Origin of the sequence: Micromonospora sp. NPDC005252 (assembly GCF_042872475.1) — a bacterium.
Lineage (GTDB): Bacteria > Actinomycetota > Actinomycetes > Mycobacteriales > Micromonosporaceae > Micromonospora.
The window spans coordinates 488,825-653,160 of sequence record NZ_JBIAKN010000004.1; the positions used below are offsets into that span (position 1 = coordinate 488,825).

158 protein-coding genes, 1 pseudogene and 1 riboswitch (1 of these 160 cut by a window edge) are annotated in these 164,336 nt (G+C 72.6%); of the genes and pseudogenes, 129 read left to right on the forward strand and 30 right to left on the reverse strand.

Going from position 1 to position 164,336, the window contains the following annotated elements; translation table 11 throughout:
• A protein-coding gene (gene dnaE / locus ACFYPH_RS15275) for a DNA polymerase III subunit alpha (RefSeq protein WP_355065703.1) crosses the window boundary here: on the forward strand, positions 1-76 show its end. The gene continues 3,455 nt to the left of window position 1, outside the view; 76 of the gene's 3,531 nt are visible here — the last part of the coding sequence; the start codon falls outside the window, past its left edge; its stop codon occupies positions 74-76.
• Between the two features lie 57 nt (positions 77-133).
• Positions 134-1,342: a beta-propeller fold lactonase family protein gene (locus tag ACFYPH_RS15280; protein WP_387182125.1), complete on the forward strand. Its 1,209-nt coding sequence runs from the start codon at positions 134-136 to the stop codon at positions 1,340-1,342.
• Positions 1,343-1,394: 52 nt separating this feature from the next.
• Here ACFYPH_RS15280 and abc-f read toward each other — a convergent pair whose 3' ends face one another.
• Positions 1,395-3,032, reverse strand: a complete 1,638-nt coding sequence (gene abc-f, locus ACFYPH_RS15285; protein ID WP_387182128.1) for a ribosomal protection-like ABC-F family protein — start codon at positions 3,030-3,032, stop codon at positions 1,395-1,397.
• A gap of 276 nt (positions 3,033-3,308) precedes the next feature.
• Between abc-f and ACFYPH_RS15290 the strand changes: the two genes are divergently transcribed.
• Together ACFYPH_RS15290 and ACFYPH_RS15295 are read left to right on the forward strand one after the other, a co-directional pair.
• Positions 3,309-3,701, forward strand: coding sequence for a type II toxin-antitoxin system RelE/ParE family toxin (locus ACFYPH_RS15290; protein ID WP_354855988.1), 393 nt, complete (start codon positions 3,309-3,311; stop codon positions 3,699-3,701).
• Positions 3,701-4,015, forward strand: coding sequence for a helix-turn-helix transcriptional regulator (locus tag ACFYPH_RS15295; protein ID WP_354855989.1), 315 nt, complete (start codon positions 3,701-3,703; stop codon positions 4,013-4,015). Before ACFYPH_RS15290 ends, ACFYPH_RS15295 begins: the two co-directional genes overlap by 1 nt.
• A gap of 82 nt (positions 4,016-4,097) precedes the next feature.
• On the opposite strand, the gene ACFYPH_RS15300 is transcribed toward ACFYPH_RS15295, so the two are convergent.
• On the reverse strand, positions 4,098-4,793 hold the full coding sequence (locus ACFYPH_RS15300) for a response regulator (protein WP_387182132.1): 696 nt from the start codon (positions 4,791-4,793) through the stop codon (positions 4,098-4,100).
• Entirely contained in the window at positions 4,790-6,412 is a 1,623-nt protein-coding gene (locus ACFYPH_RS15305; RefSeq protein WP_363935618.1) for a sensor histidine kinase, read from the reverse strand. The genes ACFYPH_RS15300 and ACFYPH_RS15305 overlap by 4 nt, the downstream gene beginning before the upstream one ends.
• Before the next feature lie 61 nt (positions 6,413-6,473).
• On the opposite strand from ACFYPH_RS15305, the gene ACFYPH_RS15310 reads away from it, so the two are divergent.
• The gene (locus ACFYPH_RS15310) at positions 6,474-7,853 is read left to right on the forward strand and encodes a cation:dicarboxylate symporter family transporter (RefSeq protein WP_387182135.1); all 1,380 of its coding nucleotides are present in this window, start codon (positions 6,474-6,476) and stop codon (positions 7,851-7,853) included.
• Between the two features lie 263 nt (positions 7,854-8,116).
• On the opposite strand, the gene ACFYPH_RS15315 is transcribed toward ACFYPH_RS15310, so the two are convergent.
• The gene (locus tag ACFYPH_RS15315) at positions 8,117-8,527 is read right to left on the reverse strand and encodes a hypothetical protein (protein WP_354855993.1); all 411 of its coding nucleotides are present in this window, start codon (positions 8,525-8,527) and stop codon (positions 8,117-8,119) included.
• 176 nt (positions 8,528-8,703) lie between these two features.
• Between ACFYPH_RS15315 and ACFYPH_RS15320 the strand changes: the two genes are divergently transcribed.
• From ACFYPH_RS15320 to ACFYPH_RS15335, 4 genes are all read left to right on the forward strand, one after another.
• On the forward strand, positions 8,704-9,159 hold the full coding sequence (locus tag ACFYPH_RS15320) for an RICIN domain-containing protein (RefSeq protein ID WP_387182138.1): 456 nt from the start codon (positions 8,704-8,706) through the stop codon (positions 9,157-9,159).
• 204 nt (positions 9,160-9,363) lie between these two features.
• Entirely contained in the window at positions 9,364-10,776 is a 1,413-nt protein-coding gene (locus ACFYPH_RS15325) for an FAD-dependent oxidoreductase (RefSeq protein WP_387182141.1), read from the forward strand.
• Positions 10,777-10,863: 87 nt separating this feature from the next.
• On the forward strand, positions 10,864-13,035 hold the full coding sequence (locus tag ACFYPH_RS15330) for an FUSC family protein (protein ID WP_387182143.1): 2,172 nt from the start codon (positions 10,864-10,866) through the stop codon (positions 13,033-13,035).
• Between the two features lie 261 nt (positions 13,036-13,296).
• Positions 13,297-14,334: an aminotransferase class V-fold PLP-dependent enzyme gene (locus tag ACFYPH_RS15335; protein ID WP_387182147.1), complete on the forward strand. Its 1,038-nt coding sequence runs from the start codon at positions 13,297-13,299 to the stop codon at positions 14,332-14,334.
• 6 nt (positions 14,335-14,340) lie between these two features.
• Here the strand turns inward: ACFYPH_RS15335 and ACFYPH_RS15340 are convergent, their stop codons facing one another.
• Positions 14,341-15,513 (reverse strand): acyl-CoA dehydrogenase family protein, encoded by a 1,173-nt coding sequence (locus tag ACFYPH_RS15340; protein WP_354855998.1) that lies wholly within the window; start codon positions 15,511-15,513, stop codon positions 14,341-14,343.
• A 98-nt stretch (positions 15,514-15,611) separates the two neighbouring features.
• Between ACFYPH_RS15340 and ACFYPH_RS15345 the strand changes: the two genes are divergently transcribed.
• From ACFYPH_RS15345 to ACFYPH_RS15355, 3 genes are all read left to right on the forward strand, one after another.
• The gene (locus ACFYPH_RS15345; RefSeq protein ID WP_355136324.1) at positions 15,612-16,268 is read left to right on the forward strand and encodes a TetR/AcrR family transcriptional regulator C-terminal domain-containing protein; all 657 of its coding nucleotides are present in this window, start codon (positions 15,612-15,614) and stop codon (positions 16,266-16,268) included.
• A 103-nt stretch (positions 16,269-16,371) separates the two neighbouring features.
• A complete protein-coding gene (locus ACFYPH_RS15350; protein ID WP_387182155.1) occupies positions 16,372-17,826 on the forward strand; it encodes an aldehyde dehydrogenase family protein in 1,455 nt (484 codons plus the stop codon).
• Positions 17,823-18,992: an alcohol dehydrogenase catalytic domain-containing protein gene (locus tag ACFYPH_RS15355; RefSeq protein ID WP_387182158.1), complete on the forward strand. Its 1,170-nt coding sequence runs from the start codon at positions 17,823-17,825 to the stop codon at positions 18,990-18,992. The genes ACFYPH_RS15350 and ACFYPH_RS15355 overlap by 4 nt, the downstream gene beginning before the upstream one ends.
• 61 nt (positions 18,993-19,053) lie before the next feature.
• On the opposite strand, the gene ACFYPH_RS15360 is transcribed toward ACFYPH_RS15355, so the two are convergent.
• Positions 19,054-19,341 (reverse strand): hypothetical protein, encoded by a 288-nt coding sequence (locus ACFYPH_RS15360; protein ID WP_354856002.1) that lies wholly within the window; start codon positions 19,339-19,341, stop codon positions 19,054-19,056.
• A gap of 314 nt (positions 19,342-19,655) precedes the next feature.
• Between ACFYPH_RS15360 and ACFYPH_RS15365 the strand changes: the two genes are divergently transcribed.
• The 4 genes from ACFYPH_RS15365 to ACFYPH_RS15380 all read left to right on the forward strand — a co-directional run bounded on the left by ACFYPH_RS15365 (position 19,656) and on the right by ACFYPH_RS15380 (position 21,874).
• Entirely contained in the window at positions 19,656-20,417 is a 762-nt protein-coding gene (locus ACFYPH_RS15365) for a hypothetical protein (protein ID WP_387182161.1), read from the forward strand.
• Positions 20,366-20,644, forward strand: coding sequence for a hypothetical protein (locus ACFYPH_RS15370; RefSeq protein ID WP_387182164.1), 279 nt, complete (start codon positions 20,366-20,368; stop codon positions 20,642-20,644). Before ACFYPH_RS15365 ends, ACFYPH_RS15370 begins: the two co-directional genes overlap by 52 nt.
• A gap of 212 nt (positions 20,645-20,856) precedes the next feature.
• On the forward strand, positions 20,857-21,201 hold the full coding sequence (locus tag ACFYPH_RS15375) for a hypothetical protein (protein ID WP_355065723.1): 345 nt from the start codon (positions 20,857-20,859) through the stop codon (positions 21,199-21,201).
• A gap of 133 nt (positions 21,202-21,334) precedes the next feature.
• Positions 21,335-21,874: an RBBP9/YdeN family alpha/beta hydrolase gene (locus ACFYPH_RS15380; RefSeq protein ID WP_387182167.1), complete on the forward strand. Its 540-nt coding sequence runs from the start codon at positions 21,335-21,337 to the stop codon at positions 21,872-21,874.
• Between the two features lie 6 nt (positions 21,875-21,880).
• On the opposite strand, the gene ACFYPH_RS15385 is transcribed toward ACFYPH_RS15380, so the two are convergent.
• Positions 21,881-22,618, reverse strand: a complete 738-nt coding sequence (locus ACFYPH_RS15385) for a phosphotransferase (protein WP_354856006.1) — start codon at positions 22,616-22,618, stop codon at positions 21,881-21,883.
• A 130-nt stretch (positions 22,619-22,748) separates the two neighbouring features.
• Here ACFYPH_RS15385 and ACFYPH_RS15390 point away from each other — a divergent pair, with 130 nt between their 5' ends.
• Positions 22,749-23,114: a PadR family transcriptional regulator gene (locus ACFYPH_RS15390; RefSeq protein ID WP_354856007.1), complete on the forward strand. Its 366-nt coding sequence runs from the start codon at positions 22,749-22,751 to the stop codon at positions 23,112-23,114.
• Positions 23,111-24,487 (forward strand): permease prefix domain 1-containing protein, encoded by a 1,377-nt coding sequence (locus ACFYPH_RS15395; protein WP_387182171.1) that lies wholly within the window; start codon positions 23,111-23,113, stop codon positions 24,485-24,487. Before ACFYPH_RS15390 ends, ACFYPH_RS15395 begins: the two co-directional genes overlap by 4 nt.
• Before the next feature lie 143 nt (positions 24,488-24,630).
• Here the strand turns inward: ACFYPH_RS15395 and ACFYPH_RS15400 are convergent, their stop codons facing one another.
• Entirely contained in the window at positions 24,631-25,164 is a 534-nt protein-coding gene (locus ACFYPH_RS15400; protein WP_387182174.1) for a DUF402 domain-containing protein, read from the reverse strand.
• A gap of 173 nt (positions 25,165-25,337) precedes the next feature.
• On the opposite strand from ACFYPH_RS15400, the gene ACFYPH_RS15405 reads away from it, so the two are divergent.
• The 3 genes from ACFYPH_RS15405 to ACFYPH_RS15415 all read left to right on the forward strand — a co-directional run bounded on the left by ACFYPH_RS15405 (position 25,338) and on the right by ACFYPH_RS15415 (position 28,087).
• Positions 25,338-25,901: a TetR/AcrR family transcriptional regulator gene (locus ACFYPH_RS15405; protein ID WP_387182177.1), complete on the forward strand. Its 564-nt coding sequence runs from the start codon at positions 25,338-25,340 to the stop codon at positions 25,899-25,901.
• Complete coding sequence (locus ACFYPH_RS15410) at positions 25,894-27,177, forward strand: FAD-dependent oxidoreductase (protein WP_387182179.1); 1,284 nt, start codon at positions 25,894-25,896, stop codon at positions 27,175-27,177. Before ACFYPH_RS15405 ends, ACFYPH_RS15410 begins: the two co-directional genes overlap by 8 nt.
• 88 nt (positions 27,178-27,265) lie before the next feature.
• Complete coding sequence (locus ACFYPH_RS15415) at positions 27,266-28,087, forward strand: NAD(P)-dependent oxidoreductase (protein ID WP_355065734.1); 822 nt, start codon at positions 27,266-27,268, stop codon at positions 28,085-28,087.
• A gap of 57 nt (positions 28,088-28,144) precedes the next feature.
• On the opposite strand, the gene ACFYPH_RS15420 is transcribed toward ACFYPH_RS15415, so the two are convergent.
• Positions 28,145-29,002 (reverse strand): SPFH domain-containing protein, encoded by an 858-nt coding sequence (locus tag ACFYPH_RS15420; RefSeq protein WP_354856013.1) that lies wholly within the window; start codon positions 29,000-29,002, stop codon positions 28,145-28,147.
• A 224-nt stretch (positions 29,003-29,226) separates the two neighbouring features.
• On the opposite strand from ACFYPH_RS15420, the gene ACFYPH_RS15425 reads away from it, so the two are divergent.
• The 8 genes from ACFYPH_RS15425 (at position 29,227) to ACFYPH_RS15460 (ending at position 36,871) form a co-directional block, all read left to right on the forward strand.
• A complete protein-coding gene (locus ACFYPH_RS15425; protein ID WP_355136344.1) occupies positions 29,227-29,988 on the forward strand; it encodes an ABC transporter ATP-binding protein in 762 nt (253 codons plus the stop codon).
• Positions 29,975-30,667 (forward strand): ABC transporter ATP-binding protein, encoded by a 693-nt coding sequence (locus ACFYPH_RS15430; protein ID WP_355136346.1) that lies wholly within the window; start codon positions 29,975-29,977, stop codon positions 30,665-30,667. The genes ACFYPH_RS15425 and ACFYPH_RS15430 overlap by 14 nt, the downstream gene beginning before the upstream one ends.
• Positions 30,668-30,718: 51 nt before the next feature.
• Complete coding sequence (locus ACFYPH_RS15435) at positions 30,719-31,969, forward strand: ABC transporter substrate-binding protein (protein WP_354856016.1); 1,251 nt, start codon at positions 30,719-30,721, stop codon at positions 31,967-31,969.
• A complete protein-coding gene (locus ACFYPH_RS15440; protein ID WP_354856017.1) occupies positions 31,966-32,847 on the forward strand; it encodes a branched-chain amino acid ABC transporter permease in 882 nt (293 codons plus the stop codon). The genes ACFYPH_RS15435 and ACFYPH_RS15440 overlap by 4 nt, the downstream gene beginning before the upstream one ends.
• Positions 32,844-33,857 (forward strand): branched-chain amino acid ABC transporter permease, encoded by a 1,014-nt coding sequence (locus tag ACFYPH_RS15445; RefSeq protein WP_355065744.1) that lies wholly within the window; start codon positions 32,844-32,846, stop codon positions 33,855-33,857. Before ACFYPH_RS15440 ends, ACFYPH_RS15445 begins: the two co-directional genes overlap by 4 nt.
• A gap of 76 nt (positions 33,858-33,933) precedes the next feature.
• Positions 33,934-34,563, forward strand: a complete 630-nt coding sequence (locus ACFYPH_RS15450; protein ID WP_387182185.1) for a transcriptional regulator — start codon at positions 33,934-33,936, stop codon at positions 34,561-34,563.
• A 119-nt stretch (positions 34,564-34,682) separates the two neighbouring features.
• A complete protein-coding gene (locus ACFYPH_RS15455; RefSeq protein ID WP_354856020.1) occupies positions 34,683-36,251 on the forward strand; it encodes an MFS transporter in 1,569 nt (522 codons plus the stop codon).
• An 11-nt stretch (positions 36,252-36,262) separates the two neighbouring features.
• A complete protein-coding gene (locus tag ACFYPH_RS15460) occupies positions 36,263-36,871 on the forward strand; it encodes a TetR/AcrR family transcriptional regulator (RefSeq protein WP_387182188.1) in 609 nt (202 codons plus the stop codon).
• 24 nt (positions 36,872-36,895) lie between these two features.
• Here ACFYPH_RS15460 and ACFYPH_RS15465 read toward each other — a convergent pair whose 3' ends face one another.
• On the reverse strand, positions 36,896-38,815 hold the full coding sequence (locus tag ACFYPH_RS15465; protein WP_355136350.1) for a helix-turn-helix domain-containing protein: 1,920 nt from the start codon (positions 38,813-38,815) through the stop codon (positions 36,896-36,898).
• Between the two features lie 14 nt (positions 38,816-38,829).
• A complete protein-coding gene (locus ACFYPH_RS15470) occupies positions 38,830-39,612 on the reverse strand; it encodes a 3-hydroxybutyrate dehydrogenase (protein ID WP_354856023.1) in 783 nt (260 codons plus the stop codon).
• Positions 39,613-39,897: 285 nt separating this feature from the next.
• Here ACFYPH_RS15470 and ruvC point away from each other — a divergent pair, with 285 nt between their 5' ends.
• The 8 genes from ruvC (at position 39,898) to ACFYPH_RS15510 (ending at position 49,338) form a co-directional block, all read left to right on the forward strand.
• Positions 39,898-40,425: a crossover junction endodeoxyribonuclease RuvC gene (ruvC, locus tag ACFYPH_RS15475; RefSeq protein ID WP_234583505.1), complete on the forward strand. Its 528-nt coding sequence runs from the start codon at positions 39,898-39,900 to the stop codon at positions 40,423-40,425.
• Complete coding sequence (gene ruvA, locus ACFYPH_RS15480; protein ID WP_354856024.1) at positions 40,422-41,024, forward strand: Holliday junction branch migration protein RuvA; 603 nt, start codon at positions 40,422-40,424, stop codon at positions 41,022-41,024. The genes ruvC and ruvA overlap by 4 nt, the downstream gene beginning before the upstream one ends.
• Before the next feature lie 28 nt (positions 41,025-41,052).
• A complete protein-coding gene (gene ruvB, locus ACFYPH_RS15485) occupies positions 41,053-42,120 on the forward strand; it encodes a Holliday junction branch migration DNA helicase RuvB (RefSeq protein ID WP_387182193.1) in 1,068 nt (355 codons plus the stop codon).
• A gap of 138 nt (positions 42,121-42,258) precedes the next feature.
• A complete protein-coding gene (gene yajC, locus ACFYPH_RS15490; RefSeq protein ID WP_354856026.1) occupies positions 42,259-42,597 on the forward strand; it encodes a preprotein translocase subunit YajC in 339 nt (112 codons plus the stop codon).
• A gap of 277 nt (positions 42,598-42,874) precedes the next feature.
• A complete protein-coding gene (secD, locus tag ACFYPH_RS15495; RefSeq protein WP_387182196.1) occupies positions 42,875-44,773 on the forward strand; it encodes a protein translocase subunit SecD in 1,899 nt (632 codons plus the stop codon).
• Between the two features lies 1 nt (position 44,774).
• Entirely contained in the window at positions 44,775-45,968 is a 1,194-nt protein-coding gene (secF, locus tag ACFYPH_RS15500) for a protein translocase subunit SecF (protein ID WP_354856028.1), read from the forward strand.
• Positions 45,969-46,073: 105 nt separating this feature from the next.
• On the forward strand, positions 46,074-46,640 hold the full coding sequence (locus ACFYPH_RS15505) for an adenine phosphoribosyltransferase (RefSeq protein ID WP_354856029.1): 567 nt from the start codon (positions 46,074-46,076) through the stop codon (positions 46,638-46,640).
• A 169-nt stretch (positions 46,641-46,809) separates the two neighbouring features.
• Positions 46,810-49,338, forward strand: coding sequence for a bifunctional (p)ppGpp synthetase/guanosine-3',5'-bis(diphosphate) 3'-pyrophosphohydrolase (locus ACFYPH_RS15510; RefSeq protein ID WP_354856030.1), 2,529 nt, complete (start codon positions 46,810-46,812; stop codon positions 49,336-49,338).
• Between the two features lie 69 nt (positions 49,339-49,407).
• On the opposite strand, the gene ACFYPH_RS15515 is transcribed toward ACFYPH_RS15510, so the two are convergent.
• Positions 49,408-50,247, reverse strand: a complete 840-nt coding sequence (locus tag ACFYPH_RS15515; protein WP_354856031.1) for a peptidylprolyl isomerase — start codon at positions 50,245-50,247, stop codon at positions 49,408-49,410.
• A 59-nt stretch (positions 50,248-50,306) separates the two neighbouring features.
• Positions 50,307-51,185, reverse strand: a complete 879-nt coding sequence (locus ACFYPH_RS15520) for a peptidylprolyl isomerase (protein ID WP_355136356.1) — start codon at positions 51,183-51,185, stop codon at positions 50,307-50,309.
• Positions 51,186-51,451: 266 nt separating this feature from the next.
• On the opposite strand from ACFYPH_RS15520, the gene ACFYPH_RS15525 reads away from it, so the two are divergent.
• The 3 genes from ACFYPH_RS15525 (at position 51,452) to ACFYPH_RS15535 (ending at position 54,576) form a co-directional block, all read left to right on the forward strand.
• Positions 51,452-52,162, forward strand: a complete 711-nt coding sequence (locus tag ACFYPH_RS15525) for an MBL fold metallo-hydrolase (RefSeq protein WP_355065755.1) — start codon at positions 51,452-51,454, stop codon at positions 52,160-52,162.
• Positions 52,163-52,234: 72 nt separating this feature from the next.
• Positions 52,235-53,563, forward strand: a complete 1,329-nt coding sequence (hisS, locus tag ACFYPH_RS15530) for a histidine--tRNA ligase (protein ID WP_387182202.1) — start codon at positions 52,235-52,237, stop codon at positions 53,561-53,563.
• 71 nt (positions 53,564-53,634) lie between these two features.
• Positions 53,635-54,576 carry an acyl-ACP desaturase gene (locus ACFYPH_RS15535; RefSeq protein WP_354856035.1) on the forward strand — a complete coding sequence of 314 codons (942 nt, stop codon included), beginning with the start codon at positions 53,635-53,637 and terminating at the stop codon, positions 54,574-54,576.
• 153 nt (positions 54,577-54,729) lie between these two features.
• Here the strand turns inward: ACFYPH_RS15535 and ACFYPH_RS15540 are convergent, their stop codons facing one another.
• Positions 54,730-55,245, reverse strand: a complete 516-nt coding sequence (locus ACFYPH_RS15540; protein WP_354856036.1) for a PaaI family thioesterase — start codon at positions 55,243-55,245, stop codon at positions 54,730-54,732.
• Between the two features lie 55 nt (positions 55,246-55,300).
• On the opposite strand from ACFYPH_RS15540, the gene ACFYPH_RS15545 reads away from it, so the two are divergent.
• Positions 55,301-55,777, forward strand: a complete 477-nt coding sequence (locus ACFYPH_RS15545) for a helix-turn-helix domain-containing protein (RefSeq protein ID WP_363942194.1) — start codon at positions 55,301-55,303, stop codon at positions 55,775-55,777.
• A 370-nt stretch (positions 55,778-56,147) separates the two neighbouring features.
• On the forward strand, positions 56,148-57,191 hold the full coding sequence (locus ACFYPH_RS15550; protein WP_354856038.1) for a S1 family peptidase: 1,044 nt from the start codon (positions 56,148-56,150) through the stop codon (positions 57,189-57,191).
• 90 nt (positions 57,192-57,281) lie between these two features.
• On the opposite strand, the gene ACFYPH_RS15555 is transcribed toward ACFYPH_RS15550, so the two are convergent.
• Positions 57,282-58,001 carry a DUF998 domain-containing protein gene (locus ACFYPH_RS15555; RefSeq protein WP_387182207.1) on the reverse strand — a complete coding sequence of 240 codons (720 nt, stop codon included), beginning with the start codon at positions 57,999-58,001 and terminating at the stop codon, positions 57,282-57,284.
• A gap of 185 nt (positions 58,002-58,186) precedes the next feature.
• On the opposite strand from ACFYPH_RS15555, the gene aspS reads away from it, so the two are divergent.
• From aspS to ACFYPH_RS15575, 4 genes are all read left to right on the forward strand, one after another.
• Positions 58,187-59,992 (forward strand): aspartate--tRNA ligase, encoded by a 1,806-nt coding sequence (aspS, locus tag ACFYPH_RS15560; protein ID WP_355065763.1) that lies wholly within the window; start codon positions 58,187-58,189, stop codon positions 59,990-59,992.
• A gap of 102 nt (positions 59,993-60,094) precedes the next feature.
• Positions 60,095-60,904 carry an SDR family oxidoreductase gene (locus ACFYPH_RS15565; RefSeq protein ID WP_387182210.1) on the forward strand — a complete coding sequence of 270 codons (810 nt, stop codon included), beginning with the start codon at positions 60,095-60,097 and terminating at the stop codon, positions 60,902-60,904.
• A gap of 64 nt (positions 60,905-60,968) precedes the next feature.
• Positions 60,969-61,586: an ArsR/SmtB family transcription factor gene (locus ACFYPH_RS15570; RefSeq protein WP_387182213.1), complete on the forward strand. Its 618-nt coding sequence runs from the start codon at positions 60,969-60,971 to the stop codon at positions 61,584-61,586.
• A 114-nt stretch (positions 61,587-61,700) separates the two neighbouring features.
• On the forward strand, positions 61,701-62,984 hold the full coding sequence (locus ACFYPH_RS15575; RefSeq protein ID WP_387182216.1) for an MFS transporter: 1,284 nt from the start codon (positions 61,701-61,703) through the stop codon (positions 62,982-62,984).
• A gap of 39 nt (positions 62,985-63,023) precedes the next feature.
• Here the strand turns inward: ACFYPH_RS15575 and ACFYPH_RS15580 are convergent, their stop codons facing one another.
• Entirely contained in the window at positions 63,024-63,764 is a 741-nt protein-coding gene (locus ACFYPH_RS15580) for a GNAT family N-acetyltransferase (RefSeq protein WP_354856044.1), read from the reverse strand.
• Positions 63,765-63,905: 141 nt separating this feature from the next.
• Here ACFYPH_RS15580 and ACFYPH_RS15585 point away from each other — a divergent pair, with 141 nt between their 5' ends.
• The 9 genes from ACFYPH_RS15585 (at position 63,906) to ACFYPH_RS15625 (ending at position 74,740) form a co-directional block, all read left to right on the forward strand.
• Positions 63,906-64,118, forward strand: coding sequence for a hypothetical protein (locus ACFYPH_RS15585; protein WP_007458297.1), 213 nt, complete (start codon positions 63,906-63,908; stop codon positions 64,116-64,118).
• 75 nt (positions 64,119-64,193) lie between these two features.
• Positions 64,194-65,777: an AAA family ATPase gene (locus ACFYPH_RS15590; RefSeq protein WP_387182220.1), complete on the forward strand. Its 1,584-nt coding sequence runs from the start codon at positions 64,194-64,196 to the stop codon at positions 65,775-65,777.
• A 2,435-nt stretch (positions 65,778-68,212) separates the two neighbouring features.
• Positions 68,213-68,908 (forward strand): hypothetical protein, encoded by a 696-nt coding sequence (locus ACFYPH_RS15595; protein ID WP_354862952.1) that lies wholly within the window; start codon positions 68,213-68,215, stop codon positions 68,906-68,908.
• A gap of 149 nt (positions 68,909-69,057) precedes the next feature.
• Positions 69,058-69,522 (forward strand): DUF948 domain-containing protein, encoded by a 465-nt coding sequence (locus tag ACFYPH_RS15600; RefSeq protein ID WP_354862941.1) that lies wholly within the window; start codon positions 69,058-69,060, stop codon positions 69,520-69,522.
• 29 nt (positions 69,523-69,551) lie between these two features.
• Positions 69,552-69,857: a hypothetical protein gene (locus tag ACFYPH_RS15605; RefSeq protein ID WP_354862942.1), complete on the forward strand. Its 306-nt coding sequence runs from the start codon at positions 69,552-69,554 to the stop codon at positions 69,855-69,857.
• A complete protein-coding gene (alaS, locus tag ACFYPH_RS15610) occupies positions 69,854-72,532 on the forward strand; it encodes an alanine--tRNA ligase (protein WP_354862944.1) in 2,679 nt (892 codons plus the stop codon). The genes ACFYPH_RS15605 and alaS overlap by 4 nt, the downstream gene beginning before the upstream one ends.
• A gap of 73 nt (positions 72,533-72,605) precedes the next feature.
• A complete protein-coding gene (gene ruvX / locus ACFYPH_RS15615) occupies positions 72,606-73,064 on the forward strand; it encodes a Holliday junction resolvase RuvX (RefSeq protein WP_354862946.1) in 459 nt (152 codons plus the stop codon).
• Positions 73,064-74,260 (forward strand): endolytic transglycosylase MltG, encoded by a 1,197-nt coding sequence (mltG, locus tag ACFYPH_RS15620; protein WP_354862947.1) that lies wholly within the window; start codon positions 73,064-73,066, stop codon positions 74,258-74,260. The genes ruvX and mltG overlap by 1 nt, the downstream gene beginning before the upstream one ends.
• 171 nt (positions 74,261-74,431) lie before the next feature.
• Positions 74,432-74,740: a hypothetical protein gene (locus tag ACFYPH_RS15625; RefSeq protein ID WP_354862949.1), complete on the forward strand. Its 309-nt coding sequence runs from the start codon at positions 74,432-74,434 to the stop codon at positions 74,738-74,740.
• Positions 74,741-74,940: 200 nt separating this feature from the next.
• Here ACFYPH_RS15625 and ACFYPH_RS15630 read toward each other — a convergent pair whose 3' ends face one another.
• Complete coding sequence (locus ACFYPH_RS15630) at positions 74,941-75,432, reverse strand: peptidoglycan-binding domain-containing protein (RefSeq protein WP_354862950.1); 492 nt, start codon at positions 75,430-75,432, stop codon at positions 74,941-74,943.
• Positions 75,433-75,585: 153 nt separating this feature from the next.
• Between ACFYPH_RS15630 and ACFYPH_RS15635 the strand changes: the two genes are divergently transcribed.
• The 14 genes from ACFYPH_RS15635 to ACFYPH_RS15700 all read left to right on the forward strand — a co-directional run bounded on the left by ACFYPH_RS15635 (position 75,586) and on the right by ACFYPH_RS15700 (position 91,849).
• Positions 75,586-76,434 (forward strand): shikimate dehydrogenase, encoded by an 849-nt coding sequence (locus ACFYPH_RS15635; protein WP_387182226.1) that lies wholly within the window; start codon positions 75,586-75,588, stop codon positions 76,432-76,434.
• A gap of 98 nt (positions 76,435-76,532) precedes the next feature.
• Positions 76,533-78,239 (forward strand): glycosyl hydrolase, encoded by a 1,707-nt coding sequence (locus tag ACFYPH_RS15640; protein ID WP_354862964.1) that lies wholly within the window; start codon positions 76,533-76,535, stop codon positions 78,237-78,239.
• Between the two features lie 194 nt (positions 78,240-78,433).
• A complete protein-coding gene (locus ACFYPH_RS15645; RefSeq protein WP_387182358.1) occupies positions 78,434-80,401 on the forward strand; it encodes a hypothetical protein in 1,968 nt (655 codons plus the stop codon).
• A 95-nt stretch (positions 80,402-80,496) separates the two neighbouring features.
• Entirely contained in the window at positions 80,497-81,048 is a 552-nt protein-coding gene (locus ACFYPH_RS15650; protein WP_354862968.1) for an acyltransferase, read from the forward strand.
• Positions 81,041-82,639 (forward strand): lipopolysaccharide biosynthesis protein, encoded by a 1,599-nt coding sequence (locus ACFYPH_RS15655; protein ID WP_355067082.1) that lies wholly within the window; start codon positions 81,041-81,043, stop codon positions 82,637-82,639. The genes ACFYPH_RS15650 and ACFYPH_RS15655 overlap by 8 nt, the downstream gene beginning before the upstream one ends.
• Positions 82,640-82,735: 96 nt before the next feature.
• Positions 82,736-84,004 carry an O-antigen ligase family protein gene (locus ACFYPH_RS15660; protein WP_354862972.1) on the forward strand — a complete coding sequence of 423 codons (1,269 nt, stop codon included), beginning with the start codon at positions 82,736-82,738 and terminating at the stop codon, positions 84,002-84,004.
• The gene (locus ACFYPH_RS15665; RefSeq protein WP_387182229.1) at positions 84,001-85,626 is read left to right on the forward strand and encodes a lipopolysaccharide biosynthesis protein; all 1,626 of its coding nucleotides are present in this window, start codon (positions 84,001-84,003) and stop codon (positions 85,624-85,626) included. Before ACFYPH_RS15660 ends, ACFYPH_RS15665 begins: the two co-directional genes overlap by 4 nt.
• An 8-nt stretch (positions 85,627-85,634) precedes the next feature.
• Entirely contained in the window at positions 85,635-86,537 is a 903-nt protein-coding gene (locus ACFYPH_RS15670) for a sulfotransferase domain-containing protein (RefSeq protein WP_355067124.1), read from the forward strand.
• A complete protein-coding gene (locus tag ACFYPH_RS15675) occupies positions 86,534-87,796 on the forward strand; it encodes a hypothetical protein (protein WP_387182232.1) in 1,263 nt (420 codons plus the stop codon). The genes ACFYPH_RS15670 and ACFYPH_RS15675 overlap by 4 nt, the downstream gene beginning before the upstream one ends.
• Positions 87,797-88,011: 215 nt before the next feature.
• Positions 88,012-88,488, forward strand: coding sequence for a UDP-N-acetylglucosamine--LPS N-acetylglucosamine transferase (locus tag ACFYPH_RS15680; protein WP_354863194.1), 477 nt, complete (start codon positions 88,012-88,014; stop codon positions 88,486-88,488).
• Complete coding sequence (locus ACFYPH_RS15685; RefSeq protein ID WP_354863193.1) at positions 88,485-89,147, forward strand: glycosyltransferase; 663 nt, start codon at positions 88,485-88,487, stop codon at positions 89,145-89,147. The genes ACFYPH_RS15680 and ACFYPH_RS15685 overlap by 4 nt, the downstream gene beginning before the upstream one ends.
• Positions 89,144-90,064, forward strand: a complete 921-nt coding sequence (locus tag ACFYPH_RS15690) for a glycosyltransferase family 2 protein (protein ID WP_387182236.1) — start codon at positions 89,144-89,146, stop codon at positions 90,062-90,064. The genes ACFYPH_RS15685 and ACFYPH_RS15690 overlap by 4 nt, the downstream gene beginning before the upstream one ends.
• A 103-nt stretch (positions 90,065-90,167) precedes the next feature.
• Entirely contained in the window at positions 90,168-91,346 is a 1,179-nt protein-coding gene (gene aroC / locus ACFYPH_RS15695; protein WP_387182239.1) for a chorismate synthase, read from the forward strand.
• Entirely contained in the window at positions 91,346-91,849 is a 504-nt protein-coding gene (locus ACFYPH_RS15700) for a shikimate kinase (RefSeq protein ID WP_354863179.1), read from the forward strand. The genes aroC and ACFYPH_RS15700 overlap by 1 nt, the downstream gene beginning before the upstream one ends.
• A 70-nt stretch (positions 91,850-91,919) precedes the next feature.
• On the opposite strand, the gene ACFYPH_RS15705 is transcribed toward ACFYPH_RS15700, so the two are convergent.
• Positions 91,920-92,648, reverse strand: a complete 729-nt coding sequence (locus tag ACFYPH_RS15705) for an alpha/beta hydrolase (RefSeq protein ID WP_355067087.1) — start codon at positions 92,646-92,648, stop codon at positions 91,920-91,922.
• 79 nt (positions 92,649-92,727) lie between these two features.
• Between ACFYPH_RS15705 and ACFYPH_RS15710 the strand changes: the two genes are divergently transcribed.
• From ACFYPH_RS15710 to nusB, 5 genes are read left to right on the forward strand one after another with little or no spacing between them, the layout of a single operon-like run.
• The gene (locus tag ACFYPH_RS15710) at positions 92,728-93,726 is read left to right on the forward strand and encodes a helix-turn-helix transcriptional regulator (RefSeq protein ID WP_387182243.1); all 999 of its coding nucleotides are present in this window, start codon (positions 92,728-92,730) and stop codon (positions 93,724-93,726) included.
• 10 nt (positions 93,727-93,736) lie between these two features.
• Entirely contained in the window at positions 93,737-94,816 is a 1,080-nt protein-coding gene (aroB, locus tag ACFYPH_RS15715; RefSeq protein WP_354863182.1) for a 3-dehydroquinate synthase, read from the forward strand.
• Positions 94,813-95,280: a type II 3-dehydroquinate dehydratase gene (gene aroQ / locus ACFYPH_RS15720; RefSeq protein ID WP_354863183.1), complete on the forward strand. Its 468-nt coding sequence runs from the start codon at positions 94,813-94,815 to the stop codon at positions 95,278-95,280. Before aroB ends, aroQ begins: the two co-directional genes overlap by 4 nt.
• Before the next feature lie 44 nt (positions 95,281-95,324).
• On the forward strand, positions 95,325-95,882 hold the full coding sequence (gene efp, locus ACFYPH_RS15725) for an elongation factor P (RefSeq protein ID WP_007458344.1): 558 nt from the start codon (positions 95,325-95,327) through the stop codon (positions 95,880-95,882).
• A 23-nt stretch (positions 95,883-95,905) separates the two neighbouring features.
• The gene (nusB, locus tag ACFYPH_RS15730) at positions 95,906-96,316 is read left to right on the forward strand and encodes a transcription antitermination factor NusB (protein WP_193376622.1); all 411 of its coding nucleotides are present in this window, start codon (positions 95,906-95,908) and stop codon (positions 96,314-96,316) included.
• A gap of 74 nt (positions 96,317-96,390) precedes the next feature.
• Here the strand turns inward: nusB and ACFYPH_RS15735 are convergent, their stop codons facing one another.
• Positions 96,391-96,879, reverse strand: a complete 489-nt coding sequence (locus ACFYPH_RS15735) for a transcriptional regulator (protein ID WP_007458348.1) — start codon at positions 96,877-96,879, stop codon at positions 96,391-96,393.
• Between the two features lie 289 nt (positions 96,880-97,168).
• On the opposite strand from ACFYPH_RS15735, the gene pyrR reads away from it, so the two are divergent.
• The 15 genes from pyrR (at position 97,169) to ACFYPH_RS15810 (ending at position 115,041) form a co-directional block, all read left to right on the forward strand.
• Positions 97,169-97,753 (forward strand): bifunctional pyr operon transcriptional regulator/uracil phosphoribosyltransferase PyrR, encoded by a 585-nt coding sequence (pyrR, locus tag ACFYPH_RS15740; RefSeq protein ID WP_007458350.1) that lies wholly within the window; start codon positions 97,169-97,171, stop codon positions 97,751-97,753.
• A complete protein-coding gene (locus ACFYPH_RS15745; RefSeq protein WP_007458351.1) occupies positions 97,750-98,676 on the forward strand; it encodes an aspartate carbamoyltransferase catalytic subunit in 927 nt (308 codons plus the stop codon). The genes pyrR and ACFYPH_RS15745 overlap by 4 nt, the downstream gene beginning before the upstream one ends.
• Positions 98,673-99,950: a dihydroorotase gene (locus ACFYPH_RS15750; RefSeq protein ID WP_355067091.1), complete on the forward strand. Its 1,278-nt coding sequence runs from the start codon at positions 98,673-98,675 to the stop codon at positions 99,948-99,950. Before ACFYPH_RS15745 ends, ACFYPH_RS15750 begins: the two co-directional genes overlap by 4 nt.
• Complete coding sequence (gene carA, locus ACFYPH_RS15755) at positions 99,947-101,110, forward strand: glutamine-hydrolyzing carbamoyl-phosphate synthase small subunit (protein ID WP_387182248.1); 1,164 nt, start codon at positions 99,947-99,949, stop codon at positions 101,108-101,110. Before ACFYPH_RS15750 ends, carA begins: the two co-directional genes overlap by 4 nt.
• On the forward strand, positions 101,103-104,450 hold the full coding sequence (carB, locus tag ACFYPH_RS15760; protein WP_354862812.1) for a carbamoyl-phosphate synthase large subunit: 3,348 nt from the start codon (positions 101,103-101,105) through the stop codon (positions 104,448-104,450). The genes carA and carB overlap by 8 nt, the downstream gene beginning before the upstream one ends.
• Positions 104,447-105,505 carry a quinone-dependent dihydroorotate dehydrogenase gene (locus tag ACFYPH_RS15765; protein ID WP_355067093.1) on the forward strand — a complete coding sequence of 353 codons (1,059 nt, stop codon included), beginning with the start codon at positions 104,447-104,449 and terminating at the stop codon, positions 105,503-105,505. The genes carB and ACFYPH_RS15765 overlap by 4 nt, the downstream gene beginning before the upstream one ends.
• Positions 105,506-105,719: 214 nt before the next feature.
• Positions 105,720-106,994, forward strand: coding sequence for an adenosylmethionine--8-amino-7-oxononanoate transaminase (locus ACFYPH_RS15770; RefSeq protein ID WP_387182252.1), 1,275 nt, complete (start codon positions 105,720-105,722; stop codon positions 106,992-106,994).
• 65 nt (positions 106,995-107,059) lie between these two features.
• A complete protein-coding gene (gene pyrF / locus ACFYPH_RS15775) occupies positions 107,060-107,896 on the forward strand; it encodes an orotidine-5'-phosphate decarboxylase (protein ID WP_354862960.1) in 837 nt (278 codons plus the stop codon).
• Between the two features lie 178 nt (positions 107,897-108,074).
• Positions 108,075-108,392 (forward strand): integration host factor, actinobacterial type, encoded by a 318-nt coding sequence (mihF, locus tag ACFYPH_RS15780; RefSeq protein WP_007458370.1) that lies wholly within the window; start codon positions 108,075-108,077, stop codon positions 108,390-108,392.
• A gap of 25 nt (positions 108,393-108,417) precedes the next feature.
• Positions 108,418-108,951 (forward strand): guanylate kinase, encoded by a 534-nt coding sequence (locus ACFYPH_RS15785; RefSeq protein WP_354862959.1) that lies wholly within the window; start codon positions 108,418-108,420, stop codon positions 108,949-108,951.
• A gap of 64 nt (positions 108,952-109,015) precedes the next feature.
• The gene (gene rpoZ / locus ACFYPH_RS15790) at positions 109,016-109,279 is read left to right on the forward strand and encodes a DNA-directed RNA polymerase subunit omega (RefSeq protein WP_007075826.1); all 264 of its coding nucleotides are present in this window, start codon (positions 109,016-109,018) and stop codon (positions 109,277-109,279) included.
• Positions 109,280-109,293: 14 nt separating this feature from the next.
• Entirely contained in the window at positions 109,294-110,502 is a 1,209-nt protein-coding gene (gene coaBC / locus ACFYPH_RS15795; RefSeq protein WP_354862957.1) for a bifunctional phosphopantothenoylcysteine decarboxylase/phosphopantothenate--cysteine ligase CoaBC, read from the forward strand.
• Between the two features lie 87 nt (positions 110,503-110,589).
• Positions 110,590-111,783, forward strand: a complete 1,194-nt coding sequence (metK, locus tag ACFYPH_RS15800; RefSeq protein ID WP_354862956.1) for a methionine adenosyltransferase — start codon at positions 110,590-110,592, stop codon at positions 111,781-111,783.
• Between the two features lie 59 nt (positions 111,784-111,842).
• Positions 111,843-113,810, forward strand: coding sequence for a primosomal protein N' (locus ACFYPH_RS15805; protein WP_355067096.1), 1,968 nt, complete (start codon positions 111,843-111,845; stop codon positions 113,808-113,810).
• Positions 113,811-114,057: 247 nt separating this feature from the next.
• On the forward strand, positions 114,058-115,041 hold the full coding sequence (locus ACFYPH_RS15810; RefSeq protein ID WP_354857784.1) for an AAA family ATPase: 984 nt from the start codon (positions 114,058-114,060) through the stop codon (positions 115,039-115,041).
• A gap of 79 nt (positions 115,042-115,120) precedes the next feature.
• Here the strand turns inward: ACFYPH_RS15810 and ACFYPH_RS15815 are convergent, their stop codons facing one another.
• Positions 115,121-116,401, reverse strand: coding sequence for a hypothetical protein (locus tag ACFYPH_RS15815; RefSeq protein ID WP_387182258.1), 1,281 nt, complete (start codon positions 116,399-116,401; stop codon positions 115,121-115,123).
• A 248-nt stretch (positions 116,402-116,649) separates the two neighbouring features.
• Here ACFYPH_RS15815 and ACFYPH_RS15820 point away from each other — a divergent pair, with 248 nt between their 5' ends.
• The 4 genes from ACFYPH_RS15820 to ACFYPH_RS15835 all read left to right on the forward strand — a co-directional run bounded on the left by ACFYPH_RS15820 (position 116,650) and on the right by ACFYPH_RS15835 (position 122,169).
• A complete protein-coding gene (locus ACFYPH_RS15820; protein WP_387182261.1) occupies positions 116,650-119,136 on the forward strand; it encodes an ATP-binding protein in 2,487 nt (828 codons plus the stop codon).
• Between the two features lie 110 nt (positions 119,137-119,246).
• Positions 119,247-119,804 carry a peptide deformylase gene (gene def / locus ACFYPH_RS15825; protein ID WP_354857793.1) on the forward strand — a complete coding sequence of 186 codons (558 nt, stop codon included), beginning with the start codon at positions 119,247-119,249 and terminating at the stop codon, positions 119,802-119,804.
• Between the two features lie 5 nt (positions 119,805-119,809).
• Entirely contained in the window at positions 119,810-120,736 is a 927-nt protein-coding gene (fmt, locus tag ACFYPH_RS15830; protein ID WP_355136414.1) for a methionyl-tRNA formyltransferase, read from the forward strand.
• On the forward strand, positions 120,691-122,169 hold the full coding sequence (locus ACFYPH_RS15835; RefSeq protein WP_387182363.1) for an RsmB/NOP family class I SAM-dependent RNA methyltransferase: 1,479 nt from the start codon (positions 120,691-120,693) through the stop codon (positions 122,167-122,169). Before fmt ends, ACFYPH_RS15835 begins: the two co-directional genes overlap by 46 nt.
• Before the next feature lie 75 nt (positions 122,170-122,244).
• Here ACFYPH_RS15835 and ACFYPH_RS15840 read toward each other — a convergent pair whose 3' ends face one another.
• Positions 122,245-123,135, reverse strand: coding sequence for a septum formation family protein (locus ACFYPH_RS15840; RefSeq protein ID WP_355136416.1), 891 nt, complete (start codon positions 123,133-123,135; stop codon positions 122,245-122,247).
• An 84-nt stretch (positions 123,136-123,219) separates the two neighbouring features.
• On the reverse strand, positions 123,220-124,110 hold the full coding sequence (locus ACFYPH_RS15845) for a septum formation family protein (RefSeq protein WP_387182265.1): 891 nt from the start codon (positions 124,108-124,110) through the stop codon (positions 123,220-123,222).
• A 254-nt stretch (positions 124,111-124,364) separates the two neighbouring features.
• Here ACFYPH_RS15845 and rpe point away from each other — a divergent pair, with 254 nt between their 5' ends.
• The 7 genes from rpe (at position 124,365) to ribH (ending at position 130,567) form a co-directional block, all read left to right on the forward strand.
• Positions 124,365-125,045: a ribulose-phosphate 3-epimerase gene (gene rpe / locus ACFYPH_RS15850; RefSeq protein WP_354857803.1), complete on the forward strand. Its 681-nt coding sequence runs from the start codon at positions 124,365-124,367 to the stop codon at positions 125,043-125,045.
• A gap of 1 nt (position 125,046) precedes the next feature.
• Entirely contained in the window at positions 125,047-126,003 is a 957-nt protein-coding gene (locus ACFYPH_RS15855; RefSeq protein ID WP_355067104.1) for a response regulator, read from the forward strand.
• A 78-nt stretch (positions 126,004-126,081) separates the two neighbouring features.
• A riboswitch (FMN riboswitch) is annotated at positions 126,082-126,251 on the forward strand.
• Positions 126,252-126,411: 160 nt separating this feature from the next.
• Positions 126,412-127,473, forward strand: coding sequence for a bifunctional diaminohydroxyphosphoribosylaminopyrimidine deaminase/5-amino-6-(5-phosphoribosylamino)uracil reductase RibD (gene ribD / locus ACFYPH_RS15860; protein ID WP_354857808.1), 1,062 nt, complete (start codon positions 126,412-126,414; stop codon positions 127,471-127,473).
• 1 nt (position 127,474) lies between these two features.
• Positions 127,475-128,113, forward strand: a complete 639-nt coding sequence (locus ACFYPH_RS15865) for a riboflavin synthase (RefSeq protein ID WP_387182269.1) — start codon at positions 127,475-127,477, stop codon at positions 128,111-128,113.
• Complete coding sequence (gene pnuC / locus ACFYPH_RS15870) at positions 128,113-128,802, forward strand: nicotinamide riboside transporter PnuC (protein ID WP_354857812.1); 690 nt, start codon at positions 128,113-128,115, stop codon at positions 128,800-128,802. Before ACFYPH_RS15865 ends, pnuC begins: the two co-directional genes overlap by 1 nt.
• On the forward strand, positions 128,799-130,064 hold the full coding sequence (locus tag ACFYPH_RS15875; RefSeq protein WP_354857814.1) for a bifunctional 3,4-dihydroxy-2-butanone-4-phosphate synthase/GTP cyclohydrolase II: 1,266 nt from the start codon (positions 128,799-128,801) through the stop codon (positions 130,062-130,064). The genes pnuC and ACFYPH_RS15875 overlap by 4 nt, the downstream gene beginning before the upstream one ends.
• Positions 130,065-130,066: 2 nt before the next feature.
• On the forward strand, positions 130,067-130,567 hold the full coding sequence (ribH, locus tag ACFYPH_RS15880) for a 6,7-dimethyl-8-ribityllumazine synthase (protein ID WP_234589790.1): 501 nt from the start codon (positions 130,067-130,069) through the stop codon (positions 130,565-130,567).
• Positions 130,568-130,623: 56 nt separating this feature from the next.
• Here the strand turns inward: ribH and ACFYPH_RS15885 are convergent, their stop codons facing one another.
• From ACFYPH_RS15885 to ACFYPH_RS15895, 3 genes are read right to left on the reverse strand one after another with little or no spacing between them, the layout of a single operon-like run.
• The gene (locus tag ACFYPH_RS15885) at positions 130,624-131,367 is read right to left on the reverse strand and encodes an amino acid ABC transporter ATP-binding protein (protein WP_387182272.1); all 744 of its coding nucleotides are present in this window, start codon (positions 131,365-131,367) and stop codon (positions 130,624-130,626) included.
• 2 nt (positions 131,368-131,369) lie between these two features.
• Positions 131,370-132,215 carry an amino acid ABC transporter permease gene (locus tag ACFYPH_RS15890; RefSeq protein WP_354857819.1) on the reverse strand — a complete coding sequence of 282 codons (846 nt, stop codon included), beginning with the start codon at positions 132,213-132,215 and terminating at the stop codon, positions 131,370-131,372.
• Positions 132,212-133,066, reverse strand: coding sequence for a transporter substrate-binding domain-containing protein (locus ACFYPH_RS15895; RefSeq protein WP_355067106.1), 855 nt, complete (start codon positions 133,064-133,066; stop codon positions 132,212-132,214). Before ACFYPH_RS15895 ends, ACFYPH_RS15890 begins: the two co-directional genes overlap by 4 nt.
• 133 nt (positions 133,067-133,199) lie before the next feature.
• On the opposite strand from ACFYPH_RS15895, the gene ACFYPH_RS15900 reads away from it, so the two are divergent.
• The 20 genes from ACFYPH_RS15900 (at position 133,200) to argH (ending at position 153,309) form a co-directional block, all read left to right on the forward strand.
• Positions 133,200-133,463: a phosphoribosyl-ATP diphosphatase gene (locus ACFYPH_RS15900; RefSeq protein WP_234589761.1), complete on the forward strand. Its 264-nt coding sequence runs from the start codon at positions 133,200-133,202 to the stop codon at positions 133,461-133,463.
• 45 nt (positions 133,464-133,508) lie between these two features.
• Positions 133,509-134,354 (forward strand): ATP phosphoribosyltransferase, encoded by an 846-nt coding sequence (gene hisG / locus ACFYPH_RS15905; protein ID WP_355067107.1) that lies wholly within the window; start codon positions 133,509-133,511, stop codon positions 134,352-134,354.
• Between the two features lie 170 nt (positions 134,355-134,524).
• Positions 134,525-134,998, forward strand: coding sequence for a PH domain-containing protein (locus ACFYPH_RS15910; protein WP_354857826.1), 474 nt, complete (start codon positions 134,525-134,527; stop codon positions 134,996-134,998).
• A 367-nt stretch (positions 134,999-135,365) separates the two neighbouring features.
• Positions 135,366-136,016, forward strand: a complete 651-nt coding sequence (infC, locus tag ACFYPH_RS15915) for a translation initiation factor IF-3 (RefSeq protein ID WP_355171166.1) — start codon at positions 135,366-135,368, stop codon at positions 136,014-136,016.
• A 19-nt stretch (positions 136,017-136,035) separates the two neighbouring features.
• Positions 136,036-136,230, forward strand: coding sequence for a 50S ribosomal protein L35 (gene rpmI, locus ACFYPH_RS15920; RefSeq protein ID WP_007458415.1), 195 nt, complete (start codon positions 136,036-136,038; stop codon positions 136,228-136,230).
• 32 nt (positions 136,231-136,262) lie between these two features.
• The gene (gene rplT, locus ACFYPH_RS15925; RefSeq protein ID WP_088947486.1) at positions 136,263-136,655 is read left to right on the forward strand and encodes a 50S ribosomal protein L20; all 393 of its coding nucleotides are present in this window, start codon (positions 136,263-136,265) and stop codon (positions 136,653-136,655) included.
• Between the two features lie 83 nt (positions 136,656-136,738).
• Complete coding sequence (locus ACFYPH_RS15930) at positions 136,739-137,536, forward strand: TrmH family RNA methyltransferase (protein ID WP_387182279.1); 798 nt, start codon at positions 136,739-136,741, stop codon at positions 137,534-137,536.
• A 219-nt stretch (positions 137,537-137,755) separates the two neighbouring features.
• Positions 137,756-138,835, forward strand: a complete 1,080-nt coding sequence (pheS, locus tag ACFYPH_RS15935) for a phenylalanine--tRNA ligase subunit alpha (RefSeq protein ID WP_354857829.1) — start codon at positions 137,756-137,758, stop codon at positions 138,833-138,835.
• 40 nt (positions 138,836-138,875) lie between these two features.
• Complete coding sequence (gene pheT, locus ACFYPH_RS15940; protein ID WP_387182282.1) at positions 138,876-141,422, forward strand: phenylalanine--tRNA ligase subunit beta; 2,547 nt, start codon at positions 138,876-138,878, stop codon at positions 141,420-141,422.
• 275 nt (positions 141,423-141,697) lie between these two features.
• On the forward strand, positions 141,698-142,909 hold the full coding sequence (locus ACFYPH_RS15945; protein WP_354857834.1) for a nucleotide sugar dehydrogenase: 1,212 nt from the start codon (positions 141,698-141,700) through the stop codon (positions 142,907-142,909).
• Entirely contained in the window at positions 142,906-143,700 is a 795-nt protein-coding gene (locus ACFYPH_RS15950; protein ID WP_387182285.1) for a glycosyltransferase family 2 protein, read from the forward strand. The genes ACFYPH_RS15945 and ACFYPH_RS15950 overlap by 4 nt, the downstream gene beginning before the upstream one ends.
• Before the next feature lie 8 nt (positions 143,701-143,708).
• Positions 143,709-144,734, forward strand: coding sequence for an NAD-dependent epimerase/dehydratase family protein (locus ACFYPH_RS15955; protein ID WP_355067111.1), 1,026 nt, complete (start codon positions 143,709-143,711; stop codon positions 144,732-144,734).
• A 167-nt stretch (positions 144,735-144,901) separates the two neighbouring features.
• Entirely contained in the window at positions 144,902-145,903 is a 1,002-nt protein-coding gene (gene argC, locus ACFYPH_RS15960) for an N-acetyl-gamma-glutamyl-phosphate reductase (protein ID WP_387182289.1), read from the forward strand.
• On the forward strand, positions 145,900-147,072 hold the full coding sequence (gene argJ, locus ACFYPH_RS15965; RefSeq protein ID WP_354857844.1) for a bifunctional glutamate N-acetyltransferase/amino-acid acetyltransferase ArgJ: 1,173 nt from the start codon (positions 145,900-145,902) through the stop codon (positions 147,070-147,072). The genes argC and argJ overlap by 4 nt, the downstream gene beginning before the upstream one ends.
• Positions 147,069-147,974, forward strand: coding sequence for an acetylglutamate kinase (gene argB / locus ACFYPH_RS15970; protein ID WP_355067113.1), 906 nt, complete (start codon positions 147,069-147,071; stop codon positions 147,972-147,974). The genes argJ and argB overlap by 4 nt, the downstream gene beginning before the upstream one ends.
• The gene (locus ACFYPH_RS15975) at positions 147,971-149,188 is read left to right on the forward strand and encodes an acetylornithine transaminase (protein WP_387182293.1); all 1,218 of its coding nucleotides are present in this window, start codon (positions 147,971-147,973) and stop codon (positions 149,186-149,188) included. The genes argB and ACFYPH_RS15975 overlap by 4 nt, the downstream gene beginning before the upstream one ends.
• Positions 149,185-150,120, forward strand: a complete 936-nt coding sequence (gene argF, locus ACFYPH_RS15980) for an ornithine carbamoyltransferase (RefSeq protein ID WP_355067115.1) — start codon at positions 149,185-149,187, stop codon at positions 150,118-150,120. Before ACFYPH_RS15975 ends, argF begins: the two co-directional genes overlap by 4 nt.
• Positions 150,117-150,629 (forward strand): arginine repressor, encoded by a 513-nt coding sequence (locus ACFYPH_RS15985; protein WP_355067116.1) that lies wholly within the window; start codon positions 150,117-150,119, stop codon positions 150,627-150,629. The genes argF and ACFYPH_RS15985 overlap by 4 nt, the downstream gene beginning before the upstream one ends.
• Positions 150,626-151,828, forward strand: a complete 1,203-nt coding sequence (locus tag ACFYPH_RS15990) for an argininosuccinate synthase (RefSeq protein ID WP_354857857.1) — start codon at positions 150,626-150,628, stop codon at positions 151,826-151,828. Before ACFYPH_RS15985 ends, ACFYPH_RS15990 begins: the two co-directional genes overlap by 4 nt.
• Before the next feature lie 17 nt (positions 151,829-151,845).
• Positions 151,846-153,309, forward strand: a complete 1,464-nt coding sequence (gene argH, locus ACFYPH_RS15995; RefSeq protein ID WP_354857880.1) for an argininosuccinate lyase — start codon at positions 151,846-151,848, stop codon at positions 153,307-153,309.
• Positions 153,310-153,352: 43 nt separating this feature from the next.
• Here the strand turns inward: argH and ACFYPH_RS16000 are convergent, their stop codons facing one another.
• On the reverse strand, positions 153,353-153,706 hold the full coding sequence (locus tag ACFYPH_RS16000) for an MmcQ/YjbR family DNA-binding protein (RefSeq protein WP_354857859.1): 354 nt from the start codon (positions 153,704-153,706) through the stop codon (positions 153,353-153,355).
• Between the two features lie 115 nt (positions 153,707-153,821).
• Complete coding sequence (locus tag ACFYPH_RS16005; protein ID WP_363938917.1) at positions 153,822-154,247, reverse strand: DNA-binding protein; 426 nt, start codon at positions 154,245-154,247, stop codon at positions 153,822-153,824.
• Positions 154,248-154,340: 93 nt separating this feature from the next.
• Between ACFYPH_RS16005 and ACFYPH_RS16010 the strand changes: the two genes are divergently transcribed.
• From ACFYPH_RS16010 to ACFYPH_RS16030, 5 genes are all read left to right on the forward strand, one after another.
• Complete coding sequence (locus ACFYPH_RS16010) at positions 154,341-154,982, forward strand: DNA-3-methyladenine glycosylase (RefSeq protein WP_387182299.1); 642 nt, start codon at positions 154,341-154,343, stop codon at positions 154,980-154,982.
• An 89-nt stretch (positions 154,983-155,071) separates the two neighbouring features.
• Positions 155,072-156,157, forward strand: coding sequence for an exo-alpha-sialidase (locus ACFYPH_RS16015; protein ID WP_355067119.1), 1,086 nt, complete (start codon positions 155,072-155,074; stop codon positions 156,155-156,157).
• Entirely contained in the window at positions 156,158-156,433 is a 276-nt protein-coding gene (locus ACFYPH_RS16020) for a ubiquitin-like small modifier protein 1 (RefSeq protein WP_355067120.1), read from the forward strand.
• 122 nt (positions 156,434-156,555) lie between these two features.
• A complete protein-coding gene (locus tag ACFYPH_RS16025) occupies positions 156,556-157,698 on the forward strand; it encodes an LLM class flavin-dependent oxidoreductase (RefSeq protein WP_355067121.1) in 1,143 nt (380 codons plus the stop codon).
• Positions 157,695-158,393: an FMN reductase gene (locus ACFYPH_RS16030; protein WP_387182304.1), complete on the forward strand. Its 699-nt coding sequence runs from the start codon at positions 157,695-157,697 to the stop codon at positions 158,391-158,393. Before ACFYPH_RS16025 ends, ACFYPH_RS16030 begins: the two co-directional genes overlap by 4 nt.
• Here the strand turns inward: ACFYPH_RS16030 and ACFYPH_RS16035 are convergent.
• Entirely contained in the window at positions 158,323-159,204 is an 882-nt protein-coding gene (locus ACFYPH_RS16035) for a universal stress protein (RefSeq protein WP_387182307.1), read from the reverse strand. The two genes, ACFYPH_RS16030 and ACFYPH_RS16035, sit on opposite strands and share 71 nt — an antisense overlap.
• 133 nt (positions 159,205-159,337) lie before the next feature.
• Between ACFYPH_RS16035 and ACFYPH_RS16040 the strand changes: the two genes are divergently transcribed.
• The 3 genes from ACFYPH_RS16040 (at position 159,338) to ACFYPH_RS16050 (ending at position 161,958) form a co-directional block, all read left to right on the forward strand.
• Positions 159,338-159,838 carry a GNAT family N-acetyltransferase gene (locus ACFYPH_RS16040; protein ID WP_354857872.1) on the forward strand — a complete coding sequence of 167 codons (501 nt, stop codon included), beginning with the start codon at positions 159,338-159,340 and terminating at the stop codon, positions 159,836-159,838.
• A 9-nt stretch (positions 159,839-159,847) separates the two neighbouring features.
• Positions 159,848-160,489 (forward strand): hypothetical protein, encoded by a 642-nt coding sequence (locus ACFYPH_RS16045; protein ID WP_354857874.1) that lies wholly within the window; start codon positions 159,848-159,850, stop codon positions 160,487-160,489.
• 125 nt (positions 160,490-160,614) lie between these two features.
• A complete protein-coding gene (locus ACFYPH_RS16050; protein WP_354857877.1) occupies positions 160,615-161,958 on the forward strand; it encodes a hemolysin family protein in 1,344 nt (447 codons plus the stop codon).
• A gap of 60 nt (positions 161,959-162,018) precedes the next feature.
• Here the strand turns inward: ACFYPH_RS16050 and ACFYPH_RS16055 are convergent, their stop codons facing one another.
• Positions 162,019-162,402: a PaaI family thioesterase gene (locus tag ACFYPH_RS16055; RefSeq protein ID WP_354857884.1), complete on the reverse strand. Its 384-nt coding sequence runs from the start codon at positions 162,400-162,402 to the stop codon at positions 162,019-162,021.
• 106 nt (positions 162,403-162,508) lie between these two features.
• Between ACFYPH_RS16055 and tyrS the strand changes: the two genes are divergently transcribed.
• A complete protein-coding gene (gene tyrS / locus ACFYPH_RS16060; protein ID WP_354857887.1) occupies positions 162,509-163,801 on the forward strand; it encodes a tyrosine--tRNA ligase in 1,293 nt (430 codons plus the stop codon).
• 143 nt (positions 163,802-163,944) lie between these two features.
• On the opposite strand, the pseudogene ACFYPH_RS16065 reads toward tyrS, so the two are convergent.
• Positions 163,945-164,336 (reverse strand): annotated as a pseudogene (locus ACFYPH_RS16065) (hypothetical protein); the annotation flags it as partial.

Below are 164,336 nucleotides of genomic sequence, written 5' to 3' on the forward strand. Positions count from 1 at the left end.
CCCGTTCCGGGTGGCGGCGACCACCGCGCTGATGGGTGACCTGAAGAGCGTCCTCGGCCCGGCCAACGTGAGCTGACCTGGTTGGCCGTGGGGAATCACCAACATCAGGGGAAATGTCCGTTATCGTCAAAAGGTGTCGTGTCGTCACCTGCGGGCCGTGGTCCCCGCCCTGGCACTGGTGGTCGGCCTCGCGTCCTGCACCGACCGGGGGTCCACCAACGAAGCCGATGCCGGGTCGACCGCGGCTGGGCCGACCTCAGCCGGGGCGAGCGCGGCCGGGCCGGCACCGACCGCCTTCGGCCCGCTGGCACCGGGAATGCCGACCTATCCGGCGGCCGGCAACGTCTACGCTGCCGCCGGCCCCGACCAGCTGACCGATGCGGTACGCGGCGACCGCCCGATGGTGTACGTGCCAAACACCAAGAGCAACGATGTCTGGTTGATCGACCCCGGGACGTACCAGGTGGTGGGGAAGTTCCCCGGCGGCCCGGAGCCCCAGCACGTCGTTCCCTCCTACGACCTGCGGACGCTCTACGTGGCGTCCAGTCAGATCCCCCGGGGTGGCCTGATCCCGATCGACGCCCGGACCGGTGAGCCGGGCGAGTTCCGCAACCTCGAGGACGTCTACAACCTCTACTTCACCCCCGACGGCAAGCAGGCGATCGTGGTCGCCGAGGCGTACCAGCGACTGGACTTCTACGACCTGGCCAGCTGGCAGCGGGTGCGGTCGGTGCGGTTTCCCGAGTGCGGCGGCATCAACCACATGGACTACTCCGCCGACGGCCGGACGATGCTGTTCAGTTGCGAGTTCGCCAACCGGATGTTGGTGCTGGACACTGCCTCCCTGCGCAAGGTGCGCGAGTTTCGCCTCGACCGGACGCCCGACGGGATGCCGCAGGACACCCGGCTGACTCCGGACGGCCAGCACTTCCTCGTCGCCGACATGCGCGCCAACGGGGTGTATGTCTTCGATGGCCTGGCCACCCGGCAGACCGCGTTCATCCCCACCGGCAGGGGCGCGCACGGCATCTACTTCAGCCGGGACGCCCGGCAGGCGTACGTCACCAACCGCGAGGAGGGCACGGTGACCGTGCTCGACCTGGCGAACCTGAAGCGCACCGCGACCTGGCGGATCCCGAACGGCAGCCCCGACATGGGCGGCCTGTCCGCCGACGGCAAGGTGCTGTGGCTCTCCGGGCGCTTCACCGACGAGGTGTACGCGCTGAACACCGCGACCGGCAAACTGCTGGCCCGGATCCCGGTCGGCAAGGGCCCGCACGGCCTCACCGTCTGGCCGCAGCCCGGTCGCTACTCCCTGGGCCACACCAGCAACATCCGCTAGCGGCCCGGTACCGGGCCGGCCGACGTTTGTCCGGCCGGGCCGCGACGTCGGGTCAGCCCTGGTCGGGTGCCGCGATCTCCCGCAACTGGCCGTCGGCCAGCCGCAGCCAGCGCTGCACGCCGATCTCGGCGAGGAACCGTTCGTCGTGGCTCACCACCACAAACGCACCCTGGTACGCGGTCAGCGCGCTCTCCAGTTGGGCGACGCTGACCAGGTCCAGATTGTTCGTCGGCTCGTCGAGCAGCAGCAGTTGCGGCGCCGGTTCGGCGCAGAGCACACACGCGAGGGTGGCGCGCAGCCGCTCACCGCCGGAGAGCACCCCGACCGGCAGGTTCACCCGGGCGCCCCGGAACAGGAACCGGGCCAGCAGGTTCATCCGCTTGGCGTCCGGCAGGCTCGGCGCGTACGCGGCGAAGTTCTCCGCGACCGTGCGGTCGAGGTCCAGCAGGTCCAACCGCTGCGACAGGTACGCGATCCGCCCGTCGGCCCGTTTGATCTCGCCGCCGGCCGGTTCGAGATCGCCGTTGACGAGGCGCAGCAGGGTCGACTTGCCGACGCCGTTCGCCCCGGTGAGCGCGATCCGCTCCGGCCCCCGGATCACCAGGTCGGCGCCGTCGCCGCCGAACAGCTCCCGATCGTCGAAGCGGGCCCGCAGCCCCGTACCGGAGAAGACCGTCCGTCCGGACGGGACGGTGGTGTCCGGCAGGTCGACGGTGATCTTGTCCTCGTCGCGGACCGCCCGGCCGGCCTCGTCGAGCCGGGCCTTGGCCGAGCCGAGCCGGGCGGAGTGGGTCTCCTGCGACCTGCCCGCCGACTCCTGCGCGCTGCGCTTGAGCCCACCAGCGACGATCCGGGCCAGACCGGCGTTCTTCAGGTTCTTGGAGGCGTTGCTGGCCCGCCGGTCGGCCCGCTCACGGGCCTGCTGCATCTCCCGCTTCTCCCGCTTGACCTCCTGCTCGGCGTTGCGCAGGTTGCTCTCGGCCACCTCCCGCGCCGCCTGCACCGCCTCGGTGTACGCGGTGAAGGTGCCCCCGTACCAGTTGATCTCGCCTCGTTCCAGCTCGGCGATGCGGTCCATCCGGTCCAGCAGCTCCCGGTCGTGGCTGACCAGCAGCAGGCACCCGGACCAGTCGGACAGCACGTCGTAGAGCTTGTGCCGAGCCTCCAGGTCCAGGTTGTTGGTCGGCTCGTCGAGCAGCAGCACGTCGGGCCGTCGCAGCAGTTGCGCCGCCAGGCCGAGGGAGACCACCTGACCGCCGCTGAGGGTGTGCAGCCGGCGGTCGAGCGCCAGGTCACCCAGGCCGAGGCGGTCCAGCTCGGCGCGGGTGCGCTCCTCGATGTCCCAGTCGTCGCCGATGGTGACGAAGTGCGCCTCGCTGGCGTCGCCGGCCTCGATGGCGTGCAGCGCCGCGATCCGCTCGGCGACGCCGAGCACCTGGGCCACGGTCAGGTCGCCGACCAGCGGCAGCGTCTGCGGAAGGTAACCGACCACGCCGTCGACGGTGACGCTGCCGCCGCCGGGCGTCAGCTCCCCGGCGATCAGCCGCAGCAGGGTGCTCTTGCCGGCGCCGTTGGGCGCGACCAGGCCGGTACGACCGCCCGGAACGGTGAAGGACAGCTCCGAGAAGACCGGGGTGTCGTCCGGCCAGGAGAAGGACAGGTTCGAGCAGACGATGTACGCATCAGACATGCGAGTGACCTCGAAGGGTGGGGTGGGCGCGCGCCTAAGCCGCCCGACGACAACGGGAACCGGTGGAACGACGGCATGGCCTCGGCGGCTGCGCCTACGCGCGCCGAACCGATGGCCGAACATGTCCGGTCTCACCCGGAGATGTCGTCGTCACCCGCCATGTCTGGTCTCCCTGGTCGTACCGCTAACCCAACCCGGCAAGTCTAACAACGGATCTTGACCCCGCCACCGCATTAGAGCGCAGCGGTTCTGTATAGCTCAGGCTATAGTTGGTCCATGTCTCATGAGCCGCCACGTCGCTGGGCGATCAAGACGACAACGGATGTCCGTAACTGGTTGCGATCCCTGCGAGATGCCGACCCTGCGACGTACCGGTCCGTCAACGTAGCGATCGACATGCTCGCGGATACCGGTCCGGCCCTGGGGCGGCCACTGGTCGACACCCTCAAGGGCTCGACCATCAGCAACCTGAAAGAGCTTCGACCGAGATCCGGAAGGGACGTTGCCGTTCGGGTGCTGTTCGTCTTCGATCCCTGGTCCCAGGCCGTCCTGCTGGTGGCCGGCAACAAGGCGGGAGATTGGAATCGATGGTACGACAAGGCGATTCCGGTGGCCGAGATTGCGTACGAGGGCTGGCTTGCCTTCGAGAAGAAGCGGAGGGAGGGCTGATGAGCGACTTCCATGATTGGAACGACATCCGGGCCGAGCTGCACGACGGGGACGATGAAGCGCTCGACGCCGAACGTGCCCGTACCGAGGCGTGGATCAGCGCGTTCCACCTTGCCGAGGAGCGGAAGCGGTTGGGCTTGACCCAGCGGCAGGTGGCCGAGCTGATGGGTGTCACGCCCGGCCGAATCAGCCAGATCGAGAACGGTGATCTGGAGGCTAATGAGGTCGCGACACTGAGTCGGTATGCGCGAGCGCTCGGCGCCCGAATGCGGATCATCTTCGACTACGGCGACGACTTGCGCCAGATCGCCTGATCTGACGATCAGCACATGTGCAGGCCACAGCAGCCGTTGATCACTCAAGCATCCACCCGGCGCCGCTTGACGTCGCGTTGCGTCAGCGGGGGCGGTACTCGACCTCGGGGCGGCCGGGGGTGCCGTAGCGGGGGGTGCGCACCGCGCGGTCGATGGTGACCAGGTACTCCAGGTAGCGGCGGGCGGTCACCCGGGAGATGCCGGTCGCCGCGCTCACCTCGGTCGCGGACAACCCCGCACCCGGGCCGGATCCGTCAGCCAGCGCCGCACGTACCCGATTGAGGGTCTGCGCGTCGAGGCCCTTGGGCAGGCTGTGCCCGGCGGTGCCGCGCAGGGTGGCGAACATCCGGTCCACGTCGTGCTGGGCGGTCACCTCACCGTCGGCGAGCGCCTGGGCGCGGTAGTCGGCGTAGCGCTCCAGCTTGTCGCGGAACGCCGCGAACGTGAACGGTTTGAGCAGGTAGTGGGTCACCCCGAGGGACACCGCGGTGCGCACCACCGCCAGGTCCCGCGCGGAGGTCACCGCGAGCACGTCGACGCTGCTGCCGGCCGCGCGCAGCGCCCGGCAGACGTCCAGGCCGTGCAGGTCGGGCAGCCGAAAATCCAGGAGTACGAGGTCCACGTCGCGGCCGCCGCCCGCGCGCAGAGCCGCCATCGCCGCCCGCGCGGTGTGCGCCACCCCGACCACCACGAAACCCCGAACCCGTTCGGTGTACGCGGCGTGCGCCTCGGCCAGCAGCGGCTCGTCCTCGACGACCAGCACCCGGATGTCGGTCATCGCGGGGCACCGCCGACCGGTAGTCGGACCGTGAACAGGCTGCCGCCGTCGTCCGAGCGGGCCACCTCGTGACGGCCACCGTGGCGGCGGACCACCTGCCCGATCAGCGCCAGACCGAGACCCCGGCCGCTGCTCTTGGTGGACCAGCCGCGCCGGAACGCGTCCGCCACCCGGTCCTCGGCCAGCCCGGGCCCGCTGTCGGCGACCCGGACCACCAGTTCGTCGTCGACGGCGCCGACGAAGACCCGCACCGTACGCGGCGGGGGCGTGCCGGCGACCGCCTCCAGGGCGTTGTCGATCAGGTTGCCGACGACGGTGAGCAGGTCGTTGGTCGGCAACGGGCTGTCGTCGAGGCGGCAGTCCGGCTCGATGACGAGGTCCACGCCGCGCTCGCCGGCCTGGGCGGACTTGCCGAGCAGCAGCGCGGCCAGGGCCGGCTCGGTGACCGCGTCGACCACCCGGTCGGTCAGCTGCTGCGCGTGGGCCAGGTCCCGGGTGCCGAGCCGGACCGCCTCGTCGGCGCGGCCCAGCTCCACCAGCGTGAGGACGGTGTGCAGGCGGTTGGCCGACTCGTGGGTCTGCGCCTGCAACGCCTCGGTCAGCGCGCGGACCGAGTCCAGCTCGCTGGCGAGGGTACGCAGCTCGGTCTGGTCGCGCAGGGTCAGCACGGTGCCGAGCGGTGCCCCCTCGAAGCGGGCGGTCCGCTGGTTGGCCACCAGCACCCGGTCACCGGCCAGCATGGGCTCGTCGAGGGCGTCGCGCCCGGAGCCGAGCAGCTCGGCCACGGCGGGCGGCAGGTCGATCCCGGCGACCGGCTGGTCGGTGACCGGCTCGTCGGCGTCGAGATCGAGCAACCGCCGGCCCTCGTCGTTGATCAGCGCCACCCGCCGATCGGTGGTCAGCACCACGAGACCCTCGCGCACCGAGTGCAGGACAGCGTCGTAGTACTCGTACATCCGGGTCATCTGCGCCGGTCCCAGGCCGTGGGTCTGGCGACGCAGCCGGCGGCTGAGCAGCCACGATCCGGTCGCGGCGAGCGCGAGCGCCGGCGCCGCGACGCCGAGCAGCACGGGGAGCTGGCGCAGCAGCTTGCGGTTGATGGCCCGGGTGGTGATGCCCACCGAGACCAGGCCGACGATGCGCCGCTGCTCGTCGTACACCGGCACCACCGCGCGCACCGACTCGCCGAGCGTCCCGACGTTGGTGGTGGTGAACGGGTGCCCCGCCAGGGCGGGCCCGATGTCGCCGACGAACGGCTCGCCGATGCGGTCCCGGGTCGGGTGCGAGAAACGGGTGCGGTCGGGGGCCATCACGACCACGAAGTCGGTGCCCGTGGCCAGCCGGGTCGATTCGGCGTACGGCGCAAGGATGCTGGCCGGGTCGGCGGTCGTGAGGGCCGCGCGGACGTCGGGGGAGCGGGCCACGGTCTGCGCCACCGCGAGCACCTCCTCCTGCGCGGCCTGGCGGGAGTCGACGCGGGCCAGCCAGACGGCGCCCGCCGCGCCGGCCAGCACGAGCAGCGTCACCACCACCGCCTGGAGGGCGAACAGCTGCCCCGCGATGCTCCACTGCCGTCGGGCCACCTCCACCACCTCCTCGGCACGCCGCCGCTGACGCATCCGCGGTGAACAGAATGACCGCAAGGATGTCAACGGGTGAGACGCGCTTCACATTGTCGACATGGACACCACCGCATCCACCACCACGGCGGAGCCGTCGGCCCGCCGGGACCGTACCCGTTACCTGTACCTGGCCGTCATCGTGGCCGTGCTCGCCGGCATCGTGGTCGGCCTGGTCGCCCCCGATTTCGGCAAGGAACTCAAGCCGATCGGCACGGGCTTCGTCAACCTGATCAAGATGATGATCAGCCCGGTCATCTTCTGCACGATCGTGCTGGGCGTCGGTTCCGTCCGGCAGGCCGCGAAGGTCGGCAAGGTCGGCGGCCTGGCGCTCGGCTACTTCCTGACCATGTCGACCGTCGCGCTCGCCATCGGCCTGGTCGTCGGCAACCTCATCCACCCCGGCTCCGGCCTGGACCTCGGCCAGGACCTCGCGGGCGCCGGCAAGGCCGCCGCCGGAGACGAGGCCGGCGGTACGGCGGAATTCCTGCTCGGGATCATCCCGACCACGCTCTTCTCCGCGCTCACCGAGGGGGAGGTACTCCAGACGCTGCTGGTGGCGCTGCTCGTCGGCTTCGCGGTGCAGGCGATGGGCCGGCGCGGTGAGCCCGTGCTCGGCGCGATCGCCGTCCTCCAGCGGGTCGTCTTCAAGGTCCTCGCCATGATCATGTGGCTGGCGCCGATCGGCGCGTTCGGCGCGATGGCGGCCGTCGTCGGCGCGACCGGCGTGGACGCCCTCAAGAGCCTCGCCCAGATCATGCTCGGCTTCTACGCCACCTGTCTGATCTTCGTGCTGGTCGTCCTGGGCGCGTTGCTGTGGTTCGTGGCCCGGATCTCGATCTTCTCGCTGCTGCGCTACCTCGGCCGGGAGTTCCTGCTGATCCTGTCGACCTCGTCGTCGGAGTCGGCGCTGCCCCGGCTCATCGCCAAGATGGAGCACTTCGGCGTGAGCAAGCCGGTCGTGGGCATCACGGTGCCGACCGGGTACTCGTTCAACCTCGACGGCACGGCGATCTACCTGACGATGGCGTCGCTGTTCATCGCCGACGCGCTCGGCAAGCCCCTGGCCATCGGCGAGCAGATCTCGCTGCTGCTGTTCATGATCATCGCGTCGAAGGGCGCCGCCGGAGTCACCGGCGCCGGGCTGGCCACGCTTGCCGGTGGCCTCCAGTCGCACCGGCCGGACCTGGTGGACGGCGTCGGGCTGATCGTCGGCATCGACCGGTTCATGTCGGAGGCGCGGGCGCTGACGAACTTCGCCGGCAACGCGGTGGCGACCGTCCTGGTGGGAACCTGGACCGGCGAGTTCGACCGGGATCGGGCGGCCGGCGTCCTGCGCGGCGACGACCCGTTCGACGAGGCCACCATGCTCGACGACCACGCAGACGAGTCGGCGGCACGCCCCGACGAATCGACCGCGCCAGCTGGCGTCCCGGCCTGACCGTCCCGGGGGGTGATCGACTCCAGGTCGGCGATATCGGGGTATCCAAGCTTGTAGGACACCCCGATATCGCTGATCTCGTGTCGATCTTCACCGAGAGGTTGACCTCCGGCTGACGACAGAGACCAAACGCTCCCGTGCGACACGACCTCGGGCCCCGCCACCGCTGGCAATCTTGGACACTTTCCGTTAGCTGCTAACGGAAACTGTCCAAGATCTACCCTGTCAACCGCCTCCCGCGCACCGGACGGCGTCGCCCTGGGTCAGCTCGTCGACCTCAGGGCCGCCGCACGGAACTTGGCTGGTGGCAGGTATCCGTGGGCGTCCACGTAGTGGAGCAGGAGCTGAGGAGCGGCGTACGCGACGTTGTCGCCCCGCACCTCGAATTCGGCGCTCTCGCGGGCGATCATGCCCTCCCGAATGGCTTCTCTGGCGTCGTCGCCCAGGTCCCGGATGCAGATCTCGCAGTAGTGGTGTCCCCGTGTCTGGCGGACTCGCACCTTGGCCAGTTCCGTCAGAGCTGGCATCAACCCGCCCGGGGGAGCGCCGGTCGGGAACGGATGCGACGCGTCCAGCCAGCCGACGTTGAGCAGCGGCTCGTCGGATGGCCCACGCCCGTCCTCGTCATGCCGCTTGAGGTACGTGTACGGCGTCAGGTCCACGAAGTAGGTCACGGGTTCTGTGTACCCACCCTCCGCGCACTTGACAGGGGGTGTGTGAGCGTTAACATCGATAAGCGCCATGCATCGGCTCGGCCACCGTCACCGACCTGTGGTCCGGCGCCGGTCTCGGCACCGTCACCGGCACGCTCACCCGATCCATCCCCGCCCACGGGAGCGGCCTGTACCGGGTGGCGCCGCTGACCACCGCCCCCACGCCGACCACCTACACGGTGGCTGCGCGGCACAGCGGCAAGCTCCTCGACGTCTTCAACGCGTCCACCGCCGATGGCGCCAACGTCGTGCAGTGGGGCGCGAACGGGCAGGCCAACCAGCGGTGGCGGTTCCAGGACGCCGGTGGCGGCTACTCGACGGTGACAAGTGTCAGCAGCGGCAAGTGTCTCGACGTGTACGGCGGCGCGGGCGCCACCGCCGACGGCGTCCGCGTGATCCAGTGGACCTGCAACGGCGGCACCAATCAGCAGTGGCGCGTCGAGGACCTCGGAACCGGCTACGTCAGGCTCGTGGCCCGCCACAGCGGGAAGTGTCTCGACGTGCTGAACGCCGCCACGGCGGACGGTGCTCAGGCCGTGCAGTGGACGTGCGGCACCGGCGCCAGCCAACAATGGCGACGCACCACCGCGTAGCGCGCCGTCGGCCCTCGCGGCGGTAATGCGCCGCAGCGGGCGCGGATCCTCGTCACGTCGCTGCCGACGGTCTGGGCGCTGATCGCGGCCGGCACACTGCTGGCACGGCGCTACGCCAGCGGGCCAACTGAAGGCTGACGGCGGGCGCTGCGGTGGTTACGGTCGTGGATGCCGAGGTTTCCCGACCGTTCGAGGAGTGATCGCATGGCCCCCTCTCCGTCCCGGCTCTTCGCGGAGATAGCGACGGCCGAACGACCGGCCGAGACCAGAGTGGTCATGCGGCGAGCGGTGGTGCTCGGCGGCAGCATGGCCGGGTTGCTGGCGGCCCGGGTTTTGAGCGATCACGCCGAGGAAGTGCTGATCATCGAACGGGATCCGTCCAATGTCGACGCCGGGCCTCGGCCGGGGGTGCCCCAGGGCAGCCAGGTGCACGCGCTGCTGCCCGCCGGCCAGGTCCAGTTGGAACGCTGGTTTCCCGGCATCGCCGACGAGGCGCTGGCGCTCGGCGCCCCTCCGCCGCCGCGCGACCAGGGCACCGCGAAGGTCTTCATCAACGGCGTACTGGGTCTGCCGCCGGCAGCGACCGGCACCGGGCCGGCGTTGATCACCACGCGTCCGTTCCTGGAGGCGCTGGTCCGTCGGCGGACCCTCGCCGTCGACAACATCCAGATGGTGTACGGCCGGGCCGAGGGCCTCCTCTTCGACGAGCGGCGCGTCACCGGCGCCCGGTACGTGCCCGAGGGCGGCAGCGAGCCGGTCGTCGAAACGGCGGACCTGGTGGTGGACGCGATGGGCCGGTCCAGCCGGTTGAGTGACTGGCTGGCCGAGGAGGGGTGGCCGCGCCCGCCGATGCACCGTATGCCGATCAAGCTGAACTACGCGACGGCGCTCTACAAGCGCGACGAGAAGGTCAGCGACGCTTGGGTGGCGGTCTTCCACACCATGGCGGGCAAGGGGCGTACCGCCCGGATCGGCGGGATCAACTCGGTCGAAGGGGACCGTTGGATCATGCTGGTCGCCGGCTACGACGGGGACCGGCCCAGCCGCGATGTCGCCGACTTCACCACCCGCTGCCGGGAGCACTACCCGCAGATGTTCGGTGACATCGCCGAACACGGGGAGATGCTCGGCCCGGTGGTCACGTACCACCAGGCGGACAGCCGACGCCGCGACTTCCATGAGCTCGACCGCCTGCCCGCCGGGTTGGTCGCCGCCGGTGACGCGGTCGCGTCCTTCAACCCGGTGTACGGCCAGGGCATGACCTCCGCGACGCTGCACGCCTCCTGCCTGTCAAACTATCTGCGGTCCGGGCCGAAGCCGCACGACGAGCCCGCGCGGGCGTACTTCGACCAGGTCCGCGTGGTGGTCGACGCCGCCTGGCAGGTCTCCACCACCGCCGACATCGAGCTGCCGCACGTCGACGGGCCGTACCCGCCCGGTTACCGGGTCACCAAGTGGTTCGGCGATCTGCTCTTCCGGGCGTCGCTCACCGACCCGGTGCTCAACGCCCGGTTGGGGCGGGTGACCACAATGCTCGACCACCCGGCCGCCCTGAGCCGCCCCGGCACCCTGTTCCGGGCGCTCCGCTTCGGCCTGCGCGGCCGCTCTCGGCGGTGATTCGTCGCCAAACCCGCAGCCCGTGGCGGGGTGCGGTGGAGAATGGTGGGTCGGGAAGGGGTGCCGCGACGAACCGGGGGAGCAGGCGTGCTCGCAACCAGCCTCCTTGGCCGGCTGCGCCGCCGTGACCCGGGGGACGCCGTCCTGCGGCGCGCGGTGCGCCTGACGCTCGTCGCGTCCGTCATCTTCTACGCCTGCCGGTACGGGGCGGGCAGCCCGGTGCTCGCCACGTACGGGCTGTTCGGCGCGATCGCCGCCGGGTCGTTCGCCCAGTTGCCCGGTCCGGCGCCGCAGCGGGCGCGGATCCTCGTCACGTCGCTGCCGGCGGTCTGGGCGCTGATCGCGGCCGGCACGCTGCTGGCGTGGAGCACGTGGGCGGCGGCCGGCGGGATGCTTGTCGTCGGGTTCGTCGTGGCGTTCGCGGGGGTCGGGAATCCACGCCTGGTGGGTCTGGCCAGCGCGTTCCAGCTCTTCTACATTCTGGCGTCCTTTCCGCCGTACCAACCGGACACCCTGCCGCAGCGACTGGGCGGGGTCACGCTCGCGGTCGTGCTGTTCGCCGCGGCCGAGGTGCTGCTCTGGCCCGATCCGGTGCCGGTCACCTTCCGGCAGCTGCTCACCCGGGCGGCGGACGGCGTCGGGGCGTTCCTCGACGACGCCGCCGACGCGCTGACCGACCCGCACGCCGGTCACGGTGGTCGGGACAGCCGGCGCGCGCGGGCGTACGACCTGGTGGCCCCGCTCGGTCTGGGCCGCAACCCGCCGGAGCGGGCGCCGACCGCGGCGGGCGCCCAGGACCGGGCTCTGCGGATCTCGGCGGCGGCGCTGCGGGAGGTGCTCGCCGAGGCGGACCGGCTCGCGGGGGACGCCCCGCCGGAGCCGATCGGAGAGCTGGCGGCGGCGCGGCTGGTGCGCACCTGCGCTGAGACGACCCGGGCCGCCGGCCGGAGCCTGTCACCGGGTGCGCCGCCGGTCGACCTCGCTGGCCTGGACGTCGCGATCCGCGCGGCCGAGGCCGCCTACCCGGTGGGGCGAGGTGGCGGCGCCGACGCGCCGGACGTACCCCGGATGTGCCGGGACGCGACCGCGCTGGCCCTCGCCGACCAGGTGCGGGTCTTCGCCGTCGGTGCCCGGGTCGCCGCCGGGGCGCGGCCCGCCGGAGGCGAGGCATACCCCAGACTTTTCGGGTACGCGCGACACAGCCCGTGGACGCTGTACTGGTGGCAGTTCCGCTCCCACCTTGCTCCCAGCTCCGCACACCTGCACAGCGCGCTTCGGCTGGCCGTGGCGCTGTCGGTCGCCCGGGTGGCTGCCGGGGTGTTGCAGCTCAACCACGGCTTCTGGGTGCTCCTGGCGACACTCACGGTCCTGCGGACCTCGGCCGCCGACACGCGCACCGCGCTGCGACCCGCAGTGCTCGGCACGATCGCGGGCGTCGTCGTCAGTGGCCTGCTGGTGCTCCTCGTCGAGGACCCTGTCGTGTACGCCGTCGTTCTGCCGGTCACGCTGCTGCTGGCGTTCGGTGTCGGTCGGCTGCTGGGCCCGGTGTGGCAACAGGCGCTGTTCACCCTGCTGCTGACGGTCGTGTTCAGTCAGCTCAGCCCCGAGGGTTGGCGGCTCGCCGAGGCCCGGCTGGTCGACGTCGGGCTCGGCGCGGTGATCGGTGTGCTCGCCGGCGTCGCCATGTGGCCGCGCGGTGCGAGCCGCGACCTGCGCCACAACGCCGCGCGTTACCTGACGGCCAGCGGGGACGCGGTCGAGCGGACCGTCGAGGCGGTGCTCGGCGACGCCCCGCCGCCCGAGGACGACCTCGATCGGGTCCGCCAGCGGATGGTCCTGGTCGACTCGTCCTACTGCCAGTACCACTCCGAGCGCCACGACCCGCAGCGCGCACGCGTGAACTGGGACGCCGTCCTGGGTGCCGGACAGCACGTGGTGCCCGGCGCCGAGTCGCTGCTGCGGCGCAACCCGCCCGGCTGCCTCGCCGGCTGGCCGGCGGCGGCGGCCCTGCTGCGGGACGCGGCCGGGCAACTGCGCTCGGCGTACGACGAGCTGGCCGGAGAGGTGGCACAGGGCCGGGCCGCGGGCCCGGTGCCGGCCCCGACCGACTGTGTCGACGAGGTGGACCGGGTCCGTCCGCTGCTCGGCGACGTCGACTCCTCGGCGGTACGGCACCTGGTGGAGGTCGATCGATGGCTCGCCGGCCTCGCCGACAGCCTCACCCGGATCCACCCGCCGGACGCGAACCGGCGTCGATGACGTCGCCGCCCGCGCCTGGCTGGTCGCCTCTGAGGCAGGTTGGTCGTGAGCGACATACCTCAGAGTCATATCTATACCTGAGAGTCATTACGCCCTTCCCGGTGCCCGGCTCCGGGTGGCGAGCGGCGGGCGCCGGGTGCGGGGTGCCGGGCGCAGCCCGCAAGCCCGCGAACCGCCGGCAGTCCGCCGCCGGGAGCCCGCAGGCCGCAGGACTCCGATTGGCCGTGCCCCTGCGCGACGAGCCCGCCTAGCGTCGGTGGCATGGAGATCGCGCAGGCACAGCAGTTGTGGAAGCCGGAGCCCGGCTGGTTGAACACGGCCTCCTACGGGTTGCCGCCCGAGCCGGCCTGGACGGCGTTGCAGGAGGCCCTGGCCGCCTGGCGGGTCGGCAGCACGTCATGGGAGGGCTGGGGCGACTCGGTGCAGCGTTCCCGGAACGCGTTCGCCGGTCTGATCGGCGTGCCGGCCAGTGACGTGGCGGTCGGCGCGACCGTCTCCCAGATGCTGGCGCCGGTGGCGGCGGGGCTGCCGGCGGGGGCCACCGTGGTCGTTCCGGAGATCGAGTTCACCTCGAACCTGTTCCCCTGGCTGGTTCAGGAGGAGCGCGGCGTCACGGTCCGCACGGTGCCGGCGGACCGGCTGGTCGACGCGATCGACGCCGACACCGACCTCGTCGCGTTCAGCCTGGTGCAGTCGGCCGACGGCTCGGTCGCCGCGTACGACGAGATCGTGGCCGCGGCCCGCGCACACGACGCGCTGGTGGTGGTGGACGCGACCCAGGCGTGCGGGTGGCTGCCGTTCGATGGCAGCCGGGCCGACGTGGTGGCCGTGGGCGGCTACAAGTGGCTGATGAACCCGCGCGGCACCGCGTACACCTATCTGGCCCCGGCGCTGCGCGAGCGCCTGCGCCCGGACGCCGCCGGCTGGTACGCGGGCCACGACCCGCACGCCTCCTACTACGGCCCGCCGCTGCGGCTGGCCGACGACGCCCGCCGGTTCGACATCTCGCCGGCCTGGTTCAGCTGGGTCGGCGCGGCCCCCGCCATGGAGCTGGTCGCCGAGATCGGCGTGCCGGCGATCCAGGAGCACGACGTGGCACTGGCCAACCGGTTCCTGACCGGCCTGGGCCGGCCGCCGGGGGACAGCGCCATCGTCACCGTCGAGGTGCCCGGCGCGGAGCAGCGTCTCGCCGCGGCCGGCATCCGGGCGGCGGTGCGCGCCGGGCGGGTCCGCGCCTCGTTCCACCTCTACTCCACCGAGGCCGATGTGGACGCCGCCCTGGAGGCGCTGGCGGGGTGACGCGGTTCAGGCCAGGTGGCCACCGATCTTCGTGTACCCGCGCAGCAGGTCTCGCGAGATGATCAGCCGCTGCATTTCGTCGGTGCCCTCGAAGATGCGGTAGAGCCGCACCTGCCGGTACCAGCGCTCGATGGGCAGCTCCCGGGTGTAGCCCATGCCACCGTGGATCTGGAGCACCCTGTCGACCACCCGGTTGACCATGCCGGCGCCGTAGAGCTTGCCCATCGACGACGCGTGCCGCGGGTCGAGGCCCTGGTCGACCGTCCACGCGGAACGCAGCACCAGCCAGCGGGCCGCCTCCAACTCGGTCTCCGAGTCGGCGATCATCCACTGGATGGCCTGGTTGGTGCCGATCTTCGCGCCGAACGTCTCGCGGGTGTTGGCGTAGTCGATCGCCATCTGCAGGACCCGCTCGGCGATGCCGATGGCGTGCGACGGGATGGTGTAGCGGCCCTTGCCGATCCACTCCATGCCGAGGGTGAAGCCCTGCCCGATCTCGCCGAGGATGTTGCGGTGCGGCACGCGTACACCGTCGAAGATCAGCGACGCGGGCCCGCCCTCGCCCATGGTCTGGATGAACTCCGAGCGCCAGCCCATCGCCCGGTCGACCAGGAACGCGGTCGCGCCGCCGTTGCGGGCGCCCTTCTCCCGGTCGGTCACCGCGACGACGATGGCGAAGTCGGCGTCGTGGCCGCCGGTGATGAAGGTCTTCTCGCCGTCGAGGATCCAGTCGTCGCCGTCGCGGCGGGCGGAGAGCCGGATGTTCGCCGCGTCCGAGCCGGCGCCCGGTTCGGTGATCGCGAAGCAGGACCGCCGCTCGCCCTCGATCGTCGGAATGAGGAATTCCTGCTTCTGCTCCTCGGTGGCGTGGAACAGGATGTTGTCCGCCTCGCCACCGAAGCGGAACGGCACGAACGTGTGGCCCAGCTCCGTCCAGATCAACGACTGGAGGACGGCCGGCAGGTTCATCCCGCCGTACTCCTCGGGGGTCGCCAGGCCCCAGAAGCCGAACTTGCGCGCCTTGAGTTGCAGCTCGCGCACCTCGGAGTGATCCAGGCCCGGTTGGTGCGCCCGCTCGCGGCGCAGCACCTCCGCCTCCAGGGGCATCACCTCGCGGCGGATGAACGACCGGACGGTGTCCCGTACCGCCCGCTCCTCGTCGGTGAGCGAAAAGTCCACGGTGGTCCTCCTGGCGTCGGCGCGGCCGGTCACCCCTAAACTAGCGGTGTAAGTTTTGATGCGTCCAGACCCTACGTCGCCGACTCGCGAGGAGCGCAGTGCCCCGACCCCGCCAGCCCCGGCTCACCCGGCAGCTGATCGTCGACACCGCCACGGCGCTCATCGACGCCGAGGGTCTGCCCGCGCTCTCCACCCGTCGACTCGCCGCCGCGCTGGGCGTGCAGGGCCCGTCGCTCTACAACCACTTCGCCACCAAGGACGAGATCCTCGACGCGGTCGCCGACACGGTGACCGGCGCCGTCGACATCAGCGGCTTCACGGGCCGGGACTGGGCCGGCGCGCTGCGCGACTGGGCCTGGTCGTACCGGCGGGCGCTCACCGCGCACCCGAACATCGTGCCGTACCTGGCCCAGGGGCCCGGTCGCCGGCCGGCCGCCCTCGCCATGGCCGACGCGGTCTACGGCGGCCTGGTCCGCGCCGGGTGGCCACCGGCCCGCGCCACCCACATCGGCGCGGCGCTGCGCTACTTCGTGGCCGGCTCGGCGCTCGGCTCGTTCGCCCGCGGCTTCGTCGAGGATCCCGAGCTGTACGCCGCGCACTACCCGCACCTGCGCCAGGCGCACCGGCTCGCCGAGCACCAGCAGAGCGTGGACGAGGGCGCCTTCGCCCTCGGCCTGGACGCGCTGCTGCACGGCCTGGCCGCCGAGTACGTCCGCACCGTCGGGCCGGTGGAGTCCGGGCGGTCCAGCGGGTAGCGTCCAAACTCCCAGCGCTAGTTTCATCGCCCGCCGCGACCCGTCGCCTTCGCCCGCCGCTCAGCCCGCCCCCATCGCCCGTCGCCACCCCGGAAGGGACGCCATGGACCTCGCCGCCCCGCCGTCGCTGCTGCCCGATGCCCTGCGCCTCCGGCGCCACCCGCACATCGGCGGCGAGTGGACGTCTCCCGCCGGCACCGACGTGATCGACGTGGAGAACCCGAGCACCGGCGAGCTGATCGGTCAGGTGCCCGCCGGCACCGCGGCCGATGTGGACGCCGCCGTCGCCGCCGCCCGCGCCGCCTTTCCCGGCTGGGCGGCCACCGCGCCCGCCGAACGGTCCGCGTACCTCGACCGGCTGCACGCCGCGCTCGCGGCGCGCGCCGACGACCTCGCCCGCACCGTCGCCGTCGAGCTGGGCGCCCCGCTCAAGCTCGCCACCCGCGTGCAGGTCGCGCTGCCGCTGATCGTGCTGCGCGACCACGTGGCGCTCGCCGCCCGGCCGCCGGTCGAGGAGACCATCGGCAACTCCCTCGTCGTGCGCGAGCCGATCGGCGTGGTCGGCGCGATCACCCCGTGGAACTACCCCCTGCACCAGGTGATGGCGAAGGTCGCGCCCGCGCTCGCCGCCGGCTGCACGGTCGTGCTCAAGCCCAGCGAGCTGACCCCGCTGACCGCGTACCTGCTGTTCGACGCGGTCACCGAGGCCGGTCTGCCGCCGGGTGTGCTCAACCTGGTCCCCGGCACCGGCGCGGCGGTCGGCGAGGCGCTCGCCGGGCACCCCGACGTCGACCTGGTCTCGTTCACCGGCTCCACCGCCACCGGCACCCGGATCATGCGACTCGCCGCCGACCGGATCGCCCGGGTCGCGCTGGAGCTGGGTGGCAAGTCCGCCAACGTGATCCTCGAGGATGCCGACCTGGCCGCCGCGGTCAAGGTCGGCGTCGGCAACGCCCTGATGAACTCCGGCCAGACCTGCACGGCGTGGACCCGGATGCTGGTGCACCGCGACCGGTACGCCGAGGCGCTCGACCTGGTCGCGACGGCGGTGGCCGGCTACCGCGTCGGCGACCCGTTCGACCCGGCCACCCGCCTCGGCCCCCTGGTCTCCGCCGCCCAGGCGACGCGGGTGCGCGGCCACGTCGAGCGGGCTCTCGCCGACGGCGCCCGCCTCGTCGCCGGTGGCCCGGACGCCCCGGTCCCGGCGCGGGGGCACTTCGTCGCCCCGACCGTCTTCGCCGACGTGCACCCGGACAGCGCGCTCGCCCAGGAGGAGGTCTTCGGCCCGGTGCTCGCCGTTCTCCCGTTCGACGACACCGACGAGGCCGTCGCCATCGCCAACAACTCGCGCTACGGGCTGGCCGGCGCGGTCTGGTCCGCCGACACCGAGGCGGCGCTCGCGGTGGCGCGGCGGCTGCGGACCGGCGCGGTCGACATCAACGGCGCGGCGTTCAACCCACTCGCGCCCTTCGGCGGCTACAAGCAGTCCGGCCTGGGCCGGGAGCTGGGCGTGCACGGGCTCGCCGAGTTCTGCGAGCTGAAGGCGATCCAGCGATGAGCGCCGCCGAGCCGACGGGCGTACCGGGGGTGGCTGCGGAGCAGGCGGCCGTGCCGGCGGTCAGCGCTGAGCCGGCGGGCGGGTCGGTCACCGTCCGCGCGCTGGTCGCGCGCGGGCCCGGCGCCGAGCTGCGGGTCGAGCGGGTACGCCTGCCCGCGCCCGGCCCCGGCGAGGTGCGGGTGACGATCCGGGCGGCCGGGGTCTGCCACTCCGACCTGTCCATGGTCAACGGCACTCTGGCCGCGACGTTCCCGCTGGTGCTCGGGCACGAGGCGACCGGCGTGGTGGCCGAGGCAGGGGCGGGCACCCGGCTGCCGGTCGGCACGCCGGTGGTGCTCAACTGGGCGCCCGCCTGCCGGACCTGCTGGTGGTGCCGGCACGACGAGCCGTGGCTCTGCGCCGCCAACACCGCCCCGACCGTGGCGCGCGGCGAGACCGAGGACGGCATCGGGCTGCACCTCACGCTGGGTCTCGGCGCGCTCGCCGAGGCGGTGGTGGTGCCGGAGAGCGCCGTCGTACCGATCCCCGCCGGGCTGCCCGCCGAGCAGGCCGCGCTGCTCGGCTGCGCGGTGCTCACGGGCGTCGGCGCGGTCGGCAACACCGCCCGGGTCGCGCCCGGCGAGTCGGTCGCCGTCATCGGGCTCGGCGGGGTCGGGCTCGCCGTTCTCGCCGCAGCCCGCCGGGCCGGCGCCACGACGATCCTCGCCGTCGACGTGGCCGAGGCGAAGCGGGACCTGGCCCTCGCCGCCGGGGCCACCGACTTCCTGCTCTCCGACGACCGGCTCTCCAAGGAGGTGCGGGCACGCACCGAGGGCCGCGGCGTCGACCACGCCTTCGAGTGCGTCGGGCGGGCCGCCACGATTCGGGCGGCGTGGCGGCTCACCCGGCGCGGGGGAGCGGTCACCGTGGTCGGCATGGGCGCCAAGGACGACATGGTCAGCCTCGGCGCGCTCGACATCTTCCACTCCGCCCGTACGCTGCGCTCCTCGGTGTACGGCTCGTCCGACCCGGACCGGGAGGTGCCGGCGCTGGCCACCGAGCTCGCCGACGGCGCACTGGATCTGCGCGTGCTGGTCAGCGGCACGATCGGGCTGGACGAGGCGCCCACCGCGTTCGACCGGTTGGCGCGGGGCGAGGGCGCCCGCTGGGTGGTCACACTGGACTGAGCCGAGCAGGCTCGCATGCGGGCCTGCTCGGGCCGGTGACGTCGGCGGCGATCAGTTTCGATCAGAAGGGTGGTGTGTCCTCGCCCATTAACGCCAGCACGACGCCACCCCTCCCGCTCTTGAGGCTCTGGACCACGACCTTGCCGGTGCTGCCGTCGGGCAGTTCCAACGTGAAGGCCTTCCCGACCGCGTTCTTGGGGCCGTTGCCGGCGCTGTTGGCGGGCCGGAAGTCGCCTGCCCACGGTCGAATCCCACCCTTGCGGGCGGGCTCGGCGAAGAGGGCGGCGGTGCCAGGGGTCCTGGTGCCGTCCGAGGAGAGAAGCACTGAGGCGCTGCGATAGGTAGCCATATGCGCCAAGGCTATCCCGGACTGCGCTCGATCGCGCCCCGCAACTGCCCCTAAACCGAACGGCCAGGGGAGCGATCGTGATCTGCTACCCCTTTGCGACGATCGTGCGGTGGCTAAGGGCCGAGCCAGACGCCGGTCGCTGAATCCGCAGCCTTGGTCCCTGGCGGAGCCGGATGTGTGCGCGTGCCCTCGGGCTGGACCGAGCTTGTCCTATCCCGGTGCTCTCATCCCGTCATGCATGTCGTCGTCTGTGGCGCACTCGTGGAGACCGGCGCGGTCCTGCTGGTACACCGCAGCCCATAAGGTTTACTTCTATGGTCCGCACCACACCTCCGCGTCCCCTGGACATCACCGCGCTCTTCCCCGAACTGCGGGAACATTCCATCACCGCTACCCGCCTGCATCCCCGACCCGGCGCTCCGACCGTTAGGGACAGCTCGGTCGGCGGACCGCTGCTGTGGCCGGCCGACGAGGTATGGCCGGTCTGCGACGACGCCGGGGCGCACGAGCCATACAACCTGGCCACCCCGGCCGCCCTGCGCTGCAGGCGGGAGATCCTCGCGACCGCAGAAGCCCGGGAGCCGCTGCCGGGCGGGGACTTCTTGACTGCGCAGGAGCGGGCCGAGCTCGATGCGGCCGACGCATTGGACCTGGACGACCTGATCGAGGACCCCATCCCGTTGGTCCCGGTCGCGCAGCTGTACCGACATGATGTCCCGGACTACGCCGGTCCGGACGGCACCGACCTGCTCCAGGTGCTGTGGTGCCCGGTGGACCACTCGGACCGGCACTACAGCCCTCGCGTCTTCCTCTTCTGGCGCGACAGTTCCGCCGTCGGCCCGCTGCTCGAAGCGCCTCCCGAGCCGCCGGTGATCAGCGACATGTACCTGCCGGTTCCGTGCGTGGTGCACCCCGAGCAGGTTCGCGAGTACCAATACGCCGCTCTACTCCCCGATGACCTGCGCGAGCGGCTCGACGAGTGGGACGAAGACGATAGCCGTCCCACTATCAGTATCAGACCGACTTGTCGCTGGCGCCGGGATGGAAGGTCGGCGGGTACGCGAACTGGTCACTGACCGATCCGTACCCGATGGATTGTGCTGCCTGCGGCACCACGATGACCTTGATTTTCACCGTGGGCTCGGGCGACTGGAACGGCATGCATTGCAGCTGGCGCCCGTCCGAGGAGAACCCGACCGTGTCCCCAGACATCGTCGGCGTGCAGATCGGGCGTGGCTACTCGCTGTACACCTTCCGCTGCCCCAAATCATTCGATCATCCCCCGGCGACCGCTATGCAGTGACGCGGCCTCCCTCCATGGCTTGCCGGCCTCCCAAGCGCACTCGACTCGACAGAGCCGCGAGCGCTGGGGGTGTCCCGGAAGCCATGTGTGCGGCGAGGATGTAGTTGCGGTCTGGGTCAGCGCGCAGAACGAGGTGATCGGAGGGTGCGGTGCCGGATTGGCGAAGCGGTACCTCGCTACCGGACTGCGCGGACGGTGCCTACTCTTCCGCCGTGGCGCGTACCCGAATCAGGAGCATCGTCGTCGAGGACATCGTCTACCGATGGACCGTCGGACTGGTCGATCCGAGCCGTGTCAAGGTCAAGGTCTGGCGCGACGGGCCCGGCGGTGCATTGGAGGTCATGGCGTTCTTTGATGACCCATGGCTGAACTATGGACCGATCATCACCGCACCTGCCGGCCGAGCGGCCGAAGTGTTCGAACTGAGCCCGATCGCCCCGGCTTTGGTCGCGAAGATCATCCGGCAGGCACTTGACATGGGCTGGCAGGCACATCACAACGCAACGACGCGGCTCCAGCTCACCCGCGACCGCGAACGGTTGGAGCCATCACCCTAGTGACAGGGCGCCGGACGCGACCGCTGTCCGCGGATGCGGATGCCGTTAGAACCTGGGGAGCGGCCGGCCCCCTGAGGCCGCACTCGCTTCTGTGGGTCACGCGGTTTGATCACGATGTCGATGCGAAGGGGGCATGGTGGGACGCAGAGCGATCATCTTCCACGGGACCGGCGGTAACCCGGACGTCGTCTGGTATCGCTGGCTGGCGGAGCGGCTCGAGGCTCGGGGTTACACCGTCGAGGTGCCGCACCTCCCGGGCGTCAACGTCGAGCCGATCGCGACGTTCCTGCCGACGGTGCTCGACGGGCGCCGCTTCGACGAGGACACGGTCCTGGTGGGCCACTCCGGCGGCGCGGCCCTGCTGTTGGCGCTCCTGGAGCATGTCGAGGTGCCCGTCGCCCAGGCGATCCTGGTCGCCGGCTACTGCACCCGGCCCAACACCCGCGAGGAACCGGTCCTGAAGGAGAGCTACGACTGGGCCGCGATCCGGTCGCACGTGCGCGACATCTTCTTCATCAACTCCCGCGCGGATCCGTACGGCTGCGACGACCGACAGGGACGCGCCATGTTCGAGCGGCTCGGCGGCACCCAGATCGTGCGCGACGACGGGCACTTCGGCGACTACAACCAGCCGTACGAGCGGTTCGAGCTGCTCGACCGACTCATCCCCTGACGTTCGTCACATCCGCGCCCGCAGCACGTCGACCTCGCAGCCGGGCGCCGAGGGGTCGAAGCCGTGCTCGGCCAGCCACCGGATCACCAGCAGGCTGCGCAACGACCACCACGCCCGGATCACGTCGAGGTCGACGTCTGCGCCGTAGCCGGCCACGACGTCGCCGAGGTGCTCCTCGTGTCCGAGAGTCAACGTGGCGAGGTCGAACAGGGCGTCGCCCCGGCTCGCCTCGGACCAGTCGAGCACGCCGGTGACCTCGTCACCGTCGACGAACACGTGGGCGACCTGCAGGTCGCCGTGCGTGAACACCGGTGTCCACGGCCGGAGTGCAGCCTCGGCGACGTGGCGGTTTCGGGTGACCAGGTCGGTGGGGAGAACGCCGTTCGCGACGAGCCACCGGCACTCACCGTCGAGCTGCGCGGCCAGCTCGTCGAGGCTCCGACCGGGCCAGGGTGGCAGCGGCGCGTCGTGCAACGCCCGTACGGCGGCGCCCGCCGCGGCCCACGCCGTCGGGGGCGCGGTCGACGGCTCGCCGAGGCGGCCGAGTGCCCTGCCGCGCAGGACGGCGAGCGCGAGCACAGGCGGGTTGCGCCACAGGACCTCCGGAGTTGGCACGGGCGCCATGGCCATTGCCGCGACCTCGACGTCCGCGTGACCCGGATCGGCGTCGATCTTGAGGAACACGTCGCCGACGCGCACGGTCGCCCGCTCCTGGTGGGCGACGACGACCTCGATCTCCTGCACGCTGGCGATTGTCGCGGGATCGACCACCGACGTGCGAGGGGTTTTCCGCGCACCCCCGGGGAGTCGTTGCGCCCGGGAAATACCTAGCAGTACTATGCATTGTGCTTCTAGGGTTGAGGTGGGAGGTCTCGTGAAGGTCGCTAAGGATCTGGTTGCCGCTTCGGCGACACCGATGGTGCTCGGCATACTGGCCGAGGGGGAGAGCTACGGCTACGCCATCCTCCGGCGGATCAACGAGCTGTCCGGAGGTGAGTTGGACTGGACCGAGGGGCTGTTGTACCCGCTGCTGCACCGGCTTGAGCGCCTGGCCTATGTGGAGGCGAGCTGGCAGTCGGTCGCCGGTGAGCGCAAACGCAAGTACTACCGGATCACCGACCGGGGCCTGGCCGAGCTGGCCGAGCAGCGCCGGCAGTGGGACACCGTCGTGGGCGCGCTCAAGGAGATCTGGCACGACCGTACGCCGCTGACGGTGCGCCCGCTGGGGGGCCTCGCATGACGGCGCACGACGGGCCGGAGGAGCTGGAAGCGCAGTTCGCACAGTGGCGCCGATACGTGCTCCGGCGTCGGGAACTGCAGTCGGTGGACGCCGACGAGTTGGAAGACCACCTCCGTGGCTCGGTCGACGAGCTCGTCGCGGCGGGCCTGAGCCCGGACGAGGCGTTCCTGGTCGCGGTCAAGCGGATGGGCAGTCTCGACGAGCTCTCCCGCGAGTTCGCCCGGGAGCATTCGGAACGGCTGTGGAAGCAACTGGTGCTGACCGGCGACTCCGGCAACCCGGCCGCCGGCTCGCGCTCCCGGCGGGACCTGTGGGTCATGCTGGCCTGTGCGGCCGGCGCGGTGGCGTCCGTCAAAGTGCCCGCGCTGTTCGGGTTGACCTTCGACGACGACGGGTCGTTCTACGCGCGCAACGCCACGCTGTTCGCGCTGCCCTGGCTGGCGGCGTTCCTGGCCTGGCGCCGGCGAGCCCGATCGGTGGTGATCGCGGTGCTGGTGGCGCTGTTCGCCCTCGGTGCCGTGGCGGCGAACGTCTACCCCCTGGCGGACGACTCGCAGTCCGTGGTCGTGACCGGCATCCACCTTCCGATCGCCCTGTGGCTCGTGGTCGGTCTGGCCTATGTCGCCGACGATTGGCGCTCGTCGCGTCGACGCATGGACTTCATCCGCTTCACCGGCGAGTGGTTCATCTACTTCGTGCTGATGGCCCTCGGCGGCGGCGTGCTCGCCGCGTTCCTGTTCAACACCTTCGCGGCCATCGGGATCGTCCCGGAGGCGTTCATCTCGCAGTGGCTCCTGCCCTGCGGCGCCGCGGCCGCGGTCGTCGTGGCCGGGTGGCTCGTCGAGGCCAAGCAGAGCGTCGTCGAGAACATCGCGCCGGTCCTCACGCGGCTGTTCACCCCGCTCTTCACCGCCGCCCTGCTCGCCTTCCTCGTCGCAGTCGTCTGGACCAGCCACGGCATCGACGTCGAGCGCGAGGCGTTGATCCTGTTCGACCTTCTGCTCGTCGTGGTGCTGGGGCTGCTGCTCTACTCGCTCTCGGCCCGCGATCCGCTGGCCCCGCCCGGCCCGTTCGACAAACTCCAGCTCGCGCTCGTGGTCAGCGCGTTGGCCATCGACGTGCTGGTGCTGGTGGAGATCACCGGGCGTATCACCGACAACTACGGCGGTACGCCCAACCGGGCGGCAGCGCTCGGCGAGAACGTGATCCTGCTGGTCAACCTCGCGTGGTCGGCGTGGCTCCTGCTGAGCTTCCTGCGTCGGCGTACGCCCTTCGTGGCGCTCGAACGGTGGCAGACCGGCTACCTGCCGGTGTACGCAGCGTGGGCCTGGATCGTGGTCCTCGTCTTTCCCCCGTTGTTCAGCTACGCCTAGGGGATCACGTTCAGGTCGTCAACGGGATCTGGTGGAAGCCGTGGACGGGCGTGCCGTGGCGTGACCCGGCCGCCCGTCCCGGCGAACGGCCAGCCCGCTCCTCGTCGCCGCTGTCATCCGGCTCAGCTGAGCGGGACTGGCCTTCATCCGGCGTCGATGAGGGACCAGTCTTGAGGAAATACGACGTGCAGCAGGTCGGTGATACTGGCCGGTGGGAAGTCCGGCCAGGAGCGTTGCGGGTCGTGCCGTCGGTTGAGACGTCGATCAAGGAAACGCTGGGTACGGATGAGTCCCTCGGTCGCCTCACCCACGCTGAGCGCGCCGTCCTGCATGGCCGTGGCGTACTCGTCGAGATCCAGGACCCGGTAGGGATGGTCGCCAGGTCCGACGATCACGTCGATCCACAGGTCGTCGACCGTGACCACGCTCCCATGATCAATGACTCGTACCAGGTCGCAGTACCACCAGCCCTGCTGCTCGGGTGGGAACAGGACCGGCTGATTGATCTGGAACCCGTCATCGAGCAGCACGAAGCTGCGCTGCTCATACGGTCGATTGTCGAGGTGAAATCCCCAGTCGTAGACGATGGCGTCGCCAAGGCGCAGCCCCGCCGCGCGCAGCTTTCCGTCACGCACCACGGTCACCGGCGTCGCTTCACGCTCGGAAGCATCAGTCACACGCAGCAGCTTCGCAGGTCGACGACTCGACGATCAACCTTGTCGGCACGACCAGCCCCGATCGCTGCGGCTGGTCCGAACCGGACCGGGAGGTCTTCATCAACCACGTGGTTGACAGCTCGACACACCGATGCTGAACTATCAACCAACCGCTTGGTTGGGGATGGTGGAGGATGACCGAACGGCTCGATCGCCGGCAGGCGCTGGTGCACGCGGCCTTCTCGGCGATCGCCGAGGAGGGCTTCGAGGGGTTCCGGCTGCGGCCGATCGCCGCGGCGGCCGGCATCGACCACTCCACCCTGCACCACTACTTCCGGACCAAGGCCGACCTGATCGCCGCAGTGCTCGAGCACGTGACCAGCCAATTCGAGGCCACGATGCACGCCGACCTGGAACCCGCCGCCCGATTGCGGCAACACCTCAGCGAGATCGCCACCGCGGTCGCGCAACGGCCCGAGTTGTTCATCGTGCTCGATGAGCTCGACCTTCGGGCTCGACGGGACGAGTCCACCGGGGCCGATATCGAGCGGGACGAACAGGGTTGGCGGGACGCGCTCGCGGCGATCTTCACCGAAGGCGTCGCGCGACACGTGTGGTCGGTGGACCTCGACGTCGCTGCCAGCGTCGAGCTGGTGATCGCCACCGTCAAAGGCATTCGTCTGCGTCCCGACAAGGCCGAGTCGGTGGTCAACCAGCTGTGCGACCTCTTCGCACCAGAAAGTCTCACCCATGACTGACGTGCTCATCGTCGGCGGTGGCATCGGCGGCCTCGCTCTCGCCCAGGGTCTGCGTAAACACGGCATCACCGTCGCCGTGTACGAGCGTGACCGACGCCGCGACGACCGGGTGGACCGCTACCGGCTCGCGATCAACCCGGCGGGCAGCCGGTCGCTGCGTGCCTGTCTGCCCGACCGACACTGGCAGGCGTTCATCGACACCGCGGGTCGGCCCGGCGGCGGTTTCGGCTTCCTGGGCACGGACCTGCGCACGCTGGTCCTCGTGGAGGACGCGGTCATGTATCCCGACGATCCCGACCCCGCCGAACGGGCCTACCCGGTCGACCGTCACACGCTGCGCGGCGTTCTCCTCGACGGACTCGACGACACCGTCCACTACGACAAGGCATTCGAGCGCTACGAGCTCGCCGCCGACGGTCGCCCCACCGCGCGCTTCGCCGACGGGACGTCCGCCACCTGCGACGTCCTGGTCGGCGCGGACGGGATCAACTCGCGGGTGCGGGCGCAGTACCTGCCGACCGCCACGCAGAGAGATGCCGGTGCGGTAGGCGTCGGGCTCAAGTTGCCGCTGAACGACGACACCCGAGCCTGGTTACCCGCCCGGCTGGCTGAGGGCATGAACCTCATCGTGACCGGTGCGCCGCACTTCCTGTTCACCTCCGTGTTCGAACGCCGGCAGCCGGTGGGGGACGACTATCTGCTGTGCGCGTTCGTCGCGCGCAACGAGCTGTTCCCCTCGCGTCCGGAGCGCCTCGACGGCCCCCAGTTGAAGGCCTACGTCGCCGGGCTGATCACCCACTGGCATCCTGCGCTCCGCCAACTGATCGACCAGTGTCCACCGAACGACGTGAGTGCGTTTCCGTTCCAGGCGTCCGACCGTCCGGCGCCCTGGGCGCCCTCGCGGGTCACCGTGCTCGGCGACGCCGTGCACGGCATGCCACCGGCCGGCGGTAACGGCGCCAACACCGCACTGCGCGACGCCGCCCTGCTCACCCGCCAGTTGTCGCTGGCCGACGGCGGCCACCTGCCGCTGCTGGATGTGATCGGCGGATATGAGGCCGAGATGCGCGCGTACGGATTCCACGCCGTAGACCTGGCCCTGCGGACCCTGCACCAGGGCATGATGAGCAACCCGGTCAGCGTGGGTCTGACCCGTGGCTGGTTCAGCCTCTGCGGCATCGCGTCACCGCTGCGCCGGATGACGTTCGGCGCGAGCTGGGCCAAGATCAGCGCCCCCCGCCAGTGGGAGCGGTCCGCCACCAACCGGACGAGCTGATCCGCTCGACCGGTCCGGGGCGAGGGCGCCCGCTGGGTGGTCACCCTGGACTGGCCATCCTGTCGGTGCGGGCCGGCAGGATGGCGTCATGGGTTCACGTCTGGGCACGGTCGTCGTCACGGGTGCCGCCGGTCGCATTGGTTCGGCGGTCTGCCGTCACCTACGCGACGACGTGCGCCGCCTCGTTCTGGTCGATCGGGTGCCCTCGCAGCCGCAGTCGCCGACAGACCGGGCGATTCAACTGGATCTGGCGGACGCCGACGCGGTGACCGCCGCGCTCAAGGGCGCGGACGCGGTGGTGCACCTGGCCGGGCTGCCGGACGAGGCACCCCTGGCCGACCTGCTGGAGAGCAACGTGCTGGGCACGTACCACGTGTTGGAGGCGGCCCGTCGGCAGCGGGTAGGGCGGGTCGTCCTCGCCAGCAGCAACCGTGTCACCGGCTTCTACCCCGTCGGCCAGGTGGTCGGGCCGGACGAGCCGGTCCGACCGGACGGTTTCTACGGGGTGAGCAAGGTCGCTGTCGAAGCGCTCGGGCGCCTGTACGCCGACAAGTTCGGCCTGTCGGTGGTGTGCCTGCGCATCGGCAGCTTCGAGGACGCGCCGGACGAGGCCCGCTACCTGGCGACCTGGTTGAGCCCGCGCGACGGCATCGGTTTCGTTCGCGCGGCTCTCACCGCTCCCGACGTGCGCTTCGCGACCGCCTACGCCGTGTCCGCCAACACTCGGGCGTTCTGGGACACCACGGCCGGGGCTCGGCTCGGCTATCTGCCGGTGGACAACGCGGAGGTTTTCGCCGACGGGGTGCCCGGTTCGCGCGACCCGGTCGACCCCGCTGCCCTGCAGGGCGGCGCCTTCACCGACGCCGCGTACTCGCTGCGGCACGTCAGGGCGGACGAGCCGTCCTGTTGAGTTGAGCATCGAGCGGCACGGCGCCGGCCCACCTGCCACGGGTGGGCCGGTTCCTTCTCACTTGCCGGTGACGATGCCCGGGTTGATGCACAGGCCCGGGTTGGCGCCGTTCTTCTCGGCGATCTCCAGGCAGCGGGTCACCTTGTCGACCTTCGCGTTGGTCTCGGTGATCTGCTTGGAGATCTCGGCGTTCTTGCGGTCCTGCTCCAGGTTGCGGGTCTGGGCGAGCTTGTCCTGGAACGCCTTGATGTTGCCCTCGGTCTTGTCGTCGTGGTTCACCCGGGTGATGGTCACCGAGAGGATGTCCACGTCGCTGGCGAGGCGGGTGTCCGCGCTGGTCTTGATGTTCGCCGCGAACGGTTTGAGGTCGACGTTGAGGTCACCGGTCCGGGCGTCGATCTTCTCCAGGGGGTTGTACGCGGCGAAGGCGTCGTTGACCGCGCTGTCGAGCTGCACGCCCACCCGCTGGCCCCGGAAGCTGTCGAAGTCTCCCTTGTAGTCCATGAACTGCTTCGGCGCGTTCTCCGGCCTGACCTGCCACTCGATGAGCACCTCGACGCAGGCGTCGGCGAGCGTGCCGGTGCGGACGCGCACGCAGTTGTTGCCGCCGATGTGGTCGTACTTCTGCCGGCCGGCGTCCCACTCGCCGACCTTCTGCCAGGGGGCGACCCACTTCAGGCCGGAGCCGGTCACCTTGCCGGTGGGCTTGCCGAAGCTGGTGACGATGCCGACCGAGCGGATGGGCACCGAGTGGGCGCTGGAGGTGACCCCGACCAGCAGGGTGAGGGCGAGAAAGACGAGCGTCGCGAGGGCGGCCATCCGCTTCAGCGACCGCGCGGGGGCGACGAGAGCCAGGACGGCGCTGACCGCCAGGGCGACGGCGAAGACGATCGCCATGGTGAAGCCGACGGGCATGGGGTGGGGACCTTCCGCTGGGCTGTGTGGATCATCAACCTAGGAGGTCGGGTCAAGTCGGCTGGACGGGGGAGTGGAGGCCGGGCACGTCCTCTGCCCGTCGAATATGGATGCGATCGACATGGCTCGACTCGCGCGAGCGGCCGTAGGTTTCCTCCACGCGACGGGCCTGTGACCGCGGTCACCGAGTCGACCGTCGCCGCGACCGTGCGGAGGATGAGGCGATGGCCGGGCAAGCGCTCCTGTCGGCCCGCGGGCTGACCCGGGACTTCCGGGGCTTCCGGGCGGTCGACGAGGTCGACCTGGACGTCGCGCCGGACAGTGTGCACGCGCTCGTCGGCCCGAACGGCGCCGGCAAGACCACCCTGTTCAACCTGCTCACCGGGTTTCTCACGCCCAGCGGTGGGCGGATCGAACTGGCCGGGCGGGACGTCACGGGGCTGCCGCCGGAGCGGGTCGCCCGGCTCGGCGTGGCCCGCTCGTTCCAGATCACCAGCCTCTTCCCGCAGCTGTCCGCCCGCGAGCACGTCGCGCTGGCGTTGCAGTCCTCCAGCGGGCTGGGCTGGCGGTTCTGGCGTTCGGCGAAGCTGCTGGACCGCTACACCGAACGGGCCGACGAGCTGCTGGCCATGGTGGGGTTGGCCGACCTGGCGCAGGCCCCGTCGGCGGCGCTGGCGTACGGCCGCAAGCGGGCCCTGGAGCTGGCCATCGCCCTCGCGCTGGACCCGAAGGTGCTGCTGCTCGACGAGCCGACCGCGGGGATGGGCCTGGAGGACGTCGACCGCACCGTCGAGCTGATCAGCCGGGTCCGTGCGGGCCGCACCGTGGTCATGGTCGAGCACAACATGAGCGTGGTCGGCCGGCTCGCCGACACCGTCACCGTCCTGCAGGCCGGCAGGGTCCTCGTCGAGGGCCCGTACGAGCAGGTCCGCGCCGACGAGCGCGTGATCACCGCCTACCTGGGAGCCGCTGATGCTGCGCATTGAGAACCTCTCCGCGTTCTACGGCGAGGCGCAGGTGCTGCGGGAGGTCGGCCTGGAGGTCGCCGCCGGCGAGGTGGTCACCCTCGTGGGCCGCAACGGCGCCGGCAAATCCACTCTGCTGCGCTGCGTGATGGGGCTGCACTCCGGCCAGCGCGGCACGGTGGAGCTGGACGGGCGGGACATCACCAGGCTGCCCGCGCACCGCCGGGCCCGCCTCGGGCTGGGCTGGGTGCCCGACGACCGGGGCAGCTACGCCACCCTGACCGTCACCGAGAACCTCACCCTGCCGCCCACGGTCGGCCCCGACCCGTGGCCGCTGGAGCGGGTGTACGAGGCGTTCCCCGCTCTCTACACCCGGCGGGACTCGGCGGCCACCATGCTCTCCGGCGGCGAGCAGCAGATGCTGGCCCTGGCCCGGGTGCTGCGCATGGGCGCGCGGCTGCTGCTCTGCGACGAGCCCACCGAGGGGCTGTCACCGCTGCTCGTGCAGCAGGTCGGCGACCTGCTGCGGGAGGCCAAGCAGCACGGGGTGACCGTGCTGCTGGTCGAGCAGAACCTGCACTTCGCCACCGGCGTCGCCGACCGGCACTACCTGCTGGCCGAGGGACGTGTCGCCGAGGCGATGGACAACTCCGAGGTGCGCTCGCGCGAACGCGAGCTGCTCGCGTACCTCGGGATCTGATTCTTCTCAACGACGAGCCGCGCGACGGCGCGCGGAATGGATGGAGTGGGCATGCGCAGGACGGTGGGTGTGGCCGCGGCGTCGGCCGCGGTGGTGCTGGTCGCGGGTTGCGGCGGCGGTGGACCCCAGTCGGGCGGCGATCAGAAGCTGACCGGCGACAAGATCGTGCTGGGCGTGCTCAACGACCAGTCCGGGGCGTACTCGGAGTTGTCCGGCAAGAACTCGGTGACGGCGGTGGAGATGGCCATCGCCGACTTCACCGCGAAGTACGGCGACAAGGCGGTGACCAAGGACATCACCGTGGAGACCGCCGACCACCAGAACAAGCCGGACGTGGCCAACTCCAAGGCTCAGGAGATGTACGACCGCAAGGGCGTCGACCTCATCCTGGACGTGCCCACCTCGTCGGCGGCGCTGAAGGTGGCCGACGTGGCGAAGGAGAAGAAGAAGCTCTACTTCAACATCGGCGCGGCGACGACCGACCTGACCGGCAAGAGCTGCAACAAATACACGTTCCACTACGCCTACGACACGTACATGCTGGCCAACGGCACCGGGAAGACCACCACCGAGCAGATCGGCAAGAACTGGTACATCCTCTACCCGAACTACGCGTTCGGGCAGGACATGGAGAAGAGCTTCTCCAGCGCCATCACGGCTGCCGGCGGGACTGTCGTCGGGAAGGACGGGGCGCCGTTCCCGAACACCAGCGGCGACTTCTCCACCTTCCTGCTCAAGGCGCCGACGCTGAACCCGAAGCCGGACGTGCTGGGCACCATGCAGGCCGGCGCGGAGCTGGTCAACGTGGTGAAGCAGTACAACGAGTTCAAGTTGCGCGACAAGGGCGTCGGCCTCGCCGTGGGCCTGATGTTCCTCACCGACATCCACTCGCTCACCCCGGCCGCGCTGGCCGGCACGACGTACACCGACGCCTGGTACTGGAACTTCGACGCGAAGAACCGGGAGTTCGCCGACCGGTTCCAGCAGAAGACCGGCACCCGGCCGACGTTCGCGCACGCCGCCAACTACTCGGCGGCCCTGCAGTACCTGGAGGCGGTGCAGGCCGCCGGCACCGACGACGCGGACACCGTGGTCAAGGGCCTGGAGGGCAAGACGGTCGAGGACGTCTTCCTGCGCAACGGCAAGATCCGCGCCGAGGACCACCGGGTGGTGCACGACGCGTACCTGGCCCAGGTGAAGCCGCAGGCCGAGGTCACCGAGCCGTGGGACTACGTGAAGGTGCTCAAGACGATCCCCGCCGCGGAGGCGTTCCGCGCGCCGTCCGCGGACTGCAAGCTATGAGTGGTTTCGCGCAGAACACCTTCAACGGGCTGGTGAGCGGGGCGTTCTACGCCCTGCTCGCCCTCGGGCTCGCCGTCATCTTCGGCATGCTGCGGGTGGTCAACTTCGCGCACGGCGCGTTCTACATGCTCGGCGCGTTCGGCGCGTACGTGCTGCTCACCGAGGCGGGCGTGCCGTTCTGGGCGGCCCTGGTGATCATGCCGGTGGGGCTCGGGCTGCTCGGCATGGCCCTGGAGCGCGCGGTGATCCACCGGCTGACGAAGCTCGACCCGCTCTACAACTTCCTGCTCACCTTCGGCCTGACGCTGATCCTGCAGGACCTGGTGAAGCTGCGCTACGGCGTGCAGTCCAGCCCGTACGCCACCCCGGCGCTGTTGGACGGGACCGTGAACTTCGGCCTGTTCGACTTCCCGACGTACCGCGTGTTCATCCTCGGCTTCGCGGTGCTGCTCTGTGTGGCGGTGTGGTGGGTGCTCACCCGGACCCGGATCGGCATGGTCGTCCGCGCGGCCACCGAGCGGCCCGACCTGACCCGGGCGTTCGGGATCGACGTCGGGCGCTGGGTGACGCCGGTCTTCGGCTTCGGCATCGGCCTGGCCGGGCTCGCCGGTGTGCTGGCCGCGCCGATGCGCGCGGTCAACCCGCTGATGGGCGCCGACCTGATCATCGTGGTCTTCGCGGTGGTCGTGATCGGCGGTCTGGGTTCCATCTTCGGCTCGGTCGCCGCCGGCTTCGGCATCGGCCTGGTGCAGGCGTGGGGCGAGGCGTACCTGTCGAACTTCCCGATCGTGTCGCAGACGATCGTCTTCATCGTGATGGCCGGCGTCCTGCTCTGGCGTCCGGCCGGCCTGTTCGGTCGTGAGGAGGCCCCGGCATGACGAGCACCGTGGACACTCCCGCCGACGCGTCCCGCTCGACGCCGCCGTCCGGGCTGGTCGCCGTGGCCCACGCCCCCGGCTGGGTGCGGTACGCGCTGCTCGCCGTCGGGCTGGCCGTCGCGGCCTGGCTGCCCAACGGCCTCTACCCGGCCGTCGCGGTGGACATCCTCTGCTGGGCGCTGTTCGCCGTGGCGGTGGACCTGCTGCTCGGCTTCACCGGGCTGATGTCCTTCGGGCACGCCGCGTTCTGGGGCACCTCCGCGTACGTCACCGGGTTGGTGGCCATCCACGCCGGCCTGCCGTTCCCCCTGGCGGTGCTGGCCGGGGCACTCGCCGCGGCCGTCCTCGCCGTGCCGATCGGCTATCTCGCGGTCAAGCGGACCGGCATCTACTTCGCCATGGTGACCCTCGCGTTCGCGCAGATGGTCTACTACGTGGCCAACGAGTGGCGCTCCGTGACGCAGGGGGAGAACGGCCTGCAGGGGGTGCCCCGTTCGTTCTTCGGCCTGGATCTGACCGACGACTACTACTTCTACTATGCGATCCTGCCGATCGTGCTGCTCGGGCTGGCCGCCGCCTGGCGGATCGTGCACTCGCCGTTCGGCCGGGTGCTCGTCGGCATCCGCGACAATCCGGCCCGCGCCCGTGCCCTGGGCTATCCGGTGCACCGCTACAAGCTCACCGCGTTCGTCCTGTCCGGGTTCATCGCCGGCCTCGGCGGCGGCCTGTTCGCGGTGGGGCACCGGTTCGTCTCGCTCGACGTGCTGCACTGGACCACCTCCGGCAAGGCCGTCATCGTGGTGGTGCTCGGCGGGATCGGGACGCTGTGGGGCGGGGTGCTCGGCGCCGCGGTCGTCGTACGCCTGGAGGACTGGTTGTCGTTCTCCGGATTCGAGGCGATCGGCCTGGTCACGGGCGGCATCTTCGTCCTCGTGGTGGTGCTCTTCCGGCGCGGCATCTGGGGCAGCGCCGCCGCGCTGGCCCGCCGGCTGGCGCTCCGGCGCCGGTAAATTCCCGCCGGGCGTATCCGCCGCGCGCGCTCGCGGCGAACCCCCGGGTAGAGAACGTCTACCCGGGGGTACGTCTGTGCTGACCGAGCCGATGCCGGCCGACGCCGTGCAGACCGCGCTCAAGCGGGTCTCGCTGGCGGCCGAGGATCTGGACGGTAACCGTGTCGCCGCGCTGACGCGGGAGCTGGCCGCCGAGTGGGGCGTGCCGGCGCTCTGGGAGCAGGTCTGTCGGCCGTTGCTGGGGCGGTTGTCGGGGCGTGGCGCCGCCGAGATCGCCGTCGAGCACGCCCTGGCCGAGGGTGTCCGGGTCGGACTGGACGTGTACCGCCGCGAGCCCGGCCGCTCCCTGCCCGTCGGCGGGGTGCTGCTGGCCGGGGCCGAGCAGGAGACGCACTCCCTCGGCCTGCACGCGCTCGCCGCCGCCCTGCGGGAGCAGGGCCGCGGCTGCCTGCACCTGGGGCCCGCGCTGCCCTGGGCCGCCCTGACCAGCGCGGTGTACCGGGCTCGCCCGCACACCGTCGTGCTCTGGTCGCAGACGCCGGTCACCGGCCGCGCGTACCGCCTCGTGCGCTTCGCCCGGGACTTTCCGCGCCTGCGGGTGTACGGCGCCGGGCCGGGCTGGATCGAGCCGCTGGCCGCGCCGGTGGGCCATCTGGGCGGGCTGCCGGCCGCCGTCGCCGCCTGTCTGGCGGCACAGCGGAGGTGATGCCCGCCACATACGATACGGATCCGTTCCGTATCGTTAATGCCCGCCCTTAGGCTGTCCCGCGATACGAGTCTGGCTCGTATCGTATTGCGTCGGGTGCAACCGGGGGGAGAACGGGCATGGAACTACACGAGAACACGGGACACCCGAGGAGGTGGGCGATCCTGGGGGTGCTGGTGATCAGCCTCCTCGTTGTCGTCCTCGACAACACGATCCTCAACGTCGCGCTGCGCACCCTGGCCGACCCGGTGCACGGCCTCGGGGCCAGCCAGGGCGAGCTGGAGTGGTCCATCAACTCCTACACGCTGGTCTTCGCCGGACTGCTGTTCACCTTCGGGGTGCTCGGCGACCGCGCCGGCCGCAAGCGCTTCCTGATGATCGGGCTGGCGCTGTTCGGCCTGGCGTCGCTGCTCTCCGCGTACGCACACAGCCCCGCGCAGCTCATCGCGGCCCGCGCCCTGATGGGGGTCGGCGGCGCGGCCATCATGCCGGTGACGCTCTCGATCATCTCCAACGTGTTCGACCCGCGTGAGCGCGGCCGGGCCATCGGTATCTGGGCCGGCGCGGTCGGCCTGGCCGTGGCGATCGGCCCGATCCTCGGCGGCACGCTGCTGGAGCACTTCTGGTGGGGCTCGGTCTTCCTGATCAACGTCCCGGTGGTCGTCGCCGGCGTTCTCCTGGTGGCGCTGCTCGTCCCCGAATCGCGTGACCCGCGCCCCGGCCGCGTCGACCTGCTCGGCGTCCTGCTCTCCGTGGTCGGCCTGGTGGCCCTCTCCTACGGCATCATCGACGGTGGCGAGCATGGCTTCGACCGTCCGGTGGCCTGGGGCTCGATCCTGGTGGGCCTCGCCGTGCTGGCCTGGTTCGTGCGGCACGAGCTGCGCTCCGACCACCCGTCGCTGGACGTCCGGCTGTTCAAGGTGCCGCGCTTCGCCGCGCCGGTGGCGATCGTCGGCCTGGTGTTCTTCGCCGCGATGGGCGTGATGTTCTTCAGCTCGTTCTACCTGCAGTTGGTCCGCGACTACAGCCCGCTGCAGACCGGCCTGCTCTTCCTGCCCTTCGCCGGCGCCCAGCTGATCTTCGCGCCGCGCAGCGCCGCGATGGTCCGCCGCTACGGCGGCCGGGCGGTCGCCGCCGTGGGGCTGGGGCTGACAGTGGTGGCGCTGGCCGCGTTCGCCTTCATCGGCGCGTCCACCCCGATCTGGATCGTGCTTGTCGTCTTCTTCATCCAGGGCGTCGGGATGGCCAACATCATGCCGCCGGCCACCGAGTCCATCATGTCGGCGCTGCCCCGCGAGAAGGCCGGCGTGGGCTCCGCGGTGAGCAACACCGTCCGCCAGGTGGCCGGCGCGCTCGGCGTGGCGGTCCTCGGCTCGGTGCTCTCCGCGGTCTACCGCAGTGACGTGGGCGACGCGTTGACCGGCCTGCCCGCACAGGCCCAGGACGCGGCCAACGAGTCGATCTCCGGGGCGTACGCTGCGGCCGCGAAGCTCGGCCCGGCGGCGCCGACGCTGATCTCGGCGGCCAACGACGCCTTCGTCACCGCCATGCACTGGGCGGCGGCGCTGTCCGCGGTCGTCGCGGCCCTCGGCGTGCTGGTGGTGCTGCGATGGATGCCGGGTCGCGACGCGCTGGCTCCGGCCTCGGCGGCCCCCGCCGCCGAGCCCGAGTTGGCCGGGACGGCCTAGGTTAGGGGACAATGTCCGACATGACGTCCACCGCCGGTGCTCCGCGGTCGCCCGGGCGACCGCGGAGCATCCGCGCCGACGAGGCGATCATCGAGGCGACCCTCGACCTGCTCGCCGAGGGAAGCACCGTCGAGGCGCTCTCGATCGAGGCGATCGCCACCCGCGCCGGCGTCGGCAAGGCCACCATCTACCGCCGCTGGGCCGGCAAGGACGCGTTGCTGCTGGACGCGCTGCGCCGGCTCAAGGGCATCATGCCGCAGCCAGCCGGTCACTCCGTCCGCGACGACCTGCTCCTGCTGGTCGGCGCGGTAGGGCAGAACGTCGACCCCCGCGCCGCGAAGATCATGCCCTGCCTGGTGCCGGCGGTGAACCGCAGCCCGGACCAATACCAGCTCTACCAGACCATCATCGAGCCCCGGCGTCAGCTGATGCGCGAGGTGCTGCGGCGCGGCATCGACGAGGGGCTGCTGCGCCCCGACATCGACGTCGAGGTGACCATGGCGCTGCTCACCGGGCCGATGCTGATCCAACGGGTCCTGCAGTGGAACCCGGAGCTGGACGAGCGGAACCTGCCCACGCAGGTCGTCGACGGCGTCCTCGACGGCATCCGCGCCCGCTGACCCGACCGCGCGCCCCCGGCGGGGTCAACCCGCAGGGGCGCGCAGGCGGTGCAGGCGCAGCGCCAACTGCACCTCCAACGCCCGCTCGGGCCGCTGCCAGTCCGCGCCGAGCAGTTGCCCGACCCGCTCCAGCCGCTGGGTCACCGTGTTGACGTGCACGTGCAACTGCTCGGCGGCCCGGGCCAGGCTGCCGCCCACCCCGAAGTACGCCTCCAGCGTCTTCACCAGCGCCGTCCCGCGCCGGGCGTCGTAGTCGACCACCGGCCCGACCGTGGCGGTGAGGAACTGGGCCACGTCCCGCTCACCCCGGTCACCGACCGTGCCCAGCAGCAGACCGACGAAGCCGAGCTCCGCGGTGCTGGCGCCCTGACCGGCGCGGCCCAGCGCGCCCAGCGCCGTCAGACAGCGGTCCGCCTCGTGGAACGTCCCGGCCAGCGTCCCCGGCCCGGTCGACGGGCCGCTCGCCCCGGCCGTCACCGGCCGGCCGGTCACCCGCGACAGGTCCCGCGCGACCGCGCGGGCGCTGCCACCGGCATCCTGGCCGGGCAGCATCAGGACCACCCGACCGTCGCGCGCCGCGGCCAGGCCACCGCGCGCCGTGGCGTACGTGGTGGCCCAGGAGAGCACCCGCTGCCGCGCCGAGCCGGTCGCCGCGATCGCGTCGTCGCCCACCGCCACCAGCACGTGCGGCGCGTCCAGGTCCACGCCGAGCCGGCGGGCCCGGCTGCGCAGCGCGTCGGTGTCGCGCAGCGGCCGGGCGATCAGGTCGTCCAGCAACTCGCCACGGACCCGCCCCTCCGCCTCGGCCACGGTCCGGCGGAACAGCAGCAGCAGCGCGGTCACCAGCGCGGCCCGCTCCAGGATCCGCTGGTCGGCGTCGACCAACTCGTCGTCGGGACGCAGCACCAGCGCGCCCAGGTTCTCCGCGCCGGCCACCACCGCCGCGTACCAGAGCGGGCCGCGGCGCACGCTGCGTCCCTCCGTACGCGAGGCGGCCACCGCCTCGACGATGTCCGCCCGGTCCGGCTCGTCGATCTCGCCCACCCGGGCCAGCAACCGGCCCTGGGCGTCCAACGCCAACAGCGCCCCGCCCAGCACCTCGGTCACCGCGGCGGCCACGTCCTCCACCCCGCCGCCGCGCAGCACCAGCGCCGTCATCCGGTCGTGCGCCGCCGCGGCCCGCTCCACCGAGCTGCTGTGCGCCCGGATGGTGGTGTTCGCCGCCGACAACTCGGCCAACGCCGAGCGGGTCTCGGCCAGCAGCCGGGCCGTGTCGATCGCCACCGCTGCGTGCGCGGCGAGGGAGACCAGCAGCGCCACCTCCTCGCGGGCGAACGGCCGGGCCGAGCGGTTGGCCGAGTAGAGCACCCCGATCGAGGTGGAACCGAGTCGCAGCGGCACCCCGAGGATCGCCACCAGGCCCTCCTCGCCCACACCGGCGTCGATCTCCCCGGTGTGGTGAAAGCGCGCGTCCTCGCCGTAGTTGGCGGTCACGTACGGGGCGCCGGACTGGGCCACCAGGCCACCGAGGCCGGCGCCCATCGGCAGCCGCAGCCGCTGGAAGCGGGCCGAGACCGACCCGTCGGTCACCCGCATGTAGGTGTCGCCGCGCTCGTCGTCGTTGAGCGTCATGTACGCCACGTCGGCGCCGAGCAGGTGACGGGCCCGGTGCACGATCGCCCGCAGCACGTCGTCCAGGTCGCGCAGCCCGGCCAGGTCGCTGACCGTGTCGTACAGGCCGGACAGCTCGGTCTCGCGACGGCGGCGGCGCTCCAGCAGCGCGCGAACCCGCAACGCCACAGTCTTGGCCTGCTCCAGCTCGGCCAGCCGGTCGGCGGGCATCCCGGCGGCGCGCGCGGCCACCAACGGGCCCTCGAACTCCACCGCGGCGGCCTCGCGAGCGAGCAGTTCGAGGAACTCCACCGGCGACGACATGGTCGACATTGTGCTCAGGCCCACTAGTTGGCCGTCCAGCCCCCGTCGAGCGCGATCGACGCGCCCGTGATGAAGGCCGCCGGCGGCGAACAGAGGTACGCCAACAGCTCGGCCACCTCCTCCGGCTCGATCAGCCGCTTGATGGCGGCCCGCGCCAGCATGACCTTCTCGATCACCTCGGCCTCGCCGATGCCGTGGCTGGCCGCCTGATCGGCGATCTGGCTCTCCACCAGGGCGGTCCGCACGTACGCCGGGTTGATGCAGTTGGCGGTCACCCCGTGCGCGGCCCCCTCCAGCGCCACCACCTTCGACAGCCCTTCGAGGGCGTGCTTCGCCGAGACGTAGGCCGCCTTGTAGGGCGAGGCGCGCAGGCCGTGCACCGACGAGATGTTGACGATCCGGCCCCAGCCCCGGGCGTACATGTGCGGCAACGCGCGGCGGATCAGCAGAAACGGCGCCTCCACCATCACCCGCTGGATGTACTCGAAGCGCTCGACGGGGAAGTCCTGCAGCGGCGCCACGTGCTGGAGCCCGGCGTTGTTCACCACGATGTCCACGTCCACGTCGAGCGCGTCCACGGCCGCCGCGTCGGCCAGGTCCACGCCCTCGGCGCGTCCGCCGGCCTCGGCGGCCACCGCCTTGGCCGCCTCCAGGTTGCGGTCCACCACGAGCACCTTGGCGCCGGCCGCGCCCAACCGCAGGGCGCAGGCCCGCCCGATGCCGCTGCCGCCCCCGGTGACCAGGGCGGTCCGACCAGCGAGGTCGACCTGTACGACGTGGGGGACCGCCACGGGTTCTGCCGTCATGGCGCAAGAAGTTACGAGCTGTGTGCCCTGCGGCACATGGGGCAGCGACACATACTCCGTACCCCTGCTGTGTGGCCCCCTGCCCCCCATGGCCCGCGCCCGCCCCGCCGAGCCGCGTGCCGAAAGGCTGTCTCTCGGGCGTCGGAGGCAGCAACATCCGGGACGTTGCCCAGATCGTGGCGCGGGGTGTGGGGTGGGGGAGGGCGTGTCCCGTGGGGCCGGTGGGAAGGCCGGCAGTTAGGGTGTCGAACACACGTACTGCTGACGGCTGGGGGAGGGGGCGGCGTGCGGGTGCTGGGGGTCGACCCGGGGTTGACGCGGTGTGGGGTGGGCGTCGTCGAGGGGGTGCCCGGTCGGCCCTGCACGCTCATCGCCTACTACGTGGTCTACACCGACCCGGCCGACGACCTGCCGCTGCGCCTGCTGCACCTGGACCGGTCGCTGACCAAGCTGGTCGCCGAGCACCAGCCGGAGAGCGTCGCCGTCGAGCGGGTGTTCAGCCAGCACAACGTCCGGACGGTGATGGGCACCGCGCAGGCCAGCGGCATCGCCGTGCTGGCCGGGGCGCGGGCGGGGCTGCCGGTGCAGACGTACACCCCGAGCGAGGTGAAGGCGGCGGTGACCGGTTCCGGTCAGGCCGACAAGGCGCAGGTGACCGCCATGGTGACCCGGCTGCTGCGGCTGGACGAGCCACCGAAGCCGGCCGACGCCGCCGACGCTCTCGCCCTGGCCATCTGCCACGTGTGGCGCGGTGGCACCCGTTCCAAGCTGGCCGCCGCGGCCGATCGGGCACGACGAGGAGGAGCACGATGATCGCCAGCGTGCGCGGCACGGTGACCGCGACAGGTCCGGATCTGGCCGTGATCGAGGTCGGCGGGGTCGGCCTGGCCGTGCACTGCGCCCCCGGGACCCTCGCCGAGCTGCGGGTGGGGCAGCCGGCGCGGCTGGCCACCAGCCTGGTGGTCCGGGAGGATTCCCTGACCCTCTACGGTTTCGCCGACGACGACGCCAAGGCGCTGTTCGAGCTGTTGCAGACCGCCAGCGGGGTCGGCCCACGGCTGGCCCAGGCCGTGCTGGCCGTGCACACGCCGGACGCGGTGCGAAAGGCCATCGCCAACGCCGACACCGCCGCGTTGACCCGGGTGCCCGGGATCGGCAAGAAGGGCGCCGAGCGCCTGGTGCTGGAATTGCGGGACCGGATCGGTCCGGTGTCGATCGGCGCCGACGGGGTGGGCGGCGTGACCGGCGGCGCCTGGCCCGATCAGGTACGGCAGGCGCTGGTCGGTCTGGGCTGGACGGCCGGGCAGGCCGACCAGGCGGTGGCCGCGGTGGCGGAGACCATCGACGGCGCCACCCCGCCCGTGCCGGTCCTGCTCAAGCAGGCCATCCGCCTGCTGGGTCGTACCCGATGACCGCCCAGGGGCGACGGGAGGCGGCACGGTGAGCGAGACCGACGGGCTCGTCTCGGCGTACGTCAGTGATGCCGACCGGGACGCGGAGGCCACCGTGCGGCCCCGGCGGCTGGCCGAGTTCATCGCCCAGGACCGGGTGCGCGATCAGCTCGACCTGTTGTTGCAGGGCGCCATGCGGCGGGGGTCCCCGCCGGATCACATCCTGCTCTCCGGCCCACCCGGGCTTGGCAAGACGAGCCTGGCCAACATCGTCGCCGCGGAGCTGGGCGCCGGCATCCGCGTGACCAGCGGCCCGGCGATCGAGCGTTCCGGTGACCTGGCGGCGATCCTGACCAGCCTCGCCGAGGGCGATGTGCTCTTCATCGACGAGATCCACCGGATCGCCCGGCCGGCGGAGGAGCTGCTCTACAGCGCGATGGAGGACTTCCGGGTCGACGTGGTGGTCGGCAAGGGGCCGGGCGCCACCGCGATCCCGCTGGACGTCGAGCCGTTCACCCTGGTCGGCGCGACCACCCGCTCGGGTCTGTTGACCGGGCCCATGCGGGACCGGTTCGGCTTCGTCGCGCACCTCGACTTCTACGCCCCGGCGGATCTGGAGACGCTGCTGCACCGTTCGGCGCGCATCCTCGGGGTGCCGATCACCGCCGACGGCGCGGCGGAGATCGCCGGCCGGTCCCGGGGCACCCCCCGGATTGCCAACCGGCTGCTGCGCCGGGTCCGCGACTACGCCGAGGTCCGGGCCGACGGCGTGGTCACCCTGGGCACCGCCCGCAAGGCCCTGACGGTGTACGACGTCGACGCGCTGGGCCTGGACCGGCTGGACCGGGCGGTGCTGACCGCGCTGGTGGACTCGTTCCGGGGCGGCCCGGTCGGGTTGTCCACCCTCGCCGTGGCGGTGGGGGAGCAGCCGGACACGGTCGAGGAGGTCTGCGAGCCGTTCCTGGTGCGTGCCGGCCTGCTGGCGCGTACCCCGCGGGGGCGGGTGGCCACGGAAGCCGCCTGGCGGCACCTGGGGCGTACTCCACCGAATGGTACATTTGGGGTGGATGTCCCGTCTCCGCCCGATCTGTTCTCCCTGGACACCGATCAGCCGTGATGTGAACGTGATCTGTGCCGCATTCGGTGTTCTCAGGTGCAGGGATTAGACTTCGCCGCGGTCTGTACAGGATGTGAGAATCCGCCTCCGCTCCGGCACTCCCGTGCCGGACAGGTGGCCAATGGGAAGGCAGTAACCGTGCAATACCTTGCAGCGGGTGGTGGGGCCGGCGGCTTCACGCCGATCCTGATGATCGTCCTGCTCTTCGGCGTCATGTATTTCATGATGATCCGTCCGCAGCAGAAGCGTCGCCGCGATGCGGAGGCCATGCAGTCCGCGTTGGGCCCGGGCGACGAGGTTGTCACCATCGGCGGGCTCTACGGCACGGTCACCGGCGTCGAGGACGACGCCGTGCTGCTCGAGATCGCTCCGGGCGTGCAGACCCGCTACGCCCGACCGGCCATCGCCCGGGTGGTCACCCGCGCGGAGCTGCCGAGCGAGCCGGTCACCGAGGACGCGGACACCGTCAAGGAGTGACCCTCCCGCGGGGGTGACGGTTCCGGCGTACGGCCGGGTGACCGGCTCCCCGGCCACCGCGCCCAACGGGGCAGCGGACGTGACGTGAAAACTGGATAGTTGGGTCGACGCCGGGCGTCGGCACGTTCCCGTGGCCGTCGGCGTCCCCATGCCGGCGTGTCCGGCCACTGTGTCGGCACCCCGTCGGCCCAGGTCAGACCCGTTGGCCGGGACCCCCGGCCCGACACTCGCCGCCGCCGCGCGCAGCGGCGCGACCGTACAGGGAGACAGGACAACCGTGGCACCACCTCAGGGACAGATGCGCCCCGGCCGGCAGCTCGCCGTGCTCGGGTTCATCTTCGTGGTCCTCTACCTTCTGGTGTTCTTCGCGGGCGGTGCCAGCGGCAGCTTCAAGGACCGGCTGGAGCCCAAGCTCGGCCTGGACCTGATCGGCGGCACCCGGATGACGCTGCAGGCGACCAACAGCGTCGATGGCAAGCCCCCGACGGCCCAAAACCTTGAGGAGGCCCGGCAGATCATCGAGAACCGGGTCAACGGGCTCGGCGTGGCCGAGGCCGAGGTGGTCACCGAGGGCAACCGGAACATCGTCATCTCCCTGCCCGGTGAGAACCGGAACCTCGACGAGGTGGGCAGCGCCGCCGAGCTGCGTTTCCGCAAGGTGCTCAAGGCCGCCGACGGCAGCGGGACGGCCGCCGCCCCGCCGGCCGCCACGGCAGCCCCGGGCAGCGTCACCCCGTCCGGCGCCCCCTCGGCGACCCCGTCGGGCAGCGGCGCCCCCTCGGCGACCCCGTCGGGCAGCGGTGGACAGGGCGGGATGGCGCCCGCGCCGTCCGCCAGCGCGACACCGACCCCCTCGGCCTCGGCGAGCGCCGCCGCCCCGTCGGCGAGCGCCAGCGCCGAGCCGGTGCCGGCGAGCATCGAGGAGCAGCGCAAGGCCGTCGAGCAGAAGGTCGGCGCCGCCGCCTGGCAGGCCGCCAGCGGTCTGCAGGCCCCCGCCGACCTGAGCGCCGACCCGTCGCTGGGCGACAAGCTCAAGCCGTTCAGCACGCTGAGCCCGCAAGAGGTTGCCGTGCTGCCGGCGCAGATGCAGTTCAACGTGCCGACGATCGGCTGCGCCCAGCTCGACAAGCGCCCCCCGGCCTCGATCTCCGACCCGAAGCAGCAGGTCGTGTCCTGCGAGGACGGCGCCTCGAAGTACCTGCTCGACCAGGCCAAGGTGCTGGGCACCGACGTGGACGACGCCAACGCGGTGCTCGACCAGACCAACGCCTGGGTGGTCAGCCTCGACTTCACCGGCGACGGCCAGGGCAAGTGGACCGCGTTGACCCGTGAGGCGTTCACCAACGAGGGCCAGGCCTGCGACGCGACCGCTCTCGGGCAGGACGGCAAGTGCCGGGTCGCCGTCGTGCTGGACAACGAGATCGTCTCCTCCCCGGAGATTCAGGCCGTGCTGACCGGCAACTCCCAGATCACCGGCAACTTCACCCAGAAGGACGCCAGCGCGCTCGCCAGTCAGCTCCGCTACGGCGCGTTGCCGGTGACCTTCCAGCCGCAGGAGTCGCAGAACGTCACCGCGACCCTGGGTGCCAGCCACCTCCGCGCGGGTCTGCTCGCGGCCGGCATCGGCATGCTGCTGGTCATCATCTACGCGTTCTTCTACTACCGGCTGCTCGGCTCGGTGATCTTCCTGAGCCTGATCCTGTCCGCGCTGCTCGTCTTCGGCGCGCTGGTGGTGCTCGGTCGGCAGATCGGCTTCACGCTCACCCTCGCCGGCATCGCCGGCATGATCGTCTCGCTCGGTGTGGCGGCGGACTCGTTCGTCATCTACTTCGAACGACTGAAAGACGAGATCCGGGAGGGACGCAGCCCGCGTAGCGCGGTGCCCCGCGCCTGGGTCCGCGCCCGCCGGACGATCATCTCGGCAAACGCGATCACGCTGCTCTCCGCAGTGGTGCTCTACGTGGTCTCGGTCGGCACGGTCAAGGGCTTCGCGTTCGCCCTCGGCCTGGCCACGGTGCTGGACCTGGTCGTGGTCTTCCTCTTCCGGCACCCGATCATGACGATGTTCGCCCGGACCCGGGCGTTCCTGTCCCCGCGGGTCAGCGGCCTGGGTCGGGCACTCCCGGCCCGCAGCCAGCAGACTCAGCCCCGCAACCCGCGCGCCAAGGAGGCCTGAGATGGCTCAGAACGGTCTGGCGAGCCGCCTCTACAACGGCGAGGCCGGTCTCAACGTCGTCGGCCGGCGCAAGCTCTGGTTCGGCGTCGCCGGGATCCTGATCCTGATCGCGATTCTGAGCTTCTCGATCCGCGGGTTCAGCCTCGGCATCGAGTTCGCCGGCGGCAACTCGTTCCAGGTGCCGGCCAGCGTCGGCACCCTGAACCAGGCTGAGGAGCAGGTCGACGCCGCGCTCGCGGCCAAGGGCGGCGGCGCCGAGGTGGTGACCGCGCAGAAGGTCGGCGGCACGGGCGGCGACTCGTACGAGCTGCGTACCGGTCAGCTCAGCGCGGAGCAGGCCACCGCGGTCAAGGCCGACATCGCCCAGCGGTTCGGCATCAACGCGGACCAGATCAGCGACAACCAGGTCAGCGAGGCGTGGGGCAGCCAGGTCACCTCGCGGGCCCTGCTCGGTCTGGTCATCTTCATCGCGTTGGTGATGGTCTACCTGATCCTGCGCTTCGAGTGGCGGATGGCGGTCGCCGCGGTGGCGTCGCTGTTCACCAACCTGATCCTCACCGCCGGCATCTACTCCCTCGTCGGCTTCGAGGTCACCCCGTCGACGATCATCGGCTTCCTCACGATCCTGGGCTTCGCGCTCTACGACGTGGTGGTGGTCTTCGACAAGGTGCAGGAGAACACCCGGGGCATCACCGCCAACAACAACATGACGTACGGCGAGGCGGCCAACCTGGCCGTCAACCAGAGCCTCATGCGGTCGCTGAACACCTCGGTGGTGGCGCTGCTGCCCGTCGGTGGTCTGCTCTTCATCGGCGCCGGCCTGCTCGGCGCCGGCACGCTGAAGGACCTCGGCCTGGTGCTGTTCGTGGGTATGGCGGTGGCGTTCCTGACCTCCATCCTGGTGGCGACGCCGCTGCTGGCGCTGCTGAAGAACTACGACCCCCGCATCCAGGCGCACAACAAGCGGGTGCAGGCCCGTCGGGGTACGCCGGGCCGTGGCGAGGTCACCGGCAAGGGTGCCCCGGCCCCGGTCGAGGGCGAGGCGGCCGACGCGCCGCTCGATCCCGACTCCGCCGCGCTGGCCGGCGCCGCCCCGAAGGTGGGCGCGCGGCCGGCGGGCAAGCGGCCGACCGGCGCCCGGGGCGGTCGCCCCGGCGGCGGCGGTAACCGGCCCGGCGGCGCCAAGCGGCGCTGACCGACCCCCGGGGTCGCCCCGGGAGGAAACGCCCGAACGGCGTCCGGCATGCTGTGCGAGCAGCATGCCGGACGCCGTCGTCGTGGGAAGGGAAACGAGACAGCCGTGACGGAGACCCACAGCACCGCGGCGCGCGGGGACAGCGGCCCGGAGGCCGCCCGGTTGGTGGCCAGCCGGGTGCTGGACGTGCCGGACTTTCCCCAGCCCGGTGTCCTGTTCAAGGACCTGATGCCGCTGTTCGCCGACGGGAAGGCGTTCCGCGAGGTGGTCGACGAGATCGTCGCGTACCACGGGCGGGACGGCTTCGACGTCGTGGTGGGCATCGAGGCGCGCGGCTTCGTCGTCGCGGCAGCTGTCGCGTACGCGGCCGGGGTGGGCGTGGTGCCCGTGCGCAAGGCGGGCAAGCTGCCCCGCCCGGCGCACTCGGTGTCGTACGCCCTCGAGTACGGCGAGGCCACCCTGGAGGTGCACGAGGACGCCTTCACCGCCGGCCACCGGGTGCTTGTCGTCGACGACGTGCTGGCCACCGGCGGCACCGCCGAGGCGACGCTGGACCTGGTCGAGCGGGCCGGCGGGACGGTCACCGGCTTCACCGTGCTGCTGGAGCTCGGCTTCCTGGGCGCGCGGGAACGGCTGGCGCCGCGTCCGGTCCATGCCCTGCTGACCGTTTGAACCCGGCCCACCGGGCGGAGGTCGCGCCGACCGTCCGGCGGAGCGGCAGGGGACCGTCCGTGCGGGTAGCATTGCCCTTTGCTGACGCCGGCGGTACACCGTCCGGCGACGCGAGACCAGGCCGGCCGATGTTCGGCCGGTGTGTTTCCGGCGAGCGGTGAGGAGGCCGGTGTCCCACGATGTCGTCCCTCCGGCGGAGGGCACGGTGCACCCGACAGGCGACGCTGACGGCTCGGTGACCGACCGGAACGGCGACGCGCCGGCCCGGGTGGCGGGCACCGACAACGGCTCCGGCAGGGCTCCTGCCGACGACGCGGCGGCTCCGACCGGCGTCACGGCGAGCGCCACCACGGAGGCGTCCCCGGGCGCCGACGGGGTCGTGGTCCCGTTTCCGACCGACGCCGGCGTCGACCCGTCGCCGAGCGGTGGCTTCGGGCTGTCCAACGCGCCCACCGGTCGGCGGGTGCGCGCCCGGCTGGCCCGGTTCAACGCGCCCTGGCAGACCTCGCAGGTCAGCGAGGTGCTGGAGCCGCTCATCGCGAGTCACCGCGAGAACCACCCGAAGGCCGACGCGCGGCTGCTCCAGCGCGCCTTCGACACGGCGGCGCGGTGGCACTCCGGGCAGTACCGCAAGTCCGGCGACCCGTACATCACCCACCCGCTCGCCGTCGCCACCATCCTCGGCAACCTGGGGATGGACACCACCACGCTGGTGGCCGCGCTGCTGCACGACACCATCGAGGACACCGAGTACACCCTCGACGCGATGCGCGCCGACTTCGGCGGCGAGGTCGCCCTGCTGGTCGACGGTGTCACCAAACTGGACAAGGTCAAGCTGGGCGACGCCGCCAAGGCCGAGACGATCCGCAAGATGGTCGTGGCGATGGCCAAGGACCCGCGGGTGCTGGTGATCAAGCTGGCCGACCGGCTGCACAACATGCGCACCCTGACCTTCCTGCCCCGCCCCAAGCAGGAGCAGAAGGCCAAGGAGACGCTGGAGATCCTGGCGCCGCTGGCGCACCGGCTCGGTATGAACACGATCAAGTGGGAGCTGGAGGACCTGGCCTTCGGCACCCTGTTCCCGAAGCGCTACGAGGAGATCAACCGGCTGATCGGGGAGCACCAGCCGCAGCGGGAGTCGCTGTTGCGGCAGGTCACCCAGAAGGTCGGCACCGACCTGAAGGCCGCCAAGATCAAGGCGGAGACGACCGGGCGGCCGAAGCACCTCTACTCGATCTACCAGAAGATGATCGTGCGGGGTCGCGACTTCAACGACATCTACGACCTGGTCGGCGTCCGGATCCTGGTCGACACGGTGCGGGACTGCTACGCGGCGCTCGGCGTGATCCACGCCAACTGGCAGCCGGTGCCGGGGCGGTTCAAGGACTACATCGCGATGCCCAAGTTCAACATGTACCAGTCGTTGCACACGACTGTCATCGGGCCCACCGGCAAGCCGGTGGAGATGCAGATCCGCACGTACGCGATGCACCGCACCGCGGAGTTCGGCATCGCCGCGCACTGGAAGTACAAGGAGCACAAGGGCACCCAGATCGTCGGCCCGCCGGCGCACATCGACGAGATGACCTGGCTGCGGCAGCTGCTGGACTGGCAGCGCGAGGCGGCCGACCCGAGCGAGTTCCTGGACGCGCTGCGCTTCGACCTGTCCAGCCAGGAGGTGTACGTCTTCACCCCGAAGGGTGACGTCATCCCGCTGCCGACCGGGTCGACGCCTGTGGACTTCGCGTACGCGGTGCACACCGAGGTGGGGCACAAGTGCATCGGCGCGCGGGTCAACGGCAAGCTGGTGCCGCTGGAATCGACGCTGTCCAACGGCGACGTGATCGAGATCTTCACGTCGAAGTCCGAGACGGCCGGCCCCACACAGGACTGGCTGGGCTTCGTCAAGAGCCCGCGCGCCCGCACGAAGATCCGCCAGTACTTCAACAAGGAGCGGCGCGAGGAGGCGATCGAGGCCGGCAAGGACGCGATCGTCAAGGCGATGCGCAAGCAGGGCATGCCGTTGCAGCGGATGCTCACCTCCGACGCGCTGATGTCGATCGCCCGGGACCTGCACCTCGCCGACGTGGCGTCGCTGTACGCGGCGGTCGGCGACAGTCAGGTCTCCGCGCAGTCGGTGGTGCAGAAGCTGATGGCCGCGTACGGCGGCGAGGAGGGCGCGGCGGAGGACATCGCCGAGACCGCCGTCGCCACCCGGCCGCCGCGCAGCCGCCAGAGCAGCAGCGACCCCGGCGTGGTGGTCCGTGGCGTCAGCGACGTGTGGATCAAGCTGGCCCGCTGCTGCACCCCGGTCCCACCGGACTCGGTGTTCGGCTTCGTCACCCGCTCCGGCGGGGTGAGCGTGCACCGCGACGACTGCGCCAACGCCGAGGACCTGCGGGCCCAGGCCGAGCGGGTGGTCGAGGTGAGCTGGAAGCTCACGTCCGCCTCCACGTTCCTGGTGGCGATCCAGGTCGAGGCACTGGACCGGCACAAGCTGCTCGCCGACGTCACCCGGGTGCTCTCCGACGAGCGGGTCAACATCCTGTCCGCCACCGTCACCACCACCCGCGACCGGGTGGCGGTGAGCCGGTTCAGCTTCGAGATGGCCGACCCGAAGCACCTGGGCCACCTGCTGGCCACCGTCCGCAAGGTCGATGGGGTCTTCGACGCGTACCGGGTCACCTCGGGCGCCTGAACACCGTACCCCGCACACGAGAGCGCCCGCCGGCTCAGCCGGCGGGCGCTTCCTCGTCTCGTGCGGGTGTCAGCCCTGCGGCGGGCTCATCGTGAGGTCGGTGATCGTGACCTCCTTCTTCGGGTGGCCGCCACCGGCCTGCTGCGCGAACGCCCCGTCGTCGCCGGCCTTGGCCACGTCCTTGACGATGTCCATGCCGCCGGTGACGGTGCCCAGCACCGTGTACGCCGGGTCCAGCGGCGAGTCGCCGTAGACGATGAAGAACTGGCTGCCGGTGCTGCCCGGCTGGCCGGAGTTGGCCATCGCGATGACGCCCTCCGGGTACGGCGGGCGCTTGTCGGTGGGCAGGTTCTCCTCCGGCAGCCGGAAGCTCGGGCCACCCGTGCCGTCGGTGTCCCGCCAGCCCTTGCCGGTGGCGCTCGGGTCACCGCACTGCAGCACCTTGATGCCCTCGGTCACCAGGCGGTGGCACTTGCTGTTGTCGAAGAAGTTCTTCTCCGCGAGGTAGGTGAAGGCGCCCGCCGTGCACGGCACCTGCGACCGGTCGACCTTGGCCGTGATCGGGCCCAGGTTGGTGGTGATCGTCATGGTCTGCACGCCCTTGGCGGACTGCTGGTTGCTGGGCACCCCGACGTCCTTGATCTGCGGGGGCCGCTGGTCGGCGGGCATCGCGTTGTAGACGCACTCGCTGGCGCCGGGCGCCGAGGCGGCGGTGTCGCTCTTGTCGTCGTCGCCGCCGAGGGTCGTGGCCAGCCAGACGGTGCCGGCGACCACGAGCACCAGCACGGCCGCCGCGCCGACGATCGCCTGCGTCTGGCGGCGCTTGCGGGCCTTGGCCGAGCGCTCGGCCATCTCCTTCTCGAGTCGGGCGCGTGCCGCCGCGCGCTGCCGCTCTCTGGTGGACGTCACGCCTGGATCCTCCTGGCTGTTTGCTGCGGGGTGCCGCTCGGGTGGGGTGGGGCGACCGGTCAGCCGGCGCTCGGGCTGCTGGCCGGTGCACCGGACGGCGCCGGTGCCGCGCCGGTGACCGGCTCGCCGACCGTGAGGCTCTGGATCACCACGTCGGTCTTGGGCTTGACCTTGGCCCCGGTCCCATTGTCCACGGTCGGCAGGGCGCCGATCTTCTCGACCACGTCGAGCCCACCGGTCACCTTGCCGATCACCGGGTACTTCGGGTCCGTGGTCGTGAAGTCCTTGAAGAAGATCAGGAACTGGCTGCCGTTGGTGCCGGGCGGGTTGGAGATCATCGCCACGGTCCCCTTGGGGTACGTCGGCGGCTGACCGGGCGCCGGGCTGGCCGACGGCGACGCCGACGGCACGGTCGGCACGTCCTCGTCGTAGAACGAGTAGGTCGGCCCGCCGAGGCCGGTGCCGCTGGGGTCACCGCAGCGCAGCGCGCCGTCGGCGGTGATCTCGTGGCACTTGGTGTTGTCGTAGAACGACCGGCTCGCCAGGTGGGCGATGCTCGCCGCGGCGCAGGGGGAGTTGGCCAGGTTCAGCTCGGCGGTGATCGGCGCACCCTGGTTGGTGGTGACCGTCATCGCCCGGGTGCCGTCGGTCGGCAGGCCCTTGGTCGCCGGCGTGCCGACGTCCTTGAGGTTGGTGTTGGCGGTCGCGTCCTGCGGCGTCCAGAGGCAGGTGTCCTCCGCGGCGGTGTTCTTCTTCGGATCGGAGTCGAACGCCCCGAGCGCCCAGGCCGAGCCGGCCACGATCACCGCGAGGACCAGGAAGGCGCCGACACCGGCCTGGATCTGCCGGCGGCGCCGCGTGGCGGCGGCCCGGCGAGCCAGCTGCCGGTCGAGCTTGGCCCGCGCCAGTTTGCGCTGCCGGTCCCTGCTGGAAGCCACAGGTGCTCCCCTTTCCTCTGCCTGGTCGTCACCGGCGGCCGGGTACCCCGGCCCGTCCGGGCTCGCGTGTGCCACGCCACACGCCCGCCAGAGTGTACGGCTAGTGACTGGGAATGTGGTGTACGAGGTCCACCCCACCGCCAGCAGCCCATATCGTGCGATGTCACTGTGTCGGATGGGGCCTCGGGGGCGGACGCGGCAAACGCGCTCGCCCCGCCGGTTAGGCTGCTGGGCAGGACGACAGCTCGACGGAGAGGACAGCGCCCGTGCTCGTGGCCGGCTTTCCCGCGGACGCCTTCGGCACCAACTGCTATGTGGTGGCCACCGCGCCGGGGGAGCAGTGCGTGGTGGTCGATCCCGGCATCGGGGTGCTCGACCAGCTCGACGCGCTGCTCGCCGAGCACCGCCTGCATCCGGCCGCCGTGCTGCTCACCCACGGCCACCTGGATCACACGTTCTCGGTGGCGCCGGTCTGCGGTGCGCGCGGGATCACCGCGTACGTGCACCCCGGCGACCGGGAGATGCTCGCCGACCCGGCCAAGGGCCTGTCGACCGATCTGACCTCGCTCTTCGGTGGCCGGCTGAGCTACACCGAGCCGGAGGACGTGGCCGAGCTGACCGACGGCGCGACCCTCACGCTCGCCGGCCTGGAGATCGCCGTCGACCACGCCCCGGGCCATACCGGCGGGTCGGTGCTGTTCCGGCTGCCCGGCGCCGGTTCGGGGTGGGAGGCCGACGAGATCTGCCTCTCCGGCGACGTCCTCTTCGCCGGCTCGATCGGCCGCACCGACCTGCCCGGCGGCAGCATGCCGGCGATGCTCACCAGCCTGCGCGACAAGATCCTCCCGCTGGCCGACGACACCGTCGTGCTGCCCGGGCACGGCCCCAGCACCACCATCGGCCGCGAGCGCGCCAGCAACCCGTACCTCATCGAGGTGGCCGGCGCGGCGCCGGCCGCTCCCACCCGGGGCCTCTAGTTCTTCGTCCGCGCCGCGCGCGGACCCACGACACCACCGCGCCGCGGGCGCGGGATCGCAAGGAGTACGCCGATGAGCAAGCCCACGCCCATCTCCGGTTTCCCGGAGTGGACCCCCGGCCAGCGGATGATCGAGCAGTTCGTGCTCGGCAGGATCCAGGACACCTTCGAGCTGTACGGGTTCGCGCCGCTGGAGACCCGCGCCGTGGAGCCGCTGGACCAGCTGCTGCGCAAGGGCGAGACCTCCAAGGAGGTCTACGTGGTCCGGCGGCTGCACGCCGACGCCGAGGGATCCGGTGGCGACGACCAGCTCGGCCTGCACTTCGACCTGACCGTGCCGTTCGCCCGGTATGTGTTGGAGAACGCCGGCAAGCTGCACTTCCCGTTCCGTCGTTACCAGATCCAGAAGGTGTGGCGGGGTGAGCGGCCGCAGGAGGGCCGCTACCGGGAGTTCGTCCAGGCCGACATCGACATCATCGACCGGGACACCCTGGCCCCGCACCACGAGGCGGAGATGCCGCTGGTCATCGGGGACGCGCTGCGCGCCCTGCCCATCCCGCCGGTGACCATCCAGGTCAACAACCGCAAGATCTGGGAGGGCTTCTTCCGCGGCATCGGGGTGACCGACCCGGAGGCGGCGCTGCGCACCGTCGACAAGCTCGACAAGATCGGCCCGGCGAAGGTGGCCGAACTGCTGGCCGAGACCGCCGGGGCGAGCGAGGCGCAGGCCAAGGCGTGCCTGGCGCTGGCCGAGATCTCCGCCCCGGACGCCTCGTTCGCCGACGCCATCCGGGCGCTCGGGGTGAGCGACCCGCTGCTCGACGAGGGCGTCGAGGAGCTGGTCCGGGTGGTGGACACCGCCGCCGAGCACTCGCCCGGCCTCTGCGTGGCGGACCTGCGCATCGCCCGTGGCCTGGATTACTACACGGGCACCGTCTACGAGACCCAGCTGCGTGGCTACGAGCGCTTCGGCTCGATCTGCTCCGGCGGCCGGTACGACAACCTGGCCAGCGCCGGCGCCACCTCGTACCCCGGGGTCGGCATCTCGATCGGCGTGACCCGGCTGCTCGGGCTGCTCTTCGGCGCGGGGGAGCTGTCGGTCTCCCGTTCGGTGCCCACCTGTGTCGTGGTGGCCGTGGCCGACGAGGAGCAGCGCTCGGCCAGTGGCCGGATCGCGTCGGCGCTGCGCCGGCGGGGCATCGCCACCGAGGTGTCGCCGAGCGCGGCGAAGTTCGGCAAGCAGATCCGCTACGCCGAGCGGCGCGGCATCCCGTACGTCTGGTTTCCGGGGGCCGACGGCGCTCCGGACGAGGTGAAGGACATCCGCTCGGGTGAGCAGGTCACGGCCGACGCGAGGGAGTGGGCGCCGCCCCGGGAGGACCTGAAGCCGAAGGTCGGTTGAGTGTCACGACTGGCGCGGACGGCCGCGGGGACCTACGGTAGCGTAAGTTACGCCACCGTAGGGAGTTACTCGTGACCGTGAGCACGACACTGAGCCAGACCGCCCTGCTCGTCGAGCTGGAGCCGGTCGTCGCGCGCAACCTGGACCGCCACCTCTCGCTGGCGAAGGAGTGGTTCCCGCACGAGTACGTGCCGTGGAGCGAGGGTCGCACGTTCGACGGGCCGCTCAATGGTGAGGCGTGGTCGCCGACCGACTCGACCATCCCGGACGTCGCCCGTACCGCGCTGATCGTCAACCTGCTGACCGAGGACAACCTGCCCTCGTACCACCACGAGATCGCCACCCTGTTCGGCCGAGACGGCGCGTGGGGCACCTGGGTGCACCGGTGGACCGCGGAGGAGGGCCGGCACGGCACGGCCATCCGCGACTACCTGACCGTCACCCGGGCGGTCGACCCGGTGGCGCTGGAACGCGCCCGGATGACCCACATGTCCGCGGGCTACGTCAACGTGCACGACGACGAGGTGCTGCACTCGTTGGCGTACGTCTCGTTCCAGGAGCTGGCCACCCGCATCTCGCACCGCAACACCGGCAAGGCCACCGGCGACCCCGCCTGCGAGGCGCTGCTGGCCCGGGTCGCCGCCGACGAGAACCTGCACATGGTCTTCTACCGCAACCTGCTCGCCGCCGCGTTCGAGCTGGCCCCGAGCCAGGCCATGCGGGCGGTCGCCGACGTGGTGGCCAACTTCCAGATGCCCGGCAACGGCATCGACGGCTTCGCCCGCAAGTCGGTGGCGATCGCCCTCGCGGGCATCTACGACCTGCGCCAGCACCGCGACGAGGTGTTGCAGCCGGTGCTGCGCCAGTGGGACGTCTTCAACGTGACCGGCCTCGACGCCGACGGCGAAGCCGCCCGCGAACAGCTCGCGGCCCAGCTGGAGGCCCTGGAGAACGCGGCGGCTCGCTTCGAAGAAAAGCGCGACGCCCGAGCAGCCCGCCTAGCCCTCCGCTAACCCAACCCCACCCCCACCCCACCCCACCCCGCGCCCCCACCCGCCACACTCCGTTGATCATGAAGTTATTGCCGCGACACGCCGACGAGGCGGGCAATAACTTCATGATCAACCCGCCGTTTGGGGTGGTGGGGCGGTGGGGCGGTGGGGGGGTTAGGGGGTTGGGGGGAGGGGGAACAGGAGGCAGGTGCTTGTCGCGTGGGCGATCAGGCGGGCGTTCGCGTCGGTGAGGCGGGCTTCGGCCAGGGCCGTGCGGCGACCGCGTTGCAGCACCGTGCCCTCGCAGCGCAGCGTGCCGCTGTCGACGGTGACCGGGCGCAGGAACTTCACGTTCAGGTCCAGCGAGGTGTAGCCGACCCCGGCGGGCAGCGTGGTGTGCACGGCACAGGCGGCGGCGGTGTCCAGCAGGGTCGAGATGACGCCACCGTGGACGGTGCCCAGCGGGTTGTAGTGGAACTCCTGGGGGACCAGCTCGACGGCGACCCGACCCTCGTCGGCCTCCATCCGGGCCATGTCGATCAGGTGCATCACCGGGGGTGCGGCCAGTTCTCCGGCGATCATCGCGCGGAGCAGGTCGATGCCGCTGCGCCGACCGACCTGCGCGGCGTTGGCCGCCGGGTCGGACCAGGTGAAGGTACGGCTGCGCGCCGGCTCCTGGGTCTGTGTCATGGACGCAGCGTCGCAGGACGTTGCTGAGTCTGTCAATGAGACCTAGCCTGGTCGGATGAGACCCGGGGCACTGGACTGGTCGGTGGAGAACTGCACCATCGCCCGCGCGATGGAGATCCTCGGCGAGCGGTGGACCATGGTGGTGCTGCGCGAGGTGTTCAGCGGCGTGCGGCGCTTCGACGACATGCGGGTCCGCACCGGTATTCCGCGCCAGGTTCTCACCAACCGGCTGGCGGTGCTCGTCGAGCGGGGCGTTCTGCGTCGTGAGCCGTACCGGGAGCCCGGCAGCCGGCTGCGCCACGAGTACCGGCTGACGGAGAAGGGCCTGGCCCTCTGGCCGGTGCTGGTCGCCGTGCTCGGGTGGGGTGACCGGTACCTGGCCGACGCCGAGGGCTCGCCGTTGAGCGTGGGGCATCGCGACTGCGGCGCCCCGGTTCGCGTCGAGCTGCGCTGCGCCGAGGGGCACCCGGTGGATGATCCCCGCGACGTGCTGCCCCGCCCGGGTCCCGGCGCGCGCCGCCGTACCCCCTGACGCCGCCCGCTCGTCCGCGCCGCCGCCGTCCGCGCCGGCCGCCGCTGCCCGCTCGTCCGCCGTGCGGCCCGATCCGTGGTGATCCGGCGGCGGGGGTTGTGGCGTCAACGGCGTCGGACGGCGAGTGGTGTCCGAAACGGATCCGGCGGTCCTCAGGGCTGTGACGGCAGGTGCCCGCGAACGTGTCCGCGGTGTTGCGGCGGTGTGACTGGCGCGGGTCGACGAATTCGGGCGAAACCAGGTCTTGTCAATGATCTTAAGTATGTGAATACTTCTGTTCACTCGGCCGGTTCTCGCAGATCGGCCGGGTCGCCCCTCGGGTCAGCCACCCCCGGCCAGACCCGTCTCCCCCGCCCAGGAGGTTTGTTACATGCGACCCACGAGGTCCTCATTCCGCGTTGCGGCGACTGTTGCCGTGAGCGGAACCCTGGTCGTCGGCTCGCTCATCGGCGCACCCGCCCAGGCCGCCCCCGCCGCCTCGCCCGACGCCGCCGCCGCCCTCTCCGCTCAGCTCGGCGACCGCTCCGCCGGCTCGTACATCGACGCCAGCGGCAAGACCGTCGTCACGGTGACCGACGCCGCCGCCGCCCGCACGGTCAGCAAGGCCGGAGCGAGCGTCCGGTACGTCACCCGCGGCGCCGCCGAGCTGAACCGGGCCACCGCCGAGCTGGAGCGCTCGGCGAAGATCCCGGGCACCGCCTGGTGGAGCGACCCGATCACCAACCAGGTGGTCGTCTCCGTCGACAGCACCGTCACCGGCGCCAAGCTGGAGCGGGTCAAGGCCGCTGCCGCGCGCGCCAACGGCGCGGTACGCGTCGAGGCCGAGGCCGGCGTGCTCAGCACCCGCATCTCGGGTGGCCAGGCCATCTACACCGGCGGCTACCGCTGCTCGCTCGGCTTCAACGTGCGCAGCGGCAGCACCTACTACTTCCTGACCGCCGGGCACTGCACCAACCTCGGCACCAACTGGTACTCGAACTCCAGCCAGACCAGTCTGCTGGGCACCCGTGCCGGCACCAGCTTCCCGGGCAACGACTACGGCATCGTGCGGCACAACAACTCCGCGAACGCCGCCGGCAACGTCTACCTCTACAACGGCAGCTACCGGGACATCACCGGCGCCGGCAACGCGTCGGTCGGCCAGTCGGTGCAGCGCTCCGGCAGCACCACCGGCCTGCGCAGCGGCTCGGTGTCCGCGACCAACGCCACGGTGAACTACGCCGAGGGCTCGGTCTCCGGCCTGATCCGCACCAACGTCTGCGCCGAGGGTGGCGACAGCGGTGGCTCGCTCTTCTCCGGTAGCACCGCGCTCGGCCTCACCTCCGGCGGTAGCGGTAACTGCAGCAGCGGCGGGACGACCTACTTCCAGCCCGTCACCGAGGCCCTGAGCGTCTACGGCGTCAGCGTCTTCTGATCGATTCACCGCCCGCGGGTCGCCGGAGTCCTCCGGCGGCCCGCGCCGCGCGTCCGGGGGTGGGCCGTCCGCCCCGGCGCCCGCGCCGCCTCAGGCGAGGCGATCCGGCCCGTCCGTGGGAAGCAGGGGATCCGGGGGTACGACACCGGTCGTCGGCAGGGCGGGCCCCAGCGGCGTGGCGCCGTCGGTGGCCCAGGCGAGGTGCGCCCGTCGGGCGGAGAGGACCGCCAGCAGCGGCCAGAGTGACACGCCCACCGCCGTCACCCGTTCGGCCAGGCCGGTCCGGGATCCGCTGGTCACCTCGAACGCGAACCAGCCGAAGAGGGCGAGCAGCACGATCGTGGCGCTCAGCGCCACGCCCCGCCGAAACGCCCAGGGCGGCTGCGGGGCTCGCGGATGTGCGGCGTCCGGGCCACGCGGCAGCCGCAGCGCCGACCCGGCCGGCCAGAGCGCCAGCGCCAGGACCGCGACGGTGGCCGCGACGCCGTGACTGAGGGAGCCGCCGACCGCCGGCCGGGGAAAGGCGACAAGCGCGATGGTCGCCACGCCGCCGACGGCGAGCAGGAAGCGGCTGGGCAGCCCGGCCGCGTGCAGCACCGCGGCGATCGCCAGGTAGCAGCCGCCGAGCAGCAGCAGACAAGTGATCATGATCCAGGAGTCGGTGGCGTCGTGCCCGGCCAGTTCGCTTATGGTGTCGCGGACCGGGTCGTACCCGGCCGGCTGCCGGGCGCCCGCGACCGTCCAACCGCCGACCAGCAGCACCGGCGCGGCCACCGCCGTGGCGACGCCCCAGTTTGGTACGGCGCGCATTCGGCCACGTTAACCGGCGCGACGGCCCGGCGAGCCGGGTTCGTCAGGCTGCCCACCGGCGCAGCGCGCGGCCTGCCGCCTGCTCACCTGCGAATCGTGCCGGCCTGCCGGGTGCCCCCGAGCGGGGCCGGCCACCCCTGACAGAATGCGGGTGAGGACTGTTCCACGATGAGGAGTTGCCAGCCGTGATCCGTACCCACAATGCCGGAAGCCTGCGCGCCGCGGACGCCGGCTCGACGGTGACGCTCGCCGGGTGGGTGGCCCGCCGGCGTGACCACGGCGGCGTCATCTTCGTCGACCTGCGCGACGGCTCCGGCGTGGTCCAGGTGGTGTTCCGCGAGGAGGACGCGCACGCGCTGCGCAACGAGTTCTGCGTGAAGGTCACCGGCGAGGTGACCCGCCGGCCGGCCGGCAACGAGAACCCGGAGCTGCCCACCGGCGACGTCGAGGTGACCGCCGTCGAGCTGGAGGTGCTCTCCGAGGCCGCGCCGCTGCCGCTCCCGGTGGACGACCAGGTCGAGGCCGGTGACGACCTCCGCCTGCGGTACCGCTACCTGGACCTGCGCCGCAGCGGCCCGGCGAACGCGCTGCGGTTGCGCTCGCGCGCCAGCCACCTCGCCCGGGGGGTGCTGCACGAGCGGGACTTCCTGGAGATCGAGACCCCGACGCTGACCCGCTCGACGCCCGAGGGCGCCCGCGACTTCCTGGTGCCCGTGCGACTCCAGCCCGGCAGCTGGTACGCGTTGCCGCAGTCGCCGCAGCTGTTCAAGCAGCTGCTGATGGTCGGCGGCATGGAGCGGTATTACCAGATCGCGCGCTGCTACCGCGACGAGGACTTCCGCGCCGACCGGCAGCCCGAGTTCACCCAGCTCGACATCGAGATGTCGTTCGTCACCGAGGACGACGTGATCGACCTCGGCGAGGCGATCGTCTCGGCGCTGTGGAAGGACCTGGCCGGGCACGAGATCAGCCGGCCGATCCCGCGGATCACCTGGCACGACGCGATGGCCCGCTACGGCTCGGACAAGCCGGACCTGCGCTACGGCGTGGAGCTGACCGAGCTGACCGACTACCTGCGCGGCACCGAGTTCCGGGTGTTCGCCGGGGCGATCGACGCGGGCGGCTACGTGGGCGCGGTGGTGATGCCCGGTGGCGCGGCGCAGAGCCGCAAGGAGCTGGACGGCTGGCAGGACTGGGCGAAGGCGCGCGGCGCGCGGGGCCTGGCGTACGTGGTGCTGGACGCCGAGACCGGCGAGGCGCGCGGCCCGGTGGCCAAGAACCTGTCCGCCGAGCACCTGGGCGGGCTCGCCGACGCGGTCGGCGCCAAGCCGGGTGACGCGGTCTTCTTCGCCGCCAGCGCCAACGCCCGCGAGGCGCAGGAGCTGCTGGGCGCGGCCCGCGTCGAGATCGCCAAGCGGGCCGGCCTCATCGACGAGAGCGCCTGGGCGTTCTGCTGGGTGGTCGACGCGCCGATGTTCGAGAAGACCGACGAGGGTGGCTGGACGGCTGTGCACCACCCGTTCACCTCGCCGAACGCGGAGTGGGTGGACCGGTTCGAGGAGGCGCCGGACCGCGCCTTGGCGTACGCGTACGACATCGTCTGCAACGGCAACGAGATCGGCGGCGGGTCGATCCGTATCCACCGGGGCGACGTGCAGAAGCGGGTGTTCGACCTGCTCGGCATCACCCCCGAGGAGGCGCAGGACAAGTTCGGCTTCCTGCTGGAGGCGTTCAAGTACGGCGCACCGCCGCACGGCGGCATCGCGTTCGGCTGGGACCGGGTCTGCATGCTACTGGCCGGCGCGGACTCCATCCGTGAGGTCATCGCGTTCCCGAAGACCCGTGGCGGCTTCGACCCGTTGACCGGCGCGCCGACCCCGATCACCGCCCAGCAGCGCGCCGAGGCCGGCATCGACGCCAAGCCCAAGCCGCAGCCGCCGGCCCACGCCGGCACGGCCGGCCCGGCAGCCCCGGTAGCCGACCCGGTCTGACCGTACCCCCCGGCCCCTGCTTGGGTGATCAAGAGGTTTGCGTCATCATCGCCCCGCGAGATGACGCAAACCTCTTGATCGTCGGTGGGGGAGTGGGCTGGGATGCGGGTGCTTGTTGTCGGGGGTAGCGGGTTTCTGGGTCGGGAGGTCTGTCGGCGGGGCGTCAGCGCCGGGTTCTCGGTGGTGGGGACGTTTCACTCCGGGTCCGTCGGGGTGTCTGGTGTTGTCGGGCGGCGGCTGGACGTGACCGACCGCGCCGCCGTGCGCGCGCTGGTCGGCGAGGTGCGGCCGGACACCGTGGTCGCGACCCCCTACCGGTACGACGACTGGACGGTCACCGCCGACGGGGCCGCGCACGTGGCCCTCGCCGGCGCCGAGGTGGGGGCCCGGCTGGTGCACCTGTCCAGCGACGCGCTGCACGGCGGCCGTCCCACGCCGTACGCCGACGACGACCCGCCCAGCCCGGTCAACGCGTACGGGGCCGCGAAGGCGGCGGCGGAGACCGCCGTACGAGCGATCGACCCCGGTGCGGCGCTGGTGCGTACCTCGCTGATCCTGGGGGAGGGCAGCAAGCAGATCGAGCTCTGCCGGGACGCGCTCGCCGGTCGGGCCGTCCTGTTCACCGACGAGTTCCGCTGCCCGATCGACGTCAGCGACCTGGCCGACGCCGTGCTGGAGCTGGCGGGCTCGTCGTACGCCGGACTGCTCAACGTGGCCGGCGCGGACGCCGTCAGCCGGGCCGAGCTGGGTCTGCTGGTCGCCGAGCGGTTCGGTCTGGACGCGACGGGCCTGAAGACCACCACGGCCGCCGCCGCTGGCGTGGTCCGGCCCGGCGACGTACGCCTCGACTCCGGCCGCGCCGCCGGTCTGCTGCGGACGCGGCTGCGCGGGGTGCGCGAACTCCTGGCCTGATGTCCTGCACACTTCCTATGCACAACTATTGTGCACGGCAAGTGTGCAGAGATAGTGTGCAGCCATGAAGAACGACGAAGCGATCCCGCGGCCCACCCCGCGGGAGGTGCGGATCGACAAGCGGCAGGTCCGGGTGCTCGCGCACCCGCTGCGGATGCGGCTGATCGGAGCCCTGCGGGTGAACGGGCCCGCCACCGCCACCACCCTCGCCGAGCTGCTCGGCACCAACACCGGCGCGACCAGCTACCACCTGCGCCAACTCGCCGAGGTCGGGCTGGTCACCGAGGATCCCGACCGGGGCAGCGGACGGCAGCGCTGGTGGCAGGCCGCGCACGACGTGACGAGCTGGGAGCCGAGCGACTTCGACGACGACCCCGACGCCCGTGCCGCGATCGAGTGGATCCAGGGCGACCAGGTGCGTCTTCTCGTCGAGCACGCCGACCGCTGGTTCGCCACCCAGCACGAATGGTCCCCCGCCTGGCGGGACGCCTTCGGCATGGGCGACATCTTCATGACCATCCCGCCCGAGCGGCTGGAGGCGCTCAAGGCGGAGGTGTGGCAGGTGCTGGAGCGGTACCGCCGGGAGGCCGAGCCGGTCGACACGGCCGAGCCCGCCGACCCGCAGGCCCGCCCGGTGCAGGTCTTCCTGGCCGCCTACCCGCTGCTGGACGGCCCCCGATGAGCGCGAGGAGTGAGCCGGGCTTGCGAGCCCCGCAGTCGCGAATGGATGTGGCGTCGTGAGCGCGAGGAGTGAGCCGGGTTTGCGAGCCCCGCAGTCGCGAATGGATGTGGCGTCGTGAGCGCGCTGACCGTACGCCAGGTCCGGCGTCGCTACCTCACCCTCTACGGCCTGCGCTGGCTCCCCACGGGGTTGATGATCCCGGTGATGATCCTGCTGATGCAGGAGCGCGGCCTGTCGCTGCCGCAGATCGGCCTGGTCGGCACCGCGCAGGGGCTGCTGGTGCTCGCGCTGGAGCTGCCCACCGGCGGCTTCGCCGACGCCCTCGGTCGCCGACCCGTCCTGCTCGCCGCCGGAGCGCTCAACCTCGCCTCGCTGGCGCTCTTCGCGGTGGCCGACTCGTTCGCGCTGTTCTTCCTGGTCTGGGCGTTGCAGGGCGTCTACCGGGCACTGGACAGCGGCCCGCTGGAATCCTGGTACGTCGACGCCACCCTGGCCGCCGACCCGCAGGCCGAGTACGAGCGGGGCCTCGGGTACGCCGGCACCGTCGTCGGCGTGGCCATCGGCGGCGGCGCGCTGCTCAGTGGTGGCCTGGTCGCGCTGGGCCCGCTCGGGCCGGTCAGCGCGCTCACCGTGCCGGTGCTGGCCGCGATCGTCGCCCAGGCGGCCGCGCTGGCCGCGCTGCTCGTCCTGCTGGTCGAAGAGCGGCCAGCCACCGGGGTCGCGGCGGTGCGCGCATCGGTCGTCCAGGCGCCCCGGATGATCGGCCAGGCGCTCGGGCTGCTGCGGCGTTCCCAGGTGCTGCTCGCCCTGGTGGCTGTGGAGTTGTTCTGGGGCTTCGGCATGGTCACCTTCGAGTCGCTGCTGCCGGTGCGGCTCGCCGAGGTGATCGGCAACCCGGAACGGGCCGCCGCGCTGCTCGGGCCGGCCAGTTCGGCGGCCTGGATCGCCAATGCGGCCGGCGCGGCACTGACCCCGCTGCTGTTGCGCTGGTTCGGGGCGCCTTGGGGCGCGGCCCTGCTGCGCATCCTGCAGGGCGTCACGGTGGTCGGGATGGGGCTGTTCGCGGGGCCGGTCGGAGTGCTGGTGGCCTACCTGGCCTGCTACGCCGTGCACGGCGCGTCGAATCCGCTGCACAGTGGTCTGTTGCACCGCCAGGTCGACGGCCCGTACCGGACCAGCGTGCTCTCGCTGAACTCGATGATGGCGCAGCCGGCCGCCGCCCTCGGCGGGGTGGTCCTGACCGCGATCGCCGCCGCCGTCAGCGTCAGCGCCGCGATGGTGGTCGGCGCGGTGGTGCTGGCCGTCGCCGCGCCGCTCTACCTGCCCGCCTGGCTGGCCGACCGTCGGCCCGCTCCCTCCAGCGAGCCGACCGTGGTCCCCGTACCCGCCGACCGGTAGCGAGGGCCGCTCATCGACGCCCGGTGTCGATGAGCGGCCTCAGCCGAGGCGGATCGCGGTGCGGGACAGGGTGTCGGCGAAGCCGAGCCGGCGGTAGAGCCGCACCGCTTTGACGTTGTCCGGGTAGACGCCGAGCCCGACGGTGTCGTGCCGGGCCAGCAGCGCCCGGGTCATGCCGGCGGTCAGCGCCGCGCCCAGCCCCCGGCCGCGCTGGTCGGGGGCGACGGTCAGGCCGGCCAGAAAACCGACGTCGCCCCGGCTGCGGTCCGCGCCGCACGCCACCAGCCGGTCGCCGGCCCGGATGCCGTACCAGTCGATGACCCGTGGATCGCCCGGGCGCGTGGTGGTGTCCGGGAACGCCTCGTCGACCAGCGCCGCAAGCGCCGGGCGGTCGGCGTCGGTGAGACGTACGACCCGCTGCTCGTCCGGCTGCGTCGGCGGCGCCACGGTGGTCCAGTGGAAGTCCCAGTCGACGAACTCGGCCACCGCCAGCCGGCCCGCCACCAGGGCGGGGTCGAGCCGGGGCAGGTGCATTCGATGCTCCGGCCGCAGCACCCCGTCGGCGACCAGCGCGGCACAGATCTCCAGCACCGGCTCGGTGGGGCCGATGGCGTCCGCGCCCAGCCCGCGCTCGGGCGGCAGCAACCACAGCACGGCGCCGTCGCGCCGGTAGCCGCGCGCCGGCACGCCCGGCGAGAGCGAGTGCCTGACGAACGGGTGGTCACCGGCGGCGGCCAGGATGGCGGCCCGGTCGTGGAGCGCCTGGTCGTCGATGATCATGACGGTCAGCCTAGGAGCCGCCGTACGGGCGACCGCGCCGGGTCCGGCAGCCCGCGTGCTGTTCCACGGTGGAGATTGGCGAGTCGACCGATTGGGTACATCACGCGCCGACCTACTGGGAACCCCCACCGGAGGACCGACATGCTCGCCATTCTCGCGGCCATCGTCTTTGGCTTCGCCCTGCTGCTCGACCTGCTCAACACCGACTTCGGCGCCCCCGACCTGTTCAACTGGAACACCCTCGTGCTCATCGGCCTGCTCCTGCTCTCGCTCTACCTGGCCGGCGTCGGCAGCGGCCCGCGCGGCGGTGGCGGCGGCCGCTGGTACCGGGGCCGTCGTCCCGGCCGTGGCTGACCGAGACCGATCAGCGGTGGCCCGGCCCGCAGCGCGATTCCGGCGTCGCGGGTCGGGCCCGGTACTGTCTTCGTGATGGAGTCCGACGCTCTCTTCTCCCTCGGTGCGCCCACCGGGCCGCGCAGCGCGCCCGAGGGTCCCGCCGGTGTCGACGGCTTCACTCCGGTAGCGGACGATTCGCCCCTGCCCGTCCGCATGCGGCCCGCGAGCCTGGACGAGCTGATCGGGCAGGACCACCTGCTCGCCCCCGGCGCGCCGCTGCGGCAACTGGTCTCCGGCGGTGCCCCCCTGTCGGTCATCCTCTGGGGGCCGCCCGGCAGCGGCAAGACCACCATCGCGCACCTGGTGGCCGGCGCCACCGACCGCCGCTTCGTCGCCATGTCGGCGCTCTCGGCCGGGGTCAAGGACGTCCGGGCGGTGATCGAGACGGCCCGTCGCCAGCGCCGCTCGGGCGGCCCGCAGACGGTGCTGTTCATCGACGAGGTGCACCGGTTCAGCAAGACCCAGCAGGATTCACTGCTCGCCGCCGTCGAGGACCGCACTGTCACGCTGCTCGCGGCGACCACCGAAAACCCGTACTTCTCGGTCATCTCACCCCTGCTGTCGCGGTGCGTGCTGCTCACCCTGCAACCGCTCGACGACGACGCCGTACGCGGCCTGCTGCGCCGCGCGGTCGCCGACGAGCGCGGCCTGGGCGGCACGCTCGCCCTGACCACCGACGCCGAGGACCACCTGGTCCGACTCGCCGCCGGTGACGTCCGCAAGGCGCTGACCGCGCTGGAGGCGGCGGCGGCCTCGGCCACGGCGCTCGGCACCGGGCGCATCGACCTGGCCACCGCCGAGCAGGCGGTCGACGTGGCGGCGGTGCGCTACGACCGCGACGGCGACGCCCACTACGACGTGGTCAGCGCCTTCATCAAGAGCATGCGCGGCTCGGACGTGGACGCCGCCGTGCACTGGCTGGCCCGGATGCTGGTGGCGGGGGAGGACGCCCGGTTCATCGCCCGACGGCTGGTCATCTTCGCCAGCGAGGACGTGGGCATGGCCGACCCCACCGCGCTGAGCGTGGCCACCGCCGCCGCGCACGCCGTGGAGTACGTCGGTCTGCCCGAGGCGCAGCTCAACCTGGCGCAGGCGGTGATCCACCTGGCCACCGCGCCGAAGTCGAACTCGGCCACCACCGCGATCGGCGCTGCCATCGCCGACGTGCGGGCCGGCCGGGGTGGTTCGGTGCCCCGTGGGCTGCGGGACGCGCACTACGCCGGCGCCCGAGGGCTGGGCCACGGCACCGGGTACCGCTACCCGCACGACGACCAGCGCGGCGTGGTCACCCAGCAGTACGTCCCGGACGACCTGGTGGGCGTCGACTACTACCAGCCCAGCCCGCACGGGGCGGAACGGTCGGTGTCGACGCGGCTGCCGGTGCTGCGCCGGATCGTCCGCGGGCTGCCGGCCCCGCCCGCCCGCCCGGAAACCCCGACCGCCTCCTCGCCCGCGACAGCGGGCCCGTCGGTGGCGGCCCCGACCGCCGGGTCACCGGTAACACCGCAGCCCGCCCCGGCGCTTGTCGGTCGGAACGGCAAGCCGGCCACGGACGCGGGCGGTCCCCGCACGAAGCAGGACAGCGGCACTGACGCCGCAGGAGAGGGTCAACAGTGAGATCGCGTGGTGCGGACCGTCCCGACGAGGGCCCGGACGAGCGGCGTGATCCCCGCGCGAAGGGCCGCCGCTGGGGTCGAGGCCGAGCCGAGGCCGAGCCGGAGGAGCCGGTGGCCGGCGAGGAGTTCGGCTGGATCGACGACCTGCGCTCGGCCAAGCAGCAACGCGGCGAGCTGGGCCCGGACGGGGCCCCGGCCGAGCCCGTGCCGCCGCGCGGGGGCGCGTCGGCGCCGCCGGACGCGCCGCCCGGCCCACGCCGCCCGGACGCGGAGGCCGCCGGAGCGCGCCGCCCGGTCGACGGCCCCTGGCCGGGAGAGGCGCCCCCGCCGGGTCGCCGCCCGGACGCCCGCCCGCCCGCCGACCGCGAGCACTCCGACCGCCCACCTGCCGACCGCGTCCGGGCCACCGGGCCCGCCGGCGCCGTCGCGGGCCCGCCGGCGGCGCGTGGCGCCCAGCCGGTTCCCGGCACCGGCCCCCGCGCCGCCGCGCCGCCCGCCGCTCGCCCGGGCGGCGGTGACCCGGCGAGCCCTCCCGGGCCCCGCCCGTCCAGCGGCGCTCCGGCCCGACCGCGTCCGACCGTGGGACCGTCCGGCCCGCCCGGAGGGCCAGCGGCTGCGGGCGCCCCGGCCGGCCACCGCCCGGATGCCGCCGCCCCGACCGGCCGGGCGGAAGCGATGCCGCCACTGCGCCGGCCGGACGCCGTGCCGCCGGGCCGCCGACCCCGGCCCGACCCGACCGGGAGCGGCCGGCCGCTGACCGGTGACGACCTGGCCGCCGGCCGACGTACGACGGGACCCGTTCCCGATCCGGCGCGACCCGCCGGGCCACCCACCGCGGCCGGTCCGGGCCGGTTCGGCGGGCCGCCGCCCGGCGTCGCGCGGCAGGTCGCCGACGGGCTGCGAGCCGACCCCGCGATCGACAATGACCCGCGCACGGCCCGGCGTCGTCCCGGCCCGGTCGACCCGGGAGCGCCGGAGCCCGCGGGTCACGCCCGCCCGGCCGGGGGTGGTCACCGCCGTGCCGCCGAACCGGACGCGCCGGTGGTGCCCCGCTCGGGCAACGCCCCACCGATGCCGCAGGCGTCCACCGCGCCCACCAGCGCCGGGCCCACCAACGCCGGGCCCACCAGCGCCGGGTCCGCCAGCGCCGGGTCCGCCAGCGTCACGTCCACCGACGGCACCGGCCGCCGTCGAGCGGTCCCCGACGACCAGGGCCGACGCGTGCCGACCGGCGGTGAGCCGCGGGCGGACCGCCCGGAGCGGCCGGCCGACTGGCTGCGTCAGGCCGGCCGGCTGCCGCACACCGACCCCGGTCTGCCGGTGGTCAACCGCAGAGGTGGCGATGCGCAGGCCCCGACCGCGAACCGCCCCGTCGGCCGCCGTACCGCCCCGCCGCCCGCCGGTGATCTGACCGATCGCTCCGGTGGCCCACTCGCCGTACCCGATCCCGCCGCGGAACGCACCGCCGGCCGTCGTCCCGTCGGGCCACCGGCCGACCCGGGCGCGGGCGCTCCCACCGGCCGCCGGGCCGCCCGGCCCGGCGGGCCAGACCCCACCGGAGAGCAGCCGAGCGGTTCCGTGCCTCATCCGCCGGTCACCGGCGAGCGGCCCGTCGGCCGTCGGGCCGCTCCGGGGGCCGCCGCGGATCCGATCAACCGACGCCGCCGCCCGCCGGCCGACTCCGCCCCCGACGGACCCACCGGTCGTCCCGGGCCGGCCGACGACCGCGGCGACGACCCGTATGCCGGCCCCGCCGGCGGCGGGCGGCCCGCTCCCGTCCGGGGCGCCCGCTCCGCACCGCCCGGGGGGCGGGCCCGACCCGCGCCCGGCGAGGCGCCGGTCTCCGGCGCCGGTCGCCGTGGTCCCGACGGTCCACCCCGTCCCGGCGCCGGCATGCCCGAGCGGGGTGCCGCTCGCCCCGACGGCTCGGCTCGCGCCGCCGTGCCCCCAGGTGCCGGCCCGGACGCCCCGGCCCGTGCCGCAGTGCCGCCGGGCGTCGATCCGGATCGTCCCGCTCGTGCGGCGGTGCGCCCGGGCGTCGGCCCGGACACCCCGCCCCGCCCCGGCTCGGCCCGGCCCCGTCCGGACGGCCCGGCCCGTGCGGCCGTCCCGCCGGGCGCCGGTCCGGACGGTCCGGCTCGCGCCGCCGTCCGCCCGCCGGGCGTCGGGCAGCCGCCCGTCGGCGACGACCGGGCGGGCGCCGAGCACGCCGGCCCCGGGTCACCCGTGGCCGCGCGTGCCGCCGCCCCGCGACCGGCGGACCGCGCCGCGGGCCGTGCCCTGCCGCCGCCGCGCGAGGCCGGCCGGCCCGAGCCCAGCGGTGTCGCTCCCGTGCCACCGTCCGGCCGGCCCGGCGAGCCGGTCGGTGTGGCCCGCGCCGCCGTCGTGGTGCCCACCGCGACCGCGCCGGTCGCCGAACCGGCCGACGGGCCCGCACTGCGCGCGGCCGGCCAGGACGCGTCCGCCGACGACGACGCCCCGGGCGCCCGTTCCGAGGTACGCCGGCAGTCGCGCGAACGACGCCGGCTGCGGGTGGCCGTCCTGGCGCTGGTCAGCGTCGTGCTGCTCGGCGCGGTACCGCTCTTCTTCGGCGTCCGCACGCTGAGCCGGGACCCGGTCTTCGACAACCTGGACCAGCTCGCCGTGCCCGCGTGGGCCGCGACGAAGACGGTCGACGACGTCAGCGGCAGCCGCTGGTGCCTGCTCGACTGCCGGCTGCGCGAGCGCACCGTCACCTCGGAGAAGTCGCCGGAGGAGACGGCGAAGGTCTACGAGGACGCGCTGCGCCAGGACGGCTGGCGACCGTGGAAGGTGAGCCGCTGCCCGGAGCAGGAGACGAAGGGCAGCTACACGTGCTGGCGTCAGGACGAGCTGACCCTCGACCTGTGGGTACGGGCGCCGGCCTGCGTACCGCCGCCGGTCGACGGGGAGCCGGCGATCGTGCCGTCTCCGGAGCCGTCGGCCGCTGCGGGGGAGTGCACCGGCTCGTTGGTGTCGGTGAAGGTGCGCAACGCGATCGACGACGAGCGGACCAGGCCGCAGCCCAGCACCGATCCGTCACTGACCGGAGAGGACCCGTTCCCGACGGTCAGCGGAGATCCGCTGGGCGACGTGACACCCTCACCGTCCTGAGCCGCTCTCCATCACGGACGGTAGGGTCTGGGGCTGGCGGGCCCGCCCGTGCCCGGCGACCGGCGACGGCTCGGTGGGTTCGGTGGGCGCCAGGTTGTGCGTTCCGGGGACGTCGGGTCCGGCGGAAATCTGCTTGAGGAGGGACACGCGTGGGCGACATTTTAGAGGTCGCGGCGCTGATCGCGGCGTGCGCGTTCGCGGTGCTGGTGCTCATCCTGACGCTGCCGATCCTACGGCTGCGGCACACGGTGGACGCCACCACGCGCATGATCAACGACCTCAACGATCGGACGGCGCCGCTGCTCGGCGACGTGAACACCACGGTGAAGAACGTCAACGTCGCCCTGGAGCAGGTGCAGACCTCGCTCGACGGCGTGAACCTGCAGCTGGCCAAGGTTGACACGATGACCAGCCACGCCCAGAACGTCACCGCCAACGTCGCCAACCTCGCCACCGTGGTCTCCGCCGCGGCCGCGAACCCGCTGGTCAAGGTGGCCGCGTTCGGCTACGGCGTGCGCAAGGCCGCCGCCGGCCGCCGGCACGCCGAGACCGAGCGCGAGGTGCGCGACACCATCAAGCAGCAGCGGCGGGCCGCCCGGCGCGGCAACCGCTGACCGGCCGGGCCAGCAGGAGGTAGCAGGACATGAGGCGGTTGTTCTGGCTCGGCATCGGCGTGGCCGTCGGCGTGATCGTGGTCCGCAAGGCGACCCGGACCGCGCAGGCGTACACCCCGGCCGGCATCGCCAGCTCGTTGTCGGAATCCGCTGGCGGCCTGGTGGAATCGCTGCGTAGCTTCGTGGAGGACGTCCGGATCGGGATGGCCGAGCGCGAGCAGGAGATCCACCAGGCGTTCGCCCAGGGTGAGGCGTTCGATGACCAGTTCGCCGAGCTGCGGGAGTCCCCGCGGATCGGCGATCGAGACATTTTTCCGGAGGAACACCAGCGATGAAGACGGCGGAGATCAAGCGGCGGTACCTCGCGCACTTCGAGGCGAACGGCCACGCCGTGGTGCCGTCCGCTCCGCTGCCCGCCATCAGCGACCCGAACCTGCTGTTCGTCAACGCCGGCATGGTGCAGTTCGTGCCCTACTTCCTGGGCCAGCAGACCCCGCCGTACCGGCGGGCGGTCAGCGTGCAGAAGTGCCTGCGCACCCCGGACATCGACGAGGTCGGCAAGACCAGCCGGCACGGCACGTTCTTCCAGATGAACGGCAACTTCTCCTTCGGTGACTACTTCAAGGCCGGCGCGATCCCGCTGGCGTGGGAGTTGTCCACGAAGCCGATCGCCGAGGGTGGCTACGGGCTGGATCCGGAGCGGATCTGGCCGACGATCTACCTCGACGACGACGAGGCGTACGAGATCTGGCGGTCGGTGGGTGTGCCGGCCGAGCGGATCGTCCGCCGGGGCAAGGCGGACAACTTCTGGTCGATGGGCATTCCCGGGCCGTGCGGTCCGTCGTCGGAGCTGTTCTACGACCGGGGCCCGGAGTACGGCCGCGAGGGCGGCCCGGCGGTCGACGAGGACCGCTACATGGAGTACTGGAACCTCGTGTTCATGCAGTTCGAGCGCGGTCCGGGCACCACCAAGGAGGACTACCCGATCCTGGGTGACCTGCCGGCGCAGAACATCGACACCGGCATGGGCCTGGAGCGGATGGCCTCGATCCTGCAGGGCGTCGACAACCTCTACGAGATCGACGAGGTCCGGCCGATCCTCGCCCGGGCGGCCGAGCTGACCGGCAAGCGCTACGGCGCGCACTCCGGGCACGTGGCCAGCGAGTCGCACCCGGACGACATCCGGCTGCGGGTGGTCGCCGACCACGTACGGACCGCGCTGATGCTGATCGGCGACGGCGTGACCCCGAGCAACGAGGGCCGTGGCTACGTGCTGCGCCGGATCATGCGCCGGGCGATCCGGTCGATCCGACTGCTCGGCTGGCAGGACCGGGCGCTGCCGGAGCTGCTGCCGGTCGCGCGGGACTGCATGGCGCCGTCGTACCCGGAGCTGGCGACCGACTTCGACCGGATCGCGCAGTACGCGTACGCCGAGGAGGAAGCCTTCCTGTCGACGCTGCGCGCCGGGACGACGATCCTGGACACCGCGATCGCCGAGACCCGCACGGCGGGCGGCACGGCGCTGTCCGGGGCGAAGGCGTTCCAGCTGCACGACACGTACGGCTTCCCGATAGACCTGACCCTGGAGATCGCGGCGGAGCAGGGCCTCACGGTCGACGACGAGGGCTTCCGCCGGCTGATGGCCGACCAGCGGACCCGGGCGAAGGCGGACGCGCAGGCCCGCAAGACGGGGCACACCGACGTGTCGGCGTACCGGTCGGTGCTCGACGCGGGTGGCCCGGTGACGTTCACCGGCTACAGCGAGGTGGCCCGCGAGTCGCGGGTGCGGGCGCTGCTGGGCTCCGACGGCCCGCGTCAGGCGGCGACCGAGGGTGAGACCGTCGAGTTGGTGCTCGACACGACCCCGTTCTACGCCGAGGGCGGTGGCCAGCAGCCCGACCACGGCATCATCACCGTCGGCGACGGTCAGGTCGAGGTGCTCGACGTGCAGCAGCCGGTGCCCGGCCTGATCGTGCACCGGGCCCGGGTCATCCGGGGCGAGGTGCACCCCGGCGACACCGGCTACGCCGAGATCGACACCACCCGGCGGCGGGCGATCTCCCGGTCGCACACGGCCACCCACCTGGTGCACCAGACCATGCGCAACTTCCTCGGCGAGTCGGCCACCCAGGCGGGTTCGCTGAACGCCCCGGGTCGGCTGCGGTTCGACTTCAACACCCCGACGGGTGTGTCGCCTACCGTTCTGCGCGACGTGGAGCAGCAGGTCAACGAGGTGCTCCTGGCCGACCTGGAGGTGCACGCCTTCATCACCTCGCTCGACGAGGCGCGGCGGATCGGCGCGATGGCGCTGTTCGGCGAGAAGTACGGCGAGGAGGTGCGGGTCGTCGAGGTCGGCGACTACGCCCGCGAGCTGTGCGGCGGCACGCACGTGGCCCGCTCGGCCCAGCTCGGTCTCGTGAAGATCCTCTCCGAGTCGTCCATCGGCTCCGGTGTCCGCCGGGTCGAGGCGCTGGTCGGCATGGACGCCTTCGGCTTCCTGGCCAAGGAGCACCTGCTGGTCTCCCGGCTGGCCGAGCTGTACCGGGTGCCCAACGACCAGGTCGCCGACCGGGTGGAGCAGACGGTGACCCAGCTGCGGGACGCGGAGAAGGAGCTGGAGAAGCTGCGCGCCCAGTTGGTGCTGGGTGGCGCGGCGGCGCTCGCGGCGCAGGCCAAGGATGTGCGCGGGGTGGCGTACGTGGGCACCGAGGCGCCGGAGGGCGCGGCCGGTAACGACGTACGGACCCTGGCGCAGGAGATTCGCGGCAAGATCGACCCGGCGCGGCCGGCGGTGGTCGCGGTGGCGGCCCGCGCGAACGGCAAGGCGTCGCTGGTGGTGGCGGTCAACGCGGCCGCCCGCAGTCGGGGTCTGGCCGCCTCGGACCTGGTGAAGGCGGCGTTCTCCGGGCGCGGCGGGGGTAGCCCCGACCTGGCCCAGGGCGGCGGCCTGCCGGCGGCCGAGGCGCCGAACCTGCTGCTCACCGTCGAGAAGGCGATCACCGAGGCGTGATGGACGGTCATGGTCGACCAGGGCGGACCGATCGGTCCGCCCTGGTTCGTCGACAGCCGAGGGGTGACCGTCGGTGAGCGGCTTCACACGGGGCGTTCGTATTGGCGTGGACGTCGGTCAGGTGCGCGTCGGGGTGTCCCGCTCGGATCCGGACGGGGTGCTGGCCACGCCGCTGGTCACCCTCGCCCGCGATCTCACCGCCGCGCCGGACGCGGTGCCGAGCGACCTTGCCCAGCTCGCGGCCCTGGTGGCCGAACATCAAGCGGTCGAGGTTGTCGTCGGCCTTCCGGTCAACCTGGCCGGCAAACACGGTCCCGCGGCGGTCGGAGTGAAGGCGTACGCTGACCGATTGGTCGATGTGATAGCGCCCGTACCGGTAACGCTTACCGACGAGAGGATGTCGACCGTGGTCGCTTCTCGTAGGCTTGCCGAACGTGGCGTCCGAGGTAAACGTCAACGTGCGGTTGTCGACCAGGCGGCCGCGGTGGAGATCCTGCAGAGCTGGCTGGACGCGCAGCGGAGGCGGACGTAATGATCGACGATCTGGATCTTGGGTTTGACGAGCCGGAGCGGGGTGAGAAGGGCCGGCACCGGCGCAGCTTCCGTAAGCGCAAGGGCGGTTCTGGTGGTGGCCGGGGCAAGACCTTCCTGGCGCTGCTGATGGCCCTGCTCCTGTTGGGCGGCATCGGTGGCGGCGCGTTCTACGGGTTCGACCGGATCCAGAACTACTTCGTCACCCCCGACTACGACGGTGCCGGGTCCGGTGAGATCACCGTCGAGATCAAGAACGGCGCGTTGCTGGCCGACATGGCCGACGCCCTGGTCGCGGCGGACGTGGTGAAGAGCCAGAAGGCGTTCATCGAGGCCGCCGAGGCCAACTCGCGCAGCAAGAACATCCAGCCGGGCACGTACAAGCTGCGCAAGCAGATGAGCGGCGCGAGTGCCGTGACGGCCATGCTCGACCTGAAGAACAAGATCGTCAACGGGCTGACCATCCCCGAGGGCCGCACCAGCAAGAACATCTACAAGCTGCTCTCCGACAAGACCAAGATCCCGGTCAAGGAGTTCGAGGCCGCCGCGAAGGACCCGGAGGCGCTCGGCGTCCCGGACTGGTGGTTCAAGCGCGACGACGGCAAGAAGGTCGTCAAGTCCATCGAGGGCTTCCTCTACCCGGACACGTACGAGATCCCGCCCAAGGCCACGGCCGAGAGCATCCTCAAGCTGATGGTGGACAACTTCCTCTCCGTGACCGGCGAGATGAAGTTCGCCGACCGGGTGCAGAAGGAGCGGGGTGGCGTCAGCCCGTACGAGGCGTTGATCGTGGCGTCGCTGGCCCAGGCCGAGGCCGGCAACAAGGACGACCTGGGCAAGGTCGCGCGGGTGGCCTACAACCGGGTGTACGGCGAGTTCAACTGCAACTGCCTGGAGATGGACGTCACGGTCAACTACTGGTTGGAGTTGACCGGTAAGCCGACCAAGACATCGGCCGAGATGAATCAGTCGGAACTGCTCGACACCACGAGCCCGTACAGCCGCAAGCTGAGGGGCCTGATTCCGACTCCCATCAACAACCCCGGTAAACCGGCGCTGGAGGGTGCGATGGACCCGCCGGTGGGCAAGTGGCTCTACTTCGTGGCGATCGACAAGCAGGGGCATTCCGCTTTCGCCGAGACGTACGAGGAGCAGAAGCGTAACGAGGCCAAGGCCAAGGAGGCTGGGGTGATCTGATGCCGCCCGTTCCCATCTCGGGTTCACCGTCACGCCGCGCTGGCGGGGCAGCGTACTTCTCCTCTGCCTCTTAAACTGCCGCTGTCCGTATCGACAGTCTTGAGAACGGGGGGAATGGTTGTGACCACGAAGAGATGGACGGCGCGAGCTGGAGCGGTCGCCTCGACGGCTATGGTGCTGCTTGCCTTCGCGGCAGTGCCGGCACAGGCCGCTGAGGTCACCAGGAGCACCACCGGTGCCGCAGGTCGGGCCGTCTACATCAAGAATGGTGACTGGGACCTCTACGCCCGGGACCCGCTGACCGATGGGCACTGCGCCCGTTGGCAGGAGCGCGCCCCGGGTAGCAGCTCGTGGTCGTGGAAGGGCAACTCGATCTGCACCTCGTCGGAAGGTTGGGCGGCCTTCGCGCGGTCGGGCTACTCCTACCGGATCTGCCGCACCGGTATCGGCAACTGCTCGTCGGTGGCTACGCTCCCCTGACCAGGTGAGAAACCGGCCGAAGCCGGTTGACGGGTAGCGGTCCGGCCGGTGGCTCAGATAACGGCGGACACGGTACCGGCAGCCGTCCCGCGCCGCCCGCAACAGTGCGAAGGCTCCCTTTCCAATGGTGACCGATAATGTGGTCGGCTTGGAAAGGGAGCCTTCACGCTGGCCCTGATGAGAGACGATTTACGTCATTGTCAGTGGCTGGTGCCGGTCCATGAGCCGGTGCGCGGGTTCAGGAACGTCCACACCCCGTTGCTGTTCTGCTTGCGCAGCGCGAACGTGCGGTTGTAGCCGTAGTAGAAGTACCCGGTCTGGGTGCTCGTGTCGTAGCCGGTGTTGCGGTTGACCGCGCCGTACGCCTTGCCCCAGGTCTGCGGCCCGACCGACCCGTCGATGCCGATGTTCATCACGTCCTGCCAGGTCCTGGTCTTGGCGGCGGTGTTGGAGCCGTACTCGCCGTCGATGAAGCTGGTGCCGACGGTGCCGCTGAGGTCGTCGGCCCAGATGATGGCCTGCCAGAGGCGCACGATGTTGCCGGCGCGCACGCACGAGCTGGACGCGCACAGCTCGTGGTTGTCCGACCAGCTGCCCGCCGCGCTGTCCGCACGCGCGGGTGCGGCGGCCATCAACGACAGGCTGAAGGCCGCGGCAATCGCGATGAGGACGCGCAGAATCCGTTTGTTCATGGTTCCCCCCTATTTCCGATCGATCGTCCTGCGCCGAATGCTTTCACCGACGTCGATGGAACGTCAAGCGAACACCGTGGGCGCGGTCGGCGACGGGTGGTGCGGTGGTCGGTGCGGTGGGTAGGGTCGAGGCGACGTGTACGGGGGGCGGACATGACGCGGACCGTGGTGGCCCGTCGGGCCGCGGTGCTGGGCAAACCCATCGCGCACTCCCTGTCGCCGGTGATCCACACCGCCGGCTACGCCGCCGCCGGGCTGGCCGGGTGGTCGTACACCCGGGTCGAGTGCGCGGCCGCGGAGCTGCCGGCCCTGGTCGCCGGCCTGGGCCCCGAGTGGGCCGGGCTGTCGGTGACCATGCCGGGCAAGGAGGCGGCGCTCGCCGTGGCCGACGCCGCGTCGCCGGTCGCCGTCGCGGTCGGCGCGGCCAACACGTTGGTACGCCGTCCGGACGGCTCCTGGTACGCGGACAACACCGACGTCGGCGGCATGGTCGATGTGCTCACCGGGGCCGGGGTGGCGCCCGGCGCCACCCTGACCGTCCTCGGCGCGGGGGGAACGGCCCGCGCCGCGCTCGCCGCCGCCGCACGGCTGGCGTGCTCCTCGGTGACTGTGGTGGCCCGCCGGGTCGAGGCGGTCGACGAGCTGCGCCCGGTGGCCGACGCCCTCGACGTGGCGCTGGCGGGTGGTGCCTGGGCCGACGCGCCCCGGCACCTCGCCGCCGCCGACGTGGTCGTCTCCACCGTCCCGAAGGGGGTCGCCGACCCGCTCGCCGGCGTGGCGACGTGGCGGTCGGACGGGGTCTACTTCGACGCGCTGTACGACCCGTGGCCGACGCCGCTGGCCGCGTCCGCCCGCGCGGCCGGTCTGCGGGTGGTGTCCGGACTGGACCTGCTGCTGGCGCAGGCGGTGGGCCAGTTCGAGCAGTTCACCGGCGTTGCCGCGCCGGTCGAGGCGATGCGGGAGGCGCTGATGGCGGCCCGTCGGGGCGCCTTCCTTAGCTGACGGTTAAGACGCGCTTACGGGAAACTGTCCTGCCCACGACATGCCCTGGTCGTCGATACGCTGCTCACGGTTACCGCAGCAGACACAGGGAGTTCTCCTTGACCAGGCATGGACTGCACCGCATCACCCGGCTCCGCAACGGTCCCCGGCGCAAGGCGATCGCCATCGGCGTGGTCGGCGGTGCGGTGGTGGCCGGCATCGTGGCGACCATGATGCCGCTGCTGGCCAGCGACGATCTGTCGATCCGCGCGGTGGCGGACACCACCGCGACGATGGTGACGCAGGACGGCGACAACGCCACCAAGACGACCCTGGCGACCTGCCCGGCGCGCTGCGACGGCAACCCGCGAGGTGGCCGCGAGGCGGTCGTCGAGTTCGCCGTGACCACCGTGCCGGCCGCCGCGGTCAACGTCCGGGCGACCCTGCGCATGCACGCCTGGCAGCAGTTCGCCGCCACGGTGACCGCGCACGCCTCGTCGTTGAGCGCCCGCGAGACGCGCCCGGCCCCGGCGACGGCGAGCCCCGCGCTGGACACCGTCGCCGGCGTGGCCAAGGGCGTCAACGAGTGGGACGTCTCCAAGCTGGTCACCGGCAACGGCACCTGGACGGTGTCGCTCGCCCAGACCGGTCTGGAGACCCGCGTCTACTGGGCGTCGGTCGAGAACCGCAACCCGGAGCTGCGACCCAGCCTGGTGATCAGCTACGACCTCGGCAGCGGGCCGACGTCGGCGCCGACCACCCGACCGGCGCCGCCGCCCTCGCCGACGGTCGCGCCGACGACCGCCGCGCCCCGGCCCACGCCGACGGTCGCGCCGACTCGTACGCCGACCCCGACCCAGAGCCCCACCCTCCCGTCCGGCAAGTGCGGCCAGGTGTCCGACACGCTCGTGCCGTCCTGCGGCGCCTGGTGGGGGATGTACTCACCGGCCAACGCGGGCAGCGGCTGGGACCACGGCAAGGCGATCACCGACGTCGAGGCGCAGGTCGGGCGCAAGTTCGACATCGTGCACCGCTACCACGACTTCTCCAACGCCGGCAGCAACGGCGCCTTCCCCGACGCGTACGAGACCCAGCAGATGCGCGAGGGGCGGCTGATGTTCTTCGCCTGGGAGTCCCGCGACTTCTCCGCCGGCACGACGTTGAAGTGGTCCGAGATCTACAGTGGCCGGCAGGACGCCACCATCGACGCGGTCGCCGGTCGCATCCGCGACGCCAAGGTGCCGGTGTTCCTGGGCTTCGACCACGAGCCGGAGGACGAGCCGGGCAAGGGCAGCGACGCCGACTTCGTCCGGGCCTGGAAGTACGTGTACGAGCGGTTCGCCAAGGCGGGCGCGGACAACGCCGTCTGGGTCTGGACGATGATGGGCTGGTCCGGGCACTACTCCCGGTACGCCGGCCTCTACCCCGGCGACCGGTATGTCGACTGGGTGGCCTACGACCCGTACAACTTCCACGTCTGCAACGGCAGCACCGTGTGGAAGAGCCCGAGCACCACAGTGGACGGCTTTTACCGCTGGCTCGACGAGAACGGCATCGGGGCCGGCAAGCCGCGGATGCTCGCCGAGTTCGGCACGAACTTCGACGCCAAGGACCCGGGGGCCAAGCAGCGCTGGTTCCAGGAGTTCCCGGCGGCCCTGAAGGCCCACCCGAAGATCAAGGCTGCCATCTACTTCAACTCGCCGGGCATGACCAGCCGCACGGCGACCTGTGACATGACGATGAACCACGATGCCTCCGCGGTGGCCGGCTTCACCCAGGCCGGCAAGGACGCGTACCTGCGCCAGCCCACCGGAGGTAGCCGCTGACGAGATGACGACACCGTGACGACGCACGCCGTTCATCGAGGGTCAGCCAACTGATCCTCCGGCGTTCTGTCGGCTAGCAGATTCAGGCACCGCCCAATCGGCGGATGCGCCTACCAGGCTGGGCGAGGCACGCTACCTCGGGTTCTCATCCATCTTGGAGGCGCAGCGTGCCCAAACTCTCGCACTTGTGGCGTTTGTCAGTACGACGTCGTACTCGGGCGGGGGTGGTCGCTCTGGCGGTCGTCGCCGCGGTGCTCAGCGTGCCCTCGGTGTCCTCGGCGGCGGTGGTGCCGGTCCCCGGGCCCGCGACCCTGGTGTCCGCGAATCCCAGCGACACGACCCCGCACGCCCGCGACGGCGAGACCCGCGCCTTCGCGCAGGTCGGCAACACCGTCTTTGTCGGCGGCAGCTTCACCCAGCTGCGACAGACCGCCAGCTCCGCGTGGATCACGCAGCGCTACCTCTTCGCGTACGACCGGACCACCGGCACCATGTCCACGAGCTTCCTGCCGGTGCTCGACGGCGCGGTCAACACGTTGCTCGCCGGCCCCGGCGGGACGCTGATCGTCGGCGGCGCCTTCAAGAACGTCAACGGTGTCTCCCGCAAGAACCTGGTCGCGCTGAACCCCGCGACCGGCGCGATCATCGACAGCTGGGTCGGGCGCTCCGACGGTGGCACCGTCCGCGACCTGGTCCTGTCGGGCAACTCGCTCTACGTGGCCGGCGCGTTCAACTGGCTCAACGGCACCGCGCACGCCGGCCTCGGCCGGCTCAACGCGACGACCGGCGCGATCGACCCGACGTTCGCCGTCGACGCCACCGTCGGACGGCACGGCACCACGTCGTACGTGTGGACGATCGACGTCACGCCGGACGGCGGCACCCTGGTGCTGGGCGGCAACTTCACGCTCGTCAACGACCTGCCGCGTAACCAGATCGCGCTTGTCGACCTCACCGGCACCCCGACGGTGCTGGACTGGAGCACCGAGAAGTACGTGCCGCCGTGCGCGGCCCCGACGACGTTCGTGCACTACGTGCAGGACGTGCGGTTCGGCGAGGACGGCAGCTGGTTCGTGGTCGGCTCCAACGGCGGCGGCGGTTGGCCGACCGCCTACTGCGACGCCCTGGTCCGTTTCGAGACCCCCGCCCGGGGCGCCGGCCAGCTCGCCACCTGGGTCGACTTCACCGGCAACGACACCATCACCTCGGTCGAGGTGGCCGACAACGTCATCTACCTCGGCGGGCACTTCCGGTGGCTGAACAACCCGAACGCCAACGACGCCGCCGGCAACGGCGCGATCGACCGGCTCGGCATCGGCGCGGTCACCCCGGCCACCGGCCTGCCGGTGAACTGGAACCCGCGCCGCAGCGGCAGCGCCTCGATGCCCGCCGGCACCACCGCCTGGGGTTCCGCGGTGCCGGTGCTCTGGCGCGGCTCGGACGGCCTCTACTTCGGGCACAACTCCGACGGCATGGGCGAGGAGTACCACGGACGGCTCGGCATGTTCCCGCTCGCCGGCGGGCGTACGTTCACCGCGAAGAACCCGCCGTCGGCGACCACCGGCAACCTCTACCTGGCCACCGCCCCGGGCGCCGTGACCAAGGTGCCGTTCGACGGCGCCGCGCTGGGCACCTCGACCGTGGTCAGCCAGCCCGCCTACACCGCGGCCGGCGCGACCTGGCGGGTCGACGACCGGATCTACTGGGCGCACACCGTCGCGGGTACGCCCACCGGCAGCCGGATCGACGTCTCGCTGTTCAATGGCGGCGCGATCGGGTCGCCGTGGGAGGCGTCCGGATACAACGACTGGTTCAACCCGGCGCTGCTGACCGGGGCCTTCTACCTCGACGGCCGGCTCTACTACACCCGGACCGGCACCAACAACCTCTACTACCGCTACTTCGAGATCGACGGCAACTATCTGGGCGCCACCGAGTTCGCGCTGCCCACCACCGGTGTCACCTGGTCGGCTGTGCGCGGCATGGCCTGGGTCGGCGGTCGGATCGTCTACGGTGCCACCGACGGCACGCTGCGCAGCGTGCCGTTCGACCCGACGGCCGCGCCGACCGCCGTGGTCAACGGCGCCACGGCGACGGTCATCGCCACAGCGGCGCCCGAGTTGTCCTGGTCTACCCCCTCGATGTTCTTCTCCGTGCAGTAACGGTCAACCGTTGGTAACGGAGCATCGGTAGATTGTTCGCGTTGGGTCGGCGGCGGGACCACCGCCGCCGACCCCACGATGTGGGGGAGGGGTCGTTGGTCGGCGCCGCTGGCATCCGCGCGAAACGCGCCGTGCACCTGGTTTTCGCGCTCAAACGCGCGTGGTACAGGCTGCGCTACCGCCGGCTCACGCTCGGCCGGGACGTGGAGATCCGAGGTCGGATCCGGCTGCGCCGGGGCGTACGGGTCAGCATCGGCGACCGGAGCCGCCTCAACAAACTGGTCCGCTTCGCCGGCCCCGGCGAGGTGCGCATCGGCGCCGACTGTCTGCTGAACGCCACCTGGATCGGCACCTGGACGTCGGTGACGGTGGGAGACCGGTGCCTCCTGTCCGACTGCGAACTCCTCGACAACGACTTCCACAACCTGCCGCCCGAGCAGCGGCACGCCCCGCCCGGCCCGGCCACGCGCGCCCCGATCGTCCTCGAGGACAACGTGTGGATCGGCGCGCACGCACTGGTCCTCAAGGGGGTCCGGGTCGGCCGGAACAGCGTCGTGGGCGCCGCGACGGTGGTGCGCGCGGACGTGCCACCGGGCGTCGTCGTCGTCGGCAATCCTCAACAGACGGTGAAGAAGTTCCATGACTGACACGACGCCCGCCTCCTGGCCGACGGACGGCCCGTCCGCCGGCACCGCCCGTACCGTCACGCTCACCGACCTGCTGCGGGTGCCGATGCACCGGCTGCGGCTGGTGGTCGCGGTGGCCCTGGTCGGCCTGCTCGCCGCCCTCGGCTACGTGCTGCTCGTGCCGGCGGCGGTGACCGCGAGCGCGGTGGTGGCGGTCCGCCCGGTGGTCACCGACGCCTTCACCCCCAGCGGTGCGGGTGCCGACCGCGCCGTCAACATGAACGTGGAGAGCGGTCTCGCCACCGGCACCCAGGTGGTCCAACGTCTCGCCGACGCCGCCGGCGGCGACCCGCGCGAGATCCGCAACGCCCTTGAGGTCGAGGTCCCCACCGGCGGGCAGATCCTGCGCTTCAGCTACCAGGCGCCCGACGCGCAGCGGGCGGTGCAGGGGGCCAACCTCGCCGCGCAGGCGTACCTCGACGTGCGGCGCACCATGTACGAGCAGCAGCGCGCCGAGATGCTGCGCTCCTACGACGCCAGCATCACCAAGGTCGCCGCCCAGCAGGTCGCCGTCCAGAAGCGGGTGAGCAGCGCCAAGGGCACCGCCGCCGGCGACGCCGCGCTGGCCGAACTGTCCGGCATCAACAACCAGCTCACCCAGCTCAACGCCGCCCGTACCGAGATCGCCGCGGTCGACGTCAACCCCGGCTGGGTCACCCAGACCGCCGAGCGGGCACTGGCCACCTCCGCCGGGCACCGGCCGCTCTACCTGGTCGCCGGCCTGCTCGGCGGCGCGCTGATCGGCGTCGTGCTGGCGTACGCCTGGGAGTCGACCGACCGGCGGGTCCGCTCGGTCAACGACGGTCGGGACGCCAGCGGCCTGCCGCTGCTCGGCACGGTGCGTCGGCCGGCGTTTCGGGGCAGCCCCCGGGCCGTCGACGCGGACATCCGCTACGTGGCGATGGCGGTCGCCGAGCGGGTCCGCCAACCGGCCCGGGTCGCGCTGGTCACCGCCCGGGAAGACGCCACGGCCCTCACCGCCGGGCTGGCCGTGGCGCTCGCCGCCGACGGCCGGGAGGTCTTCGTCGCCGACGACAGCGGGCGCGTGGAGCGCCTGCGCGCCGCCGTCCTCGCCGACCGCGGGCGGCTGCCCGTCGACCCGTCCCGGCCGCTGGTGCCCAAGCCCCGCCCGGCCGGCGCTCCGAGCCCGGCCGGCGCCACCGCGGAGAGCCCGGCGCCTCGGCGGCCCTCCCCGCACCCGCCCGGCGCCCGTCCGTCCACCGACCCGGACGCCACGCTGACCCTGCCCCGGGTGACGTCCGGCCACGCCGAGAACGGCCGGCCGACGTCGGCGGACGAGGTGACCGTGGGGGTGGGCAGCGTCCGCTTCGGCACCTGGCGGCAGGGCGCGGACCACGGGCTGGTGCTGTTCAACGCCCCACCTGCGGAGTCCGACGAGCGTGGCGTGGCGGTGGCCCGCCAGGGCAGCGCCGTGGTGGTCATCGAGCGGGACCGCACCCGGCAGAGTGACCTGCGGCGGCTCGTCGAGCGGCTACGCGCCGCCGGGGTCACCCCGCTGGGCTTCGTGCTCACCCGCAACGGCCGGGTCTGACCGGTGTCGCTCACCCGCGCCCCGGCGACCGAGCCGCCACCCGGCGACGCCGCCGCCCCCCTCGGGCCGGCGCCACCGCCTCCGCCCCCCGCCCGGCTGCCGCTCTGGCCGCTGGCGCTGATGTTCGGGCTGGTGCCGCTCTGGTGGTCGCTCGGGGCCTTCTACCTGGGCTGGCCGCTGCTGGGCGCGCTGCTGCTCGCATTGCTGCTCACCCGGGGTCGGGTGCCGCTGCCGCCGGCCGCCGGCAGCTGGCTGCTGTTCCTGGCCATCGTGGTCGTCAGCGCCACCCAACTGTCCTCGCCGGCCTCGCTGCTGACGTTCGCCCTGCGGTTGGCCTTCTACCTGACCGCGCTGGTGGTCGGGGTCTACGTCTACGCCGCCGCTCGGGAACGCGCCGACCTGGTGGCGGTGCTCACCCCGCTCTGCGCGTTCTGGTTCGCTCTGGTGGTGCTGGGCTGGCTCGGGGTGCTGGTGCCCCGGCTGGCGATGACCACCCCGATGGAGGTGCTGCTGCCCGCCGGCGTGGCTCGTACCCCGTTCATCCAGGACATGGTGCACCTGACCACCGCGGAGTACAGCGAGCGCTCGCTCAACCCGATCTACCGGCCGGCCGCGCCGTTCTCGTACACCAACAACTACGGCAGCGCGTACGCCATGACCCTGCCCTGTGTGGTGGCGTACACCATGCTGCGCCGTCGGGGTCTGCTGCGCTGGATGCTGCTGGCGTCCCTGCCGCTGTCGCTGGCGCCGGCGTTCCTCACGCTGAATCGGGCGATGTTCCTCAGCCTGGGCGCCGGGCTCGCGGTGCTCGGGGTGCGGGCCAGCATGCGCGGCAACGTGCGGGTCGCCGCGTCCATCGTCGGCGTGGTCGTGATCGGCGCGCTGGCCACCCTGGTCATCCCGATCACCGACCTGATCAGCCAGCGGGTCGATTCCAGTGACACCAACACGGACCGCCTGTCGCTCTACACGGAGGTGATCCGCCGTGTGCAGGATTCGCCGTGGCTGGGCTACGGCGCTCCGGTGAACGTGGACACGGTCTCCGCGGCCGCGCCGATCGGCACCCAGGGGCAGCTGTGGATGGTGTTGTTCAGCCACGGCGTACCGGCGCTGGTGTGTTTTCTGGCCTGGTTCGTCGCCGCCGCGGTGATCTGCGCGCGGGCGACCTCGGCGGCCGGGCAGTGGCTGGCGGTGGTGCCGGTGGTCTGCCTCGTGCAGGTCCCGTTCTACGGCATGGCCAACCAGAACCTGTCGGTCGCGTTCTTCGCGGTCGCCTTCGCCATGGCGCTCGCCGAACGGGAACGGCTGGCGAGCGCGCAGCGGCAGGGCCCGCCGCGCCCGCCCGGTACGGCGGTGCCGGCATGACCGCCGCCACCCGGCCACCGGCCGGCGCCGGCCCCGACGGCCCGCACCGCTCGGGCGCGGGCGCTGCCGGCACGGTCGACATCGGCGCGGCGGAGACGCGCCGCAGCGCCCGCAGCGGCGTGGCCGGCCTGCTCGGCGCCGCCACCAGCGGACTGTTCGGCTTCGTGCTGGCCGTGGTGATCACCCGGGGGTACGGAACGGCCGGCGCGGGCGCGTTCTTCGCCGCCATCGGCGTGGTCACCGTGGCCACCGCGGTCTGCACGCTGGGCGCGGAGACCGGTCTGATGTGGGCGCTGCCCCGGCGTCGTCTCGGAGTCCGGGGGGACGCGGCCCGGGTGCTTCCGGTGGCGCTGATCCCCCCGCTGCTGGCCGGGCTCGTGGTCGCCGGCGTCGGAGTGCTGAGCGCCGACGCGCTCGCCCCCCGACTGCTGCGGGGCTCGGGCGACGGCGGCGACGCGTTGCTGACGCTCACCTTCGCCGCCGTGCCGGTGGTGGTGGCGATGACCCTGCTGCTGGCCGCGCTGCGCTGCGTACGACCCATCCGCGCGTACGTCGGCGTGCAGTTCCTGCTGCTGCCGGTGGCCCGCCCGGCGCTGGTCGGCGCGGCCGCGCTGGCCGGCGGCGGCCTGCTCGCCGGGATGACCGGCTGGCTGGTGCCGGCGGTGCTGGCGCTGCTGGCCTGTCTCACCCTGGTGGCCCGCCCGCTCGGCCTGGGCCGGGGCGCGGCGCTGCGACCGGGCCGGGCCGACTGGTCGAAGTTCTGGCGTTTCGCGCTGCCCCGGGCCGCCTCGGCGGCCATCGACGCGGGCAGCATGTGGGTGGGGGTGCTGCTGACGTCGGTGCTGGCCGGGCCGGCCGACGCGGGCGTGTTCGGCGCGGTCGGCCGGTACGTGCTGGCCGGCCAGCTCGCCATGCAGGGGTTGCGGGTGGCGGTGTCACCGCAGCTGTCCCGGCTGCTGGGGCGTGGTGAGCGGGCCGCCGCGGCGGCCGTGCACCGGCAGTTGACCACCTGGGGGCTGGTGCTGTCCTGGCCGGTGTACCTGCTGCTCGCGGTGTTCGCGCTCGCGTTCCTGCAACTGTTCGGCCCGGAGTTCACCGCCGGCGTGCCGGCGATGACGGTGCTCGCGCTGGCGATGCTGGTGAACACCGGCGTGGGCAACGTGCAGAGCCTGCTGCTGATGGGCGGGCGCAGCGGGCTGCACCTGGTGTCCACGCTGGCCGGGCTCACCGTGACCGTCTCGCTCGGGCTCTGGCTGATCCCCGGGCACGGCGCGACGGGCGCGGCGCTCGCCTGGGCCGCCGGCATCGCCACCGAGAACCTCACCGCCGCCGCGTTCGCCCGCGCGGTGGTCGCCGAGCCGCTGGTCGACGCCGCGACGCTGCGCGCGGCGGCGGCCACCCTCGGCGGTGTGGGCCTCGCGGCGGGGATCGGCGTGCTGGCCGGGGGCCGCGGCCTGCCGGGCCTGGCGGTGTCGCTGGGCGTGCTGCTGGCCGGTTGCGTCGGCTTGTTGACGTTGCCCCGGGTGCGCGCCGGCATCCGGGTGACCATGAGGCAGATCCGTGGATCCGACGACGCGGCCACGGCCGCCGGGGTCGGCCCGGAATCGACGAGAGGCAGGTGAGGGCCATCGTGGCGTCCATCCGTGACCGGGTCAAGCAGCTGGTGCCGACCCAGGTGACCACCCGGGTGAAAGAGTCCCTGGTCGACTACGGGGTCCGCACCAGTGACCGGCGACCCCTGCCGGACTTCCTGATCATCGGCACCAAGCGGGGCGGCACCACCTCCCTGTGGAACTACCTCATCCAGCACCCCCTGGTGCCCCGGCTCTTTCCCGCCTGGAACACCAAGTCGGCGCACTACTTCGAGGAGCACTGGGGCCGGGGCGAGGCGTGGTACCGCTCGCACTTCCCGACCGAGCGGCAGCGCGAGGCCCTCGCGAAGCGGCACGGCGGGCCGGTCCGGGTCGGCGAGGCCGCCCCGCTCTACATGTTCCACCCGCTCGCCGCGCAGCGGGTCGCCGCTCTGCTGCCGACCGTGAAGCTGATCGTGCTGCTGCGCGACCCGGTCGAGCGGGCGTACTCGCACTGGAAGGAGCGCCGCACCCACGGCATCGAGCCGCTGGACTTCGCCGCCGCGCTGGCCGCCGAGCCGGAGCGCACAGCGGGGGAGCGGGAGCGGCTCATCGCCGAGCCGGAGGCGTTCAGCGAGGCGTACGACTGGTACACGTACCGGGCCCGGGGGCGTTACCTGGAGCACCTGGAACCGTGGCTGGAACGCTTCGACTCCGAGCAGATCCTCTTCCTGCCCAGCGAGGACCTGTACCGCGACTCCCGCGCCACGTACCGGCGCACCCTCGACTTCCTCGGGCTGCCCCCGTACGACCTGCCGAACTTCAAGGTCTACAACGACCGGCGCTCCGCGCCGCTGGAGCCGGCGGTCCGCGCCGAGCTGACCGACTACTACCGCCCGTACAACGACGCGCTGCGCGAGCGGCTCGGGTTGGACCTCGACTGGGCGGACCGGGCGGCGTGACGACCGGGGTCACCCCGGCCACCGATCCCCGGTCCCGGGTGGACGGGCTGGGCTGGGTGAGCCGCGCGGTGTTCCCGGACGACCGGGTCGGCCTGACGGTGGGTGGCGCGCTGCCGGCCGGGCATCGGGCGGTGGCCCGGTACGCGGTGGTGCCGTCGGTGGCCCGGGCGCGGTTCCTCGTGCCGCTGGGCGCACCCCGGGCCGGCGCGGCGTCGTTGCTGGCGTACAACGCGTTGCGGCCGCCGAAGGTGCGGGCGCTGCGGGCCGCGCTCGGTGGGCTGGCCCGGTTCGGCGGGGCGGGTCTGGCGCCGTTTCCGACGTTGACCGTCTCGGTGCCGGTGGGGGCGCCCGTGACCGAGCTGCTGCTGACCGAGCGGCTCGCCGCCGCGCTGGGCGGTACGCCGCTGCTGGCCGCGTGCGGTGTCCGTCCACCGGACCCGAACGTCAAGCCCACCCTGCAACTGTTCACCGTCGACGGTCGTCCGCGCGGCTACGCGAAGATCGGCTGGAACGACGCCACCCGGGCGCTGGTCACCGCCGAGGCCAGCGCGCTGCGGGCGTTGCGCGCGGTGACCGGCGTCGTCGACCATCCGGTGCCGCCGGGGCTGCTCACCGAGACGGCGTGGGCCGGCCAGGCGGTCGCGGTGATCGAACCGCTGCCACCGGACGTACGCGGCGTGCCGGCCGACGACCCGCCACGGATCGCGGCGTTGCTCGCGGTCGCCCGCCGCGGAGCCCCGGCCGGGGCACCGCGACCGCTGGCGTCCTCGACGTTCCTGACCCGGTTGGCCGCCCAGGCCGAGCGGGCCGCCGCGGCCGGGCCGGCCGGGGCGCGGGCGGTCGCCGCGGTCGCCGCGCTGGCCCGCCGGCACGGCGACACGGCAGTCGAGTTCGGCCACTGGCACGGCGACTGGGTGCCCTGGAACCTGGGCACGTACGACGGCCGGCTGGTGGCCTGGGACTGGGAGCACAGTGGTCCGGACGTGCCGGTCGGCTTCGACCTGGCGCACGACGCCTTCCAGCGGTCGCTGGTGCTGCGCGCCGAACCGGCCGCGGTGGCCGCCGTGGCGGTGGACGGGCAGCTGGGCCGGCATGGTGCGCGGCTCGGCCTGGGCCCGGCGCAGTGCCGGCTGGTGGCCGACGCGTACCTGCTGGAGATGTGGCTGCGGACGTGGCGGCTGGCGGACGCCGGCGCCGGGTGGAACGGCGCGCTGCATCCCGCACTGTTGGACGTCATCGAGAAACGACATAGCGACTGAACTGGAGACAACGCGACGCCGGGTGCGCGTCGCAGAGTGACGACATAATGGCAGGTCGTGATGACGATCGATGGGCTGCGGGGCCGACAGCGGCTCTGACGACGCCGAGTGGAGATCGTCGCCTCGCCCGGTCGCGCTATTCAACGACCGGAAAACCTGTGATCTGCTTCTGCCTGGCGTGAATCGGAATTCCAAGCTGACTTGTGGGGAGTCGCGTGGACACGAACAACGACGACGAGCCGCCGGTGCTGCTGCTGGTGGGATCCAGCGGCGGCCACCTGGCCCAACTACTTGCCCTGCGGCCCTGGTACGAACGGTGGCGGCGCTGCTGGGTCACCTTCGACACCCCGGAGGCGGTGTCACTGCTGGCCGGTGAGGATCTGGTGCCGGCGCACCACCCGACCACCCGCAACGTGCCGAACCTGCTGCGCAACGCGCGACTGGCCTGGCGGGTGCTGCGGGGCCGGCGGGTCGCCGCCGTGGTCACCACCGGCGCCGGGGTGGCCGTGCCGTTCGTGGTGCTGGCCCGCCTGCGTCGCATCCCGACCGTCTACATCGAGGTGTACGACCGGATCGACACCCCGACGCTGACCGCCCGGCTCTGCCGGCCGTTCCTGTCCGCGATGCTCGTGCAGTGGGACGAGCAGCGCCGGCAGTACCCGGAGGCCACCGTCGTCGGGACCCTGCTGTGAGCGGGGAGACGGGCACGGCCCGCCGCGACACCGTCGCCGATCCGTCCCGGCTGCCGCGCCAGCGCGACACCACCGACGTCGAGCAGACCCGGCTGCTCGTCGCGGTCGGCACCGACAAGCATCCCTTCGACCGGCTCGTGGACTGGTTGACGCAGTGGCACGCGCAGTCCGGCCCGGTCGGGTTGACCCTGCAGCACGGTCACACCACGGCGCCGCCCCTGCCGGGCGCGGTGCCCTTCCTCGGTCACGACGCCCTGCAACAGGCGATGGCCGACGCGGACCTGGTGGTGTGTCACGGCGGCCCGGCGACGATCCTGGAGGCCCGCCGGCACGGGCACCTGCCCATCGTGGTGCCCCGCGACCCGTCGCGCGGTGAGCACGTCGACGACCACCAGCAGCTCTTCGCGCGTCGGCTCGGCGCGGCCGGGCTGGTGGCGCTCTGCGAGACCCGGGAGGCGCTGCACGACGCGCTCGCCGCCGGGCAGGCCGACCCGTCCCGGTACGCGGTGGCCGCCGACCCGGCGGCGCACGAGGCCCGGCGCGCGGCCGTCGCCCGGGTCGGGCAGATCGTGGATGACCTGGTGGCCCGGTCGGCCCGGCGCCGACCCCGCTGGCGGAGGGGGCCGCGACCCGGCCAGGGTACGGAGGAGACCAGATGACCAGACAGCCGAGCGTCAGCGTCGTGGTGCCCACCCGGGACCGCCCCGAGCTGCTGCGCGCCGCCCTCGCGGCGATCCTCGCCCAGGAGTACCCCGGCCGGATCGAGGCGGTCGTCGTGTTCGACCAGTCCACGCCCGACGAGTCGCTGACGGCCCTCGCCGGGCCGGACCGGGCGGTGCGGGTCATCGGCAACGGGCGCGCGCCGGGGCTGGCCGGGGCGCGCAACAGCGGCACCCTCGCCGCCGAGGGTGAGCTGATCGCGTTCTGCGACGACGACGACGAGTGGCTGCCGGGCAAGCTGGCCGCCCAGGTCGACGCCCTGGCCGCCGACCCGGCGGCCGAGTTCGTCTGCTGCGGCATCCGCGTCAGCTACGACGGGCACACCGTCGACCGGGTGCTCGACAAGGACCGGATCACCCTCGACGACCTCCTGCGGGACCGGTTGACCGAGCTGCACCCGTCCACCTTCCTGATCCGCGCGACGGCGCTGCGCGAGGGCTTCGGCCTGGTCGACGAGGAGATTCCGGGCAGTTACGCGGAGGACTACGAATTTCTGCTACGGGCCGCCCGCAGCGCGCCGCTGATCAACCTGCCGACCCCGTCGGTGCTGGTGCGCTGGCACAAGCGCTCGTATTTCGCGCAGCGCTGGGACACCATCTCCGAGGCGTTGCAGTGGCTGCTGCGGCGCTACCCGGAGTTCGCCACCCAGCCGGCCGGTGCGGCCCGCGTCGCCGGGCAGATCGCGTTCGCCCAGGCCGCCTCCGGTGACCGCCGGGGCGCGCTGCGCTGGGCGCGACGCACCCTGCGCAGCAATCCCCGCGAGCCGCGCGCCTACCTGGCGCTCGCGGTCGCCGGTCGGGTGGTCCGGGCCGACGCGGTGCTGCGCACCCTGCACAAGCGCGGCCGGGGCATCTGATCCGTCGCGCGGAGCCGCCCTGCGGACGGTCCCGGCCGTCCGCAGGGCGGGACGAGGCGGGCAGCGCGACGCGCCCGTCGCGCGCCGTGACAGACTGACCGCTGTGTTGCGCTGGCTGACTGCAGGTGAATCGCACGGTCCCGCCCTCGTCGCGCTGATGGAGGGGGTGCCGGCCGGCATCGAGGTGAGCACCACCGAGATCGCGGGCGAGCTTGCCCGCCGTCGGCTGGGCTACGGCCGTGGTGCCCGGATGTCGTTCGAGCAGGACGAGGTCGAGGTGATCGGCGGGCTGCGGCACGGCGTGACCCTGGGCAGCCCGGTGGCGATCCGGGTGGGCAACTCCGAGTGGCCGAAGTGGCGCACGGTGATGGCCGCCGATCCCGTCGACCCCGACGAGCTGGCCCGGCAGGCCCGCAACGCGCCGCTGACCCGCCCCCGGCCCGGCCACGCCGACCTGGCCGGCATGCAGAAGTACGGCCACCACGACGCCCGGCCGATCCTGGAGCGCGCCAGCGCCCGGGAGACCGCCGCGCGGGTGGCCGTCGGCGCCGTCGCCAAGGCGCTGATCCGGCAGGCCCTGGGCATCGAGATCGTCTCGCACGTCGTCGAGCTGGGGCCGGTGGCCGCGAAGCCCGGGCTGCGCCCGACCCCGTCCGACGCCGACCGCATCGACGCCGACCCGCTGCGCTGCCTCGACCCGGAGGCCAGCGCCCTGATGGTCGCCGAGGTGGACGCCGCGAAGAAGGCCGCCGACACCCTCGGCGGCGTGGTGGAGGTGCTGGCGTACGGGGTGCCGCCGGGCCTGGGCAGTCACGTGCAGTGGGACCGCAAACTCGACGCCCGGTTGGCCACGGCGCTGATGTCGATCCAGGCGATCAAGGGGGTGGAGATCGGCGACGGGTGGCAGCAGGCCCGCTCCCGCGGCTCCGAGGCGCACGACGAGATCATCCCGTCGGCCACCGGCGTCCGCCGCGTCACCGACCGGGCCGGCGGGCTGGAGGGTGGCATCACCACCGGCGAGCCGCTGCGGGTGCGCGCCGCCATGAAGCCGATCTCCTCGCTGAACCGTGCGCTGGCCACCGTGGATGTCGTCACGGGCGAGCCGGCGACCGCCATCAACCAGCGCTCCGACGTCTGCGCGGTGCCCGCCGCCGCGGTCGTCGCCGAGGCGATGGTGGCGCTCGTGCTGGCGGAGGCGGCCACCGAGAAGTTCGGCGGTGACTCGGTCGCCGAGATCCGCCGCAACCTGGCCGGCTACCTCGGCGCGTTGGTCATCCGCTGATGGCGCCGGTCGTGGTCCTGGTCGGGGCGCCCGGCTGCGGCAAGACCACCGTGGGGCAGGCGCTCGCCGCCACCCTCGGCGTGGAGTTCCGGGACACCGACGCCGACATCGAGCAGCTGGCCGGCAAGAGCATCCCGGAGATCTTCATCGACGAGGGTGAGGACCACTTCCGGGCCCTGGAGCGGGCCGCCGTGGCGGCGGCGCTCGCCGCCGGCACCGGTGTGCTCGCCCTCGGCGGCGGCGCCGTGCTGGCCGAGGAAACCCGGGCGGCCCTGGTGGGGCATCGGGTCGTCCACCTCTCGGTGGAGCTGCCCGACGCGGTGAAGCGGGTCGGGCTCGGCGCGGGCCGGCCGCTGCTGGCGATCAATCCGCGCGCCACCCTCAAGCACCTGATGGATCAGCGCCGGCCGCTCTACGCCGAGGTGGCCACCGAGACGGTGATCACCGACGGCCGGACCCCGGCGGCGGTCGTCGCCGAGATCGCCGCCCTGCTTCCGCGCTGACGCCGGCCCGGCCGGGAACCGGCCCTCCGGGCGGCGGTCGGTGCGTTCGCCGCCCGGTGCGGGCGTCCGCTCAGGTGCGAGCGACCAGGTCGAGGACGTCGGCCAGCGCCTTCGGCTCGCTGAGCATCGGCCAGTGCCCGGTGGGCAGTTCGTGCAGCTGGCCGTCGGCCAGGCCGGTGAAGAACGGGTGCCCCTCGTCGATCATCTGCCGCACCACCGCCAGCGGGAAGGTGCTGGCGACCAGTGCGGTCGGCACCGGGCGGCCACCCGTGCGGCGTACCGGATCGGTCGCCGTCCGCAGGGGCTGCGCGGTGCAGCGCTCGCGCAGGAGGGACAGCGTCGGCTCGTCCAGGCCGGCCAGGTTGGTCGGGTCGGCCGCCGGGTCCCAGGCCGGCGGTGGCAGCAGGTGCCCGTCGCCGATCGCCGCGCGCAGCCGCTGCTGCTCCGGCGGCGGCACCGTGTCGAACTGCGCCGTGCCGTCCGGCAGCGGCCCGCTCTCCACGTAGACCACCCGGGCGATGCGGTCCGGGATGACGTCGGCCGCCTGGGCCACCGGCATGCCGCCGCCCGAGTGCCCGACCAGCAGCACGTCGCGCAGATCCTCGACCTCGATCAGCCGGACGATGTCGGTGGTGTGCGTCTGCAGGGTCACCTGCGGCCCGGCGAGGTGGTGGCGCTCGGCCACCCCGGTCAGCGTCATCGGGTGGACGTCGTGGCCCTGCGCGCGCAGCAGGCCGGTCACCTCCCGCCACGCCCAGGCGCCCAACCAGAACCCGGGCACCAGTACGAACGTCGCCATCTGTCACTCCTTCTCTCGGCTACCGAGCGACCGTACGATCGAAACCGGACAGAATCCGCCCGGTTTGGAGGAGTGGCCCGTGTCTCATCCCGCCGGTCGGGTGCTGGCCCTGCTCGAGCTGCTCCAGGCCCGGCACCGGGCGACGGCCGGCGAGCTCGCCAGCCGGCTCGGTGTGGACGAACGGACGGTGCGCCGCTACGCGGCCACCCTTGTCGAGCTGGGCATCCCGGTGCTCGCCGACCGGGGCCGGCACGGCGGCTACCGGCTGCATCCCGGGTTCAAGCTGCCGCCGCTGATGCTCACCGACGATGAGGCGGTGGCCGTGCTGCTCGGCCTGGTCGTCGCCGAACGGGTCGGGCTGGCCACCGAGCTGCCGGCCACGGCGACCGCCCTGGCGAAGATCCGCCGGGTGCTGCCGGCGGCGCTGGCCGATCGGCTGACCGCCGTGCAGGAGCACCTCGGCTTCACCCTGCGGCGGCCCGAGCCCCAGGCGCGACCGGCGTCGGGCACCCTGCTGGCCCTGGCCGCGGCCGCCCGGCACCGGCAGCGGGTGAGCCTGGACTACCGCTCGTGGCGTGGTGAGCGGTCGCATCGCGACCTCGACCCGTACGGGCTGGTCTTCCACGCCGGCCGCTGGTACGTCACCGGCCACGACCACCGGCGCGGGGAGGTGCGCACGTTCCGACTGGACCGGATCGGCGCCGTGACGCCCGGCGCGGCGACGTTCACGGTGCCGGACGGCTTCGACGCGGTGGCGTGGCTGACCCGGTCGCTGGCGGGCGTGCCCTACCGGCACGAGGTCGAGGTGCTGCTGGAGACCGACCTGGTCGCCGCCCGGCGGCGCATCCCGGCCAGTGTGGCCGAGCTGACCGCCAGCGGCGGCGGGGTGCTGCTGCGGGCCCGGGCGGAGAGCCTTCCCGGTATGGCGGCGCTGCTCGCCGGGCTGGGCTGCGCGTTCACCGTGCGCCACCCGGACGCGTTGCGTACCGCCGTGGCCGAGCACGCGCGCCTGCTGGCCGACTGGGCCGCCCGGCCAGCAGGTGGACAGACGCGGTCGCCACGCCGTCCGCTGGACTAGGCTGCCGGCGATGGACGAGGTGACCCGGATTCCGGTCGGCGGCGAACGGCCGTACGACGTGCTGGTCGGGCGCGACCTGCTGGACGCGCTGCCCGGGCTGCTGCCCGGCGCGACCCGGGCGGCGGTGCTGCACACGCCCCCGCTCAAGGCCCTGGCCGACGCGATCGGCGAACGGCTGCGCGCGGCCGGCGTCGAGCCGCTGCCGATCGAGGTGCCCGACGCCGAGTCGGGCAAGCAGATCGAGGTGGCGGCCGCCTGTTGGGACCGGCTGGGCGCGGCTGGTTTCACCCGTACCGACGCGGTGGTCGGCGTCGGCGGCGGCGCGGTGACCGACCTGGCCGGCTTCGTCGCGGCCTGCTGGCTGCGGGGCGTGCGCTGGGTGCCGGTGGCCACCTCGCTGCTGGGCATGGTGGACGCCGCCGTGGGCGGCAAGACCGGGATCAACACCGCCGCCGGCAAGAACCTGGTCGGCGCGTTCCACCCGCCGGTCGGCGTGCTGGCCGACCTGGCCACCCTGGACAGCCTGCCCGCCGTCGACCTGGCGGCCGGGCTGGCCGAGGTGGTCAAGTGCGGCTTCATCGCCGACCCGGTGATCCTGGATCTCGTCGAGCGTGACCCGGCGGCGGCCACCGACCCGCGCGGGCCGGTGACCCGGGAGCTGATCGAGCGGGCCATCCGGGTCAAGGCGGACGTGGTCGCCGGCGACCTGCGCGAGTCGGGCCTGCGGGAGGTGCTCAACTACGGCCACACCCTGGCCCACGCCATCGAGCAGGTCGAGGGTTACCGCTGGCGGCACGGCCACGCCGTGGCCGTGGGCCTGGTGTACGCGGCCACGCTGGCCCGGCTCGCCGGCCGGCTGGACGCGTCGACCGCCGATCGGCACCGGCGTACCCTGACCGCGCTCGGTCTGCCGGTGAGCTACCCGGCCGACGCCTGGGAGCGGCTGCTGGCCGTGATGCGGGTGGACAAGAAGGCCCGGGGCAGCCGGCTGCGGTTCGTGGTGCTGGACGCGCTGGCCCGCCCGGCGATGCTGGAGGGCCCGGACGACGCGCTGCTGGAGGCCGCCTACCGCGAGGTGGCCACCCCGTGAAGGTGTACGTGTTGAACGGGCCGAACCTGGGCCGCCTCGGCACCCGGGAGCCCGCCGTGTACGGCTCGACCAGCTACGCCGACCTGGTGACGCTCTGCGAGGCCACCGGCCGGGACCTGGGGCTCGACGTGACGGTCCGGCAGACCGACGCCGAGCACGAGCTGCTCGGCTGGCTGCACGCCGCCGCCGACGAGGGCGCCGCCGTGGTGCTCAACCCGGCCGCCTGGTCGCACTACTCGTACGCGGTGCGCGACGCCTGCGCCATGCTGCGCGGGCCGCTGGTGGAGGTGCACCTCTCCAACATCCACGCCCGCGAGGAGTTCCGGCACCACTCCGTCGTCTCCGCGGTGGCGACCGGGGTGATCTGTGGTCTCGGCATCGACGGCTACCGCCTCGCCCTGCACCACCTGGCCACCCGCGCAGGGGTCGTCCCGAGCGGGGACCGGGCGATTCGACGCAGCTAGTAGACTCCTAGGGTCTGTCCGCCAATTGATGATCAAGGCAGGAAATGGCCTCCACCAACGACCTCAAAAACGGCCTGGTACTCAACCTGGACGGCGAGCTCTGGGCCGTCGTCGAGTTCCAGCACGTCAAGCCCGGTAAGGGTGGCGCGTTCGTGCGCACCACGCTGAAGAACGTGCTGTCCGGGAAGGTGGTCGACAAGACCTTCAACGCGGGCACCAAGGTCGAAACCGCGACCGTGGACAAGCGCACGATGCAGTATTTGTACGCCGACGGCGAAGACTTCGTCTTCATGGATCTGGAGACCTTCGACCAGATCACCGTGCCCGGCGGCACCGTCGGCGAGGCAGCCAACTACCTGCTGCCCGAGGCGGAGGCGACCGTCGCCCAGCACGAGGGTGTGCCGCTCTACATCGAGCTGCCCACCAGCGTCGTGCTGGAGGTCACCTACACCGAGCCCGGCCTGCAGGGCGACCGTTCGACCGGCGGCACCAAGCCGGCGACCGTGGAGACCGGCGCCACCGTGCCGGTTCCGCTGTTCATCACCACCGGTGAGAAGATCAAGGTCGACACCCGCGACGGCCGTTACCTCGGCCGCGCCTGATGGCTGAGGGTCCCAAGCAGCAGATGCCGGCGCGCCGTAAGGCGCGCAAGCGGGCGCTGGACGTCCTCTACGAGGCCGACCTGCGGGATCGGCCGCCCGTCGAGGTCCTGGCCGGCTACCTCCAGCGCATCGAACAGCCCCGCCCGGAGCACCTGGGTTACGCGGTGGGCCTGATCGAGGGGGTCGCCGAGCACCTCAACCGCATCGACGAGCTGATCGCCAGCTACGCCGAGGGTTGGACGTTGGAGCGGATGCCGGTGGTCGACCGCAACCTGGCCCGGATCGCCGTCTACGAGTTGCTCTACGTCGACGAGATCGACGACGCGGTGGCGATCAGCGAGGCCGTCGAGTTGGCCCGGCAGATGTCCACCGACGATTCGCCGCGGTTCCTCAACGGCGTGCTCGGGCGCATCGCCGAGTACGCCACCCGCTGAGCGGCCGCGTAACCCGTACGACGAGAAGGGCCCGTGCCATCCGGCACGGGCCCTTCTTTCGGTGAAGCGACAGCTCAGGAGGCGAAGAACGCCCGGGGGTCGGCCACCAGCACGCCGTGCTCGGTGAGCCGCTCGATCAGACCCGACGGTGAGGCGTCGTAGACGATCGCGAGCGCCCGCAGGTCGTCGGCGCGGATGGAGAGCACCCGGCCGTTGTAGTCACCGCGCTGCTGCTGGATGGCGCGGGCGTAGCGGGCGACGTAGGCCAGGTCCTCGGAGGCCTCGTCGTAGAGCCGCTCCAGGTCCAGAACGATCTTGCTGGTGGGCTCGTGCCGGACGCCGCTGCCGTCCGGCAGCAGTTCCGAGACGGGGACCCGGTAGAACTCGGCCAGCTCGGCCAGACGGGACACCGTCACGGCCCGGTCGCCACGCTCGTACGAGCCGACCACCACGGCCTTCCACCGCCCGTTCGACTTCTCCTCCACACCCTGCAGGGAGAGGCCCTGCTGCTGGCGGATGGAGCGCAGGCGTGCGCCCAGAGATTTGGCGTATTCAGAGGGCATTCGGACACTCCCAGTGCTGCTCGGGGTTCTCCCGTCGATCGCTACGGAGCGTGACGGTACGGGGAATGCGACACGTGGTCAAGTGGTCGTGACCTTACCGTTGGGGAGCACCGAGGGAGTTATCCCCATTTCGTCGGCCTGATCCGGTGGTCAGCGGCCGCCGTCCGTCGGCCCGGTGACCACTGGTAACGTGGCGTGAAGCCTCGGTCGGGTTCGCTCGCGCTCGCCGGCCGGAGGTGCCCGACATCCTTTAACGACCCGTCCCGTGAGGCGGGGAAGGAGGTCCGCCGTGGCATACCCACCGGCTGCCCGCTCGTCACCACCGCGACAACCCTCGGTGAAGGTGATCCTCGCCAGCGCCGACGTGCAGCGCGTGGTCGACCGCATCGCCCACCAGATCCTGGAGAAGACCCAGGGCGCCGCCGACACCGTGCTGCTCGGGATTCCCACCCGGGGTGCGCCCCTCGCGCGGCGGCTCGCCTCCCGGATCAGCACCTTCGAGGACGTCGTCGTCCCGGTCGGTGTGCTCGACATCACCCTCTACCGCGACGACCTGCGTCGGCACGCGACCCGCGCGATCGGCCCGACCCAGGTGCCCAGCGGCGGCATCGACGGCAAGCGGGTGATCCTCGTCGACGACGTGCTCTTCTCCGGGCGCACCGTGCGCGCCGCGCTCGACGCGCTCAACGACGTGGGCCGCCCGGCGTCGGTGCAGCTCGCCGTCCTGGTCGACCGCGGCCACCGTGAGTTGCCGATCCGCGCCGACTACGTCGGCAAGAACATCCCGACGGCGCTCGCCGAGAGCGTCAAGGTGACGCTCGCCGAGACCGACGGCGCCGACGAGGTCAAGTTGTACGGGGGAACCACCTCATGATCAGGCACCTGCTCTCCGGCGCGGACCTGGACGCCGACACCGCCACCGAGATCCTGGACACCGCCGCCGAGATGGCCACGGTCGCCGGCCGCGAGATCAAGAAGCTGCCCGCGCTGCGTGGCCGGACGGTGGTGAACCTCTTCTACGAGGACTCCACCCGCACCCGGATCTCGTTCGAGGCGGCGGCGAAGCGGCTCAGCGCCGACGTGATCAACTTTTCCGCGAAGGGGTCCAGCGTCGCCAAGGGCGAGAGCCTGAAGGACACCGCGCTGACCCTGCAGGCGATGGGCGCCGACGCGGTGGTCGTGCGGCACCCCGCCTCCGGCGCCCCGCACCGGCTCGCCAACTGGGTGGACGGGTCGGTGGTCAACGCCGGCGACGGCACCCACGAGCACCCGACCCAGGCGCTGCTCGACGCGTACACCATGCGGGCCCGGCTGGGCCGGCTGGCCGGCCTGTCGGTCGCGGTGGTCGGCGACGTGCTGCACTCGCGGGTGGCCCGCTCCAACGTCCTGCTGCTGTCCACCCTCGGCGCGAAGGTCACCCTGGTCGGTCCGCCCACCCTCATCCCCGTCGACATCGCCGGCGCGCTCGCCCCGGGCACCGACGTGTCCTACGACCTCGACGCCGTGCTGCCCGACGTCGACGTGGTGATGATGCTGCGGGTGCAGCGGGAGCGGATGAAGGACTCCTACTTCCCCTCCGCGCGCGAGTACTCCCGCCGTTATGGGCTGGACGGCCCGCGGATGCGCCGCCTGCCCGAGCACGCGATCGTCATGCACCCGGGCCCGATGAACCGGGGGATGGAGATCACCCCCGAGGTGGCCGACTCACCCCGCTCCACCATCGTCGAACAGGTCACCAACGGGGTCTCCGTGCGGATGGCTGTTCTGTACCTGCTGCTCGGAGGGAACAACCGGTGACCGCGTACCTCATCACCAGCGTGAGCATCGTCGGCGCCGCGCCGACCGACCTGCTGATCCGCGACGGCGTCGTCGCCGAGGTCGGTCCGGGGCTGTCCGCGCCGGACGCCGTGGTGGTCGACGGCGCCGGGCTGGTCGCCCTGCCGGGCCTGGTCGACCTGCACACCCACCTGCGCGAGCCCGGCCGGGAGGACGCCGAGACCGTCGAGTCCGGGTCCCGGGCGGCGGCGTTGGGCGGCTACACGGCGGTCTGCGCGATGGCGAACACCTCGCCGGTCGCGGACACCGCCGGCGTCGTCGAGCAGGTCTGGCGGCTCGGCCGGGAGGCCGGCCTGGTCGACGTGCAGCCGGTCGGCGCGGTCACCGTCGGGTTGGCCGGCGAGCGCCTGGCCGAGCTGGGCGCGATGGCCGACTCGGCGGCCCGCGTGCGGATCTTCTCCGACGACGGGCACTGCGTCGCCGACCCGTTGCTGATGCGCCGGGCCCTGGAGTACGTCAAGGCGTTCGACGGGATCATCGCCCAGCACGCCGAGGAGCCCCGCCTCACCGAGGGCGCCCAGATGCACGAGGGTGAGGTCTCCACCCGGCTGGGGCTGATCGGCTGGCCGGCGGTCGCCGAGGAGGCGATCATCGCCCGGGACGTGCTGCTGGCCGAGCACGTGGGCAGCCGCCTGCACGTCTGCCACGTCTCCACCGCCGGCAGCGTCGAGGTGCTGCGCCAGGCCAAGGCCCGTGGCGTACGCGTCACCGCCGAGGTCACCCCGCACCACCTGCTGCTCACCGACGAGCGGGCGGCGACCTACGACCCGGTCTTCAAGGTGAACCCGCCGCTGCGCACGGCCGCGGACATCACCGCCCTGCGGTCCGCGCTCGCCGACGGCGTCATCGACATCATCGCCACCGACCACGCCCCGCACGCCGTGGAGGACAAGGAGTGCGAGTGGGCGTACGCCCGGCCGGGGATGCTCGGCCTGGAGACGGCCCTGTCCATCGCGCTCGACGTGCTCGGCCCCGAGTGGGACCTGATCGCCGAGCGGATGTCGCGCACCCCCGCCCGGATCGCGGGGCTGACCGGGCACGGCGTCGACCCGGCGCCCGGTGTGCCGGCCAACCTGACCCTGATCGACCCGGCCGCCCGCCGCACCATCGAGCCGGCGGAACTGGCCAGTCGCAGTCGCAACACCCCGTACGCCCGCATGACGCTGCCGGGTCGCATCGTGGCGACCTTCCTGCGCGGCGAGCCGACGGTCCTGGACGGAAAGGCTGTCAAGTGAGCAAGCGCAGACCCGCGATTCTCGTCCTCGAGGACGGGCGCACGTTCCCCGGCGAGGCGTACGGCAGCGTCGGTGAGACTTTCGGCGAGGCGGTCTTCAACACCGGCATGACCGGTTACCAGGAGACGCTTACCGATCCGTCCTACCACCGGCAGGTGGTGGTGCAGACCGCGCCGCACATCGGCAACACCGGCGTCAACGGCGAGGACGACGAGTCCGGCCGGATCTGGGTGGCCGGCTACGTCGTCCGCGACCCGGCCCGGATCGGCTCGAACTGGCGAGCCACCGGCAGCCTGGAGGACCGCCTCGCCACCGAGGGTGTGGTGGGCATCAGCGGTGTGGACACCCGGGCGTTGACCCGGCACCTGCGCGAGCGGGGCGCCATGCGGGTGGGCATCTCCAGCGTCGAGAAGGACCCGCAGAGCCTGCTGGCCCGGGTCCGGCAGTCACCGCAGATGGTCGGCGCGGACCTGTCCGCCGAGGTGACCACCGCCCAGCCGTACGTCGTCGAGGCGGTCGGCGAGCACCGGTTCACCGTGGCGGCGCTGGACCTGGGCATCAAGCGCAACGTGCCGCGCCGACTGGCCGCGCGCGGGGTGACCACCCACGTGCTGCCGGCCTCGTCGAGCATCGAGGACCTGCTGGCCACCGGCGCCGACGCGGTCTTCCTGTCGCCCGGCCCCGGCGACCCGGCGACGGCCGACGGCCCGGTGGCGCTGGCCCGGGAGGCGCTGCGGCGGGAGGTGCCGCTGTTCGGCATCTGCTTCGGCAGCCAGATTCTCGGCCGGGCGCTCGGCTTCGGCACCTACAAGCTGGGCTACGGCCACCGGGGGATCAACCAGCCGGTGCTCGATCGGGCCACCGGCAAGGTGGAGGTGACCAGCCACAACCACGGCTTCGCGGTCCGGGTGCCCGGTGCGGGGCAGGGCGCGGTCGTTCCCGACCAGGTGATCGACACCGACTTCGGCGGGGTGCGGGTGTCGCACGTCTGCCTCAATGACAACGTGGTCGAGGGGCTGCGGGCCGTGGACGTCCCCGCCTTCACCGTGCAGTACCACCCGGAGGCGGCGGCCGGCCCGCACGACGCCGACTACCTCTTCGACCGTTTCGCGGAACTGATCGAAGGCCGGACCCACAGCAAGGGGCGCAGCAATGCCTAAGCGGACCGATCTCAAGCACATCCTCGTGATCGGCTCCGGGCCGATCGTCATCGGGCAGGCCTGCGAGTTCGACTACTCCGGCACGCAGGCGTGCCGGGTGCTGCGCAGCGAGGGCATCCGGGTCAGCCTGGTCAACTCCAACCCCGCCACGATCATGACGGACCCCGAGTTCGCCGACGCCACGTACGTCGAGCCGATCACCCCGGAGTTCGTGGAGCTGGTCATCGCCAAGGAGCGCCCGGACGCGATCCTGGCCACCCTCGGCGGGCAGACCGCGCTGAACACGGCCGTCGCCCTGCACGAGGCCGGCGTCCTGGACAAGTACGGCGTCGAGCTGATCGGCGCGAACATCGACGCCATCAACCGGGGCGAGGACCGCCAGCTGTTCAAGGAGATCGTGGCGAAGGCCGGCGTACGCCTGGGCGTCGACGACCCGGCCGGGCTGGTGCCCCGCTCCCGGGTGTGCCACTCCATGGACGAGGTCGAGGCGACAGTCGCCGAGCTGGGCCTGCCGGTGGTGATCCGGCCGTCGTTCACCATGGGTGGCCTGGGCTCCGGCATGGCGCACACCCCGGAGGACCTGGCCCGCATCGCCGGTGACGGCCTGACCGCCAGTCCGGTGCACGAGGTGCTCATTGAGGAGAGCGTGCTCGGCTGGAAGGAGTACGAGCTGGAGCTGATGCGCGACCGGCACGACAACGTGGTGGTCGTCTGCTCGATCGAGAACCTGGACCCGATGGGCGTGCACACCGGCGACAGCGTCACCGTGGCCCCGGCCATGACGCTCACCGACCGGGAGTACCAGCGCCTGCGCGACCTGGGCATCGCGGTGCTGCGCGAGGTCGGGGTGGACACCGGCGGCTGCAACATCCAGTTCGCGGTCAACCCGGTCGACGGCCGGATCGTCGTGATCGAGATGAACCCCCGGGTGTCGCGCTCCTCGGCGCTGGCGTCCAAGGCGACCGGCTTCCCGATCGCGAAGATCGCCGCGAAGCTGGCCATCGGCTACACGCTCGACGAGATCCCCAACGACATCACCCTGAAGACCCCGGCGGCGTTCGAGCCGACCCTCGACTACGTGGTGGTGAAGATCCCCCGGTTCGCGTTCGAGAAGTTCCCCGGCGCGGACCCGGAACTGACCACCACCATGAAGTCGGTGGGCGAGGCGATGAGCCTCGGGCGCAACTTCACCGAGGCGCTGAACAAGGCGATGCGCTCGATGGAAACCAAGGCCGCCGGCTTCTGGACGCAGCCCGACCCGGCCGACGCGACGCGGGAGAACACCCTCACCGCGCTGCGCATCCCGCACGACGGCCGGCTCTACACGGTGGAGCGGGCGCTGCGCCTCGGCGCGTCGATCGCCGAGGTCGCCGAGGCGTCCGGCGGGATCGACCCCTGGTTCCTGGACCAGATCGCCGCGCTGATCGAGCTGCGCGCCGAGATCGTCGACGCGCCGGTGCTCGACGTCGAGCTGCTGCGTCGCGCCAAGCGGGCCGGCCTGTCCGACCGGCAGCTCGCCGCGCTGCGTCCGGAGCTGGCGGCCGAGGACGGCGTACGGACCCTGCGCCACCGCCTCGACGTGCGCCCGGTCTACAAGACCGTGGACACCTGCGCGGCCGAGTTCGAGGCCACCACCCCCTACCACTACTCCACCTATGACCTGGAGACCGAGGTCGTGCCGTCGGGCCGGCCGAAGGTGCTGATCCTGGGCTCCGGCCCGAACCGGATCGGGCAGGGCATCGAGTTCGACTACTCGTGCGTGCACGCGGTGCAGGCGCTGCGGTCGGCCGGTTACGAGACCGTCATGGTCAACTGCAACCCCGAGACGGTCTCCACCGACTACGACACCGCCGACCGGCTCTACTTCGAACCGCTGACCTTCGAGGACGTCCTGGAGGTCTGGCACGCGGAGGACTCCTCCGGCCGGGCGGCCGGCGGGCCGGGCGTGGTCGGCGTGGTCGTGCAGCTCGGCGGGCAGACCCCGCTGGGGTTGGCGCAGCGGCTCAAGAACGCCGGCGTGCCGATCGTCGGCACCTCCCCGGAGTCGATCCACCTGGCCGAGGAGCGGGGCGCGTTCGGCGCGGTGCTGGCCCGTGCCGGGCTGCGCGCGCCGGCGCACGGCATGGCCACGTCCTACGACGAGGCCAAGACGATCGCCGACGAGATCGGCTACCCGGTGCTGGTCCGACCGTCGTACGTGCTGGGCGGGCGGGGCATGGAGATCGTCTACGACGACCCGACGCTGCGCGACTACATCGGTCGGGCCACCGACATCTCCGGCGACCATCCGGTGCTGGTGGACCGGTTCCTCGACGACGCCATCGAGATCGACGTGGACGCCCTGTGCGACGCCGACGGCGCGGTCTACATCGGTGGCGTGATGGAGCACATCGAGGAGGCCGGGATCCACTCCGGCGACTCGTCCTGCGCGCTGCCGCCGATCACCCTCGCGGGGTCGCACCTGGCCGAGGTCCGCCGCTACACCGAGGCGATCGCCCGCGGTGTCGGCGTGCGCGGTCTGCTCAACGTGCAGTACGCGCTCAAGGACGACGTGCTCTACGTCCTGGAGGCCAACCCGCGCGCGTCGCGGACCGTGCCGTTCGTCTCGAAGGCGACGGCCGTTCCGCTTGCCAAGGCGGCCGCCCGGATCGCGCTCGGCGCGACCATCGCCGAGCTGCGCGCCGAGGGCCTGCTCCCGGCGACGGGCGACGGCGGCACGATGCCCGCCGACGCGCCGATCGCGGTCAAGGAGGCGGTGCTGCCGTTCAAGCGCTTCCGGACCCGGGCCGGCAAGGGGATCGACTCGCTGCTCGGCCCGGAGATGAAGTCGACCGGCGAGGTGATGGGCATCGACACCAACTTCGGGCACGCCTTCGCCAAGAGCCAGTCCGCCGCGTACGGGTCGCTGCCGACCGCCGGGAAGATCTTCGTGTCGGTGGCCAACCGGGACAAGCGCGGCATGATCTTCCCGATCAAGCGGCTGGCCGACCTAGGCTTCGAGATCGTCGCCACCACCGGCACGGCCGAGGTGCTGCGCCGGCACGGGATCGCCTGCGAGCAGATCCGCAAGCACTACGAGGCCGGCGAGGGGGAGGACGCGGTGTCGCTGATCCTCGGCGGCGACGTGGCCCTGGTGGTCAACACCCCGCAGGGCTCCGGCGCGAGCGCCCGCTCCGACGGCTACGAGATCCGCAGCGCCGCCGTCACCGCCGACATCCCCTGCATCACCACCGTTCCGGGCGCGGCGGCGGCGGTCATGGGCATCGAGGCGCGGATCCGGGGCGACATGCAGGTCCGCCCCCTGCAGGACCTGCACGCCACCCTCCGGGCGGCCCAGTGACCCTGTTCGAGCGGGTCGTGCGGCCGGGGTTGTTCCGCCTCGGCGGTGGCGACGCCGAGGCCGCGCACGAGTGGACGCTGCGGCGGTTGGCCGGGCTGTCGCGGCGTCCGGTGGCGTTGGCGGCCCTGCGGGCCCGCTACGCCGTCCAGGCGCCGCGCACGGTGTTCGGCGTGCGATTCCCCAACCCGGTCGGGCTGGCCGCCGGCATGGACAAGGACGGCGCCGCGCTGGCGGCCTGGCCGGCGCTCGGCTTCGGCTTCGTCGAGGTCGGCACGGTGACGGCGCACGCCCAGCCGGGCAACCCCCGGCCACGGCTGTTCCGGCTGCCGGCCAGCGAGGCCGTGGTCAACCGGATGGGCTTCAACAACGCCGGGGCCGCCGCGCTGGCCGCCCGGCTGGACGCGCTGCCGCGCCCCATCGGGGTGCCGCTGGGGATCTCGCTGGGCAAGTCCAAGGTGACCCCGCTCGACGAGGCGGTCGAGGACTACCTCGCCTCGTACCGGGCGCTGCGCGGGCACGGCGACTACTTCGCGGTCAACGTGTCCTCGCCGAACACCCCGGGCCTGCGCTCGTTGCAGGACCGCGCGCATCTGGACGCCCTGCTGGCCGCGCTGGTGGGGGAGAAGCCGGTGCTGGTCAAGATCGCACCGGATCTCACCGAGGCGGCGATCGCCGAGCTGCTGGAGGTGTGCCTGGCCCGGGGCGCCGCCGGGGTGATCGCCACCAACACCACCCTGGCCCGCGACGGCCTGGCCCCGGCCGAGGCCGAACGCGGCGCCGAGACCGGTGGCCTGTCCGGCCGGCCGCTGACCGGCCGCGCCCGGGACGTGGTCGCGTTCGTCCATCGGGAGACCGCCGGCGCCCTGCCGATCATCGGCGTCGGCGGGGTGCTGGACCCGGACGACGCGGCGCGGATGGTCGACGCCGGCGCCGACCTGGTGCAGCTCTACACCGGCTTCATCTACCGGGGGCCGGCCCTGGTCCGCGCCGCCGTCCGTGCCGCCGCGCGCGCGGCGGCCACAGCGGGGGCGCCGGACCCGGTCGCCGGGCGTTGACCGGCCCGGGTCCGGTGCTGACCCCGCCCCGCGCCGCGCCGGCTCTGCGGCGGGGGTTCCACCCCCTCCGCGAGGCCTTTGCTCTGCTTCAACCCACGCAACGGCCGGCGTCCGATATCCGGACACCGGGCGTTGCCTCCGTTGAAGCAGAGCAAAGGATGAGAAGGAACGACCCGACCGGCGGCCTGACGACCGGCGCCTGGAAGGAGCACGCATGACGCCCGAGGAGATCCTGGCCACCGACCGGGCGCACGTCTGGCACCCGTACGCCGCGCTGCCACCGGCGAACCCGCCGTACGTGGTGCGCGGCGCCGAGGGCGTACGGCTGACCCTGGCCGACGGCCGGGAGCTGGTGGACGGCATGTCGTCCTGGTGGGCGGCGATCCACGGCTACCGGCACCCGGTGCTGGACGCGGCCGTGACCGACCAGCTCGGCAGGATGAGCCACGTGATGTTCGGCGGGCTGACCCACGAGCCTGCGGTGCAGCTCGCGCGGACCCTGGTCGCGCTGGCCCCGGAGGGTCTGGAGCAGGTGTTCCTGGCCGACTCCGGCTCGGTCAGCGTCGAGGTGGCGGTCAAGATGTGCCTGCAGTACCAGCGGGCCATCGGGCGGCCACAGCGGCGCCGGCTGGCGACCTGGCGGGGTGGCTACCACGGCGACACGTTCCACCCGATGAGCGTCTGCGACCCGGAGGGCGGGATGCACCACCTCTGGGGCGACGTGCTGCCCCGGCAGATCTTCGCCCCGGTGCCGCCCGGCGGCTTCACCGACCCGCCCGACGAGGCGTACGTGGCGGCGTTGGTGGACACCGTCGAGCGGCACGCCGACGAGCTGGCCGCGGTAATCGTCGAGCCTGTCGTCCAGGGCGCCGGCGGGATGCGGTTCCACCATCCGGGTTACCTGCGGGTGCTGCGCGAGGTGACCCGCGCGCACGGGGTGCTGCTGATCTTCGACGAGATCGCGACCGGGTTCGGCCGTACCGGCGCGATGTTCGCCGCCGAGCACGCCGGGGTGGCCCCGGACGTGATGTGCGTGGGCAAGGCGCTCACCGGGGGCTACCTGACCCTGGCCGCGACGCTGTGCACCGCCGAGATCGCCCGGGGCATCTCCGCCGACGGCGTGCTGGCCCACGGGCCCACCTTCATGGGCAACCCGCTGGCCTGCGCGGTCGCCAACGCCTCCATCGGGCTGCTGCGGGCCGGGGACTGGGCGACGCAGGTGTCCAGGGTCGGCGCCGGCCTGCGCGCCGGCCTGGAGCCGCTGCGCGCCGCCCCGGGCGTGGCCGATGTGCGGGTGCTCGGGGCGATCGGGGTGGTCCAGCTCGACCACGAGGTCGACCTCGGCGCGGCCACCGCGGCGGCCGTCGAGCGGGGCGTCTGGCTGCGGCCGTTCCGCGACCTGATCTACACGATGCCGCCGTACGTCACCGACGACGCCGACCTGGCCCGTATCGCGGCCGGGGTGGCGGCGGCGGTGGCGGCCGGCTGAGCGGTCCCGGTCAACGAGTACGCACCGAGGCGGTCCGCCGCCCGGACGAGAAGGGAAGTGCACAGATGGAGAGCTTCGGCACCCGACTGCACCGGGCCGTCACCGAGCGCGGGCCGCTCTGTGTGGGCATCGACCCGCATCCCGGTCTGCTGGCCCGGTGGGGCCTCGCGGACGACGTCGACGGCCTCGACCGGTTCTCCCGGACCGTGGTGGACGCCCTCGGTGACCGGGTTGCGGTGGTCAAGCCTCAGTCGGCCTTTTTCGAGCGATTCGGATCCCGCGGTGTGGCGATCCTTGAGTCAACTATCCGACAGTTACGAGAAGCCGGTTCGCTCGTTCTTCTGGACGTCAAGCGTGGCGACATCGGCTCAACGGTCAGCGCGTACGCCTCCGCGTACCTTGATCCATCCAGCCCGCTGTATGTCGACGCGGTCACGGCCAGTCCCTACCTGGGAGTAGGTTCGCTGGCGCCGATGTTCGAGTTGGCCGCCCAGCACGGCGGCGGGGTCTTCGTGCTGGCCCTCACCTCGAACCCCGAGGGCGCGGCCGTGCAGCGGGCCCGTACGGCCGACGGGCGGACCGTCGCGCAGACCGTGATCGACGAGATTTCCCAGCTCAACCGGGGTGCGGACCCCCTCGGCAGCTTCGGTCTGGTGGTCGGCGCGACCATCGGTGACACCGGTCATGACCTCTCCGGCGTGGGGGGTCCGCTGCTCGCTCCAGGGCTCGGCGCGCAGGGTGCGGGTGCCGCCGATCTGCGTACCGTGTTCGGTTCCAGCCTCGCTTCGGTGCTCCCGTCGTACTCCCGGGAGGTCCTGTCGGCGGGACCGGACGCGGACGCCCTGCGGGCCGCCGCGGACCGGGTGGCGGGCGAGTGCCGGGCCGTTCTGGCTGCCCGGTGACTGACTGACGGCTCGGTCACTTTGCGATGATCATCGCGCGCCCACGTTGCCGAAAGCTCCGTTGACCGCTAGTTTTCCCCGCGCTGGGAACCACGGACCCCTTGGTTCACAGCGACACCACGTTTCACAGATGCGGCGGTGCGCCCCGCCCGCCGCGATAGGGACCTGAGGAGAACTGGTGCCGCTCCCGTCACTGACCCCCGAACAGCGCGCTGCCGCGCTCGAGAAGGCCGCGGAGATCCGCAAGGCCCGTGCCGAGCTGAAGGAGCAGCTCAAGCAGGGCAAGACCACCCTCGGTGCCGTCCTCGAGCGGGCCGAGAGCGACGACGTCGTGGGCAAGCTCAAGGTTTCGGCCGTCCTGCAGGCGATGCCGGGCATCGGCAAGATCCGGGCTACCCAGATCATGGAGAAGCTCAAGATCGCTGACAGCCGTCGCCTGCGTGGCCTCGGCGAGCAGCAGCGCAAGGCACTGCTTGGAGAGTTCGCCGCCAACTGAACCTGGCAGCGTGTAGAAACAAGCAGTGAGCACGGATGACGAGGCGCGCCCGGCGGCTCGGCTCACTGTCCTGGCTGGACCTTCGGGTTCCGGCAGGGAGAGTGTCGTCGAGCTCGTTCGGGCGCGTTTCCCGTCCGTGTGGATCCCGGTGCCGGCAACGACCAGGCCGCGCCGGGAACCGGAGGTGGACGGAGAGCAACGGGTCTTCCTCGCCCCGGCCGAGTTCGAACGCCGGGTGGCCACCGGAGACCTGCTGGAGTGGTCCCGGATCGGCGCGTACCACCGGGGCACCCTCGACCCGCCGCTGCGCGCCCGGCTCGACGCCGGGCAGCCGGTCCTGCTCCCGCTCGACGTCGCCGGGGCCCGGCTGGTGCGGGCGCGACTGCCCGCCGCGCGGCTGGTGCTGCTGATCCCGCCCGGGCACCGGCCCGACGCCGCCGTGGCCGCCGCCTTCGCGCACACCCTGACGCACGACCACACCGATCGGGTCGCCGACGAGCTGGTAGGCTTACTCGGTTCTTCTTATCCGGATCCGGCCTGGTCGCGTGTACGCGGCTGACGGCCGGCCGCCGTTGAGACTCAGCACCGCGTCCGCGCGGCTCGAAAGACGCAGAGGTTAATTCGTGGGATCCATCGCCAACCCCGAAGGCATCACCAACCCGCCGATCGACGAGCTCCTTGAGAAGACGACGTCGAAGTACGCGCTGGTCATCTTCGCCGCCAAGCGCGCGCGCCAGGTCAACGCCTACTACAGCCAGCTCGGTGAGGGCCTCCTGGAGTACGTCGGTCCGCTCGTCGAGACGACCCCGCAGGAGAAGCCCCTCTCCATCGCCATGCGCGAGATCAACGCGGGCCTGCTCACCGCTGAGCCGACCGACCAGCCGTAAACCCGCACCCGTCGATGTCCGCCTCGATCGTCCTCGGGGTCGGCGGCGGCATCGCCGCCTACAAGGCGTGTGAGCTGCTGCGACTCTTCACCGAGTCGGGCCATCGGGTCCGGGTCGTGCCGACCGCGTCGGCGCTGAAGTTCGTCGGGGCGCCGACCTGGGCGGCGCTCTCCGGTCAACCGGTCGCCGACGACGTCTGGTCCGACGTGCACGAGGTGCCGCACGTCCGCCTCGGCAAGCAGGCCGACCTGGTGGTGGTCGCGCCGACCACCACCGACCTGCTGGCCAAGGCCGCCCACGGGCTCGCCGACGACCTGCTGACCAACACGCTGCTGACCGCCCGCTGCCCGGTCGTGCTGGCTCCGGCCATGCACACCGAGATGTGGGAGCATCCGGCCACCGTCGCCAACGTCGCCACGCTGCGGGCCCGGGGCGTGCGGGTCATCGAGCCGGCCGTCGGGCGGCTCACCGGCGTCGACACCGGCAAGGGCCGGCTACCCGACCCGGCGGAGATCTTCGCGGTCGCCCGCCAGGTCCTCGCTCGGGGCGTGTCCGCCCCCGCCGACCTGGCCGGCCGCCGGGTGGTGGTCACCGCCGGCGGCACCCGCGAGCCGCTGGACCCGGTCCGTTTCCTCGGCAACCGCTCCTCCGGCAAGCAGGGCTACGCCTTCGCCCGGTCGGCGGTCGCCCGGGGCGCGCGGGTCACGCTGATCGCGGCCAACGTCTCCCTCGCCGACCCCGCCGGGGTCGACCTGGTCCGCGTCGGCACGACCGCCGAGCTGCGCGAGGCGACCCTCAAGGCCGCCGCCGAGGCCGACGCGGTCGTGATGGCGGCGGCTCCGGCCGATTTCCGACCGGCGACGTACGCGCCTGGCAAAATCAAGAAGTCGGACGACGGTGTCGCTCCCACCATCGAGCTCGTCACGAACCCGGACATCGCGGCGGAGCTCGGCCAGCGCAAGCGACCGGAGCAGGTGCTGGTGGTGTTCGCCGCCGAGACCGGCGACGCGGAGGCCAACGGCCGGGCGAAACTCGCCCGGAAGCGGGCCGACCTGATCGTGGTCAACGAGGTCGGCCCGGACCGGGTCTTCGGCGCCGACACCAACACGGTGACGGTCATCGGCGCAGACGGCTCGGTGAGCCGTCTGCCGGAGCAGGCCAAGGAGGCCGTGGCCGACACCGTGTGGGACCTCGTCGTGGCGCGGCTGGCCAACCGCTCCTGACGGGTGGAACAGCGCGCGACCGACCCCGACACCGGCCGCAGCGGTGACTAGACTGCCGCGGAACGACCTCACACGCTTAGGAGTGCCGTGACACGCCGCCTCTTCACGTCCGAATCGGTCACGGAAGGCCACCCGGACAAGATCGCCGACCAGATCAGCGACGGCATCCTCGATGCGCTGCTCGCCGAGGACCCGCACAGCCGGGTCGCGGTCGAGACCATGATCACCACCGGCCAGGTCCACATCGCCGGTGAGGTCACCACGAAGGCGTACGCCGACATCCCCACCATCGTCCGGCGCACCATCCTCGACATCGGCTACGACTCGTCGAAGAAGGGTTTCGACGGCGCGTCCTGCGGGGTCAGCGTCTCGATCGGCGCGCAGTCCGAGGACATCGCGCAGGGCGTGGACAACGCCTTCGAGCTGCGGACCGGTGCCTCGGAGAGCGCGCTGGACGCCCAGGGCGCCGGCGACCAGGGCATGATGTTCGGCTTCGCCTGTTCGGAGACCCCCGAGCTGATGCCGCTGCCCATCGCCCTGGCCCACCGGCTGGCCCGCCGGCTCGCCGCGGTGCGCAAGGACGGGACCATCCCGTACCTGCGCCCGGACGGCAAGACCCAGGTCACCATCGAGTACGAGGGGCTGCGCCCGGTCCGCCTGAACACCGTTGTGGTGTCCAGCCAGCACGCCGCGGACATCTCGCTGGAGTCGCTGCTCACCCCCGACGTGCGCGACTCCGTCATCGCGCCCGAGCTGGAGAGCCTCGGTCTGGACACCGACGGCTACCGGCTGCTGGTCAACCCGACCGGCCGGTTCGAGATCGGCGGCCCGATGGGTGACGCCGGCCTGACCGGCCGCAAGATCATCGTCGACACCTACGGCGGGTACGCCCGGCACGGCGGCGGCGCGTTCTCCGGCAAGGACCCGTCCAAGGTGGACCGCTCGGCCGCGTACGCGATGCGCTGGGTGGCCAAGAACGTGGTCGCCGCCGGCCTGGCCGAGCGGTGCGAGGCGCAGGTCGCCTACGCCATCGGCAAGGCGCACCCGGTGAGCCTGTTCATCGAGACGTTCGGCACCGAGACCGTGCCGGTGGCCTCGATCGAGAAAGCCGTCTCCGAGGTGTTCGACCTGCGTCCGGCCGCGATCATCCGGGACCTCAACCTGCTCCGCCCGATCTACCAGCAGACCGCCGCGTACGGCCACTTCGGCCGGGAGCTGCCGGACCTGTCGTGGGAGAGCACCGACCGGGCCGCCGACCTCAAGTCGGCCGCGGGAGCCTGACCGCCACCAGGCGTAGCGACCGGCGACCCGCGGACGGGTCGCCGGTCGCGCGCGTCTGCGTGGACGTCGCGCTGGCGCACCTGGACCGGCCGTTCGACTACCTGGTGCCGGCCGAACTCGACGACGTGGCGGTGCCCGGCACCCGGGTGAAGGTGCGCTTCGCGGGGCAGTTGGTCGACGGCTGGCTGCTGGCCCGGGCGGACGACTCCGGGCACACCGGCCGGCTCGCCTACCTGGAGAAGGTCGTCTCGCCCGAGCCGGTGCTGGCCCCCGAGATCGCCCGGTTGGCCCGGGCGGTCGCCGACCGGTACGCGGGCAACCTGGCCGACGTGCTCCGGCTCGCCGTGCCACCCCGGCACGCCCGGGTCGAGAAGGAACCCCACGACGAACAGCCCACCCCGACCCCCGAATCCGGTGCTGCCAGCGACGCGGTTGGCCCCGTCGAGCCGGGGGAGGCCGTCGTGCCGGGGGAGGCCGTCGACCCGAGAGGGTGGCGGGACTACCCGACCGGGCCGGCGCTGCTGCGGGCGCTCACCGACGGCCGGGCGCCCCGCGCGGTCTGGTCCGCGCTGCCCGGCGAGAACTGGGCAGCCCGCTACGCCGACGCGGTGGCCGCCACCGTCGCCGGTGGGCGGGGGGCCGTTGTCGTGGTGCCCGACGCCCGTGACCTCGACCGCCTCGACGCCGCGCTGACCGGCGTGCTGGGCCCGGGGCGGCACGTCAGCCTCTCCGCCGCCCTCGGGCCGGCCCGGCGCTACCGGGCGTTCCTCGCCGCCCGGCGCGGGCAGGTGCCGGTGGTCATCGGGACCCGGGCCGCGATGTTCGCCCCGGTGCCCCGGCTCGGTCTCGTCGCCGTCTGGGACGACGGGGACGACCTGCACTCCGAACCCCGGGCGCCCTATCCGCACGCCCGCGACGTGCTGCTCACCCGGGCGCAGCTCGGCGAGGCCGGCGCGCTGGTCGGCGGGTACGCCCGTACGGCCGAGGCACAACTGCTGCTGGAGACCGGCTGGGCCCGGGAGGTGGTCGCCGACCGGGCCACCGTGCGGGCGCGTATCCCGGCCATCGCGCCGACCGGTGACGACCCACAGCTCGCCCGTGATCCCGGTGCGGCCACCGCGCGGCTGCCCAGCCTCGCCTGGACGGCCGCCCGTGACGCCCTCCGGGCGGACCTGCCGGTGCTCGTGCAGGTGCCCCGGCGGGGCTACCTGCCCTCGGTCTCCTGCGCCGACTGTCGTACCCCGGCGCGCTGTGCGCACTGCGCCGGCCCGCTCGCGCTGCCGTCGGCCGGCGGCACCCCCGCCTGCCGGTGGTGCGCCCGGGTCGCCGCCGCGTACGCCTGCCCGCAGTGCGGCGGGCGGCGGCTGCGCGCCGCGGTGACCGGTGCCCGACGTACCGCCGAGGAGCTGGGCCGGGCCTTTCCCGACGTGCCGGTGCGGACCTCGGGACGGGAGGAGGTGCTGACCGACGTGCCCGGCGGTGCGGCGCTGGTGGTCGCCACCCCCGGCGCCGAGCCGGTCGCCGAAGGCGGCTACGGCGCGGTGCTGCTGCTCGACTCGTGGGCCCTGCTGACCCGGGCCGACCTGCGTGCCGGCGAGGAGGCGCTGCGCCGGTGGCTGGCCGCGACGGCCCTGGCCCGCCCGGCGCCGGCCGGCCGGGTGGTGGTGGTCGCCGACGGCGCGCTCGCCCCGGTGCAGGCGCTGCTGCGCTGGGACGCCGCCTGGTTCGCCGGCCGGGAACTGGCCGAGCGCCGCGAGCTGGGTTTCCCGCCGGCGGTGCGGATGGCCAGCGTCACCGGCCCGGCCGAGGCGGTGGCCGACCTGCTCGCCGCGGCCCGGCTGCCCGGCGACGCCGAGGTGCTCGGGCCGGTGCCGGCCGACGAGGGGCGCGAGCGGATGCTGGTCCGGGTGCCCCGGGCGCGGGCCGCCGCGCTCGCCGAGGCCCTGCACTCGGCCGCCGGGGTGCGCACCGCCCGCAAGGCCGCCGATCCGGTTCGTCTCCAGGTCGATCCGCTGAGCCTGTTCTGACCGTTTTCCCAGGGCGCGGCCGCTTTCCCGGGGGGCGCGGCCGGCGGGCGGAAGCCGGCCTGACGGGTGGCGCCCGCACACCGCGTCCGGCAAAGCGCTGGCGCCGAGGTGGTAGCATCGCCCGTCATGCTCGGTCGTACGACGGCCCCAGGTCACGGCACCGCCCGAAGGCGGGCGGGCCGGGAACGCGCCGGTCGGACGCGATGTCGATGATGTCAGGAAGCCGGTTATCAGGGGTGGACCAGTCGTGACCGTTCGACAATCGATCGTCTTCAACGGCGACCTCGGCAGCGGCAAGAGCACCGTGTCGGTGGAGATCGCCAAGCGGCTCGGCATGCGCCGGGTCAGCGTGGGCGACCTCTACCGGGAGATGGCGCAGCAGCGGCAGATGACCGCCCTGCAGCTCAATCTGCACGCCGAGCTGGACCAGGCCGTCGACGGTTACGTCGATCAGCTCCAGCGCGACATCGCCGCCTCCGGCGAGCATCTGATCATGGACTCGCGGCTGGCCTGGCACTTCTTCACCGACGCGCTCAAGGTGCACATGATCACCGAGCCGGGGGAGGCGGCCCGTCGGGTGCTGGCCCGCCCGTCCGGCCCGGCGGAGAGCTACGCCTCGCTGGAGGAGGCGAAGGCCAAGCTCCGCGAGCGCAGCGAGAGCGAGCGCAGCCGGTTCATCGTCCGCTACGGGGTGGACAAGGCACGGTTGCGCAACTATGACCTGATCTGCGACACGACCCGGGCCTCCGCCGCCGAGGTGGTCGAGCACATCATCGCCGCGTACGAGGGCACGCTCGGCGCCGACGTGCTGCGCGACGGCTCGCCGCTGCTGCTGCTCGACCCGGCGCGGATCTACCCGACCGAGGACATCGCGACCCTGCGCGGGCTCTGGGACAGCGAGTTCGTCGGCGACGTGGCCGAGGCCGGCGACGAGTCCCTGGAGCCGCTGAAGATCGGCTTCACCGGCGAGTACTTCTTCGTCGTCGACGGTCACCGTCGGCTCAGCGCCGCCGTCCAGAACGGTTTCTCCCTGGTCCCCGCCCAGTTGGTCGCCGAGGTCGACGAGCCGGTGGTGGGCGGGATGAGCGCCGTGGACTACTTCGCCGCGCACGTGCGCCCCGGCCTGGTCTACGACTGGGAGGCGGCCCACAAGATCCAGTTGCCGCTGCCCGAGCCGGCGCTGCTCGGCGGCGACGCCGTGCTCGCCGCGGACCGGGGCGTCGGCGCCTGAGCCCAGCGCGGAACCGGACCGGCGCGCGGGGTGCGCGCCGGCCCGGCCGTCGGGTCGACCGACGGTTCGCCGCGAGGCGTCAGCCCAGGACCACGCCCGAGGCGCCGACGCCGGCCATGCCGGAGAAGATGTCCTCGTAGTACATCCGCCAGGCACACACCCGCCCGGTGGGGACGTAGCCCGTACACGCCGTCGCGGTGTTGGTGTCGTCGATGGCGGTGTTCGTGCCGGTCGCCCAGACCTGGAGGGTGTTCGCCGGGTTCACGATCTCCACCGGGCCGCCGCTGTCGCCCTGGCCGACGGCGTTGGTGCGGGTGGTGTTCTCGGCCTGCACCTGGCCACAGACCGTGCCGAAGTTACGCACGTTGATGCACAGGTTGCGGGCCTTCACCTGGATCGAGCAGCGGGTGCCGGAGTACGCGCCGGAGGTGCACACCCAGTTGCCGACCTGGCTGGCCTGCGCGCCGATCACCTGGTTGCTGAACTCGCTGACCACCCCGCCGGCCGCGTCGGTGCTGTTGTTGAAGACCCGGCCGCCGGAGCTGCCGGCGATGAGCAGGGTGTCGCTGCTGACGTTGCGGGTTCCGACGGTGCCGATCGTCTGCCCGGTCGGGTCGGTCGCGAGGACGTTGAGGTTGGCGCAGTGCGCTGCGGAGAGCATCCGCGACACCCCGCCCTGGAAGACCCCGAAGCCGGTCGAGCAGCCGCCACCGGTGGCGGTGTTGCGCCACGCTGCGCCACCCCACCAGGGCGACGTGTCGTCCCACCGGGTCGCGGGCGCGGCGGCGACGCCGGTCTGCACGGTCACCGGGACGCCGGCGAGAGCCGTCGCGCCGAGCAGCCCGCTCTGCGTACCGACGAGCAGGCCGGCGCCGTCGGCGCGCGGCCCCACCGTGGTGATCTTGTCGCCGGCCGTGGCGCGCAGCCGGTCGGCCGCGACCATCAGCTCCCGCTGTGAGTACGCGGCGGGCAGCACCGTCGTCGCGACGGTGGCCCGCGCGTTGGCCACGAGGCGGGCCGGCGGCTCGCCCTTCCAGTAGACCTGGAGCTGACGGGTGGTGGGATCGGCGACGATACCGGCGAAGCCGGAGTTCGCGCTGCGCTGCGCCCCGTTGGTGATCTGCGCGGCGGCGGTGTTCATCCGCTGCTGCAACCCGAGTAGCTCCGACCAGGAGGCGAAGCCGCCGGGCACCGCCGTGCTGTCGACGAACGATCCGGTGGTGGTGGCCTTGCCTTTCGGCGCGGCGGTGGCCGGTGCGGCGCTCACGCCCGCGACGAGCAGCGTGAGGCCGCAGGCGGTGACGGCGATGCGACGCAGCATCGTCGTGGACCGTCGAACGGTCGGGTGTGGACGGATCATCTGGTGCCCCTTCCCCAGGGTTTCGTGGCGCGGGCCGAACCCGCACCAGGGACGGTGGCACGAGACGTCGGTTCAGCACGGCGATCCTGGACGGGACTGGACACCGTCGGACACCGCCGGACGGGGCAGAGGTCCGATGTGGAACTGTCAGACATCGGCCGCCTCCTATCTAGCGGTGTGTGACCGCAACTAGCCTGCCCGTGTCGGCACCCGGGGCGGCCGGGTGACCGGTAGGGGGTGGGGGCCGCATGTCCGACCAACGGGTACCGTCCGGCGTTCGTCGAGCACCGCAGGGGCCGCCCGCGGCGTTCGACGTGGCCCGCGGCGGTGTCGAGGCGCAGACCCTGTCAGAGCTGGCCGGCCTGTTGCGCCAGCTGCGCCGCCGCGAAGCCCGGCAGCAGGGGGAGACGCGGCTGACGTACCGGCAGTTGGCGGCGAAGACCGGCTGGTCGCGCGGGATCATCGGGGAGTACTTCGCCGGCCACATCCTGCCCCCGCCGGAGCGGTTCGACGCGCTCATCCGGCTGCTCGGGGCGACCCCCACCGAGCAGGGAGTGCTGGCCACCGCGCGGGACCGGATCGAGGAGCGACGTCGACGTCCGACGCGGGACCACGCGGCCACCGGCCGGGCGGGCGCCGGGGCCGTACGGGCCCGCAGCGGCGGCACCCGGGCCGCCCCGACCCGCTTCCCCGTGCCCCGCCAACTGCCCCCGGCGCTGCCCGGATTCGTCGGACGTGCCGCCCAGCTCGCCCAGCTCGATGTCGCCTGTGCCGGCCTGGACACCTCCGGCGACGGCGGCCGGGCGCCGGCCACCGTGGTGACGCTGTCCGGCACGGCCGGGGTGGGCAAGACGACGCTGGCGGTGTACTGGGCGCACCGGGTCGCCGACCGCTTCCCGGACGGCCAGCTCTACGTCGACCTGCGCGGATTCGACTCCACGGGAACGGTGGTGACGACCGTCGAGGCGGTACGGGGTTTCCTGGAGGCCCTTGAGGTGCCGCCCGCACGGATCCCCACCCACCTACCCGCGCAGGTGGGGCTCTACCGCAGCCTGCTCGCCGGTCGCCGGATGCTGGTGCTGCTGGACAACGCCCGCGATGCCGACCAGGTTCGCCCGCTGCTGGTCGGCAGCCCGACCTGCCTGGTCCTGGTGACCAGCCGTAACCTGCTGGCCGGCCTGGTCGCCACCGAGGGTGCCCGGCCGGTCGGCGTCGAGCTGCTCAGCGCCGCCGAGGCCTGGCAGCTGTTGGCCCGGCGGCTCGGCGCCGACCGGTTGGCGGTCGAGCCGCAGGCCGTGGACGAGATAATCGAGCGATGTGCGCGGCTGCCGCTGGCCCTGGCGGTGCTCGCCGCGCGGAGTGCGGCGAATCCCGCCTTCTCCCTGGCCACCCTCGCCGCCGAGTTGCGCGCGGCGCCGCGCCCGCTGGACTCCTTCGACGGTGGCGACGCCGGCACCGACGTGCAGGCAGTCTTCTCCTGGTCGTACCGGAGCCTCACGCCCGCGGCGGCACGGCTGTTCCGGCTGTTCGGCTGTCACCCCGGCCCGGACATCGGGGTCGCCGCGGCGGCCAGCCTGGCGGGGCTGCCCCGGGAGCAGGTGCCCCGGCTGTTGGCGGAGCTGGCCCACGCCCATCTGGTCAGCGAGCACGCCCCCGGCCGGTTCGGCGCGCACGACCTGCTCCGGGCGTACGCCGCCGAGCAGGCCGACCGACTCGAGCCGCCCGAGGCACGGCGGGCCGCGATCCGGCGCGGGCTGGACCACTACCTGCACACCGCGCACGCGGCCGCGCTGCTGCTGCAGCCGGGGCGCGATCCGGTCGCACTGGCGGCGGCCCCACCGGGTGTGGCGCCCGAGGAGATCACCGACCACGCGCAGGCGCTCGACTGGTTCACCATCGAATACCCGGTGCTGCTGGCGGCGGTCGCGCACGCGAAACGTGCCGGTTTCGACGGTCACGCCTGGCAGCTCGCGTGGACGCTTGTGGACTTTCTGCAACGCCGGGGGCGGTGGCCGGATCTGGCCGTCGCCCAGCGGACCGCCCTGGCCGGGGCGCGGCGGGCGGGGGACCGACTCGGGCAGGCGAACGCCCACCGCGACCTCGCCCGGGTGCTGTCCCGGCTGGGCCGGGTGGACGAGGCGGCGAGCAACTACCGGCAGGCCCTGGCGCTCTTCGGGGCGCTGGGTGACCACACCGGGCAGGCGCGTACCCACCGGGCGTTCGGCGCGATGCTCGACGGCCTCGGCCGGTACGCCGAGGCGCTGGACCACGTGCGGCGGGCTCTCGCGCTGTACCGGGACGCCGGCCATCTGGCCGGGGAGGCCAGCGCCCGCAACGCGGTGGGTTGGGCGCACGCCCAGCTCGGCCAGTACCGCCCGGCGCTCGCCCACTGCGAGCAGGCGTTGGCGCTGCTGCGCCGGACCGGGGACCGGCACGGTGAGGCGAACACCTGGGACAGCCTCGGCTTCATCCACGCGCGGCTGGGCGACCACCGGGAGGCGGTCCGCTGTTACGGGCGGGCGCTGCGGCTGTACCGGCGGATCAGCGACCGCTACGACGAGGCGGACACCCTCGCCCGGCTCGGCGAGAGCCGGCGCGCGGCGGGGGACCCGGCCGGCGCGGCGCGTACCTGGCGGCGTGCCCTGGGCATCCTCGACGACCTCGGTCACCCCGACGGCGAGCGGGTCCGCGCCCTGCTGGCCGGGGCGGCGGCCGGCCGGGGCGAAGCGGGGTGACGCTGGGCACACCGGCGGTGGCCGATCGAGGTACGCCGGCCGGGGCGCTCGGGAGCACTCCGTAGACTGGTACGGCACCGCTCGCCCGCCTGATGAAGGAGCCGTCCCGCGTGACCGTCCAGCCCATCCGTCTTTTTGGGGATCCGGTGCTGCGCACGCCGGCCGATCCGGTGGTCGACTTCGACGCCGAGCTACGGCGGCTCGTCGCCGACCTCACCGACACGATGCGTGAGCAGAACGGCGCCGGCCTGGCCGCGCCGCAGCTCGGTGTCAGCCTGCGGGTGTTCGCCTTCGACGTCGACGACGTGCTCGGGCACCTGGTCAACCCGGTGCTGGAGTTCCCGGACGAGGAGGAGCAGGACGGCCCCGAGGGCTGCCTGTCCATCCCCGGGCTCTACTTCGACACCAAGCGCCGGCAGAACGTCATCGCCAAGGGCTTCAGCTCGTTCGGCGACCCGATGCAGATCGTCGGCACCGGCCTGATGGCGCGCTGCGTGCAGCACGAGACCGACCACCTCGACGGGGTGCTCTTCCTGGACCGACTGGACCCGGAGGGGCGCAAGGAAGCCATGAAGGCGATCCGCCAGGCCGAGTGGTACGACGCGGCGGCCCCGCCCACGGTCAAGCTCAGCCCGCACATCAGCGATCCCTTCGGTCTGGGTCGGTGACCCGGATGCGTGTGATCTTCGCCGGTACGCCGGCGGTGGCCGTGCCCGCCCTGGCCGCCGTCGCGGCCTCCCGGCACGAGCTGGTCGCCGTGGTCACCCGGCCCGACGCGCCCGCCGGGCGGGGGCGTGGCCTGTCCCGCTCCCCGGTCGGCGCGTGGGCCGACGAGCACGGCGTCGAGGTGCTGACGCCGGCCCGCCCCCGCGACCCGGAGTTCCTCGACCGGCTGCGCGAGCTGTCCCCGGACTGCGTGCCGGTGGTCGCCTACGGCGCGCTGGTTCCGCCGGCCGCCCTGGAGATCCCCCGGTACGGCTGGATCAACCTGCACTTCTCGCTGCTGCCCGCCTGGCGGGGCGCCGCGCCCGTGCAGCACGCCGTGCTGCACGGCGACGAGCTGACCGGTGCCAGCGTCTTCCAACTGGAGCAGGGCCTGGACACCGGCCCCGTCTTCGGCACCCTGACCGACGAGATCCGCCCCGGCGACACCTCCGGCGACCTGCTGGAGCGGCTCGCCGACTCCGGCGCCGGGCTGCTGGTGGCGGTGCTCGACGCGATCGCCGACGGCACCGCGCGGGCCGAGCCGCAGCCCGCCGACGGGGTGTCGCTGGCGCCGAAGCTGACCGTGGAGGACGCCCGGGTGCGCTGGGGTGACCCGGCCTTCGCGGTGGACCGGCGGATCCGCGCCTGCACGCCGGCCCCGGGGCCGTGGACGACCTTCCGGGACGAGCGGGTGAAGCTCGGCCCGGTCGCACCGGTGGCCGACGGCCCGGACCTGAAACCAGGGGAGTTGCTGGTGGAGAAGAACCGGGTGCTGGCCGGCACGGCCACCGTGCCGGTGCGCCTCGGCGAGGTCCGCGCCGCGGGCAAGCGCGCCATGGCGGCCACCGACTGGGCGCGCGGCGTCCGCGTCAGCGCCGGCGAGGGTCTCGCGTGACGGCCCCGGAGGGGACGCGTCCGTTCCGAGGCGGTTCGTCCGCCGGCCGCGGCGGCGACCGCCGGCCGACCCGGCCGCCCCTGGACCGGCCACGACGCGTGGCGTACGAGGCGGTGGCCGCCGTGCACCGCGACGACGCCTTCGCCAACCTGGTGCTGCCCACCATCCTGCGCGAGGAGGGGCTGTACGGCCGCGACGCCGCGTTCGCCACCGAGCTGACCTACGGCACCCTGCGCCACCTCGGCACGCTCGACGCGATCCTGAGCGACGCGTCCGGGCGGGACGTGGCCCGCATCGACCCGCCGGCGCGCGACGCGCTGCGGATCGGGGCGTACCAGCTGCTGCACACCCGGGTGCCTCCGCACGCCGCCGTGTCGTCGACCGTGGACCTGGTCCGCTCGGTCGCGCCGGGCGCCGCCGGGTTCGCCAACGCGGTGCTGCGCGAGGTGTCCACCCGCGACATCGACGGGTGGGTGGCCAAGCTCGCCCCGCCGATCGAGACCGACCCGGTCGGGCACCTGGCGCTGGCGTACAGCCACCCGCAGTGGATCGTGCGGGCCTTCTCCGAGGCGCTCGACGGCGACCTGGGCGAGACCGCCCGGCTCCTGATCGAGGACAATGAGCGTCCCCCGGTGCACCTGTGCGCCCGTCCCGGCCTGATCGACCCGATCGAGCTGGCCGACCAGGTCGGCGGCGCGCCCGGCGCCTTCTCGCCGTACGCCGTCTACCTTCCCGGCGGCGCCCCGGGCGACGTGCCGGCGGTGGTCGACGGTCGCGCCCACGTCCAAGACGAGGGCTCCCAACTCGTGGCCGCCGCGCTCGCCGACGCGCCGCTGGACGGCCCGGACGGGCGCTGGCTGGACCTGTGCGCCGGTCCGGGCGGCAAGGCCGGCCTGCTCGGCGCGTTGGCCGCGCAGCGCGGCGCCCACCTGACCGCCGTGGAGGTGGCCGAGCACCGGGCTCGGCTGGTGTCCCAGGCGACCCGGGGTCTGCCGGTGACCGTGGTGGCCACCGACGGTCGTGAGGTCGGCGCGGACCCGAAGCTGCCGGAGGGCCACTTCGACCGGGTGCTGGTGGACGCCCCGTGCACCGGGCTGGGCTCGCTGCGTCGCCGGCCCGAGTCGCGCTGGCGCCGCCAGCCCTCCGACCTGCCGCCGTTGACCCGGCTGCAGCGGGAGTTGCTGGGCGCCGCGCTGCGGGCGGTCCGACCGGGCGGGCTGGTCGCCTACGTCACCTGCTCGCCGCACACCGTCGAGACGCACGTGACGGTCACCGAGGCGGCTCGCCGCAGCGGCGTGTCGGTGGACTTCGTCGACGCCCGACCGCTGCTGCCGGCCGGCATGCCCGGCCTGGGCGACGGCCCCACCGTGCAGCTCTGGCCGCACCGCCACGGCACCGACGCGATGTTCCTCGCCGTCCTGCGCAAGGGCTGACAGCCGCCCCGCGCGAGGGCTGAACGCGACACCGCACCCGGCCGAGCCGGCCGGGTGCGGTCGTGCCGGCCGGAATCAGGTGACCGGGAGGCCCTTGGTGCCGGCGTTCTTCAGCGAGCGGGTCAGGTCCCGGTCGCTGATCCAGAGGAAGCACTGCACGCCGCGGTTGCCGTTGCGCCACTCCTGCTCGTACGGCTGGTAGTAGATCGTTCCGGCGCGGAAGTCGAGCTGCGAGTTGTCGGGCACCTTGGCGTACTTGGCCGTCACCGACTGGCACGCCCGGTGGGTGCGCTTGGTGGTGCGGTTGAACTCCGCGTAGCTGATGTCCGGGGCCTGCCAGATCCCGACGAACTCGGCGTGGTGCTTGGCGGTGCAGGACACCGCCACCATCTCCTCGATCTTGTCCTTGTCCAGCTTGGGGTTGAAGCAGCGGTACGCCAGCGGCGACGCGCCGGTCAGGGCACCCCGCAGGCTGCCGGTGCGCAGGTCGACGGCGGTGTCGTCGATGCTGGCGATCTCGGTGACGTCACAGCGGTACCAGCGGGCCCCGCCGGCCCAGGCGGCCGGCGAGGGCAGCACGACGGCGAGCCCGAGGCGCCCGGAGCGCCAGTCGGCACCGACGGCCTTGTTGACCTCCGTCTCGCAGCCGGCCTGCGCGGCCCGCATGCCCACCGAGCCGGGCGGCGGAGGTGTGCCGCGTTCGGTGCCGGGGCCGGTGAGCGTGCCGACGTGCAGGGTCTCCACCCGGTGCGACTCGGCGCACTCCATGGGGTTGTAGCCGCTGAGGAAGCCGACCTGCTGGGAGGAGTGGTGGCAGACGCCGGCGGCGGGGACGAACTGCTGCGCCACCACGGGCGCCGGCCAGTCGTCGATGAGGTCACGGTCGACTCCGGCGGGTGCGCCACAGCCGGTGAGCGCCAGGGCCACCACCGCGCCCCCGGCAATCGCCGTCAACCACCGTCGCATCGTCGACCTCCCGCCGCTGGTGACCTCCGGACGGCCCCCAGCCGGCCGGTAGCGCCACGGCGCAGCAGCATACGGCACCGCGACTCAGATCGCGGGCAGTCCCTCGGGGCCGGCGCCGCGCATCGAACGGGTGAGTCTGCGGTCGTCGCTCCACAGGAAACAGCGCACTCCACGGTCGCCCTCCTCCCATTCCCGCTGCGACGGTGGGTAGTAGATGGACCCGGCCCGGTACGGCAGGTCGCTGTTGTTCGGCACGGCCGCGTACGTGGCGATCAACGCCATGCAGCGCCGGTGCGCCTGCTCGCCCGCGCGGGTGAACTCGGCCCAGCTCATGTCCCGTTCCTCGTAGACGCCGACGAACTCGGCGCGGTGCGGCTCGGTGCAGAGCACCGGGGCCATGTAGTTGAGGTTGTCGCCGATCAGCTTGGGGTCGAAGCAGCCGTGGGTCAGCGGGGTGTCGCCGATCAACGCCCCGCGCAGGCTGCCGACGCGGTTCACCGGCCGGGTGTTGTCGATGCTGTCGGTCTCGCTGAGGTCGCAGCGGAACCAGCGTGCGCCGCCGGTCCAGGCTGGGCCGCTGGGCAGCGAGAGCGTCAGGGTGAGCCGGGCCGTGTGCCAGTCGCCGCCGAGCACCTCCCGGGCCCGCTGGTCGCACTCCGAGCGGGCCGCGCGCAGCGCGGTCGAGCCCGGGCCCGGCCGGGTGCCGGCCTGCGCGGCCGTGCCGGTGAACGTGCCGACGTGGATCGCCTCGGCGAGGTGGCTGCGGGCGCAGTCGACAGTCTCGTACGTGCTGGCCTGCACGACCGAGGTGATCCGGGGCAGGCAGGTGTCGGTGGCGGGGGTGAACGGTCTTGGAACCCGCAGTGCCGGCCAGTCGTCGGTGAGGTCACCGTCCGCGCCTCGTGCCGGACCGCAGCCGGCCAGCAGCATCGTCGTGATGCCGACCAGCGCCAGCGCTGGAAGCCACCGTCGCATCGTCCGCCCTCCCGGGAGCTGGCGACCGGTCACCGCGCCCCGCGGCGCGACCCCGGCGGGCGTGCAGCCTACGGCACCGTCCCGGTTGGAGTGTCGTCGCGTTTCGGTCGATCGGCCAGCCACTGATGTCTGTTCGTCCGGAATCGATGGCCCGGACCGGCTTATTCTGCACTACTGGTCACTGCTGGATCACAGCGTGTCGGAGTTGGTGCCGTGCTGCGGGCGGCGGGTGGCCGCGTTCGTACACTGGCCCCGTGACCGTACCGCCGCCGATCGTCGCGCCGAGCATCCTGGCCGCCGATTTCGCCCGCCTCGCCGAAGAGGTCCGTGCCGTCGAGGACGCCGCGGACTGGTTGCACGTGGACGTGATGGACAACCATTTCGTGCCCAATCTGACCATCGGGCTGCCCGTGGTGCAGAGCCTGCGAGCCGCCACCACGATGCCGTTCGACGTGCACCTGATGATCTCCGACCCGCGTAGGTGGGCCCCCGGCTACGCCGACGCCGGGGCGTACAACGTCACGTTCCACGCCGAGGCGGCCGACGACCCGGTGGCGCTCGCCAAGGACCTGCGCTCGGCCGGCGCGAAGGCCGGGCTGGCCATCGACCGGGACACCCCGATCGAGCCGTACCTGGAGCTGCTGCCCAGCTTCGACACCCTGCTGATCATGACGATCAAGGCGGGCTTCGGCGGGCAGCGGTTCATCCCGCAGCTGCTGGACAAGGTCCGCGCCGCCCGCCGGCACGTCGACGCCGGCCACCTGGAGCTGCGCATCGAGGTGGACGGCGGGATCGCCGCCGACACCATCGAGCAGGCGTCCGCCGCCGGCGCCGACGCGTTCGTGGCCGGCACCGCCGTCTACGGCGCCGCCGACCCGGCCGAGGCGGTCCGGCGACTGCGGGCCCTGGCGGAGCGCGCGGCGCCCGGGGCCTGAGGTGGAGCCGGAGGCCGACCGCAAGGACATCATCCTCGTCGTCGACGACGACGCGGACATCGCTCGGTTCGTCGAGTTCAACCTGCGGTTGCACGGCTTCGAGGTGATCCACGCCAGTGACGGCCAGGAGGCCCTGGAGGTCATCGAGCGGCAACGGCCGGACCTGGCCGTGGTCGACCTCATGATGCCCCGCATCGACGGGCTGGAGCTGACCCGACGGCTGCGCGCCGACCCGATGACCTCCGCCATTCCGGTGATCATGTTGACGGCCAAGGGGATGACCGTCGACAAGGTCCACGGGCTCAGCGCCGGCGCGGACGACTACCTGGTCAAGCCGTTCGACACCGCCGAGCTGGTGGCCCGGGTCTCCTCGACGTTGCGCCGCAACAAGGAGTTCCGGGAGGTCTCCCCGCTGACCGGGCTGCCCGGCAACAGCCGGATCCGGCGGGAGATCAGCGACCGGGTCCGGCACGGGGTGGACTACGCGGTCGGCTACATCGACATCGACCGGTTCAAGAGCGTCAACGACCGGTACGGCTTCGTGCGTGGCGACGACTTCATCTCCGCGCTGGCCCGCAGCCTGCACCGGGCGGTGGTGGCGGTGGGTCTGCCGCCGGCGTTCCTCGGTCACGTCGGCGGCGACGACTTCGTGATCGTCTGCGCGCCGGACCAGGTCCGCCCGCTGACCTCCCGGGCGGTGGTCGACTTCGAGAAGTCCGCCGACACGCTCTACGACGCCACCGACCGTGAGCGCGGCTTCGTCGAGCTGAAGGACCGGCGCGGCAACATCCGCCGGGCCGCCCTGGTCACGCTGTCCATCGGCGTCTCCCTCTCCGACGCCGGCAAGCGGTTCACCGACCCCCTGGAGGCGATCGCGGTGGCCTCGGAGATGAAGACGGTCGCCAAGAGCCAACCGGGGTCGTACGTGGCGGTGGACCGGCGGCGCGGCGTCACCTGACGCGTGATCCCGCTGTGAACTAGCTCGCCTGGATAAGGACACACCGCGTTCGGCGTGTAAGACTGCGGAGTACCCACCACGCGCTGGCGGGACTCGGTGAAATTCCGAACCGGCGGTGATCCACGGTCCAACCGTGGTCAGCCCGCGACCCGGACGGCTTGCCGCCCGGTGGACCTGGTGAAAATCCGGGGCCGACGGTTGGGGGCGGTTCGTCCGCGCCCAGACAGTCCGGATGGGAGACAGCGCGCGGGACGGACGGGTCCGAGCCGGCCGCTGGCGTCAGCGTGCCGTGCCGCCCATCCGGGTCGGCTGTGCCGTACCCGGACTCCGCCGCCGCCTGCCCGCGGTCCATGCCGCCTCCCTGACCGCCCGCGCGCGGACCGGCGAGTGAGAGGGCAGAACAGGGCGATGGCCAGCGTCTCCGTCGATGAGGCGATGCGGCGTGCGATCGAGCTGGCGGCTCGCGGGCTGGGCACCACCAGCCCCAACCCGGTGGTCGGGTGCGTGCTGCTCGACGCCGACGGCGAGGTCGTGGGGGAGGGCTTCCACGCCTACGCCGGTGGGCCGCACGCCGAGATCGTCGCGCTGGCCCAGGCCGGCCCGCGCGCCGAGGGCGGCACCGCGGTCGTCACTCTGGAACCCTGCGACCACACCGGCCGCACCGGCCCCTGCAGCACCGCGCTCGTCCAGGCCGGGGTGGCCCGCGTGGTCATCGCCGTGCCCGATCCGAACCCGGTGGCCTCCGGCGGCGCCGCCACGTTGCGCGCCGCCGGGGTCCAGGTGGATCTGGGGGTACGCGGCGACGAGGCCGAGGCCGGCAACGTCGCGTGGTTGACCTCGATGCGCCGGGGCTGGCCGTACGTCATCTGGAAGTACGCCGCCACCGTCGACGGCCGGTCCGCCGCCGCGGACGGCACCAGCATGTGGATCACCTCGGAGGCGGCCCGGATCGACGTGCACGCGCTGCGCGGCACGGTCGACGCGGTCGTCGCCGGGGTGGGCACCGTGCTCGCCGACGACCCCCGGTTGACCGCCCGCAACCTGCGCGACGGCAGCCTGGCCATCCGGCAGCCGCTGCGGGTGGTGGTGGACAGCTCGGGGCGTACCCCCTTCGACGCCCGGGTCCGCGACGGCGCCGCGCGGACGTGGATCGCGACCGCGGCCGAGGTGGGCGCGGGCCCGGACGGCCGGGTCGACCTGTCGGCGCTGCTCGCGGCGCTGCACCAGCGCGGGGTCCGCGCGGTGCTGCTGGAGGGCGGCCCCCGGCTGGCCGGCGCGTTCCTGGCCGCCGGCCTGGTCGACAAGATCGTCGGGTACGTCGCGCCCCGGCTGCTCGGCGCCGGCCCCACCGCCCTGGTCGACGCGGGAGTGACGACCATCGCTGAGGCCATCGATCTGGAGTTCGTGGACGTTACGCAGGTCGGTCCGGATCTCCGGATCACCGCTTTGCCCCGCAAAAGGGAGGGCTGACATGTTCACCGGCATTGTCGAGGAGTTGGGGGAGATCGTCCGGGTCACGGCCACGGCGGGCGATTCGGCGCTGGTCGTCGTGCGCGGCCCGTTGGTCACCTCGGACGCCCGCCACGGTGATTCCATCGCCGTCAACGGCGTCTGCCTGACGGTGGTGGACGCGGCCGACGGCATCTTCACCGCCGACGTCATGGGCGAGACCCTGCGGCGGTCCGCGCTGGGCGCGCTGCGCCCCGGCGACCCGGTCAACCTGGAGCGGGCGGCGGCGCTGGGCAGCCGCCTCGGCGGGCACCTCGTGCAGGGCCACGTCGACGGCGTCGGCGAACTGATCTCCCGGGAACCGGCCGAGCAGTGGGAGACGGTGCGGTTCCGGCTGCCCGCCGCCCTGGCCCGGTACGTGGTGGAGAAGGGCTCGATCACCATCGACGGCGTGTCGCTGACCGTGGCCGAGGTGGGCGCGGACGAGTTCGCCGTCGGGCTGATCCCGACCACCCTGAAGCTGACCACGCTCGGCGCGAAGGGCGTCGGCGACCCGGTCAACCTGGAGGTCGACGTGCTGGCCAAGTACGTCGAGCGGCTGCTCGGCGCCCGGCTCACCGACGCGTCCGGGGCGACCCCGAGCACGGGCGGGGTGGCCTGATGGGCCCCCTCGGCTGGCTGCTCGACGCCCAGGTGCAGGTGGCCGGCTCGCCGGTGCTGGCCCGGGAGATCGTCGGCAACGTGTTCGGGCTGGTCTCCGCGCTGCTCGGGCTGCGCCGGCTGGTCTGGGCGTGGCCGGTCGGCATGATCGGCAACGCGCTGCTGTTCACCGTCTTCCTCGGCGGGGTGTTCGCCACCCCGCAGGCGCACGACCTGTACGGGCAGGCCGGCCGGCAGGTGTTCTTCTTCGCGGTGAGCGTCTACGGCTGGTGGCGGTGGCGTCGCAACAGCCGCGTCGACGCCGACCACGCCGCGGTGCTGCCGCGCTGGGCCACCGGGCGGGAGCGGCTCGTGCTGCTGCTGGCCGCCGTCGTCGGCACCGCCGCCGCGTACCCGGTGCTCAAGGCGCTGGGCTCCTGGGGCCCGCTGCCGGACGCCTGGATCCTCACCGGCAGTCTGCTGGCCACCTACGGCATGGCCCGTGGCTGGGTCGAGTTCTGGCTGGTGTGGATCGCGGTGGACGCGGTCGGCGTGCCGCTGCTGCTGCGCGGCGGGTTCTACCCGTCGGCGGCCATGTACCTGGTCTACGGCGCCTTCTGCGCCTGGGGCTTCGCCGCCTGGTGGCGCACCTCGCGCGCCACCCGGCCGGCCGCCGCACTCCCGCCCACCTACACGGAGGCCGTCGCATGAGCAGCTTCGCCGATATCGACGAGGCGATCGCCGAGATCGCCGCCGGGCGGCCGGTCGTCGTGGTCGACGACGCCGATCGGGAGAACGAGGGCGACCTGATCTTCGCGGCTGAGCGGGCCACGCCGGAGCTGATGGCGTTCATGGTGCGCCACACCTCCGGGTACGTCTGCGTGGCGTTGACCGAGAGCGAGGCCGACCGGCTCGACCTGCCGCCGATGCACCACACCAACCAGGATCGGCGCGGCACCGCGTACACGGTGACCGTGGACGCCCGGGAGGGGATCAGCACCGGCATCTCGGCGGCCGACCGCGCGCACACCAGCCGGCTGCTCGCCGGCGCGGCGACCGATCCGACCGACCTGGCCCGGCCCGGGCACGTGGTGCCGCTGCGCGCCCGCGAGGGCGGGGTGCTGCGCCGACCCGGGCACACCGAGGCGGCGATCGACCTGACCCGGCTCGCCGGGCTGCGCCCGGCCGGCGTGCTCTGCGAGCTGGTCAACGACGACGGCACCATGATGCGGTTGCCGGACCTGGAGAAGTTCGCCGCCGAGCACGGCCTCACGCTGATCACCATCGCCGACCTGATCGCCTACCGGCGGCGTACCGAGAAGCAGGTCGAGCTGGTCGCCGACGCCCGGATGCCGACGCGGCACGGGGTGTTCCGGGCGCTCGGCTACCGTGCCGAGCACGACCCGGCCGAGCACGTCGCGATGGTGCTCGGTGACCTCGGCGACGGTCAGGACGTGCTGGTCCGGGTCCACTCCGAGTGCCTGACCGGGGACGTGTTCGGCTCGCTGCGCTGCGACTGCGGGCCGCAGCTGGACGCCGCGCTGGCCCGGGTCGCCCGCGAGGGCCGCGGCGTGGTGCTCTACGTGCGCGGGCACGAGGGACGCGGCATCGGCCTGCTGCACAAGCTGCAGGCGTACCAGTTGCAGGACCAGGGTCGCGACACCGTGGACGCCAACCTCGACCTGGGTCTGCCGGCCGACGCCCGCGACTACGGCACCGGCGCGCAGATCCTGTACGACCTGGGCGTGCGCTCGATGCGGCTGCTGACCAACAACCCGGCGAAGCGGGCCGGGCTGGAGGGCTACGGGCTCACCGTCACCGGCCGCGAGAGCCTGCCGGCCGGCGCGCATCCGGAGAACCTGCGCTACCTGCGCACCAAGCGGGACCGGATGGGTCACCTGCTGGACGAGTTGGACGAGGTGTCCGAGGCGCCGCTGGGGCGTCCGGTCGCCGACGACGAGATCGGAGCATGACGATGGCGGGTTTCGGCGAGCCGGGAGTCGAGGCGGTCGACGCTGCGGGGTTGACCGTCGGGGTGGTGGCCGCACGATGGCACGGCGATCTGACCGATCACATGCTGGAGCGCGCGGTCGCCGCCGCCGAGGCGTGCGGGGCGCGGTCCGTGGTGGCGCGGGTCGCCGGCTCCGTGGAGCTGCCGGTCGTCGCCCAGGCCCTCGCCCGCCGCTGCGACGTGGTGGTCGCGCTCGGCGTGGTCGTGCGGGGCGCCACCGCCCACTTCGACTACGTGTGCCGGTCGGTCACCGACGGGCTGACCCGGGTGGCGCTGGACGAGGGCAAGCCGGTGGCGCACGGCGTGCTCACCGTGGAGACCATCGAGCAGGCCCGGGACCGGGCCGGGCTGCCCGGCTCGGCGGAGGACAAGGGCTGGGCGGCGACCGTGGCGGCGCTCGACGCGGCGCTGGCCGTCCGGACCGTGGCCGCCGGCAACGCGCAGCGGGTCGGCTTCGGCGGCTGACGCCGCCTTCGGCGCTGCTCTGCTTCGGTGCCGGCTGGCCTCAGAGCCGGCTGGCCTCAGAGTCGGCCGGCTTCGATGATGCGGCGCAGGAACTGACGCGTGCGGGCCTGCGTCGGCTCGCCGAGCACCTGCTCCGGTGGGCCGCTCTCGACGACGCGCCCCGCGTCGAGGAAGCACACCTCGTCGGCGACCTCCCGGGCGAAACCCATCTCGTGGGTGGCCAGCACCATGGTCATCCCGTCGGCCTTCAGGTCCCGGATCATCGTCAGCACCTCGCCGACGAGTTCCGGGTCCAGGGCCGAGGTGACCTCGTCGAGCAGCATCAGGCGGGGCGAGTTCGCCAGCGCCCGGACGATCGCCACCCGCTGCTGCTGCCCGCCGGAGAGCGCGTCCGGGTAGGCGTGCGCCTTCGCGCCCAGCCCCACCCGGTCGAGCAGGTCGCGGGCCTGGGCCTCGGCCTCGGCGCGGGACCGCCGGTGCACCCGCCGGGGCGCGAGGGTGATGTTGTCCAGCACGCTCAGGTGCGGAAACAGGTTGTACGCCTGAAACACCATGCCGATCCGCCGGCGGACCCGGTCGGCGTCCACCCGGGGGTCGGAGATGTCCTCCCCGTCCAGCTCGATGGTGCCGTCGTCCACCTCGTCGAGGAGGTTCACGCACCGCAACAGGGTGGACTTGCCCGACCCGGACGCCCCGATCAGGGCCACCACCCGGTGCTCGGCGACCGTCAGGTCGAGCCGGTCCAGCACGACGTGGCCGGCGAACTCCTTGCGCAGGCCCCGGCAGCGCAGCAGCGCCATGGTCAGCCTCCCGACTGGCGACGGGCCGAGCGCAGCGTCACCCAGTCGGTGACGGCGATCAGCGGGATCGCGAGCAGCACGAACAGCACCCCGGCCACGACGTACGGGGTGTAGTTGAACGACTGGGCGGTGGCGATCTGGGCGGCCCGGACCGCGTCGATCGGGCCGGCGAGCGAGACCAGGCCGACGTCCTTCTGCAGGGCCACCACGTCGTTGAGCAGCGGTGGCGCCACCCGGCGGACGGCCTGCGGCAGCACCACGTGCCGCATCGTCTGCCGGTAGGTCAGGCCCAGCGAACGGGCCGCGGCGAGCTGGCTGGGGTGCACCGACTCGATGCCGGCCCGGAACACCTCGGCCAGGTAGCCGCCGTAGGTGAGCACCAGCGCGAGCCCGCCGAGCACCAGCACCGACGGCATGCCCCGCAGCCGCAGCCCGGGCACGCCGAGGGTGAGCAGGTACAGCACGATGATCAGGGGCAGACCCCGGAAGGTGTACGTGTAGCCGGCGGCCAGCGCCCGTACCGGGAAGAAGACCGGGCCGCGCAGTGTCCGCAGCACGGCGATCACCAGCCCAAGCAGCAGCGCGCCGGCCGCGCAGCAGACCAGCAGCCGGACGTTGAGCCAGAGCCCGTCCAGCACGGCAGGCAGCGCGTCGGCGCCGATCCGCGGGTCCAGGAACGACTGCCGGACCCGGTCCCAGCCCGGCGCGCCGGTCACGGCGACGACCAGCAACGTGCCGAGCGCCGCCGTGGAGAAGGCCGCGATCAGCACGCTGTGCAGGCTCTGCCGACGCCGGTACGCCGACCGCCGCAGCTGCGCCGCGGACGGGGTGTGTTCCCGCGGCGTCACTTCAGCTCGGCCGCCCCCGCCACCTGCGCGAGCCACTTCTGCTCCAGCTCGGTCAGCGTGCCGGCCTCGCTGAGCTGACCGACCGCGCCGCTCACGCAGCGGGTCAGCGGCGAGTTCTTGTCCAGCAGCAGCCCGAACGCCTCCGGCACGCCCACCTGCGGCACCTGCCCGACGATCGTCGCGTCGGTGATCTCCGCGCCGGTGATGTAGAAGGCGGTCGGCAGGTCCACCACGAGCCCGTCGATCTGCCCGTTCTGCAGGGCCTTCTTGGCGTCGTCGTTGCTGTTGTAGACCTGCGGCTTCGCGGACGGCTTGATGACGTCCGTGATCGCCTGGTAGCTGGTCGTGCCGACCTGGGCGCCGAGCCGGGCGCCGCGCAGGTCAGCCAGCGAGGTCTTGCCGGCGATCTTCGAGGACTTCAGCGCGATGACGGTCTGCCGTACCAGGTAGTACGGGGCCGAGAAGTCCACCGCCTGCTTGCGCTCCTCGGTGACGGAGAACTGGTTGATGTCGAAGTCGAAGTTCTTCTCCCCGGGCGCGATCGCGGTGTCGAACTTGACCCGGGTCCAGGTGACGTCGCCCCGGGCGTAGCCGAGCTTCTCGGCCACCGCGTACGCGACGGCGGCCTCGAAGCCCTCGCCGCTGTCCGGCTTGTCCTGCCGGAACCACGGCTCGTACGCCGGCTGGTCGGTGGCGATGGTGAGCTTGCCCGGCGTACGGGTGGGCAGGCTGTCCTTCGTGCAGGACGGCGTGGCGGTGGGTGTCGGTTCCTCGTCCTGTGGCGCGCATCCGGCGGTGGCGACGACGACGCCGGCGAGGGTGAGCGCGAAAAGGCGTGAGCGGCTGGCCATGGCGGACAGCGTAGAGGTCCATGGGCGTCGATCGAAGATTTTCCCACCATGCTGATAGGGAATTGTCCGCCTACTGGGTCGCGGTGGACCCGGACTCGGGGCGCCGGCCCGGCGGCTGGAAGAATCGTTCCCCGTGAAGACGTTCGAGGAGTTGTTCGCCGAGCTGCAGGCCAAGGCCGCCGCCGGCACCCCGGGCTCGGGCACCGTCGCCGCGCTGAACAAGGGCGTGCACTTCATCGGCAAGAAGGTTGTCGAGGAGGCGGCCGAGTCGTGGATGGCCGCCGAGCACGAGGGGCCGCAGCGTACCGCCGAGGAGATCTCCCAGCTGCTCTACCAGGTCCAGGTGCTGATGCTCGCCAGCGGTCTCGAACTGAAGGACGTCTACCGACATCTGTGAGTGCGCCCCGTCGTTGATCAGATTCGATCGAAGGAGCACTCCGTCATGTTGCGTGTCGCCATCCCCAACAAGGGCACCCTGGCCGAGCCGGCCGCCCAGATGCTGCGTGAGGCGGGCTACCGCCAGCGCACCGACCCCAAGGACCTCGTCTGCCGCGACGAGGCCAACGATGTCGAATTCTTCTACCTGCGTCCCAAGGACATCGCCACCTACGTCGGCTCCGGTGACCTCGACCTCGGCATCACCGGCCGGGACCTGCTGATCGACTCGGCCGCACCCGCCGAGGAGGTCGTCGACCTCGCCTTCGGTCGGGCCACCTTCCGCTTCGCCGCCCGCCCCGACGACATCGCCTCCGTGCAGGATCTGGGCGGGCACCGGATCGCCACCGCGTATCCGGGGCTGGTCGAGCGGCACCTCGACGAGGCGGGCGTCAAGGCCGAGGTGATCCGCCTCGACGGCGCCGTGGAGAACGCCGTACGCCTCGGTGTCGCCGACGTGATCGCGGACGTGGTGGAGACCGGCGCGACCCTGCGTCAGGCGGGCCTCGTGGTGTTCGGCGAGCCGCTGCTGCGCTCGTCGGCGGTGCTGGTCCGCCGCGCCGGCGCACCGGCGCACGCGCAGGCCGAGCAGTTGCTGCGCCGCCTGCACGGCGTGCTGGTGGCCCGCCGCTACGTGATGCTCGCCTACGACGTCCCGGCCGGTCTGCTGGACCGCGCCAGCGGGCTGACCCCCGGCATCGAGTCGCCCACCGTGTCGCCGCTGCACCGCGAGGGCTGGGTGGCAGTGCAGGCCATGGTGCTCCGCGACGACGTGCACCGGATCATGGACGAGCTGTACGAGCTGGGCGCCCGCGCCATCCTGGTGACCAACATCCACGCCTGCCGCCTCTGAGCGTTCACGGGATCGCTGAGACGGGGGTGTCCGCCCGTGCGGGACACCCCCGTTTCGCTGATCTCGACTGATCAACCGCGCCGCGCCGGCATGGGCGCGTCGCGGGACGCTGAGTGATGGCTCGGCGGGTGGTGCGTCTGTGCGGCGAGTACGGGTGGCAGACTGGTGGGGTGAGTGACACCGAGCTGGTCCGTCTCAAGCCCCGCCGCATCCGGGTGGTGTGCTGGTCGGCGGCGGTCGCGCTGGTGGTGGTGTTCGCCGTGGTCGCCACCTCGCTGAGCGGGCCGACCGGTGACGGCTACGGCAGCTTCCAGCGCGGCGACCAGATCGCCATGATCGGTCTGGGCATCTTCGGGGCGCTGGGTTTCCTGCTGTTCACCCGCCCGCGGGTGGAGGCGGACGCGCGGGTCATCCGGGTTCGTAACGTGATCAGCTCGTACGAGCTGCCCTGGGAGGTTGTCCGGGGTGTCCGTTTCGACCGGGGCGCGCCGTGGGCGAGCCTGGAGCTGCACGACGACGACCTGCTGCCGATGGTCGCCCTGCAGGCGGCCGACAAGGAGCTGGCCGTCGACGGGGTCCGCGCCCTGCGCCGGCTGCACGAGGCCCACCTGAACCGCCTCGCCCAGCGCGCCGCCGGCAGCTGACCCCGCCGCTCGCCGACCTGCGCCACCGTCGGCGCTGCTCACGGCCGGGGTGCCCGGTTTGGGGGCGAGCGAGGCGGCGGTGTAGTGTTGTCGTGTCGACCAGGCTGTCTCCGCATGCGAGCAGACAGCCTTGAAAGCGGAGCGCCTGCTCCCACCCGAGTCGCCGCCACGGTGGCCGGGTCCGGTCACCGGTTCCGGGCACGTCCCGGTCCCGGACGTGTGATCCTGTGATCACGCCGACCGGTCGAGCGGGCCCTGGCATGCGCCGGGGCCTTCTGCTTTCCGGGTCGGTTCCCACCCGGGAGCCGCAGGGGTCGGCGACAGAGCAGAAACGACTCGAGGAGGCCCCATCAGCGTCGAACCACGCGTGAACGAGCAGATCCGGGCACGTGAGGTCCGACTGGTCGGCCCCGAGGGTGAGCAGGTGGGCATCGTCCCGCTGGAGCGCGCCCTTCAGCTGGCCGCGGACGTCGATCTGGACCTGGTCGAGGTTGCGCCGATGGCGCGCCCGCCGGTGTGCAAGCTCATGGACTTCGGCAAGTTCAAGTATGAGAGCGCACTGAAGGCGCGCGAAGCGCGGCGTAACCAGCAGCAGACCGTCATCAAGGAAATGAAGCTTCGGCCGAAGATCGACCCGCACGACTACGAGACCAAAAAGGGTCACGTGGTGCGGTTCCTCAAGGCGGGCGACAAGGTCAAGGTGACGATCATGTTCCGCGGTCGCGAGCAGAGCCGCCCGGAGCTGGGTTACCGGCTCCTGCGCCGGCTCGAATCCGAGATCACGGAACTGGGATACGTCGAGGCCGCTCCGAAGCAGGACGGTCGAAACATGATCATGGTTCTCGCTCCGCATCGGGCCGTGAAGGCCTCCGCGGTCGCCGCTACGGCGTCCCGCGGTGCACCTCGGGACCGGGCAGCGGACGAGTCCGACGCTCCGGAAGCCGATGAGACCGCGGCGGTCGGCGAGACCGCAGCAGCCGGTGACACCGGCCTCGCCGCCGACACCAGCGGCGAGTAACAGGGGAGAGACGTTCCACATGCCGAAGATGAAGAGCCACACGGGTATGGGTAAGCGGGTCAAGGTGACCGGCAAGGGCAAGATCGTTGCCCAGCAGGCCGGCCTCCGCCACAACCTGGAGAAGAAGCCCTCCACCCAGACCCGCCGGCTGACCGGCACGGTCGTGCTGGCCAAGGCCGACGTCAAGCGCATCAAGAAGCTGCTCGGCCGCTGACGCGCGCCACCTTTACGTAATAAGGAGTTGAGATGGCACGCGTCAAGCGGGCTGTGAACGCCCAGAAGAAGCGTCGTACCCTGCTGGAGTCCGCGAGTGGTTACCGCGGTCAGCGCTCCCGGCTGTACCGCAAGGCCAAGGAGCAGGTGCTGCACTCGATGCAGTACGCCTACCGGGACCGTCGTGACCGCAAGGGCGACTTCCGGCAGCTGTGGATCCAGCGGATCAACGCGGGCGCCCGGGCGAACGGGATGACCTACAACCGCCTGATCCAGGGCATGCGTCTGGCCGGCATCGAGGTCGACCGCAAGATCCTGGCCGACATGGCTGTCAACGACGCCGCTTCCTTCGCGGCGATCGTCGAGCTGGCCCGGGCCGCGGTCACGGCCGAGGGCACCGGCGGCGCGGCGGCCCAGGCCGCCTGATCCCCACGCACCAGAGCGAGGCGTCTCCCGTGTCGGCACCGCCGTCCGGGGGGCGCCTCAATCGTGCCGGAGGAACACACACCATGGCCTTCACCCCGCGTACCCCCAGGGTCGTCGCCGCACGCCGCCTGCAACGCCGCCGGGACCGCGACGCCACCGGCCGTTTCCTGGCCGAGGGCCCGCAGGCGGTCCGCGAGGCCCTGGCCCGGCCGGGGGTGGTCACCGAGCTGTTCGGTACGCCCGCCGCGCTGGACCGGCACCCGGAGCTGGCCGCGACGGCGGCCCGCGCCGACGTGCCGGTCTCCGAGGTGACCGACGACGCGCTCGCCGCGCTGGCCGAGACCGTCGCCCCGCAGGGGCTGGTCGCCGTCTGCCGGCACCTCGACGTGCCGCTGGAGCAGGCCCTCGCCGGCCGGCCCCGGTTGGTGGCGGTGCTCGCCGAGATCCGCGACCCGGGCAACGCCGGCACGGTGCTGCGCACCGCCGACGCGGCCGGGGCGGGTGCGGTGGTCTTCGCCGGCGACGCCGTCGACCCGTACAACGGCAAGTGTGTGCGGGCCTCGGCCGGCAGCCTGTTCCACGTCGACGTGGTGCGCGCCTCCGACCCGGTCGCGGTGGTCGACGCGCTGCGCGCCGCCGGCCTGTCGATCTTCGCCACCACCGGGTACGGCGACGACGACCTGGACGACCTGACCGACTACGGCCGGCTCGTCGGGCCCACCGCGTGGTTGTTCGGCTCGGAGGCGCACGGCCTGCCCGAGGAGTTGACCGCCGCCGCCGACGCCCGGGTGCGGGTGCCGCTGTACGGGCGCGCGGAGAGCCTCAACCTGGCTGCCGCCGCGGCGGTCTGCCTGTACGCTTCAGCGAGAGCGCAGCGCTGACGGTGACCACCTCCGGCGCGACCGACAGCAGGGGAGAGCATCCGCCCATGAACGCGACACGGCGTTCGTTTAGCCAGCCCGCCGGTGTCGGCGGGCGGCGGGCCTGACCTGCTCCCTGCGCAACTCCTACCGGCGGGCTGCGGCACAGCCGCGCGTCCGTAGACTCGCCTAGCCGCCCCGATGAGGGCTGGCGCCGCCGTGAGGGAGTGCCCGTACGCCATGAGCTACCGCAACGATCCGTACGACCCGAAGCAGGTCGCCCTGCTCGACCCGGCCGCCCTGGACGAGGCCGTCGCCGACGCCACGAAGGCGTTCACGGCCGCCGCCGATCCGGACGCGCTGACCGCGCTGCGTTCGGCGCACCTGGGGGACCGGTCGCCGGTCTCCCTCGCGCGCCGCGAGATCGGCGCGCTGCCGCCGGCCGCGAAGTCCGACGCCGGTAAGCGGGTCAACGAGGCCCGCCGGGCGATCGAAGCCGCGTACGCCGACCGCGCCGAGGTGGTGGAGCGCGAGCAGGCCGAGCGGGTGCTGGTCGAGGAGCGGGTGGACGTCACGCTGCCCTTCAACAGGCGTCCGCGCGGCGCCCGGCATCCGCTGAGCGTCCTGATGGAGTCGATCAGCGACCTGTTCGTCGGGATGGGCTACGAGGTGGCCGAGGGGCCCGAGGTCGACCTGGAGTGGGTCAACTTCGACGCGTTGAACATCCCCGCCGACCACCCGGCACGCGGGCTGATGGACACGTTCCACATCGCACCCGCCGATGGCTCCGCGGGCTCGGGCCTTGTTCTACGAACGCACACGTCGACGGTGCAGACCCGCACCATGCTCAGCCGCAAGCCACCGATCTACGTGATCGTGCCCGGCCGCGTCTACCGCACCGACGAGATCGACGCCACGCACAGCCCGGTGTTCCACCAGGCCGAGGGCCTGGTGGTCGACAAGGGCATCACGATGGCGCACCTGCGGGGCACGCTGGACCACTTCGCGCGGGCCATGTTCGGCCCGGAGGCGAAGACCCGGTGGCGGCCGCACTACTTCCCGTTCACCGAGCCGTCAGCGGAGTTCGACGTGTGGTTCCCGGAGCACCGCGACGGCCCGCAGTGGGTCGAGTGGGGTGGCTGCGGGATGGTCAACCCGCGGGTGCTGCGCGCCTGCGGCGTCGACCCGGAGGTCTACTCCGGATTCGCCTTCGGCATGGGCATCGACCGGACCCTGATGGTCCGGCACGGGGTCAGCGACATCCGCCATCTCTTCGAGGGCGACGTGCGGTTCAGCCGCGCGCTCTCCACCGGGGCGTAGGCGATGCGGGTACGAGACACGGGAACGGTGGTCTGAAGTCATGCGAGTTTCTGTCAGCTGGCTGCGGGAGTACGTCGACCTCCCCGCCGACCTGCCCACCGGTGACCTGGAGCAGGCCCTGGTCAACCTCGGCATCGAGGTCGAGTCCGTCGTGGACCTGCGCGAGAGCGTCACCGGCCAGCTCGTCGTCGGCGAGGTGCGCGAGATCGAGGAGCTGACCGGCTTCAAGAAGCCGATCCGCTTCTGCCGGGTCGACGTGGGCGCCGCCAACGGCACCGGCGAGCCGCAGGAGATCGTCTGCGGGGCGCGCAACTTCGCCCCCGGTGACCGGGTGGTGGTGATCCTGCCCGGCGGTGTGCTGCCCGGCGGGTTCGCCATCGGCGCCCGCAAGACGTACGGGCACAACTCGGCCGGCATGATCTGCTCGGCGAAGGAGCTGGGCCTGGGCGACGACCACTCCGGCATCATCGTGCTGCCGCCGGACGTGTCCGCCAAGCCCGGCGACGACGCGCGGCCCGTCGTCGGCCTCGACGACGTCGTTCTCGAGCTGGAGATCACCCCGGACCGGGGGTACGCGCTGAGCCTGCGGGGCCTGGCCCGGGAGCTGTCGCACGCGTTCGACGTGCCGCTGCGCGACCCGGGGATGGCGCCCGCGCCGGGCGGCACGCCGACGCCGGCGTACCCGGTGGAGGTCCGCGACACGGTCGGCTGCGACCGGTTCACCGCCCGCCTGGTCCGCGGCATCGACCCGACCGCGCCCACCCCGTCGTGGATGGCCCAGCGACTGGTCACCGCCGGCATCCGCAGCATCTCGCTGCCGGTGGACATCACCAACTACGTGATGCTGGAGCTGGGCCAGCCGATGCACGCCTTCGACGCCGACCGGATCGTCGGGCCGCTTGTGGTCCGCCGCGCCGAGCCGGGGGAGAAGCTGACCACCCTGGACGGCGTCAACCGGGTGCTCACCGCCGACGACATGGTGATCTGCGACGACACCGGGCCGATCTCCCTCGCGGCGGTGATGGGTGGCGAGACCAGCGAGGTCGTCCCCGGCACCACGACAGTGCTCTTCGAGGCGGCGCACTGGGACCCGGCGATGGTCGGGCGCACGGCCCGCCGGCACAAGCTGTTCAGCGAGGCCGCGAAGCGCTGGGAGCGGGGCGTCGACCCGGCCGTGGCGCTGGTCGCGTTGGAGCGGGCCGTGCGGCTGCTCACCGAGCACGGTGGCGGCACCCCGAGCGCGGAGATCCTGGACATCGACCACGTCCGGCCGCGTACCCCGATCACCCTGCCGGCGGACCTGCCGACCCGGCGGGTCGGCGTCGAGTACCCGCCGGCGCGGGTCGTCGCCCTGCTGGAGCGGGTCGGCTGCACCGTCGCGCAGGGCACGGACCGGTTGTCCGAGGACCCGGGCGCGGTCGGCACGGCCAGCGGCGCGGGCGTGGCGCTGAGCGTCACCCCGCCGAGCTGGCGGCCCGACCTGACCGACCCGGCCGACCTGGTCGAGGAGGTCGTCCGCCTCGACGGGTACGACAAGGTGCCGTCGGTGCTGCCGACCGCGCCGCCCGGTCGCGGGCTGACCCCGCGCCAGCGTCGCCGCCGGGCCGTGGCCGTGTCGCTGGCCGAGCGGGGGTACGTGGAGGTGCTCGCGCACCCGTTCGTGTCGCCGGAGCTGGCCGACCAGCTCGGCCTGCCGGCCGACGACCCGCGCCGGCCCGCGGTGCGGCTGGCCAACCCGTTGTCCGAGGAGGAGCCGCTGCTGCGCACCATGCTGCTCGGCCCGCTGCTCGGCATTCTCAAGCGCAACCTCGGCCGGGGTCACCGCGACCTCGCCCTCTACGAGATCGGCGCGGTCTTCCACCCGCGTCCTGGCGCCGGCAGCCCGCCGGCGATGGGCGTGGACCGGCGACCGACCGACGAGGAGTTCGCCGCCGCCGACGCCGTGGTGCCGGCGCAGCCGGTGCACGTCGCGGCGGTGCTCGCCGGCGACCTCGACCCGGCCGGCTGGTGGGGCGCGGGTCGACCGGCCGGCTGGGCGGACGCCATCGAGACGGCCCGTGACGTGCTCGACGCCGCCGGGATCCCCGACGAGCGGGTGGAGGTGCGGGCGGCCGAGTACGCGCCGTGGCACCCGGGCCGCTGCGCCGAGGTGCGCGTCGACGGCACGGTCGTCGGGCACGCCGGCGAGCTGCACCCGACGGTGGTGGCGGCGCTGGAGCTGCCCCGCCGCACCTGCGCGATGGAACTGGACCTCGACGCGCTGCCGCCGACCCCGGTGACGCCCGCGCCGACGGTGTCCGGCTTCCCGCCGGCGCTGATCGACGTGGCCCTGGTGGTGGACGACTCGGTGCCGGCGGAGCAGGTGCGTCGTGCGCTGGAGGCGGGCGCCGGGGAGCTGCTGGAGGACGTGCGGCTGTTCGACGTGTACTCCGGCGCGCAGCTCGGCGAGGGTCGCCGGTCGCTGGCGTACAAGCTGACGTTCCGGGCGCCGGACCGGACGTTGACCGTCGAGGAGGCCGTGGCGGCACGGGACGCGGCAGTCGCCGTCGCGGCGGAGCGCCTCGGCGCGACCCTGCGCGGCGCCTGAGGGGTCCCGGTGCGGGGATAGCTCGCGGTGGCCGCCGTACTCGCGGTGGCCACCGCCGGCCTGCGCTGGGCCCGCCGGCACCTGCTGCCGCGGTTCCTGAGGGGGCTCATCCAATCGCGCTGCGTCACCGGATCCGTTCACCATGTGGGCTATCGGCCGAAAGGGCACCGGCCTCGGCATGTTCGGCTACCCGCGAGTCACCTCCGAGCGGTTAGCCTGCTTGAATTCCGGCGACCACCGGAAGACACCCCCACCACCCCCATGGGAGTTGATCCATGTCCGAGGATCGGGCCGCGCAGGTCACGACGGCCGACGTCTGCATCGTCGGTGGCTGCGGTCGGGTGGGTCTGCCTCTGGGCATCGCCTTCGCCGCCCGTGGCCTCTCCGTGGTCCTGTACGACATCAACGCCGACGCGGTGGCCACGGTGAACGCGGCCCGGCTCCCGTTCGCCGAGCCCGGCGCCGCGGACCCGTTGGCCGAGGCGGTCGCCGCCGGGCGGCTGCGGGCGACCACCGACCCGGCCAGCGTGGGCGGTTCCGAGCACCTGGTGGTGGTGGTCGGCACGCCGGTCGACGAGCACCTCAACCCGGACCTCGGCGCGGTGCCCCGGGCCCTGGAGCGGTGCGCCGAGCACCTGCGCGACGGGCAACTCGTGGTGCTGCGCAGCACCGTCTACCCGGGAGTGACCGCGCTGACCGAGAAGCTGCTGGCCGGCAAGGGCATCCGCGCCGACGTGGCGTTCTGTCCGGAGCGGATCGCCGAGGGGCGGGCGATGACCGAGCTGTTCACGCTGCCGCAGATCGTGGCGGCCCGGACGCCGACGGCGCTGGCCCGCGCGGAGAAGCTCTTCCGGCACCTCACCGAGGAGATCGTGCCACTGGAGCCGGAGGAGGCGGAGCTGGCCAAGCTTTTCACCAACACCTGGCGCTACATCAAGTTCGCCACCGCCAACCAGTTCTGGATGATGGCCAACGACTTCGGCCTCGACTTCGCCCGGATCCGGCACGCGGTGGCGTACGACTATCCGCGCGCGGCGGACCTGCCGATGCCCGGCTTCGCCGCCGGGCCGTGCCTGTTCAAGGACACCATGCAGCTCGCGGCGTTCAACCGGAACAACTTCGTGCTCGGCCACTCCGCCATGCTGATCAACGAAGGGCTGCCGCTGTACCTGGTGTCCCGTCTGGAGGACCGGTTCGACCTGTCCGAGATGACGGTCGGCATCCTCGGTATGGCGTTCAAGGGCGGCAGCGACGACCCGCGGGAGAGCCTGGCGTACAAGCTGCGCAAGATCCTGGCGCTGAAGACCCGGGAGACGCTCTGCACCGACCCGTACGTGGCCGACGAGCGCTTCGTCGACCTGGACGAGGTGCTGCGCCGGGCCGACCTGCTGGTCATCGCCGCGCCGCACGAGCAGTACGCCCGACTGGAGACCGACACCCCACTGATCGACATGTGGGGGCTGACCGGACAGGGGGTGCGGGTGTGACGCCACGCGTGTCGGTCGTCGTCCCGGTCTACAACGAGGGCGAGGCGATCGTCCGCTGCCTGGAGCGGATGCTGCGGGAGATGCTGCTTCCGGCCGAGGTGCTCATCGTGCACGACATGCCCGAGGACACCACCGTGCCGTACGCCGAGCAGATCGCCCGGCAGGACCCGCGCGTCCGGGCGGTGCTCAACACCTACGGCCGAGGGCCCGCGAACGCGATCCGGTTCGGTGTCGACGCGGCCCAGGCCCCCGTCGTGGTGGTGACCATGGCCGACGGCTGCGACGACCCGCGTCAGATCGACGAGCTGGCCCGGCTGGTGGACCGGGGCGTGGTGGTGGCCGCGGCCTCCCGCTACATGCCGGGCGGGCAGCAGGTGGGCGGGCCACGGCTGAAGCGGATGATGTCCCGGTGGGCCGGGCGCAGCCTCTACACCTTCGCCCGGGTCGGCACCCGGGACGCCACCAACAGCTTCAAGGCGTACGCCACGGCCTTCGTCCGGGAGGTGGGCATCGAGTCCCGGACCGGGTTCGAGATCGGCCTGGAGCTGACGGCCAAGGCCACCCGGCTGCGGCTGCCGGTGGCCGAGATCCCGACCATCTGGCTGGACCGGCCGCTGGGCGAGTCCCACTTCGACCTGGGTCGGTTCCTTCCCGGTTACCTGCGCTGGTACTTCTTCGCCTACGGTCGGCGGCTGAGCCGGGAGAAGCTCGCCGCGGGCACCGTCGCGGCGGCCGTGCCGGCCCCGCGCGACCCGCAGGACAACAGCACCGAGTACGAGAAAACCGCTTAGGAGCGCACGTGGCGAAGGTCCTGGTAACTGGTTCGGCCGGATTCATCGGCGGCTACCTCGTCGAGGAGCTGTTGGACCGGGGCCACGAAGTGGTCGCGGTCGACAACTTCTCCAAGTACGGGCCGGTAACCCACAGCTATGACGACCATCCCCGCTATCGCTTCGTCGAGGGTGACGCCCGCGACGTCGATCTGCTCACCGAGCTGCTGAACGGCTGCGACCACCTGGTGGCCGGGGCGGCGATGATCGGCGGGATCTCCTACTTCCACGCGTACGCCTACGATCTGCTCGCCACCAACGAGCGGATCATGGCGGCGACGTGCGACGCGGCGATCCGTGCGCACCGGGACGGGCAGCTGTCCAAGGTCACCTATCTCTCCTCCTCGATGGTCTACGAGTCGACCGAGCAGTGGCCGAGCCGGGAGGGCGACGAGCGGCGAGTCCCACCGCCACTGTCGTCGTACGGGTTCCAGAAGCTGGCCGTGGAGTACTACGCCCGCGCCGCCTGGGAGCAGTACCAGGTGCCGTACACCATCGTCCGGCCGTTCAACTGCGTGGGCGTGGGCGAGGGGCGGGCGCTCGGCCAGGCAGAGGTGCTCTCGGGCAACGTGAAGCTGGCCATGTCGCACGTCGTGCCGGACCTGGTGCAGAAGATCGTCAAGGGGCAGGACCCGCTGCACATCCTCGGTGCGGGCAACCAGGTGCGCCACTACACGTACGGCGGCGACCTGGCCCGGGGGATCGCCACCGCGATCGAGCACCCGGCCGCCCGCAACGAGGACTTCAACCTGTCGACAGCGGAGTCCACCAGCGTGCTCGAGTTGGCAGAGCTGATCTGGCACAAGATCAAGGGCCCGGACGTGCCGTTCCGGTACGTCTCCGATGAGCCGTTCCGCTACGACGTGCAGAAGCGCGTGCCGGACGTCACCAAGGCCCGTGAGGTGCTCGGGTTCACCGCGACCACGTCGCTGGACGTGATGCTCGACGAGGTCGTCCCCTGGGTGAGCCGGGCCGTCGCGGAGGGTCGTCTCTGACCGTCGCGTCCCGTGTTCGTCCCCCGCCGTCCGGCCCGTGTCGCCCCGCGACCGGGCCGGAGGTGTGTCGGTGCCACGTGCATCATTGCCATGCAGTGGACTGCATGAACTTGCAGCCCTTCGATCAGGGCTGCTAGCCTTCGTTGCATAGTCATGCGGAGGTGAGTATGGGGATCCGAGTCGCGGTCGCCGGAGCGAGCGGGTACGCCGGAGGCGAGCTGCTGCGCCTGGTCGCCGGGCACCCGGAGTTCGACCTGGTCGCCGCCACCGCGCACCGCCAGGCCGGGCACCGCGTCGACGTGGTGCACCCGCAGCTCACCGGGCTCGACCTGGTGCTCGGCGAGACCGACCCGTCGACCCTGGCCGACGCCGACCTGGTCTTCCTGGCGCTGCCGCACGGCGAGTCGGCGGCCCTCGCGGCCCACCTGCCGCCCGAGGTGCGCATCGTCGACCTGGGCGCCGACCACCGGCTCGCCGACCCGTACGCCTGGGCGCAGTACTACGGCGGCACGCACGCCGGCCAGTGGACCTACGGGCTGCCCGAGCTGCCCGGCCAGCGGGAGCTGATCGCCGGCTCGACCCGGGTGGCGAACACCGGCTGCTATGCCGCCGCGATCACCCTGGCGCTCGCGCCGCTGCTCGCCGACGGGGCTGCCAGCCCCGCCGACGTCGTGGTGGTCGCCGCCTCGGGCACCTCCGGCGCGGGCCGCGCGGCGAAGCCGCACCTGCTGGCCAGCGAGGTGCAGGGGGACCTGTCGCCGTACCGGGTCGGCACCCACCAGCACGTGCCCGAGATCAAGCAGGCGACCGGGGCGACCGGCCTGTCGTTCACGCCGGTCCTCGCGCCGATGCCGCGCGGCATCCTGGCCACGGTCACCGCCGTGCCGGCGCGCGGCGTCGACCCGCAGGAGGTGCTGGCGCAGGCGTACGCGGACGCGCCGTTCGTGCACGTGCTGGCGGAGGGGCGCTGGCCGCACACCGCCGCCACCCTGGGTTCCAACTCGTGCCACCTGCAGGCCACCGTCGACGTCGACTCGGGTCGGCTGATCGTGCTCAGCGCACTGGACAACCTCGGCAAGGGCGCCGCCGGTCAGGCCGTGCAGAACGCCAACCTGATGTTCGGCCTGCCGGAGACGACGGGCCTGTCGATCTGGGGAGTCGCACCATGAGCGTCACCGCCCCTCGGGGTTTCCGGGCGGCCGGGGTGGCCGCCGGTCTGAAGGCCAGCGGTGGCGCGGACGTCGCCCTGGTGGTCAACGACGGCCCGGACGCCGGTGTCGCCGGTGTCTTCACCACCAACCGGGTCAAGGCGGCGCCGGTGCGCTGGAGCCAGCAGGTCGTGCAGGGCGGTGTCGTCCGGGCGGTCGTGCTCAACTCCGGTGGCGCCAACGCCTGCACCGGCCCGGCCGGTTTCCAGGACACCCACGCCACTGCCGAGCACACCGCCTCCGCGTTGAGCGCGGTCAGCCCGCGGCTCCTCCTCGGCGCCGGCGAGGTGGCGGTCTGCTCCACCGGCCTGATCGGTGAGCGACTGCCGATGTCGAAGCTGCTGCCCGGGGTCCGTACGGCCATCCGGGGTCTGTCGCGCGACGGCGGTCCGGCCGCCGCCGAGGCGATCATGACCACCGACACCCGGCCGAAGACCACTGTCGCGCGCGGCAGCGGTTGGACGGTCGGCGGGATGGCCAAGGGCGCCGGGATGCTCGCGCCGGGCATGGCCACCATGCTGTGCGTGCTCACCACCGACGCGGTGGCCGGGCCGGCTCTGCTGGATGAGGCGCTGCGCGCGGCCACCCGGGTGACCTTCGACCGGGTCGACTCCGACGGCTGCATGTCCACCAACGACACCGTGCTGCTGCTGTCGAGCGGCGCGAGCGGCATCGAGCCGACCCTGGACGAGCTGGCCGCCGCGGTCACCACGGCCTGTCACGACCTGGCACAGCAGCTCATCGCCGACGCCGAGGGCGCGACCAAGCAGGTCGCCATCGACGTGGTCGGCGCCGCCGACGAGGACGACGCCGTCGAGGTGGGCCGCTCGGTGGCCCGCAACAACCTGGTCAAGACGGCGTTGTTCGGCAACGACCCGAACTGGGGCCGGATCCTCGCGGCGGTCGGCACGACGGCCGCCGCCTTCGAGCCGGACGAGGTGGACGTCGCCGTCAACGGGGTGTGGGTGTGCCGGGGCGGCGCTGCCGCCGAGGACCGCTCGAAGGTCGACCTCACCGGCCGGGACGTGACGATCCGGATCGACCTGCACGCCGGCGACGCGGTGGCGACGATCTGGACCAACGACCTGTCCCACGCGTACGTGCACGAGAACTCGGCGTACTCGACATGAGTCTCAGCGGCGATCTCACCCGCGCCCAGGTCAAGGCGGAGACGCTGATCGAGGCCCTGCCCTGGCTGGCGCGTTTCTCCGGCTCCACAGTGGTGGTCAAGTACGGCGGCAACGCCATGACCGAGCCGGCGCTGCAACGGGCGTTCGCTGCCGACATGGTGTTCCTGCGGTACGCCGGTCTGAAGCCCGTCGTGGTGCACGGCGGCGGCCCGCAGATCTCGGCCATGCTGGGCCGGCTCGGCATCGCCAGCGAGTTCCGGGGCGGCCTGCGGGTGACGACCGCCGAGGCGATGGACGTGGTCCGGATGGTGCTGGTCGGGCAGGTGGGCCGGGAGCTGGTCGGGCTGATCAACTCGCACGGTCCGTTCGCCGTCGGGCTCTCCGGCGAGGACGCCCGGCTGTTCACCGCGGTGCGCCGCCCCGCGTACGTGGACGGGCTGCCGGTCGACGTCGGCCAGGTCGGCGACGTCGAGTCGGTGGATGTGTCGGCGGTGACCGACCTCATCGACGCCGGTCGGATCCCGGTGATCTCCACTGTCGCGCCGGACGCCGACGGGGTCCTGCACAACCTCAACGCGGACACCGCCGCCGCCGCCCTCGCTGTCGCGTTGCGGGCCCGCAAGTTGGTCGTGCTCACCGACGTGGCCGGCCTGTACGCGGACTGGCCGGACACCACCAGCCTGATCTCCGAGATCACCGCGGACGACCTGGCCAAGCTGCTGCCCGGTCTCGAGTCGGGGATGGTGCCGAAGATGGAGGCCTGCCTGCGGGCGGTGCGCGGGGGAGTGCCCGCCGCGCACGTCGTGGACGGGCGGGTGGCGCACTCCACGCTGCTGGAGGTCTTCACTTCGGAGGGGTTCGGAACGATGGTGGTGCTTCAGGACGGGATGGTCGGGGCATGAGCAGCCTGCTGCAACGCTGGACGCAGTCCATGATGGACAACTACGGCACGCCGCCGCTGGCGCTGGTCTCCGGCGCGGGGGCAGTGGTGGTCGACGACGCGGGTCGGGAATACCTGGACCTGGTCGGCGGGATCGCTGTCAACGCCCTCGGTCACGCCCACCCGGCGGTGGTGGCCGCGGTGTCCAAGCAGGTCGCGACGCTCGGGCACGTCTCCAACCTCTACGTCGCCGAGCCGCCGGTCGCGCTCGCGGAGCTGCTGCTGGCGCTCGCCGGCCGGCCCGGCCGGGTCTTCTTCGCCAACTCCGGAGCGGAGGCGAACGAGGCCGCGTTCAAGCTGTCCCGGCGCACCGGGCGCAGTCACGTGGTCGCCACCAACGGCGCCTTTCACGGTCGCACCATGGGCGCCCTCGCGCTGACCGGCCAGCCCGCCAAGGCCGACCCGTTCCGGCCGCTGCCCGGCGAGGTGACCCACGTCGACTTCGGCGACGTCGCCGCCCTCGAGGCGGCGGTCACCGACGCCACCGCCATGGTCATCCTGGAGCCCATCCAGGGCGAGAACGGCGTGGTCGTTCCGCCGGCCGGTTACCTGGCGGCGGCGCGGCGGATCACCGACCGGCACGGCGCGCTGCTGGTGCTCGACGAGGTGCAGACCGGCATCGGCCGCACCGGGCACTGGTTCGCCCACCAGGCCGAGGGTGTGGAGCCCGATGTGGTGACCCTGGCCAAGGGGTTGGGTGGCGGGCTGCCGCTCGGCGCGACGCTGGCCTTCGGCCGTGCCGCCGACCTGCTCACCCCCGGCTCGCACGGCACCACCTTCGGCGGCAACCCGGTGAGCTGCGCCGCCGCGCTCGCCGTGGTGGCCACGATCGCCAACGAGGGGCTGCTCGACCACGTCAAGCGCGTCGGCGAACGGCTGCGCCGGGGCGTCGAGGCGCTGGGCCACCCGCTGATCGACGGCGTACGCGGGGCCGGGCTGCTGCTCGGCGTGACCCTCACCGCGCCGGTGGCGCCGGTGCTCGCCGAGACGCTGCGAGACGCCGGCTTCCTGGTCAACGCGGTGCAGCCGGGCGTACTCCGGCTCGCCCCGCCGCTGATCCTCACCGCCGCCCAGGTCGACGCCTTCCTCGCCGCGCTCCCGGCGGCTCTGGACGCGACGGCCGCTGGAACCGACCGGACGCCGACCACCACCACGACGACGGGGACGACCGCATGATCCGGCACTTTCTGCGCGACGACGACCTCTCGCCCGCCGAGCAGTCCAGCGTGCTCGACCTGGCGGCGCGGATGAAGGCCGACCGCTTCGGCCACCAGCCGCTGGCCGGCCCCCGCTCGGTGGCGGTGCTCTTCGACAAGCAGAGCCTGCGCACCCGGATCTCGTTCGACGCCGGCATCGCCGAGCTGGGCGGGCACCCCTTGGTCGTGGACACCCAGGTCACCCACTTCGGTCGGGGCGAGACGCTCGCGGACGCCGGCCGGGTGCTGTCGCGCTACGTCGCGGCCATCGTCCTGCGCACCCACGGCGACGACCGGATCGCCGAGGTGGCGAGCGGTGCGAGCGTCCCGGTGATCAACGCGCTCACCGACGGTTTCCACCCCTGCCAGCTGCTGGCCGACCTGCTCACCATCCGGGAGCGCTGCGGCGGCACGGCCGGCCGCACCCTCACCTACGTGGGCGACGGCGCCAACAACATGGCGCAGTCGTACCTGCTGGCCGGGGCGACGGCCGGGATGCACGTGCGGATCGCCGGCCCGGCCGGGTTCGCGCCGGCCGCGGCGGTGGTGCGGCAGGCCGCCGAGATCGCCGCCGGCACGGGCGGGTCGGTACGGGTGCTGACCGACCCGGCCCAGGCGGTCCGCGACGCCGACGTGCTGGCCACCGACACGTGGACGTCGATGGGGCAGGAGGCCGACGGACTGGACCGGGTCACCCCGTTCCTGCCGTACCAGGTCAACAAGGAGCTGCTCGGCCAGGCCGCACCGGACGCGATCGTGCTGCACTGCCTGCCCGCCCACCGCGGCGAGGAGATCACCGACGAGGTGCTCGACGGCCCGCAGAGCGCGGTCTTCGACCAGGCGGAGAACCGGCTGCACGCCCAGAAGGCGCTGCTGACGTTCCTGCTCGCGGCGTCCGGGACGACGCGATGAGCGCCCCGCTGACCCGCGCCGCCCGGCACGCCCGGATCGTGGAGCTGATCCGGGACCGGCCCGTGCGGTCGCAGACCGAACTGGCCGACCTGCTCGCCGCCGACGGCGTCGGGGTCACCCAGGCCACCCTCTCGCGGGACCTGGAGGAGTTGGGCGCGGTCAAGGTGCGCGGCGGCGACGGTCCGGCCGTCTACCTGATCCCCGAGGACGGCCAGCGCCCGCTGCGCGACGCCGAGGCGGCGCCGGCCCGGCTGGTGCGGTTGCTGCGGGAACTGCTCAACGGGGTGGACGCCAGCGGCAACATCGCCGTGCTGCGCACCCCGCCGGGCGCGGCCCAGTACCTGGCCAGCGCGTTGGACCGGGCCGGCCTGCCCGAGATCGTCGGCACCATCGCCGGCGACGACACCATCCTCGTCGTGGCCCGCGAGGCCGTCGGCGGGGCCGCGCTCGGTGACAAGCTCGCCGGCTGGGCCCGCCGGGACGACACCGTTGAAGGGACCACGTCATGACCGAGCGGGTCGTCCTCGCGTACTCCGGGGGGTTGGACACCTCCGTGGCGATTCCCTACCTGGCCGAGCAGACCGGCGCCGAGGTGATCGCGGTGGCGGTCGACGTCGGGCAGGGCGGGGAGGACCTCGACGCCATCCGGCAGCGCGCCCTGGACTGCGGCGCCGCCGAGTCCGAGGTCGTCGACGCGCGCGACGAGTTCGCCGCCGACTACTGCGTGCCGGCCATCCGGGCGAACGCCCTCTACATGGACCGCTACCCGCTGGTGTCGGCGCTGTCCCGGCCGCTGATCGTCAAGCACCTGGTGGCGGCGGCGCGCAAGCACGGCGGGACGATCGTCTCGCACGGCTGCACCGGCAAGGGCAACGACCAGGTCCGATTCGAGGTGGGCCTGGGCGCGCTCGCCCCCGAGCTGAAGATCATCGCCCCGGCCCGCGACTTCGCCTGGACCCGGGACAAGGCGATCGCGTTCGCCGAGGAGAAGGGGCTGCCGATCGACGTGTCGGCGAAGTCCCCGTACTCGATCGACCAGAACCTGTGGGGCCGCGCCGTGGAGACGGGCTTCCTGGAGGACATCTGGAACGCCCCGATCGAGGACCTCTACTCGTACACCGACGACCCGGCGGAGCCCCGCGACGCCGACGAGATCGTGATCACCTTCGACGGCGGCGTGCCGGTGGCGATCGACGGCGAGACCGTCACCCCGTACCAGGCGATCCTGGAGCTGAACCGGCGCGCGGGCGCCCAGGGCGTGGGCCGGCTCGACATGGTCGAGGACCGCCTCGTGGGCATCAAGAGCCGTGAGGTGTACGAGGCGCCCGGCGCGATCGCGCTGATCACCGCCCACCAGGAGTTGGAGGCGGTGACCGTCGAGCGGGACCTGGCCCGGTTCAAGAAGAGCGTGGACCAGCGCTGGGGTGAGCTGGTCTACGACGGCCTGTGGTTCTCGCCGTTGAAGGACTCGCTTGACGCGTTCATCGACGACGCGCAGCGGCACGTGAGCGGCGAGGTGCGGATGACCCTGCACGGCGGCCGGGCCACCGTCACCGGCCGGCGCTCCGAGGAGAGCCTCTACGACTTCGGACTGGCCACCTACGACACCGGCGACACCTTCGACCAGTCCCTCGCGAAGGGCTTCGTGCAGCTGTGGGGCCTTCCGAGTCGGATGGCCGCGGCCCGCGACGCCCGGCTGGGTGGCTGACGACCATGGGGACCACAATGGGCGGCGTGGACGACAAGAGCCTCACCGAGAACAGCGCCGGCACCAACCGGACGAGCCTGTGGGGTGGCCGGTTCGCCGGCGGCCCCGCGGAGGCGCTCGCCCGACTGTCGGTGAGCGTGCAGTTCGACTGGCGCCTGGCCCCGTACGACATCGCTGGTTCCCGGGCGCACGCCCGGGTCCTCGCCGGCGCCGGCCTGCTCGACCCGGAGGAGCTGGGCCGGATCCTGGCGGCCCTGGACGACCTGGAGGCGGCCTGTGCCTCGGGGGCGTTCCGGCCCACAGTCGACGACGAGGACGTGCACACCGCGTTGGAGCGGGGCCTGTTGGAGCGCCTGGGCAGCCTCGGCGGCAAGCTGCGCGCCGGCCGGTCGCGCAACGACCAGGTCGCCACCGACCTGCGGCTCTACCTGCGTGACCACGCGCGGGGGGTGGCCAGCCGCCTCGTCGAGCTGGCCGAGGCCCTCACCGAGCAGGCCGAACGGCACATCGGCACCGCCGCGCCCGGCATGACCCACCTCCAGCACGCCCAGCCGGTCACCTTCGGGCACTGGCTGCTCGCCCACGTGCAGCCGCTGCTGCGCGACCTGGAGCGGCTGCGCGACTGGGACCACCGGGCGGCGATCAGCCCGCTCGGCGCGGGCGCGCTCGCCGGGTCCGGGCTTCCGTTGGACCCGGTGGCCGTGGCCAAGGAGCTGGGCTTCCGGACGTCGTTCGCCAACTCGATGGACGCGGTCGCCGACCGGGACTTCGTGGCCGAGTTCCTCTTCACCACCGCGCTGATCGGGGTGCACCTGTCCCGCCTCGGTGAGGAGGTGGTGCTCTGGACCTCACACGAGTTCGGCTGGGTGGAGCTGGACGACGCATTCGCGACCGGTTCGTCGATCATGCCGCAGAAGAAGAACGCGGACATCGCCGAGCTGGCCCGGGGCAAGTCCGGGCGGCTGGTCGGCGGCCTGATGACGGTGCTGACCATGCTCAAGGGCCTGCCGATGACGTACGACCGGGACATGCAGGAGGACAAGGAGCCCGCGTTCGACGCGGTCGACACCCTGGAGCTGCTGCTGCCGGCCCTGGCGGGAATGATCTCCACGATGACGGTCCGGGTGGACCGCCTCGTCGCCGCCGCCCCGGTCGGCTTCTCGCTGGCCACCGAGGTCGCCGACTGGCTGGTCCGGCGCAACGTGCCGTTCCGCGACGCGCACGAGATCACCGGTCGGCTGGTGGCGCTCTGTGCGGCCCGGGAGTGTGAGCTGGAGGACGTCTCCGACGCCGACCTGGCCGCGGTCAGCGAACACCTCGACCCGTCGGTGCGCGACGTGCTCTCGGTGCGGTCGGCCCTCGCGGCCCGGACCACCCCCGGCTCGACCGGCCCCGGCCCGGTCGCCGACCAGCTCGCCGCCGCCGCGGACCGGCTGGCCGGCTGGCGGGACTGGGCCACCGAGCGGGTCGTACCCCGCTGACCTCGCCGTGGCGTCGGCGCGAGCCGCCGGCGCCACGGTCGGTTCAGGCCGTCGGGCGCTCCCGCTTGGGGAGCTTGGCCACCACCATGTCGTACGACGCGTCGACCGCCTCGGTCAGCTCGTCGCCGTCGATCCCGCCGTCGAGGCGCAGGGTGTTCCAGCCGGACCGGCCGATGTAGGCCATCGGGCGAGCGTCGTCGGGGTGGCGGCGCAGCCACTCGTCGGCGATCTCCCGGGTCTGGCCGCACTTGATGCCGACCGTGGGCCTTCCGTCGCCGTTGCCGAGGAACGCGAAGATCCGGCTGCCCACCTTCACCACCTCGTCGCCCTCCCACGGCCGGTCCAGCCACGCTCCCGGCTTCGCCAGGCAGTACGTCAGCATCTCCGCGCGTTCCATGGGTGCCTCCTCGTCGTGCGCACAGTCTGCCCGCCCCGGCCGTCGCCGCGGGGGTGCCCGGCCGATCCGCCCGCCCGGTCGTCTGGGGTCAGCCGGTCGCGTCGTGTCCGGTGGCTCAGGCGATCTGCTCGGCCGAGCGGGCGGCGACCCGCTCGTAGCGCTGCCGGGCCGCCTGCGCGCTGCCCAGCCCCAGCCCGTACGCGATGGACTGCCAGGTCAGCCCCCGGTCGCGGGCCAGCGTCAGCAGCCCTGCCTCCAGGGCGTCCAGCTCGGCGCGCACGTGCGGCAGCAGGGTCAGCGCGGCGGTGAGGTCGGCGGCGTCCACCGGTTCCTCGGTGGGCTCCCGCTCGGCGCCGCCGGCGGCGAGGGCGGTGACCAGAGCCACCGCCTCCCACGGGTCCAGCACGTACGGGTGGGCCCAGCGTCCCCGTCGGGCATCGGAGCCGGCGTGGCGTTCGCCGATCCGTTGCAGCGCCTCGTGGGTGCGGTGGGCGCGGGCCCGGGCCGGGTCGGGCGCGGTGAACAGCTCTTCGGTGGTCATGCTCCGAGCACACCCCATCAACGTGACCTTGTCAACAGATTGTTGAAGCGCGGCGACGGGGTGATCAGATTGCCGCTGGGTACCGTTCGGGTCATGGAGCTCGCGCCGGACGACCGCAGCACCGACGCCGACCGGGAGGCGCTGGCCGGCCTGCTCGCCGGTCCACTGCTGCCGGCCGCGCGGGGCCTGCTGGGCTGCCGGCTGTCCGCCGGCGGGGTCACCGTCCGGATCACCGAGGTCGAGGCGTACGCCGGCACGGCCGGTGACCCGGCCTCGCACGCCCACCGGGGCCGCACCGCGCGCAACGTGGTGATGTTCGGCCCCGCCGGGCACGCCTACGTCTACTTCACCTACGGGATGCACTGGTGCATGAACGTGGTCACCGGGGTCGAGGGGGAGGCCGCCGCCGTGCTGCTGCGCGCCGGTGCGGTGGTCGAGGGCCTGGACACCGCGCGGGCTCGCCGGCCGGCGGTACGGCGGGACGTGGACCTGGCCCGGGGGCCGGCCCGGCTCTGCGCCACGCTCGGCATCGACCGCGCGGCGTACGGCGCGTACCTGCTCGGCGACGGTCCGGTCCGGTTGCGCCCGCCGGTTCGGCCGGTGCCGGACGAGACGGTGGTGGCGGGGCCCCGGGTCGGCGTGACCGGCGCGCACGATCTGCCCTGGCGGTTCTGGCTCGACGGCGATCCGACGGTCAGCGCGTACCGGCGACACGTGCCCCGCGTCCGGCGCTGAGCGCGGCTTCCGGCGTGTGGCCGGCGGGATCTGTCGGGGGGTGTGGCCATAATCACCCCACCTGCCCACCGACGGCTCGGAGGACGTCCATGCCAACGCTGCTCGCGATCGGCACCGCGAAGGGGTTGTTCCTCGCCACCAGCACCGATGACCGGCGCACCTGGGAGGTCAGCGGCCCGCACCACCCGGGGACGAGCGTCTACGCGGTCGCGCTCGACACCCGCCGGGCCACCCCGCGGCTGCTCGCCGGGGTGACCAGCTCGCACTTCGGGCCCAGCGTCGCGACCAGCGACGACCTCGGCGCGTCCTGGGACGAGCCCGACCACGCGCCGATCGCGTTCCCGGCCGACACCGGCGCGACCCTGGGGCGGGTCTGGCAGCTGATGCCGGGCGGCGCCGACGAGCCGGACGTGGTCTGGGCCGGCACCGAGCCGTCGGCGCTGTTTCGCTCCACCGACGGTGGCCGCAGCTTCGAGCTGGTCCGCGCCCTCTGGGACCACCCGCACCGCCCGCACTGGCAGGCCGGGTTCGGTGGCCAGGCCGTGCACACCGTGCTGCCCCACCCGCGCGACCCGGCCCGGGTGCTGGTCGCCATGTCCACCGGCGGCGTCTACCGCTCGCAGGACGCCGGGGCGAGCTGGGCTCCGGGCAACGTGGGCATCCGCGCCGCCGGCCTGGCCGACGAGTGGCCGGAGTTCGGCCAGTGCGTGCACAAGGTCGCGCGGGACGCCGGCAACCCCGAGCGGCTGTACGCGCAAAACCACTTCGGCGTCTACCGCTCCGACGACGACGGCCGCACCTGGTCGTCGATCGCCGACGGGCTGCCCAGCGACTTCGGCTTCCCGATGGTGTCGCACCCCGGGCGGCCCGGGATGGTGTGGACGTTCCCGCTGGTGGCCGACGTCGAGCGGTTCCCCACCGACCACCGCTGCCGGGTGTTCCGCTCCGCCGACGCCGGCGCCAAGTGGGAGCCGCTGTCGGTGGGCCTGCCCGAGGGCCCGTTCTATCCGGCGGTGCTGCGCGACGCGATGTGCGCGGACGACGCCACACCTGGCGGCGTCTACTTCGGCACCCGCTCCGGCGAGGTCTACGCCAGCCGGGACGAGGGCGACTCCTGGTCGCAGGTGGCCGCGCACCTGCCCGACGTGCTGTGCGTCCGGGCGGCGGTGGTCTGAGTGGTCACCGTGCTGTTGCCCGGCCCGCTGCGCGGCGAGGCCGGCGGCGCCAGCCGGCTCAGTATCGACGCGGGCGGCACGCTGGGGGCGGTCCTCGACGAGCTCGCCGCCGATCATCCCCGGCTGGCTCGGCGGATCCGCGACGAGCGCGGCGAGCTGCGCCGCTACGTCAACGTCTACGTCGACGGGGAGGACTGCCGGCACTCCGGCGGGCTGGCCACACCGGTCGGCGAGGGCGCCCAGGTGCAGGTGCTCCCCTCGGTCGCCGGGGGCTGATTCCCGCGGGTGACCGGCGCCACTGCCAGGTAGGCCGCCGACGGAATAGTTGACTTGTCAAATAAGTTGTGGGCTGCGTCCGGGTACTACGACGGCACCCGGTTGACACGCGAGGAGCTGTCATGCAGTTCGGAGTCTTCACCGTCGGTGACGTCACGGTCGATCCGACCACCGGTCGGGAGCCGACCGAGCATGAGCGGATCAAGGCGATGGTTGCCATCGCGCTGAAGGCCGAAGAGGTCGGGCTCGACGTCTTTGCCGCCGGTGAGCACCACAACCCGCCGTTCGTCCCCTCGTCCCCGACCACCATGCTCGGTCACATCGCGGCTCGCACCGAACGGCTGCTGCTGTCCACCGCGACCACGCTGATCACCACCAACGACCCGGTGAAGATCGCCGAGGACTACGCGATGCTCCAGCACCTGTCCGACGGCCGGGTGGACCTGATGATGGGCCGCGGCAACACCGGCCCGGTGTACCCGTGGTTCGGCAAGGACATCCGCGCCGGCATCCCCCTCGCGATCGAGAACTACGACCTGCTGCACCGGCTGTGGCGCGAGGACGTGGTCGACTGGAAGGGCAAGTACCGCACCCCGCTGCAGTCCTTCACCTCGACGCCGCGCCCGCTCGACGGTGTGCCGCCGTTCGTCTGGCACGGCTCGATCCGCAGCCCCGAGATCGCCGAGCAGGCCGCGTACTACGGCGACGGCTTCTTCGCCAACCACATCTTCTGGCCCAAGGAGCACACCCAGCGGATGGTCGAGCTCTACCGCCAGCGGTACGCGCACTACGGCCACGGCACCGCCGACCAGGCCATCGTCGGCCTCGGCGGCCAGGTGTTCATGCGGCGCAACTCGCAGGCCGCGGTCCGGGAGTTCCGGCCGTACTTCGACAACGCCCCGGTCTACGGGCACGGGCCGTCACTGGAGGAGTTCACCCGGGAGACCCCGCTGACCGTGGGCAGCCCGCAGCAGGTCATCGACCGCACGCTCGGCTTCCGCGAGTACGTCGGCGACTACCAGCGGCAGCTGTTCCTGATGGACCACGCGGGCCTGCCGCTCAAGACGGTGCTGGAGCAGCTCGACCTGCTCGGCGAGGAGGTCGTGCCGGTGCTGCGCAAGGAGTTCGCCGCCCTGCGCCCGGCGCACGTGCCGGAGGCGCCCACCCACGCCTCGCTGGTCGCCGCGGCCGGTGGCGTGAAGGACAGCACCGTGCACGCCGTCGACGACGTGACGGGCAAGGCGCCGGAGGGGGCGACCCGATGACCCGCCGTACGCTCGCCGTCGTCTCGGCGGGGCTGAGCCAGCCCTCGTCCACCCGGTTGCTCGCCGACCAGCTCGCCGGGGCGACCCGCGACGAGCTGGTCCGGCGCGGCGCCGAGGTGGAGCTGCGGGTCGTCGACCTGCGCGAGTACGCCCACGACGTGGTCAACAACATGCTCACCGGGTTCCCGCCGGCCGGCCTGCGCGAGGCCATCGACGCGGTGACCGGGGCGGACGGCATCATCGCCGTGACGCCGATCTTCAACGCGTCGTACAACGGGCTGTTCAAGTCCTTCTTCGACGTGCTGGAGGCCGACTCGCTCGTCGACCGTCCGGTGCTCATCGGGGCCACCGGCGGCACCGCCCGGCACTCCCTCGCCCTGGAGCACGCCCTCCGCCCGATGTTCAGCTACCTGCGGGCGGTGGTGGTCCCCACCTCCGTCTTCGCCGCCCCGGAGGACTGGTCCGGTGGGACCGCCGACGGCGCCCTGCGCGGCCGCATCCGTCGCGCCGCCGGCGAGTTGGCCGACCAGGTCGAGCGCCGGCTGCCCGCCAGCGGCCCCGCCGACCCGTTCGCCCTCACCACCGACTTCCTGCAGATGCTCGGCGGGGGCGACGACGCGCCGGTCACCTCGGAGGGTCGTACGGGTGCGCGACAAGCACCGGGCAGCGCGCGTGCTGAATCGCAGCCTGGCTGACCGAGCCGAGCAGCAGACCGGCGAAGCCGTGCCGGCCTCGGGTGCCCACGACCAGCAGCGACGCCGTGCCGCTGGCCTCGATGAGCCCCGGGGCCGCGCCGGCCGCCCGGACCGGGTGCTCCCGCACCACCAGATCGGGATGCCCGGTCCGGACGGCCGCGGACGCCTCGGCCAACAGCCGCACCGCCTCGGCCTGGTACGCGGCCTGCGCCTCGTCGACCTCGTCCGGCACCGGCCGGTCCCCGTCCAGCGGGCCGACGTGCGCGAGCACCAGCGGGACGTCTCGTAGCGCCGCCTCGGTGGCGCCGTAGCCCACGGCCAGTCGGGACGACTCGGACCCGTCCACGCCGACCAGCACCGGCGCGTCCGCGTCGATCGGCTGCTCGTCCGGTCGGACCACCAGCACCGGGCAGTGCGCGTGCGCGGCCACCTGCGCGCCGACCGAACCGAGCAGCAGACCCGCGAACCCGCCCAGACCGCGGCTGCCCACCACGACGAGATCCGCCCGTCGGGACTCCTCGACCATCGTCGCGCCGGGGCCGCCGGCGACCTGACGGGCCTCGACGGCCAGGCCGGGCCACCGGTCGGCCAGGTCGGCAGCCGTCCGCTCCAGCATCTTCCGCGCCTGGTCGGTGGGCGCCGGCACCCCGAGGTCGTACGGGTTGAGGGGCACGCCGTAGCCGAGCGGGTGCAGGTAACCGTGCACCAGGAGCAGCGGCCGGGACCGGAGCAGGGCGGCGTAGGCCCCGTGCTCGGCGGCGACGAGGCTGGACGGCGATCCGTCCACACCCACGACGACAGGTCGGTCCATCGGCACTCCCAGGGTCGGTCGACTCATTGTCGGCGGCGCGGGGCCCGCGGTGACGCCGAACGCGCCGGTCGGCGGTCGGCCGTCGACGCGCCGGCGGCTCCGAACTGTCACCGGCGCTGCGTACCCTCGCCGGATGACCTCCGATGTGCGGCTGCGGCCGGTCCACGAGGACGACCTCGTGGAGTTCTTCCTGCACCAGCAGGACCCCGAGGCGAACCGGATGGCCGGGTTCGGCCCCAAGGACCCGTCCGACCACCGCGAGTTCGCCCGGCACTGGGCGCGGGTGCTCACCAACCCGGCGAACCGGGTCCGCACCATCGAGGCCGACGGCGAGGTGGTCGGTTACGTCAGCGCCTTCCCGGTCGACGACCAGACCGAGGTCAGCTACTGGATCGACCCGGCCCGCTGGGGCCGGGGCCACGCCACCGCGGCCCTCGCCGCCCTGCTGCGCGAGCTGCCCCGGCCGGTGCGCGCCCGCGCCGCCAAGGACAACGCCGCCTCCCTCGCGGTGCTGCGCAAGTGCGGGTTCGTCGTGGTCGGCGAGGATTCGGGGTACGCCAACGGGCGCGGGGCCGAGGTCGAGGAGTGGCTGCTGGAGCTGCCCGCCGACGCCCCTGACCTGGGCGGGCACTAGTCTCGCGGGGTGAACTGGTTGGATCTGGTCGGCTGGGCCGGCTCCGCGGTGCTGGTGTGGTCGCTGCTGCAGTCGCGCATCCTGCGGCTGCGCGCGCTCAACCTCGTCGGCTGCGTCGTGCTGATCGGCTACAACGCCGCCCTTGAGGTCTGGCCCATGGTCGGGCTCAACATCGTCCTCGCGGTGATCAACATCTGGTACCTGCGGGGGATGCTGGCGACCCGCCACGACGAGCAGACCTACCAGGTGGTGGAGGTCGGCGTCGGCGACCAGTTCCTGGCGCACACGCTGCGGATCCACGCGCCGGACATCGCCCGGTTCAACCCCGACTTCCACTGGGACCCGGCCGCCACCGACCGGTCGGCCTTCCTCGTGGTCACCGCTGACGAGGTGGTCGGGGTGGTGCTGTCGCACGCCGAGGCGCGCGGGGTCGCCCAGATCGACCTGGACTACGTGACCCCGAAGTTCCGCGACTTCACCCCCGGCGAGTTCGTCTACCGGCGCAGCCGCCTCTTCACCGAGCGGGGCTTCCACCGGGTGGTCAGCCCGCCCGGTATGGTCGCCCCCTACTACCACCGGCTCGGGTTCCGCCCCCAGGGCGACTCGTACGTGCTCGACCTGCCCGCGTCACCGGCGACCGATTCGGCGTAGCGTCGCCGGAGCAGGATTCGGCCGCGGCCGCACGGGGCACAGAAGCGCGTACGCCGGGCGGGCTAGCCGACCGGCGGGCGCCGTGCGTACGGCCGGTGCCACCACCGTGAGGGAGCGAACCGGGCGTGCAGAGCTACGGGAGCCAACTGGCCCTGGTCGGGATCCTGGTCGTCATCAACGCGCTCTTCGCCGGCAGTGAGATGGCGCTGGTGTCGCTGCGGGACAGCCAGATCCAGCGGTTGGAGCGCACCAGCCGGGCGGGACGGGTGCTGGCCCGGCTCGCCAAGGACCCGAACCGCTTCCTGGCCACCATCCAGATCGGCATCACCCTCGCCGGCTTCCTGGCCTCCGCCGCCGCGGCTGTCTCCCTGGCCAAGCCCCTCGTTCCGCTGCTCGGGGTGTTCGGGAGCGCCGCCGAGACGGTGGCGATCGTGGTGGTGACCCTCGCGCTGACCTTCGTCACCCTGGTCTTCGGCGAGCTGGCCCCCAAGCGGATCGCCATGCAGTCCGCCGAGCGGTGGGCGCTGCTGGTGGCCCGCCCGCTCGACCTGCTCGCCAGTCTCACCCGCCCGGCCGTCTGGGCCCTCGGCGCCACCAGCGACCTGGTCGTACGCCTGGTCGGGCTCAACCCGAAGCACCAGCCGGAGGAGATCGGCCCGGACGAGCTGCGCGACATCGTCGCCGGCAACCACGGCTTCACCAAGGAGCAGCGCACGATCATCGCGGGAGCCGTGGAGATCGCCGACCGGCGGTTGCGGGCTGTGCTCGTACCCCGGTTGCGGGTGTTCACGCTCGACAGCGGAACCACCGCGGAGGCCGCGCGGCTGGTGCTGGCCGCCACCGGGCACTCCCGGGCGCCGGTGGTGCGCCACGGCGGCCTGGACGACACCGCCGGTGTGATCCACCTGCGTGACCTGGTCGGCGTGCCCGACGACCGCCCGGTCGACGAGATCGCCCGCCCGCCGATGCTGCTGCCCGACTCGCTGCCGGTGGTGGACGCGCTGCGGCAGTTCAAGGCCGAGCGCCAGCACATCGCGCTGGTCGTGGACGAGCGCGGCGCCGTCGACGGCATCGTGACGCTGGAGGACATCCTGGAGGAGATCGTCGGGGAGATCTACGACGAGACCGACCGGGACGGCTACTCGGTGCGCCGCGAGCCGGACGGCGCGATGGTGCTGCCCGGCACCTTCCCGGTGCACGACCTCACGGACATCGGCGTCGAGCTGCCCTCGCGCCCGGCCGGCGACTACACCACAGTCGCCGGGCTGGTGCTGGCCCGCCTCGGGCACATCCCCACCGTGGCCGGGGAGGACGTGAGCCTGGACGGCTGGGTGCTGACGGTGGCGGGCATCGACCACCGGGCCATCACCGAGGTACGTCTGAGCCAGGTCCCCGCCGAGGACGGCGACGACAACGATGACGACGCCGACCAGGCGATCGAGCCGGTGCTGGACGAGGCCCGCAACTGACCGTCCCCGGGTGAGCGGCCGCGCGACGCTGCCGCGGCCGGGCCCGTTCGAGCCCGACGGTCAGTCGCGGGAGAGGTTCTGCAGCCGGACCTGACCACGGGCGACCAGCCGCTCGTCGGCGTCGCTGATCTCCACCTGCCAGAGCTGCTGGCTGCGACCCCGGTGCACCGGGGTGCCGACCGCCCGCAGCTCGCCGTCGCGGACGGCCCGCAGGAAATCGGTCTGGTTCGACACCCCGACCACCGTGCCCCGGTCGGCCAGCCAGAGCGCCCCCCCGATGCTGGCCGCGGTCTCCACCACCGAGCAGTACACCCCGCCGTGCTGGATGCCGAACGGCTGGTGCAGCTCCGGGCGGACCTGCCAGCTGATGACCACCCGGTCGGCGGTGGCCTCCTCGAATTTCAGGCCGAGCAGGGCGACGAAACCACCCGTCAGATCCGGCATCTCCACGGCGAACCCCTCCTCGATCAACGGGGCGCAAGCCTAGCCGGAGCGGGTTGCGTCAAACCCGGTACGGGTCGGAGCCGGCGATGGGGGAGAATTGGTGACCGTGACCGACAGCAGCCTCCCGCCGCCCGGGCGGTACTCCCTGACCGACGACCTGCTCTGGCGTGGCCTGATCCAGGACTCGACCGGCCTCGACGAGCTGCGCGAGCTGCTCGACGGCGGGGAGGCCACCACCTATTACGTGGGCTTCGACCCCACCGCGCAGAGCCTGCACGTCGGCTCGCTCATGCAGGTCATCACGGCCCGCCGTCTGCAACTCGCGGGTCACCGCCCGTTGCTGCTGGTGGGCGGGGCGACCGGGCAGATCGGCGACCCGAAGGAGAGCGCCGAGCGGACGCTCAACCCGCCGGAGGTGATCGCCGGCTGGGTCGAGCGGATCCGCGAGCAGCTCGCGCCCTTCGTGTCGTACACGGGTGAGAACGCGGCCCAGCTGGTCAACAACCTCGACTGGACCGGCGAGATGTCGGTCGTCGAGTTCCTCCGCGACGTGGGCAAGCACTTCCCGGTCAACAAGATGCTCGCCCGGGAGGTGGTGCGCGCGCGGCTGGAGACGGGCATCAGCTTCACCGAGTTCAGCTACCAGCTGCTGCAGGCCAACGACTTCTTCGAGCTGCACCGCCGCTACGGCTGCCAACTTCAGTTCGGTGGGTCCGACCAGTGGGGCAACATCACCGCCGGCGTCGACTACATCCGGCGGCGCGGCGCGGGGCCGGTCCAGGCGTTCACCACGCCGCTGGTCACCAAGGCCGACGGCACGAAGTTCGGCAAGACCGAGGGCGGCGCCGTCTGGCTCGACCCGACCATGACCAGCCCGTACGCCTTCTACCAGTTCTGGCTCAACGTCGACGACCGAGAGGTCGACCGCTACCTGCGGTACTTCAGCTTCCGCTCCCGGGACGAGCTGGAGGAGCTGGCGAAGGCGACGGCCGAGCGGCCGGCAGCCCGGCTGGCCCAGCGGGCGCTGGCCGAGGAGTTGACCACCCTGGTGCACGGCGCCGAGGAGACCCGGCAGGCGGTCGCCGCCAGCCAGGCGCTGTTCGGGCGCGGTTCGCTTGACGATCTGGCCCCGGAGACGCTGCGCGCGGCGCTGACCGAGGCCGGTCTGGTGCGTATCCCTGGCGAGCTGCCGGACGTGGCGGGTCTCCTGCGGGACTCCGGGCTGGCGACGGGGCTCAAGGAGGCGCGGCGCGTGATCGCCGAGGGCGGCGCCTACGTGAACAACAACCGGGTGACCGAGGTGGACGCCACGGTGTCCAGGGACGACCTGCTGCACGGTCGGTACCTGGTGCTGCGCCGGGGAAAGCGGTCGTTCGCAGGCGTTGAGCTGGGCGAATAGTCGGTTGTCGACGATGTGACGGGGGACGCGTCCGGCAGATTTGACGATCATCGGGCCGGACGCGTAACTTTCTCTCTGCCAGCGCGGAACGGACGAAACAGGCGAAAGCCTGAAGCGGCCGGAGCGCGGCGACGACTTCGGGGTCAGGCGGGTTCGCCGGCCGGATCCCGCCGGGTGGTGCCCACGGAAAACGCCGCGAGGCGGATTTGGTGCGGCGGAACCGACCGGGTAAAGTAGTCAGCCGGCAGGGAAACGGGCGAGCAAGCGGGAAACCGCTGCGGCCGGCCTGCCACCACCGTGACGAGAGCGGCGCAAGCCGGTCGAGACATGGTGCCCGCAACACGGGTTAAAGCACGACGAACCGCGAAACACCGGTTTGACACGGCAGAAACCAGCGGGTAACGTAGTAAAAGTGTCTGGCGCTGGAAAGCGCCGAGCACCGGTACGAAAAGCCCCGGGATGGTGGCCCACTGGTTGGGTCTTCTGATCGGTGTGTGGTTGTTCTTTGAGAACTCAACAGGGTGCTTGTAAAGCC

Excerpts from the sequence above, each read along its gene's own strand:
- ACFYPH_RS15465 (WP_355136350.1), bottom strand. The coding sequence starts at position 38,815 with ATGTCGACCATGTCGTCGCCGGTGGAGTTCCTCGAACTGCTCGCTCGC.
- ACFYPH_RS15405 (WP_387182177.1), top strand. The coding sequence starts at position 25,338 with ATGACCGAACGGCTCGATCGCCGGCAGGCGCTGGTGCACGCGGCCTTC.
- ACFYPH_RS15815 (WP_387182258.1), bottom strand. The coding sequence starts at position 116,401 with ATGATCCGTCCACACCCGACCGTTCGACGGTCCACGACGATGCTGCGT.
- ACFYPH_RS15570 (WP_387182213.1), top strand. The coding sequence starts at position 60,969 with ATGAAGAACGACGAAGCGATCCCGCGGCCCACCCCGCGGGAGGTGCGG.
- coaBC (WP_354862957.1), top strand. The coding sequence starts at position 109,294 with ATGTCCGCCTCGATCGTCCTCGGGGTCGGCGGCGGCATCGCCGCCTAC.
- ruvA (WP_354856024.1), top strand. The coding sequence starts at position 40,422 with ATGATCGCCAGCGTGCGCGGCACGGTGACCGCGACAGGTCCGGATCTG.
- carB (WP_354862812.1), top strand. The coding sequence starts at position 101,103 with ATGCCTAAGCGGACCGATCTCAAGCACATCCTCGTGATCGGCTCCGGG.
- ACFYPH_RS15580 (WP_354856044.1), bottom strand. The coding sequence starts at position 63,764 with ATGATCATCGACGACCAGGCGCTCCACGACCGGGCCGCCATCCTGGCC.
- ACFYPH_RS15300 (WP_387182132.1), bottom strand. The coding sequence starts at position 4,793 with ATGACCGACATCCGGGTGCTGGTCGTCGAGGACGAGCCGCTGCTGGCC.
- pheT (WP_387182282.1), top strand. The coding sequence starts at position 138,876 with ATGCGAGTTTCTGTCAGCTGGCTGCGGGAGTACGTCGACCTCCCCGCC.
- pheS (WP_354857829.1), top strand. The coding sequence starts at position 137,756 with ATGAGCTACCGCAACGATCCGTACGACCCGAAGCAGGTCGCCCTGCTC.
- ACFYPH_RS15895 (WP_355067106.1), bottom strand. The coding sequence starts at position 133,066 with ATGGCCAGCCGCTCACGCCTTTTCGCGCTCACCCTCGCCGGCGTCGTC.
- ACFYPH_RS15415 (WP_355065734.1), top strand. The coding sequence starts at position 27,266 with ATGGGTTCACGTCTGGGCACGGTCGTCGTCACGGGTGCCGCCGGTCGC.
- ACFYPH_RS15985 (WP_355067116.1), top strand. The coding sequence starts at position 150,117 with ATGAGCGCCCCGCTGACCCGCGCCGCCCGGCACGCCCGGATCGTGGAG.
- ACFYPH_RS15865 (WP_387182269.1), top strand. The coding sequence starts at position 127,475 with ATGTTCACCGGCATTGTCGAGGAGTTGGGGGAGATCGTCCGGGTCACG.
- ACFYPH_RS15875 (WP_354857814.1), top strand. The coding sequence starts at position 128,799 with ATGAGCAGCTTCGCCGATATCGACGAGGCGATCGCCGAGATCGCCGCC.
- ACFYPH_RS15565 (WP_387182210.1), top strand. The coding sequence starts at position 60,095 with ATGCGGGTGCTTGTTGTCGGGGGTAGCGGGTTTCTGGGTCGGGAGGTC.
- secF (WP_354856028.1), top strand. The coding sequence starts at position 44,775 with ATGGCTCAGAACGGTCTGGCGAGCCGCCTCTACAACGGCGAGGCCGGT.
- ACFYPH_RS16035 (WP_387182307.1), bottom strand. The coding sequence starts at position 159,204 with ATGGACCGACCTGTCGTCGTGGGTGTGGACGGATCGCCGTCCAGCCTC.
- ACFYPH_RS15635 (WP_387182226.1), top strand. The coding sequence starts at position 75,586 with ATGACGCGGACCGTGGTGGCCCGTCGGGCCGCGGTGCTGGGCAAACCC.
- ACFYPH_RS15350 (WP_387182155.1), top strand. The coding sequence starts at position 16,372 with ATGGACCTCGCCGCCCCGCCGTCGCTGCTGCCCGATGCCCTGCGCCTC.
- ACFYPH_RS15630 (WP_354862950.1), bottom strand. The coding sequence starts at position 75,432 with ATGAACAAACGGATTCTGCGCGTCCTCATCGCGATTGCCGCGGCCTTC.
- ACFYPH_RS15745 (WP_007458351.1), top strand. The coding sequence starts at position 97,750 with ATGATCAGGCACCTGCTCTCCGGCGCGGACCTGGACGCCGACACCGCC.
- ACFYPH_RS15440 (WP_354856017.1), top strand. The coding sequence starts at position 31,966 with ATGAGTGGTTTCGCGCAGAACACCTTCAACGGGCTGGTGAGCGGGGCG.
- ACFYPH_RS15445 (WP_355065744.1), top strand. The coding sequence starts at position 32,844 with ATGACGAGCACCGTGGACACTCCCGCCGACGCGTCCCGCTCGACGCCG.
- ACFYPH_RS15360 (WP_354856002.1), bottom strand. The coding sequence starts at position 19,341 with ATGGCTACCTATCGCAGCGCCTCAGTGCTTCTCTCCTCGGACGGCACC.
- ACFYPH_RS15945 (WP_354857834.1), top strand. The coding sequence starts at position 141,698 with ATGTCCGAGGATCGGGCCGCGCAGGTCACGACGGCCGACGTCTGCATC.
- ACFYPH_RS15820 (WP_387182261.1), top strand. The coding sequence starts at position 116,650 with ATGTCCGACCAACGGGTACCGTCCGGCGTTCGTCGAGCACCGCAGGGG.
- ACFYPH_RS15885 (WP_387182272.1), bottom strand. The coding sequence starts at position 131,367 with ATGGCGCTGCTGCGCTGCCGGGGCCTGCGCAAGGAGTTCGCCGGCCAC.
- ACFYPH_RS15420 (WP_354856013.1), bottom strand. The coding sequence starts at position 29,002 with ATGCCCGTCGGCTTCACCATGGCGATCGTCTTCGCCGTCGCCCTGGCG.
- ACFYPH_RS15380 (WP_387182167.1), top strand. The coding sequence starts at position 21,335 with ATGGTGGGACGCAGAGCGATCATCTTCCACGGGACCGGCGGTAACCCG.
- argF (WP_355067115.1), top strand. The coding sequence starts at position 149,185 with ATGATCCGGCACTTTCTGCGCGACGACGACCTCTCGCCCGCCGAGCAG.
- alaS (WP_354862944.1), top strand. The coding sequence starts at position 69,854 with ATGAAGACGGCGGAGATCAAGCGGCGGTACCTCGCGCACTTCGAGGCG.
- abc-f (WP_387182128.1), bottom strand. The coding sequence starts at position 3,032 with ATGTCTGATGCGTACATCGTCTGCTCGAACCTGTCCTTCTCCTGGCCG.
- rpmI (WP_007458415.1), top strand. The coding sequence starts at position 136,036 with ATGCCGAAGATGAAGAGCCACACGGGTATGGGTAAGCGGGTCAAGGTG.
- ACFYPH_RS15540 (WP_354856036.1), bottom strand. The coding sequence starts at position 55,245 with ATGACACAGACCCAGGAGCCGGCGCGCAGCCGTACCTTCACCTGGTCC.
- ACFYPH_RS15470 (WP_354856023.1), bottom strand. The coding sequence starts at position 39,612 with ATGACGGCAGAACCCGTGGCGGTCCCCCACGTCGTACAGGTCGACCTC.
- ribD (WP_354857808.1), top strand. The coding sequence starts at position 126,412 with ATGGCCAGCGTCTCCGTCGATGAGGCGATGCGGCGTGCGATCGAGCTG.
- pnuC (WP_354857812.1), top strand. The coding sequence starts at position 128,113 with ATGGGCCCCCTCGGCTGGCTGCTCGACGCCCAGGTGCAGGTGGCCGGC.
- ACFYPH_RS15545 (WP_363942194.1), top strand. The coding sequence starts at position 55,301 with ATGAGACCCGGGGCACTGGACTGGTCGGTGGAGAACTGCACCATCGCC.
- hisS (WP_387182202.1), top strand. The coding sequence starts at position 52,235 with ATGAGCAAGCCCACGCCCATCTCCGGTTTCCCGGAGTGGACCCCCGGC.
- efp (WP_007458344.1), top strand. The coding sequence starts at position 95,325 with ATGGCCTCCACCAACGACCTCAAAAACGGCCTGGTACTCAACCTGGAC.
- ACFYPH_RS15460 (WP_387182188.1), top strand. The coding sequence starts at position 36,263 with ATGTCCGACATGACGTCCACCGCCGGTGCTCCGCGGTCGCCCGGGCGA.
- ACFYPH_RS16025 (WP_355067121.1), top strand. The coding sequence starts at position 156,556 with ATGCAGTTCGGAGTCTTCACCGTCGGTGACGTCACGGTCGATCCGACC.
- ACFYPH_RS15605 (WP_354862942.1), top strand. The coding sequence starts at position 69,552 with ATGAGGCGGTTGTTCTGGCTCGGCATCGGCGTGGCCGTCGGCGTGATC.
- ACFYPH_RS15435 (WP_354856016.1), top strand. The coding sequence starts at position 30,719 with ATGCGCAGGACGGTGGGTGTGGCCGCGGCGTCGGCCGCGGTGGTGCTG.
- ACFYPH_RS16015 (WP_355067119.1), top strand. The coding sequence starts at position 155,072 with ATGCCAACGCTGCTCGCGATCGGCACCGCGAAGGGGTTGTTCCTCGCC.
- ACFYPH_RS15840 (WP_355136416.1), bottom strand. The coding sequence starts at position 123,135 with ATGCGACGGTGGTTGACGGCGATTGCCGGGGGCGCGGTGGTGGCCCTG.
- ACFYPH_RS15770 (WP_387182252.1), top strand. The coding sequence starts at position 105,720 with ATGACGCCCGAGGAGATCCTGGCCACCGACCGGGCGCACGTCTGGCAC.
- argB (WP_355067113.1), top strand. The coding sequence starts at position 147,069 with ATGAGTCTCAGCGGCGATCTCACCCGCGCCCAGGTCAAGGCGGAGACG.
- ACFYPH_RS15550 (WP_354856038.1), top strand. The coding sequence starts at position 56,148 with ATGCGACCCACGAGGTCCTCATTCCGCGTTGCGGCGACTGTTGCCGTG.
- mltG (WP_354862947.1), top strand. The coding sequence starts at position 73,064 with ATGATCGACGATCTGGATCTTGGGTTTGACGAGCCGGAGCGGGGTGAG.
- ACFYPH_RS15705 (WP_355067087.1), bottom strand. The coding sequence starts at position 92,648 with ATGGCGACGTTCGTACTGGTGCCCGGGTTCTGGTTGGGCGCCTGGGCG.
- hisG (WP_355067107.1), top strand. The coding sequence starts at position 133,509 with ATGTTGCGTGTCGCCATCCCCAACAAGGGCACCCTGGCCGAGCCGGCC.
- ACFYPH_RS15625 (WP_354862949.1), top strand. The coding sequence starts at position 74,432 with ATGGTGCTGCTTGCCTTCGCGGCAGTGCCGGCACAGGCCGCTGAGGTC.
- ACFYPH_RS15290 (WP_354855988.1), top strand. The coding sequence starts at position 3,309 with ATGTCTCATGAGCCGCCACGTCGCTGGGCGATCAAGACGACAACGGAT.
- ACFYPH_RS15585 (WP_007458297.1), top strand. The coding sequence starts at position 63,906 with ATGCTCGCCATTCTCGCGGCCATCGTCTTTGGCTTCGCCCTGCTGCTC.
- ACFYPH_RS15590 (WP_387182220.1), top strand. The coding sequence starts at position 64,194 with ATGGAGTCCGACGCTCTCTTCTCCCTCGGTGCGCCCACCGGGCCGCGC.
- ribH (WP_234589790.1), top strand. The coding sequence starts at position 130,067 with ATGGCGGGTTTCGGCGAGCCGGGAGTCGAGGCGGTCGACGCTGCGGGG.
- ACFYPH_RS15555 (WP_387182207.1), bottom strand. The coding sequence starts at position 58,001 with ATGCGCGCCGTACCAAACTGGGGCGTCGCCACGGCGGTGGCCGCGCCG.
- ACFYPH_RS15295 (WP_354855989.1), top strand. The coding sequence starts at position 3,701 with ATGAGCGACTTCCATGATTGGAACGACATCCGGGCCGAGCTGCACGAC.
- ACFYPH_RS16005 (WP_363938917.1), bottom strand. The coding sequence starts at position 154,247 with ATGACCACCGAAGAGCTGTTCACCGCGCCCGACCCGGCCCGGGCCCGC.
- ACFYPH_RS16055 (WP_354857884.1), bottom strand. The coding sequence starts at position 162,402 with ATGCCGGATCTGACGGGTGGTTTCGTCGCCCTGCTCGGCCTGAAATTC.
- argJ (WP_354857844.1), top strand. The coding sequence starts at position 145,900 with ATGAGCGTCACCGCCCCTCGGGGTTTCCGGGCGGCCGGGGTGGCCGCC.
- rplT (WP_088947486.1), top strand. The coding sequence starts at position 136,263 with ATGGCACGCGTCAAGCGGGCTGTGAACGCCCAGAAGAAGCGTCGTACC.
- ACFYPH_RS16000 (WP_354857859.1), bottom strand. The coding sequence starts at position 153,706 with ATGGAACGCGCGGAGATGCTGACGTACTGCCTGGCGAAGCCGGGAGCG.
- ACFYPH_RS15665 (WP_387182229.1), top strand. The coding sequence starts at position 84,001 with ATGACCGCCGCCACCCGGCCACCGGCCGGCGCCGGCCCCGACGGCCCG.
- ACFYPH_RS16030 (WP_387182304.1), top strand. The coding sequence starts at position 157,695 with ATGACCCGCCGTACGCTCGCCGTCGTCTCGGCGGGGCTGAGCCAGCCC.
- nusB (WP_193376622.1), top strand. The coding sequence starts at position 95,906 with ATGCCGGCGCGCCGTAAGGCGCGCAAGCGGGCGCTGGACGTCCTCTAC.
- ACFYPH_RS16010 (WP_387182299.1), top strand. The coding sequence starts at position 154,341 with ATGGAGCTCGCGCCGGACGACCGCAGCACCGACGCCGACCGGGAGGCG.
- ACFYPH_RS15990 (WP_354857857.1), top strand. The coding sequence starts at position 150,626 with ATGACCGAGCGGGTCGTCCTCGCGTACTCCGGGGGGTTGGACACCTCC.
- ACFYPH_RS15975 (WP_387182293.1), top strand. The coding sequence starts at position 147,971 with ATGAGCAGCCTGCTGCAACGCTGGACGCAGTCCATGATGGACAACTAC.
- ACFYPH_RS15690 (WP_387182236.1), top strand. The coding sequence starts at position 89,144 with ATGACCAGACAGCCGAGCGTCAGCGTCGTGGTGCCCACCCGGGACCGC.
- ACFYPH_RS15700 (WP_354863179.1), top strand. The coding sequence starts at position 91,346 with ATGGCGCCGGTCGTGGTCCTGGTCGGGGCGCCCGGCTGCGGCAAGACC.
- ACFYPH_RS15310 (WP_387182135.1), top strand. The coding sequence starts at position 6,474 with ATGGACACCACCGCATCCACCACCACGGCGGAGCCGTCGGCCCGCCGG.
- ACFYPH_RS15305 (WP_363935618.1), bottom strand. The coding sequence starts at position 6,412 with ATGCGTCAGCGGCGGCGTGCCGAGGAGGTGGTGGAGGTGGCCCGACGG.
- ACFYPH_RS15335 (WP_387182147.1), top strand. The coding sequence starts at position 13,297 with ATGGAGATCGCGCAGGCACAGCAGTTGTGGAAGCCGGAGCCCGGCTGG.
- pyrF (WP_354862960.1), top strand. The coding sequence starts at position 107,060 with ATGGAGAGCTTCGGCACCCGACTGCACCGGGCCGTCACCGAGCGCGGG.
- ACFYPH_RS15410 (WP_387182179.1), top strand. The coding sequence starts at position 25,894 with ATGACTGACGTGCTCATCGTCGGCGGTGGCATCGGCGGCCTCGCTCTC.
- ACFYPH_RS15325 (WP_387182141.1), top strand. The coding sequence starts at position 9,364 with ATGGCCCCCTCTCCGTCCCGGCTCTTCGCGGAGATAGCGACGGCCGAA.
- ACFYPH_RS15425 (WP_355136344.1), top strand. The coding sequence starts at position 29,227 with ATGGCCGGGCAAGCGCTCCTGTCGGCCCGCGGGCTGACCCGGGACTTC.
- ACFYPH_RS16040 (WP_354857872.1), top strand. The coding sequence starts at position 159,338 with ATGACCTCCGATGTGCGGCTGCGGCCGGTCCACGAGGACGACCTCGTG.
- ACFYPH_RS15930 (WP_387182279.1), top strand. The coding sequence starts at position 136,739 with ATGGCCTTCACCCCGCGTACCCCCAGGGTCGTCGCCGCACGCCGCCTG.
- ACFYPH_RS15735 (WP_007458348.1), bottom strand. The coding sequence starts at position 96,879 with ATGCCCTCTGAATACGCCAAATCTCTGGGCGCACGCCTGCGCTCCATC.
- fmt (WP_355136414.1), top strand. The coding sequence starts at position 119,810 with ATGCGTGTGATCTTCGCCGGTACGCCGGCGGTGGCCGTGCCCGCCCTG.
- ACFYPH_RS15845 (WP_387182265.1), bottom strand. The coding sequence starts at position 124,110 with ATGCGACGGTGGCTTCCAGCGCTGGCGCTGGTCGGCATCACGACGATG.
- ACFYPH_RS15395 (WP_387182171.1), top strand. The coding sequence starts at position 23,111 with ATGACGGCGCACGACGGGCCGGAGGAGCTGGAAGCGCAGTTCGCACAG.
- ACFYPH_RS15430 (WP_355136346.1), top strand. The coding sequence starts at position 29,975 with ATGCTGCGCATTGAGAACCTCTCCGCGTTCTACGGCGAGGCGCAGGTG.
- argC (WP_387182289.1), top strand. The coding sequence starts at position 144,902 with ATGGGGATCCGAGTCGCGGTCGCCGGAGCGAGCGGGTACGCCGGAGGC.
- ACFYPH_RS15655 (WP_355067082.1), top strand. The coding sequence starts at position 81,041 with ATGACTGACACGACGCCCGCCTCCTGGCCGACGGACGGCCCGTCCGCC.
- ACFYPH_RS15455 (WP_354856020.1), top strand. The coding sequence starts at position 34,683 with ATGGAACTACACGAGAACACGGGACACCCGAGGAGGTGGGCGATCCTG.
- ACFYPH_RS15355 (WP_387182158.1), top strand. The coding sequence starts at position 17,823 with ATGAGCGCCGCCGAGCCGACGGGCGTACCGGGGGTGGCTGCGGAGCAG.
- ACFYPH_RS15365 (WP_387182161.1), top strand. The coding sequence starts at position 19,656 with ATGGTCCGCACCACACCTCCGCGTCCCCTGGACATCACCGCGCTCTTC.
- aroB (WP_354863182.1), top strand. The coding sequence starts at position 93,737 with ATGGACGAGGTGACCCGGATTCCGGTCGGCGGCGAACGGCCGTACGAC.
- argH (WP_354857880.1), top strand. The coding sequence starts at position 151,846 with ATGGGCGGCGTGGACGACAAGAGCCTCACCGAGAACAGCGCCGGCACC.